This window comes from Mycobacterium sp. KBS0706 (assembly GCF_005938675.2).
In the GTDB taxonomy this organism is placed as follows: Bacteria; Pseudomonadota; Alphaproteobacteria; order DSM-16000; family Inquilinaceae; genus Inquilinus.
On record NZ_VCCH02000003.1, the window covers coordinates 1 to 201,531 of the forward strand.

At 69.0% G+C, this 201,531-nt stretch carries 196 protein-coding genes, 3 tRNA genes and 1 other RNA gene; 76 read left to right on the top strand and 124 right to left on the bottom strand.

Annotated features, from left to right (window positions below):
• Nucleotides 1-63: 63 nt before the first annotated feature.
• Entirely contained in the window at nucleotides 64-1,845 is a 1,782-nt protein-coding gene (locus FFK22_RS02015) for an ABC transporter ATP-binding protein (RefSeq protein WP_138886621.1), read from the top strand.
• Between the two features lie 18 nt (nucleotides 1,846-1,863).
• On the opposite strand, the gene FFK22_RS02020 is transcribed toward FFK22_RS02015, so the two are convergent.
• The 4 genes from FFK22_RS02020 to FFK22_RS02035 all read right to left on the bottom strand — a co-directional run bounded on the left by FFK22_RS02020 (nucleotide 1,864) and on the right by FFK22_RS02035 (nucleotide 8,071).
• On the bottom strand, nucleotides 1,864-3,453 hold the full coding sequence (locus FFK22_RS02020) for an ABC transporter substrate-binding protein (RefSeq protein ID WP_138886622.1): 1,590 nt from the start codon (nucleotides 3,451-3,453) through the stop codon (nucleotides 1,864-1,866).
• 92 nt (nucleotides 3,454-3,545) lie between these two features.
• Nucleotides 3,546-5,879, bottom strand: a complete 2,334-nt coding sequence (locus FFK22_RS02025; protein ID WP_221938325.1) for a glycoside hydrolase — start codon at nucleotides 5,877-5,879, stop codon at nucleotides 3,546-3,548.
• A gap of 34 nt (nucleotides 5,880-5,913) precedes the next feature.
• Nucleotides 5,914-7,185 (bottom strand): NAD(P)/FAD-dependent oxidoreductase, encoded by a 1,272-nt coding sequence (locus FFK22_RS02030; RefSeq protein WP_186002254.1) that lies wholly within the window; start codon nucleotides 7,183-7,185, stop codon nucleotides 5,914-5,916.
• Between the two features lie 7 nt (nucleotides 7,186-7,192).
• Nucleotides 7,193-8,071, bottom strand: a complete 879-nt coding sequence (locus FFK22_RS02035) for a polyphosphate kinase 2 family protein (RefSeq protein WP_138886624.1) — start codon at nucleotides 8,069-8,071, stop codon at nucleotides 7,193-7,195.
• 112 nt (nucleotides 8,072-8,183) lie between these two features.
• On the opposite strand from FFK22_RS02035, the gene FFK22_RS02040 reads away from it, so the two are divergent.
• From FFK22_RS02040 to minE, 6 genes are all read left to right on the top strand, one after another.
• Complete coding sequence (locus tag FFK22_RS02040; protein WP_138886625.1) at nucleotides 8,184-8,768, top strand: histidine phosphatase family protein; 585 nt, start codon at nucleotides 8,184-8,186, stop codon at nucleotides 8,766-8,768.
• Nucleotides 8,769-8,840: 72 nt separating this feature from the next.
• Nucleotides 8,841-9,062 carry a hypothetical protein gene (locus FFK22_RS02045; protein WP_138886626.1) on the top strand — a complete coding sequence of 74 codons (222 nt, stop codon included), beginning with the start codon at nucleotides 8,841-8,843 and terminating at the stop codon, nucleotides 9,060-9,062.
• 157 nt (nucleotides 9,063-9,219) lie between these two features.
• Nucleotides 9,220-9,933 carry an RluA family pseudouridine synthase gene (locus FFK22_RS02050; RefSeq protein ID WP_138886627.1) on the top strand — a complete coding sequence of 238 codons (714 nt, stop codon included), beginning with the start codon at nucleotides 9,220-9,222 and terminating at the stop codon, nucleotides 9,931-9,933.
• 290 nt (nucleotides 9,934-10,223) lie between these two features.
• The gene (gene minC / locus FFK22_RS02055; protein WP_138886628.1) at nucleotides 10,224-10,937 is read left to right on the top strand and encodes a septum site-determining protein MinC; all 714 of its coding nucleotides are present in this window, start codon (nucleotides 10,224-10,226) and stop codon (nucleotides 10,935-10,937) included.
• A 23-nt stretch (nucleotides 10,938-10,960) separates the two neighbouring features.
• Nucleotides 10,961-11,776 (top strand): septum site-determining protein MinD, encoded by an 816-nt coding sequence (gene minD, locus FFK22_RS02060; RefSeq protein ID WP_138886629.1) that lies wholly within the window; start codon nucleotides 10,961-10,963, stop codon nucleotides 11,774-11,776.
• Nucleotides 11,773-12,051, top strand: a complete 279-nt coding sequence (gene minE / locus FFK22_RS02065) for a cell division topological specificity factor MinE (RefSeq protein WP_138886630.1) — start codon at nucleotides 11,773-11,775, stop codon at nucleotides 12,049-12,051. The genes minD and minE overlap by 4 nt, the downstream gene beginning before the upstream one ends.
• A gap of 101 nt (nucleotides 12,052-12,152) precedes the next feature.
• Here minE and FFK22_RS02070 read toward each other — a convergent pair whose 3' ends face one another.
• From FFK22_RS02070 to FFK22_RS02080, 3 genes are all read right to left on the bottom strand, one after another.
• Nucleotides 12,153-12,962 (bottom strand): bifunctional 2-polyprenyl-6-hydroxyphenol methylase/3-demethylubiquinol 3-O-methyltransferase UbiG, encoded by an 810-nt coding sequence (locus FFK22_RS02070; protein WP_138886631.1) that lies wholly within the window; start codon nucleotides 12,960-12,962, stop codon nucleotides 12,153-12,155.
• Nucleotides 12,963-13,039: 77 nt separating this feature from the next.
• Nucleotides 13,040-13,477: a VOC family protein gene (locus FFK22_RS02075; RefSeq protein WP_186002255.1), complete on the bottom strand. Its 438-nt coding sequence runs from the start codon at nucleotides 13,475-13,477 to the stop codon at nucleotides 13,040-13,042.
• Nucleotides 13,478-13,583: 106 nt separating this feature from the next.
• Complete coding sequence (locus FFK22_RS02080) at nucleotides 13,584-14,282, bottom strand: iron-containing redox enzyme family protein (RefSeq protein WP_138886633.1); 699 nt, start codon at nucleotides 14,280-14,282, stop codon at nucleotides 13,584-13,586.
• Nucleotides 14,283-14,470: 188 nt separating this feature from the next.
• Here FFK22_RS02080 and FFK22_RS02085 point away from each other — a divergent pair, with 188 nt between their 5' ends.
• From FFK22_RS02085 to FFK22_RS02100, 4 genes are all read left to right on the top strand, one after another.
• Complete coding sequence (locus FFK22_RS02085) at nucleotides 14,471-15,967, top strand: aldehyde dehydrogenase family protein (protein WP_138886634.1); 1,497 nt, start codon at nucleotides 14,471-14,473, stop codon at nucleotides 15,965-15,967.
• A 137-nt stretch (nucleotides 15,968-16,104) separates the two neighbouring features.
• Complete coding sequence (locus tag FFK22_RS02090) at nucleotides 16,105-17,070, top strand: ABC transporter substrate-binding protein (RefSeq protein ID WP_138886635.1); 966 nt, start codon at nucleotides 16,105-16,107, stop codon at nucleotides 17,068-17,070.
• Nucleotides 17,071-17,269: 199 nt separating this feature from the next.
• Entirely contained in the window at nucleotides 17,270-18,190 is a 921-nt protein-coding gene (locus tag FFK22_RS02095) for an ABC transporter permease (RefSeq protein ID WP_138886636.1), read from the top strand.
• Between the two features lies 1 nt (nucleotide 18,191).
• Complete coding sequence (locus FFK22_RS02100) at nucleotides 18,192-18,986, top strand: ABC transporter ATP-binding protein (RefSeq protein ID WP_138886637.1); 795 nt, start codon at nucleotides 18,192-18,194, stop codon at nucleotides 18,984-18,986.
• Between the two features lie 8 nt (nucleotides 18,987-18,994).
• Here FFK22_RS02100 and FFK22_RS02105 read toward each other — a convergent pair whose 3' ends face one another.
• Nucleotides 18,995-19,768, bottom strand: a complete 774-nt coding sequence (locus tag FFK22_RS02105; protein ID WP_138886638.1) for an adenylate/guanylate cyclase domain-containing protein — start codon at nucleotides 19,766-19,768, stop codon at nucleotides 18,995-18,997.
• A 157-nt stretch (nucleotides 19,769-19,925) separates the two neighbouring features.
• Here FFK22_RS02105 and FFK22_RS02110 point away from each other — a divergent pair, with 157 nt between their 5' ends.
• Together FFK22_RS02110 and FFK22_RS02115 are read left to right on the top strand one after the other, a co-directional pair.
• Nucleotides 19,926-20,228: a helix-turn-helix transcriptional regulator gene (locus FFK22_RS02110; RefSeq protein ID WP_138886639.1), complete on the top strand. Its 303-nt coding sequence runs from the start codon at nucleotides 19,926-19,928 to the stop codon at nucleotides 20,226-20,228.
• Between the two features lie 135 nt (nucleotides 20,229-20,363).
• Nucleotides 20,364-21,329 (top strand): zinc-dependent alcohol dehydrogenase family protein, encoded by a 966-nt coding sequence (locus FFK22_RS02115; RefSeq protein ID WP_306770062.1) that lies wholly within the window; start codon nucleotides 20,364-20,366, stop codon nucleotides 21,327-21,329.
• Between the two features lie 54 nt (nucleotides 21,330-21,383).
• On the opposite strand, the gene mak is transcribed toward FFK22_RS02115, so the two are convergent.
• From mak to FFK22_RS02135, 4 genes are all read right to left on the bottom strand, one after another.
• A complete protein-coding gene (gene mak, locus FFK22_RS02120) occupies nucleotides 21,384-22,289 on the bottom strand; it encodes a fructokinase (RefSeq protein ID WP_138886641.1) in 906 nt (301 codons plus the stop codon).
• An 82-nt stretch (nucleotides 22,290-22,371) separates the two neighbouring features.
• Nucleotides 22,372-22,884: a translation initiation factor IF-3 gene (gene infC / locus FFK22_RS02125; RefSeq protein WP_138886642.1), complete on the bottom strand. Its 513-nt coding sequence runs from the start codon at nucleotides 22,882-22,884 to the stop codon at nucleotides 22,372-22,374.
• Nucleotides 22,885-22,900: 16 nt separating this feature from the next.
• Nucleotides 22,901-24,916, bottom strand: a complete 2,016-nt coding sequence (thrS, locus tag FFK22_RS02130; protein ID WP_138886643.1) for a threonine--tRNA ligase — start codon at nucleotides 24,914-24,916, stop codon at nucleotides 22,901-22,903.
• 87 nt (nucleotides 24,917-25,003) lie between these two features.
• Nucleotides 25,004-25,999 carry a lysophospholipid acyltransferase family protein gene (locus FFK22_RS02135; protein ID WP_186002256.1) on the bottom strand — a complete coding sequence of 332 codons (996 nt, stop codon included), beginning with the start codon at nucleotides 25,997-25,999 and terminating at the stop codon, nucleotides 25,004-25,006.
• A gap of 183 nt (nucleotides 26,000-26,182) precedes the next feature.
• On the opposite strand from FFK22_RS02135, the gene FFK22_RS02140 reads away from it, so the two are divergent.
• Nucleotides 26,183-26,905 carry a hypothetical protein gene (locus tag FFK22_RS02140; RefSeq protein WP_138886645.1) on the top strand — a complete coding sequence of 241 codons (723 nt, stop codon included), beginning with the start codon at nucleotides 26,183-26,185 and terminating at the stop codon, nucleotides 26,903-26,905.
• A 166-nt stretch (nucleotides 26,906-27,071) separates the two neighbouring features.
• The gene (locus FFK22_RS02145; protein ID WP_186002257.1) at nucleotides 27,072-28,085 is read left to right on the top strand and encodes a mitochondrial fission ELM1 family protein; all 1,014 of its coding nucleotides are present in this window, start codon (nucleotides 27,072-27,074) and stop codon (nucleotides 28,083-28,085) included.
• Here FFK22_RS02145 and FFK22_RS02150 read toward each other — a convergent pair whose 3' ends face one another.
• From FFK22_RS02150 to FFK22_RS02195, 10 genes are all read right to left on the bottom strand, one after another.
• Complete coding sequence (locus tag FFK22_RS02150; RefSeq protein WP_138886647.1) at nucleotides 28,086-28,994, bottom strand: hypothetical protein; 909 nt, start codon at nucleotides 28,992-28,994, stop codon at nucleotides 28,086-28,088.
• Between the two features lie 18 nt (nucleotides 28,995-29,012).
• Complete coding sequence (locus FFK22_RS02155) at nucleotides 29,013-29,909, bottom strand: hypothetical protein (protein WP_138886648.1); 897 nt, start codon at nucleotides 29,907-29,909, stop codon at nucleotides 29,013-29,015.
• A gap of 50 nt (nucleotides 29,910-29,959) precedes the next feature.
• Nucleotides 29,960-30,862 (bottom strand): hypothetical protein, encoded by a 903-nt coding sequence (locus FFK22_RS02160; protein WP_138886649.1) that lies wholly within the window; start codon nucleotides 30,860-30,862, stop codon nucleotides 29,960-29,962.
• A 37-nt stretch (nucleotides 30,863-30,899) separates the two neighbouring features.
• On the bottom strand, nucleotides 30,900-32,438 hold the full coding sequence (locus FFK22_RS02165) for an MBOAT family protein (protein ID WP_138886650.1): 1,539 nt from the start codon (nucleotides 32,436-32,438) through the stop codon (nucleotides 30,900-30,902).
• Nucleotides 32,439-32,561: 123 nt separating this feature from the next.
• Complete coding sequence (locus FFK22_RS02170; protein WP_138886651.1) at nucleotides 32,562-33,449, bottom strand: hypothetical protein; 888 nt, start codon at nucleotides 33,447-33,449, stop codon at nucleotides 32,562-32,564.
• Nucleotides 33,442-34,158 carry a hypothetical protein gene (locus tag FFK22_RS02175; protein WP_138886652.1) on the bottom strand — a complete coding sequence of 239 codons (717 nt, stop codon included), beginning with the start codon at nucleotides 34,156-34,158 and terminating at the stop codon, nucleotides 33,442-33,444. The genes FFK22_RS02170 and FFK22_RS02175 overlap by 8 nt, the downstream gene beginning before the upstream one ends.
• 476 nt (nucleotides 34,159-34,634) lie before the next feature.
• Nucleotides 34,635-35,468 (bottom strand): hypothetical protein, encoded by an 834-nt coding sequence (locus tag FFK22_RS02180; protein WP_138886653.1) that lies wholly within the window; start codon nucleotides 35,466-35,468, stop codon nucleotides 34,635-34,637.
• A 242-nt stretch (nucleotides 35,469-35,710) separates the two neighbouring features.
• Nucleotides 35,711-36,454 (bottom strand): hypothetical protein, encoded by a 744-nt coding sequence (locus FFK22_RS02185; protein WP_138886654.1) that lies wholly within the window; start codon nucleotides 36,452-36,454, stop codon nucleotides 35,711-35,713.
• Between the two features lie 10 nt (nucleotides 36,455-36,464).
• A complete protein-coding gene (locus tag FFK22_RS02190) occupies nucleotides 36,465-37,679 on the bottom strand; it encodes a glycosyltransferase family 4 protein (protein WP_138886655.1) in 1,215 nt (404 codons plus the stop codon).
• Nucleotides 37,680-37,751: 72 nt separating this feature from the next.
• On the bottom strand, nucleotides 37,752-38,531 hold the full coding sequence (locus FFK22_RS02195; protein WP_138886656.1) for an arginine deiminase family protein: 780 nt from the start codon (nucleotides 38,529-38,531) through the stop codon (nucleotides 37,752-37,754).
• A gap of 141 nt (nucleotides 38,532-38,672) precedes the next feature.
• Between FFK22_RS02195 and FFK22_RS02200 the strand changes: the two genes are divergently transcribed.
• Nucleotides 38,673-38,765: transfer RNA gene (locus tag FFK22_RS02200), tRNA-Ser, on the top strand.
• A 346-nt stretch (nucleotides 38,766-39,111) separates the two neighbouring features.
• Here the strand turns inward: FFK22_RS02200 and FFK22_RS02205 are convergent.
• On the bottom strand, nucleotides 39,112-39,771 hold the full coding sequence (locus tag FFK22_RS02205; protein WP_138886657.1) for a HEPN domain-containing protein: 660 nt from the start codon (nucleotides 39,769-39,771) through the stop codon (nucleotides 39,112-39,114).
• A gap of 753 nt (nucleotides 39,772-40,524) precedes the next feature.
• On the opposite strand from FFK22_RS02205, the gene FFK22_RS02210 reads away from it, so the two are divergent.
• The gene (locus tag FFK22_RS02210; RefSeq protein ID WP_138886658.1) at nucleotides 40,525-41,277 is read left to right on the top strand and encodes a DUF1828 domain-containing protein; all 753 of its coding nucleotides are present in this window, start codon (nucleotides 40,525-40,527) and stop codon (nucleotides 41,275-41,277) included.
• Nucleotides 41,278-41,859: 582 nt separating this feature from the next.
• Nucleotides 41,860-42,129 carry a hypothetical protein gene (locus tag FFK22_RS02215; protein ID WP_138886659.1) on the top strand — a complete coding sequence of 90 codons (270 nt, stop codon included), beginning with the start codon at nucleotides 41,860-41,862 and terminating at the stop codon, nucleotides 42,127-42,129.
• A gap of 91 nt (nucleotides 42,130-42,220) precedes the next feature.
• Here the strand turns inward: FFK22_RS02215 and FFK22_RS02220 are convergent, their stop codons facing one another.
• The 8 genes from FFK22_RS02220 to FFK22_RS02255 all read right to left on the bottom strand — a co-directional run bounded on the left by FFK22_RS02220 (nucleotide 42,221) and on the right by FFK22_RS02255 (nucleotide 49,304).
• Nucleotides 42,221-42,703 (bottom strand): hypothetical protein, encoded by a 483-nt coding sequence (locus FFK22_RS02220; protein ID WP_138886660.1) that lies wholly within the window; start codon nucleotides 42,701-42,703, stop codon nucleotides 42,221-42,223.
• Nucleotides 42,696-42,905 carry a hypothetical protein gene (locus tag FFK22_RS02225; protein WP_138886661.1) on the bottom strand — a complete coding sequence of 70 codons (210 nt, stop codon included), beginning with the start codon at nucleotides 42,903-42,905 and terminating at the stop codon, nucleotides 42,696-42,698. Before FFK22_RS02225 ends, FFK22_RS02220 begins: the two co-directional genes overlap by 8 nt.
• On the bottom strand, nucleotides 42,902-43,951 hold the full coding sequence (locus FFK22_RS02230; protein WP_186002258.1) for a phage major capsid protein: 1,050 nt from the start codon (nucleotides 43,949-43,951) through the stop codon (nucleotides 42,902-42,904). Before FFK22_RS02230 ends, FFK22_RS02225 begins: the two co-directional genes overlap by 4 nt.
• Nucleotides 43,948-44,364, bottom strand: coding sequence for a hypothetical protein (locus FFK22_RS02235; protein ID WP_138886663.1), 417 nt, complete (start codon nucleotides 44,362-44,364; stop codon nucleotides 43,948-43,950). The genes FFK22_RS02230 and FFK22_RS02235 overlap by 4 nt, the downstream gene beginning before the upstream one ends.
• Nucleotides 44,365-44,616: 252 nt before the next feature.
• Complete coding sequence (locus FFK22_RS02240) at nucleotides 44,617-46,947, bottom strand: DUF927 domain-containing protein (RefSeq protein WP_138886664.1); 2,331 nt, start codon at nucleotides 46,945-46,947, stop codon at nucleotides 44,617-44,619.
• Nucleotides 46,944-47,297, bottom strand: a complete 354-nt coding sequence (locus FFK22_RS02245; protein WP_138886665.1) for a hypothetical protein — start codon at nucleotides 47,295-47,297, stop codon at nucleotides 46,944-46,946. The genes FFK22_RS02240 and FFK22_RS02245 overlap by 4 nt, the downstream gene beginning before the upstream one ends.
• A 1-nt stretch (nucleotide 47,298) precedes the next feature.
• The gene (locus FFK22_RS02250) at nucleotides 47,299-47,652 is read right to left on the bottom strand and encodes a hypothetical protein (protein ID WP_138886666.1); all 354 of its coding nucleotides are present in this window, start codon (nucleotides 47,650-47,652) and stop codon (nucleotides 47,299-47,301) included.
• A gap of 278 nt (nucleotides 47,653-47,930) precedes the next feature.
• Nucleotides 47,931-49,304, bottom strand: coding sequence for an integrase arm-type DNA-binding domain-containing protein (locus FFK22_RS02255; protein ID WP_221938328.1), 1,374 nt, complete (start codon nucleotides 49,302-49,304; stop codon nucleotides 47,931-47,933).
• 881 nt (nucleotides 49,305-50,185) lie between these two features.
• Between FFK22_RS02255 and FFK22_RS02265 the strand changes: the two genes are divergently transcribed.
• Nucleotides 50,186-50,560 carry a response regulator gene (locus FFK22_RS02265; RefSeq protein WP_186002259.1) on the top strand — a complete coding sequence of 125 codons (375 nt, stop codon included), beginning with the start codon at nucleotides 50,186-50,188 and terminating at the stop codon, nucleotides 50,558-50,560.
• Between the two features lie 55 nt (nucleotides 50,561-50,615).
• Here FFK22_RS02265 and FFK22_RS02270 read toward each other — a convergent pair whose 3' ends face one another.
• The 8 genes from FFK22_RS02270 to FFK22_RS02305 form a co-directional block, all read right to left on the bottom strand.
• Nucleotides 50,616-51,455, bottom strand: coding sequence for a BtpA/SgcQ family protein (locus tag FFK22_RS02270; RefSeq protein WP_138886668.1), 840 nt, complete (start codon nucleotides 51,453-51,455; stop codon nucleotides 50,616-50,618).
• The gene (locus FFK22_RS02275) at nucleotides 51,452-52,372 is read right to left on the bottom strand and encodes a ribokinase (protein ID WP_138886669.1); all 921 of its coding nucleotides are present in this window, start codon (nucleotides 52,370-52,372) and stop codon (nucleotides 51,452-51,454) included. The genes FFK22_RS02270 and FFK22_RS02275 overlap by 4 nt, the downstream gene beginning before the upstream one ends.
• A gap of 10 nt (nucleotides 52,373-52,382) precedes the next feature.
• Nucleotides 52,383-53,147: a glutamine amidotransferase gene (locus FFK22_RS02280; RefSeq protein WP_138886670.1), complete on the bottom strand. Its 765-nt coding sequence runs from the start codon at nucleotides 53,145-53,147 to the stop codon at nucleotides 52,383-52,385.
• A gap of 3 nt (nucleotides 53,148-53,150) precedes the next feature.
• Nucleotides 53,151-54,251 carry a phosphotriesterase gene (locus FFK22_RS02285; protein ID WP_138886671.1) on the bottom strand — a complete coding sequence of 367 codons (1,101 nt, stop codon included), beginning with the start codon at nucleotides 54,249-54,251 and terminating at the stop codon, nucleotides 53,151-53,153.
• A gap of 8 nt (nucleotides 54,252-54,259) precedes the next feature.
• Nucleotides 54,260-55,255, bottom strand: coding sequence for an ABC transporter permease (locus FFK22_RS02290; protein WP_221938329.1), 996 nt, complete (start codon nucleotides 55,253-55,255; stop codon nucleotides 54,260-54,262).
• A gap of 20 nt (nucleotides 55,256-55,275) precedes the next feature.
• Entirely contained in the window at nucleotides 55,276-56,067 is a 792-nt protein-coding gene (locus tag FFK22_RS02295; RefSeq protein ID WP_306770063.1) for an ATP-binding cassette domain-containing protein, read from the bottom strand.
• A gap of 67 nt (nucleotides 56,068-56,134) precedes the next feature.
• The gene (locus FFK22_RS02300; RefSeq protein ID WP_138886672.1) at nucleotides 56,135-57,076 is read right to left on the bottom strand and encodes a substrate-binding domain-containing protein; all 942 of its coding nucleotides are present in this window, start codon (nucleotides 57,074-57,076) and stop codon (nucleotides 56,135-56,137) included.
• Nucleotides 57,077-57,129: 53 nt separating this feature from the next.
• A complete protein-coding gene (locus FFK22_RS02305) occupies nucleotides 57,130-58,149 on the bottom strand; it encodes a LacI family DNA-binding transcriptional regulator (RefSeq protein WP_138886673.1) in 1,020 nt (339 codons plus the stop codon).
• Nucleotides 58,150-58,292: 143 nt separating this feature from the next.
• Here FFK22_RS02305 and FFK22_RS02310 point away from each other — a divergent pair, with 143 nt between their 5' ends.
• The gene (locus FFK22_RS02310; protein ID WP_138886674.1) at nucleotides 58,293-58,763 is read left to right on the top strand and encodes a GFA family protein; all 471 of its coding nucleotides are present in this window, start codon (nucleotides 58,293-58,295) and stop codon (nucleotides 58,761-58,763) included.
• An 82-nt stretch (nucleotides 58,764-58,845) separates the two neighbouring features.
• On the opposite strand, the gene FFK22_RS02315 is transcribed toward FFK22_RS02310, so the two are convergent.
• Complete coding sequence (locus FFK22_RS02315) at nucleotides 58,846-59,241, bottom strand: hypothetical protein (RefSeq protein ID WP_138886675.1); 396 nt, start codon at nucleotides 59,239-59,241, stop codon at nucleotides 58,846-58,848.
• Between the two features lie 117 nt (nucleotides 59,242-59,358).
• Nucleotides 59,359-59,688 carry a hypothetical protein gene (locus tag FFK22_RS02320; RefSeq protein ID WP_138886676.1) on the bottom strand — a complete coding sequence of 110 codons (330 nt, stop codon included), beginning with the start codon at nucleotides 59,686-59,688 and terminating at the stop codon, nucleotides 59,359-59,361.
• A gap of 175 nt (nucleotides 59,689-59,863) precedes the next feature.
• Between FFK22_RS02320 and FFK22_RS02325 the strand changes: the two genes are divergently transcribed.
• The 4 genes from FFK22_RS02325 to FFK22_RS02340 all read left to right on the top strand — a co-directional run bounded on the left by FFK22_RS02325 (nucleotide 59,864) and on the right by FFK22_RS02340 (nucleotide 64,543).
• Nucleotides 59,864-60,280, top strand: coding sequence for an SRPBCC family protein (locus FFK22_RS02325; RefSeq protein WP_138886677.1), 417 nt, complete (start codon nucleotides 59,864-59,866; stop codon nucleotides 60,278-60,280).
• 127 nt (nucleotides 60,281-60,407) lie between these two features.
• On the top strand, nucleotides 60,408-62,078 hold the full coding sequence (locus FFK22_RS02330; protein WP_138886678.1) for an MFS transporter: 1,671 nt from the start codon (nucleotides 60,408-60,410) through the stop codon (nucleotides 62,076-62,078).
• A 65-nt stretch (nucleotides 62,079-62,143) separates the two neighbouring features.
• Complete coding sequence (locus FFK22_RS02335) at nucleotides 62,144-62,800, top strand: response regulator transcription factor (protein WP_138886679.1); 657 nt, start codon at nucleotides 62,144-62,146, stop codon at nucleotides 62,798-62,800.
• Nucleotides 62,801-62,950: 150 nt separating this feature from the next.
• A complete protein-coding gene (locus tag FFK22_RS02340; RefSeq protein WP_138886680.1) occupies nucleotides 62,951-64,543 on the top strand; it encodes a hypothetical protein in 1,593 nt (530 codons plus the stop codon).
• A 12-nt stretch (nucleotides 64,544-64,555) separates the two neighbouring features.
• Here the strand turns inward: FFK22_RS02340 and FFK22_RS02345 are convergent, their stop codons facing one another.
• From FFK22_RS02345 to FFK22_RS02400, 12 genes are all read right to left on the bottom strand, one after another.
• Nucleotides 64,556-68,389 (bottom strand): NahK/ErcS family hybrid sensor histidine kinase/response regulator, encoded by a 3,834-nt coding sequence (locus FFK22_RS02345; protein ID WP_138886681.1) that lies wholly within the window; start codon nucleotides 68,387-68,389, stop codon nucleotides 64,556-64,558.
• 113 nt (nucleotides 68,390-68,502) lie between these two features.
• Nucleotides 68,503-69,093: a hypothetical protein gene (locus FFK22_RS02350; protein ID WP_143956790.1), complete on the bottom strand. Its 591-nt coding sequence runs from the start codon at nucleotides 69,091-69,093 to the stop codon at nucleotides 68,503-68,505.
• A gap of 305 nt (nucleotides 69,094-69,398) precedes the next feature.
• Nucleotides 69,399-70,496, bottom strand: a complete 1,098-nt coding sequence (locus FFK22_RS02355; protein ID WP_138886683.1) for an FAD-binding oxidoreductase — start codon at nucleotides 70,494-70,496, stop codon at nucleotides 69,399-69,401.
• A gap of 7 nt (nucleotides 70,497-70,503) precedes the next feature.
• Nucleotides 70,504-72,015, bottom strand: coding sequence for an ABC transporter substrate-binding protein (locus FFK22_RS02360; RefSeq protein ID WP_138886684.1), 1,512 nt, complete (start codon nucleotides 72,013-72,015; stop codon nucleotides 70,504-70,506).
• 26 nt (nucleotides 72,016-72,041) lie between these two features.
• Nucleotides 72,042-73,022, bottom strand: coding sequence for an ABC transporter ATP-binding protein (locus FFK22_RS02365; protein ID WP_138886685.1), 981 nt, complete (start codon nucleotides 73,020-73,022; stop codon nucleotides 72,042-72,044).
• Complete coding sequence (locus tag FFK22_RS02370; RefSeq protein WP_138886686.1) at nucleotides 73,019-73,999, bottom strand: ABC transporter ATP-binding protein; 981 nt, start codon at nucleotides 73,997-73,999, stop codon at nucleotides 73,019-73,021. Before FFK22_RS02370 ends, FFK22_RS02365 begins: the two co-directional genes overlap by 4 nt.
• The gene (locus FFK22_RS02375; protein WP_138886687.1) at nucleotides 73,996-74,853 is read right to left on the bottom strand and encodes an ABC transporter permease; all 858 of its coding nucleotides are present in this window, start codon (nucleotides 74,851-74,853) and stop codon (nucleotides 73,996-73,998) included. Before FFK22_RS02375 ends, FFK22_RS02370 begins: the two co-directional genes overlap by 4 nt.
• Complete coding sequence (locus tag FFK22_RS02380) at nucleotides 74,850-75,788, bottom strand: ABC transporter permease (protein ID WP_138886688.1); 939 nt, start codon at nucleotides 75,786-75,788, stop codon at nucleotides 74,850-74,852. The genes FFK22_RS02375 and FFK22_RS02380 overlap by 4 nt, the downstream gene beginning before the upstream one ends.
• 29 nt (nucleotides 75,789-75,817) lie before the next feature.
• Nucleotides 75,818-76,708, bottom strand: a complete 891-nt coding sequence (locus tag FFK22_RS02385; protein ID WP_138886689.1) for a proline iminopeptidase-family hydrolase — start codon at nucleotides 76,706-76,708, stop codon at nucleotides 75,818-75,820.
• 86 nt (nucleotides 76,709-76,794) lie between these two features.
• A complete protein-coding gene (locus tag FFK22_RS42655; RefSeq protein ID WP_186002261.1) occupies nucleotides 76,795-77,301 on the bottom strand; it encodes a class I SAM-dependent methyltransferase in 507 nt (168 codons plus the stop codon).
• A complete protein-coding gene (locus FFK22_RS02395) occupies nucleotides 77,298-77,993 on the bottom strand; it encodes an SDR family NAD(P)-dependent oxidoreductase (RefSeq protein WP_138886691.1) in 696 nt (231 codons plus the stop codon). The genes FFK22_RS42655 and FFK22_RS02395 overlap by 4 nt, the downstream gene beginning before the upstream one ends.
• Before the next feature lie 10 nt (nucleotides 77,994-78,003).
• A complete protein-coding gene (locus FFK22_RS02400) occupies nucleotides 78,004-79,617 on the bottom strand; it encodes a GMC family oxidoreductase (RefSeq protein WP_138886692.1) in 1,614 nt (537 codons plus the stop codon).
• Between the two features lie 181 nt (nucleotides 79,618-79,798).
• On the opposite strand from FFK22_RS02400, the gene FFK22_RS02405 reads away from it, so the two are divergent.
• Nucleotides 79,799-80,830, top strand: coding sequence for a glycosyl transferase family protein (locus FFK22_RS02405; protein WP_138886693.1), 1,032 nt, complete (start codon nucleotides 79,799-79,801; stop codon nucleotides 80,828-80,830).
• Nucleotides 80,831-80,833: 3 nt separating this feature from the next.
• Here the strand turns inward: FFK22_RS02405 and FFK22_RS02410 are convergent, their stop codons facing one another.
• The gene (locus FFK22_RS02410) at nucleotides 80,834-82,042 is read right to left on the bottom strand and encodes an FAD-binding oxidoreductase (RefSeq protein WP_138886694.1); all 1,209 of its coding nucleotides are present in this window, start codon (nucleotides 82,040-82,042) and stop codon (nucleotides 80,834-80,836) included.
• 167 nt (nucleotides 82,043-82,209) lie between these two features.
• Between FFK22_RS02410 and FFK22_RS02415 the strand changes: the two genes are divergently transcribed.
• The gene (locus tag FFK22_RS02415; protein WP_138886695.1) at nucleotides 82,210-83,235 is read left to right on the top strand and encodes a methyltransferase; all 1,026 of its coding nucleotides are present in this window, start codon (nucleotides 82,210-82,212) and stop codon (nucleotides 83,233-83,235) included.
• 21 nt (nucleotides 83,236-83,256) lie between these two features.
• On the opposite strand, the gene FFK22_RS02420 is transcribed toward FFK22_RS02415, so the two are convergent.
• Both FFK22_RS02420 and FFK22_RS02425 read right to left on the bottom strand, forming a co-directional pair.
• Nucleotides 83,257-83,778: a hypothetical protein gene (locus tag FFK22_RS02420; RefSeq protein WP_138886696.1), complete on the bottom strand. Its 522-nt coding sequence runs from the start codon at nucleotides 83,776-83,778 to the stop codon at nucleotides 83,257-83,259.
• 38 nt (nucleotides 83,779-83,816) lie between these two features.
• A complete protein-coding gene (locus FFK22_RS02425) occupies nucleotides 83,817-84,671 on the bottom strand; it encodes an MBL fold metallo-hydrolase (RefSeq protein ID WP_138886697.1) in 855 nt (284 codons plus the stop codon).
• Nucleotides 84,672-84,759: 88 nt separating this feature from the next.
• Here FFK22_RS02425 and FFK22_RS02430 point away from each other — a divergent pair, with 88 nt between their 5' ends.
• Nucleotides 84,760-85,374 (top strand): TetR/AcrR family transcriptional regulator, encoded by a 615-nt coding sequence (locus tag FFK22_RS02430; protein ID WP_138886698.1) that lies wholly within the window; start codon nucleotides 84,760-84,762, stop codon nucleotides 85,372-85,374.
• Nucleotides 85,375-85,401: 27 nt separating this feature from the next.
• Here the strand turns inward: FFK22_RS02430 and FFK22_RS02435 are convergent, their stop codons facing one another.
• The 4 genes from FFK22_RS02435 to FFK22_RS02450 all read right to left on the bottom strand — a co-directional run bounded on the left by FFK22_RS02435 (nucleotide 85,402) and on the right by FFK22_RS02450 (nucleotide 87,947).
• The gene (locus FFK22_RS02435) at nucleotides 85,402-85,872 is read right to left on the bottom strand and encodes a heme-binding protein (RefSeq protein WP_138886699.1); all 471 of its coding nucleotides are present in this window, start codon (nucleotides 85,870-85,872) and stop codon (nucleotides 85,402-85,404) included.
• A gap of 66 nt (nucleotides 85,873-85,938) precedes the next feature.
• Entirely contained in the window at nucleotides 85,939-86,970 is a 1,032-nt protein-coding gene (locus FFK22_RS02440) for a methyltransferase (protein ID WP_138886700.1), read from the bottom strand.
• A gap of 114 nt (nucleotides 86,971-87,084) precedes the next feature.
• The gene (locus FFK22_RS02445; RefSeq protein WP_138886701.1) at nucleotides 87,085-87,528 is read right to left on the bottom strand and encodes a VirK family protein; all 444 of its coding nucleotides are present in this window, start codon (nucleotides 87,526-87,528) and stop codon (nucleotides 87,085-87,087) included.
• A 113-nt stretch (nucleotides 87,529-87,641) separates the two neighbouring features.
• Complete coding sequence (locus tag FFK22_RS02450; RefSeq protein ID WP_138886702.1) at nucleotides 87,642-87,947, bottom strand: hypothetical protein; 306 nt, start codon at nucleotides 87,945-87,947, stop codon at nucleotides 87,642-87,644.
• Nucleotides 87,948-88,164: 217 nt separating this feature from the next.
• Here FFK22_RS02450 and FFK22_RS02455 point away from each other — a divergent pair, with 217 nt between their 5' ends.
• A complete protein-coding gene (locus FFK22_RS02455; RefSeq protein WP_138886703.1) occupies nucleotides 88,165-88,953 on the top strand; it encodes a metallophosphoesterase in 789 nt (262 codons plus the stop codon).
• Here the strand turns inward: FFK22_RS02455 and FFK22_RS02460 are convergent.
• Together FFK22_RS02460 and FFK22_RS02465 are read right to left on the bottom strand one after the other, a co-directional pair.
• Nucleotides 88,950-90,173 (bottom strand): adenylate/guanylate cyclase domain-containing protein, encoded by a 1,224-nt coding sequence (locus FFK22_RS02460; protein WP_138886704.1) that lies wholly within the window; start codon nucleotides 90,171-90,173, stop codon nucleotides 88,950-88,952. The two genes, FFK22_RS02455 and FFK22_RS02460, sit on opposite strands and share 4 nt — an antisense overlap.
• A gap of 64 nt (nucleotides 90,174-90,237) precedes the next feature.
• Nucleotides 90,238-90,996 carry a sulfite exporter TauE/SafE family protein gene (locus tag FFK22_RS02465; RefSeq protein WP_186002262.1) on the bottom strand — a complete coding sequence of 253 codons (759 nt, stop codon included), beginning with the start codon at nucleotides 90,994-90,996 and terminating at the stop codon, nucleotides 90,238-90,240.
• A gap of 214 nt (nucleotides 90,997-91,210) precedes the next feature.
• On the opposite strand from FFK22_RS02465, the gene FFK22_RS02470 reads away from it, so the two are divergent.
• Nucleotides 91,211-91,828 carry a trimeric intracellular cation channel family protein gene (locus FFK22_RS02470; protein WP_138886706.1) on the top strand — a complete coding sequence of 206 codons (618 nt, stop codon included), beginning with the start codon at nucleotides 91,211-91,213 and terminating at the stop codon, nucleotides 91,826-91,828.
• A gap of 188 nt (nucleotides 91,829-92,016) precedes the next feature.
• Complete coding sequence (locus tag FFK22_RS02475) at nucleotides 92,017-92,952, top strand: glycine/sarcosine/betaine reductase selenoprotein B family protein (protein ID WP_138886707.1); 936 nt, start codon at nucleotides 92,017-92,019, stop codon at nucleotides 92,950-92,952.
• Here FFK22_RS02475 and FFK22_RS02480 read toward each other — a convergent pair.
• Entirely contained in the window at nucleotides 92,949-93,920 is a 972-nt protein-coding gene (locus tag FFK22_RS02480) for a GlxA family transcriptional regulator (RefSeq protein ID WP_138886708.1), read from the bottom strand. The two genes, FFK22_RS02475 and FFK22_RS02480, sit on opposite strands and share 4 nt — an antisense overlap.
• A gap of 165 nt (nucleotides 93,921-94,085) precedes the next feature.
• Here FFK22_RS02480 and FFK22_RS02485 point away from each other — a divergent pair, with 165 nt between their 5' ends.
• From FFK22_RS02485 to FFK22_RS02495, 3 genes are all read left to right on the top strand, one after another.
• Nucleotides 94,086-94,721 carry an HD domain-containing protein gene (locus tag FFK22_RS02485; protein WP_138886709.1) on the top strand — a complete coding sequence of 212 codons (636 nt, stop codon included), beginning with the start codon at nucleotides 94,086-94,088 and terminating at the stop codon, nucleotides 94,719-94,721.
• A 170-nt stretch (nucleotides 94,722-94,891) separates the two neighbouring features.
• Nucleotides 94,892-95,458 (top strand): helix-turn-helix transcriptional regulator, encoded by a 567-nt coding sequence (locus tag FFK22_RS02490; RefSeq protein WP_138886710.1) that lies wholly within the window; start codon nucleotides 94,892-94,894, stop codon nucleotides 95,456-95,458.
• 82 nt (nucleotides 95,459-95,540) lie between these two features.
• On the top strand, nucleotides 95,541-96,728 hold the full coding sequence (locus tag FFK22_RS02495; protein ID WP_138886711.1) for an MFS transporter: 1,188 nt from the start codon (nucleotides 95,541-95,543) through the stop codon (nucleotides 96,726-96,728).
• On the opposite strand, the gene FFK22_RS02500 is transcribed toward FFK22_RS02495, so the two are convergent.
• The 5 genes from FFK22_RS02500 to FFK22_RS02520 form a co-directional block, all read right to left on the bottom strand.
• A complete protein-coding gene (locus tag FFK22_RS02500; RefSeq protein WP_138886712.1) occupies nucleotides 96,715-97,014 on the bottom strand; it encodes a MoaD/ThiS family protein in 300 nt (99 codons plus the stop codon). The two genes, FFK22_RS02495 and FFK22_RS02500, sit on opposite strands and share 14 nt — an antisense overlap.
• 3 nt (nucleotides 97,015-97,017) lie before the next feature.
• A complete protein-coding gene (locus tag FFK22_RS02505; RefSeq protein ID WP_138886713.1) occupies nucleotides 97,018-98,100 on the bottom strand; it encodes an exo-alpha-sialidase in 1,083 nt (360 codons plus the stop codon).
• Between the two features lie 191 nt (nucleotides 98,101-98,291).
• The gene (locus FFK22_RS02510) at nucleotides 98,292-100,706 is read right to left on the bottom strand and encodes a hypothetical protein (RefSeq protein WP_138886714.1); all 2,415 of its coding nucleotides are present in this window, start codon (nucleotides 100,704-100,706) and stop codon (nucleotides 98,292-98,294) included.
• Between the two features lie 255 nt (nucleotides 100,707-100,961).
• The gene (gene purU / locus FFK22_RS02515) at nucleotides 100,962-101,816 is read right to left on the bottom strand and encodes a formyltetrahydrofolate deformylase (RefSeq protein ID WP_138886715.1); all 855 of its coding nucleotides are present in this window, start codon (nucleotides 101,814-101,816) and stop codon (nucleotides 100,962-100,964) included.
• A gap of 131 nt (nucleotides 101,817-101,947) precedes the next feature.
• Nucleotides 101,948-102,358 carry a VOC family protein gene (locus FFK22_RS02520; protein WP_138886716.1) on the bottom strand — a complete coding sequence of 137 codons (411 nt, stop codon included), beginning with the start codon at nucleotides 102,356-102,358 and terminating at the stop codon, nucleotides 101,948-101,950.
• Between the two features lie 165 nt (nucleotides 102,359-102,523).
• Here FFK22_RS02520 and FFK22_RS02525 point away from each other — a divergent pair, with 165 nt between their 5' ends.
• From FFK22_RS02525 to FFK22_RS42660, 8 genes are all read left to right on the top strand, one after another.
• Nucleotides 102,524-103,729 carry a Tm-1-like ATP-binding domain-containing protein gene (locus tag FFK22_RS02525; protein WP_138886717.1) on the top strand — a complete coding sequence of 402 codons (1,206 nt, stop codon included), beginning with the start codon at nucleotides 102,524-102,526 and terminating at the stop codon, nucleotides 103,727-103,729.
• Nucleotides 103,730-103,739: 10 nt separating this feature from the next.
• A complete protein-coding gene (locus FFK22_RS02530; protein WP_138886718.1) occupies nucleotides 103,740-104,570 on the top strand; it encodes a phosphoenolpyruvate hydrolase family protein in 831 nt (276 codons plus the stop codon).
• Between the two features lie 23 nt (nucleotides 104,571-104,593).
• Nucleotides 104,594-105,034 (top strand): SRPBCC family protein, encoded by a 441-nt coding sequence (locus FFK22_RS02535; RefSeq protein ID WP_138886719.1) that lies wholly within the window; start codon nucleotides 104,594-104,596, stop codon nucleotides 105,032-105,034.
• 68 nt (nucleotides 105,035-105,102) lie between these two features.
• The gene (locus tag FFK22_RS02540) at nucleotides 105,103-106,428 is read left to right on the top strand and encodes a YbiU family protein (protein ID WP_138886720.1); all 1,326 of its coding nucleotides are present in this window, start codon (nucleotides 105,103-105,105) and stop codon (nucleotides 106,426-106,428) included.
• Between the two features lie 119 nt (nucleotides 106,429-106,547).
• Nucleotides 106,548-106,808: a hypothetical protein gene (locus FFK22_RS02545; protein WP_138886721.1), complete on the top strand. Its 261-nt coding sequence runs from the start codon at nucleotides 106,548-106,550 to the stop codon at nucleotides 106,806-106,808.
• A 143-nt stretch (nucleotides 106,809-106,951) separates the two neighbouring features.
• Nucleotides 106,952-108,844: an autotransporter domain-containing protein gene (locus FFK22_RS02550; protein WP_138886722.1), complete on the top strand. Its 1,893-nt coding sequence runs from the start codon at nucleotides 106,952-106,954 to the stop codon at nucleotides 108,842-108,844.
• A 53-nt stretch (nucleotides 108,845-108,897) separates the two neighbouring features.
• Nucleotides 108,898-109,485: a bifunctional 2-polyprenyl-6-hydroxyphenol methylase/3-demethylubiquinol 3-O-methyltransferase UbiG gene (locus FFK22_RS02555; protein WP_138886723.1), complete on the top strand. Its 588-nt coding sequence runs from the start codon at nucleotides 108,898-108,900 to the stop codon at nucleotides 109,483-109,485.
• Nucleotides 109,486-109,667: 182 nt separating this feature from the next.
• Entirely contained in the window at nucleotides 109,668-109,844 is a 177-nt protein-coding gene (locus tag FFK22_RS42660) for a hypothetical protein (RefSeq protein WP_186002263.1), read from the top strand.
• A 26-nt stretch (nucleotides 109,845-109,870) separates the two neighbouring features.
• Here the strand turns inward: FFK22_RS42660 and FFK22_RS02560 are convergent, their stop codons facing one another.
• From FFK22_RS02560 to FFK22_RS02640, 17 genes are all read right to left on the bottom strand, one after another.
• Nucleotides 109,871-110,866 (bottom strand): LacI family DNA-binding transcriptional regulator, encoded by a 996-nt coding sequence (locus FFK22_RS02560; protein ID WP_186002264.1) that lies wholly within the window; start codon nucleotides 110,864-110,866, stop codon nucleotides 109,871-109,873.
• 63 nt (nucleotides 110,867-110,929) lie between these two features.
• Entirely contained in the window at nucleotides 110,930-112,258 is a 1,329-nt protein-coding gene (locus FFK22_RS02565) for a sulfatase-like hydrolase/transferase (RefSeq protein WP_138886725.1), read from the bottom strand.
• Nucleotides 112,259-112,268: 10 nt separating this feature from the next.
• Entirely contained in the window at nucleotides 112,269-113,099 is an 831-nt protein-coding gene (locus FFK22_RS02570; protein WP_221938330.1) for a carbohydrate ABC transporter permease, read from the bottom strand.
• Entirely contained in the window at nucleotides 113,096-114,031 is a 936-nt protein-coding gene (locus tag FFK22_RS02575) for a carbohydrate ABC transporter permease (RefSeq protein WP_221938331.1), read from the bottom strand. Before FFK22_RS02575 ends, FFK22_RS02570 begins: the two co-directional genes overlap by 4 nt.
• Before the next feature lie 4 nt (nucleotides 114,032-114,035).
• Nucleotides 114,036-115,277, bottom strand: coding sequence for an extracellular solute-binding protein (locus tag FFK22_RS02580; protein WP_138886726.1), 1,242 nt, complete (start codon nucleotides 115,275-115,277; stop codon nucleotides 114,036-114,038).
• Nucleotides 115,278-115,408: 131 nt separating this feature from the next.
• Complete coding sequence (locus tag FFK22_RS02585; protein ID WP_138886727.1) at nucleotides 115,409-116,326, bottom strand: SMP-30/gluconolactonase/LRE family protein; 918 nt, start codon at nucleotides 116,324-116,326, stop codon at nucleotides 115,409-115,411.
• Complete coding sequence (locus FFK22_RS02590; RefSeq protein WP_138886728.1) at nucleotides 116,320-117,471, bottom strand: mandelate racemase/muconate lactonizing enzyme family protein; 1,152 nt, start codon at nucleotides 117,469-117,471, stop codon at nucleotides 116,320-116,322. Before FFK22_RS02590 ends, FFK22_RS02585 begins: the two co-directional genes overlap by 7 nt.
• Nucleotides 117,472-117,476: 5 nt before the next feature.
• Nucleotides 117,477-118,688, bottom strand: a complete 1,212-nt coding sequence (gene manD / locus FFK22_RS02595) for a D-mannonate dehydratase ManD (RefSeq protein ID WP_138886729.1) — start codon at nucleotides 118,686-118,688, stop codon at nucleotides 117,477-117,479.
• Between the two features lie 9 nt (nucleotides 118,689-118,697).
• Nucleotides 118,698-119,537 (bottom strand): NAD(P)-dependent oxidoreductase, encoded by an 840-nt coding sequence (locus FFK22_RS02600; RefSeq protein WP_221938332.1) that lies wholly within the window; start codon nucleotides 119,535-119,537, stop codon nucleotides 118,698-118,700.
• A 14-nt stretch (nucleotides 119,538-119,551) separates the two neighbouring features.
• The gene (locus tag FFK22_RS02605; protein ID WP_138886730.1) at nucleotides 119,552-120,514 is read right to left on the bottom strand and encodes a mannonate dehydratase; all 963 of its coding nucleotides are present in this window, start codon (nucleotides 120,512-120,514) and stop codon (nucleotides 119,552-119,554) included.
• A 51-nt stretch (nucleotides 120,515-120,565) separates the two neighbouring features.
• Entirely contained in the window at nucleotides 120,566-121,570 is a 1,005-nt protein-coding gene (locus FFK22_RS02610; protein WP_138886731.1) for an ABC transporter ATP-binding protein, read from the bottom strand.
• A gap of 1 nt (nucleotide 121,571) precedes the next feature.
• Nucleotides 121,572-122,558, bottom strand: a complete 987-nt coding sequence (locus FFK22_RS02615; RefSeq protein ID WP_221938333.1) for an ABC transporter ATP-binding protein — start codon at nucleotides 122,556-122,558, stop codon at nucleotides 121,572-121,574.
• A gap of 47 nt (nucleotides 122,559-122,605) precedes the next feature.
• Nucleotides 122,606-123,514, bottom strand: coding sequence for an ABC transporter permease (locus FFK22_RS02620; protein WP_138886733.1), 909 nt, complete (start codon nucleotides 123,512-123,514; stop codon nucleotides 122,606-122,608).
• A 12-nt stretch (nucleotides 123,515-123,526) separates the two neighbouring features.
• On the bottom strand, nucleotides 123,527-124,525 hold the full coding sequence (locus tag FFK22_RS02625) for an ABC transporter permease (protein ID WP_138886734.1): 999 nt from the start codon (nucleotides 124,523-124,525) through the stop codon (nucleotides 123,527-123,529).
• Between the two features lie 232 nt (nucleotides 124,526-124,757).
• Nucleotides 124,758-126,551, bottom strand: coding sequence for an ABC transporter substrate-binding protein (locus FFK22_RS02630; RefSeq protein ID WP_138886735.1), 1,794 nt, complete (start codon nucleotides 126,549-126,551; stop codon nucleotides 124,758-124,760).
• A gap of 265 nt (nucleotides 126,552-126,816) precedes the next feature.
• A complete protein-coding gene (locus FFK22_RS02635) occupies nucleotides 126,817-127,506 on the bottom strand; it encodes a GntR family transcriptional regulator (RefSeq protein ID WP_221938334.1) in 690 nt (229 codons plus the stop codon).
• A 156-nt stretch (nucleotides 127,507-127,662) separates the two neighbouring features.
• Nucleotides 127,663-128,328, bottom strand: coding sequence for a uracil-DNA glycosylase (locus tag FFK22_RS02640; protein ID WP_138886737.1), 666 nt, complete (start codon nucleotides 128,326-128,328; stop codon nucleotides 127,663-127,665).
• 160 nt (nucleotides 128,329-128,488) lie between these two features.
• On the opposite strand from FFK22_RS02640, the gene FFK22_RS02645 reads away from it, so the two are divergent.
• Both FFK22_RS02645 and FFK22_RS02650 read left to right on the top strand, forming a co-directional pair.
• Complete coding sequence (locus tag FFK22_RS02645) at nucleotides 128,489-128,941, top strand: hypothetical protein (RefSeq protein ID WP_138886738.1); 453 nt, start codon at nucleotides 128,489-128,491, stop codon at nucleotides 128,939-128,941.
• 66 nt (nucleotides 128,942-129,007) lie between these two features.
• A complete protein-coding gene (locus tag FFK22_RS02650; RefSeq protein ID WP_138886739.1) occupies nucleotides 129,008-129,301 on the top strand; it encodes a hypothetical protein in 294 nt (97 codons plus the stop codon).
• 100 nt (nucleotides 129,302-129,401) lie between these two features.
• Here the strand turns inward: FFK22_RS02650 and FFK22_RS02655 are convergent.
• From FFK22_RS02655 to FFK22_RS02680, 6 genes are all read right to left on the bottom strand, one after another.
• Nucleotides 129,402-129,477: transfer RNA gene (locus tag FFK22_RS02655), tRNA-Lys, on the bottom strand.
• A 68-nt stretch (nucleotides 129,478-129,545) separates the two neighbouring features.
• Nucleotides 129,546-131,405: a penicillin-binding protein 2 gene (mrdA, locus tag FFK22_RS02660; protein ID WP_221938336.1), complete on the bottom strand. Its 1,860-nt coding sequence runs from the start codon at nucleotides 131,403-131,405 to the stop codon at nucleotides 129,546-129,548.
• On the bottom strand, nucleotides 131,405-131,923 hold the full coding sequence (gene mreD, locus FFK22_RS43745; protein WP_138886741.1) for a rod shape-determining protein MreD: 519 nt from the start codon (nucleotides 131,921-131,923) through the stop codon (nucleotides 131,405-131,407). Before mreD ends, mrdA begins: the two co-directional genes overlap by 1 nt.
• Nucleotides 131,920-132,789, bottom strand: coding sequence for a rod shape-determining protein MreC (gene mreC, locus FFK22_RS02670; RefSeq protein ID WP_138886742.1), 870 nt, complete (start codon nucleotides 132,787-132,789; stop codon nucleotides 131,920-131,922). Before mreC ends, mreD begins: the two co-directional genes overlap by 4 nt.
• A gap of 86 nt (nucleotides 132,790-132,875) precedes the next feature.
• On the bottom strand, nucleotides 132,876-133,910 hold the full coding sequence (locus FFK22_RS02675) for a rod shape-determining protein (protein ID WP_138886743.1): 1,035 nt from the start codon (nucleotides 133,908-133,910) through the stop codon (nucleotides 132,876-132,878).
• A 147-nt stretch (nucleotides 133,911-134,057) separates the two neighbouring features.
• Nucleotides 134,058-135,641: a glycosyltransferase family 39 protein gene (locus FFK22_RS02680; RefSeq protein WP_138886744.1), complete on the bottom strand. Its 1,584-nt coding sequence runs from the start codon at nucleotides 135,639-135,641 to the stop codon at nucleotides 134,058-134,060.
• 183 nt (nucleotides 135,642-135,824) lie between these two features.
• Between FFK22_RS02680 and FFK22_RS02685 the strand changes: the two genes are divergently transcribed.
• The 7 genes from FFK22_RS02685 to FFK22_RS02715 all read left to right on the top strand — a co-directional run bounded on the left by FFK22_RS02685 (nucleotide 135,825) and on the right by FFK22_RS02715 (nucleotide 139,823).
• Complete coding sequence (locus tag FFK22_RS02685; RefSeq protein ID WP_138886745.1) at nucleotides 135,825-136,370, top strand: sigma-70 family RNA polymerase sigma factor; 546 nt, start codon at nucleotides 135,825-135,827, stop codon at nucleotides 136,368-136,370.
• 5 nt (nucleotides 136,371-136,375) lie between these two features.
• Complete coding sequence (locus FFK22_RS02690; RefSeq protein ID WP_138886746.1) at nucleotides 136,376-137,131, top strand: anti-sigma factor; 756 nt, start codon at nucleotides 136,376-136,378, stop codon at nucleotides 137,129-137,131.
• A 26-nt stretch (nucleotides 137,132-137,157) separates the two neighbouring features.
• Complete coding sequence (locus FFK22_RS02695) at nucleotides 137,158-137,874, top strand: Bax inhibitor-1/YccA family protein (RefSeq protein ID WP_138886747.1); 717 nt, start codon at nucleotides 137,158-137,160, stop codon at nucleotides 137,872-137,874.
• A 4-nt stretch (nucleotides 137,875-137,878) separates the two neighbouring features.
• Nucleotides 137,879-138,472 carry a DUF2076 family protein gene (locus FFK22_RS02700; RefSeq protein ID WP_138886748.1) on the top strand — a complete coding sequence of 198 codons (594 nt, stop codon included), beginning with the start codon at nucleotides 137,879-137,881 and terminating at the stop codon, nucleotides 138,470-138,472.
• A gap of 75 nt (nucleotides 138,473-138,547) precedes the next feature.
• Nucleotides 138,548-139,210, top strand: coding sequence for a DedA family protein (locus FFK22_RS02705; protein WP_138886749.1), 663 nt, complete (start codon nucleotides 138,548-138,550; stop codon nucleotides 139,208-139,210).
• Between the two features lie 13 nt (nucleotides 139,211-139,223).
• Nucleotides 139,224-139,496, top strand: a complete 273-nt coding sequence (locus FFK22_RS02710; protein WP_138886750.1) for a hypothetical protein — start codon at nucleotides 139,224-139,226, stop codon at nucleotides 139,494-139,496.
• Nucleotides 139,497-139,604: 108 nt separating this feature from the next.
• The gene (locus FFK22_RS02715; RefSeq protein ID WP_138886751.1) at nucleotides 139,605-139,823 is read left to right on the top strand and encodes a hypothetical protein; all 219 of its coding nucleotides are present in this window, start codon (nucleotides 139,605-139,607) and stop codon (nucleotides 139,821-139,823) included.
• A gap of 6 nt (nucleotides 139,824-139,829) precedes the next feature.
• Here FFK22_RS02715 and FFK22_RS02720 read toward each other — a convergent pair whose 3' ends face one another.
• Nucleotides 139,830-140,087 (bottom strand): hypothetical protein, encoded by a 258-nt coding sequence (locus FFK22_RS02720; protein WP_138886752.1) that lies wholly within the window; start codon nucleotides 140,085-140,087, stop codon nucleotides 139,830-139,832.
• Between the two features lie 146 nt (nucleotides 140,088-140,233).
• Here FFK22_RS02720 and FFK22_RS02725 point away from each other — a divergent pair, with 146 nt between their 5' ends.
• Nucleotides 140,234-141,604: an amino acid permease gene (locus FFK22_RS02725; RefSeq protein ID WP_138886753.1), complete on the top strand. Its 1,371-nt coding sequence runs from the start codon at nucleotides 140,234-140,236 to the stop codon at nucleotides 141,602-141,604.
• A gap of 56 nt (nucleotides 141,605-141,660) precedes the next feature.
• Here the strand turns inward: FFK22_RS02725 and ilvC are convergent, their stop codons facing one another.
• From ilvC to miaA, 4 genes are all read right to left on the bottom strand, one after another.
• Complete coding sequence (ilvC, locus tag FFK22_RS02730) at nucleotides 141,661-142,680, bottom strand: ketol-acid reductoisomerase (protein WP_138886754.1); 1,020 nt, start codon at nucleotides 142,678-142,680, stop codon at nucleotides 141,661-141,663.
• Nucleotides 142,681-142,770: 90 nt separating this feature from the next.
• A complete protein-coding gene (gene ilvN / locus FFK22_RS02735) occupies nucleotides 142,771-143,295 on the bottom strand; it encodes an acetolactate synthase small subunit (protein WP_138886755.1) in 525 nt (174 codons plus the stop codon).
• Nucleotides 143,296-143,377: 82 nt separating this feature from the next.
• The gene (locus FFK22_RS02740; protein ID WP_138886756.1) at nucleotides 143,378-145,150 is read right to left on the bottom strand and encodes an acetolactate synthase 3 large subunit; all 1,773 of its coding nucleotides are present in this window, start codon (nucleotides 145,148-145,150) and stop codon (nucleotides 143,378-143,380) included.
• A 118-nt stretch (nucleotides 145,151-145,268) separates the two neighbouring features.
• Nucleotides 145,269-146,243 carry a tRNA (adenosine(37)-N6)-dimethylallyltransferase MiaA gene (gene miaA, locus FFK22_RS02745; protein WP_221938337.1) on the bottom strand — a complete coding sequence of 325 codons (975 nt, stop codon included), beginning with the start codon at nucleotides 146,241-146,243 and terminating at the stop codon, nucleotides 145,269-145,271.
• A 124-nt stretch (nucleotides 146,244-146,367) separates the two neighbouring features.
• Between miaA and FFK22_RS02750 the strand changes: the two genes are divergently transcribed.
• From FFK22_RS02750 to FFK22_RS02770, 5 genes are all read left to right on the top strand, one after another.
• Nucleotides 146,368-147,468, top strand: a complete 1,101-nt coding sequence (locus FFK22_RS02750) for a putative zinc-binding metallopeptidase (RefSeq protein WP_138886757.1) — start codon at nucleotides 146,368-146,370, stop codon at nucleotides 147,466-147,468.
• A gap of 32 nt (nucleotides 147,469-147,500) precedes the next feature.
• Nucleotides 147,501-148,400: a phosphoserine phosphatase SerB gene (gene serB / locus FFK22_RS02755; protein ID WP_138886758.1), complete on the top strand. Its 900-nt coding sequence runs from the start codon at nucleotides 147,501-147,503 to the stop codon at nucleotides 148,398-148,400.
• A gap of 158 nt (nucleotides 148,401-148,558) precedes the next feature.
• Nucleotides 148,559-150,097 carry a murein biosynthesis integral membrane protein MurJ gene (murJ, locus tag FFK22_RS02760; RefSeq protein WP_186002265.1) on the top strand — a complete coding sequence of 513 codons (1,539 nt, stop codon included), beginning with the start codon at nucleotides 148,559-148,561 and terminating at the stop codon, nucleotides 150,095-150,097.
• Between the two features lie 77 nt (nucleotides 150,098-150,174).
• Nucleotides 150,175-150,471: a BrnT family toxin gene (locus FFK22_RS02765; RefSeq protein ID WP_221938338.1), complete on the top strand. Its 297-nt coding sequence runs from the start codon at nucleotides 150,175-150,177 to the stop codon at nucleotides 150,469-150,471.
• Nucleotides 150,452-150,739 (top strand): BrnA antitoxin family protein, encoded by a 288-nt coding sequence (locus FFK22_RS02770; RefSeq protein ID WP_138886760.1) that lies wholly within the window; start codon nucleotides 150,452-150,454, stop codon nucleotides 150,737-150,739. The genes FFK22_RS02765 and FFK22_RS02770 overlap by 20 nt, the downstream gene beginning before the upstream one ends.
• Nucleotides 150,740-150,830: 91 nt before the next feature.
• On the opposite strand, the gene FFK22_RS02775 is transcribed toward FFK22_RS02770, so the two are convergent.
• From FFK22_RS02775 to hflK, 3 genes are all read right to left on the bottom strand, one after another.
• Nucleotides 150,831-152,363 carry a DegQ family serine endoprotease gene (locus tag FFK22_RS02775; protein ID WP_221938339.1) on the bottom strand — a complete coding sequence of 511 codons (1,533 nt, stop codon included), beginning with the start codon at nucleotides 152,361-152,363 and terminating at the stop codon, nucleotides 150,831-150,833.
• Between the two features lie 95 nt (nucleotides 152,364-152,458).
• Nucleotides 152,459-153,445, bottom strand: a complete 987-nt coding sequence (gene hflC / locus FFK22_RS02780) for a protease modulator HflC (protein ID WP_138886762.1) — start codon at nucleotides 153,443-153,445, stop codon at nucleotides 152,459-152,461.
• A gap of 1 nt (nucleotide 153,446) precedes the next feature.
• A complete protein-coding gene (gene hflK / locus FFK22_RS02785) occupies nucleotides 153,447-154,592 on the bottom strand; it encodes an FtsH protease activity modulator HflK (protein ID WP_138886763.1) in 1,146 nt (381 codons plus the stop codon).
• Between the two features lie 117 nt (nucleotides 154,593-154,709).
• On the opposite strand from hflK, the gene apbC reads away from it, so the two are divergent.
• The gene (apbC, locus tag FFK22_RS02790; RefSeq protein ID WP_138886764.1) at nucleotides 154,710-155,855 is read left to right on the top strand and encodes an iron-sulfur cluster carrier protein ApbC; all 1,146 of its coding nucleotides are present in this window, start codon (nucleotides 154,710-154,712) and stop codon (nucleotides 155,853-155,855) included.
• A gap of 101 nt (nucleotides 155,856-155,956) precedes the next feature.
• On the top strand, nucleotides 155,957-156,292 hold the full coding sequence (locus FFK22_RS02795; RefSeq protein WP_138886765.1) for a hypothetical protein: 336 nt from the start codon (nucleotides 155,957-155,959) through the stop codon (nucleotides 156,290-156,292).
• Between the two features lie 26 nt (nucleotides 156,293-156,318).
• On the opposite strand, the gene FFK22_RS02800 is transcribed toward FFK22_RS02795, so the two are convergent.
• On the bottom strand, nucleotides 156,319-160,218 hold the full coding sequence (locus tag FFK22_RS02800; RefSeq protein WP_138886766.1) for a hypothetical protein: 3,900 nt from the start codon (nucleotides 160,216-160,218) through the stop codon (nucleotides 156,319-156,321).
• Between the two features lie 207 nt (nucleotides 160,219-160,425).
• Between FFK22_RS02800 and FFK22_RS42665 the strand changes: the two genes are divergently transcribed.
• Nucleotides 160,426-161,127, top strand: coding sequence for a LysM peptidoglycan-binding domain-containing protein (locus FFK22_RS42665; protein WP_186002267.1), 702 nt, complete (start codon nucleotides 160,426-160,428; stop codon nucleotides 161,125-161,127).
• Nucleotides 161,128-161,131: 4 nt separating this feature from the next.
• Here FFK22_RS42665 and thyX read toward each other — a convergent pair whose 3' ends face one another.
• A complete protein-coding gene (gene thyX / locus FFK22_RS02815; RefSeq protein ID WP_138886769.1) occupies nucleotides 161,132-162,073 on the bottom strand; it encodes an FAD-dependent thymidylate synthase in 942 nt (313 codons plus the stop codon).
• A 191-nt stretch (nucleotides 162,074-162,264) separates the two neighbouring features.
• Here thyX and FFK22_RS02820 point away from each other — a divergent pair, with 191 nt between their 5' ends.
• Both FFK22_RS02820 and FFK22_RS02825 read left to right on the top strand, forming a co-directional pair.
• Nucleotides 162,265-164,604, top strand: a complete 2,340-nt coding sequence (locus FFK22_RS02820) for a S8 family serine peptidase (protein WP_138886770.1) — start codon at nucleotides 162,265-162,267, stop codon at nucleotides 164,602-164,604.
• A 458-nt stretch (nucleotides 164,605-165,062) separates the two neighbouring features.
• Nucleotides 165,063-165,554, top strand: a complete 492-nt coding sequence (locus tag FFK22_RS02825) for an SspB family protein (protein WP_221938340.1) — start codon at nucleotides 165,063-165,065, stop codon at nucleotides 165,552-165,554.
• A gap of 118 nt (nucleotides 165,555-165,672) precedes the next feature.
• Here the strand turns inward: FFK22_RS02825 and FFK22_RS02830 are convergent, their stop codons facing one another.
• The gene (locus FFK22_RS02830) at nucleotides 165,673-166,362 is read right to left on the bottom strand and encodes a COQ9 family protein (RefSeq protein WP_138886771.1); all 690 of its coding nucleotides are present in this window, start codon (nucleotides 166,360-166,362) and stop codon (nucleotides 165,673-165,675) included.
• 11 nt (nucleotides 166,363-166,373) lie between these two features.
• Nucleotides 166,374-166,907, bottom strand: coding sequence for a peptide deformylase (def, locus tag FFK22_RS02835; protein WP_138886772.1), 534 nt, complete (start codon nucleotides 166,905-166,907; stop codon nucleotides 166,374-166,376).
• A gap of 278 nt (nucleotides 166,908-167,185) precedes the next feature.
• On the opposite strand from def, the gene ald reads away from it, so the two are divergent.
• Nucleotides 167,186-168,307, top strand: a complete 1,122-nt coding sequence (gene ald, locus FFK22_RS02840) for an alanine dehydrogenase (protein WP_138886773.1) — start codon at nucleotides 167,186-167,188, stop codon at nucleotides 168,305-168,307.
• 51 nt (nucleotides 168,308-168,358) lie between these two features.
• On the opposite strand, the gene FFK22_RS02845 is transcribed toward ald, so the two are convergent.
• From FFK22_RS02845 to FFK22_RS02865, 5 genes are all read right to left on the bottom strand, one after another.
• A complete protein-coding gene (locus FFK22_RS02845) occupies nucleotides 168,359-169,627 on the bottom strand; it encodes a hydroxyacid-oxoacid transhydrogenase (RefSeq protein ID WP_138886774.1) in 1,269 nt (422 codons plus the stop codon).
• 7 nt (nucleotides 169,628-169,634) lie between these two features.
• Nucleotides 169,635-170,597 carry a nucleoside hydrolase gene (locus FFK22_RS02850; RefSeq protein ID WP_138886775.1) on the bottom strand — a complete coding sequence of 321 codons (963 nt, stop codon included), beginning with the start codon at nucleotides 170,595-170,597 and terminating at the stop codon, nucleotides 169,635-169,637.
• 64 nt (nucleotides 170,598-170,661) lie between these two features.
• Nucleotides 170,662-170,862, bottom strand: coding sequence for a bacterioferritin-associated ferredoxin (locus FFK22_RS02855; RefSeq protein WP_138886776.1), 201 nt, complete (start codon nucleotides 170,860-170,862; stop codon nucleotides 170,662-170,664).
• 67 nt (nucleotides 170,863-170,929) lie between these two features.
• Nucleotides 170,930-171,553 carry a CDP-alcohol phosphatidyltransferase family protein gene (locus FFK22_RS02860; protein ID WP_138886777.1) on the bottom strand — a complete coding sequence of 208 codons (624 nt, stop codon included), beginning with the start codon at nucleotides 171,551-171,553 and terminating at the stop codon, nucleotides 170,930-170,932.
• Nucleotides 171,554-172,555, bottom strand: a complete 1,002-nt coding sequence (locus tag FFK22_RS02865; RefSeq protein ID WP_138886778.1) for a lysylphosphatidylglycerol synthase domain-containing protein — start codon at nucleotides 172,553-172,555, stop codon at nucleotides 171,554-171,556.
• Nucleotides 172,556-172,808: 253 nt separating this feature from the next.
• On the opposite strand from FFK22_RS02865, the gene FFK22_RS02870 reads away from it, so the two are divergent.
• The 4 genes from FFK22_RS02870 to FFK22_RS02885 all read left to right on the top strand — a co-directional run bounded on the left by FFK22_RS02870 (nucleotide 172,809) and on the right by FFK22_RS02885 (nucleotide 176,156).
• Nucleotides 172,809-173,942 carry an ABC transporter ATP-binding protein gene (locus FFK22_RS02870; RefSeq protein ID WP_138886779.1) on the top strand — a complete coding sequence of 378 codons (1,134 nt, stop codon included), beginning with the start codon at nucleotides 172,809-172,811 and terminating at the stop codon, nucleotides 173,940-173,942.
• Nucleotide 173,943: 1 nt separating this feature from the next.
• A complete protein-coding gene (locus FFK22_RS02875; RefSeq protein ID WP_186002268.1) occupies nucleotides 173,944-174,450 on the top strand; it encodes a DUF2165 family protein in 507 nt (168 codons plus the stop codon).
• 196 nt (nucleotides 174,451-174,646) lie between these two features.
• Nucleotides 174,647-175,225 (top strand): GNAT family N-acetyltransferase, encoded by a 579-nt coding sequence (locus FFK22_RS02880; protein ID WP_138886780.1) that lies wholly within the window; start codon nucleotides 174,647-174,649, stop codon nucleotides 175,223-175,225.
• Between the two features lie 7 nt (nucleotides 175,226-175,232).
• A complete protein-coding gene (locus FFK22_RS02885; RefSeq protein WP_138886781.1) occupies nucleotides 175,233-176,156 on the top strand; it encodes a glutaminase in 924 nt (307 codons plus the stop codon).
• Between the two features lie 17 nt (nucleotides 176,157-176,173).
• On the opposite strand, the gene FFK22_RS02890 is transcribed toward FFK22_RS02885, so the two are convergent.
• Complete coding sequence (locus FFK22_RS02890) at nucleotides 176,174-177,853, bottom strand: GMC oxidoreductase (protein ID WP_186002269.1); 1,680 nt, start codon at nucleotides 177,851-177,853, stop codon at nucleotides 176,174-176,176.
• 235 nt (nucleotides 177,854-178,088) lie between these two features.
• On the opposite strand from FFK22_RS02890, the gene gcvA reads away from it, so the two are divergent.
• The 4 genes from gcvA to FFK22_RS02910 all read left to right on the top strand — a co-directional run bounded on the left by gcvA (nucleotide 178,089) and on the right by FFK22_RS02910 (nucleotide 181,457).
• A complete protein-coding gene (gene gcvA, locus FFK22_RS02895; protein ID WP_138886783.1) occupies nucleotides 178,089-178,982 on the top strand; it encodes a transcriptional regulator GcvA in 894 nt (297 codons plus the stop codon).
• 13 nt (nucleotides 178,983-178,995) lie between these two features.
• On the top strand, nucleotides 178,996-179,739 hold the full coding sequence (locus FFK22_RS02900) for an HAD-IA family hydrolase (RefSeq protein ID WP_306770064.1): 744 nt from the start codon (nucleotides 178,996-178,998) through the stop codon (nucleotides 179,737-179,739).
• Between the two features lie 75 nt (nucleotides 179,740-179,814).
• The gene (locus FFK22_RS02905; RefSeq protein WP_138886784.1) at nucleotides 179,815-180,285 is read left to right on the top strand and encodes a RidA family protein; all 471 of its coding nucleotides are present in this window, start codon (nucleotides 179,815-179,817) and stop codon (nucleotides 180,283-180,285) included.
• A gap of 2 nt (nucleotides 180,286-180,287) precedes the next feature.
• Nucleotides 180,288-181,457: an aminotransferase class V-fold PLP-dependent enzyme gene (locus tag FFK22_RS02910; protein WP_138886785.1), complete on the top strand. Its 1,170-nt coding sequence runs from the start codon at nucleotides 180,288-180,290 to the stop codon at nucleotides 181,455-181,457.
• Nucleotides 181,458-181,618: 161 nt separating this feature from the next.
• Here FFK22_RS02910 and FFK22_RS02915 read toward each other — a convergent pair whose 3' ends face one another.
• A complete protein-coding gene (locus FFK22_RS02915; RefSeq protein WP_138886786.1) occupies nucleotides 181,619-183,976 on the bottom strand; it encodes a bifunctional salicylyl-CoA 5-hydroxylase/oxidoreductase in 2,358 nt (785 codons plus the stop codon).
• Between the two features lie 127 nt (nucleotides 183,977-184,103).
• Between FFK22_RS02915 and FFK22_RS02920 the strand changes: the two genes are divergently transcribed.
• Nucleotides 184,104-184,643, top strand: coding sequence for a DUF1697 domain-containing protein (locus FFK22_RS02920; protein ID WP_186002270.1), 540 nt, complete (start codon nucleotides 184,104-184,106; stop codon nucleotides 184,641-184,643).
• Nucleotides 184,644-184,894: 251 nt separating this feature from the next.
• Here the strand turns inward: FFK22_RS02920 and FFK22_RS02925 are convergent, their stop codons facing one another.
• Complete coding sequence (locus FFK22_RS02925; RefSeq protein ID WP_138886788.1) at nucleotides 184,895-185,521, bottom strand: glutathione S-transferase family protein; 627 nt, start codon at nucleotides 185,519-185,521, stop codon at nucleotides 184,895-184,897.
• 119 nt (nucleotides 185,522-185,640) lie between these two features.
• On the opposite strand from FFK22_RS02925, the gene FFK22_RS02930 reads away from it, so the two are divergent.
• Nucleotides 185,641-186,063 (top strand): GFA family protein, encoded by a 423-nt coding sequence (locus FFK22_RS02930; protein WP_138886789.1) that lies wholly within the window; start codon nucleotides 185,641-185,643, stop codon nucleotides 186,061-186,063.
• A gap of 1,062 nt (nucleotides 186,064-187,125) precedes the next feature.
• Here FFK22_RS02930 and chrA read toward each other — a convergent pair.
• The 4 genes from chrA to FFK22_RS02950 form a co-directional block, all read right to left on the bottom strand.
• Complete coding sequence (gene chrA, locus FFK22_RS02935) at nucleotides 187,126-188,517, bottom strand: chromate efflux transporter (protein WP_138886790.1); 1,392 nt, start codon at nucleotides 188,515-188,517, stop codon at nucleotides 187,126-187,128.
• 11 nt (nucleotides 188,518-188,528) lie between these two features.
• Nucleotides 188,529-189,347, bottom strand: a complete 819-nt coding sequence (locus FFK22_RS02940; RefSeq protein WP_138886791.1) for a chromate resistance protein ChrB domain-containing protein — start codon at nucleotides 189,345-189,347, stop codon at nucleotides 188,529-188,531.
• A 123-nt stretch (nucleotides 189,348-189,470) separates the two neighbouring features.
• On the bottom strand, nucleotides 189,471-189,914 hold the full coding sequence (locus tag FFK22_RS02945; RefSeq protein WP_138886792.1) for a hypothetical protein: 444 nt from the start codon (nucleotides 189,912-189,914) through the stop codon (nucleotides 189,471-189,473).
• A 240-nt stretch (nucleotides 189,915-190,154) separates the two neighbouring features.
• A tRNA-Arg gene (locus tag FFK22_RS02950) sits at nucleotides 190,155-190,231 on the bottom strand.
• Nucleotides 190,232-190,441: 210 nt separating this feature from the next.
• Between FFK22_RS02950 and FFK22_RS02955 the strand changes: the two genes are divergently transcribed.
• From FFK22_RS02955 to dapE, 3 genes are all read left to right on the top strand, one after another.
• A complete protein-coding gene (locus tag FFK22_RS02955; RefSeq protein WP_221938341.1) occupies nucleotides 190,442-190,873 on the top strand; it encodes a DUF4864 domain-containing protein in 432 nt (143 codons plus the stop codon).
• An 85-nt stretch (nucleotides 190,874-190,958) separates the two neighbouring features.
• Nucleotides 190,959-191,801 (top strand): 2,3,4,5-tetrahydropyridine-2,6-dicarboxylate N-succinyltransferase, encoded by an 843-nt coding sequence (gene dapD / locus FFK22_RS02960; RefSeq protein WP_138886793.1) that lies wholly within the window; start codon nucleotides 190,959-190,961, stop codon nucleotides 191,799-191,801.
• An 8-nt stretch (nucleotides 191,802-191,809) separates the two neighbouring features.
• Nucleotides 191,810-192,997 carry a succinyl-diaminopimelate desuccinylase gene (dapE, locus tag FFK22_RS02965; protein ID WP_138886794.1) on the top strand — a complete coding sequence of 396 codons (1,188 nt, stop codon included), beginning with the start codon at nucleotides 191,810-191,812 and terminating at the stop codon, nucleotides 192,995-192,997.
• Between the two features lie 448 nt (nucleotides 192,998-193,445).
• Here dapE and truA read toward each other — a convergent pair whose 3' ends face one another.
• The 9 genes from truA to FFK22_RS03010 all read right to left on the bottom strand — a co-directional run bounded on the left by truA (nucleotide 193,446) and on the right by FFK22_RS03010 (nucleotide 200,657).
• Nucleotides 193,446-194,309: a tRNA pseudouridine(38-40) synthase TruA gene (gene truA / locus FFK22_RS02970; protein WP_138886795.1), complete on the bottom strand. Its 864-nt coding sequence runs from the start codon at nucleotides 194,307-194,309 to the stop codon at nucleotides 193,446-193,448.
• Complete coding sequence (gene fmt, locus FFK22_RS02975) at nucleotides 194,310-195,227, bottom strand: methionyl-tRNA formyltransferase (protein ID WP_138886796.1); 918 nt, start codon at nucleotides 195,225-195,227, stop codon at nucleotides 194,310-194,312.
• A gap of 16 nt (nucleotides 195,228-195,243) precedes the next feature.
• Nucleotides 195,244-195,567: a YbaB/EbfC family nucleoid-associated protein gene (locus FFK22_RS02980; RefSeq protein WP_138886797.1), complete on the bottom strand. Its 324-nt coding sequence runs from the start codon at nucleotides 195,565-195,567 to the stop codon at nucleotides 195,244-195,246.
• Complete coding sequence (locus FFK22_RS02985; protein WP_138886798.1) at nucleotides 195,564-197,408, bottom strand: DNA polymerase III subunit gamma/tau; 1,845 nt, start codon at nucleotides 197,406-197,408, stop codon at nucleotides 195,564-195,566. The genes FFK22_RS02980 and FFK22_RS02985 overlap by 4 nt, the downstream gene beginning before the upstream one ends.
• An 83-nt stretch (nucleotides 197,409-197,491) precedes the next feature.
• Nucleotides 197,492-197,592: signal recognition particle sRNA small type (gene ffs, locus FFK22_RS02990), an RNA gene on the bottom strand.
• A 61-nt stretch (nucleotides 197,593-197,653) separates the two neighbouring features.
• Nucleotides 197,654-198,451, bottom strand: coding sequence for an IclR family transcriptional regulator (locus FFK22_RS02995; RefSeq protein WP_138886799.1), 798 nt, complete (start codon nucleotides 198,449-198,451; stop codon nucleotides 197,654-197,656).
• A gap of 17 nt (nucleotides 198,452-198,468) precedes the next feature.
• Nucleotides 198,469-199,191: an SDR family NAD(P)-dependent oxidoreductase gene (locus FFK22_RS03000; protein ID WP_138886800.1), complete on the bottom strand. Its 723-nt coding sequence runs from the start codon at nucleotides 199,189-199,191 to the stop codon at nucleotides 198,469-198,471.
• A 7-nt stretch (nucleotides 199,192-199,198) separates the two neighbouring features.
• Complete coding sequence (locus FFK22_RS03005; protein ID WP_138886801.1) at nucleotides 199,199-199,720, bottom strand: 2,4'-dihydroxyacetophenone dioxygenase family protein; 522 nt, start codon at nucleotides 199,718-199,720, stop codon at nucleotides 199,199-199,201.
• A gap of 226 nt (nucleotides 199,721-199,946) precedes the next feature.
• Nucleotides 199,947-200,657 carry a hypothetical protein gene (locus tag FFK22_RS03010; RefSeq protein ID WP_138886802.1) on the bottom strand — a complete coding sequence of 237 codons (711 nt, stop codon included), beginning with the start codon at nucleotides 200,655-200,657 and terminating at the stop codon, nucleotides 199,947-199,949.
• 199 nt (nucleotides 200,658-200,856) lie between these two features.
• Between FFK22_RS03010 and FFK22_RS03015 the strand changes: the two genes are divergently transcribed.
• The gene (locus tag FFK22_RS03015) at nucleotides 200,857-201,408 is read left to right on the top strand and encodes a YbhB/YbcL family Raf kinase inhibitor-like protein (RefSeq protein WP_138886803.1); all 552 of its coding nucleotides are present in this window, start codon (nucleotides 200,857-200,859) and stop codon (nucleotides 201,406-201,408) included.
• The last annotated feature ends 123 nt before the right edge of the window (nucleotides 201,409-201,531 follow it).

A 201,531-nucleotide genomic window follows, 5' to 3' on the forward strand; every position in this document is an offset into this window, starting at 1 on the left:
CGCAGGGGGAGGGGGGACTAGGATTGAGTTGCCCCAAGACCGCATCGACAGGATCGGGGCACCATGATCGGGCAAGGCTCCCCCCTCCTCCAGGTCCGCAACCTCAGCACCCAGGTCGCGACGCCGGTGGGGCCGAAGCTGGTGGTCGAGGATCTGAGCTTCGACCTGGACCCCGGCGAGACGCTGTGCATCGCCGGGGAATCGGGCAGCGGCAAGTCGATGACCTCGCTGTCGATCATGGGGCTGCTGCCGCAGCCGATGGCGCGGGTCGCGGCCGGCCAGGTGCTGCTGCAGGGCCGCGACCTGCTGGCCCTGCCCGAGCGGCAGATGCGGCGGGTGCGCGGCGGCGAGATCGCGATGATCTTCCAGGAGCCGATGACCAGCCTGAACCCGGTGATGTCGGTCGGCCGGCAGATCGCCGAGGCGATCCGCGCCCATCGCCAGGTCGACGGCGCCGGGGCCTGGCGGCTGGCTCTGGAAGCGCTGGAGGCGGTGCGCATCTCCGAGCCCGAGCGGCGGCTGCGGCAGCATCCGCACGAGCTGTCGGGCGGCATGCGGCAGCGGGTGATGATCGCCATGGCCCTGGCCTGCCGGCCCAAGCTGCTGATCGCCGACGAGCCGACCACGGCGCTGGACGTCACCATCCAGGCCCAGATCCTGGAGCTGATGCGCGACCTGCGGCGCCAGTTCGGCACCGCCCTGATCCTGATCACCCACGACATGGGCGTGGTGGCCGAGATGGCCGACCGGGTGGTGGTGATGAACCAGGGCCGGGTGGTCGAGAGCGGCCCGGTGGTGCCGCTGTTCGAGGCGCCGCGCCAGGACTATACGCGGCAGCTGTTGGCCGCCGTGCCGAAGCTGGGCCAGCTGGCCGGCCGCGACGCGCCGCTGCGCGCCGACGCCCGTGCCCCGGCCCTTGCCGCGAATGAACCGGTCGTGGCGGTGAAGGACCTCACCGTCCGCTTCGACATCGCCGGCGGGCTGCTGCAGCGCACGGTCAGGCGCGTGCATGCCGTCGAGAATCTCTCCTTCACATTGAGTGCGGGCGAGACCCTGGCCCTGGTCGGCGAGAGCGGCTGCGGCAAGTCGACCACCGGCAAGGCGCTGATGGGGCTGGTGCCGTGGCGCGGCTCGATCCGCATCGCCGGGGCCGAGGCCGCCGGCCTGGGGCCCGCCGCGCTGAAGCCGCTGCGCCGGAACATCCAGATGGTGTTCCAGGATCCCTACGCGTCGCTCGACCCACGCATGACCGTGGGCGAGCTGGTGGCCGAGCCGCTGGTGATCCACGGCCTGGCCAGGGGCGGCGAGCTGGCCGACCGGGTCGAATGGCTGTTCCGCCGGGTCGGGCTGGCGCCGGAGCTGCGCCACCGCCACCCGCATGAATTCTCCGGCGGGCAGCGCCAGCGCATCTGCATCGCCCGGGCGCTCAGCCTGTCGCCCAAGGCGATCATCGCCGACGAATCCGTCTCCGCCCTCGACGTCTCGGTCCAGGCCCGGGTGCTGGACCTGCTGCACGAGCTGCAGGCCGATCTCGGCTTGGCCTATCTCTTCATCTCGCATGACATGGCGGTGGTGGAGCAGATCAGCCACCGGGTGGCGGTGATGTATCTCGGCCAGATCGTCGAGACCGGCACCCGCCGCCAGATCTTCGAGGATCCGCGCCACCCCTACACCCGGAAGCTGATGCAGGCGGTGCCGATCGCCGATCCGCGCCGCCGCCGCGACCATTTCCAGCGCCTGTCCGGCGAGGTGCCGAGCCCGGTGCGCCCGGTCGACTACCGCCCGGTGCTGGTCGATATGGCCGATGTCGGCAGCGGACACCTGGTGGCGCGGGAGGCCGCTTGAGCGGCCTCCCGCGCCGGCCTACTCCTTCTTCCCCTGCCAGAAGAAGTCGTTCTCCGTGCCCGGGCCCCAGACCAGGCCCTGGACGGTCTTGCGCGCGGCGACCGCCTCGACCTGCTGGAACATGAAGGCGTAGGGCCCGGTGTCGCGGATCTCGCGCTGCAGGTCCGCATACATCGCCTGGCGCTTGGCGGTGTCGGTCTCCAGCACCGCGGCCTCGGTCTCCTTGGTCAGCGCGGGAATGTCCCAGGATGTGCGCCAGGCGGTGGTCTTCATCGGCGGGTTGTCGCCGTTGTCGACATTCATGCCGAAGTTCTGGGCGTTGGTGTGCGGGTCCTGGTAGTCCGGGCCCCAGCGGCCGATCGCGGTCTGATACTTGCGGCTGCGGATCTTGCTGGTCTGCTGCTTGTCGTCCGAGGCGATGATCTGCAGCTCCACCCCCGCCTTGGCGAAGGTCGCTTGGATCGACTGCGCCATCTCGAGATAGGGCGACCCGTTCGGCACGTCGATGGTGATCTTGAAGCCGTCCGGATAGCCGCCCTGCGCCAGCAGCTGCTTGGCCTTGTCGACGTCGAGCTTGAACGGCATGTCGTCGAGGGCGCCGAGGAACCCCTTGGGCAGGAAGTTCTCATGCGGGACCGCCAGGCCCTTCATGAAGCTGTCCGCCATGCCCTGGTAGTCGATCAGGGATTTCAGCGCCTGCCGCACCTCTACCTTCTTCAGCGGCTCGGTCTGGGTGTTCATCGACAGGTACCAGATGGTGCCGCGCGGCACCTCCTGCACCGTCACGTCCGGGTTCGACTTCAGCGAGTCCAGCTGCTCGCCGGTCAGGCCGCGGGCGATGTCGACATCGCCCTTCTGCAGCAGCAGCAGCTGGGAGGTCGGATCGAGCACATGGCGGAAGAAGATCCGCTTGAAGCCCGGCTTGCCCCGCCAATAGTCGTCGAACCGATTCATCACCAGGCTCTCATTCGGCTTCCAGCCGCCGAGCTCGTAGGGGCCGGAGCCGGCGGAATGGGTGTTCAGCCACTCATGGCCGAAATCGCCGTTCTTGGCGTTCGCCTCCACGACCTTGCTATCGACCACCGAGGAGACCGTGGCGCTGAGGCAGTTGAGGACGAAGCTGGGCGCGTAGGCCTTGTCGGTCTTGAACACCAGGGTCCGCGCATCCGGCGCCGTGACCATGGCGTCGACATTCTCAGCGGTCAGGCCGAACTGGCCGACGATGAAGGCCGGCGACAGGTTCAGCTTGATGGCGCGGCGGATCGAATAGGCCGCGTCCTCCGCCGTCAGCGGATTGCCGGAGTGGAACTTGACCCCGTCGCGGATCTTGAAGGTGTAGGTGGTGCCGTCATCGGCGACGGTCCAGCTCTCGGCGATGCCGGGCAGGAAGTTCGCCGGGTCCTGGGCATTGTAGTAGATCAGCCGGTCATAGACCTGGTTGACGTATTCGGTGGTCGAGAACTCGAACACCTCGGCCGGGTCGAGCGTGATGATGTCGTCGATCCGGTAGGCCTGGACCAGCGTGTCCTTCGGCGTCTCGGCCCGGGCCGGCAAAGCCGCGCAGCCGAGCAGGATCGCGGCGATGGCGCCGCGAAGGATTGTTCTCATTTGGATGCACCCCCTGTTTGCTGGGCAGGGCGATGGTAGGCCCGGCTTGCGATGGCGACTAGGCGGATTCGCTCATGATTTTGCGCATCCGCCTATTTCGCCGCACGATCGAAGACCTTGCTGATCTCAACCGTCCGGGCCGGCTGGCCCGGCACGGCGATCCGGGCCGACTGCGCCGGCAGCGTCGCGCCGTCGGGCAGCGGTCGCGGCCTGGTGTCGAAGTTCACGGTGACCGTTGTGCCGTCGCCGAAGGTCGAGCGCTGCAGCAGCCGGTCGGGCGACAATATGGCGAGGTCGGTCATCGGCCGGGTGAAGACCCGTTCGTGCAGCGGCCGGAACACCCGGTCATAGGCGGCAATCACCGGCAGGTCGCGGTCCAGCACCGCCGCGTTCAGCTGGTAGAGCGGCGGCACGGCATAGAGCAGTTGCAGCAGCGCCGTGGTCTCGCGCTGGTCCGGGAATTTCAGGGAGCCGTATTCCCAGTGATGGGTGGTGACGACGCTGTCGTGCAGCGCGATCTCGTACAGCGGCAATCGGAAGCGCGGATCGGCGACGAACCGCGTGATCTCCGGCTTCAGCTTGACCGGGTTGAAGTAGAGCGACGGCGTCTCCGGCGGCCAGTAGTTGCCGCGATAGAAGGGCGAGGCCTTGTCCTTCATCTCCGGCGCCATCCAGGCGAAGGGCTGGGTGGTCATGCCGTGGGCGAAGGCGATCTGTGGCGCGAACAGCGCGGAGCCGCCCTCGCTGCCGGTGACGAGGCCGAGCGACGCGGCATAGGCCAGGCGGCGGCGACGCGCCTCGGCATCCTGCGCCTCGCTGGTCTCGCGGCCCGGAGTGTAGTCGTCGAACACCAGTCCGATGGCGTCGACATCGAGGAACAGGCTGTCGAGACCGGCGGCCTTGGCCACCGCCGCGATCCGCCGCTTCGCATAGGGCTCCGCCGCAGCGGCGCTGACATAGACGCCGCGGCCGCCGAAGCCGGTGATGGTCTTGCCGTTCCTGTCGACATAGCCGGCGGCAGCGAGATCGACGCCCATCTGCGCCGTCGGCCAGGTCTCGGGCAGGTCCGGCGGATGGGCGCTGCCGTAGCTGTCATAGGCGCCGATCAGATAGCCGGCGGCCTTGGCGGCGGCCACGGCCTGCCGATGCCACAGCGCGTCGCGCCAATCCTCGACACCGAGCCAGGCGCGGGTGAGGCCGTCCTGCTGCAGCGCCGCGACGGTGTCGAGCGACAGCCCGCCGCCCCAGCGCTCCGGCGGCGCCAGCAGCGGGCCGAAGGCCCCGGTCAGAGCATTCCGCAGCGGACCGGCGGCCCAGGCCGCCTCCGCCGCCGGATCGTGCCCGCCCGGCAGCGGATCGACCGGCGCCATCGGAATCGCCCGGCGCAACGCGTCGTTGACCGCGCGGGTCAGCGCCGCCCGGCTATAGGCCGAGACGAAGCCGCCAACGCCGGCGGCGTCCTTGAACGCATCCTTGAAGGCCTGCCGGCCCTCCGCATCGAAGGCCTGCCACAGCCGGCCGGCGAGATGGCCCGGATCGTCCCTCTTCTGTTGCATCAGCCGGACGAAGGCGCGCCACTGCAGCACATCCTCCGGCTTCAGCGGCCCCTTGCCCCACAGGTAGATGTGCGGGGCGCCGCCGAGCCGGGCGACATCCGGCAGAGCGGCGATCTTCTCCGTCAACGACACGAAGCCGCCGGTGGCCTGCAGCCAGGCGCGATAGATTCTCGCTCCCGCCAGCGGGTCGGCCGGCCCCGGGATGATGCGGACGACATAGGGCGCGCCGGGCGCCAGGCGGGTGAACTCATGCGCCAGGACCGGCCGCGTCCGGCCGGCGTCTTCGACGACGGCGAACCAGGTGTTGAACGGCGTCTCGACCAGCCAGGTGATCGAGCGGCCGGCCCGCAGCTCGGTCCAGAACGGCATCGACAGCTGCTCGGTGAGACTCGCGGGCTCGTAGCGCCGGGTCAGCCAGTCGAGCCATGCCGGATCGTCGGCCGGGATATAGCTGCCCTCGCCGAAGGGCATGGCATAGGCGGTGATCGCGGCGGGATCGGCGGTCTGCGGCCAGGGAAGGGTCGTCGGCCGGGCGGAGCGGATCGACACGCGCAGCGCCTCGCCCTCGATCATGGCCTCGATCGTGAAGGCGTCGCCGCCCGTAGCGAGGTGCCAGCCTCGGCCGGTCCGGTCCGTCACCTGTCCCGGGTCCGTGGCCGGGGCGGCCAGCGCCGCCTCATCTCCGCCGGCGGGCCGGAACGACACCGCCAGCGTCGCCGGGTCGATCCGGAACTCCCCGGCCGGCGCCGCCAGCACCACCGGGCCGTCCGGCGCTGCCCAGGCCGGGCCGGCCAAAGCCAGCACGGCCAGGACCAGGCACCACACGAATGGCACAGCCCGCCGGCTGGCCATGCTCGCACCCATCATCATGCGAAAACTCAGCAATGGCTCATAACATTATAGATTATCGAATGATTCTCAATTCGTCGGAAGCCTTGCCCGATGTCGTCGAGGGCATCCCGGCCAGCGCCCCGGGATGGGTCCCGGCGAAGGGGCCGAGGGCGAGGCCGGCGAAGGTCTCGACCATCCGGCGGCGCAGCCAGGGCAGCCGCGTCGACGGATGGAAGGTCAGGTCGCGCAAGGTCCCGATCCAGCCACTGTCGGACTGGAAAGCCGGGGTCAGCAGCGCGCTCATGCGCTGGTAGAAGCGCACGTGCCGCCGGCGCCGCGCGGCGTAGGCGGCCAGGGCCGTGGGAATATCCGGTGCCGCCGCCAGCGCATCGGCCAGGGCGGCGCCGTCCAGCATCGCCATGGTCACCCCGGCACCGAGCTGCGGGCTGGTCGAGTGGGCGGCATCGCCGATGAAGGCGATGCGGTCGCCGAAGGGCCGGCGCAGCGTCGCCTGGGCGTAGCGGGCGAGCGTCAACTGGGCCGGGTCGGCGATGCCGGCGATCACCGGCTCGATCTCGGGCCAGAGGTCGAGGACCCGGCGCCGCCACGCCCCGATCCCCGCCGCCACCAGGGCCGGGTGCTCCGCCACCCGGAGGCTCCAGAACAGGATGGCGCGCGGGACGTCGTCGCCCGGCACCCGCCCGACCGGCAGCAGGCCCTGCATCTCGCGCGCCGCGCGGAAGCGCTGCTCCAGCCGGTCGAGCCGCAGCCCCGCGGCCGGCACCGTCGCCCAGACCGCGCCATAGGCGTAGGGGCGCGGCCGGACGGGGGCACGGGCGAGCGGACGCAAAGCCGAGCCGCTGCCGGTGGCGTCGACCACCAGGTCGACCGCCGGCAGGCGGCGGCCGGCGGTGGTGACCGGCACGGGCCGGCCCTGCGCATCGGCGGCCAGCGCGGCGATCTCGACCCCGGTCTCAACCGGAATGCGGCGCGCAGCGGCGGCCTGCCACAGCACCTCGAAGATCGCGGCGCGGTGGATCGCCAGGCCGTGCAGCGCCGGATCGACCGTGGCGTAGCTGAGGTCGAACACCACCCGGCCCGACGGCTCCGACCGGGCGTACAGCCCGTCGATCCGCTGGCCATAGGCCAGGGCGGCGTCGAGCGCGCCGATCCGGCCCAGGGCGGCCAGGCCGGCGGGCTGCAGCATCAGCCCGGCGCCGATCGGCCGCGGCTCGGCGAAGCGCTCGAGCAGCCGCACCCGGTGGCCGGCATCGTGCAGGAAGCAGGCAGCGGCCAGCCCGGCCGGGCCGCAGCCGCAGACGGCGATCGACAATGGGTCGGTCACGATGCAGCTATTCGTTCTCCAGCGCCGCGCGAGCGGCCTGCAGCTTCTCGCTGATCGCGGGCTCGACCTTCGGATAGGCCAGGTCTAGCCCGTCCATGGCGTCGACGATCGCGGCGGCCACGGCCAAACGGGTGAACCATTTGCTGTCGGCCGGGATGACGTGCCAGGGCGCATGCGGGGCGGAGGTCGCCCGGATCATCTCCTCATAGGCCTTCATGTAGTCGGGCCAGAGCTGCCGCTCCGCCACGTCCGAGGGCTGGAACTTCCAGTGCTTCTCCGGATCGTTCAGGCGGTCGAGAAAACGCTGCTTCTGCTCCTCGCGCGAGACGTTGAGGAAGAACTTCAGGACCAGCGTGCCGTTGCGGGCCAGGTAGCGCTCGAAGGCGCAGATATCCTCGAACCGCTCCTTCCAGATCTTCCTCGTCACCAGCTTCGGCGGCAGGCGCTGGTTGCCCAGCACGCCGGAATGGACCCGGACGACCAGCACCTCCTCGTAATAGGAGCGGTTGAAGATACCGATCCGGCCGCGCTCCGGCAGGTGCCGGTTGGTGCGCCACAGGAAGTCGTGGTCCAGTTCCTCCGCCGAAGGCTGCTTGAAGGACGTCACCTGGCAGCCCTGCGGGTTGATCCCGGACATCACGTGCTTGATGGTGCTGTCCTTGCCGGCCGCATCCATCGCCTGGAAGATCAGCAGCACCGACCAGTGGTCCTGGGCGTAGAGCTTGTCCTGCATCTCGGCCAGCTTGGCGACGCTCTGGGCCAGCGCCTCCTGCGCCACCTCCTTGTCGTCCAGCCAGGCGGTATCCGCCGGGTCCCAGTCCTTCAGGCGGAAACCGTCGCCGTCCTCGATCCGGTATCGCTTCGCCAGCTTGTCCAGTTCGACCATCCTGCCCCTCCCCGATCGATGCGCCCGCGCGCCGATGCACAATGATCGATGCAGGAATTTCGTCGGTCTGGCAAATCGGAGATGATGTCGCGCCTTCCGCAGCGAGGACCGCATGACCCGGCATGTCACCTTCATCACCCATCCCGACGTGCTGATCGACCCGGCGGTGCCGGTGCCGGACTGGCCGCTGTCGGAGCGCGGCCGCGAGCGCATGCGGACGGTGCTGGACCAGCCCTGGACCGCGGGGCTGCGCAGCCTGTTCTGCAGCACCGAGCGCAAGGCCCGGGACGGCGCCGCCATCCTCGCCGAGGCTTTGGGCTTGCCGGTCACGGAGCTGGAGGAACTCGGCGAAAACGACCGTTCGTCAACCGGTTATCTGCCGAAGCTCGAGTTCGAGGCAATGGCGGATTCCTTCTTCGCCCGGCCGGAGGAAAGCGTGCGCGGCTGGGAGCGCGCGGCCGACGCCCAGCGCCGCATCGTTGCCGCGGTGGACGAGGTCCTGCGCCGGGCTCCGGCCGAAGGCGACATCGCCATCGTCTCGCATGGCGGGGTCGGGGCGCTGCTGCTGTGCCATCTGCAGGGCCGGCCGATCAGCCGCGCGGCCGACCAGCCCGCCGGCCAGGGCGGCCACTACTATGCCTTCACCGCGGAAGACCGCCGGCTGCTGCACGGGTGGCGCAGCATCGACCGGTCGTAGCGCGACGGAAGCCGGCAACCGCCCCGTGGAGTGTTCATGCCACTCAGGCATGACTTCGCACACAGGTTTCAGATGATCTCGAAGTTCACCCGCACCGTTCTGCTCGCGACCGCCACGATCGTCGCCGTGCCGGCCACTTTCGCCTCGGCGCAGGCCTATGATGGCCGCCAGCACCGGGAGACGCTGCAGCACCGGCAGCACGCGGCCTGCGGCCACATCCATTCCCACAAGGCCCGCAACAGCTGCGAGGCCCGCGTGGCCCATGACTGGTGGCGGAACCGCCATCACCACTGACCGATGATCTGAGCCGGGACGAGTTCCCGCCACCCGCGTGGCGGGAGCTGTCTATTTTCAGAGATATCAAATCTTTATCCGAAGAATTTAAAATCATCCTTTACATTGAACCCAACCCGCTGTTGCGTTCGGCCGGCCGCGATGCGATGACGCCGGCATGATCGCCGCCCCGACCCCGGCCTTGACCGACGCCGAGATCCTGGCCCGCCTGCTTTATCGCGACGGGCTGATGCTGATCCTCGACAAGCCGGCCGGGCTGCCGGTGCATGCCGGGCCCAAGGGCGGGCCGGTGCTGGACCATCACCTCGACGCGTTGCGCTTCGGCCTGCCGCATGCGCCCGCCCTCGCCCATCGCCTCGACAAGGACACCAGCGGCTGCCTGGTGCTGGGCCGGCACCGCAAGGCGACGGCGATGCTGGGCGAGCTGTTCGCCTCCGGCCGGGTGGTGAAGACCTACTGGGCGGTGGTCGAAGGCGGCCCGGCCGAGGATGAGGGCCGCATCGACCTGCCGCTGGCCAAGCGATCGGCACAGCGCGGCTGGTGGATGAAGGTCGACCCTGCCGGCCAGCCGGCGCAGAGCGAGTTCCGCGTGCTGGGCCGCGCCGAAGGCCTGGCCTGGCTCGAGCTGCGGCCGCTGACCGGGCGCACCCACCAGCTGCGGCTGCACTGCTCCGCCTCCGGCTTCCCGATCCTGGGCGACGCGATCTACGGCAGCGCCGGACGCGGCCCGGAGGCGCCGCCGCTGCATCTGCACGCCCGAGCCGTGTCGGTGCCGCTGTATCCGAAGAAGCCGCCGATCGCTGCCGAGGCGCCGCCGCCGCCCCATCTCGCCGAGACCCTGCGGCGCTTCGGCGCCGGCACGGCCGCCTGACCACCGCGGTTGCGGCCGACACATCGCTCGCCGGCTCCGAGTCGCCCGGCTCTCCCGCTCGCTCGACGCCTCGCGAGGATGCCCGCGCCGGGACTCGGCGGGACGCCCCCGCCACCGGCACCGGCGGCGGAAGCTTTGCAAACCGGCTGGGACAGGAGCAATCGGGACACAACACATGGCGGCTCGCGCCTCTGGGAACCACAACCTGTTGCATATCCGGGTTGAACCGGGTTCAATGGTCGCGAACCCCCGTGTTGACGGCCGGATCGCGCCCGGCTACGCCCCTGACCGTGACAACAGCAGCCCGCACCCGCCCCGCCATCCGCTTCCGTGGTCGTTCCTTCATGGCGCTCGTCCTGGCGCCGGAACCGCCGATCACGGACTGGCTCACCGAGCTCGACGCCCAGATCCAGCGTTCGCCTGCGTTCTTCCAGGGCCGCCCCGTCGTGGTCGACCTGTCGGCCCTGCCGATGCGCAAGCAGGATCTGGCGGCGTTGATCGAGGACCTGCAGCAGCGCGACATCCGCCTGATCGGGATCGAGGGCGCCGACCCGGCTTGGCTCGGCTCCGAGGCCTGGGGCCTGCCGCCGCTGATGACCGGCAGCCGCCCGGCCGGAATGATCGAGGTGCCGGACGGCGCCCAGGCCGCGGCGCCGGCCGCCGAGGCGCGTCCCGCCGCCTCGCTGCTGCTGGACCGGCCGGTGCGGTCCGGCCAGTCGGTGATCTTCCCCGAGGGCGACGTCACGGTCGTCGGGTCGGTCGCCTCGGGCGCCGAGATCATCGCCGGCGGGTCGATCCACGTCTACGGCACGCTGCGTGGCCGGGCGATCGCCGGGTCCACCGGCAATGGCGGCGCCCGGATCTTCTGCCGCAAGCTGGAGGCCGAACTGCTGGCCATCGACGGTCTCTACAAGACCGCGGACGACATGGAGCCGAAGCTGCGCGGCAGGGCGGTGCAGGCTTGGCTCGACGGCGACGCCATGGTTCTGGCAGCCCTGGACTGAGGCATTAGAGGAGAGCAGCGAATATGGCCAAGGTCTTGGTCGTGACATCCGGAAAAGGCGGGGTCGGCAAGACGACCTCCACCGCAGCGCTGGGCGCGGCCTTGGCCCAGAGCGGGCAGAACGTCGTCGTCGTCGACTTCGATGTCGGCCTGCGCAATCTCGATCTGGTGATGGGGTCGGAACGCCGCGTGGTGTTCGACCTGATCAACGTGGTCCAGGGCGACGCCAAGCTGCCGCAGGCGCTGATCCGCGACAAGCGGGTCGACACGCTGTCGCTGCTGGCCGCGTCGCAGACCCGCGACAAGGACGCCCTGACCATGGAAGGCGTGTCGCGCGTCATCGGCGAGCTGAAGGAGAAGTTCGACTGGGTGATCTGCGACAGCCCGGCCGGCATCGAGAAGGGCGCGGTCCTGGCCATGCGCCATGCCGACATGGCGGTGGTCGTGACCAACCCCGAGGTCTCCTCGGTCCGTGACTCCGACCGCATCATCGGCCTGCTCGATTCCAAGACCGAGCGCGCCGAGAAGGGCGAACGGGTCGAGAAGCACCTGCTGCTGACCCGCTACGACCCGGCGCGGGCCGAGCGCGGCGAGATGCTGAAGACCGAGGACGTTCTGGAGATCCTGTCGATCCCGCTGCTCGGCATCATCCCGGAGAGCGAGGAGGTGCTGAAGGCCTCGAACATGGGCGCGCCGGTCACTCTCAACGCCCCGTTGAGCGCCCCGGCCCGGGCCTATTCCGACGCGGCGAAGCGCCTGAGGGGCGAGACCCTGCAGATGACGGTGCCCAGCGACAAGAAGGGGATCTTCGCCAAGCTGTTCGGCCGGAGGGTCGCATGAGCCTGTTCAGCTTCTTCACCAAGCGCAACTCCGCCCCCGTGGCGCGGGAGCGGCTGCAGATCCTGCTGGCGCATGAGCGGTCGGTAATCGGCGGACGCTCCGACCTGATCGCGACGCTGCAGGAGGAGATCCTGGCGGTGATCGCCAAGCACATCGCAGTCGACCGCGAGAAGGTACAAGTCAAGCTCGACCGCGGCGATGCCGTGTCGACGCTCGAGGTCGACATCGAGATCCCGACCCCGGCGGGCCCTGCCCGGATCGCCGCGCGGGGCTGAGCGAAGCCGGCCTCACCCATAAGGGGCGATGCGGAAGGCCCCGGTGAGACGCCGTCCCGGCTCAGCCCGCCGGCCTCCTCCCTGAAGCGGCCTCGACGGCTTCAGCCCTTCACCGCCTCGATGGTGAGGCTGAGCGGCAGGTTCGGCCGGTCCGCCGGCATCCGCCACAGCCCGTCCGTCCCCGGCACCAGGCACGGCCACATCTGCCAGGCGGCGGCATCGTGCTCGCGCAGGGCCGTCAGCCGCATCCCGGTCGCCAGCAGCGCGCCGACGACGGCGCCGAGCGGATGGTCCCATTCGACCGAGCGGGTGTGGCTGAAGACGGCGTCGCGGTCGGCATAGCTGCCCTGGCCCTCGAACTCGATCGGCTTGTCGCGGAAATAGGCGTAGCTCGGCACGAGAGGCGCGTCCGCGCCGGCCTGGTCCAGCGCCCGCGCCGCCGGATGGCCGTCGAGGAAGTAGAGCCGACCGCCGGGCTTCAGCAGCGCCGCCACCACCTGTGCCCAACGGGCGATGTCGGGCAGCCAGATGATGGTGCCCCAGCTGGTGAAGACGAGGTCGTGCAGGCCCTCGCCGAGCAGCCGCGGCGCATCGTAGAGGTCGCCCTCGACGAACACGGCGCTGCTGTCGGTCTCGGCCGCCAAGGCCCGGGCGGCGGCGATCGCGTTGGCGGAGAAGTCGAGGCCGGTGACCTGCGCGCCACGTCGCGCCAGATACATCGTGTCCATGCCGAAATGGCACTGCAGATGGGCCACGCGCAGCTCGGCGACGTCGCCGATCTCCGCCGCCTCGATCGGCCCCAGATCGGTCTCGCCGCGCCGGAAGCCGTCGACATTGTAGAAGGCGGAGCGGAGATGCACCGGTACCCGCTCGTCCCAATGGGCCCGGTTGGCGGCAACACCCTCATGCATCGGATCCTCCCCTTCCCCATGCCCCTCTGCAGTGGAGTGGTTTCTACCAAAAGGTGCATCGGGCGGACAGGTCGAGATCAAATCCTGGGACGGGCACGCTCCTGGATCGGCGCCTGGAAGCACAGTCTGTAGCCGTCCGGATCGCTGAGGGTGAGCTGCCGCATGCCGTATTGCGCATCGGCCGGCGGCTGCAGATCCGGCAGCCTGGACCGAAGCCCTTCATAGACGGCATCGACATCGTCGGTGCTGAAATAGAGGCAGGTGTCGCCATGCCAGCACTGCCGGGCCTCGACCCGGGCAACAGGGCGCTGCCCTCCGTCATAGGCGGTGTTCAGCATGAGCTGGGCCGGTCCGAGCGCCAGCCACACCCAGTGTGAAAAGCGCCCCTCCGGCGTCTCAACCACGGCGGAGGCGTCGACGATCGCAAATCCCAGCACCTCCCGGTAGAAGGCCAGCGACTGCGGCATGTCGTAGATATGCAGCAAGGGTGTCATGCCCCTTGCGGTGACAGCCATCCCCTGCCCCTCCCTCAGGATCGCTGCGACAATGTATTTTGCCGCAGCGGAGCCGATGCGGAAACGGGTTGCGTCCGATCGCCGGGGACCGTGGCCGATCACGGCGTCAACCCGACACGCGGCGCGCGGGCATCGCCGACATGCCGTCGACGGCGCGGAGCATGCCGGCATAGAGCATCCGGGTCACCCGGGCTGAGGTCAGGACCGCGTCGATCTCCGCCGGGTCGTCGAGCGCCGGCAGGGCCGCGGCCAGCGTCCGCACATGGCCCTCGCGCGCCTCGACGCGGTTGCGCAGGAAGCTGAGCGCCCGGCGGATGCCGGCGATCCGCGCCGTCCGCAGCAGTCCGTCGACGGCCGTCCCGGCGCAGGTGGCGGCGAGGTATTCGAGCAGATAGGCGATGCCGAGGAAGCCGGCGGGATGGTCGCTTCGCCCGAGGAATCGCAGCCAGCAGATCCAGGCCTGGGTCGGCGGCGCCGGTATCGAGGTGACCACATCCGCCCGGCTGAAGCCAAGCGCCTCCAGATCGTCCAGCACCCGGAGGTCCAGCCCCGCCACTTCCCTCGCTTTCTCCTGCAGCAACAGGGCCAGCGGCATGTGCCGGCCGTGATCCAGCATCCGCTCGGCCGCCAGCGCGAGGGTCGGCTGCATCGCATGCTGGCAGTGATAGGCCTCGCGCAGGGTGTTGGCGTAGGTCGCGATCCCTGCCGAGCCGTCGAGCAGGCTGCGGGCGCTGCGGGTCTGCCGCACCGCAACGACCATGGCCACAGCCTCGGCATGAAGCACATCGAAGAACGTCGCGCCCATTCCGCACCACCATTTTCAGGATACGAACAAATCATAAACACTATTTTTAAAAGAAGGCAATACCATTTTGGGTGGTGCATCCCGCCGGCCCTGCCCGTCGCCACTGCGCTTGCCCCGCGGACCGCGCAACGATACGAATGCCGCCCATCAGCGCCTTCGGCGCTCAAAGTTCTCCGGAGTTGTGTTTCATGGAGCTGCACGATCTGATCCGCAGCCTCGGGCTGGATCCCGACGCCCTGACCGGCGGCACGCTGGTCGTCCGGTCGCCGGTTGACGGCGCCGAGATCGCCCGCCTGCACGAGAATACCGATGCCGACGCCGCGATCGAGCGCGCGTCGAACGCCTTCCTGAACTGGCGCACCGTGCCGGGCCCGCGCCGCGGCGAGCTGGTGCGCCTGTTCGGCGAGGAGCTGCGCGCCCATAAGGCCGAGCTGGGCCGGCTGGTCTCGATCGAGGCCGGCAAGATCCTGCAGGAAGGCCTGGGCGAAGTGCAGGAGATGATCGACATCTGCGATTTCGCGGTCGGCCTCTCCCGCCAGCTCTATGGCCTGACCATCGCGTCGGAGCGGCCGGGCCACCGCATGGCCGAGACCTGGCATCCGCTGGGTCCGGTCGGCGTCATCTCGGCCTTCAACTTCCCGGTCGCGGTGTGGTCCTGGAACGCGGCGCTGGCCTTCGTCTGCGGCAATCCGGTGATCTGGAAGCCTTCGGAGAAGACCCCGGTCACGGCGCTGGCCACCATGGCGATCTTCCGCAAGGCGGCGGAGCGCTTCGGCGGCGTGCCGGACGGCCTGGCCGAGATCCTGATCGGCGGCCGCGCCATCGGCGAGGCGCTGGTCGACAGCCCGAAGGTGCCGCTGATCTCGGCCACCGGGTCGACCCGCATGGGCCGCGAGGTCGGGCCGCGCGTCGCCCAGCGCCTGGGCCGGTCGCTGCTCGAGCTCGGCGGCAACAACGCCATGATCGTCTGCCCGTCGGCCGATCTGGACATGGCCGTGCGCGCCATCCTGTTCGGCGCCGTCGGCACCGCCGGCCAGCGCTGCACCTCGCTGCGCCGGCTGTTCGTGCATGACAGCGTCTACGACAAGCTGGTCCCGGCGCTGAAGCAGGCCTATGGCGCAGTGCGCATCGGCAGCCCGCTGGAGCAGGGCACGCTGGTTGGGCCGCTGATCGACCAGGCCGCCTTCGACGGCATGCAGAAGGCGCTCGCGGCAGCCCGCGACCAGGGCGGCACCGTCACCGGCGGCGAGCAGGTCACGGCGAGCGTGCCGCAGGGCGGCTTCTATGTCAGCCCGGCAATCGCCGAGATGCCGGCTCAGAGCGACATCGTCAAGCACGAGACCTTCGCGCCGATTCTCTACGTCATGAAGTACCGGGAGTTCGGCCAGGCGCTGATGCTGCACAACGACGTGCCGCAGGGCCTGTCCTCCTGCATCTTCACCACCGATATGCGCGAGGCCGAGACCTTCCTGTCGGCGGCGGGCAGCGACTGCGGCATCGCCAATGTCAATATCGGCACCTCGGGCGCCGAGATCGGCGGCGCCTTCGGCGGCGAGAAGGAGACCGGCGGCGGGCGCGAGAGCGGCTCGGATTCCTGGAAGGCCTATATGCGCCGGCAGACCGCGACGGTGAACTACAGCCGCGAGCTGCCGCTGGCCCAGGGAATCGTCTTCGACCTGGGTTAAGCTCCGGCGTCGACGGTCAAAAATCCGACAAAACGCAGGCGGGCGGCGGTTCCTTGACGGGTCCCCGGCCGCCTGCGCTAATGCGCAACAGACGCCCGGCGGCTTCGAGCCGGGGACACAAACATGGGGGGATGTTCATGCATATCAGTCGTTTGGCACTGGCGGCGGGCACGGCGCTGGCGCTCTTGTCCTCGGTGGCTGTCGCCGCCGACAAAGTCACCGTGGCCGTCACCGCGATCGTCGAGCACCCGGCCCTCGACGCCGCCCGCGACGGCGTCAAGAAGGCGCTGGAGGAGGCCGGCTACAAGGACGGCGACAACCTCGTCTTCCAGTATGAATCGGCCCAGGGCAACCCGGCCACCGCTGCCCAGATCGCACAGAAATTCGTCGGCGAGAACCCGAATGTAATCGTGCCGATCGCGACCCCCTCGGCCCAGGCCGTGGTCGCGGCGACCCAGGACATCCCGGTGGTGTTCACCGCGGTCACCGACCCGATGGGCGCCCAGCTGGTGAAGAACCTGGAGAAGCCGGGCGGCAACGTCACCGGCATCTCCGACCTGTCGCCGCTGGCCGACCACCTGAACCTGATCAAGGAGATCGTGCCGAAGGTGAAGACCATCGGCGTGCCCTACAATCCGGGCGAGGCCAATGCGGCGGCGCTGATCGCGGCGCTGCAGGAGATGGCGCCGGAGTGGAAGGTCGAGATCGTCACCGCCGCGGCCTCCAAATCGGCCGATGTCCAGGGCGCGGCGCAGAGCCTGGTCGGCAAGGTCGACGTGATCTATGTCCCGACCGACAACACCATCGTCTCGGCGCTGGAGGCGGTGATCGCGGTCGGCACCGAGAACAAGATCCCGGTGTTCTCGGGCGACACCGACAGCGTTTCCCGCGGCGCCATCGCCTCGGTCGGCTTCGACTATTTCGAGGTCGGCCGCCAGACCGGCGCGGTCGTGGCCCGGGTGCTGAAGGGCGAGAAGCCCGGCGACATCGCGGTCAAGAACGCCAGCGGCACCGACCTGTTCGTGAACACCAAATCGGCCGCGGCGATGGGCGTCACCGTCCCCGAGGCGGTGCTAAGCCGGGCCAAGAAGGTGATAAAGTAGGCTCGAACGCGTAGGTTGGGTTCGCGGCCACGAACCCGACATCGTCGTCGATGAATGGCGAGGTGTTGGGTTCGCCGCGGCGAACCTAACCTACATGCACTGCCCCGACGCGGCCGGCCGGTCATGACAGATCCGGCCGGAGCCCGTATATCGGGGCCTTCTGGTTTCCGCGGCCGCCGGCCGCCCGCAGGACGTGTTGATGAGTCTGTTCGCCTTCCTCGGCGCGATCGAGATCGGATTGATCTACGCCCTGGTCGCCCTCGGTGTGTTCCTGTCCTTCCGGGTGCTGAACTTCCCCGACCTGACGGTCGACGGCAGCTTTCCGCTGGGCGCCGCCGTCACCGCCACGCTGATCGTCGCCGGCGTCGATCCGGTGCTGGCCACCCTGGTCGGGGCCACTGCCGGTGCGGTCGCCGGGCTGGTCACCGCCTGGCTCAATGTCCGCTTCGGCATCCTGCACCTGCTCGCCAGTATCCTGACCATGATCGCGCTGTGGTCGATCAATCTGCGGATCATGGGCAAGCCGAACGTGGCGCTGATCAACCAGGACACGGTGATCGGGCTGTTCGCCTGGCTGTCGCCGGTGATCGAAGCCGTCGGCCTGCCCGCCCGGGCGACGCTGAAGGTGGTGGTGCTGGCGATCATCGTCCTGATCGTCGGCCTGGCTCTGGGCCGGTTCCTGACCTCCGAATTCGGCCTGGCCATGCGCGCCACCGGCGCCAATTCCCGGATGGCGCGGGCGCAGGGCATCTCGACCAAGCTGCACATCTATGTCGGCATGGCGCTGTCGAACGCGCTGGTGGCGCTGGCCGGCGCCCTGTTCGCCCAGACCGCCGGCTTCGCCGACGTCACGGTTGGCACCGGCACCATCGTCAACGGCCTGGCCGCGGTGATCCTGGGCGAGACCATCTTCCGCACCCGCTCGATCGTGATGATGCTGCTGGCCTGCGTGGTCGGGGCCGTCCTGTACCGCATCGCCATCGCGCTGGCGCTGAACACCGGCTGGCTCGGGCTGCAATCCTCGGATCTCAATCTGGTGACCGCCGTCTTGGTCGGCATCGCGTTGATGCTGCCGGGCGTCCGCAATCCCCTGAAGACCCTGTTCCGGCGGAGCGCCTGAGATGATCCGAGTCCAGGACGTTCACGTCACCTTCGGCCGCGGCACGCCGCTCGAGAACCGCGCCCTGCGCGGCCTCGACCTGACCATCCCGACCGGCGAGTTCGTCACCGTCATCGGCTCGAACGGCGCCGGCAAGTCGACTTTGCTGAACGTGCTGAGCGGCGACGCCCCGGCAGAGCGCGGTCGGGTCGAGATCGACGGCGTCGACGTCACCCGCTGGCCGGCGCCGAAGCGGGCCGGCCTGGTCGCCCGGGTGTTCCAGGACCCGATGGCCGGCACCTGCGAAGCCCTGTCGATCGAGGAGAACATGGCCCTGGCCTATGCCCGGGGCCGGGCGCGCGGCCTCGCCGCCTCGCTCGACGGGCCGCGCCGCACGGTGTTCCGCGACAAGCTGGCGGTGCTGGGGTTGGGGCTGGAGAACCGGCTGGGCGATTCGATGGGTCTGCTCTCCGGCGGCCAGCGCCAGGCGGTCAGCCTGCTGATGGCGACGCTGGCCGGAATGAAGATCCTGCTCCTGGACGAGCACACTGCGGCGCTCGATCCGCGCACCGCGGATTTCGTGCTGCGGCTGACCTGCAAGATCATCGAGGAGCAGAGGCTGACGGCGCTGATGGTGACCCATTCTATGCGCCACGCCCTCGACCACGGCACCCGCACGGTGATGCTGCATGAGGGCCGGGTCGCCTTCGACGTCGCCAATGACGACCGCAGCGGCCTGGACGTGCCGGACCTGCTGAAGCTGTTCAGCAAGGTCCGCGGCGAGCAGCTGGACGACGACGCGCTGCTGCTGGCCTGAGAGGCCGACTATTTGCCGTCGACGTTCAGCGGCCGGCCCCAGAGCAGGCGGCGGGCCAACGGCAGGAGCGCGGCGATGCCGAGGCCGAGCGCCGGCCACTGCACCCACAGGTCACGGGGACTGGTCATCAAATTGATGACCAGCAGCACGGCGACGACCATGAGCGCGCCCAGTAGCCGGCGGCGCAGCTGGTCGAAGATCCCGTGCCCCGGCTTTGCCGCCGGGGCCGTCACGGGCGCCACCGCGTCCATGCGATCGGCGTCCGGACCGACCCTGAGGGCATAGACCCGCACTGGATCGGCCATGTTCTTCATCGCCTGGGGGCCGAGATCGGCAAAGCCGATCTCGATCCGTCCGCGCACCTGGTCGTAGACGGCGCCGGACAGGCAGATGCCGCCCGGCTGCGCCAGCGCCTGCAGCCGCGCCGCGACATTGACACCGTCACCCAGAAGGTCGTCGCCATTGACCACGACATCGCCGAGATTGACTCCGACGCGCAGCCGCATGCGCTCGTGCTCGGGCTGGTTCGAAGCCCAGATGCCGAGCCTGTCCTGGGCGGTGATCGCGGCCTGAACCGCGGCGAGCGCGCTGGGAAATTCGGCCAGCAGCCCGTCCCCCGCCAGGTTGAAGACGCGCCCGCCTTGCCCTTCCGTCACGGTCCGCAGGATGTCGCGGGCCTGGTCGAGCCGGGCCAGCGTGCCGGTCTCGTCGCGCCCGACCAGCCGCGAATAGCCGACGACATCGGCGCAGAGGATGGCGGTCAGGCGGCGTTCCGGCGACATGTCGGCCTCGATTCAGATTGCGGCCGATCATACCCCAGCGGCTGCGAGATCGCGAGACCCGGGAACAATAAGAGAACAATGCAATACTGCGCCTCCACACCCTGCCCGACGTGCCCCCGCGATTGACCATATCGGAGAATTCCGATATTTCTGATTCATGGATGCTCTGACAGCTTTCAAGGCGCTTGCCAATCCGGTGCGGCTGAAGATTCTGGCCGGGTTGAAGGAGCCTGCCCGACATTTCCCGCCGCAGGATGAAGGCGACGTCGAGATCGATGGGGTTTGCGTCAGCAGCATCCAGGAGGGCATCGGCCTGTCGCAGTCGACGACCTCGGATTACCTCGGCATCCTGCACAAGGCCGGGCTGGTCACGGTCAAGCGGCGCGGCCAGTGGACCTACTACAAGCGCGACGAGGACAGCATCCGAAAGCTGGCGGAGCTGATGCGGACGGAGATCTGACTTTTGCCTTGGAAGTTCGGGATATCGCGATATTCCGAATCTAACCTGCCCTGGTACGAAGCCCGATCGGCCGAGACGCCTGGGCGTACATCGAGAATTCTCGATTTAACGAAGGAGGAGACCTTGTCCCCATCCATGACAGCCGCCGTCCTGCCCCGGTTCGGCGGGCCGGAGGTATTCGAGATCAGGCAGGTTTCGGTCCCGCCGCTCGGCCCGCGCCAGCTGCGCGTCCGGGTCCGGGCCACGGCGTTGAATCCGCTCGACGGCCAGATTCGGCGCGGCGACTATGCCGACCTGCTGCCGCTGCCGGCGATCATCGGCCATGACGTTTCCGGCGTGGTCGAGGCCGTCGGCGCCGAGGTCGGGGAATTCGCGCCGGGCGACGAGGTCTGGTACACGCCGAAGATCTTCGGCGGGCCGGGTTCCTATGCCGAGTTGCAGGTTGCCGATGCGGAGATCGTGGCGCGCAAGCCGTCACAGCTCAGCCATCGCGAGGCGGCGAGCCTGCCCCTGGTCGGCGGCACCGTCTGGGAGGCTTTCGTCACCCGCGCGCAACTGCAGGCCGGCGAGACAGTGCTGGTCCATGCCGGAGCCGGCGGCGTGGGATCGGTCGCGATCCAGGTGGCGAAGGCGATGGGGGCACGGGTGCTGACGACCGCCCGTGCCCGCCACCATGCCTTCGTCGCGGGACTCGGCGCCGACGCGGCGATCGACCATACCCAGCAGGACTATGTCGAGGCGGTGCTGGGGCTGACCGACGGCCACGGCGTCGACGTGCTGCTCGACACGATCGGCGGCGATGCGCTGTCGCGCGGCCCGTTTGCGCTTGCCCCGCTCGGACGCGTCGTCTCGATCGTCGACATCGCGCAGCCGCAGAACCTGCTGGAGGCCTGGGGCCGCAACGCCACCTACCACTTCCTGTTCACGCGGCAGAACCGGGCCAAGCTCGACGGGCTGGCCGCGCTGGTCGAGCGCGGGCTGGTGAAGCCGGTGATCGGCGCGACGCTGCCGCTGGAGCAGATCGCACAGGCGCACGAGCTCATGGAGAACGGCTCGGTGCACGGTTTGCGCGGCAAGATCGTGATCGATGTGACGCCCTGAGCGCGGATCTGCCGCCGCTCGGCAGCGGGGCCGTCCCGCTGCCGACGTGCAGTCTCAGCCGGTCTCGCCCTGGCGCCACAGCCAGGCGGCGCCGCGGACGCCACTGCTGTCGCCGTGCCTGGCCTTCAGGATCGGCGTGGCGCATTCCCGGCCGAACACGATCGGCGGCAGGCGCCGTGGCACTTCGTCATAGAGCCGCGAGACATTCGACATGCCACCGCCGAGCACGATGGCGTCGGGGTCGAGCAGGTTGACGACATGCGCCAGGCCGCGAGTCAGCCGGCTGATATAGCGTTCCAGCGTGGCCGAGGCATCCGGATCGCCGGCCTCGGCCCGCGCCACCACCTCATGGGTCGAAATCTGCTGCCCAGTCACCCGGACATGATCCTTGCCGAAGCCGGTGCCGGAGATCCAGGTCTCGAGGCAGCCCTGCTTGCCGCAGTAGCAGTCCGGGCCTGGCAGTTCCTCGGGCGTGGCCCAGGGCAGCTGGTTGTGGCCCCATTCGCCGCCCACGCCGTTGCCGCCGCGATGGGCGCGGCCGTTGACGGCGATGCCGGCGCCGGTGCCGGTGCCGATGATGACGGCGAAGACCAGCCCCTTGCCCGCCGCGGCACCGTCCGTCGCCTCCGACACTGCCAGGCAATTGGCGTCGTTCTCGCAGCGCACCTCGCGGCCCAGCGCGGCGCTGAGATCCTTGTCGAAGGGCTTGCCAATCAGCCAGGTGGAGTTGGCGTTCTTGACCAGGCCGGTCTGCGGCGACAGCACACCGGGCATGCCGACGCCGACCGTGCCGCGCTCGCCCACCGCGGCTTCGACCGCGCCGACGAGATCACGGATCGCCTGGACCGTGCCCTCATAGTGGCGCGGCGTCGGGATGCGCTGGCGGTGCAGCTCCGTCCCGACATCGTCCAAGGCGATCGCCTCGATCTTCGTGCCTCCGAGATCGACGCCGATCCGCATACCCGCCTCCGCCCGTCTTCAAGCCAAGAAAACGGCCCTGCATCCAAGCGCAGGACCACACCGTCCGCATGTACGCCCGCGGCTACTTCGCCGCGAGCACCATGATCATCTGCCGACCTTCCATCTTCGGCATCTGTTCGACCTTCGACAGGTCCTGCAGCTCGTCGCGCACCTTGACCAGCACGTTCATGCCGATTTCCTGGTGCGCCAGCTCTCGCCCGCGGAAGCGCATGGTCACCTTGACCTTGTCGCCCTCCTCGAGGAAGCGCCGCGCACTGCGCATCTTCACGTTATAGTCATTGTCGTCGATGTTCGGGCGGAGTTTGATCTCCTTGACATCGATGACCTTTTGACGCTTTCGCGCCTCGTTCTTCTTCTTCTGCGCTTCGAATTTGAATTTGCCGTAATCGAGGATCTTGCAGACCGGCGGCTCGGCATTCGGCGAGATCTCGACAAGGTCGAGCCCGGCCTGCTCGGCGGCCCAGAGAGCCTCGCGCAGGGGCACGACCCCGATCATCTCACCTTCCACGCCGACCAGGCGGACCTGGGCCGAGTCGATCTCGCGGTTCACCCTCGGCCCGTCGCGGGTCGGCAGGGCATTCGTCGGTAGTCTAGCTATGGATAGCCTCCGTCAATTGCTGCGACCCCGTCTGCACCTCCCCCCTCGTGGATGTCAACGGTGATCGCGCCTGTTCCTCAAGTTTATGAAGCGCCTCGTCCAGGGCAAGGACTTCCTGTGCCTCTCCGCCCAGACGACGCAGGGCGACGCTCCGATTCTCCGCCTCACGCTTTCCGACCACCAGCATCAGCGGCACCTTCTTCAGGCTGTGCTCGCGGACCTTGTAGTTGATCTTCTCGTTGCGCAGGTCGATCTCGGCCCGGATCCCGGCGGCGAGCAGCGCCGCATGCACCTCCTGCGCATAGCCGTCGGCCTCGCTGGTGATGGTGGTGACCACCGCCTGCACCGGCGCCAGCCACAGCGGCAGCTTGCCGGCATAGTTCTCGATCAGGATGGCGATGAAGCGCTCCAGCGACCCCAGGATCGCGCGGTGCAGCATCACCGGCCGGTGCTTGGCCCCGTCCTCGCCGACATAGGTGGCGTCGAGCCGCTCCGGCAGCACGGAATCGAACTGCAGCGTGCCGCACTGCCAGGTCCGGCCGATCGCGTCGGTCAGGTGGAACTCGATCTTCGGCCCGTAGAACGCGCCCTCGCCCGGCAGCTCCTCGAACTCCAGCCCGGCCGCGACCAGCGCGTCGCGCAGCGCCTGCTCGGCGACATCCCATTGCTGGTCCGACCCGGCCCGCACATCGGGGCGCAGCGCCAGCTTCACCGCCACATCGGGGAAGCCGAGGTCGCGATAGACCTCGTATTGCAGCGCGATGTAGCGCGCCGATTCCGTCACCGACTGCTCGACGGTGCAGAAGATATGGGCGTCGTCCTGGGTGAAGGCCCGCACCCGCATCAGCCCGTGCAGCGCGCCCGAGGGCTCGTTGCGGTGGCAGCTGCCGAACTCCGCCATCCGGATCGGCAGGTCGCGATAGCTGACGATGCCCTGCTTGAAGATCTGCACATGGCAGGGGCAGTTCATCGGCTTGATGCCGGAGAGCCGCTCGGGCGAGCCGTCCTCCTTCTGGCCGATCGCCACCTTGAACATGTTGTCGCCATACATGTCCCAGTGGCCGGACGCCTTGAACAGGCTGGAATCGACCAGCTGCGGCGTCTTCACCTCGACATAGTCGGCCCGGGCCAGCTTCTCCCGGATGTAGTTCTCCAGCGTCCGGTACAGGGTCCAGCCCTTCGGATGCCAGAACACGCTGCCCGCCGCCTCCTCCTGCAGATGGAACAGGTCCATCTCGCGGCCCAGCTTGCGGTGGTCGCGGCGCTCCGCCTCCTCCAGCTGGTGCAGATGGGCGTCGAGCTCCTTCTGATCGCGCCAGGCCGTGCCGTAGATCCGCTGCAGCATGGCGTTGCGGTGGTCGCCGCGCCAATAGGCGCCGGCCACCTTGGTCAACTTGAAGCCCTGCCCCACACCGCCGGTGGTCGGCATATGCGGGCCGCGGCACAGGTCCAGCCAGTCGCCCTGGCGGTAGACCGAGATGGTCTCGCTCTCCGGCAGGTCCTGGATGATCTCGGCCTTGTACTTCTCGCCCTTGTCCTTGAAGAACTCGATCGCCTCGGTCCGGTCCCACTCCTCGCGGGTGAAGGCGGCGTTGCGGCCGATGATCTGGCGCATCTTCGCCTCGATCTTCACCAGATCGTCGGGCGTGAACGGCTCGTCGCGGGCGAAGTCGTAGTAGAAGCCGTTCTCGATCGCCGGGCCGATCGTCACTTGGGTGCCGGGATACAGCTCCTGCACCGCCTCGGCCATGACATGCGCGGCGTCGTGCCGGATCAGCTCCAGCGCCTCGGGCGAGCTGCGGGTGACGATGCCGATCCTGGCATCGCGGTCGACCACGGTCGCCAGATCCGACAACTTGCCGTCGATCGTCACGGCGATGGCCGCCTTGGCCAGGCTCTTGGCGATGTCCCCGGCGATGTCGGCGCCCGACATCGGCCGGTCGAAGCGGCGAACCGCGCCGTCGGGCAGGGTGATGGCGATGCCGCCAGGGCTCGACAGCTCGGCCATGAATCTATCCACGTTCTTTCGTCCGGAGAGGGCGAGGCACTGTAAGGGGCGAGGAAGGCCTGTCAAGCGGCCCGGACAGCAGCGCTCTCATGCCGTCTGCGTCGGCGAGGACTGGCGCATCACCCGCGGCGGCTTGATCGGCCGCTTCGGGGTCAGGCGCCAGCGCTTGTGCAGCCACAGCCACTGCTCGGGCCGGGCGCGGATCCAGCCCTCGACCACCCGGTTCAGCCGGATCACACCCTCCTCGACATCGGCCTTGCGGTCGCCGGTGCGGGGGATGTCGAGCGGCGGGTCGATCACCGCGCGGTAGCGGGCGCCCTTCGTGCGCTCCAGCCGCATCGGCAGCAGCGCACAGTTGAAATGATAGGCCATCTCGACCGCCGCCGGCGAGGTCAGCGCATCCTGGCCGATGAACGGCACCTTCAGCCCGCCGGTGTAGCGCTGGTCGACCATGACGCCGAGCACGCCGCCGTTGCGCAGGATGCCGAGCGCCCGTCGGGCGTCGTTGCCGGCCATGCGCTTCTCCAAGAGCTCGGAGCCCAGCGACAGGCGGATGCGGCGGACCAGGCCGTCGACCAGTTGGTTGTTCAGCGGCCGCACGAAGATGCTCAGGGGAACGCCGTGACGCGTGGCGACGATCGGCCCGGCCTCCCAGTTGCCGTAATGGGCCAGCGCCATGATCACCGGCCGGCCGCCGGCCCGCGCCGCCTCGAAGTGCTCGGCGCCCTCGACGGTGATCCGGTCGGCCCGGCGCGACTCCGCCCGCCTCAGCGCGGGCAGATGCGGATACTCGCCCATCACCCGGCCGAGATTGTCCCACATGCCGGCCAGGATCTCGCGCCGCTGCGTCGCCGTCAGCTCCGGCATCACCAGCTGCAGGTTGCGGTCGCCGTGCCGGGTGGCCCCCATGCGCATGCCGATGGTCCGCGCCGCCCAGGACCCGAGGTTCGAGGCGACGTCGATCGGCATGCAGCGCAGCAGCCCGTAGATGGCATAGGCCAGGGCCGCCTGCAGCGGATGCACGACATAGCTTCGCGCCAGGCGCGGCCATGCCTTCCGCAGGGGTTTCAGTCTGTCGCGCAATCCGCTCATCGGAGGAATCGGGGGATCGAGATTCGTTCAACGCCGAAATTGGGAATGTTGCTGAACAAAGGCAAGATCCGGAAGCCATGTCGAGAACCGGTCCCGCGGGGCGCGGCGGCACGTCGCTTGAGCCGGACCGGACCTGCATGCTAACTCGGCAGTCAGGCGAACGGAAAAGTCCTAATGGTCAACGTCATCTGCGCGAAATGGGGCCCGAAATACGGGCCGGAATACGTCAATCGGCTGAAGTCGATGGTCAGCCGCAACTTGGCGCGGCCGCACCGTTTCGTCTGCTTCACCGACGACCCGACCGGGCTCGACCCCGATGTCGAACATTTCCCCATGCCGGTGCTGCAGGTGCCGGAGCCGCACCGCAACCTGCCCTGGCGCAAGGTGACGCTGTTCGGCCAACCGCTCGGCGACCTCGAAGGGCCGACGCTGTTCCTGGATCTCGACATCGTCATCGTCGACAGCCTGGACCCGTACTTCGATCATCCCGGCGATTTCTGCGTCATTCACAACTGGACGCACCCGGATCGCCGCGTCGGCAACACCTCGGTCTACCGCTTCGAGATCGGCGCCCATCAGGACGTGCTGGACAACCTGGTCACCAACCACCGCCAGATTTTCGCCCGCTACCGCAATTCGCAGACCTATGTCTCGGACCATATCGGCGACATCACCTGGTGGCCCGACGCCTGGTGCGTGAGCTTCAAGAAGCACTGCATGCCCGGCGGCCCGTTCGGCCTGTTCAACTGGTTCATGACCCCTCGCCGCCCGGACGGGGCTCGCATCGTGGTGTTCCACGGCGATCCGAAGCCGGAATACGCGATCAGCGGGCATTGGCCGGGACGCTGGTCGAAGCATGTGCGGCCGACCCCCTGGGTGGCCGAGCACTGGGGTTGAGAGACCGTCTGGAAACAGGCCGGCGCGGCCGTCTGATGGCGGCTTCTCCGCTTCCGGTGCTCACGGACCAAATGTCCGCTGCGCGCCGGTTCTCGAAGCCACCACCAGCCGACTCACGCCACCCCGTTTCCAAACGATCTCTCGGACCGTGCCGGCGCACGCGGCGATGACAGACCCGGCCGACCTCTCCGCGCTCCGCTGCTGGATCGTCAGCGAAAGCAAGGCGGGCACCATCGCCCAATGCCGCGGCGTGGCCGAGAAGCTGGGCGTCGCGGCCGAGACCCGGCTGGTGCGGCGCCCCGATCCGGTGAAGGCCGGGCTGGCCCGGCGCCTGGACCGCCGCTGGACCCATATCCGCAACGTCCATCTGAACCGGATCCGGCCGCCCTGGCCGGATCTTGCAATCTCCTGCGGCCGCCAGGCGGAGCCCGCCGTGATGGCGGCGACGCGCCGGTCCGGCGGTTCGATCTTCACCGTGCATCTGCAGATTCCGACCGTCGGCTTCGACCGGTTCGACCTGTGCTTCGTCGGCCGGCACGACTGGCGGCCGGAGTTCGACGGCCGCGACGACGTGCTGCCGATGGTCGGCGCGCCGCATCGCGTCGACGCGGCGCTGGTGGCGGGCCATCGCGCGGCGGCGGAGCAGCGCTTCGGCACCTTGCCCGGCCGCCGGGCAGCAGTGATGATCGGCGGCCCCAACCCCGGCTACGCCTTCTCCCCCGGCCGCATCGACGCCCTGGTCGCCCAGCTGCGCGGGCTGCAGGCCAAGGGGTGGAGCCTGCTGGTCACGACCTCGCGCCGCTCCGACCCCATCGTGCTGCCGCGGCTGCAGCAGGCGCTGGCCGGCGACCGCGGCTTCGTCTGGGACCGCACCGGGGAGAATCCATACTTCCAGTACTTGGCGATCGCCGATGCCGTGCTGGTGACGGTGGATTCGATCACCATGACCTGCGAGGCGGCCTCGACCGGGACGCCGGTATTCTCGATCCCGCTGGACGAGACGCCCGGCCCCTATCTCGGGAAGTTCCACCGCTTCCACCGCGACATGCAGGCGACGCTGGGGATGACCCGGCCCTTCACCGGCGTGATCGAGCCCTATGCTTATACGCCGCTGGACGAGGCCGGCCGCATCGCCGGCATCATCCGCGAACGGCTCGCCGCCCGGCAACAGGGACGCTGATCAGCTCTTCCAGCGTGCCAGGCGGCGGCGCCAGCGCCGGCGCGCATGGTCCAGCTGCTCGCGCAGCGCCCCGCGCGGCGTCACCGCGGCCGGCAGGGTAAAGGGCTCGGCGATCGCCTGCGGCACCCGGTCGTGCGGCAGCTCCAAGAGCCGGGCGAAGGGCTCGCCGGTCGCGATCTCCTCCGGCGTCCACTGGCACCAGGCCAGGCGCTCGAACACCGGCTCGCGCTCCGGATAGGCCGGGTGGTCGACATCGGTGCCGCGCCGGCACAGCTCGTGGCAGATCAGCGTCGGCCCGCAATAGAAGGCCGGCACCCCGGCGATCAGACCCTTGATGGCCGCCGTGCTGGTCCATGTCACCGTGCACCAGGCGCCGCGCAGCTGATCCGCCAGCGGTACCGTTGTCTTGCGCGTCCGACGCACCACCGGGCGCTGCGTGGCCAGGGTCAGGCTGTAGTCCCAGCCTTCGGGCATGCGCCGGAAATCCTGGTCCGCCCCCTTCAGCTTCTGGCCGATCACTAGCACATGGTCGCCGCCCTGGCCCCAATCCCGCATCGGCACTTCCCAGCTGCGCCACCGCTCCGGCCCGCCCTGCGGGAAGCGCCCCTCCCCGTTCCAGCCGTCCAGCGCCACCTGGAAGAGGCGCCGCGGGCCGATTGGCGACAACCAGCCATTCTCCATCACGATCGCGCGGCCGCCGACCGCCTTGATGGTGCGCAGCGCCGCCAGCCGGTCGGTGCCGAGGAAAGGCGACCAGCAGATCAGCACGTCGTCCGGCCCGGCGTCGCGGTCGGGCATGCCGATCGTGACCGGGCCGAGCCGACGCGCCCCGGCCGCCACCTCGTCATAGGGCTTGACGTTGGCCTGCCCGGGGGACGGCGGATCGCCGAGGACGATGAAGATGCGCATGCGTCGCCTGCCCCGGCGTCAGGACATGCCGAGCCGGCGGCGGACCGGATGGTCCCCCGGCAGGCGGAGAGCCAGGTCGCGGACGCGGCCGAGCAGCGTGTAGCGCGGGCGGACCGCGGCCGGCTCGTCCAGCCGCACCGGAACGCCGTCATGCGGCAGGTCCAGCAGCCGCGCCAGCGGCTCCGCGGTCGCGATCTCCTCCGGCGTCCACTGGCACCAGGCGAGACGCTCGAATACCGGCTGGCGGTCGGGATAGATCGGCGCCTCGACGTCCAGGCCAGGCTTCGACAGCTCCGGGCACAGCGTGTTCGGGCCGCAATGGAAGGCCGGGATGCCGGCGACCAGCCCCTTGATCGCGGCTGTGCTGGTCCAGGTCACCGTGCACCAGGCGCCGCGCAGATCCTGCTCCAGCGGACGCGCCGCGCCGGGCATGCGGCGCAACACCGGCCGGCGGGTCTCCAGACGCAGACTCTGAGCCCAGCCCGAGGGCATCCGCCGGGCATCAGCGATCGACTGCGCCTTCTGGCCCAGGACCAGGACATGCCCACCCTGCCGCTGCCAGTCCTGCAGCGCCACGCCCCAGGCCGCCCAACGCGACGGCCCGCCATCCGGGAACCGGCCGGTGCCGTTCCAGCCGTCGAGCGCGAACTGGAAGTATCGCGCACCGCCCGGCGGCGACAGCCAGCCATTTTCCAGGACCACGGCCCGGCCGCCCGCCGCGCGCACGTCGCGAACCGCCACCCAGCGCTTGGACAGCCGGAACGGCGACCAGGTGATCAGGACGTCCCCGGGCCCGAACCGCTCCGGCAGCTCGGCCGCGGTCGGGCCGAGGCGCTCGCAGGCGGCGATGCATTCGCGCCAGGGCTTGCGATCGCCCTGGGGCAGATAGACGAAGAAACGAAGCGTTGCTGCCATATTACGGATCGGTATCCGACAACTCGCCCCTCGGGGCAAGCCCGGGCCGCTCAGGTGCCGGGGCCGGTCGTGGGCTTGCGCCGGATCCCGACGCCAGCCTGCTCGATCGCGGCCAGGATCAGCGCCCGGTGGATCTCGCTGTATTGCGGCCGGCGGGACGGAATCACATGGTCCTCGGAATCGCCGACATCGGGCCGCGGCATGCAGACCGGGGTTCCGGCCACCGGGATCAGCCCGGCCTGGCGGGCGACATCGGCGATGGCCGCGGCATAACCCTGGGACTCCCTGCATTGCGGGTCCAGATAGGGGCCGCTGGCATAGAGGCAGGTCAGGGTCTGCTCGCGGCAGAAATCGCCGATCCGGCGCAGCGATGCGGCCGCGTCCTTGCGCACCGCGCTGGGACCGTAGGTCCGGGGATAGAGCGGTCCGCCGAAGCGGGCCGGATTTTGCGGCACGTAGTCGAGCCGGGCGATGGCCGAATCGGTCGCCTCGCCGGTCGCCGCCGCCTGCAGCATCCCGGCCGGGATGTCCCAGGTCGCCAGCGAGGACAGCATCTCCCGCGGCGGCACATCGGCGAGATCGCCCAGCGTCTCGGCGGTGTAGAGCGCGCCGGGCCAGGACGGCTTGCGCCGCATCATGTCCAGCGTCTGCATCACCACGACGACGCGCGGCCGGGTCTCCCGCACCGCGCGCTTCAGCATGTTCAGCGTGCCCTCGAAGCCATAGGTGCCGACCAGCGGCACCGAGACGACCGAGAGGCCGAGCCGCCGGCTCCAGTCCCGTGCATCGATGCCGTTGCCGAGCGAGCTGTCGCCGACCAGCAGGATGTCGACCTGCCGGGTGTCGTCGATCTTCTCGATCTGGTACCGCAGCAACTCGGATTCCCGCCATTCCGACAGGCCGTTCTGCATGCCCCACAGCGACAGCGCGCAGATCGCGACCACCAGCGCCACGGCGGCCGCGACTCCGGTCAGCAGATAGCGGCGCGCGTCAGAAGCGGAAATAGATGAATTCGGAGACATCGTTCAACTTGAGGATGCAGGCGGCGAGCAGGAGACCGATGGTGGCCGCGGCGACGGGGCTCGGCCGCCAGGCCGGGCCCAGGCGGCCGAGCGCCGGCGGCTCGATCCCGTCGGCGTAGCCGCGGGTGGGCAGGCCGACGCCGTAGCGCCGGAACAGCGTCTGGATATTGGGCAGGCACAGGCATGCCGCAAGGCCGGCCGTCCCCGCCGCCAGCGACAGCCAGACATTCCACGGCGCGCCGGGAAGCAGCGCGCCGAGGATCGCTTCCAGCGTCGTCGACGGGGCATAGTCCAGCGCCGCCGCATGCAGATCCCCGGCGACACCGAACAGCCCGGCATAGATCCGGCCGGCGGTGTCGAGGTCGGCGGCCCGGAACGGTACCCAGGCCAGGATCACCGTCGCGGTGGTCAGCAGCCAGGCCAGGGCGGCCGGCAACGGCACATGGAAGCGGCTGGCCCGCCACAGCTGGCAAACGACGATCAGCAGCCCGTGCAGCGCCCCCCACAGGATGAAGGTGAAGCCGGCGCCATGCCAGATGCCGCCCAGCAGCATGGTGACGAAGACATTGGCGTAGCGCCGTGCCGGGCCGTGCCGGTTGCCGCCCAGCGGGATGTAGAGATAGTCGCGCAGGAAGCGGGACAGGGTGATGTGCCAGCGCCGCCAGAACTCGACGATCGACAGTGACCGATAGGGCGAGGCGAAGTTGATCGGCATCTGGATGCCGAACATCCGGCCGAGGCCGATCGCCATGTCGGAATAGGCCGAGAAGTCGAAATAGATCTGCAGCGCATAGGCCACGGCCGCCGCCCAGGCGTCGAGCAGCCCGGGCTGCGCCCCCTGCGCCGCGGCGTTGAACACCGGCGAGGCGATCAGGGCGAAGCTGTCGGCGACCAGCACCTTCTTGGCCAGGCCGATGGTGAAGATCGACAGGCCGATGGCCAGGTCGCCGAGCCGCGCCGTCCGGGCGCCGCTGGCGAATTGCGGGATCAGCTCGCGGTGATGGACGATCGGGCCGGCGATCAGATGCGGGAAGAAGACGACGAACAGCGCGTAGCGCGGCAGCGGCCAGGGCTCGCCCTCGCCGCGCGCGACATCGACGAGGTAGGCGATCTGCTGGAAGGTGTAGAACGAGATCCCGATCGGCAGGGCGATGTGGACCACCATCCCCGGCCAGCCGAAGGCGTCCGCCGCCATCTGGGTGACGAAGCTGGTGTATTTGAAGACGAACAGGAACAGCAGGTTGCCGGCCACGGCCAGCTGCATCCAGCGTCGCCCGCGCGGCGTCAGGCGGTGGCGGTGGATCACCCCGGCGAGCTGGTGATTGAGCGCGATCGCCGCGAGCAGCAGCAGCAGCTCGATCTGCGCGGAGAGTCCGTAGAACACCAGGGACGCCGCCAGGAGGATGCCGATCGCCCAGGAGATTCCGGCAAAGCGGCGCGCCACTGTCCACAGCGCGTAGGTCAGCGGCAGGAAGAGCAGGATGAAGGCGTAGGAGTTGAACAGCATGGGCGGCGGGAGACCTCGGGCGGCCCGAGGTCATCCGCTCGGGCGGGCTGATAACGTGCAGACCGGATGATTGATCCGCCGGCGCCGGCGGAGTCGCGAAGCTCCCCTACCCGATCAGGCCCCCTACCCGATCAGATGTTGCGTGATCCGGTCCAGCGGCTTGCGGCCGGCCACGGCGGCCCGCACCCGTCCGGCCATGGTCCAGGCCGAAGGGACCGGATCGGGATCGATCAGGATCTCGGGCCGGCCGTCATGCGGCAGCGACAGCAGCCGCGCGAAGGGCTCGCCGGACCGGATCTCCTCCTCCGTCCATTGCTGCCAGGCATAGCGTCGGAACACCGGCTCGCGCTCCGGATAGATCGGGTTGTCGACGTCGAGGCCGCGCCGCATCAGCTCGCCGCAATTGATGTGCGGCCCGCAGTAGAAGGCCGGGATGCCGCGGATCAGGGACTTGATCGCGACCGTGCTGGTCCAGGTCAGCGTCGCGAAAGCCTCATCGAGCTGCCGGTCCAGCGGCGCCTCGGTGAAGCGAGTCCGCCGGACCACGCTGCGGCTGGTCCGGGGCGCGACGCTCTGCGCCCAGCCCGGCGGCATGGCGCGGGGGTCGAGATTGATGCCCTTCGGCCGCTGCTCCACCACCAGGATGGTCTCGCCGCCGCGGCGCCAGTCGCGCAGCGGCACGTTCCACGAGTCCCAGCGATTGCCGTCGCCGGCCGGGAAGTCGCCAGTGCCGTTCCAGCCATGCAGCGCGAGCTGGACGTATTTCCGCCCCTGGATCGGCGACAGCCAGCCATTCTCGCCGATGATGGCCCGCCCGCCCGCCGCCCGGATCTGGCGATAGATGTCGCTGCGGAAGGTGCCGCGAAACGGGGCCCAGAGAATCGCGATGTCGTCCGGCTCGAACCGGGCCGGGGTGCTCATATGGACGGTGCCGAGGCGCCCCGCGCCTTCGGCCAGTGCCGATCCGGGCTTGCCGATCGTCACACCCCAGAACACGAAGATCCTAACCATGCGTGCCGTCGCCGCGAGCCTCGGCATAGATCGCATGGGGCTGTTCGAGATCCAGAGCGTAGTTCGCCTCGAGCGCGGAGGTCGCGCGGGAGAAGGTCGGTCCCTCCTTCAACGCCCCCTTCGCCGACCAGATGAAACTGTCCTCGCCGAACGCGACATCGACCAGGCCGGCCGGCATGTGCTGCCACCGGATCCGCGGCTTGAGCCGCCGGCGGATGACATAGAGATAGTAGATCACCGGCTGGTCGATATGGTCGGTCGGCCCCATGAGCAGCGCCCGCCAGACGGCGCTCGCCAGCTTCTCGCAGAATCCCAGCGATTCCTTGGAATGGCTGACGCCGACGGCACCGGCCATGACCCGGCGCCAGACCCTGCGTTCGCCGAGGCGGAAGTGCAGCGTCACGTCGGCCCGTTCGATCATCCGGAAGACCTGGCCCAACGGCCGGCGGACGATGCCGTCGATGTCGACGCACAGGATCGGCGCCTTGCAGGCCAGCAGCAGGTGATGCAGGACCAGGAACCGCGCCGCCGAGAAATAGACCGGCCTCGGCAGGGACAGCCGCCGGTAGGAATCGTCCTCCCATGTGAAGGACAGCCGCACATGGCACAGGGACCGGCGCATCCGGTCGATATGGTCGAGCGTTTCCTGGCAGGGACCGTACAGATGGATGTGGATGTGGATCGGCTCCGCCAGTTGTTCCGCGGACAACAAAAAGCTCGGCGCGAATTTCTTGTAATAGCCGTCATCACAGCCGCAAAACAGCACTCCCGGCGTCCCCATGTCCGGTGTGTTGCCGCGAATCCTCAAACGATAGTCCTTGACGGCGGCTCTCGCCCGCGATTCGGTCAAATTCTCTAGAAGAACGGAGAAGGACAATCGTCTTAGAAACCATCGGGACAATCTCTTGAGTGAATGACCGCTCATGACGTATTGCCCGAAATCCTATGTCCTTTGACGCGGCGGCGATCGTCCGTCACCTCCCGCTGCTCATGCACCACTCACCGGCAGGTTAGCGGCACGAGAAATACCACACTGTGCCCGGCATCACATCCGCTTTGCGGCTCTCCCGGCCCGCTGGTCCATCCATCGACGCATCATGTCACCGAACCACGGGCAAGATCATGGCACGGCCGTGAATTTATCGCGGCCCTGGCATCGACACGCGGTAGAGGACACCTCCCGGATCAGCCGGATTCGCGCCAATATGCCTCCTGCCGCTCCAGGACCAGATCGGCGACCCGGCTCCGGCCATCCTCCTTTCGTCCGCCCTTGAGATGGTCCATGAACCGGCCGAGGCGGGAATTGATCAGCACATGCGGCACCTTGAGGCCCAGCCCGCCGGCGATGTCGTAGGATTTGTGGCCCCTGCGCTCGGTCTGCTTGCGGACGATGTCGAACAGGTAGGAGTCGTGGAACTCGTACTCGCGGAACATCTCGTCGCGGGTGTAGAGCCGCTCGAACTCCGCGAGCATCTCCCGCGTCGCTGGATGTCTCAGATTGTAGGCGACGAAGCCGCATTCGGAATGGATGCGGCGGCGCAGATAGCCGACGAAGCAGTCGGCCGGGATGAATCCCTCGATCTCGTCCCAGCCGACATCGGCGAAGAACCGGGTGTCGGCATCGATCCAGATCAGCACATCGATATCCGCGGCCGCAGTGGCGTGGAAGATGGCGAAGCTCTTATGCGCGAACCGCACCGCATTCCAGCGATAGCCTTCCCCCCAGCGCTTCTCGCCGAGCTTGAAGCGCAGCTTCGCCAGATCATAGCTCAGCCGGAAGCGCGGGCGCCGGGTCAGCCCATGGGCCAGCGGATTATCGGCATGGCGGTGCTTGAACGCCGCCAGCTCCGGCGAGCTGTCGATCAGGTCGCGGACCACGACCCGGCCGCCGGACAGCTTGGGCGCGAAGCCTTCGCAATACAGCAGCAGCGGCACCTCGACCGGCCAATGCCGATCGAAGCTCTCGACCATGCGCCGGCCATAGGCTTCATATCCTGCGGCATTGCATGTCGTCACCACGGCGAACCTGCGCCCTCGTCCCCTGGCAGGCCGAACAGTCATGTCATGCGTTTCTTTTAAGAACATCCCGGTTCGGGCGTGAGCATAGTGACTTCCGCAACTACTCGCGACTCCAATTTCCGCGGTTTGAACGGCCGTCTATATTGGTTGCGACACACTCGCAAGGCCGCGCGGCTGCGGATCCATCCCAGCGGAAAACCGTCCTATGGGCTGCATCGGCAGGCTCGTGCTCGCCGGCGCCTTCAGGTCATCGGCCGTGGCGACGCCAGAACCGCATCATAGTCAGCCCGCTCCAGCCCCATCACCGTGCCGCCGCGGCCGGCATTCCGCAGGATCCGTCCTTCCGCCTCGAAGGCGCGGCGCAGAGTGCCGAACTCCTGCGCATAGACCTCGTCCTCGGGACGGGCGTACTGATTCGTCTCGCTTTGCCCGGCGGCATAGAAATAGGTGGTGTCCTGCGCGTAGTCGAGGTCGACGCCGAGGATATAGGCTTCGGCGAAGCCCATGTAGTGGGCGATCTGGGCGGCGAACAGGATCACCGTCGAATCATTGCCCAGCCCCTGCCAGGGATGGTGCCGGAAGCCCTGCTTGCGCAGGCCGCCGCGATAGCTGGGAAAGGTCACCACCCGCTCGGCCGGCGGCCGGAACTCCGGCCGGGCGGCGATGGTGTCGCGCACCAGATAGGTCCCGACCGGCAGGGTCGAGACATCGGCCTTGATCCGGTCCCAGCCGCGCAGGTCGCTGAGCACATAGTAGGGAATCGGCGCCGGCAGCCCGCGCTCCAGCGCCTTGTAGCCCTTCTTGACCACGAAGAACTGCTCGCCCGCCAGCTTCGACAGGTCGAAGTCGAGCAGCGACGGCGCGTTGCCGAGCAGGAAGCAGCGCTGCCCGCGATGACGGTCCTTCAGCTGCATGATCCGGCGGGTGCGGCCGGGCGCGGCCAGGGCGCCGGCCAGGGCGTAGGTCTTGGCGAGCAACGGCAGCATTGCGACCCCCTCAGCCCTCGGCCGCCGCGGGCGCGCCCAGCAGCTCCCGGTACACCGCCAGGGTCGAGCCGGTCATCGCCTCCTTGGTGTAGTGTGCGGCGACGGTGGCGATCGCGCGCTCCGCCATCCACCCCCGCTCCTCGGGCGTCAGCGACAGCGCGTGGTCGATGGCGGCGGCCAGGGCGTCCGGGTCGCCCGGCGGCACCAGCCAGCCGGTCTCGCCCTCGGCCACCACCTCGGGCGGGGCGCCGATATTGGTGGCAATCACCGGCCGGCCGAGCGCCATCGCCTCCACCACCACCCGGCCGAAGCCCTCGGGGTCGGTCGAGGCGTGCACCACCACGTCCGACAGCATGTAGGCGGCCGGCATGTCGTCGCAATGGTCGACCAGCTGCACCACGCCGTTCAGCCCCTTCGCCGCGATCCGGCCGATCAGCTCCTGCCGGTAGCCGCTGCGGCCCTGGTCGCTGCCGACGATCAGGCAGCACAGGTCGCGCCGGCCGAGCCGGGCCAGCGCGTCGATCACCACGGTCTGACCCTTCCACCGGGTCAGGCGCCCCGGCATCAGCACCACCGGCCGGTCGTCCGGCGCCCGCCAGGCGCGGGCCAGCTTGATCATGCGCTCGGCCGAGACCGCCTCGATCGCGAATTGCCGCAGGTCGACGCCGCGCGGGATGGTGCGGATCCGCGCCGGATCGGTGCCGTAGCTGTCGACGATGTAGCGCGCGACATAGTCGGAGATGGCGATCACCCGGTCGCCGCGCCCCATGATCGAGTTGTACAGCCGCTTGGCGGCGTTGTGCTGGTTGTAGGGCGCGTGCACGGTGGTGACGAAGGGGGTGCCCAGGCGCCGGCAGGCGGCATGGGCGCTCCAGGCCGGGGCGCGGCTGCGAGCATGCACCAGGTCGACGTCGCGGTCGCGGATCACCGCTTCGAGCCGGCGAATGTTGCGCCAGATCGTGACCGGGTTCTTGCCGGCGAGCGGCAGGGCGATGTGCTCGGCCCCGGTCCGCGCCAGGTCGCGCAGCATGGCGCCGCCGGCCGAGGCCACCAGCGCCTTGCCGCCGGCGGCCTGGATCGCCGCGGCGACCTCGACACAGCCGCGCTCCGCCCCGCCGGTGCCGAGCGCCGGCAGCACCTGCAGGATGGTGCGCCCGCTCAGATCGACCGGAAGGGTCGGGGCAGAGTCGGTCGCGGCGTCGGGCGGAAGCGGATGAGCGGTCACGAGGTGCGATGGTACCGGACGGAAGGGCGCGCACCCTACATCAGCGGCCGGGGGCGCGCCATTACCCCAATATCAGGATGTCCCCCAGCGCAGCGACATGCAGGACAGGCCGGCGTCGAGCTTGCCGGTCTCGGCGACCTGGAGCGGCACCACGCGGTAGCCGAGCCGGTCGAGCGCCTCGGCGGTGCGGGGGAAGGCGGCGCCGACCAGCACCACGTCGTTGACCCGGAGCGCATTGGCGGCCGCGTCCTCCCCCTCCGGCACGCGCACCACGCGCATGCCGGGGAAGAAGCCGGCCAGGGCCTCGGTCGCCAGCACCGTCTCGCTGTCGAGCAGCGAGCAGGCGGTCTTGAAGTGCAGCACCCCGGGTGGCGGCGTCACGATCTCAGCCTTGCGGCCGAGCTCGGCCACAAGAGCCGCCAGCGCCCCGGCGCCGCGGGCATCGGTGCGGGCCGACAGGCCGATGATCACGGCGCGCGGCGTCACCAGCACGTCGCCGCCCTCGGCGAATCCGGCCTCCAGCGCCAGCACCCGCTCGAACCGGGCGGCCAGGGCCGCGGCGATCTCCGCCGCCTCACCCAGCCGCGACGGCGCCCCGGGGCGCAGCAGGATGGCGCCCTCGGGGAAGGTCAGCGCCGGATCCTCGACGAAGACGGAATCGGGGAAGCCCTCGAGCGGCGGCAGCACCTCGACCGCCACGCCCGCCTGCTCCAGCGCCGCGACATAGGCGGCGTGCTCGGCCCGGAACCGGGCCATGTCGGGCGCGCCCCGATCGACGGCGCGCAGCCCGTCCACCGCGGACCCGGCAGGCTGGCGCGCCAGGGCGCGATCGAACCGGAACACCTCGGCCATTCTCGTCTCCCGACTTCCCTGTTTTGCGGCGCCGAGTCTATCGCGGGATCCGGCGGCCCACCATGCCCGAGGCGGTGTGCAAAATCATGCAAACAGCCGCTTGCCGAGCCCGACCCTCATCGCTATTGTCGCGCCTCCAGCGGAGGGGTGGCCGAGTGGTTGAAGGCGCTCGCCTGGAAAGCGGGTATACGGTGTTGAGCCGTATCGAGGGTTCGAATCCCTTCCCCTCCGCCATTTTCCCCTGATTTTTGGCAGTTTTCCTAGCATTTCAGGAAATAGGAATAATTTGGGCTACAACATTGGCTACATCGACATCTCTAGGGCTAGCCTCGACCGGCTAGCGCCGCGAGGAGGTGTCGGACCTCAAATGGCAGGAACTCGACCTCGATCTCCACCAAGCCCTCTGGGAGATCGCCCAGTCGCGGTCGAAAAACGAAAAGCCGCACATCGTTTCCTTCCCTCCCGACCACGCTTTCCGATGATCGAGATAGCGGCCAAAGCTCCAGGTGCGACTCCATCGGTATGACGGCACGTTTCGCCCTAAGCCCGCTGCTACGTTTGCGGCAGAAAGAAACCGGCATCAAGGCGGCAGCGTCCTTCGGTTCCAAGGATATTCCCGGGGCTCGTATGATGCCCGTATGTAGGTGGATATGGCGTTGTCTGTCTCGATCGCCGTCCTGCAAATCTGGGGCTTATAGGTATCGCGAAGTACATTCATATGGATGTTGCCTGCGTCGCTACCTCTATGCGCAACATCACCCCGGGCCGCAACGAAATTATTGACCGCAACCGCCCCGTGGGACCAACTCGCAGATAGATTTTCAATACCGACTATCTTGAGGAACATCTCATCGATGTTGTGGCTCTTGGGAGAGTTGAGATCAGAAACCCATTTATTAGCCACTTCAAGATATATTGTTTCCCATCCATCTCCGGCCATTTGCAATGGCTTAAGTTGGTGCTTTGACTCTCGCACAAAATCGGCAATCGTGAGCCGAACTCTCTGCGGTAACGCGTCTGGTGTAGAACAGCGGTCAATGCTCACTCTAACGGCCTCAACCAACAGCTCTTCGATATAAAGTTCCCAAGCGGCACAAAGCAATAATACACCAGATCTAGTCAAATGACCGAGCGCCATATTTCCTCGACTGCCATTTTGGATTGTAGAGTGAGTATCAATGATACGATCCACATCCCTCATCATGGCACCTTCAAATTTTGCGAGCACTGTTGATGGCATAATACCTATTCTCCATCAATGATAATTGAATGCATCATAGATCTTTGAGATTTTGACTTTGGATGTCGCAAACAGCCGCCGTTGTGGCCTTGGAGTATGTCGGGAAAGGCTATCGGGGCAGGACGAGAAAATGCACTAACACCACAAAGGGTTGACATAGAAGCGAGGGCTGCGCAAGTTTCTACCGATTGGATCGTCTCATTTTCTGTATCTCGTTTAGTGCCCTGCCGCCGATGATAGCCGTACCGGCCAGACAAGCTCGACGAACCAAAAGGAGACTGCAGCCTTGGCTGATCGGCGCCCCGAAGACCTCGCCGATGTCGAAGCTTTTCTAGCCGCTCCAAAAGAACTCCAAGGACGGATCAGTTGGAGGCCTAAGGAAGTCCGGTCAGATTGGACCCATACAGCGCACGTTGTGATTGTCATAAATGGAACTTTGGAGAGCGGAAGCCTCCGGCTAACCGCGCATGTCTTTCGGGATCCACCAAAATATTCATTTGCACTGCTTTGGCGTGGGGCACGAATATTGGGACTCGACGTAGGACTTGGCTTTAGTCACTTTAATCCGTCAACCAAAATGCGAATTGTCGGCACGCACTGGCAGCAATGGCCTTCGATGGAGGCCGAAGCCGACAGTCGCTCTCTCGGTCATCGCGGTTGGTTTGACGCGTTCCTGGACCGGGCGCATATTCGCCCAGTGAAGGCCCGATACGTCGCTCCTCCCTTCAAATCGCTCCAGCTTGAGCTGCCCCTATGGACCATACCATCGATAAGGAAGTGATCGAAGCTGAGGCGCGTGCTCTGATCTCTGCTCACACGACGAACCTCGGCGTCGAAGTCACGATGCCAGTGCTGTATCCTAACGGGAATGCGGTCAACGTCGTGGTGGCTGCACATGCCGAGCGCTACCTGGTCCATGACGCCGGAGCCGGCGCGATGCACCTTTCTTCGTTTGGTATCGCGATCACGAAGCCATTGCGTGGGCGCTTGGAGCGAGCGGTCGCGACCTATGGCTGCGAATTCGTCTCCGGCCGCGTGACTACCACCTGCTCGCCCGAACAGATCGGCGTCGCGATCGCCCTAGTGGCGAATGCATCGAAGGCTGTAGGCGATGAAGCCCAGATCGCGCAGAGGCTCCGCGTTTCACGCTTCGTCGAGCGCGTTGCCGAGACCCTGACAGAGTTTCTTGGCGAACGAGTCAGGGCTCATCAAGAGATCGTTGCTGACAGCGGCCGGACCTATCGCATTGGCCACGTGGTCCTCGATGCGACTCTGCATCACCCTGTCGCGTTTGTGGAAGCAGTGCCCGACAGGGAGGCCGTGTCTCGTCGGGTTGCCGAATTTCTGGATCTAGGGGATGAGTACAGGGATGTTAAGAGGGAAGCCGTCTATGACGATAGCAGGGAATGGCCATCAGGTGATTTGATGCTGCTCAAGAAGGTGTCAAACCCAGTGCCGTTCACAAGATGGCCAAATCGAGCGAAGGCGCTGGCCAAGGCAGCATAGGCCCCGCTTCATTGCGCGCCTTGATCCAAGGCGAGACTGAGATCCAACGGCATCATCGGCACGTCCGGCATCAGGAGCAGATTTAGCAGCTCGGCCGGCAGAGGGTCTGGCCTCTTCCTTCTGAGCCGGCGAGGCACCAAGACGCGCTTGCCGTGACGCCGTGGTCGGCGTGGGGATGCAAGCGAGAGACCGTTGGGTCTCAAGGGCTTGGGCATGGGTTGACCCCCGGTCAATTATCTGCGGCGTCTAAAAGGCTTGGCCCCGCGCCGCCCCCCGGCCGACCGGGGCCAACATTCGAGATACCCCCGCCCCGGCCGAGCCGCTGAGCCCTGGTCAGGATGGCGGGCCACGCATACTCCCGGTGATCAAAGCGTCACGATTCGGATACAGCAAGGGAGTGCTCCTGCCATGCAGGCATAAGCAGGCCCGACGCCCTGCGGCCAGATGCCTCTTGGCCGGAATCGACCCTCTGTTGAAATTCGGGCCCAGCGGCTCGGTCAGGTGACCGCGTGGGTCGTGGACGCGAGGCCGGATAGGCAGCATACTGAGTGGATTGTTAATCAGATTTCAGTGAGGCATTCGATGACCCCTGAAGCACGTGAACAAGGTGTAGACATTGGGCTCGCCGAACGGGAGCGGACTCATCCAGGGAGGTCATTCACGGCCGACGACATCCGCGCCGCGATTGAAGGCAAGTTCGGAGTTCAGCTGTCGGACGACGTCTGGGCAACGATGATTGAGGTTCTCGAATCTCGTGAGCAGACAAGCATCCACCGCGTTTCGATCGGCGGCCCTAAGCGGTGGGAGTTCGGGTTCGTACCGCCACCCGAATCAAAGGAAATCGGTCGATAGCTTACAGCTGGCGCGAACCTGTCGCAGTGGCCGGTGAGGAGGTTCGACCGTTTCCCGCCCCTAGCGGACATTAGCCCCGGAGTCCATCGATCTAGCCGGGACGGGTCTCAATGCGGCGGCGAAGATCGTCCAACTCGTCGGCCAGCCTCTGATCCCTTTCCCTGGCCTCGGCGTCGGCGGCGACGTAGGCGGCTCGGATCGTTGCAGCGAGGGTGCCAACGACCTTGCCGTTGAAGGTGTAGACGCGACCGTCGTCGGTGTCGGTCGAGGCCTGTGCCTTCCGGACCGCGTCGGCCATCAGCGCCTTGGCCCTGGCCTCGCCCTCGGCCTGGGGCGGGAACGGCGTCCGGGGCGCCTGGGCGGGGGCAGGACGTGGCGACGGCGCGGAGGGGGGCACCGCCGCCACAGCCCGCCGGGCGCGCCTCGGAGGCGGCGCCAGGACCCAGTGACCCGACCCGCTGCCGGGTGGGAAGCCGGTGTCGAGCAGGGCGATCCAGGTGCGTCCGTTGTGCTCGACGAGATCGCCGGGTGAGTACTTCGCGCCGGGCCAGTAACGCTTCAGCGGATCAGTCACGGCCGGCCTCCAGCGCTTCGAGTCGGCGACGCAGATCGGCGATCTCCTGGTCCAGAGCCAGGTGCACCTCATCGACACGATGATCGAGGTCGCCCAACTTCGTGGTGATCCGGTCGAGGGTCCAATAGCTGGCGTCAGCGATCTCGTCGTCAGGATCGGTGTGATCGGCGATCCCGTTTGTGGATTTCTGGAGCCGGCTCACGGCGCACCTCCGATCCCGCTGATGGCGGCGCAGGCATTGGCGCGCAGCTTCTCGATGCCGGCCCAGGCTTCGGCGCGCAAGGCGACGCTGCCGCTCTGCCACAGACTGACCTGCGGGGTCGCGACCGGCGCGAGGCTGTCGCCCACGGGCTGATCGTCCATCTCGACGGTCGCGGCGCGCGCCGTGTCGAATTCGAGCCCCGTGATGTCGCCCGCGAAGCCGTCAGCAGCCAGCAGCAGCAACGTCTCGGCCGGGGCGGCCGGCGTGACGACGAAGGGCCGGTTGAGAAGTTCGCCACCATCGGGGCCGAGGGCGGGGAAGATCGGGGCACCGGTGGTGTCGACGACGGTCGACAGGAACGCCGCGACCGGCCCAGGGGCGGCCCAGTACAGGGCAGGGGCGCCGCTGGGGCCGACGACCGTGGTCAGCATGGCGCGCAGGTCCGACATCACCTGCGCGGCGGTGTCGCCGGTGCTGGCAGTGGGGGTGACACCGTCAAGCGCCTCGGCGATCAACATCTGGTCCAGCGCGACGGCCGTACCCTGCTCAAGCGCGGTGCGCAGAAGCGCCTGCCCAGCCGGCGTGGTCGCGCGCAGGATTTCGTCCGTGACGACGGCGATGGCGCTGGCCTTCTTCGGCTCGATGCCGCCGTTGGTGAAGGCGAGCGACGAGATGCGCTTCGCCTTGCCTTCACCGGGAAGAGCGCCAGCCACGACACCGACCGCGACAGCGAGATGGGTCTGGAGCGGGACGCGGTGCATCGTCTGGTCCTGCACCAGCATGCGAGCCCACAACGACTGCCCGGCCAGGGCGGCGATGAAGCCCTCGGTGAGGCTTTGGAACGACGACAGATCGGCCAGGGGCTGCCCCCCGACCGCAGCCCGCAGCACCTGCTGCACCTGCTCGGGGGCCCGCGCGGCCTCGGCCACGGCGAGGGCATTGCCGGGGTCGCCACGGGCGATGGCGATGTAGCGACCGACAGCGACGAACTCGCGCGCGGCGCTGCGGCGGGTCTCGGCCAAGGCCGACAGGGCGGATAGGTTCATGAGCGGCGTCTCCTCGGGACCACCCGATTCTCGACCAGGTGGTCGGCGCAATCGATCCCGCTCGATGACGTTGAGGCCCATTCACTGTCATCAGCGCGGCCCTGCTCCAGCCACCCCGCGAGATCGGTCAAGCGATACGTCAGGCGGGCCCCGCGCCAGGGCCGGCGGTAGAAGCATGGGCCGGTCCCGACAATGCGGCGTTGCTTGAGCACACCCGGTGCGAGACCAAGGAGCACACCTGCGTCGATCTCGCGCACTTGGCCGGCCGGGCTGATCTCAATGTTGAGCGCCTCGGCCGCGTCGAGCAGTTGGCGCGTGGTCCGGTCGATCCGGACATCGGGATTGTCGGTCGTGCGATCGCCCTGCGTCACGGTCTTCCTCCTCAATAGAATCCCACGGTCGGTCGGCTTCATGGATCGGTCCGTTTCATTCCCCCACCCCCGAAATACCCGGGTAAGAGCGGTAATGCGGTAAGGCCGTTGATAAATAGGGGAATTCCCATTACCTCGGTCGGCAAGGTGCGGTAATGGCGGTAATGCCGTTCCCGAACCATTACCGCCATTACCGGCCCCTGTCGGGTGCGGTAAGGCGAATTTCCTTTGTAAATCAACAGCCTTACCGCATTGCCGCTCTTACCGGGGCAAAACGGGGGGTGGGGAGATGGATCACTCCTCTTCGTCCTCCTCCGGGCCGCCGGTCAGGATCGCCGGCAGCAGGTGGTAGCCGCGCTGCGTCTTATCTTTGATCCACCAACTATTGCTGGGCCGATCCTTCCCGAGGACGGCGAGCCCTCGCGCGGCCAGAGCGCGGACGACGGTGGGGGCGTCGAAGCCTGGGCAGACCTCGCGTTCCCAGACCTCGGTCAGCACCAGATACTCCCACGACCCGTCCGACTGCATCTTGCGGAAGCCAGCCCGCTGGACGATCCGGGGGTCATCACCATGCTCAACGCCCACGGGTTGAAACCGCGAGATGCCGTACTTCTGGATGTAGAGCCGGACCTGTTCGATCGCGCGTTCGATCTCGGCGTCACCGACACCCGCACGCTGGCCGAGCCACAGATGGAAGGCGACATCAGCCGCCTGCGGCGCCTCGGACTCGTGCCAGCCGGTGATGCCCACCTCGGTGGCGAGGGTCCCGGCCGTCTCGACCAGGGCAAAGCGCGTCGCGGCCCGCTTCACCTGACCATGCGCGTCGCCCAGATCATGCCGGGCGATGAAGGCGCGCGCGTCTGCGGCGATCCGGTCCTTCAGCGCGTCTGCGCCGATCTCGATCAGCCGTTCCAGGTAGGCGATGCCGGCTGCGCCGTAGCACCTGGTCGCGCGATCGCGCAGGGCGTGGACGAATTCCTCCGGCGTGGTAAAGCCGTGAAGATCGTCGAGCAGGCCCAAGGGCCGGCCATCCGGGATCGGGATGTTGAGCAGCCGGATGTCCAGGCCCGCCTTGGGCATGCGGTGGATCTCGCCCACCAGGGTCTGCAATGTCTTCTCGCCCGAAGAGAGCAGCAGCGTGCGCCACCCGCCGCGCTCGCGCGCGGTGCCATCCTGCTGCGCCCGGCCTTTGCCCTGACCATTCGCCACCATGTAGACGATGTTGCTGATCTGCTCCGCCCGCGCCTCGCCGATCTCGTCCAGGATCAAGGGCAGGTCGTTATGGCGCTGGGCGATGCCTTCGAGCCCATTGTCGGTCACCCGCCACGTCTCCGTGAAGCCGCGCTCGGGATGCCGTCCGCCACCACCCCAGGGCGATCCGGCGACGATCAGCGCCGTGGTCTTCCCGACCGACGACGAGCCGACGAGGTGAAACCCGCCACCGGGCTCGCCACTGAAGTAGGGCAGCGGCGCGGCGAACGACACGGCGGTGAAGAAGACCAGATACGGGTTGCCAACGCAGAGTGCGGCGACACGATCGCGCCAATCCTCGACCGTGCCGGCGACGTTCATCTTGCTGGGCCCGGCGCCGCCGACGAAGATCACCGGCTCGACGGCCGGGCCGATGGTGCGATCCGGCGTCACGAACATCATCGCCGTCTCGCCCCTCCAGCCCGACACCGCCACGCTCAGAGCCCGCTGTGTCGATCCCCAGGTGAGCAGGTACGCCTCCAGCGCTGTCTTGGCCTCGCGGCCCGGCGCGAGCTGGAGGCCCGCGTTCCGGAGCCGCTGGCGCCAGGCCGAGTTGTCCGCATCCAGATCGCCCATGGGCATCGCAATGCGCTTCTCGACCCCATCGGGATCGGCCAGTCTGAGCACCACGGACCAGCCTTCGCTGGCGGCCGTGCGCGCCAGCGCCAGGACTTCGAGCAGCGAGGCAAACCAGATCCATTTTAGCTCGGTGACGGTCTCGCCCTCGCCGCCTTTCGCCTTGATCTCGACCGCGCGGTAGAGGCCCGGCCGGAAGCCCTTCACCTGCCGCCGGACCAAGCGGAAGCCATTGCGCTCGACGACTGCGGAATCCGGATCGGGCGACGGCGCCTGGACGAAATCGGGCTCGTCGATCTCGACCGACTCCTCGACCGGCTCGGCCTCGCCGTTCTCGTCCTGATCGGGGTCGGCGCCGTCATCGGCCGGCTCGGCCTTCGCCTCGGGCATCGGGTCGGGCTCGCACAGCGCCTTCGCCACCGGCTCCGGGTCAGCGCCGTTGGCCTTGGCCTTACTCCTCATCTTGGTCGCGGTCTTCGCCTTCGTCGGCCGCCCGCGCTGCCGGGCGCGGCTGGTGCTGGTGGCACCGTCGTCCTGGCCCTCCAAGGGGGTGGGCGGGGCCGGCTCGGCGGCGGGCGGGACCTCGACCACCGGCTCGGCTGCTGCCGGCGGGGCCGGCGCGGGGTCGACGAGCGACCATTCCTCGCCCGTCGCGGTGTCGCGCACCAGCCCTTTCGACGGACCGAAGATGTCGACCGCGATCCGGCCGTCTTTGAACAGCAGCAGGCCGGCGTCGGTCGGCGTGAACGGATAGCCGTAACGCTCCACGGCCAGGGCCCTGATCTCATCGGGAGTCATGACCCACCCCCCGCCCGGAACACCCGGTCCAGCCGATCGAGCGCCTCGTCCCAGGTCGCCTCGATCGCCTCGATCGGCCCCGACCAGCCGGTGATGGTGTCGACAACGAGGCCACGGTAGGGGTCGGTCAGCCACAACTCGACCCGGCCGTCGCAGAACAGCACGATCACGCCGTCCTTGGGGCCGAGGAACCACCGAGCCGATGTCAGCAGGTCATGCGTCGGGCGCCGACCTTTACGCCAAGCGGGCCCGACGATAGACTCCTGCGCGTTGCGATCGGTCTGATAGTCCGCGTTCTCCTCCGCCGCCCCCCTGCCCAGGGGCGGCGGTTCCGTTTCCGGGGGCGCCATCTCAGATCTCCGCCGGCACGGGCTGCTTGCGCGGCCGGCCACGCTTCCGCTTCGGCGGCGCCTCGGCCACCGGCTCGGGCGCGAGCATCCGGCCGAGCCGGCGGGTCGGGACATAGGTTCCCGCCCCCGGCATGCGCGAGCCGTCCGGGTTCAGTCCGATCATCGCATAGAGCGAGTCCAGGTAGATCAGCCGCTTGCCGCCGACCGTGGTCGACTCCAGCGTACCATCGGCCATTTTCTCATAGAGGTAAGCACGGCCGAGATCGGTGATGACCGATCCCGTTCGGACCGTCACGGTCCTGCGGCGCACAATGTCCGGCAGCGCCTCGCCGTCGATCGACAGAACAGTGTTCATTGGAGCCATCCCGTAATGTTGGACGGCTTCTGACACTATTCATATTCACCCTGCGTGCAACAACTTCAGCATCTCTTGGGCGATTGCTGAAGAACCTCTGCAAGGGTCACATTTTCGTGACCCTGATACAGATCAAAAGTCTTTGTCGAACAAGAAGATCCGAGCTTCAGACGATCGCAAGACAGTCAAAGGTTTGTAGATTCGGAGGGGCCGTATGGGGCCCTATGGGTTCCAAATGGCATATGTGAATTATTTGTTACAGCCGGTGGCCGAGGGGATCACGTCCCCTCCACGGCCGTCGCGGCAGTTCGAATCGGCGTGACCTTGCCCTCGGCCGGCGGCCGGGCGCAGAAGGCGGCCCAGTCCTTCATCATCCGGCGCCGCCGCTCCAGTTTGTCACCGCGTTCATAGGCGGCCTGCGCCTTGTCCCTGATGACATGAGCCAAGGCCGCTTCGGCGATTTCCTCCGGATAGCTGGTCGCCTCGCCCACCCAGTCTCGGAAGGTCGATCGGAAGCCGTGAGGCACCACCTCACGATTTGCCTGCTTCGGATCCACCCACGGCTTGGGCTGGCCCACGGGCACCTCGTTCATGTCGCGGATGATCTTGGTCATCGTCATGTTCGACAGCGGCTTTCCGGCCTTGGCGCCGGGGAAGATGAAGTCGCCGTGCTCGGTGTCGCGCAAGGACAGCATCTCACGCAGGACCGCAAGGGCCGCATCCGACAAGGCTACGCGATGCTCGCGCTCGCCCTTCATCTTGTCGCCGGGGATTGTCCAGATCCTCGCCTCGACATCGACCTCCGGCCAGCGGGCGTTGAACACCTCGTTCGATCGCGCGGCGGTCAAGATGGTGTACTCCAGCGCGCGGGAGCCGATGCCGCGCTTGGCCCGCAGCTTCACCATGAAGGCGCCGGCCTGTTGCCAGGGCAAGGCCGGAAAATGCTCGCCCTTCTGTCCAGTCTCGACCCGCTTCGCCTTTTTCGCCTTGGTCGGCGCCGGCAACACGCTCTCCAGGTGCCCCTTCCACCGCGCCGGGTTTTCGCCCCGCCGCCAGTGCCGCGCCGCTGCATAGTCGAGCACCGTCTCGATCCGCCCACGTAGCCGCGATGCCGTCTCCGGGATGCGCGACCACAGCGGCTCGATCACCTTCAGCACCGCCGCAACGTCGATCTCACGCACGTCGTCGTCCCCGAACTCCGTATAGGCATAAGTCTTCAGTGTGCTCGTCCACTGGGCCCGATGTTTCTCGTTCTTCCACGATTTCTCGTGTGCAGCGATATAGCGCTCGGCCGCCTGCTTGAAGGTCACGCGCGTCTTCTCGGCCTTCGCCTTCTCGGCCCGCTCCGCCTTCTTCGCGGCCATCGGGTCGATGCCCTTCGCCAGCATCAGCCTCAGCTCCAACGCCTTCTCTCGCGCCGCGTTCAGCGAAAGCGATGCCGCCTTCGACTCCTGGGAGTCCGGCCCCAGCAAAGCTGGCCCCAGCCCCATCCAATGATCGCGACCATCTTTCATGTAGCGAAACAACCAGGAGCGCCGGGTCGCCGACCGCACCCGCAGGTACAGCCCGTGCCCGTCGCGATGCAGCTTCGGCTGGACCAGATTCTCAATGTCGCTTGCCTTCAGTTCGCCTTTGGCCATTTTCTCCGCCATTCCCGGGCTACGTCCTGGGCTACAATGAACCCATGGATAGTGGCGGATATTTGTGGACACTGGTGGAACAAAAATCAAGCTATAGTGCGTGTTGTAGACAATTGTGGAAGCCAGCGAAAGTTAGACGGACGGACTTCCCCTCCGCCATCCTACGCCTTCGGCTTCGGATGGCAGGCCACCCAAGGGGTGGACTGGCACACGAAGGCGACTTAGGCGTGGGAGTGTCCCCCGAAGCCTTGGCGAAGGGGGACTAGGGAGTAGATGTGGCGCGTCTACTTTCTTGAGCTCAGCAACAACGATATCTATGTGGGCACAGCGAGTGATCTGAAGCGACGCACCTTTTCTCAAATCAGCAAATAATCATCTGCTGCTACAAAATTATACGATGATATCGCCACTATGGCCCTGCGGAGAGGCAGTCGCGGAACCGTAGAGCATCGACGCCCATTGTCCACTTCATGACCATGGGTCGCACGCCTTCAGACTGGACGGTCCGGAATATCGGTGGCGAAGGGACGGTCAGATGCGCCGGGCACTATGGTCGCTTCAGGGTGCGCAGGGATGGCGTCGTCAAGATCATCTGGCAACTCGGCAAGGGGCCTGGACCGGAGGATAGCGGGCCAGTCAACCAAGCCGCGCTGGAAGCGATCGCCGCGGCTCTATGGCCCCAATCGACTGGCTCGGGACTGCGGCGTCCGCGGCCTGAACAAAATCCCTCGGAATAAGAGACGTGCTGTCGTCGTCATGAAGCTGGTGCTATCGCTTCACCGCTGGACGTCCTCGGCCCCGCCAAAGCGGGGCCTCCTCCGAGGAAAAATATGAGCAGCCACATTCGAGCGCGTGGGGCTCGCTCAATCTCAGGGGCCGCACCACTGAGACGGGTGCTGGTCGTCGAAGATGAATTCCACATGGCGCAATTCATCGATGACACCCTCCGGCAGATGGGGTTGCAAGTGGTTGGGCCAGTGGGGACCGTGCGACAAGCTATGATCCTTGCGGAATCAGAACCTCTCGATTTTGCCTTGCTGGATGTCCGCCTTCGGCCCGATGTCCGCTTGTGGCACAGTGATAGAGTTCATCCGGTGGCGGATCTGCTGCGCCGTCGTAAGATCCCATTCTCCTTCGTCACGGCGTCCGTGGACCCGTCTATCGAATGGCGTCCGACAGAACCCGTGCTCAGAAAGCCCTTCGGTCAGGGCCAGCTGAAGGACGCTGTCCGCAAGCTGATGCGCCGCGGTTCCTCCACTCGACGGTAACGCGACTCTGCCATCCTGCTTCGCCTTGCGGGGCGTGCAGGAGCCGCCACCGCCCTCACCGATCGATCCCGGCGACGAAGCGGCGCACCCGCTCCGCGTCGACCGGGTTCCACCACACCCCGTCCCGCTTCAGCGCGCTGGCGACGATCACCGCATCGACCACGCCGAGGATGGCGTTGACGTTGTCCGGCGTGACGCCGCTGCCGACCAGCGAGGGCAGCGTGGTGGCGCCGGCGATGGTGCGGATGTAGTCGAGATCGGCGGCATGGCCGGTGCGCTGGCCGGTGGCGATCACCGCGTCGGCGTCGAAGAACGCGACGTCGCGCACCAGCTCCTCCACCGGCCGGTCGCCGGTGATGGCGTGGGCGCCGTGCTTGACATGGGCGTCGGCGAAGACGCGGATGCCGTCGGCCCGCAGCCGGGCGCGGTAGCGCAGCGCCCGCGCCGCCTCGCCCTCGACGAAGCCCTCATTGGCGACATAGGCGTTGGCCCATTGGTTGACCCGGATGAAGGCCGCCTGGGCCGCGCTGGCGATGGCGAAGGCCGGGATCGCGGCATTGGCCAGCACGTTGATGCCGATCGGCTTGCCGAACTGGCGGCGGATCCGGTCGGCGATCACCGCCATGTGCGACGCCGTCTCCGGCCCGATGTCGTCGGGCTTGGAGAAGGGGATGTCGCCATGGTTCTCGACGATCACCCCGTCGCAGCCGCCGGCCAGATAGGCCTCGGCATCGGCCATGGCGCGGTCGGTGATCACATCCACCCCGCCGCCGCGGTATTGCGGCGCGCCGGGCAGCGCCAGCAGGTGGACGACGCCGATCACCGCCTTGGTCCGGCCGAAGATGTCGCGGATGGCATGGCCACGGGATTCGGCGACGGCTTTGGTTTCGGTCATCGCTCGGCCCCTCCTCGGGCCAGGGATGGGGGCAGGATCGCGGCGATCTCCGCCCGGCTCGGAAAGGAAGACAGGACGCCCGGCCGGGTCACGCCGATGGCCGCGGCGCGGATGGCGACCGGCAGGGCGTCCTCGATCGCGGCGCCGCGGTCGAGCAGCCCGGCCAGCACGCCGCACAGCAGGTCGCCGGCACCGACGGTGTCGACCGCCGCCACGGCCGGCGCAGGAAAATCCTGCCGCCCCTCTGCCGTCAGCACCGAGGCGCCGGCGGCGCCGAGGGTGACGACGACCATGGCCGCGCCGCGGCGCAGCAGGGTCTGCGCCGCCCGGTGCGGGTCGGCATCGCCGCCCAGCCGGCAGGCCTCGCCACGGTTGACCACCAGCAGGTCGGTCAGCGGCAGCACGGAAGCGTAGGAATCGCGGATCGGCGACGGGTTCAGCACGGTGCCGGCGCCACGCTTGCGCGCCAGGCCGAAGCAGTCGCGCACCGCCGAGATCCGCAGGTTGCCCTGCATCAGCAGCAGGTCGCCGGCCTTGAGCGCGGTGTCGAGATCGGTGCCCTGCGCCGGGGCGAAGCGGTCGGCGCAGGCGGTGACGCTGACGATGGTGTTCTCGCCGGCGGCATCGACCTGGATCATCGACCGGTCGGTCGGACAATCCAGCCGGACCAGCCCGGTGGCGTCGATCCCCTCCGCTGCCAGCCGCTCGGCCACCGCCTCGCCCGTCGGGTCGGACCCGATCGCGGCGAGCAGCCGGACCCGGGCACCGGCCCGTGCCGCAGCGACCGTCTGGTTCAGCCCCTTCCCGCCCAGATCCTCCGCCATGCCGTCGGCGACCACCGTCTCCCCCGGCTCCGGGAAGCGTTGCAGCCGGTAGAGGGTGTCGAGACAGGCATTGCCGACGACATGGACGGTCATGGCGGACGGACTACGCCTTCCGGATCGTCCAGGCCAGGGCCTGGGACCACAGGCGGCCATAGCCGTCCCAGGCGGCGAAGTCCGGCGGCAGCCAGTGCGGACCGATGTCGGAGGTCCAGGCCAGAGTGCGGCCCTGGCCGTATTCGCCGACCACCAGCAGCGGCAGGTCGCCGTATTCCGCGCCGACCGTGGCCAGCACCTGCGCGCCCGGCTTCGGCTTCACCTCGTTGAAGCCGAGCAGCGCCGGCCACGGCCCCGGCAGCCCGGCCAGGATCGGGTGCTCGGCGACCAGCGCCGGGTCGAAGCCCTCCGGCACCTCGACCCGGTCGTCGACCGGCAGGATCTCCACCGGCAGCACCTCCTCCACCGCGGTCTTGTGGAAACGGGCGCCGCCATTGATGCCCTGGAAGCTGTAATAACCGCCGAACATCAGCAGGCCGCCGCCACCGCGGACATAGTCGCGCAGCAGCTTCAGCCGGTTCGGCGTGCGACGGCTGTGCACCCAGGTGTCGGGGTGCAGCAGCAGCGTGTTGGCGCCAATGTCCGACAGGATCACCGCGTCATAGGCCTGCAGCCCCTCCAGCGACTGCGGGAAGTCGCGCTGCGCCAGATGCGCCGGCATGTAGTGGATGTCGAAGGGCGAGTCCTTCAGCGCCTCCAGCAGCGGCTCGGCGCCCTGGTGATAGGTCACGGTCGGGAACTGGTCGAACCCCTTGATGTGGGTCGCGGTCGAGACCCAGGATTCGCCCGCCAGCAGGATCTTGTGCTTCGCCATCTGTCAGGCCTCGGTTCTGGAATTATGGACGGCGGAGAAGACGCGCCGCGGATTGTCGATCAGCAGCCGGTCGATCGTCGCGCGATCGACGCCGTGCCGGCGCAGCCGCGGCACGAAATGCTTCAGGATGTAGCCGTAGCCGAAGCCGCCATAGCGGGTCAGCATCATCTTCAGGAACACGTCCTGCGACAGCAGCAGCCGGTCCTCATGGCCGGATTCGATCAGGCTGACGATCGCCCGGGCATTCTCCTCGTCGCTCGGCGACTGCGCCTTCTGGTCGGCGTAGTAATAGTCCATGCCGATCATGTCGTATTCCAGGAAGGCGCCGCGGTCGGCCAGCGCCCGCTGGTACGGCAGGTCGGCATGGCTCGGGTTCATGTGGCACAACACCGTGTGCCGCAGATCCGCCCCCTCCTCCTCGATCACGTCCAGCACGCGGTGGGCCAGCCGCTCCCACCCCGGCAGGTGGATCGACAGCGGCACGCCGGTGCGGCGCGCGGCGCGGGCGGCGCCGCGCAGCGACTTCTCCTCCTCGGCGGTGAAATCCTTGCTGACGCCGATCTCGCCGATCAGCCCGGCCGGGATCACCGGCGCGTCGTCGTCTTCCGACGGCGGCGTGCCGCCGACGTCGCGCACGATCATCTCGGCGATGGCATCGGCGTCCATGTCCCGCACCTCCGCGGGATGCGACTGGCCGAGGTAGTAGCCGGCGCCCATGACGATGTTCAGCCCGGTGCGGCGGGCGATGCGCTGCAGCGCCTCCGGGTCGCGGCCGATGCCCAGGCAGGTCGGGTCGACCACGGTGGCGCCGCCCAGCTCGGTGAACTTGCCCAGTTCCTCCACCGCCAGGTCGGTGTCGAGCAGGAAGCAGTTGTCCCGGTTCAGGAACGGGTTCATCCGCAGCTCGCCGATCATGGTGATGTCGATCGGCTTCTCGGCCAGGGCGATGTGGCTGGCGCAGCAGGGCCGCCGCCACCAGCTGGAGGTGTCGAGCAGGATGTGCTCGTGCATCAGGGTCACGCCCATGGCCTCGACCGGGATCGGCCCCAGCACGGTCATGACCTGGCCGGAGCGCACGCCGATGGTGCTTTCTATCGTCGTCATGGTGGGCCTCAGCGGCGGGTCGTGGTCCGGAAGATCCGGAAGTTGAGCCAGATCGCGATCAGGATGATCACGCCGGTGATGATCGGCGTCAGGAAGGGCGACATATGCGCCAGGATCAGGCCGTTGCCGATCACCGCCACGGTCAGGGCACCCAGCACGGTGCCGATCATGGTGCCGCGGCCGCCGAACAGGCTGGTGCCGCCCAGCACCACCGCGGCGATGACGTCGAGCTCGAACCCCGCCCCGGCATTGGCCGAGCCGCTGCCGAGCCGCGCCGCGATCACCACGGCGGCCAGCGCCGCGGCGGCGCCGGACAGGACGTAGACCAGCATCGTCACCCGCCGGATGTTCACCCCGGCGCGGCGCACCGCCTCGGCATTGGCGCCGATGCCGGTGACGTAGCGGCCGAAGCGGGTCTGGGTGAAGATCACAATGCCGAGCGCCAGCACCGCGACGGCGATGATCGCCGGCAGCGGCAGCCCCGCCACCCAGCCGCGGCCGATGACGACGAAGGCGCTGCCGGGATCGACCGGGATCGAATAGCCCTGGGTGATCAGGAGCGCGACGCCGCGGATGATGCCCAGCCCGGCCAGGGTGACGATGAAGGCCGGGATGCCCTCATAGGCGATGAAGAAGCCTTGCACCGCACCGATCACCGCGCCCAGCAGGACCAGCCCGACCAGGGCCACCGGCCAGGGCACGCCGGCCTGCAGCGCCACCGCCGACAGGGCGCCGACCAAGCCCAGCATCGAGCCGACCGACAGGTCGATGCCGCCGGTGGTGATGACGAAGGTCATCGCCGTGGCGACGATCAGCAGCGGCGCGCTCTGCCGCAGGATGTTCAGGATATTGGCCTCGGTCAGGAAGCTGTCCGTGACCAGGCCGAACAGGATGCAGACCGCCAGGAAGAAGAGGAAGATGCTGGCGACGCCGCCATTGGCCATCACCTGGTGGCGCAGCCCCGGCGGCCGGTCGGCCTTCGCCGCACTCCGCGCTTCCGACATCGCAGTGCTCCCCGCCGCGCTCATGGCCGCGCCTCCGGGCCCGCGGCCATGCGGGCCGAGCGGGCGGTGAATTTCCGGCCGACGATCAGGTCGACGACCTCCTCGATATTGGTCTCGGCGATCTGCCGCTCGGCGATGGCCCGGCCCTCATACATCACCTGGATGCGGTCGCAGACCAGGAACAGGTCCTGCAGCCGGTGGGTGATCAGGATGACGCTGACGCCGCGGGCGCTGACCGTGCGGATCAACTCCAGCACCGCCTCGACCTCGGCGACGGCCAGCGCCGCCGTCGGCTCGTCCATGATCAGCACCTTGGGGTCGAAGGAGGCGGCGCGGCCGATGGCGATGCTCTGGCGCTGGCCGCCCGACAGGTTCTCGACCTTCAGCCAGGTGTTGGGGATACGGATGCCCAGCCCGTCCAGCATCGTCCGCGCCTCGGCATGCATCCGCCCCTTGTCGAGGAAGGACAGGCCCAGGGCGCCGCGCCGCGGCTCCCGCCCCAGGAACAAATTGCCGGCGACGTCGACCGTGTCGCACAGTGACAGGTCCTGATAGACCATCTCGACATGGTGCCGGCGGGCGTCGGCCGGGCTGTCGAACCGCACCGCGGCGCCGTCGATCTCGATCGTGCCGGCATCGGGGACCACGGCGCCGGACAGCACCTTGCTCAGCGTCGACTTGCCGGCGCCGTTGTCGCCGACCAGCCCCAGCACCTCGCCGCGGCGCAGGGTCAGGTCGACATCGGTCAGCGTCTGGATCGCGCCGTAGCGCTTGCAGATGCCGCTCATGCGGACGCGGACGGGTTCGTCCAACGGTCCCTCCATGCTTGATCGCTGCGTCGGCGGCTGCCCCTCCGGGCGAAGGGGCAGCCTCGGCGGGTTACTTGAACATGCCGCGGAACTGGTCGACGTTGGCCTTGGTGACGATGGTGACCGGCACGTTGATGATCGCCGGCACGGTCTCGCCCTTCTTCAGCTTCAGCAGGCTCTCGACCGCGACCTTGCCCTCGGTGGCCGGGTCCTGCTGCACCACGGCGGCGACCCAGCCGGCGTCGATGCCGGCGATCGCCTGGGCGGTCAGGTCCCAGCCGAACACCTTGATGTCGCCGGTGCGGCCCTGGCTGGTGACGGCGGAGACCGCGCCGATCAGCGCCGGCTCGCCGGTGGCGTAGAGCGCGGTCATGGCGGGGTTGGCGGTCATCAGGTTCTCCGACGCCGTCAGCGCCACGTCCTGGACATTCTGGCCGTCGACCGTATCGACGATGTCGACCTTCACGCCCGAGGCCGCGAGCGCCTTCTTGAAGCCGTCCAGCCGCTGGTTCTGGATGAAGGAGTTCAGCGCGCCGATGACGCCCAGCTTGGCGCTGCCGCCCATCGACGCCTTGACGTAGTCGGCGGTGTGCTTGCCGATCTCCTCGCCGGCCTTCTGGTTGTCGACGCCGACGAAGGCGGCGTTGTCGCCGTCCGGGATCTGGGCGTCGACCGCGATGACCGGGATGCCGGCCTGCTTGGCCGCGGTGATCGCCGGCTTCACGCCGTTGACGTCGATCGCCACCAGCACGATGCCGTCGACCTTCTGGGTGATGTAGTTCTCGATCGCGTCATTCTGGGCGCTGGGGACATTGTTGGCGTTGAAGATCACCAGCTTGGCGCCGGCGGCGTCAGCCGCCTTCTGCGCGCCCTCGTTGATCTGGTTGAAGAACAGCGCCTGCTGGTTGATGGTCACCAGCGCGATGGTCTCGGCCTGCGCCTGGGCGCTGAGGGCCAGCATCGCCGTGCCGGCCAGTGCCACGGCGGATATCAGTGCGTTCAGTCGGATCATGAAGCTCTCCTCTGCATGGTGTTGTTGCCGCGTTTCTGTCCCGGTGGCGGGCGTCAGCCCGTCTTCTTCTTGGCCTTTCCCGACGGCGGTCCGACGGATTTGCGGATCACCAGTTCGGTGGGCAGGCGTTGGATCGGCGGTGGGTCCTCGCCCCGGATCCGGGCCAGCAGCGTCCGGATGCCGAGCCGGCCGAGCGCCTCGATCGGCTGGCGCACGGTGGTGATCGGCGGGCTGAGGAGGTCGGCGAAGGGCATGTCGTCGAAGCTGGCGAGGGACAGGTCGCCCGGCACCGACAGGCCGTTGGCCGCCAGTTCCTGCAGCACGCCGATGGCGATGTAGTCGCTACCGGTGAACACGGCGGTCGGCCTGCCATTCGCGAGGATCGCCCGGGTCGCATCGCGCCCGAAATCCCGTTCATAGGCGCCGAACCGGACCATGCCGTCCGCGACCGCCAGCCCGGCCTCGGCCATCGCCCGGGCGAAGCCGGCGAATCGCTCCTGGGCGCTCAGCAGCTGCTCCGGCCCGCCGATATGGGCGATGCGGCGGTGTCCGGCGGCGATCAGATGGCGGGTGGCGTCATAGGCGCCGGCCTCGTTCTCGACGAAGATCCGGGTAACATTGGCGCCCGGCACGTCCTCGTCGAGCAACACCACGTCGGTGCGGCCATCGATCAAGTCGCGCAGGCGCCCGTCATCGACCCGGTTGGTCAGGACCAGCAGGCCGTCGACATGGCGAGCGGCCAAGCGATCGATGCTGGCGGCCTCCATCTCCAGGTCGCCGCCGGTGCTGCTGAGCAGGATCGAGAAGCCCGCGCGCCGCGCCTCGTCCTCCGCCGCCGCGGCCAGCGCGGCGAAGAACGGGTTGGCGATCTCGGGCGTGACCAGGCCGATGGTCTCGGAGCTGCCGAGGCTGAGGCGCTTGGCCAGCAGGTTCGGACGATAGCCCAGCCGCTTCGACGCGGCATCGATCCGCCCGGCGGTCTCCGCCGGCAGCTCGATATTGCCGTTCAGGTGGCGCGAGACTGTGGCCGGTGAAACACCCGCTTCCCGCGCGACGTCGCGAATGGTCGCCATTCCTTGCCTCCGAGCGGCACCCTAGTTCCAGAAACCGGTTTAGTAAACCGGTTTCTGGAACTAGGGAAAAGAGGCTGCGATATCCTGGGATGGCGATACTCTCACGGGGACGGCAGCGCTGTTCCACACGGCAGGAGGCTGAGATGATCGACACCCTGGAAGGCCGCTGCGCCTGTGGATCCGTACGGTACCGGATGCTGTCGCCGCCGATGGTCGTGCATTGCTGCCATTGCTGCGACTGCCAGCGGCAGACCGGCAGCGCCTTCGTGCTCAACGCGCTGATCGAGGCCGACCGGGTCGAGCTGCTGTCGGGCGAGCCGGAGGCCGTCGCCGTGCCGACCGACAGCGGCAAGCCCCATGTCATCCACCGCTGCCCCGCCTGCCGCACGGCGCTGTGGAGCACTTATAGCGGTCGCACCCAGATCCGCTTCGTCCGCGTCGGCACGCTGGACGATCCGGCGGCGCTGCCGCCCGACGTGCACATCTTCATCCGGTCGAAGCTGCCCTGGGTCGCACTGCCGGAGGGCGTCCCCGCCTTCGAGGTCTATTACGAGTTGGAGAACGTCTGGCCCCGGGCCAGCCTGGAGCGGCGGCGCGCCGCCCTGGGCGGCTGACCCGCCGCCTCAGCTCGTAGATTGGGTTCGCGCACCGCGAGCCCGACCTGCGAACTGCCTCAAGTTGACGGACAGCAGTGAACTAACGCTGAAGGATGTCTGCGATACGGTCGACGGCTTGCGCCATGGCGTCGAACTTCGCCCTCCTGGCGTCGTCAAGCCTCTTGCCCGAAGCCAGCTGATAGCTCGCCGTCATCGCCCCTATCCTGGCTGACAGCAGGTGCAGCATATAGCGGGACATCTCTGGCGTCCGATCGACGTCGGGCAACAGATTCCAGCGATCCATGGCCTCGGTGCAGGCATCCGGATCCTGGGGAGCATGCTTCAGATAGGCTTCCTGAGCATGCCGGCACCGGATCACGACTTCCACGAGGGCGGATCTCGCCCGGTCGGAAATGGGATCAGCCCGCGCGGAAGCAGCGGAGCCGAAGAGCAAGGCCGCCATGGTGGCCACCAGCAGCAACACCCGGCCGCGCATTCCATCCGCCCCCAGAGAGTCAGCACTCCCCATTCTAAGCGACTTCGAGGCCGGCCTCACAGCATTGGAGATAGCGGGAGAGCGCGGACTGCGTGCCCACTGCGGGCCTTCCCGACGTCAAGCGAAGGCCGGACGGGCGCTCTCGCCCAGTCCGCGAGGCAGCGCCGCCACCGGCAGTTCCACCGGCGCCGGGGCGAACAGCAGGTCGGGGCGGGCCGCGGCCCAGGCTTTGTCCTTGGCCAGCGCCGCCGGGCGGTTGTCGGTGCGGCACAGCATCAGGGCGCCGGAGGGGTGCTGCCACAGGTCGAAGCCGAGCAGGTCGGGGAACTCGCGCAGCGCCGCCTGCAGCATCGGCGCGGAACCCTCCGCCGCCAGGACGCGCCGCGACAGGGTGTTGCGGTAGAGCTTCAAGCTATCCCGTTCCCGGACTTCGCGCGTGACCGCCATTTCCCGGATCTCCTCTGCCCAGGGTCGCGGCGAGTCCGCGACCCGACATCTGGAACGTAGAGAGAACATCGGCAGATGTCCAGAAAAAGGAACATTCCAAGAACTGGCCGTTCCGTTCAAGCCTCGCGGCGGAACGCGGCGCAGACTGCTCGGGTTGCCATCACGGAGGTCCGCCATGAACCGAGCACTTCCCTCCCGCACCCTCAGCGTCTGGATCGACCGCGACCCCGATGCCGTCTATGCCTTCCTGTCGGTCCCCGAGAACTTCATGCAATGGGCCAGCGGCCTCGCCGATTCGCTCAAGCGCGACGACGACGGCTGGGTCGCCGACACGCCGGAAGGGACGATGCGGGTGCGCTTCACCCCGCCCAACCCGTTCCGCATCGCCGACCACTGGGTCATCCCGCCGAGCGGACCCGAGATCGCCCTGCCGGTGCGGGTGCTGGCGAATGGCGGCGGCAGCGAGGTGACGTTCCACCTGTTCCGCCAGCCGGCGATGGACGATTCCCGCTTCGCCGCCGATGCCGATTGGGTCGAGCGCGACCTGGCGACGTTGAAACAGGTGCTGGAAACCGGCAGCTCTGGCGCATAGACGAACGTCGAATACGTCCCGCAACGGCGCGGCTGTTAAAGTTGCACGATAGCGCGCCGCACTATCGGGACGTCTGTCCTCACAAAATCGGCGCGCCGACCACAATGATCAGGGGGAGGATGCGTCAATGACTGCTGCATCAGGTGTCGAACTTCAAACACCGCTGCGAACTATCAGCAGAGCCGAGGAGCGCAAGGTCATATTCGCATCGTCGCTGGGGACGGTGTTCGAGTGGTATGATTTTTACCTCTACGGCGCCCTCACCGCGGCGATCGCCAAGAACTTCTTCTCCGGCGTCAACCCGACGGCGGGCTTCATCTTCGCCCTGCTGGCCTTCGCCGCCGGCTTCTTCGTCCGGCCCTTCGGCGCGCTGGTGTTCGGCCGCCTCGGCGACCTGGTCGGCCGCAAATACACCTTCCTGGTCACCATCGTGATCATGGGCGTGTCGACCTCGGCGGTCGGCTTCCTGCCCAACTATGCGTCGATCGGCATCGCCGCGCCGGCGATCCTGATCCTGCTGCGACTCTTGCAGGGCCTGGCGCTGGGTGGCGAATACGGCGGCGCCGCGACCTATGTCGCGGAGCACGCCCCTCAGGGCAGGCGCGGGTTCTACACCGCCTGGATCCAGACCACCGCGACGCTGGGCCTGTTCCTGTCGCTGATCGTCATCCTGGCCTGCCGCTGGTCGATGGACGCCGCGGCCTTCGACGCCTGGGGCTGGCGCATCCCGTTCCTGGTCTCGATCATCCTGCTGATCGTCTCGATCTGGATCCGGCTGCAGCTCAACGAATCGCCGCTGTTCCAGCAGATGAAGGCCGAGGGCAAGGGGTCCAAGGCGCCGCTGACCGAGGCCTTCGCCCACCGCGGCAACCTGAAGATCGTGGCGCTGGCCCTGTTCGGCCTGACCATGGGCCAGGCCGTGGTCTGGTATGCCGGCCAGTTCTACTCGCTGTTCTTCCTGACCCAGACCTTGAAGGTCGACCCCCAGACCGCCAACCTGCTGGTGGCCGCGGCGCTGCTGGTCGCCACGCCGTTCTTCCTGGTGTTCGGCGCCCTGTCCGACAAGATCGGGCGCAAGCCGATCATCATGGCCGGCTGCCTGCTGGCGGTCCTGACCTACTTCCCACTGTTCCAGGCGCTGACCCACTACGCCAACCCGGCGCTGGAGGCGGCGCAGGCGTCGTCGCCGGTGACGGTGATCGCCGACCCGGCCGAATGCAGCGTGCAGTTCAACCCGGTCGGCACGGCGAAGTTCACCACCTCCTGCGACATCGCCAAGGGCGCGCTGGTCAAGGCCGGCGTACCGTACAGCAACCAGGCGGGCCCGGCTGGGGCCAAGGCCGAGATCGATGTCGGCAGCACCCGCATCGCCGCCTATGACGGCGCGGCGGCGGATGCGGCGACCGTCGGTCCCGTCTTCACCAAGGGCCTGGCGGACGCGCTGAAGACCGCGGGTTATCCCGAAAAGGCCGACCCGGCGCAGATCAACCACTTCATGGTGTGGCTGATCCTGTTCGTGCTGGTGCTCTACGTCACCATGGTCTACGGCCCGATCGCGGCGATGCTGGTGGAGCTGTTCCCGACCCGGATCCGCTACACCTCGATGTCGCTGCCCTACCACATCGGCAACGGCTGGTTCGGTGGCTTCCTGCCGGCGATCGCCGTCGCCATCGTCGCCGGCACCGGCAACATCTACAGCGGGCTGTGGTACCCGATCATCATCGCCGGCGTCTGCCTGGTGATCGGCACGCTGTTCCTGAAGGACACCCGGCACATCGACATCCAGAAGAACCACTAACGCCGGAGCTTGTATCGACCGCGAGGCCGCGCCCAGAATGGGCGCGGCCTTTGCTTTGGCGGAAGATGACAGACGCCACCCTTGTCCTGATCGCCGACGACCACCCGCTGGTGCGGCGCGCCTTGTCCGAGACGCTGGCCGAGGTAATGTCGCCCGTCCCGGCCGTGATCCAGGCCGGCAGCTTCCCCGAGGTCCTGGCCCTGCTCGGCGACCGCACCGTCGACCTGCTGCTGCTCGACCTGTCGATGCCGGGCATGAACGGCTTCACCGGCCTGGCCTCGCTGCGCGCCGCCTTCCCCGCCGTGCCGGTGATCATGGTCTCGGCCAATGAGGAGCCCGCCGTGATGCGCCAGGCGATGGAGTTCGGTGCCTCCGGCTACCTGCCGAAATCGACGCCGCTGGCCGAGATCGGCGACGCCATCGAGAGCGTGCTGGCCGGCGGCGTCTGGTTCCCCGAAGCGGCGACCGGGCCGTCCGGTGCGGCGCCGGAACGCAGCGAGCTGACCCGCCGTGTCGCCGAGCTGACGCCGCAGCAGCTGCGCGTCCTGGCCCTGCTGACCGAGGGCAAGCTGAGCAAGCAGATCGCCTTCGAGATGTCGATCACCGAGGCCACGGTGAAGGCCCACCTGTCGCAGATCTTCCGCAAGCTCGGGGTCCAGAACCGGACCCAGGCAGTGATCGCGGTGCGCCAGCTCGGCATCATCGAGCCGACCGGCCACTGATCGAGGCCGGCGCGAGGGTGGGAGCCTGCACTCTCGACATGCCACCATCGCCGAAAGGCATGCCCGATCGCATTGACGTCCGGCCGCCGATCCGAACACTGGGGCCGAAGTCGCAGGGAGTTCGGCGGCGGACAGCGTCGGAGTTGAGTTATGGCGGAAACGCCGGGCCGCAGGCGCCCTTCCGGGGATCGCGAGAGCCTTTCCGAGTGGCTGATCATCGTCGCCCAGACGGATCCCGCTGCAACGGAGTCCTTCTTCTCCGAAACAGCGGTCGGCTCTGCGGCCGGGACCGGAGACATCGGCGATCATCCTTCGACATTCGGAGGGCTTGGCGCGGCCCCGAACGACCAGGATGACGACGACGGGCTGGAAACCCCGGGAGCGCCCGAGAATCCCGGCTCCCCTCCCGAGCAGCCCGATCCCGGCATATTGGCTCTGAACCTCGCCAGCATGCTCTCGCCCATCGAGCTGTTTCGCCAGGCAGAGACGGATGCGAGTCTGAAACGCGCCATCGAGGCTTCGGACGATACGGAGCTGAAGCAGAAGCTGGCGAAGTGCCGGAGAGTCCAGGACGGCTGGGCCGGGCTGCTGGGGATGCGGCCGGACGGCACCGACGAAGACTACATGCTGATCGACAAGAACGTGATCACACGGCTGACGCGGACCCTCGATTGCTTGTCGTCCGATCAGCAGAAACTCCTTTTCGGCGCCGCCAAAAAGATCCGGAACCCTTGGAACCGGGCGGAAGCCCTTGGCAGCTTTGGCCCAGGCCTGTCGGCGCTGACGGAGTTGAAGACGGACGTCGTCGATACCGTCCTCAATGCCATACCCGATGACGGACCCAAGGCGGCGGCAATCGGAGGGCTCGGTCCGGGTCTGGCGGCAGTCCCCGAGCGGCAGGACGAGATCGTGCAGGCCGCGATCGGGTTCGGCTTGGAGGAGCATTGCGCGGACGCTCTCGCCGGTATCGGAGCGGGTGCGGCGGCCCTGACGAAGGCCAACCAGGACCTCGTCTTCAACAAGGCCGTCAAGCTTCTGGACGCCCTGTCCCGAGGAAAGGCGATCGGGGGCTTCGGCCCGAGCCTGACGGCGCTGCAGCCGAAACAGCTGGCGACTCTTGTCGATGCAGTCTGCGGCATGGACGGCCCGTCGCTGGCGGAGGCCGTGGACAGGCTCGGCCCCTATCTGACGGTGCCGCCGCTGACGGCGGCGCAAGTAAAGAGGGTGGTCGCGGCGGTTTACGCGATGAGCGACGAGGTTTGCCAGGGCAAGGCCATCGGCGGCCTCGGCAAGGGCGCGGCGCTGGAGCCGGACGATCTGAAGGACCTCGTCAGGAAAGCCACGGAACGCGAGGACCCCGTCACCCACGAGGCAAGGGGAGAGATGTTTCTCGCCGACGCGATCGGAGGATTCGGTCCCCGCCTTGGAACGCTGGCGCGAGAGCAGCAGGAGACGCTCGTCACCAGTGCCGGCGGGCTGACCCTGGAACCCATGCGCGCGGCGGTGGCCGGAAAGCTCGGGCGGAGCGCGGGGTCTCTGGAACGGGACCTGCAGGAGACGATCGTCCATATCGCCATCGGCGTCGGCGACCCGCAGCAGAAGATCATTGCCTTCGGCGGTTTCGGCGAAGGCGGGAACCTGGGAGCCATGGAGCCGGATCTGCTGCAGCTGCTGATGACGGCTGCCGCCAATGAGGACGACGACGATACGCGCGCGGTGCTGATCGCAAGCCTCGCCGCGTGAGACGACCCCGCCTCAGGCGGGCGGCGTTTCAGCGGGCGTCGGATGAGCCGCCAGGCGCTGCACCAGCAGGGCCCGCAGCGCAGCCGGCTTCAGCGGCTTGTGCAGCAGCGGCAGGCCGCGGGTGCGCGCGGCGGCCTTCAGCGCCTCGCTGCGATCCGCCGTCACCAGCGCGGCCGCCAGCGGATGGCCGATCGCCGCCTCCAGCACGTCGAGCACCTCGAGCCCGGTCTCCATCCCGGCGAGATGGTAGTCCAGCAGCACCATGTCCGGCGCGCGACCGAGCGGCTGCAGGGCTTCCTTCGCCGCCGCCGCGTCGGTCGCCGCCAGCACGGTGCAGCCCCAGCCCTCCAGCAGCAGCCGGGTCGCGGTCAGGATGGCATGATCGTTGTCGACGCAGAGGACCAGCCGCCCTGCCAGGTCGGTGGCCGGCGATCGCGGCCGGCGCGTCTCGACCGGCCGCGCCGCGATCGGCGTCGGCGACAAGGGCAGCACCACCTCGAACACGCTGCCGCGGCCGGGCCAGGAGCGGACGGCGATCCGATGGCCGAGCCGCACCGCGATACGCTCGACGATGGCGAGGCCGAGTCCGAGCCCCGCCGGCTCATCCTCGCCGCCGGAGCCGAGGCGCCGGAACTCCTCGAAGATGGCGGAGAGCTGCTCCGGCGGGATGCCCGGCCCGGTGTCCCAGACCTGGATCGCCAGGGCGCCGCCCCGTCGCCGGCAGCCGACCAGCACCGTGCCCTGCCTTGTGTAGCGCACGGCGTTGGCGACGAAGTTCTGCACGATGCGGCGGACCAAGGCCGCGTCGGTCTGCACGGCCGCGGTCGACGGGACGACCTTGAGGCGCAGGCCGCGGCGGCGCGCGATCGGCTCGAAGGGCAGCACCGCCAGGCGCAGGATCTCGTCCACCGCCACCGGCCGCGGCTGCGGCTCGACGGCGCCGGCGTCGAGCTTGGAGATTTCCAGCAGCGCCTGCAGCAGCTCCTCCACCGCGCCGAGCGAGCTGTCGATATGGCCGACCAGCGAGGCCTCCTGCCGCCGGCCGAGCCGCTCCGCCAGCGTCGCGGTCAGCAGCCGGGCGGCGTGGAAGGGCTGCAGCAAATCGTGGCTCGCCGCCGCCAGGAAGCGGGTCTTGCCGAGATTGGCCGCCTCGGCCGCGGCCTTCGCCGCCGCCAGCGCTTCGTTCAGCTCGGTCAGCTCGCGGGTGCGCGCGGCGACGCGGCGCTCCAGCGTCTCGGCGGTCTCGCGCAGCACGGCCTCGGCCCGGCGCTGCTCGGTGATGTCCTCGTACAGGGTGAAGAAGCCGATGACGCGGCCCTGCTCGTCCCGATGCGGGATATAGGTGCCGCGCGCCAGCTCGGCCCCGGCGGCGGCGAAGCCGATCTCGAACACCTGGCGCCGCCCGGCCAGGGCCGCGTCGATATAGGGTTTCAGCCGGGCGTAGCGGTCCTCGCCCAGGGCAGTGCGGATCGACAGGCCGTTGCTCTGCCCCCGCTCCAGCCCCAGCGCCTGCTCATAGGGGCGGTTGGTGAAGCGGTAGCGCTGCTCGCGGTCGACATAGGCGATCAGCACCGGGACATTGTCGGTGTAGATGCGGATGCGCCGCTCGCTCTCGCGCAACGCGTCCAGCGTGGTCACCCTGTCGGTGACGTCGGTGCAGACCAGGACGAAGCCGCCATCGGGCATCGGGTTCGTCTGCAGCTCCAGCACCCGCCCGTCGGCGCCGCGCCGCTCGTGGCTGTGGGCGCGCCGGCGCCGCTCCGGATCACGCTGCTCCTCCAGCAGCACCGAGAGGTCGAGGCCGCCGGCCGGTCCCGTCAGCGTCTGCAGCGGCATGCCGATCGCGACCTGCGGCTCGGCCAGGCCGAGGATCTCGACGAAGCGGCGGTTCCAGGCGGCCAAGCGCAGCTCGCGGTCGAACACGCCGATGCCCTGGCCGATATTGTCGAGCGTCGCGCTCAGCAGGTCGCGGTTGAAGAGGATCGCCTCCGACGCCTCACGCAGCAGGGTCTGCGACCGGCCGATGGCGGTGCGCTGCCGGCGCATCGTCGCGGCGACCATGATGCGGGCCGAGGCGGCGCCGATCGCCCCGCTCAGCAGCCGCTCGGTGTGGTCGGCGAGGTCGCGGTCGCGCAAAGCCGCCACCGGCCCGCCGAAGGCCAGCTCGGCCCGGTCCGGCCCGATGAAGCGGGCGACCAGGGTCTTCAGATCGTCGAAGGCGGCGGCGCGATGCGTGGCCTGCGGCCGCGGCCGCGCCTCGACCAACGGGCCGATGAAGGCCTCAGCCTGCTCGCGGTCGCGCTCGCCCGCCTGGGCCCAGCGCGACACGCCGACCAGCAGCGCGGTGTTGAGCGCGAGGCTCCAGAAGGCGCCGCGGGTCAGGGCGTCGACCTCGTCGCCGATGCCCCAAAGCGCACCCTCGATCCCGAACAGCGGCACCGAGGACACCCAGTCGACCCCGGTCAGGGTCGGCGCCAGGAAGACCACGACCCAGACCAGGAATCCCCCCGCCATGCCGGCGAAGGCGCCGTGGCGATGGGCGCCGCGCCAGTACAGCCCGGCGATCAGCGCCGGCCCCAGCTGGGCCACGGCGCAGAACGCGATCAGGCCGATCGACGCCAGCGGCAGCCGCCCGCCGATCATCGCGTGATAGGCATAGGCCAGCAGCAGGATGGCGAAGATGGCGATCCGGCGGATGCGCAGCACGGCGGGGCCGAGGTCGCCGTCGCCGCGCGCGGCCATGCCGCCGCGCAGCAGCAGCGGCAGCACCAACTCGTTGCTGATCATGGTGCTGAGCGCCACGGTCTCGACGATCACCATGCCGGTGGCGGCCGACAGCCCGCCCAGGAACACGGCCAGCGACAGCAGCGGGTCGCCCGCCTGCATCGGCAGCGCCAGCACGAACAGGTCGGGGTCTGCGGTGGTACCCAGCAGCAGCAGCCCGGCCACGGCGAAGGCCGGGACGAACAGGTTGATGGCGCCGAGATAGGCCGGGAACAACCAGCGCGCGGTGCGCAGATCGGCCGGCCGACCGCTCTCGACCACGCCGACATGGAACTGCCGCGGCAGGCACAGGAAGGCCAGCGCCGACATCACCGTGATCGACACCCATTCCGGCCCGACCGAGAAACCCTCCAGCCGCGCCTGCAGCGCCGGCACCGACAGCAGCCGCGCCGCCAGGTCGCCCGGCCCGTCGAACATGGCGAAGGTGACGAAGGCCCCGGCGGCGAGGATCGCGCCCAGCTTGACCAGGGATTCGAAGGCGATCGCCAGGATCATGCCCTGGTGCCGCTCGTTGGCCTGGACGTGCCGGACGCCGAACAGGATGGCGAACACCGCCATGGTCAGGGCGACATGCAGGGCGGTGTCGGTCCACACCGGCGCGCCCCCTCGCCCCCCCGGGCCGGTGGCCAGCGCGCCGAAGCTGAGCGACACGGCCTGCAGCTGCAGCGCGATATAGGGCAGCACGCCGACCAGCGCGATCAGGGTCGCCACCGCGGCGACGACGCGGCTCTTGCCGTAGCGGGCGGCGATGAAGTCGGCGACGGAGGTGATGTTCTGCTCGCGCGCCACCCGGGTGATCTTCCGCATCATCGGGAAGCCGACGGTGATCACCAGGATCGGCCCGACATAGATCAGGGTGAAGTCGAGCCCGTGCGACGCGGCCCGGCCGACGCCGCCATAGAAGGTCCAGGAGGTGCAGTAGACCGCGAGCGAGAGGGCATAGACCGCGGGCTCGCGCAGGCCGGAGCGCCAATAGGCCGGGCTGCGGTCGCCGATGAAGGCGACGGCGAAGAGCAGGCCGAGATAGCCGAGCGCGATCAGCCACAGCAGCCAGTCAGCCACCGCCCGTTCCCCGCATCCCGCGCCTGATCCTCCCGGTCATGATGCCAGCATAAGCCGGCCGGGGCTCGAGGCCGAGCGTTTCGGCAAGCGAACCCAACCACGGTCGTGCCGACTTAGCTGCTGTCCGGTATCGACGGTTTCGGCATGGGTTGGCCGGCGTCGGAGCCATCCAACGGATGGGGCCAGCCCGCCGCGGGCTCGTGATCGACAACATCCTCGACGGGCTCCACCGGCTCGACGTCCACCGCCTCGCCACCATCGGCCCAGCCGCGCGGCAGCCAGTCCGGGTTCGGCGGACGACCGATCTTGCGGCAGACCTCGCGCACGAACTCCTCGGGCGACAGGGAGTCGAGCTGCGCGTCCAGGATCTCGTCCTCGACCAGCGTCTCCCGGACCGTCGCCCGGACGTGCTCGACATCCTCGGCCACATCGGGCGCCGCAGCCGCCTCGGCCACGGCCTCCGCGGCCTGCTCCCGCCGCTGCCGGCGGCGCTCCTCCTCGCCCGAGTCCTTGCGCTTTTTCTTCCGCATCCCGAAGTCGACGCGGATCCGCTCAGTCATGGCGATCGACAGCCGCATCGAGCGGGAGAGGCGCGATTGCATCAGCGCGTAGTCCGGCGCATCCGCCCCGCGCGGGCTCTGCTCCTGCTGCCGCACGAGCATCCGCTTGGTGCGGTCATCGACCTCGATCATGCTGCGCAGCATGTCCAGCGCCCACCCCGTCCACTTCATGTCGGGGTCGGTCGGCCGGATCTCGTCGAAATCGGACTGCGGGCTGCTCATAGAACGTATCATGAACAAAGATAGCTCATAATACTACTGCGATCGTGTTTTCCGTGGTGGAACAGCGTGTTGCCTTCGCCGCACGCGGGGCCTTCGATACTCCCCAATCCGTCATCCCCGCGAAAGCGGGGATCTGGCAGCGCGCTCACCGGCAGGAGATTCCCGCTTTCGCGGGAATGACGACAAAGGGGTGGGCGGCGTTCGGAAAAGGTCGCGCCGCAATCGGGTCAGCCGAAGAAGCGGGCCGGGCGGAAGGTGGCGAGTTCCGGCCGGACGGCGCCGCGCAGCAGCTCGTCGGCCACGGCGGCGCCGAGGACCGCGGCCAGGGTGACGCCGCTGTGGGTCACGGCGGCGTAGTAGCCCTCGACCTGCGGCAGCGGGCCAACGGCGGAATAGCCGTCCTTCGGGATAGCCCGGATGCCCAGGCGCACCGCCTCCGGCTCCACCGGGCCCATGGCGGGAAGGATCGCCTGCGCCTTGCGGATCAGCTCCCGCATCTCCGGCAGGTCGACGCCCGGGCGCGGCGCCGTGGCCGGGTCGAACTCGTCGTCGTTGCGGCAGACCAGCAGGCGGCCGGCGCCGTCCGGCCGGATGTCGCAGCCCGGCGCCTTCAGCAGGCGTTCGAGCCCGACCGCGACCGGCGGGGTGAAGGCCAGCAGCCCGGCGGTCGGCGCCAGCGGGATGTGCAGCGCCGGGTCGAAATCGTCGGCCCAGCGGCCGGTGCAGTTGACCACCAGGTCGGCGCCCAGCGTCCGGCCGTCCGCAATGGTGACGCCGCTGACCCGGCCGGACCGCAGCTCGACCTGGGCCACGCGGGCGCCGATCTCGACCCGCGCGCCGAGGCGCCGGGCGGCGGCGAGCATCGCCTGGGCATAGACCACCGGGTCGACCCAGCCCTCCTCCTGGAACCACGCGACCGGCGCGTCGCCGACCGCCGCCGGGTCGATGTCGGGCGCCAGCTCGCGCAGCTGCGCCGGAGAGATCCATTCGGCGGCATAGCCCCACTCGCGCAGCCGGTCGAACCGTTGTCGCTGCTCCTCCCTCCCGGCCTCGTCGGCCCATTCCAGGCTGCCGTTCAGATGCAGCCAGGGCGTCGCCGCGAACTCGTCGCGCAGCGCCGCATGCGCCTTCATCCCGGCGACGTTGAGGTCGTGATAGGCCCGCGGCGTCTTTCCGTGCGAGTTGACCCAGGCGAAGCTGGTGCCGGAGGTGCCGGCACCGATCCGCGTCGCCTCCAGCACCGTGACCGACGCGCCGCCCTGCGCCAGCCGGTACGCCACCGAGGCGCCGATGACGCCCGCGCCGATCACGATGATGGAAGGCATTCTGTCCTCAGTTCTTCTTCGTCTCTTCCAGATAGAACCGGCCGAGCGGGTTCTGGCCGAAATTCTCGATGTTCTTGCGCGACACGCTCAGATACGGGCTGTAGTACAGGTCGATCCAGTTGACGTCCGCCTTAGCCGTCTTCTGCAGGTCGACATACATCGCCTCGCGCTTGGCCGGGTCGGCCTCGACCCGGGCCTCGGCCACCAGCGCCTTCACCCGGTCGTTCTGGTACCGGGTCATGTAGTTCATGTTGGTGTCGTGGCCCAGCACGAAGGTCGTCTTCTGGTCGGGGTCGATGATGTCGTTGGTCCAGTAGTTCATCGCCATGTCGTAGTCGCCGGCGACCTCCATGTCCCAGGTCTGGCTCGGGTCGACCTTCTGCAGGTTGGCGGTGATGCCGACCTTGGCCAGCTGCTGCTGCACCAGCACTGACACCTGCTCGTCCACCGTGTCGCCGGTCTGCACCAGATAGGTCACGGTGACGTTGTCGACGCCTGCTTTCTTCAGCAGTTCCTTCGCCTTCTCGGGGTCATGGGCCCGAGCGCCGTTGTCGGCGGTGTAGTACAGCGCGCCCTTCGGGATGTAGGAGTTGGCGACGGTGCCGACGCCGAAGGTCACGGTGTCGACGATCGCCTTCTTGTCGATGGCGAAGTCGATCGCCTGCCGCACCTCGGGCTTGTCGAGCGGCGGGTGCGAATGATTCAGCAGCAGGTGGTCCTCGCGGGTCGAGGGGTCCTTGTGGACCACCAGGTTCGGGTCCTTCTCCAGCTCCGCCACCTTGGCGAAGGGCACGAAGATCGCGGCGTCGAGCTCGCCCGCCTGCACCTTCAGCATGCGGGTGTTGTCGTCGGGCACCGAGATCCATTCGACGCCGTCGAGGTTGACCTGGTCGGCCTGCCAGAAATTCGGGTTCTTCTTCAGCACCACCTTCTCGCCGCGGCGCCATTCCTCGACCTGGAAGGCGCCGGAGCCGACCGGCTTCTCGGCGAAGGCGTCCTCGCCGGCCTGCATCGCCTTCTCCGACACGATCGAGGCGCCGGGCATCGCCAGCGTCGCCAGGAACGGCACCATCGGCTGGTTCAACGTGATCACCAGCGTGTGGTCGTCCTTGGCCTCGGCGGTCTTGATCACCTTGTAGGTGTCGCTCCACAGCGATCCCGGGTTGTCGCGGATGCGGGTCAGCGAGAAGGCGGCGTCCGACGCCGTCAGCGGGCTGCCGTCGGAGAATTTCGCGTCGCGCAGGTTGAGGGTGTAGACCGTGCCGTCGTCGGAGACGGTCCAGCTCTCAGCCAAGCCGGGCACCAGCTTCTGGCCGGACTTGTCGACCCGCACCAGCACGTCGAAGACGTTCGAGAACACCCAGAAATCGACGTTCTGCGAGGTCTTGATCGGGTCGAAGGTGGTGCCGTCCTCGCGCCGGCCGATCGTCAGCACGCCCGCCGCCTCCGCCGCCGCCCCGCCGGCGACCAGCGCCGCGAGGAACGCCGCCGTGGCGATGCCGAGATGTTTCCGTGTCATCGTGAGCCTCCGGTTGTTGCCCCGTCTCAGTGTGCGGGGATTGCAGGATAGAGATGGCAGGCCGCGAAGCGCCCGTCGACCGGGCGCAGCGCCGGCGGCGCCCCGGCCCGGCATTCCGCCATGGCGAAGGGGCAGCGCGGATGGAAGGCGCAGCCCGGCGGCAGATCGAGCGGGCTCGGCGGCTCGCCGCCCAGCAAATCCGCGGGCAGGGTGCGGTCGGGGTCGATCTCCGGGATCGCCCGGACCAGCGCCTGGGTGTAGGGGTGCTTCGGCGCCGCGAACACCGCCTCCGCCGCCCCCTCCTCCACGATCCGGCCGAGATACATCACCGCCACCCGGTCGCACAGCCGGCGGACCACGGCGAGGTCGTGGGCGATGAAGATCAGGGCCAGGTTCATCCGGGCCTTCAGCTCGATCAGCAGGTTGATGATCTGCGCCTGGATCGAGACGTCGAGCGCCGCCACGCATTCATCGGCGATGATCAGCTTCGGCTCGACTGCCAGCGCCCGGGCGATGCCGACGCGCTGGCACTGGCCGCCGGACAGCTCGGCCGGGCGGCGGGACGCATGCTCGGGCCTGAGGCCGACCAGGGTCAGCAGCTCCGCCACCCGGGCCGGGACGCGGTCGCGCGGCACCTTGCGGTGGACCCGCAGCACCTCGGCGATCGCCTCGCCCACCGCCATGCGCGGGTTCAGCGCGCCATAGGGGTCCTGGAAGATCATCGCCGTCTCGCGGCGCAGCCGGGCCACGCCGTCGCGGCGGCCCGACGCCACGTCGGCGCCGCCGAAGCGGATGGCGCCGCCGCTGATCTCGCCGAGCCGCAGGATGGCGCGGCCCAGCGTGCTCTTGCCGCAGCCGGATTCGCCGACCAGCCCCAGCGCCTCGCCCGGCGCCAGGGTGAAGGACACGCCGTTGACCGCCCGCACCAGCCGCGGCGGGCGCCCAGGCAGCTTCAGGCCGCCGGCGCGGAAATGGACCTCGAGATCCTGGACGTCGAGCAGGGTCATGCCGCGTCCCCCAGCGCCCGGTGGCAGGCGGCCATATGGCCCGGCTCCGGCCAGGATGGGTCCGGCCGCACCGAGATGCAGCGGTCGAAGGCGCGGTCGCAGCGCGGGTGGAAGCGGCAGCCGGAGGGCAGGTCGGCCAGAGCCGGCGGCTGGCCGGGGATGAAGGGCAGCAGGCCGTTGCCGCTGCCACCATGGGACGGCTGGCAGGCGATCAGCCGCGCTGTATAGGGATGGCGCGGCGCCGCCAGCACCGCCCGCTTGGCCCCCGCCTCGCACAGCGTGCCGCCATACATCACGGCGATGCGGTCGCAGCTCTGCGCCACCACGCCGAGATCGTGGGTGATCAGGATGATGGCGAGGCCGCGCCGGTCGCGCAGGTCCAGCAGCAGCCGCAGGATCTGGGCCTGCACGGTGACGTCGAGGGCGGTGGTCGGCTCGTCGGCGATCAGCACCTCCGGGTCGCAGGCCAGCGCCGTGGCGATCATCGCCCGCTGCCGCATGCCGCCGGAGAATTCATGCGGATATCCCCCCGCCCGCCGCTCCGGGTCCGGGATGCCGACCTGGCGCAGCAGGTCCACGGCGGCGGCCCACGCCTCGCGCTTCGAGGCGCCACGATGCAGCCGGAGGCCCTCGGCGATCTGGTCGCCGATCCGCATCACCGGGTCGAGATGGCTGGTCGGGTTCTGGAAGATCATGCCGATCTCGCGCCCGCGCACTTGGCGCAGCGCCTCCGGCTCCAGCTTCGTCAGGTCGCGGCCCTTCAGCCACACCGACCCGCCGGCGATGCGCAGTCCCCCCGGCAAGAGGCCGATCAGCGCCCGGCAGGTGACGCTCTTGCCCGAGCCGCTCTCGCCCACCAGCCCCATCACCTGCCCCGCCTCGAGCGCGAAGGAGACGCGGTCGACGATGGTCGTCACCTCCCCCGCCCGGCTCAGGGCCACCGACAGGTCGCGCACCTCCAGGAGCGGCGCGGTCATTCCTTCACCCCGAGCCACTCGCCGAGGCCATCGCCGAGCAGGCTGAAGCCGAGCGCGATCACCGCCAGCGCCACGCCCGGAAACGCGGCGATCCACCAAGCGCGGATGATGAAGTTCTGGCTCTCCGCCACCATCAGCCCCCATTCCGCGGTCGGCGGCTGCACCCCGAGGCCGAGATAGCTGATCGAGGCGCCGAGCAGCGTGGTCAGCACCACGTCCGACATCGAGAACACGATCGAGCTGACAAGGGCGTTCGGCAGGATGTGGCGGGCCATGATGCGGAGATGACCGTAGCCCAGGCTGCGCGCGGCGGTGACGAAGTCGCTGGCCTTCAGCACCAGCACCTGGGCCCGGACCAGCCGGGCGTATGACACCCAGCCGACCAGGGCCATGGCGATGAAGAAGCTGCCCAGGCCGGGGCCGAGGATGGCGATGATCGCCAGCATCAGCACCAGGAAGGGAAAGGCGATGACGATGTCGACGATGCGCATCACCACGACATCGACCCAGCCGCCGAAATAGCCGGAGACGCAGCCGATGGCAGTGCCGACGATGAAGGGGAACAGCACGCCGAACACGCCCATCATCAGGTCGATGCGGGTGCCCCAGATCAGCCGGGACAGCACGTCGCGGCCGAAATTGTCGGTGCCGAGCCAATGTCCCGGCCCGGGCGGCAGCAGCGCGTTGGCCGTGTCCTGCTGGATCGGGTCATAGGGCGCGATCACCGGTGCCAGCAGCGCCACCAGGAGGAAAAATCCGACGATGCCGGCACCCCACCACAGCGCGCCCGGCACCCGTGGCAGCCGGAGCCTGAACCGCAGCCGGGCGGCGGGCGTGCCGGCGACGGCGCTCACAGCTTCACCCGCGGGTCGATGGCGACGGTCAGGATGTCGGCCAGAAAGTTCACGGTGACGCTGGCCACGGCGAAGGCCATGGCCACGCCCTGCACCACCATGTAGTCGCGGGTGAAGATGCCGCGCACCAGCAGCTGGCCCATGCCGGGGATCGAGAACACGTTCTCGATGATCACGGTCCCACCGATCAGCCAGCCGATATTGACCGCCAGCAGGTTGATGGTCGGCACGATCGCGTTGGGCACGACATGGCGCCAGAACACCATCCCCTCCGGCAGGCCGCGCGCCCGTGCCGCCGTGGCCTGGTCGGAGCGCAGCTCGGCGATCATCGCGGCCCTGAGGGTCCGGGTCAGCACCGCCGACAGAGCGAGCGCGATGGTCAGCCAGGGCAGCACCAGATGGTGCAGCCGGTCGGCCCAGTCGTCGCCATAGCCCGCTACCGGAAACAGGCCCAGCGTCACACTGAACAGGATGATCAGCATGATGCCCAGCCAGAACGGCGGCAGGCCGAGCCCGGTGGTGGAGACGATGCGGATGGCGTGGTCGGCCAGCCGGCCGCGGCGGCGCGCGGCGATGGCGGCGAAGGGCACGGCGATCAGTAGCGACAGCAGCACGGCGCCGAACACCAGCAGCAGCGTCGGCTCGATCCGCTCGGCGATCAGGCGCAGCACCGGGACCTTGTACAGGATCGACCGGCCCATCTCGCCTTGCGACAGGTTCTGCAGGAACAGGCCGTATTGCGTCCACAGCGGCTCGTCGAGCCCGAACTGGGCACGGATCCGGGCGATCGCGTCCGGCGTCGCCTTGGTGCCGAGCAGCACCCGCGCCGGATCGCCGGGGATCGAGCGGATCAGCACGAAGGTGATGACGCTGATGCCGAACAGCACCGGGATCAGTTGCAGTGGACGGGTCAGGACGAAGCGGAAGCGGTGCATCGACGGTCAGCCCGGGCGGCGGGCGGGCATCAGGCGCCCCGGTTCTGTTCGAGGAAGTCCAGCAGCACCGGGTAGTAGGCGTGCGGCTCCTCGTAGAACGGCATGTGGCTGGAGTTCGGGAAGACATGCAGCCGGGCGTTCGGCAGCGCCAGCTTCATGCGCAGCGCGCAGGCCGGCGTCAGCTCGTCATGCTCGCCGCAGGTGATCAGCACCGGCACGGTGATCCGGCGCATGTCCGGCAGCCGGTTCCAGTCCTTCAGATTGCCGGTGTAGAGGAACTCGTTCGGTCCCTGGATGGTGCCGTAAGGCCCCATGTTCCAGTCGTCGAGCGACCGCCTGACCGGCGCCGGCCAATGGTCCAGCCGGCAGACATGGCGGTGGTTCAGGATGGTGATCGCGGCCTGGTACACCGGGTGGTCCAGCGTGCCCTCGGCCTCGTGCCGCTGCATCATCGCCACAGTCTCGGGGCCCAGCGCGGCGCGCAGCCGCTCCAGCTCGCCGATCAGATGCGGGATGTCGGCGGCGGTGTCCTCCAGGATCACGGTCTTCAGCGCCTCGGGATGGGTCAGCGCATATTCGACGCTGAGCCAGCCGCCCCAGGAATGGCCCAGCAGATGCACCCGGCCGAGGCCGAGCGCCTGGCGCACCGTCTCCACCTCTTCGACATAGCGGGTGATGGTCCACAGCGCGGGATCGGTCGGCCGGTCGGAGGCGCCGGTGCCGAGCTGGTCGAAGGCGACGACGCGGTAGCCCTGATCGATCAGGCAGGAATGCGCGTCGCGCAGATAGTCACAGGGCAGCCCCGGCCCGCCATTGAGGCACAGCACGGTCTCCGGTCCCGAGCCGAAGCTGTAGGCCACGACCTTGTGGCCATCGACACGAATCTCGTCCCGCCGATCCGGCGCGATTTCCCGCCACATCCTGCCATCCCCGTCATTGATCTTTTTTGCGTCGCGGAACGCTAGACTGATCGGACAAATCAGACAAGACGGCCGACGAGGGAAGATTATGACCGACGGTTGCCGGTGACCCTGGCGAGGATGGCGAGCGCGCCAGAGCGTTCCTCGGTCAGGAAATGGCTCAAGCCGAAGGCCTGGAGCGAGGACCGGATGGTCTCGACGATCCGCGCTGCCGGGTCATCGTAAATGATCCAGATCTCCCCGCCCGGACGAAGGCTGCGAGTGGCGTGTGGCAGCGCCAGGCCGGGGCGGGTCCAGAAGCTGTTGACGCGGATGGCGAAGATCCGGTCGAAGCCGCCCGGCTCGACCGGCCCGTGCTCGATGTCGCCCCTGGCGATGCTCACCCGCCCGGCCGCGATCGTCGCCGCGTTGACGATTCGCGCCCGGGCCACCGCGGGGTCGGAGCGGTCGATGGCAACGACGGTCGCGGTCGGCTGGCGCGCGATCACCGCCTGAATCGCCTGGCCGGTGCCGCAGCCGATCTCCAGCAGTCGCTCGCCGGGCCGCGGGGCCAGCAGGTCGACCGCGGCCCGGATTCGGGGAGAGACCGTCACGCCCGCCCGTACACCGGCACGATGGCACCACGGGCGACCTGGTTGGCCGGCGACGCGAGATGCAGGATGGTCGCCGCCACCTCCTCCACCTTCGGCCAGACGTCGTGATCGGCCTTGGGCATGGCGGCGCGGTTGGCCGGGGTATCCATGGTCGAGGGCGCCACCGCGTTCACCAGGATGCCCTGCCCCGCCACCTCCTGCGCCAGGGCCACGGTCAGGGCCGCCAGCGCCGCCTTCGACGCGGTGTAGGCGGTCATGCCGGCGCCCTGGCGCCATTCCAGCGCCGGCCGGGCCGCGACATTGACGATGCGCCCGCCGCCCTGCCCGATCGCCTGCACCGCGGCGCGGCAGCACAGGAAGGCGGAGACGAGATTGGTGTCGAGTTGCTGCTGCAGCATCGCCTTGTCCGTCCCGCCGATCGGCGCCATGGCGAAGCCGCCGGCGACATGGATCGAGGCCCAGAGCCCGGGCAACGCCGCATAGAACGCCGCCACCGCCGCCTCGTCGGTCAGGTCCGGCACCGGCGCCAGCACCACCCGGTCATGGCCGCGATGGGCGAAACGACGCGAATCCTTCAGGTCGCGGACCGGGATGTGACAGATGGCGCCGGCGTCCAGCAGCAGCCCGACCACCGCCGCGCCGAGCGCGCCGGTACCGCCGGTGATGACGATGTGACGATCCTGGAATTCCATGGGTTCTCCTTCAGCCTGAGCGACGATCCTCCAGGATCATCGCCGCGGCCTTCTCGGCGATCATGATGGTGGGCGAGTTGGTGTTGCCAGAGGTGATGGTCGGCATGATCGAGGCATCGGCGATGCGCAGCCCCGTCAGGCCGCGCACCCGCAGCCGCTCGTCGACCACGGCCAGCGGGTCCTGGCCCATCTTGCAGGTGCCGACCGGGTGGAAGATGGTGGTGGCGATGTCGCCGGCCGCCCGCGCCAGATCGGCGTCGTCCTGCAGCGCCGGGCCGGGCCGTACCTCCTCCGGCGCATAGCGGGCCAAGGCCGGGGCGGCGACGATCCGCCGGGTCAGCCGGATGCCGTCGACCGCGACGCGGCGGTCGGCCTCCTCCGCCAGGTAGTTCGGCCGGATCGCCGGCGCCGCGGTCGGGTCCGGGCTCTTGATCCGGACCGAGCCGCGGCTCTGCGGCCGCAGGTTGCAGACCGAGGCGGTGAAGGCCGGATAGCTGTGCAGCGGCTCGCCGAAGCGGTCGAGGCTGAGCGGCTGGACATGGTATTCGAGATTGGCCGTCTCCTGCGCCGGATCGCTGCGGGCGAAGGCACCGAGCTGGCTGGGCGCCATGCTCAAGGGACCGCTGCGGAACAGCGCGTATTCGACGCCCATGCCGATGCGGCCGAGCAGCCGGTTCGCTCGCTCGTTCAACGTCGGCACGCCCTTGACCTTGTAGACCAGGCGCAGTTGCAGATGGTCCTGCAGGTTCTCGCCCACCCCCGGCAGGTCGTGCACCGGCTGCACGTCATGCGCGGCCAGGAGGTCGGCCGGGCCGATGCCGGAATGCTGCAGGATGGCGGGGGAGCCCACGGCGCCGGCGGCCAGCACGACCTCGCCCGCCGCGGCATAGGCCTCGGTGCCGTCCGGCCGGCGAAACACCACGCCGGCGACCCGCTTGCCCTCGAGATGCAGCTTCAGCACCTGGGCGTGGGTCTCGACCGTCAGGTTGGGCCGCTTCAGCGCCGGATTGAGAAATCCCTTGGCCGTGGTCCAGCGGATGCCGCGGCGCTGGTTCACCTGGAAATAGCCGCAGCCCTCATTGTCCCCGGTGTTGAAATCCTCAGTCGGCGGGATGCCGGTCTCGGCCGCAGCCTGGCGGAAGGCGTCGAGGACCGCCCAGGACAGGCGCTGCGGCTCGACCCGCCATTCGCCGCCGGCGCCGTGGAAGGCCGAGCGGCCCTGCCAATGATCCTCGGACCGGGTGAAATAGGGCAGCACGTCGTCCCAGCCCCAGCCGGCATTGCCGAGCTGCCGCCACTGGTCGTAGTCGCGCGCCTGGCCGCGCATGTAGATCATGCCGTTGATGGCGGAGCAGCCGCCCAGCACCTTGCCGCGCGGATAGTTGATCGCCCGGCCGCCAAGCCCGGCCTCGTGCTCGGTCTTGAAGCACCAGTCGAGGCGCGGATCGCCATGGGTGTAGAGATAGCCGACGGGAATATGGACCCAGATGGTTCCCGGCCTGCCCCCCGCTTCCAGCAGCAGCACCGAGGCCTTGGGGTCGGCCGACAGCCGGTTGGCCAGCACGCAGCCGGCCGAGCCGGCGCCGACGATGACGGTGTCGAACGTTCCGATCGTCCGCGTCATCGGCCCGCCGTGTTCTTCAGCACCATTCCCGATCCGCCTTGGGTTTTGGGTATCGATGCCGATCTTCCTACAAGGCCGGCAGCCGCACAATCATTGCGACCTCGGCCCCGCGACCCCGGCAACGCTCGACGGGTCGCGCGGCCCGCGCTAACCATTCGTGATCCGACAGGCGAGAAAGCATATGGCCAGCGACGTCGAAACCGTGACCGCCACCCCGGACTCGCCGCCGCGGCAGCGCATGGCGGCGCATCTGGCGGCGATCGGCCGCGGCCCCGGCCGGTCGCGGCCGCTGACCGAGGCCGAGGCGCAGGACGCCTTCGCCATCATCCTGTCCGGCGAGGCCGACCCGATGCAGGTCGGCGCCTTCCTGCTGCTGGAGCGCTATCGCGGCGAGACGGCGGCGGAGCTGGCCGGCATGATCCGCGCCGGGCGCGCCGTGGTCACCGCCGCCCCCGCGACCCGGCCGGAGCTCGACTGGCCGTCCTACGCCGCCGGCAAGACCCGCGGCGCACCCTGGTTCCTGCTGTCGGCCCTGCTGGTCGCCCGCGCCGGCCATCCGGTGCTGATGCATGGCATCAACGTCCGGGTCACCGAGGGCATCGAGACCGAGGATGCGGTGCGGGCGCTGGAGCTGCCGGTGCCCGAGACCCCGGCCGAGGCGGCGCGGATCCTGGACGCGACCCGCTTCGCCTATCTGCCGCTGCGCGCGGTCAGCCGCACCCTGACCGAGCTGATGGAGCTGCGGCCGGTGCTGGGCCTGCGCAGCCCGGTCAACTCGGCGGCGCGCCTGCTGAACCCGTTCGAGGCCAAGGCCAGCTTCGTCGGCGTGTTCCACCCGGCCTATCAGGACCTGCACCGCGACACTGCGCGGCTACTGGGCCAGAGCGACCTCTGCGTGGTCAAGGGCGCCGGCGGCGAGGCCGAGCGCACGCCGCTCAAGGCGCTGTCGCTGCAGCGCCTGGTGGCCGGCGAGGCGCTGGACGAGACGGTGCCGCCGATCGTCGGCGAAGGCCGCGGCGAGCGGCTGGCGCGCCACGACCTGGAGCATTTCCGCGCCGTCTGGACCGGCGTTGCCGAGGACCCCGCGGCCGAGGCGACGGTGGTCGGCACCGCCGCGGTGGCGCTGGCCGTCATCGCCGGCGACAGCGGCGAAGCCGCCCATGCCCGCCATCTGGAGCAGGCGACGGCGCTGTGGCGCGAGCGGAACCCCTGACTCTCACTTCGGGTCGAAGCCGAACACCGCCTCGTCCGGATCCGGCAGGCCGAGGATGGCGCGGGAGATGATCTGGGCGGCGATGGCGCTGAAGGTGAAGCCGTTGCCGCCATAGCCCAGCACGGCGAAGCATCGGTCCATGCCCGGAATCCGGCCGATCGTCGGCAGGCCCGTGCGGCTTTCGCCGAAGCTGCCGGTCCAGCGGAACTCCGGCGTCGGATCGAGCGACGGCCACAGCGCCGCGATCTTGCGCGCGATGGCCTTGCTCTTCTTCGCGATCAGCGCGTCCCGCTTGTCGTCATCGGCGAAGGGCTCGTCCTCGCCGCCGGCGACGACCCGCCCGTCCGGCGTCGTCCGGGTGTAGAAATACGGGTCGCTGGCCTCCCAGACCAGGGCACGGTTGGGCCACACGGTCTGCGGCGCGGTGGCGATCGCCCAGGTGGAGCGGATGTCGCTGGCCGCCGCCGGAACGAAAGGCAGCAGCTCGTAGCCGGTGGCGAAGACCGCATGGCGGGCCTTGATCCTGGCCCCGTCCGCCGTCGTGATGGTGACGCCGGCCCGGCTCTCTTTCACCTCCCTGGCCTCGACCGGGGCATGCAGCGAGGCGCCCCGCGCGATCGCCGAGCGCCACAGGCCACCGACCAGGCACAGCGGGTCGGCCTCGGCGCTGCCCGCCGTGACGGTGGCGCCCGCGACCTGCAGCGCGGTCAGGCGGTGCAGCGCCTCGCCTTCGATGAAGCGAGAGCGCAGGCCGATCCGCGCCCGGGCCTCGCATTCGCGGCGCAGCGCCGTCAGGCCGAGCACATTGCCCGGCAGATAGACCGAGGGCCGATCCCGGAAGCGGGCCTGGAGCCGCAGATCGCGGATCCGCGCCCGCAGGAACCCGACGGCGGCCGCGGACCGCCAATAGGCCCGCGCCGCCTTTTCGCCCCCGACCTCGTCGGCCAGTTGGGTCAGCGGCCGGTCGAGCTCGGTGGCAAGAAGAGCCGTGCTGGCGGCCGAGGATCCGCGTCCGAATTCGCGGCGGTCGATGGCGATGACGCTCAGCCCGGCCTGCAGCAGCGAATCCGCGACCAGGGCGCCCGACACGCCGCCGCCGACGATCACCGCATCCGCCGCACCATCGCCTTCCAGCGGCGGCGCGGGGATCCGTGGCATGCCGTTCATCGTCCACACCGGCTGCCCGGAACGCAGGTCGAGATGGCGGGTCATGCCGGCTCCAGCGACGTCGAGGTCCCTGCGGAAACCGCGCCGCGCTGCGTCCCGTTCCCCGCTTTGCCTTCCACGACGACCCCTGTCTCCGTGGAGGTGCGGGCGGCGTTGGGGTATCTTGCGCCGGTTCCTCGCGTCACGCTTGCGGCTGGGAGGCCGCGAAGGGCATGACCGATCCTGCCGACGACCGATTGGCGGTGGATCTGCTGATCCGGGGCTTCCAGGTCTCGCGGACGATCCGGCTCGTGGCCGATCTGGGCATCGCCGACCGGATCGCGCCCGACGCCACGTCCAGCATCGCTGGCCTGGCGGCGGCGACCGGGGTCCTGGCGGGACCGCTGCTGCGGGCGATGCGCGCCCTTGCCGCATTCGGCATCTTCCGCGTCGACGCCGACGGCATGGCGGCCCACACGCCGCGATCGCTGCTGCTGCGCAGCGATGCGCCGAACAGCCTGCATCCTTCGGCGCGGTTCCGGACGGCCGCTGGGTCCTGGCGGGCCTGGGAAGCCCTCGATGTCGCCCTGCACGGGAAGAACCCGCACGAGGCGGCCTGGGGGACGAGCCGCTTCGACTACCTGCGGGACCATCCCGACGAGGCCCGGATCTTCGACACCTTCATGGCGCATTTCCCGGACGACCGCCACGGCGCCATCGCCACCGCCTACGACTTCACCGGCACCCGCCTGATCGCCGACATCGGCGGCGGCAACGGCGAGTCCCTGCGCCGCATCCTGGCGCTCAACCCGGCCGCACGGGGCATCGTCTTCGACCGGGCCGACGTGGTCGCGGCCATCCCGCCCGAGGCGCTGGCCGGCAGCCGGATCACGCCGCACGGCGGCAGCTTCTTCGACGGCGTGCCGGCCGGCGCCGACCTCTATCTGCTGGTCCGCGTGCTGCACGACTGGCCGGACGAGGACGCGGCGCGGATCCTGCGGTCGTGCCGGTCGGCCATGGGAGCGGACGCGCGGCTGCTGGTGGTCGAGGGCCTGATCGAGCCCGACCCGTCGCGGGGGCGGCCGACCGAATACCTGACCGATATGCAGATGATGGCCATGTTCGGCACGGCCCTCGAGCGAACCGAGGCGGAGTTCAGCCGGCTGCTGGCCGGCGCGGGATTCGAACTGACCCGGGCGATCGCGACCACCTCGTCTGTCACCATCCTGGAAGCAGCGCCGCGCTCCTTGCCCGGATGATGACGACGCCCCTCGCCCCGGCTACGACTTCGCGGCGGGCGCCGACGGCACGGGCAGGAGGATCTCAGAGGCGATCTTCCAGTCGCCGCCGGCCTTGATCCAGTCGATCACGATCAGGAACGGCCTGGGCGTGCCGTCCTGCCCGGCATAGGACACTGTGATCGTCACCGGCACGTAGGATTCCGCGATCTCGCGGGTCAGCCCGACGACCTTCAGCTTCGACATGTCGGGCGCCAGCACCACCGGTCCGGATGCGGCGATGTCGTGCAGCTTCCGGTCGATCGCCTCGTTGCCCCAGTAGCCGGCCCAATTGCCCTCGGACGGCACGGCGCTCTTGGCCACCAGCAGAGTCGATGGCGACTGCCAGTACATGCCGTGCAGGACCGTGAGGTCGTGCCGGTTCGCCGCCGCCATCAGCTGACCGAACCGCGACCCGACCGCCGCCAGGGTGCGGGCGTCCAACGGGTCCCGGTGCTCGGCCGCCTTTGCGGGCACGGTGGCCGCCACCATGGCAAGGGTGGCCGCGAGGAGCATCCTCTGCATGATCGATACCTTCGGGATTCGGGTTTCGGCAGGATGGCCTAAGCCTGTGGCTTGGCGGCCTTCGCCGCGCCCCAGAGGGAGCCCGGATTGGCCCGGCCGGGATGGAGTTCGAGCATGGCGTCGTAGAGCCCGCGCGCGGTCGACGTCGCCGCATCCAGGCGGTTGAAGTCGCGGAGATACTGTCGTGTCTCGGCGATGACGCGCGGATGGTCCTCGGCCCCCGGCACCTTGTGCGCGGCAATCACCGTCTCCGGCTCCAGCGCCTCGAGCCGGTCGAGTGTGGCGATCCATTCCAGCCGGCTCTGCGTGTCGGTCTCGCCGAGATAGAGGTGGATGCCGTTGTAGACGACGTCTCCGCCGACCAGCAGCCCGATCGACGGGATATGGAGACAGGTCGACACCGCCGTGTCGGTCCGCCCGGCATTCACCACGACCAGCCCATGCCCCTCAAGCTCCAGCGCGTCGCCCTGCAGCGGCTCGGCGGCCGGGAGTCGGTCGAGAATCTCCCCTGGGAACAGCCGGCGCCAGAAGCCGTCGACGTTGGCCGGGGCCAGATGCGCCTGCATCGCCCGGACCACCGCCGGCGTCGCCACCGCCCGAGCCTCCGGAAATCGCTCCAGCAGCGGCGCGAGGCCGAAGAAATGGTCGCCATGCGCGTGGGTAACGTAGATCGCCGTGAGGCGCTTGCCGCTGGCGACCACCCAGTCCAGCAGGGTCTGCGACTGAGCGGCGGTGAGGAAGGTGTCGACCAGGACGGCGTCGCGCTCGCCCCGGATCAGCACGGCGGAGTTCGCCACCCATGCCAGATCTTCCTTGCCGGGCGGCAGGTCGCGGCTGAGGCCGGGGCGCTTGATCGTCAGGACATCCCAGCGCAGCGCTGGTCCGGTGGTCATGGCTGCATCCCTTTCCTTGACGGCCAGTCCGAGGGAGCCGATAAATTATATATGACCGGTCGTCTTGAATTAATCAAGGAACCTTGAGATGACATCTCGCCCGGCGGCCCGGCGGGGCCCGAAGCCAAAGCCCGGCACCCGCGGCACGCTCGTGCAGGCGGGCCTGGGGATCATGCATGCGGAGGGGTATGCGGCGACGGGGATCCAGGCGATCGTCGAAGGCGCCGGCATCCCCAAGGGCTCATTCTACAACCACTTCGCCAGCAAGGAGGCGTTCGGGGCTGAGGTGATCGACGCCTATTCCGAGCGTGGGCAGGTGAAGCTGCGCGACACCCTGACCGACCCCGGCCGGGCGCCGCTGGCGCGGCTGGAAGCTTATTTCGACGACCGCATCAAGGCGTTCCGGGTCTCCGGCTATGTCCGCGGCTGTCTGATGGGGAATTTCAGCGCCGAGGCCGCGGACCACAGCCCCCTGATCCGCGAGCGCCTGGCCGGGCATTTCGCGGCCTGGACCGGCCTGATCGAGGCCTGCATCGCCGAAGCACAGGCGCAGGGATCGGCAAGCCGCCGTTTCCCCGCGGCACTGCTGGCCGGCTTCGTCATGAACAGCTGGGAAGGCGCGCTGCTGCGGATGCGCGTGGAGAAGAGCGACGCTCCGCTCATCGCCTTTAAAGAGATCGTCTTCGGCGGGCTTCTGGCCTGACCTGCGCCGCCCCGTCGATCCCGGCGACTACTTTGTCCGGCCCGTCTTATAGGCCTCGATCGCGCTGGTGATCAGCCGATGATCGTCCTCATGCGGCAGGCCGGAGACGCCGATGGCCCCGACCACCTGGGTGCCGATGCGGATCGGGAAGCCGCCGCCATGGTCGATCATCGCCGTGCGCACCGACGGGCTCTCGGCCAGAGTCCGGCCGCGCGCCTTCAGCCGGTGGTGCAGCCACAGCGTGCTGTGGCCGAACTGGCGGACGGCGGCGAATTTCAGGTCGAGCCAGACCTGGTTGTCGGCCGCGGTGCCGTCGAGCGAAGCGGCGAACAGCACCCGGTCGGCGACCTGGATGCGGATGGCGACCGGGGCCGGCGCCGCCTCGACCAGCGCCCGGCCGATCGACCAGGCCTCGGCGAAGTCGAAGCGGTCGAAGGCCAGCCGCGCCTCCTCGGCCTCCAGCTCGGCGGTGCGGGCGGCATGGTCGATCCCGGTCATCGGTCCCTCCTCGAATCTGCGGGACCGATCCTGCCACAGCCGCAGCCGGCATGGGGATGCGACGGCTTATTTGACCCCGACCACCATCGAATAGGGGCCGACCAGGGCCTCCTGGCGGACCGAGGCGAAGCCCGCCTCCCGCAGCCAGCCGATGCAGTCGGCGCCGGTGTAGTCGAAGCCGCCCGGCGTCTCGATCAGCATGTTCAGGCTCATCAGCAGGCCGGCGGCGTGCTCCCGCCGGTCGTCGTCGATCATCTGGTCGTAGACGATCAGCGCCCCGCCCTGCGGCAGGGCCGCTCGGGCCTTGGCCACCAGCATCCGTTTCTGCTCCAGATCCCAGTCGTGGAGGATATGCCCCATCACCAGCACCTCGGCCGAGGGCAGGTCCTCGTGCATGAAGTCGCCGCCATGGAAACGCACCCGGCCGGCCAGGCCGCGTTGCGCCACATAGGCTTCGAAGACCGGCCGCACCGGCGGCAGGTCGAACCCGCCCGCCTCCAGATGCGGATGGGCGAGGGCGAGCTCGACCGGCACCGACCCCGCAGCGGTGCCGATGTCGATGACGCTGCGGACCCCGGCCCAGGGGAAGCGGGCGGCGAGCGCATGCGCCGTCGGCAGGCTGATGCCGGTCATGGCGTTGAGGAATCCGGCGAGACCCTCGGGGCTGGCATAGATCGCGGCGAAGAAATCGCCGCCGGCCTTGGCCTCGTTCTGCGGCTTGCCGGTGCGCAGCGCCTCGGTCAGGTTCCCCCAGAAGGGATAGAGCCGCCGGTTGGCCATCTCCAGGATGCCGCCGACATAGGACGGCTTGCCGGAGTCGAGATAGAGATCGGACTCGGCCGTGTTGGCGTAGACCCCGTCATTCCGTTCCAGCATCCGCAGCGCCACCAGCGCGTCGAAGAAGTCGCGAACGCTGCGCTGGTGCAGGCCGAGCTTGTCCCGCAGCGCTTTGCCGTCGAGCGGGCCGCCGGCCAGCGCGGTGAACACGCCCAGCTCTACCGCGCTCAACAGGGTCTTCGAGGCCCAGAAGCCGAACCCCAGCTGCATGATGAGGTCCGGCGTGACCGGGGCCTGCCGGCCGGCGGGTGCCGTGGACATGATGGATCTCCCCAAGGGGCATGACGACCATCATGACGATCACCGGGCCGAAGCGGATGTGGCAATCCCCCGATTGGGAGACCAATTGGGGGGCATCGGCGGCGGGAAACTCCGTCAGTCCCCGTCGCGCAGGGTCAGCGAGCCGTCATTCAGCCGGCAGCGCAGTACCGTCGCCGGCCCGAGCGCTTCATAGGTCGCCGGATTCAGGTGCTTCAGGCTGAGCTCGGCGGTGTTGTCCGGGAAGATCCGCAGCCGGATGTATTCCAGCGACATCGCGCCATTCGCCGCCTCGAAGGCATGGGTCTCGGAGGTGGCAATGAACTGCGGCGTCAGGTTGTAGGTGGTGAAGGTCGGCACCGCCACCACCGGCGGGCCGCCGGCGCCGGACGGGTCGAGGCATTTGGCGAGGTCGATCACCACGCCCGGCTTGTCGCCCTCACGCAGCTCGCGGTCGAGCTTGCCGTAGTCCCAGCCGGCCCGGGCCGGAGCCGCGGCAGTGAGCAGGACCAGCATTGCCGCGGCCGAGGCGCAACGGAACGGGCGAAGGCGGACGGTCATCGGCTGCGAGTCCTTGCGGTGGAGTTTCTGGGACCGCGATCCTACCCGATTCGCGCCGATGGGGCCGCGGAGGAAACGGGCGGCCGGGGTCCTGCCCCGGCCACCCGGCAACCTCAGGCGTCCTTGTCGGGATCGATCGGCCCGAGCTCGATGACGACATCGGTCGGCTCGGGCTCATGCGGCGCCAGCGTCGTCCGCTCGGCATCCGCCCAGCCGGCCAGCTTGATCACCTGCCCTGCCTGCGCACCGGCCGGTGGGATCTCGACCGCCTCGAGGATGTAGAGGCCCTCGCCGTCGAGAAGGAAGGTGTGCTCGCCGAACATGGTGCTGAGCTGGGACATCGCCGGATGATTCTCGGGCAGGGCCTGGGCCCCGAACCGGGTCACCGTCCGGTCGACCAGTGCGGTGTTGAGCTTCATCGCGTGCTCCTGTCGATGGAGCCACCCCTCGGGGCGGCCTGTCGATCGGGTCGCGCCGGGCCGCATGCCACGGCGCGTCGCGGGACCTCCCACACTCGGGGTGGTGCGATATCGGCCGTCCGCACGACTTACCTAAGTGCTGCACAGCATCCTGCAACCCCGGGCGTACCATTGTTATGATGGGTCCCATGATTCGATCGAACCGAGGCGCAACGCCATGAAGCCGGAGGATCTCGACCGGCTGCCGCGCCATCTCGACCCGCGCCGCGATCCCTGGCGCCCGGCGATCCGGCCGCTGCCGCCGGGCCGCGCGGTGGCGGCAATCGGCGACGTGCATGGCCAGGCCGACCTTCTGGAAGCGATGCACCGGCTGGTGGCGGCGGAGTTCGCGACCCTGCCCGCCGGCACCGGCTGCACCCTGATCCATCTCGGCGACCTGGTCGACCGCGGCCCGGAAAACCTGCGCGCCCTGGCCCTGGCGCGACAGGGCGCCGCGGGCGCCGAGACCATCACCCTGCTGGGCAATCATGACGACCGCATGGTGGCGCTGCTGGACGGCGCCACCGACCACGCCACCCTGCAGTTCTGGCTGACCTATGGCGGCGAGCGGGTGCTGGCCGAATGCGGCGTCACCGATCTGGACGGCGATTGGCGCGGCCGGGTGCGCGCGGCGATCGGGTCCGAGCTCCTGGGCTGGCTGCGCGGCTGCCCGGTCACCCACCGGATCGGCGACCTGGTCTTCGTCCATGCCGGGATCGACCCGCAGCGCCCGCTGGCGCAGCAGGATCGCCGCGCCCTGCTGTGGATCCGCGACCCGTTCCTGGACTGGCCCGGCCCCTTCCCCGAGGGCGTCGCGGTGATCCACGGCCACACCCCGGCCGACCGGCTGGACCTGGACCATCCGCACCGCATCGACGTCGACACCGGCGCCTTCGCCACCGGCTGCCTCTCGGCGGTGCTGATCCATGGCGACCGGATGCGGGGCTTAAGGGTCTGGAGGCCTTAGGCGCCTTCCGGCTCGAGCGTGAACAGCTCCTGCGGCATGCGCACGCCGCGCAGGGCGTAGCGGCCGACGCAGACCAAACCGGCCTCGGCCCCGCCCGCGGCCGCGGCGAAGGCGGAGGACACCAGCATCGACTGGTCCGCCGAGCGGCACATCTCGGCGATCCGGCTGGTCTCGTTCACCGCCGGGCCGACCACGGTGAAGTCGAGCCGGTGGGCGCTGCCGATATTGCCGAAGAACACCTCGCCGATATGCAGCCCGGCATACATCTCGGTCACCGGCTGGCCGGCCGCCTCGCGCTGCGGGTTCAACGCCGCGATCGTCGCCTGGGCCCCGCGCACCGCGGCCAGCGCCGCCCGGCAGGCCCGGGCGCGGGCCTCGGCCCCGCCATCGTCCGGCCGGAAAATCGCCAGCACGCCGTCGCCGATCAGCTTCAGCACGTCGCCACCCGCCCCCTGCACCGCCGAGATCACCGCATCGGCATAGTCGTTCAGCAGCGGGATGATCTGCTCCGGCGGCGCATTGTCGCTGATGCGGGTGTAGCTGCGCAGGTCGCTGAACCACAGCACCGCGTCGATCCGGTCGGCCACGCCGCGGGCGATCCGCCCGGACCAGACGGAGTTGCAGGCGTCGCGGCCGAGATAGGTCTCCAGCAGCGTCGAGGCCATCCGCGCCAGGGTCGTCGCCTTCATCGCCATCGCCAGGCCGGGCAGGACCTTGAGCAGCCCGGCGATCTCCTCGTCGCTGAAGCCGCCCGTCCGGTCCGTGGTCCAGGACGAGAACAGCCCGTCCCAGTCGGCGATCGCGCCCTCGGGCTCGAAGCGGTTGAGGATGCCGAGATAGTCGGTCATCCCCTCCTCCGCCGCCGAGGCGACGGCCGGGAATTCGGCGCAGCTTTCCGGCGTCACCCGCCGGCGCATCCAGTCCTCGCCGGTGTCGATCAGGTGGAAGAACGGGCTGGCGCGCCACTTGTCCTCGCGCTCGCCGGCGATGGTGCGGCCATAGCCGGTGAAGCTGGCCTCCGGCTCGCCGCGGCGCCAGCGCACGGCATTGCCCTCATAGACCGGGTGCAGCGTGTCGATCACCAGGAGGCCGCTGGCGATCGGCAGGCCGGCGAATGTGGCGCGGGCGCAGAAGCCGGCCAGCAGCTCGATCTCCGACAGGCCGATCAGCCCCGCCTCGGTGGTCCAGGCGGACAGCGCGGTGAGCTTGGATTCGTCCATCGATTCTCCTCGATGGGAAGCTTTACACCAACCGGAAGGCCGGCGCAGCGCCGAGGCGACGGCGTCAGGTCACGCCCAGCACGCCGTCGACCAGCAGCTTGAGCCCGATCGCCACCAGCAGCAGATGGCACCAGAGGTACAGCCGCGCCTCGTCGATCCGGTCGTGGAAACGGCGGCCGATCCAGACCCCGAGCGGCACCACCGGCGCCGCCGCGGCGATGGCGGCGAGGTTCCGCGGCTCGAGCACGCCGAGATAGAGATACGGCACCTGCTTGGCGATGTTGCAGAGCATGAAGACGATCGCCGAGGTGCCGGCGAACACGGTCTTGTCCAGCCGCTGCGGCAACAGGTAGATCGCCAGCGGCGGGCCGCCGGAATGGGCGACGAAAGTGGTGTAGCCGGTCAACGTGCCCCACAGCGCCGCCCGCCGTCCGGAGGGCCCCGTGCGAGGCTGGTCGAGCCGGCGGCGGGCGAACCAGCGCAGGGCGAAGACCAGGGTGACCAGCGCGATCAGCAGCGTCACCCAGGCCGGGTCGACCAGGGCGAAGGTCAGCCCGCCCAGCGCGATGCCGCACAGCAGCGGCAGCAGCAGCAAGCGCAGGTTCGGCCGGCTCCAGGTCCGCGGCGGGAAGGCCCAGACGGTGAACACGTCCATCAGCAGCACCAGCGGCGCGATCACTGCCGCCGCGTCCACCGCCGGCATGACAAAGGACAGCGCCGGTATGCCGATGATGGCGAAGCCGCCGCCGAAGCCGCCCTTGGTGAAGGCGATGACGAAGATGGTGCCCAGCAGCACGGCGAGGAGGACGGGATCGGTCGGCATCAGCGCGACCATGGCCGGCCCGGCCCGGCCCGCTCAACCATCGGATTGCGCCGAGGGCAATTCATCGCAACGGGAAGGGACAGCATGGGCATGCAAGGCTCCATCGACGTACTGTGTCGACGGTATGCCAGAGCCATCCCCTGGCCGGCTAGGTCGGCTTGATCATGGACAAGCGCCCTGACATGGTCCCCGCCAGACGAGCGAGGATCCGCCGATGCTTTTGCATTCCCTCTATCTGATCGCTATCGTCGCCGAAGCCATGACCGCGGCTTTGGCCGCCGGCAGGCGCAGCATGGACTGGGTCGGCGTCTGCCTGCTGGGATGCGTCACTGCGCTCGGCGGAGGATCGGCGCGGGACATCCTGCTCGACCACCACCCGCTGTCCTGGGTGGAGCATCCGTCCTATCTGCTCCTCACGGGCGGCGCCGCCTTGCTGACCATCGCCGCAGCCCGCCTCATGCATCATCTGCGCAAGCTGTTCCTGTTCCTGGACGCGATCGGCCTCGTCGTGTTCACGGTGATCGGCGCCAATGTCGCGATGGCGCTGGACCTGCCGATCCTGATCGTGATCGCATCGGGCATGATCACCGGCTGCGTCGGCGGCGTGCTGCGGGACATGCTCTGCGCCGACATCCCGCTGCTGTTCCGCAGCGAGCTCTACGCCACCGTGTCGGTGGTGACCGGCGGCGTCTATGTCGCCGGCTTGTCCGCCGGCATCGGCCACGACCTGGTCACGGCGGCCGCCATGATCATCGGCCTGGCCCTCCGCCTGCTCGCGCTCCGGTTCAATTGGAGCATGCCGAAATTCGTCTACACGCACGATCTCCACTGATCCCTTCCCCTGCACCCGGAAGCTGGCGCGGTACCGGGCCGGGGTGACGCCGAGGCGCCTGGCGAAGACGATGCGCATGCCGTCGCCGCTGCCGAAGCCGCAAGGGGATGGAGGATGGCACAGCCGGATCGTAGACTGGCGGAGAGCCGATCGCCTGCCGGCACGATACAGGAATGGGAGCGCCCTCGATGGCCGGAGAGCGATCATTCGGATTTGCGCCCGCCCAGGATGCGCCGATTCCCTATTTGCAGAGGATTCGGACCTACTATCAGGCCCTGGGTTACGGCGCGCCCTATGAATGGGCGCATTACGCAGGCGTGCCGTTCCATCCCCCGGACAAGCCGCTGTCGGCGTGCCGGCTGGCCATCATCACCACGGCCGCCCCGTACCAGCCCGGCAAAGGCGATCAGGGGCCCGGAGCCGCTTACAACGCGGCGTGCAAATTCTACTCCGTCTACTCAGGCAGCACGGCGGAGGATCCCGATCTGCGGATCTCCCACGTCGCCATTGATCGCAGGCACACGACGGCCGAAGACCCCGCGACCTATTTTCCGCTGGCCGCCCTGCGCCGAATGGAGGCGTCGGGCCGGATTGGTGCCATCGCGCCTCGCTTCCACGGCCTGCCCACCAATCGCAGCCACCGCACGACGTTCGAGGTCGATTGCCTGGAGATCGTTGCCCGTTGCCAGGCGGATGCCGTCGACGCGGCGATCCTGGTTCCGAACTGCCCCGTCTGCCATCAAAGCGTCAGCCTTGCTGCCCGGATGCTGGAGGAGAGCCACATTTCCACGATCGTCATGGGGTGCGCCAAGGACATCGTCGAATATGTCGGAGTGCCGCGTTTCCTGTTCTCGGACTTTCCGCTCGGCAACGCTGCCGGGAGACCACGGGATCGGGCGTCGCAGATCCTCACGCTCGATCTGGCTTTGACCCTGTTGGAGCGAGCCCCCGCGCCTCGCACCACCGTCCAATCCCCCCTGATCTGGAGTTCCGACCCGGGCTGGAAGCTCGATTACTGCAACATTGAGCGCCTTTCGGCCGAAGAGATCCGGCAGCGTCGAGCGGATTTCGACCAGCAGAAGCAGATCGCGCAGGCTGTCCGCAATCAGCCCTCGGACGCCTAACCTGCCTCCCCCTGCACCCGGAAGCTGGCGCGGTACTGGGCCGGGGTGACGCCGAGGCGCCTGGCGAAGACGATGCGCATGCGGTCGGGGCTGCCGAAGCCGCAATCATAGGCCACCGCCTTGAGGGCGCGGTCGCTGCCCTCCAGCAGGTTGCGGGCGGCGTCGACCCGGGCGCGCTCGACGAATTCATGCGGCGTCACGCCGGTCTCCTGCACGAACAGCCGCGCCAGGTTGCGGCCGCTCATGCCCGCCACCTGCGCCAGCGCCTCGACCGTGAAGCTCGCGCCAATGTGCTGCATGACATGCGCCTGCACCCGGGCGATCGGCGAATCCGGTTCGGCCGGCGCGGTCAGGAACGGGCTGAACTGCGACTGGCCGCCCTGGCGCTGCGCCACCACCACCAGCCGCTTCGCCACCGCCAGCGCCACCCGGGCGCCGTGATGCTCCGCCACAAGAGCCAGGGCCAGGTCGATGCCGGCGGTGACTCCGGCCGAGGTCACCAGCGCCCCGTCGCGCAGATGGATCCGGTCGTGCTCGACCCGGGCCCGCGGGAACATCTCGGCCAGGCGCTGCGCGTTCTGCCAATGCGTGGTCACGCGATGGCCGTCGAGCAGCCCGGCATGGCCGAAGGCGAAGGCGCCGGTGCAGATCGATCCGTGCAGTTCCGCCCGCTTCGCGGCCGCCGCCAGCCAGGCGGACAGCAGCGGATCGGGTGCTGCCGTCGGCAGGCCGGGGCCGCCCGCGACCAGCACCATCGAGAACGGCCCCACGGCTTCGCCGAAGCTGCGATCGGCGATCATCTGAATGCCGTTCGAGGCGCGCAGCGGCGCGGTGTCGGCGGCGACCAGCAGCGTCTCGTAGCAATCGCCGGCGTCGATGAAGCCGTTGGCTTCGGCGAAGACGTCGACCGGCCCGGCGACATCCAGCGCCTGCACGCCCGGGAAGATGGCGATCGCAACCGTCCGCACCGGCAATCTCCTTCTGCTGTCGCCGACCGATCCCATGGCGGCCGCCGGGCCGCAATGTCCGATTTCCGCGTGCGCTTGTCCGGAAGCGCCGCCCCGGCCGCGTTGAAGCGCCTGGTGCCGGCGGCTCACATCGGGGGCATCGAAACTCTCCGACGGAAGGTCCCCATGTCCATCGCCGGCATCCGCATCCCCGACAGCGCCATGGCGCGCGAGATCACCGAGCTGGTGCGCGACACCGAGAGCGAGCTGCTGTTCCACCATTCGACCCGGGTCTATCTGTTCGGCGCCCTGAGCGGGCAGCGCAAGGGCCTGACCTTCGATCCCGAGTTGCTCTATGCCGGGGCGATGTTCCACGACATGGGTCTGGTCGACGCCTATGCCAGCCCCGATCTGCGCTTCGAGGTCGACGGCGCCAATGCCGCGCGCGACTTCCTGAAGCGGCACGGCATCCCTACCGCCGACATCGACTTGGTGTGGGACGCCATCGCCCTGCACACCACGCCGGGCATCCCGGAGCACAAGCACCCGGTGGTGGCGCTGGTGACGGCCGGGGTGGAGATGGACGTGCTGGGCCTCGCCTTCCACGACTTCACCCAGGAGCAGCGGCGCCAGGTGGTGCACGCCCATCCGCGCGGCCCCGACTTCAAGCACGGCATCATCGAGGCCTTCGCCCACGGCACCATTCGCAAGCCGCAGACCACCTTCGGCAATGTGAAGGCCGACGTGCTCGCCCGGATGGACCCGAGCTATAGGCGGGTCGACTTCACCGAGGTGATCCTCAATTCGGATTGGGAGAGTTGAGGCCCGCTCTTCCCTGCACCGTCATTGCGAGCGCAGCGAAGCAATCCATGCAGCAGCACAAGCGGATCGATGGATTGCTTCGTCGGCTTCGCCTCCTCGCAATGACGGGAAAGGGCTGGCCCTATGCCACCCTGGACACTCGCGCCCGGACGGCCCATCTTCAGGGCATCATGACTGCTCCGGGATATAGCATCTGCGCCGCCGACGGCCTCGGCCGGTCGTTGCGGCTGTGGCGCGCGCTGCGGCGGATCAAGCAGGCCCATGCCGCCGAGCTGCTGCGCGTGTCGCAGGCGATGGTGTCGCGCTGGGAGGCCGGCACGCTGGTCCCCGATGCCGAGGAGCAGGCCCGCCTGCGCAAGCTGATGAGCGCCCGGCTCGACAGCGCCGCGGACCACGCTTTGGCCCGGCTGGTCGCCGACTCCGCGGCCAGCGCCCATCTGGTCTGCGACCTGACGCACCGGCTGCTGGCCGCCTCGCGCGGGCGCAGCCGGGACTGGAACTTCCGCACGCCGGAGCTGCTGGGCGTTTCCCTCTGGAGATTCGCCACGCCGGAGATCCAGGCCGCCGAGGCCGCTCTGACCGACGAGGGCTGGTTCGAGCCCGAACCGCCGGCGGTCGAGATCGCGACCAGCGCCAACGGCTCGCCGATCGTCCCGATCCAGGAAGGCCGCATGCGCTGGACCCGGCTGCAGCTGTCAGACGGTGCCTTCGTGCGCCTGGCCGAGACGCTGGCTTGAACCTCTGGCACCTGAATATCTTATTCAGCCGCTCCTCCCCGCCCCTTCGGTAGGATCGCGCCGTCCTGAACACGGAGTGATCATGTCGTCCCGCGGATCCTGGCTGGCGATCCTGGTGATCTATGCCGCCGGCGTGGCCGCGGCGGCACAGCTCGGCAAGCTGTCGGCGCTGCTGCCGCCGATGCAGCGCGACCTCGGCCTCGACCTCACCACCGCCGCGCTGCTGGTGTCGCTGCTGGAGATCGGCGGCGCCACGCTGGGGCTGTTCGCCGGGGTCGTGATCAGCCGCGTCGGCGCCCGCCGCGCGCTGCTGGCCGGCCTGCTGCTGCTGGCCGCCGCCGCCGCCGGCATGGCCGCGAGCTCGGCCGTGGCCGGGATGTTCCTGTGGCGCATCGTCGAGGCCGTGGCTTATCTCGCCGTCGCAGTCGCCGCCCCGACCCTCACCATCGCCACGGCATCCCCGGCGCAGCGGTCGACCGCGCTGGCGCTGTGGAGCACCTTCTTCCCGGTCGGCTTCGCCACCGGCAGCATCCTGGCCGGCCTGGGCGTCGAGGTCGCGCCCTGGCGCTGGGTGCTGCTGGGCAGCGCCGCGCTGACCGCCCTGCTGCTGCTGCCGTCCTGGCGCCTGCCGACGCCACCCGAGGCAGCGCCGCGCCGGGCTGGTGGCGCCCGTCCCACCCGGGCGCCGCTCGGGGCTTGGCTGATGGCGATCGGCTTCGCCTGCTACACCACCTTCGAGGTCGGTCTGCTGGCGGTGATGCCGGCCTATTTCACCGGCCAGCGCGGCGTCTCGGCCTCGACCGCCGGGCTGATCACCGGCGCGGCCGCCTTCGCCTCGGTGCTGGGCGGCCTGGCCGCGGCCTGGTGGATGCGGCGCGATCGGCCGCTTGGTGGCTTCACCGCGTTCGGCATCGCCGTACCGGCGCTGCTGCTGTTCGCCGTGTTCACCCCGTCGCAGGGATCCTGGCTCTGGCCGGCCGCGGCGGCGACGCTGCTGAACGCGATCTCCGGCGCCGTGCCGGCCGTGGTCTTCGCCCGCCTACCGGACGCGGTGGGACCCGACGGCGACATGGCCACCGCCAATGGCCTGCTGGCCCAGGGCGGCGCTTCCGGGTCGCTGCTGGGGCCGCCGCTGCTGGCCGCCGCGGCGAGCCATTTCGGCTGGCCGGCCGCGGCCGGTGCCGGCCTCGCCGCCTCGGCGCTGTGCCTGGCGCTGCTCGCGCTGGCCCAGCGCGGCCACAGCGGCGTGGCGGCGGTCAGCCGCCGCTGATCGCGGTCAGGACGAACACCTCCATCCCGGGCGCCAGCCGCGTCTCCAGCCTGGCCTTCCGGCCATCGACGAAGATGTTGATGTGGCGCCGGATCGCCGGGCTGGAGTCGCGGATGCGGTCGCCCATCCCCGGCCAGCGCTGGTTCAGCCCGTCGATCGCCTCGGCCACGGTGCCCGCGCGCAGCTCCACCCGCGGCGGCGCGCCGGGGAACAGGATGGTCAGCACCGTCGGCAGCCGCACCAGCACGGCCGGCGCCTCCTCCGGCTCTGTCCTCGCTTCGGCCATGGCTCAGCGGTCGACCACCAGGGTCTCGACCGACAGGATCGAGGGCAAGTGCTGGGCGATGCAGTCCCAGCTCTCGCCCTCGTCGGCGCTGGCGAACAGCGCCCCGCCCGAGCTGCCGAAATACACCCCGGCCGGATCCAGCCGGTCGGTCGCCATGGCCTGGCGCAGCACCCCGAAATAGGCGTTCTCCTGCGGCAGGCCGCGGCGCAGATCTTGCCAGCTGGCGCCGCCGTCGCGGGTGCGCCAGACCGCGGCCTTGCCGTCGGGCACGAAGCGGCCCTTGATGTCGCCGTTGAGCGGCAGCAGGAACAGCGTGTCGGCGTCGCGCGGATGGGCCGCGGCCGGGAAGCCGAAGCTGGAGGGCAGACCCGCCTCGATGCTGTCCCAGCGCCGGCCGCCATCGTCGCTGCGATACATGCCGCAATGGTTCTGCTGGTACAGCCGCTCCGTCCTGCCCGGCGCCATCACCAGGCAATGCACGCATTGCCCGAACTCGGGATAACGCTGGTCCTCGGGCATGAAATCGGCCCGAGTGCCGCGGTTGCGGGTCTCCCAGGTCTCGCCGCCATCGGCGGTGTGGAACACGCCGGCGGCGGAGATGCCGACCCAGATCTTGCCCGGGTCGTCCGGATGCAGCACCAGCGAATGCAGGATCAGCCCGGCCCCGCCCGGGCTCCACTCCGGCCGGGTCGGATGGCGCTGCAGCCCCTCGACATGGCCCCAGGACTGCCCCTGGTCATCGCTGTGGAACAGGCCGGCCGGCTGCACTCCGGCATAAACCCGGCCGTCGCGCACGCCCAGGCTCCACACCGCCTTGATCGGCTCCTGCCCCTCGGCATAGGCCAGCCCGTCGCTGGAATGGGTCCAGGTCTCGCCGAGATCGGTCGATTTCCAGACCGCCGGCCCGAACCATTCATTGCCGCCGGCGCCGTAGATCGTGGCCGACTCCGGGTCGGCGACGACATGGTTGATCGGCCAAGTCTCGCAGAACGGCCCCCGCAGCCGCCACGACCGCCGCGCCGGGTCGCTCTCGGCAATGAACGCGCCCTTCTTGGTCCCGACCAGGACCAGGATCCGTTGTCCCATGCTCGCGTCTCCCTCGCCCCGCCGACCGGTTGTTGGTTTGGTCCGGCGGATCCCATATTTAACTTTTCAGTTAAGTTATGGCAGTGGGAGGCCGCTGTCAAATCGCAGGCAGGACCAGCCGCGTTTCGGTGGGACCACAGGGAGCGGGCCCACCTCGACGCGGCATCGTCCGGCTCTCGGAACGTTCGCTCCTACTGCTCCTTCTTGTCGGCCCAGTTGACGGCAGCCGCGGCGTCTCTCTGCCATCCCTCGAGGGCAGGCTCTTCCTCCGCCGATTTCTGGCTCGACGTCGCAGCGGCAGCAGGACGCTTCGGCTCGGCGGGCGGATCCTCCTCGGGTTTCGGGGGAGCTTCCTCCGACATCAGTACCGTGTCCTCGGGCTTCGGCGGAGCCTCTTCGAACTCCAGCGGCGCGGCGGACGTGCTTGACTCGCCTTTGCGACGCGGCGGCATCCGCGTCATGCCGAGGGACTCCTCGCCCGGCAGCGCCGCCATATCCTCCGGGAGGTCATCGTCCGTGACGTCCTCGATCCGCGCCGTCTCCCCCTCCAGGCGCGTCACCTCTGCGTCGAACCGGGCCTTGAACTTCGCGAGAGCGCTTTCGAGGCGATCCATATACCTCTCGTCGAAGCCCTCCGGGACCTCGAATCCACCGCTGCCGGTATCCTCCGGCAACGCGATCGCCGCGTTCTTGCGTGTGATGCCGCGCATAAGCCACAGGGTGGAGGCCGAAACCGCTTCGCCCATGCGGCCACTGATCAGGAGGTAGGTCAGCATCTGATAAGCGGTGTAGAGCGCGAAGTTGACCTTGCCGTCCGCGATATGGAGGTCCGGATGCTCCGTGATGAGCATGCTGGGCGTAGTGTGCGTGAACGTCGCATTTGCGGGCAGCCCCTCAGGCCGCTCTGTCGTCACCAGATCGAACGCGCCTTCATGAAAGGCGAATTCGAAGGCCAGGTTGATGATGGACGGGAGCGTGCCGACCAGCGATCCGCCGAGATAGCTGCCGAAGGTCCTGATGGCGGATTCGACGGTCTTCGAATCGTCGCGCAGTCGCGCGAGTTCTACCAGCCATGCCGTTACGTAGTAAGGAATATAGTCTGCCAGAAGTGCGGGAATGCGGATGGCGCCCAGGGAATTCACCGTGCCGATCAGCGCCGCCGCACCCAGCAGGCCGGGAGCGGCGATCTTCTTCGCCCTCTTCTCCTCCGCGGTGATGAGCTCGACCTGGGCCATGACGTTCTTGATCAGGGGGTCGAGCAATTCGCCGATCTTCTGAAGGCCCGATCCCACCTGGTCGAGCAGCTGGCTTTCCGCATCGCCGATCCGGCCGCCTTCCTCATAGCGTTCACGGGCGGTCCGGACGACCGACCAGAGGCCGCTGGCGAATTTGTAGTGATCGCGGATCAGCCCGGCCGTGTCGTTGTCGTCGGCGGGCACCGTCACGCCGCCGCTGTTGAGATTCGCCATGCGGATGGCATCGTTCGCCAGCCAGCGTCGGACGAAGCCCAGTGTCTCAGGATCGTTCCGGCCCTTTTCCCCAGCCGTCTTGCGCCAGGCCCAGTCCTTCATCTGCTGGTATTGATCGGGGAAGTTGGATGCCATGAACAGGCCGAATTCGGCCGTCGCCACGATGGCGGGGAACCATTTGCTCTCATTGACCTCGATCGCCGCCTCAGCCGGGCCCTGGATTGCCGTGTTTTCTGGATGCTCGTCGGCATAGGCCTTGATGAAGGCCTGGATCGCAAAGAACACGGCCGGAAGAAACCAGATGAGATGCCGGTCCCGGAAATTGTTCATCCAGAGGCGGGCATTCAGGCCGGGATTGACCAGAAGGCCGCCCATCTGGGTGACCGTGCGAGCATAGGCACCGCCCAAGGCGCCGGTATAGAGCCAGCTCGCCGGTCGCGTCTCGTTCGAGTAGACGAAGGGCAGCGGGATCAGCGCGAATGACGCGGCCGTCCCGGCGATGACGCCAACGCGCTCGCGGAACGTCCGGTCAAAGGCGATCGCGCCGAGGTCGGAGATGAGCTGATCGAGCTGGCCGGTGACCTGCTGCTTGGCGAAGACGAGGTCCGGATCCGTGTCGTCGCCAAGATCTGCCACCATGGCGCGCATCTGGGCGAAGACGTCGCGCATCGTGCCCAGCACGCTCCGCGGATCGGAGGCGTCGGCATCGCCGCTAGCGTCGAATTCGAGGCGGCGAAGCTGGTCCCTGAAATCGCTGGACGAGATCAGGTCGGTGTACATCGTCGTACCCTTCCAGAGCCGGTTCAGGCCGGTCGGCTTTTCCGGGGGGACAATGGTGTTTCTCGCCGCGGCCTTGGCGGCCTCGATCATGGCATCGGGATCTCGCGCATAGCGGATCAGGAGCTGAGGGTCCACAAACGCGACCGCCTGCAGCCAGGCGGTGAGGTTCGTCGGAAGCTCGATGCCTCCCTGCTCGAGATCCTGGGCCGGCCGCTTGCCGCGCGCTTTGGCACTCATGGGCGGTGCCGGGTGCAGGGGAAGATCCCTGTTGATCTCATCCACCAGCGCCTGCCTGCGCCTCGGATCTGCCGATGTCTCAGCTTCGGTCTCGGCTTTGGTGATGCCCGTATCGCTCATGAGAATGTCTCCTTGTCTGCAGCACGATCCGGCGGAATGCCGCGTCGACATCGGAGACTTTGATAATCAGGGCACGGAGTTCCCAATGCGGTCTTGGTATCGGACGATCAGGCTGATGCATGCCCGGGCGAAGGGCGCGAAACAGCGATCCGTCATCGCGAGGCGCGCAGCGCCACGGCCGGACACGACCGGGCGTCGATCTGAAATGATGGCGGCGCCGGCGGCGGCTTCAGCCCGCCGGCGCCGATCCCGATATCAGCGGAACACCACCGTCTTGGCGCCGTTCAGCAGCACGCGGTGCTCGGAGTGGTATTTCAGGGCGCGGGCCAGCACCACGCTCTCCACGTCGCGGCCGATGGCGACCCAGTCGTCGGCCGAGGCGGTGTGGTCGACCCGGGTCACGTCCTGGTCGATGATCGGGCCCTCGTCGAGGTCGTCGGTGACGTAGTGCGAGGTGGCGCCGATCAGCTTGACGCCGCGGGAATGCGCCTGGTGGTAGGGCTTGGCGCCCTTGAAGCTGGGCAGGAAGGAATGGTGGATGTTGATCACCCGCCCCTCCATCTTCCGGCACAGGTCGGAGGACAGCACCTGCATGTAGCGGGCCAGGACGACGAGGTCGATCTTCTCCTCGTCCACCAAGTCCAAGAGCCGCCGCTCCTGCTGCGCCTTGTTGTCCCGCGTCACCGGCAGGTGGTGGAACGGGATGCCGGCGGCGGCGACCCGCTGGTAGCTGTCGCGGTGGTTCGAGACCACGGCCGGGATCTCGATCGGCAGCGAGCCGATCTGCACCCGGTACAGGATGTCGTTCAGGCAATGGTCGAATTTCGACACCATGATCAGGGCGCGGATCTTGCGGTCCGCGTCATGCAGCTCCCAATCCATGCCGTAGTCGCTGCCGATCGGGGTGAAGCCCTCGCGCAGGGCGTCGATGTCGGCCGTGCCCTCCACCGCCTCGACCACCACCCGCATGAAGAAGCGGCCGGTGTCGCGGTCGAAGAACTGCGCGCTCTCGAGGATGTTGAGGCCGGAGCGGAACACGAAATCCGAGATCCGGGCGACGATGCCGGGGACATCGGTGCAGGAGAGCTTGAGGATCAGCCGTTTCGCCATGGGTGCCGCGTCGTCTCGCTGAAGGGCCGAGGGGCCGTGAAGCAATGGTCGACACCTAGCACGGGACCGGCCGCCGCCTGCGGCTTGATTGCGACGGCCGGATGCCTGGGGCCGACGCGGCCCCAATCTGGCTACGCGGTTTCCCGGTACGGCACCAGGTCGGGCGTGGTCCCGTCCTTGAAATCGACATGGACGTGGTTGCCGTCCGGGTCGTGGAAATTGACCTGGACCAGTCCGCTGCGCGGCGGGCTGCCGAGCTTGGTCTCGACGCCCAGCCCCTTCAGATGGGCCAGGAAGTCGTCCAGATTTCCGTTGCTCTGGAAGGCGAAATGCGACAGCTGCACCTGCTCCGGATGCAGCGCCTGCTTCACCTCGACCAGATGCACCACCGCCTGGTCGCCGAGATAGAGCCAGGCGCCGGGGAACGGGAAGTCCGGCCGAGGCCCCGCCTCCAGGCCAAGGGTGTCGCGGTAGAAGCGGATCAGCCGCTTCTGGTCGGCGGTCCAGATGTTGACGTGGTCCAGGCGTGTCAGGCTGGTCATGCGCGTTCTCCCGGCTGGTCGTTGCCGCAGCATAGACCCTGGTTGTCCGACAAAAGAAGCCGGAACCTTGTTCCCACGACCCCTTGCGCCCGGGGCGGCCGCGGGGCGACAACCGAGGGCAAGAACCGGCGCGGCCATGCCGGCGATTCCCAGGGAGGACGCGCCATGAAGGCCTATGTCATCGGGACCTGCGACACCAAGGGCCGCGAGCTGGCCTATGTGAAGGGCCTGGTCGAGGCGCTCGGCGTCCCGGCGGTGCTGGTCGATGTCGGCACCGGCTCCCGCGGTCCCGGCCAGGGGCTGCCCATCGACGTCACGGCCCGAGAGGTGGCCCTGCACCATTCCGGCGGCATCGACGCCGTGTTCAGCGACGATCGCGGCCATGCGGTCGCGGCGATGGCCGAGGCGCTGCGCGGCTTCCTGGCCAGCCGGACGGATGTCGGCGGCGTCATCGGCCTGGGCGGGTCCGGCGGCACGGCGCTGATCACCCCGGCGATGCGCGACCTGCCGGTCGGGGTGCCGAAGGTCATGGTCTCGACCGTCGCCTCCGGCAATGTCGCGCCCTATGTCGGGCCGGCCGACATCATGATGCTGTATTCGGTCACCGATGTGTCCGGGATCAACCGCATCTCCCGCGCCGTGCTGGGCAACGCCGCCCATGCCCTGGCCGGGATGGTGGCGCATCCGGCGCCGCGCAGCGAGGCCGACAAGCCGGCGCTGGGCCTGACCATGTTCGGCGTCACCACTCCCTGCGTCGAGCAGGTCAGCCAAGCGCTGGAGGGCGAATATGACTGCCTGGTGTTCCACGCCACCGGCACCGGCGGCCGGTCGATGGAGAAGCTGGTCGACTCCGGCCTGATCGGCGGCGTCATCGACATCACCACGACCGAGATTTGCGACCTGCTGGTCGGCGGCGTGTTCCCGGCCGGCGAGGACCGGTTCGACAGCATCATCCGCACCCGCATCCCCTATGTGGCCTCCTGCGGCGCGCTCGACATGGTCAATTTCGGGGCGAAGGAGACGGTCCCGGAGAAATTCCTGAAGCGAAACCTCTATGTCCACAACCCGCAGGTGACGCTGATGCGGACGACGGTGGAAGAGAATGTCGAGATGGGCCGCTGGATCGGCGCCAAGCTGAACCGGATGGACGGGCCCGTGCGCTTCCTGATTCCGGAGGGCGGCGTGTCGCTGATCGACGCGCCGGGCAAGCCGTTCCACGACCCGGCCGCCGACGAGGCCCTTTTCCAGGCGCTGGAGGCGACGGTGCAACAGACCCCGAACCGCCGGCTGATCCGCCTGCCCCACGCGATCAACGCCCCGGAGTTCGCGGCCGCCTTGGTGCGCGAGTTCCGGGCGATCGCCCATCATTGAGGACGCCACCATGACCCGTTTCGCCCGCGCCGACCTCCTGGCCAGGTTCCGCGGCATGGTCGAGCGCCGCGAGCCGATCGTCGGCGGCGGCGCCGGCACCGGCCTCTCCGCCAAATGCGAGGAGGCCGGCGGCATCGACCTGATCGTGATCTACAACTCCGGCCGCTACCGCATGGCCGGCCGCGGCTCGCTGGCCGGCCTCCTCGCCTATGGCAACGCCAACGAGATCGTGGTCGAGATGGCGCGCGAGGTGCTGCCGGTGGTGAAGAACACACCGGTCATCGCCGGGGTCAACGGCACCGACCCGTTCCTGCTGACCGATCACTTCCTCGGCCAGCTCAAGGCCATGGGCTTTGCCGGGGTGCAGAACTTCCCGACCGTCGGGCTGATCGACGGCACCTTCCGCCAGAACCTGGAGGAGACCGGCATGGGCTATGGGCTGGAGGTCGAGATGATCGCCCGTGCCCATGCGCTCGACCTGCTGACCACGCCCTATGTCTTCTCGGCCGAAGAGGCGGTGGCGATGGCCAAGGCCGGCGCCGACATCATCGTGCCGCATATGGGCCTGACCACCGGCGGTGCGATCGGCGCCGAGACGGCGAAGACCCTCGACGACTGCGTCGCCCTGGTCGACGACTGGGCCGCGGCGGCTCTGGCGGTGCGCCCGGACATCATCGTGCTGTGCCATGGCGGGCCGATCGCGATGCCGGCGGACGCGGCTTATGTCCTGCAGCGCTGCCGCCACTGCCACGGCTTCTACGGCGCCAGTTCGATGGAGCGGTTGCCCACCGAACAGGCCCTCACCGCCCAGACCCGCGCCTTCAAGCAGGTTTCGTTCTGACGTCCCAACCAGGAGAAGCGAGCATGATCCGAGTGACCACCAGCAGCGTGATCAACGCCCCGGTCGACACCGTGTGGCAGGCGATCCGGGACTTCAACGCCCTGCCCGACTGGCATCCCGCCATCGCCAGCAGCAAGGTCGAGGACGGCGGCACCCCCGACCGCATCGGCTGCGTCCGCAGCATGGAGCTGGCCGGGGGCGGCGGCACCATCCGCGAGAGGCTGCTGACCCTCTCGGATTCCGAGCACAGCGTCACCTACGCGATCCTGGCCGCGCCGATGCCGGTCGAGAACTACGTCGCCACGCTGCGCCTGATTCCGGTCACCGACGGCAACCGCAGCTTCGCCGAATGGACCGCCGAGTTCGACGTTTCGGCCGAGAATGAGGCGGCGATGCGCAAGCTGATCGGCCAGGGCGTGTTCCAGACCGGCTTCGACTCCCTCAAGAAGCGCTTCGGCGGCTGATCTCCGCGACTTTACGCCGGGGCGCGCCCGGTGCAGGGTGCGCCCCGGCCAGAACAGGTGTCGGATAGATGACCGAGATCGATGATGCCGCGCAAATCCGCGCGGCGAAGCGGGAGCTGCGCAACGCGATCGGCGACGTCGCCGGGGTCTGGCGGCGGCTGGAGGATGCGGTGCGGCGCGAGGCCGACGCCACCCGCGAGATCGATGCCCGGGGCCAGTCGCCGGTTCCCGTGGTCCGCTTCGCCGATATCGTCGGGAACACGGTCCCTGGCGAAACCGTGGCCGAGATCCGGCGCCGCGGCGCGGCCCTGATCCGCGGCACGGTCGATCGGGACCAGATCGCCCGCTGGAACGATGCGGTCGCCGCATATATCGACGACAACGGCTATGCCAGCCAGAAGGATGACGGCAACCTGCAGAAGTACTTCGGCGGCTTGAGCGCCAAGACGCCGCAGATCTTCGCCATCTACTGGTCGCGGCCGCAGGTCGAGGCCCGGCAGCATCCGAGCATGGCGGCCGCCCGGCGCTTCATGAACCGGCTCTGGCGCTTCTGCGACAGCGGCGACGAGGCGACGGCCGGCCGGATGTTCTTCGACCCGGACCGCGAGGTCACCTATGCCGACCGGGTACGCCGCCGGCAGCCGGGCGATACCACGCTCGGCCTGTCGCCGCATATGGATGGCGGCTCGATCGAGCGCTGGCTTGACCCCGGCTACCGGCGGGTCTACCGCAACGTCTTCAGCGGCGACTGGGAACGGCACGACCCGTTCGACGGCGAGTTCCGGGTCGAGGCGCGCGAATTCCCGGCGCCCAACACCAGCACCTTCTTCCGGTCCTATCAGGGCTGGCTGGCGCTGACCGGCCAGGGCAGGAACGACGGCACGCTGCAGGTGGTGCCGATGATCCGGCATTCGATCGCCTATCTGCTGCTGCGGCCGCTGCTGGACGACGTGCCCGAGGAGCTGATCTGCGGCGCCGCCCGCGGCAAGGCGCAGGCGATCCTGCCGGCGTGGCACCAGCCGCTGATCGACGCCCAGGTCTCGATCCCCACCGCCGAGCCCGGCGACACGGTGTGGTGGCATCCCGACTGCATCCATGCCGTCGGCGACGAGCACCGCGGCGCCAACTATTCGAACGTGATGTTCATCGGCGCCGGTCCGCTCTGCGCCAAGAACGCGGAATACGCCGCCCGGCAGCGCGCCCGCTTCCTGGCCGGCGAGACCCCGCCCGATTTCTCGCCCGAGCATCGCGAGAAGTCCTATCGCGGCCGCGGCACCGAGGCCGACCTGACGGGTCTCGGCCGCCGCCAGCTGGGGCTGGAGGCCTGGCCGACCGACGGCACATCCCCTGCCCGCGCCGCGCTGATCCGCGAGGCCGCCGCAGCCGCGGGGTGAAGCGGAACCGCCGATTAAATCGCGGTAAGCCGAAAACCATCGCCAGCGATGCCCGTTATCGCCGTGCAATCCGAGCCCAACCGGGCCGGCCCACGACAACGGACATCCCGATGCCACACATGTCACTGCCCCTGGTCCGGATCGCGGCCGCTGCCGCCGCGATCGCGTCGCTGGCCGGCTGCGTCGCCTATCCCGCCTACCCCGTGCGCCCCCGCCCCGCCCCGGTCGCGGTGGTCGAACCCGTCGCGCCGCCCCCTGGCGTGGTCTATGTCGCGCCGGTCGGGATAGCGCCGGCGCCCGGCTATCTCTGGCGCTACCACCGGGTCTATGGCTGGGGCTGGTGGCACCCGCATTACGGCTGGCACGCCGGCTGGCGCTGAGCGGACGCCCCGAGCGGGACAGCACGAAGAAACTTCTCCCACCCCCGGATCGGCTCGACTGATCCGGGTATGGCTCTCACCGACACGCGTGTAGCATTCCTATCCTATGATCGGAGTCGATAGACCGATCCGGGGGATTGCTGATGAAGCGTTGCATGACGATGGCGCTGCTCGCCGTCGTGGTTCCGGCTGCCGTGGCGAAGGCCGAGGAGCCCTATTCCTCCGTGTCGGTGTTCGGCGACAGTCTCAGCGACCGCGGCCGCATCCCCGGCCTGATCGCGGAACAGAACCCGGCCTTCCCGCTGCGCTTCCCGGTGTCGCCGCCCTATTTCGACGCCCGCTTCTCGAACGGCCCGACCTATGCCGAGCGGCTGCCCGGCCTGCTGGGCCTCGACGCCGAGCCCGGCCGCAATCTCGCGGTCGGCGGCGCCGAGACCGACAGCGGCAACATCGCCAACCCGCTGCTGGCGCCCGGCGGCGTGACCCTGCCCGGCATCCGCGACCAGATCGACGGCTATGCGGGGTCCGGCGGCCGCTTCGGCGCCCATGACCTGGTGGTGCTGTATGGCGGGTCCAACGACTATTTCGTTTGGCTGGGCGGCACGCCGTCGCCGGCCGGGGTGCAGGCCGAGGTGGCGCGCACCGTCGGCAACATCGACGCCGACATCCGCCGGCTGGCCGCGGCCGGGGCGAAGACCATCCTGGTGCCGAACGTGCCCGACCTCGGCTCCACTCCGGCCTATCGCGGCACGCTGGGCCAGGGCCTGGCCAGCGCCCTGTCCGAGGGCCATGCCGAGGCGCTGAACCGGCAGATGGGCGCGCTGGGCCGCGAGCTGGGCGTGCAGATCGTGGTGGCCGACTTCGCCACCGGCATGAAGACCGTGCTGGCCGACCCGGCCCGCTTCGGCTTCGGCAACGTCACCCAGGCCTGCGTCACCAGCGCCACCGCCCTGCCCCCCTACGTCACGCCCGGATCGGTCTGCCGCGACCCCGAGGGGCGGCTGTTCTGGGACAGCGTCCATCCGACCGCGCTGGGGCACCAGCTGCTGGCGGAATACGTCGCCGACACGCTGACCGCCCCCACCACCGTCGGCGCCCAGGCCGGTCTCGCCCTGCTGGCGAGCGACAACTTCCTGCGCCGGGTCGGCGATGCGATCGGCGGCAAAGACGGCCCGATGCTGGCCGGCCCGCCGGCTGCTTCCGACCGCCCGGTCGACGGCTTCCTGACCCTGCAGCGCGCCTTCGGCAGCCAGGGCTTCGACCGCGGCGCCGCCGGCTTCGACTACGGCGTCACCTCGATCACCGGCGGCGTCACGATGCGGCCGGTCGACCGGGTCACGCTCGGCCTCGTCGCCGCCTACGACACCGGCGACGCCGATCTCGACCAGGGCTGGGGCACGGTCGACTACAGCTCGGTCCGGATCGGCGCCGTGGCCGGCTATGACGACGGCGCGCTCTTCGGCGGCGCCGGCGTCGCCTACGGCTTCGACAGCTACGAGCTGGAACGCCGGACCTATGTGCCGCAGCTGCGCGCCGAGGCCGATCCGGACGGCAACAGCCTCAGCGTCTTCGGCCGGGCCGGCTACCGCTTCGCCGTCGACGCCTTCACCTTCGGCCCTGTGCTCGGGCTGCGCTATTCGCGGGTGGACATCGATCGCTACTCCGAATCCGGCGCGCCCGGCCTGGACATGACGGTCGAGGAGCAGACGGCGGAGGCGCTGATCGGCAGCGCCGGGATCGCCGCCGCCGCCCGGTTCGAGGCCGGCAGCGCGGAGATCACGCCGCATCTGGAGCTGTCGGTCGAGGGCGACCTGCTGGGCGGCGACCGGTCGATCGACACCGCGCTGGTCACCGTGCCGGATGTCGGCCGCGTCCAGGAGGTCGAGGCGTCCGGCGGTGCCTATGGCCGGCTGGCCGGCGGCGTCGCGGTCCGGCTGATCCCGGCGGTGACGGCGCAGCTCGGCGGCGAGACCACGCTGGGCCGCGACGGCGGCGACGATTATGCCGTGACCGGACGCCTCGCTGTGCGCTTCTGAAAACCGGGTTATCCTTGCCACCGGAAGGGGCCAACCCACGAGGGGACAGGCCGATGTCGGATTGGGCCGGGGACAATGATCCGGAGGAACGCCGCCGCGCCACGATCGCGGCGGCGAAGCAGCAATCGACCCTGATCGACCGTTGGTCGCGCGAGGATGTCGGCAAGCTGGAATCCTGGGCCGAGCGGGCCCGGGCGGCCGTCGCGCATGTCCGCCCGGGCCTGCGGGTGCTGGACATCGGCTGCGGCGCCATGGCGCTGGAGGGGATGCTGCCGGAAGGCTGCACCTACCTGCCGCTCGACTGTGTCCGCCGCGATGCACGAACGGTCGTCTGCGACCTGAACCGAGAGCCCTTTCCCGAGGTCGAGGCCGACATGGCCCTCGGCCTCGGCGTGCTGGAATACCTCTACGACATGCCACGCTTCCTGCGCGGCCTGCGCGCCGCGGTGCCCCGCGCCCTGCTGAGCTACCATCCGCTGGATCGGAACATCGGCCGCGACCGCTGGTCGCTCGGCTGGGTCAACGCTCTGAACTCGGTGGAGCTGGCGGCCCTGCTGCGCCATGCCGGCTTCAAGCGCGTCCGGGTCGTCCCCTACAAGCCGAAGCTGCTGTTCTATCTGGTCGAACGCGACCCGGCCTAGGATTCGAGCCCGTATCCCGGACTCGACTCAAGCGCCGTTCTCGTATAGAACAAATCACGAACACACACCTCAGCGAGACCCCGATGGCCGCGAGACCCGCCGCGACGATGACCATGGATTCGCCATGCCGAATCCGCCTGCGCAGCCTTGCCCGCCCCGACACCCGAGGAGTTGTCCGCCCGATGCGTCCGATCCGGGATATCCGATCCCAGGCCGATCTCGAAGAGGCGGTGCGGCGCTGCGAGCTGCGCTGGCAAGCGCTGGAGAAGGGCCTGCGCGAGGACGAGATCGCGGCGCTGCTGTCGCTCGGCCTCGACCGGGCCGAGGCGCAGCTCCGCGCCCTCGGCCCGCATGACTGACCCAGGACGGGACACGGCCGCATGCCTCAGGCGGAAGCCCGAAAGACAAGCCGCCACGGCACGTCGAAAACCGTCGGAGCCTCGCCCTCGCGGCCGGTGATCCTGCCGATCAGGTGATCGGCGAGGCGGTCATAGCGCGTGGTCTCGGGGCCGATCGTCGTCAGTGCCGGGTGGCCGAACTCGCCTTCCTCGATATTGCCGCAGCCGATCACGGCGATGTCTCCGGGGACGGACAGCCCCATCTCCTCGAAGGCGTGAATGGCGGTGACGGCGGCGAGGTCCGACTCGGCGAAGAGCGCCGTCGGCGGCCGCGGCAGCGACGCGAGCGCCCTGGCATTGGCGAAGGCGGCCTTGCGTGCCTCCGCACCGCCGACCAGGAGCTCGGGCTCCGATGGCAGGGCGCGCGCCTCCAGGAATCGCCGATAGGCGGCCAGCCGGCTGCCTTCCGCGGCCTTGTCGTGCAGCATGTAGGCGATGCGGCGGTGGCCGGCCTCGTACAGGTGGTCGAGGGCCATCCCGACAGCCTCGGCGGTGTGCTGGCGGACGACGGAGAAGCCCGCCGGCCCCACCGATGGATGGAAGACCACCGCGGGCCGCCCGGCGGCGGCGAGACGGTCCGCGAACTGCACGACCTCGGCCTCGGACAGGTGCTGCCAGTCGGCGATCACGCCGTCGGCCAGGCCGCTCTCGATTTCGCGCACGATCCGGTCCATCCGCTCGGACGTGTCGCCGGCCGCGATGATGGTGGAGAAGCCGCTGGCCGCCGCCGCGGACTGGACGTCCTGGGCGACGCGGTCGCTGAACGGCACGCCGAGGCGGGGCAGCAGGAGAGCGATGCGCTCGGCCCGCCGCCGGCGGAGCTGGCGGGCGGTGCGGTTCTGGACATAGTTCAGCTCCGCCACCGCCTCCAGGATGCGCTGGCGCGCCTCCTGGCCGACGAATCTCAGCTGCTTGCTGTCGCCGCTCAGGAAATAGGAGACGGCGGCCGTCGAGACCCCGGCACGACGGGCGACGTCGGCCATGGTCGGCGCCCTCTTCCGTTCGGTATCGCTCTCGTCCATCCGCCAAGCCCGAGCGGGCGTCGATCAGCCCTCGCTCACCAGCCCTTCATGCCAATTTCTGCTTTCGACGGAAAGGATCTCGGGCCGCGTCTCGCCCGCCTCCTCCATCAGGGCCAGGAGGCGACCCTGCAGCACCGCCCGCGTCTCGGCATGCGCCGGCGAGGCGACGAGGTTGTGCAGCTCGTTCGGATCCTCCTCCAGGTCGTAAAGCCGCGCCTCGGCGTAGAGATCGCTCGCCGGGTCGTTCCAGCCGTCCCCGCCCGGCGCCTCGATCTCGTATTTCCAGCGGCGGGTGCGCAGGGCGCGGCCGACATGGTGCTCGCTGATCTGGACGAAGATGTCTTCGCGCGGCGCTTCCCCGCCCCGGATCGTCCGCAACAGCGAGCGCCCCTGCATTATCTCCGGAATCGCAAGTCCCGCCGCGTCGAGCAGGGTCGGCGCCAGGTCGACGAGGCTGACCAGCCCGTCGAAGGCGCCGACATCCTCGAAGCCCGGACCGTGCAGCAGCGTCGGCACCCGGATCGACGCCTCGTGGCAGGACCGCTTGTATTCGTTGTTGCGAGTCTTGAAGTGGCAGCCATGGTCGGAGGTGAAGAGGATGATCGTGTCGTCCAGCCGCCCGAGGCTGTACAGCGCCTCGACCAGCCGGCCGAACGCCTCGTCCAGGCGCGCGACCATGCCGAGATAGCCGGGAAGATGCACCGCCGTGGAGCCGCCGAGCGCCGCCAGGTCGCCGGGGACGGCGAGCTTCCGGCGGATCCGCTCCTCGTAGCCCAGCGGCGCCGGGTAGTTGTCGGTCTGGTTCTGGTGATGCGGCTCGAGGAAGGACAGGAACAGGAAGAACGGATCGTCGCGCGGCGTCGCGACGTAGCGGATCGCCGCGTCGGTCAGCGCATCGACGCGATAGCCGGGCAGCCTGACCGGCCGGCCGTGATTGTCGTGCACCACCGTCTCGAACGGGCCGGAGGTGAACTCCAGGATGTTGGAGGCCAACCAGTGGCGATAGCCGCCGCGCTCCCCCGGCGCCACCGGCTCGGCCGAGCCGAGATGCCATTTGCCGATATAGGCGGTGTCGTAGCCGGCGGCGTCGAAATGATGCGCCAGCGTCGTCTCGTCCTTCGGCAGCGGGATGTCGTTGCGGTAGCAGCCGGTCACCGTGGCGTAGCGCCCGGTCTGGAACACCGATCGGGCCGGCCCGCAGACCGGCTGGCAGGTGAAGGAATTGGCGACGAAGGTGCCGGTCTTTGCCAGCCGGTCGAAATTCGGCGTCAGCTCCAGCGGGTTGCCATGGGCGCCGACGGTGTCCCAGCGCTGCTGGTCGGTGAAGAAGACGATGACGTTCGGGCGGCTCATGCGGGCTCCGTCACTTCATTCCCGCCAGCATGACGCTGCGGACGAAGTAGCGCTGGGTGAACAGGAACAGGACCAGGCTCGGGACGAACAGGATCACCCCGCCCGTCGCGGTCATGTTCCACTGGGTGAAGAATTCCTGGTTGAACAGCGTCAGCCCGGTTGTGATCGGCCGCATCTCGGTGCTGCTGACCACCACCAGCGGCCAGAGGAACTCGTTCCACTGGAAGACGAAGGTCAGCAGCGCCAGGGTGGCCAGAGCGGGCTTCACCTGCGGCAGCACGATCCGCCAGTAGATGCCGATCTCCGAGCAGCCGTCGATCCGCGCCGCGTCGATCAGCTCGCCCGGGATCGGGCGGATGAACTGGCGCATCAGGAAGATGCCGTAGGCGCTCATGGCGAAGGGCACGATCAGCCCCTGATAAGTGTCGAGCCAGCCCATCCGCGCTGTCAGCACATACAGCGGGATCATGCGGATGAAGAACGGGATCATCAGCGTCGACAGCACCGCGACGAACAGCACGCGCTTGCCCGGGAACTCCAGCTTGGCGAAGACATAGCCGGCGAGCGGGTCGAAGATCAGGTGCAGCAGCGTGATCCCGCCGGCGACGATGACGCTGTTCAGGACGAAGCGGGCGAAGGGCGCCTTCTGCCAGATGTCGACATAATTGGTGAACTGCAGCGTCTCCGGCACCAGGATCGGCAGGCCGCTGAAGATGTCGGCATCGCTCTGCAGCGACAGTGACAGCATGTACAGGAACGGGAAGACGCAGAGCGCCGCCGCCAGCAACAGCAGGAGGTAGGTGACGGCCGTTCCGGCCCGGGTGGTCGCGGCGGCGCTCAATAGCTGACGTCCCGGTTCAGCAGGCGGAACTGGACGAAGGTGACCGCCAGGATCAGCAGGAACATGAGGAAGGCCAGCGCCGAGGCGTAGCCGATGTTGAGCTCGAAGAAGGCCGCCTCGAAGACGTGCAGGCTGAACAGCCGCGTGGCATCCGCTGGGCCCCCCTTGGTGATCAGGTAGGCCGGTGCCAGCTCCTGCAGCTGGGCGATCATGCTGACCACGGCGATGAACAGGGTCGTCGGCGTCAGCAGCGGCCAGGTGACATACCGGAACCGCTGGCCGGGCGTGGCGCCGTCGATCGCGGCGGCGTCGTGGAAGTCGGACGGGATCGACTGCAGCGCCGCGAGATAGATCAGCATGGCGTAGCCGACATCCTTCCACACCGTGATGGCGATCAGGGTCGGCAGCGCGGTCGCCGGCTCGGCCAGCCAGTTCTGCGTCGGCAGGCCGAGCCCGGCGAGGAGCCCGTTCAGGATGCCGGTGTAGGGGTCGAGGATCGCCTGCCACATCAGCGCGACGATCACGAAGGAGATGATGTAGGGGAAGAAGATGACCGCCCGGAACACGGCCAGCCCCGGCAGCGGCCGGTTGAGCAGCAGCGCCACGCCGAGGCCGATGGCGATGCTGGCCACGGTGACGCCGACCGAGAAGGCCAGGGTCACGACCACGGATTGCCGGACCCGGCCGTCCCCGAGCGCCACGGCGTAGTTGGCGAGGCCGGCGAAGCGGCTATCGCCGATCAGCGGCTGGCCGCTGTGGAGGCTGGCCCAGAATTCGAGCGCGATCGGATAGAAGAAGTAGACGGCGAAGTAGAGGATCGCCGGCAGCAGCAACAGATACGCCGCGATCGTGTGACGCGCCCGGCGGCTCAGGCGGCCCCGCCGCCGGACCGCCGGCCCGAGCATCGCCGCCGCGCTGCCGCCGGCCGTCATCGGCCTACTGTCCCGCCAGCACGGCGTTGGCTTCCGCCGTGAATTTCGGCATGGCCTCGGCGGCCGGCACGTCGTTGTAGACGATGTCCTCCAGCGCGCTCTGCAGCAGCTTGTCGATCCGCGCCTGCTTGCCGGTCAGCCGCAGCTCGGCGCTGACATCCTGCGCATAGGGCAGGCATTGGCCGAAGCCGCCGATCACGGGGTCGGCCTTCACCTCCGGGTTCTCCGCCCAGGATCTGCGCGGCATGGTCATGCCGGCCTCCTTGGTGGCGGCCAGCTCGGTGTCGAGCGCGACCAGGTCCTTGAGCAGGTCCCAGGCTTCCTTCGGGTGCTGGGCGTCCTTCGGGATCATCAGGCTGACGCCGCCGGCGAAGGTCGCCTGGACCTTGTTCTTCAGCGACGGCGCCACCGCCCAGTTCAGCCGCGGATTGCCGGACCGGATCGGCTTCACGTCCCACGGGCCGGTGACGATCATGGCGACCCGGTTGGCGGTGAACAGCTTCTGCGGCCCTTCGTAATCCGCGCCGGCGACGGGTTTGGTGGCCGCCTTGTCCTTCTGGATCAGATCGGCCAGGAACTGGATCGCCTCGATCGCCTCCGGGCTGTCGAGAGTGATCTTGTTGGTCTTCGGAGCGTAGTAGCGAACGCCGTTCTGCAGGAACCAGGACCAGTAGTAGCCGAGGCTGGGGTTGGGCGCGAAACCGAAGCGCGGGCCGGACGTGGTCGCCTTGGCGATGGTCCGGAACTCCTCCCAGGTCTTGGGCGGGCCGTCGAACCCCGCCGCCTTCAGCAGGTCGACATTGTAGACCAGGGTCGCGCAGGTCAGATGGATCTGGACGCCGTAATATTGGTCACCGAGCATGTTCCGGGCCACAGCATAGGGCTGCCAGTCTGCCGGGAAGCCCATCGCCTCGCCATCCACGGCGACGAAGTCGTTGAGCGGCGTCAGCAAGCCCTGCTGCCCGAACTCCTGCACCCAGCCACCCGGCTCGGCCACCAGATCCGGCGGGTTCTTGGCCGAGAAATCCGCGACCAGCTTGGTGCGCATGTCGGGCCACTGGAACTTCTCCCAGCGCACCGTCCAGCCGGGGTGATCGGCCTCGAATTTTTTGATGACATCGGCATAGGCCTGATAGGCGTGGCCGGCGTTCCAATACAGCGTCAGCGTCTCGGCCCCGCACGCCTGCGCCCCGAGAATCCCCAGCCCGGCGCCGATGACGAGCCCGCTCGTCCTCCACCAGCTCATCCGTCTCCTCCCTCGGCGATCCGCCATTTCGTGAGTTCGGCGGCATTGTATTAATCGATTAATATGCCTTCTCCTGCTGGCCGTCAAGGCAGCTCCCGATCGAATATTCCAGCCGTACCGCTGTCGTCGTCTCAGGGCGCGGCGCCGACGGCGTTCACCGGGCAGAGATAGACCGAGCTGGTCGCCGTGATCATGAGGATGTCGCGGCCGGCGCCGCCGAAGGTCAGGTTGGCGGCGCGCTCAGGCAGATTGACCCGGCCGATCAGCGTGCCGTCGGGGAGATGGCAGCGGACACCCTTGTCCGCTGCCATCCACAGCCGGCCCTCGGTGTCGGTGCGCAGGCCATCGAAATGGCCATGGGCGTCAGCCAGCACCTCGCCGCCCGACAGCGTCCCGCCGAGTCCGACCCGGAAGCGGCGCACATGGTTGGGACCGTCCGGCCATTCCGTGCTGCCGGTGTCGACGATGTAGAGCAGGCGTTCATCCGGCGAGAAGGCCAGGCCGTTCGGCATCACCAAGTCTGTCGTCACCTGCCGCACCGCGCCGGTCGCCGGATCGAAGCGGTAGACATGGCAGCCTTCGACATCCAGCCCGGCGCCGCGGTCCTTGGATCGGCCGTAGCTGGGATCGGTGAACCAGATCGCACCGTCCGACGCCACCACGAGATCGTTCGGAGAGTTGAAGCGGCGGCCATCGATCCGGTCGACCAGCGGCGTGATCGTGCCGTCCGCCTCGGTCCGGGCGAGCCGATGCGGGTTCTGTTCGCAGGTGACCAGCCGCCCCTGGCGGTCGACCGTGTTGCCGTTCGGGCTGTTCGCCGGCTGGCGGAAAATCGAGACCCGCCCCGTCGCCTGCTCCCAGGCCAGCATCCGGTCGCCCGGGATGTCGGACCAGACCAGCAGGCCGCGCGCGGCGAGCCAGGCCGGCCCTTCCGTCCAGCGGCTGCCGGTCCAGATCCGCTCGATCCTGGCGCCGGCCACGGTGCAGGCGGCGAAGCGCGGATCGACGATGTCGAAGGCGAGCCCGTCGAGCGGGCCGAGGTCTACCAATTCGTCACCGATCCGTCGTTGCGCTTCAGATGCGGCGCTTCCCAGAACTTGAAGCTCTGCTGCTTGATCAGCTCCTCGTTGACCTCGACGCCGAGGCCGGGCGCGTCCGTCACCGGATAATGGGCGTTCTCGATCCGCGGCTGGACCGGGAAGAACTCGGCATCGTCGAAGCCGAGCTGCTCCGCCGTCGAGGTGCGCGTCTCGAGCCAGGAGAAGTTCGGCACCGCCGCGGCGAAATGCACCGTCGCCGCGGCGCAGATCGGGCCCAGCGGGTTGTGCGGCATCATGTCGACGTAATGCGCCTCGCTCCACCCCGCGACCTTCATCGCCTCGGTCAGCCCGCCGACATTGCAGACGTCGAGGCGGTTGAACTGGTGGATGTTGCGCTCGATGTAGGGCAGGAACTGCCACTTGGAGGCAAATTCCTCACCGATGGCGAAGGGCACGTCGACCATCCGCCGCAGCGCCTCATAGGCTTCCGGCGTCTCGTCGCGGATAGGCTCCTCCAGGAAGTCGAGCGTGCCGGAGGGCATCTTCTGGCAGAAGCTCGCCGCCTCCGCCACCGACAGGCGGTGATGCAGGTCGATGCCGAGCACGATTTCGTCGCCCAGCGCCTCGCGCGCCCTGACGCACCATTTCGCCGTCGTCGCGATGTGCTCGCGCGGCTCGTAGATCTCGCCGCCGCGGTGGCCGGAGGGCGACAGGCGCATCGCGGTCCAGCCGGCGGCGATCAGCGCCCTCGCCTGCTCGATCATCTCCTCGCCCGGCGGGGCCGAGGTGGTGGCGAAGGTCGGGATCCGGTCGCGCTGCTTGCCGCCGAGCAGTTGGTAGACCGGCACGCCGAGCGCCTTGCCGAGGATGTCGTAGAGCGCGATGTCGATCGCCGAGATCGCCGCCTGCAGCACGCGGCCGCCCTCGAAATACTGGCTGCGATACATCTCCTGCCACAGCGCGCCGATCCCGAACGGATCGCGGCCGATCAGGAATTCGCGGTAGTGCTCGATCGCGCCGACCACGGCCTTCTCGCGGCCGGAAAGGCCGCTTTCGCCCCATCCGGACAGGCCTTGGTCGGTCTCGACCTTGACGATCAGCTGGTTGCGCGTGCCGACCCAGACCGGATAGGCGCGGATGGCGGAGATCTTCATGTCGGTCACCAGTGCCAGAGCGTGCCGTCCTCGAGCCGGTTCACCGGCAGGTAGGCGCGCTGATAGGGATGTTTCGCGGCGAGCGCCTCGTCGATGTCGACGCCGTGGCCCGGCGCCTCGCCCGGATGGATGTAGCCGCCCTCCTGCTGCCAGGAATGCGGGAACACCTCATGCATCAGCGGGGTGTAGCCGGAGAATTCCTGGATGCCGAAATTCGGCACCCACAGGTCGATATGGGCGTTAGCGCCCATCGCCACCGGCGACACGTCCATCGGCCCGTGGCAGGCGGCGCGGATGTGGTAGACCGAGGCGAAGTCGAAGATCCGCCGCAGCCCGGTCACGCCGCCGGCATGGACCGAGGTGGCGCGGATGTAGTCGATCAGTTGCTCCTCCATCAGGAGGCGCGCATCCCAGATAGTGTTGAACACCTCGCCCAGCGCGATCGGTGTCGTCGTGTGCTGGCGGATCAGGCGGTACCCCTCCTGCAGCTCGGCCGGCACCGGGTCTTCCAGCCAGAACAGCCGGAACGGCTCCAGGTCCTTGCCCAGCCGTGCCGCCTCGATCGGGGTCAGGCGGTGATGCGTGTCGTGCAGCAGGTGCAGGTCGTCGCCATAGACGTCGCGCAGCCGGGCGAACAGCTTCGGGATGTGGCCCATGTATTTCGCGGTCGACCACACCTCCTCATGCGGCAGGGCCTCGACCATGCCGCCGGTGCCCTGCTTCGACCCCTTGCCGGTGCCGTAGATCGCGGGCAGCCCCGGGATGCCGACCTGGCAGCGGATCGCGACATGGCCCTCGTCGCGCTTCCGGCCGACCGCATCGACCGCTTCTTCGATGCTCATGCCCTGGGCATGCGAATAGATCATCGCCTTCTGCCGCGAGGCACCGCCGAGCAGCTGGTACAGCGGCATGCCGGCCGCCTTGGCCTTGATGTCCCACAGCGCCATGTCGACGGCCGAGATCGCCGCCATGGTGATCGGCCCGCGCCGCCAATAGGCGCCGCGATAGAGGTACTGCCAGATATCCTCGATCTGCGCCGGGTCGCGCCCGATCAGCAGCGGCGCGACATGGTCCTGCAGGTAGCTGACGACCGCGAGCTCGCGCCCGTTCACCGTGCCGTCGCCGATGCCGGTGAGGCCCTCGTCGGTGACGATCTTGAGGGTGACGAAGTTCCGCCCGGGCGAGCAGACGATGACCTTGACGTCCTGGACCTTCATGACAGCACCTCAGTCGGGGTCGTGGCGCCAGCCGAGCATCCGCTCCGCCTTGGCCGAGGAGAAGAAAGCGCGGTTGCCGCCGAGGTCGCCGCGGATCGGCACGTCCGGGAAGAAACGGGCGGCGAGATCCAGGCTCGGCATGTCCATCACCGTGTCCGGCGCGACGATGTAGAACACCTCATGGCCCTGGAACGGTGCGTCGAGCGCCAGCAGGCAGGCTCGCGCCGCCGAATCGTAGAGCGTGTAGGCCCAGAGATGCTTCGACGCCTCCTTGGTCACGAAGCCGTAGACCGCCCCGGCCTGGGCGCGTTCGTCCACCACCAGGTGGAAGCGCACGCTGGCGATCCGAAGATCGCTGTAGCGGCGGGCGAAGGTGTCGGCCTGCTGCTCGCAGATCCATTTCGACAGCGAGTACGGCTCCTCAGTGTAGTTCGGATGCGCCTCGTCGAGTGGCAGGTAGTCGAAATGCGCCTCCCGGCTGAAGGACAGGCCGATGGCGTTGACGCTGGAGGCCTGCACGATCCGGGTGATGCCGACCTCGACCGCGGCCCGCAGGGCGTTGTAGCTGCCCGTGACGTTGTTGTTGTGGACGATATGGTCGGGTTGATTGCCCGGCGAGGGGATCGCCGCCATGTGGATCAGGGCGTCGCAGCCGCGGAAGGCGTCGACCAGCGCGTCATAGTCGCCGATGTCGGCCTGGACGAAGCGGAGGTTCTCCTGCGCCTCCGCCGGCGCGGCGCGGTCGATGCTGACGACGCGGTGGCCGCGGCGCAGCGCCGCCGCGGCGATGGCCCGGCCGATCCGGCCGCTGCCGCCGGTCAGCGCAATGGTGCTCTTTGCAGTGTCCATCGTCCCCTCCCCGCTCAAGCGCCGTAGACCGACTGGTGCAGGCCGCGGATGTAGCCGATCGCGTACAGCCGGCCGAAGGCGGAGTAGCCGGCATGCTCGTTGCTGTCGCCCTCCACCGTAGGCACATGGTCGGGGCGCAGCACGCCGTCGAAGCCGATGTCGCGATAGGCGCGCATGCAGGCCAGCATGTCGGTCTTGCCGGCGTCGTGCCATGTCTCCCGGAACGCCTCCGGCGTGCCCTGCACGTCGCGGAAATGGACGAAGGAGATGGCCTTGCCGAAGCTGCGGATGGCGCCGGGCAGGTCGTCGGTCATCAAGGTGAAGTTGCCCTGGCACAGCGTGATCGTGTTCATCGGGCTGGGCACGCTTTCGACCAGGCGCCGGTAGTTGTCGATGCTGCGCATGATCCGGCCGACGCCGCGGATCGGCGACAGCGGCGGATCGTCCGGATGCATCGAGATCTTCACCCCGGCCTGCTCGGCGACCGGCAGCACCTTTTTCAGGAAGTAATCGAGATTGACCCAGAGCTCGTCCTCGCCGATCGGCGGGTTGCTGGTCAGGTCCTCCGGCACGTCGGCGATGTTGAAGCTGGTGACCACCGAGCCACCGCGCGAGGGCGTGGCGAGATTGGTGCGCACCCAGTTGAAGTCGGTCATCCATTCGTAGCACCAGACCGGTATACCGAGCCGGCCCATGTTCCGCAGGAGCGTGCAGACCGTCGCGATCTCCTCGTCGCGTCCCGGCAGCCCGCGCTTGGCCTCGTTCAGCGGCGGGCGGGCCTCGATCACCTTCAGGGTGAAGCCGGCATCCTCATAGCGGTGCTTCAGGCGCTGCAGCGGCCCGAAATCCCACGGTGCCTCGCCCTGCAGCAGGTCGTCGGGCGGCAGGCCGCCGACGGCGAGGTCGACCCCGGCCTGCTTTGCCAGCTTCCAGACGGGCGTCGGCGCGGGGCTGATGTATTCGGCGATTTCGAGCATGTCGTGAGGATCCCGGAAAGGCTGGGCAGTGAAGGAGGACGGTGGTCCATGTCAGGCGGGCAGCAGCTCCGACAGGCGCTCCTGCGCGACCTGAGGCTGCCGATCGTAGAGGAAGCATGAGGCAGTCTGGCGATCGCCGATCCGGAACAGCGGCGGCTCGGCCCCGCAGGCCTCCATCGCCCGGGGGCAGCGAGGCCGGAAGCGGCATCCGTCGGTGCCGACACCGGCCTCGCGCGCCTTGATCGGCTGGGCGCCCCACCGCCGGTCGAGATTGGGCCAGGGGATCGAATCGACCAGCAGCTGGGTGTAGGGGTGCTGCGGGTCCTTGATCACCTGGTCGACATCCCCCGCCTCCATCACCGCGCCGCGATACAGCACGATGATCGACTTGGCGATGTGATAGGCGGTGGTCAGGTCGTGGGTGACATAGATGATCGAGACACCATGGTCGCGCTGCAGGTTGCGCAACGTCTCGAGGATCGTGGCGCGGAGCGACGCGTCGACCATCGACACCGGCTCGTCGGCGATCAGCAGCCGCGGCTTCAGCAGCAGCGCGCGGGCGACATTGATGCGCTGGCGCTGCCCGCCGGACAGCTGGTGCGGGAACCGCCCGAGGATGTCCTCGGGCCGCAGCCCGACGGCGGTCAGCGCCTCCTCCATCTTGCTGCGGGCATCCGCCTTCGATTTCGCCAGGCGGAACTTGCGGATCGGCACGGTCAGCAGATGGTCGACCGTGTAGAACGGATTGAACACCGCGAAGGGGTCCTGGAAGACCGCCTGCACCTCGCGGCGATAGGCCATCTTCTCCTTGCCGCGCAGGGTCGAGACATCCTTGCCGCGATAGATGATCCGGCCGGTCGACGGCGCGATGAAGCCGAGCAGCAGCATGGCCAGCGTGGTCTTGCCGCTGCCGCTCTCGCCGGCCACGGTCAGGATGGTCGGCTCGTCCTCCTTCAGCGTCAGCGAGATGTTGCGCAGCGCGACCGTGGTGTGCGCGTGGACGAGGCCGCGCGAATAGGTCTTCGAGACGTCTTCGAGTCGCAGCAGATCGGCCATCTCAGGCGTCCCCGTCATAGAGGTGGCAAGTGACGCCGCGGCCGCCGGCCAGGAGGCACTGTTCGGGCCGTATCGTGCTGCACACGGCCATGGCCTTGCCGCAGCGCGGGTGGAAGGCGCAGCCGCCCGGCAGCCGCAGCAGCGACGGCGCCAGGCCGGGGATGCCGCGGAACACGCCCTTGTTGTCGAGGCTCGGCAGGCTCTCGATCAGCGCCTGGGAATAGGGGTGCTTCGGGTCCGTGAACATCTCGCGGACCGTGCTGACCTCGACCAGCCGCCCGGCATACATCACCGCGACCTTGTCGACGAACTGCGCCATCAGGCCCATGTCGTGGCCGATCAGGATGACCGCGGCGTTGATCGCCTTCTGGACGTTGTCGATCGTCTCCATCACCTGGCGCTGGGTGACGACGTCGAGCGCGCTGGTCGGCTCGTCGGCGATGACGACGTGGGGGTCGAGCAGGATGCCGATGGCGATGCAGACACGCTGCTTCATGCCGCCCGACAGCTCATGCGCATACATGCGGTAGACGCCGACATCGAGATCGACCGATTGCAGCGCCCGCTTGCAGCGCGCCTCGATCGCCGCGCGGGATTCGCCCGGCAGATGCGACTTCACCGCGTCGACCATCTGGGCGCCGATCCGCATCACAGGGTTCAGCGAATTCATCGCGCCCTGCGGGATATAGGCGATCCGCGACAGCCGAGCCTGACGCATCCCTTCCGCGTCGAGCGCCATCAGGTCGGCGCCGGCGATGATTACCTGGCCGCCCTCGATCCGGCCCGGCGGCTTGATCATCCGCATCATGGCCAGGGCCAGGGTGCTCTTGCCCGAGCCGGATTCGCCGACCATGCCGAGCTTCTCGCCGGCTTTCAGCGTGAAGCTGACATCGTCGAGCGCCCGGGCCCGGCCGGAGTCGGTGTAATAGGTCACCGCGAGGTTGCGGACATCGAGGACCGGAGCGGTTGCCGCGGCCGGCTGGGTCATGGCCTTCCTCCGGTCCCGGGGCGGCGCGAGCGTCACATCCATCGCCGTCACTCCGTCCTGCGCACGCGGGGATTGGCCAGCTCGTCGAGCCCCATATTGATCAGGGCCAGCGACCCGAGGATCAGGATCATCGCGACCGACGGGATGATCGGCCACCACCACCAGCCGTTGAAGAAGGCGCCCTGCGACTGCGCCGCCCAGATGATGTTGCCCAGGAGCGGCTCACGCAGCGGCCCGAGCCCGAGCACGGCGAGATAGAAGGAGGCGAAGACGGCCGAGAATACCTGGGCGACGAAGGCCGCGGCGATGAAGGGCAGCAGGCAGGGCAGGATCTCCTTGAAGATGATGCCGAGGTCGCTGACGCCCGACAGCTTCGCCACGGCGACGAACTGCCGTTCCTTCATCGTCAGCACCTGGGCGCGGATGACCAGGGTCGGCCCCATCCAGGCCAGCAGCACCACGATCATCGCCATGGTGAAGATGGTGACGTCGCGCTTGTCGAGCGAGCCGGCGATCACGACCTGGATCAGCAGCACCGGGATCGGCGCCAGGACCTGGCAGACCGTCCGGATCGCGGCATCGGTCCAGCCGCCGAAATAGGCGGCGATGAAGCCGAGCACGACGCCGATCAGCGTGCCGATGCCGCCGGCGACGAAGCCGATGAAGGCCGTCTGCCACATGCCGACAACCATGGCGGCCAGGAGGTCGCGGCCGAAGAAATCGGTGCCGAAGGGATATTTCAGGCTCGGCGGCTTCTTCACCGCCACCGACAGCGGATAGGCATCCTTCGGATTGATCGCCAGCAGCCCGATGATGGTGAAGGCGGTCAGGCCGAGCAGGATCAGGACGCCCAGGGCCAGCCCCTTGTTGCGGCGCAGGTAGCGCAGCACCAGGACGAAGCTGCCCGGGCGTTCGATCCTGGTTTCGGCGGGCGGTGAGAGCGCGGCGATCGACATGTCTCTCGCTCCTCACGAATTGCGGACGCGGGGATCGAGCAACGGGTAGAGGAACTCGACCACCGTCATCAGCACCGCCACGGCGATGGTGATGAACAGCACGATGCCGTAGATGGTCGGGAAGTCGTTCGCGCGGATCGAGAGATTGAGCATGCTGCCGATGCCCGGCAGGCCGAACAGCCCTTCGACGATGATGGCCGAGGTGACGACGGTGCCGAGCGCCAGGGCCAGCCCCGTCACCTGCGGCAGCATCGCGTTCCGGAGATAATAGTCGCGGAAGATCCGGCCGCCGGTCAGGCCCTTGTGCTCGGCGAAGTTCACATAGTCCTCGCCCTGGATGGTGACGCCCATGCCGCGCATCGACAGCACCCAGCCGCCGACGGAGCCGAAGATCAGCGCCAGCGCCGGCAGTATCTGGTGCTGCAGCAGGTCGAGGATGAAGTCGAGGGAGAAATTCGGCACCACGCCGACCGAATAGGCGCCGCCGAGCGGCAGCCATTTCAGCCGGAAGCCGATGAAGAACAGCAGCAGGATGCCCATGATCACAGGCGGCACGCCGGTCAGCAGGATGAAGGGCGTGGCGAAGGCCCGCAGCCAATGCGGCGCCCGCGGCCAGGCGGCGACGGCGCCGAGCAGGTTGCCGATGACGAAGCTGAGGATCGTCGTCACCAGCAGCAGGCCGATGGTCCAGGGCAGCGATTGCGCCAGCAGGTCGGCCACGGTCGACGGATAGCGGTACAGCGAATAGCCGAAATCCATCCGCACGATGTTGCCGAGATAGGTCCAGTACTGGTGGTACAGCGGCTGGTCGAGGCCGAACTGCTGCTGCATCGAGGCGATGATCTTCTCCAGATCGGCCGGCGAGAAGCCGCCGGTGCGGGCCAGCTCGCCGAACCGTTCGCGCAGCGCATTGCGGCTCGACAGGCGCGGAATGAAGAACACGATCGTCGAGGCGGCCCAGACCACCAGGACGAGGAACAGAAGGCGTTTGATGACGAGCTTGAGGGTCATGCCAGCGGCCTCTGAGTTCGGCTCTCCAGCCCTTTTTCGTCATGGCGAGGACCCCGGCCTTGAGCCGGGGGACGTGGCCATCCAGAGGCCGGTGCCGCTGGATGGCCGCGCCCCTTCGGGGCTCGCCATGACGGGTGGGTATTTCGGGCCGGTAATGTCACGGGAACGATCCTGCTGTTGCCGTTCAGAGGAGGTGCGCGCCCGGCGGCGCGCACCTGTCACAGTCGGACGACTACTGCGCCCCCGACGGCTGCAGCGACGTGATCACCAGCAGGCCGGTATGAGCCCAGAACGCGCCGTTGGTGCCGCCGGCGATGTTCGAGGCGCTCGGCCAGCCCTTCCAGTAGTGGTTGTTGTACGGGATCCGATGCAGCCACTGGATCACCGGCACGTCGATCGTGTCGCGCCAGTAGATGCCGAGAGCCTTCGCGGCGCCCTCCTGGAACTTCGGATCGTCGGAGCTGAGCGGCGAGATCTCGTCGAGGATCTTGTCCAGCTCAGGGTTCTTGTAACGCGAGAAGCGGTTGTTGCCGGCCGCCGAGCCGATCGTGCTGCTGTACTTGCCGTGGAAGAGGTTCAGCGCCTCGAACGGATCGTACAGGCTGGCGCCATGGCCGAAGAGATAGAGGCCGGGCTTGCCGTCGACCATGTTCTGGAAGGCGTCGGTGCCGAAGTTGACATTGGCGTCGAAGCCCGCCTGGCGCAGCATCTCGGCGAGGACCGGGGCGATGTCGCCATGGATGGTCTCGAAGGCCTGGATGGTGGCGTCGAAGGTCTTGCCGCCCTTCTCCCACAGGCCGTCGCCGTTCTTGCTGAAGCCGGCCTCGGTCATCAGCTTCTCGCTCTCGGCGACATCGAACTTGCCGGGCTGGTACTTCTCCTCCTCCGCCTTCACGGCCGGGGAGTCGGCGAATTTCTGCAGGTTCGGATACAGCGGGAACGGATAGATCGTCGCGATCTTGGCGCCGTCATACAGCACCTCGTCGATCCGATCGCGGTCGATCGCCAGGCTGATCGCCTTGCGCACCCGCACGTCGTTGTAGGGCTCGAGCTGGGTGTTCATCCACAGCGAGTTCGGCCACCAGTCGAGATAGCCATAGGGCGATTCCGTGCCGGTCCAGGACTGGATGTCCTTGTTCTGCTCGACGATGTTGCCGATCACCTGGGCCCGCATGTCGACCGAGCTGTCGAACTCGTTGTTCACCAGCCGCTGCGCCACCGTGTCGATCGGCTGGTTCAGCACGTTGACGATGACGACGCGCTTCACCGCCGGCTGCGCCATCCGCCCTGCCTTCACCGCCCACCAGTCGGGGCGCAGGTCCATGATCTTCTGGTTGGCGTTCCAGGCGACGACATTGTAGGGGCCGGAATGCGGGATCTGGTCGAGGCCCACGGCCGCGGTCGGGTTCGGCTGGGCCGATTCCCATTCCGCCGGCACGATCGGCAGGCCGGTGTCGAACTTCTCGGTCAGCACCTCGAATTTGAAGCGCGGCGCCGGCTGCTTGAACTTGACCTCGACGGTCAGGTCGTCCTTGGCGCTGACGCTGTCGACGAATTGCTGGAAATGCGCGTGATAGGGCAGCGTCTCATACTTCATCTGCCCTTCGAAGGTGTAGACCACGTCCTTGGACGTGACCGGCTTGCCGTCGCTCCACTTGGCATCCTTGTTGAGCTTGATCTCGAGCGTGGTGAAGTCCGGCGTGGTGTATTCCATGCTGTCGGCCAGCCACGGCACGAACTCGCCCTTGAAGATGGCGAAATACATCAGCGGCTCGAACAGCAGGTTGTTGCCTTCCTGATGCGTGTAGCCCGGCAGCACCCAGGGATTGGTGGTGCCGATCGACGTGCCGCCGGCAACGCCCCAGCCGAGCACGAGCGTCTGGTTGCGCGGAACGTTCGGCAGCGCGCCCTTGGGCGTGATCTCCTGCGCGGCCGGCAGGCCGGCATTCTGCGCGACCGCCGCGGCCGGCGCGATGATCGCCGCCGCGGCGAGCACAAGGCCGGCGAGGCGTTTCAGATTGACCATAGGACAGATCTCCTCCCTGTGATTGTCGAATGGTGCAAATGTCGCTCTTTGCACCTTTTGGGCGCCCTTCCGGTGCGACGAAGCGCCCCCTTCCCACAAAGTCAAAAGATCTCACCACCCGACCAACAGTCATCGATCGAGCAAGATGCGCTTCCCGTCCGGAAACGCTATGTCCGGTGGCTTCCTGCTTTCCTCCTATTGCCGCGATATTGCCCATCTAAAGCAATTCGCATCTTGTATATTTTGTCGACAGCCTAGGTCAGTTTCACGGGTGGCTCAACTCTTTCTGGTTGTTGCGGCGCGCCGCCCGCATCTGCTCGATGATGTGGCGGCCGGATCCTTCGACATGGCGGGCGATCACGGCCGCCGCCGCGTCCGCGTCATGAGCCTTGATCGCGTCCAGGACATCCTGATGGTCCCGCATCACCGTCGCCTGGCGGCCGAGCGAGATCGGCAGCCGCCGGCTGATCGCACGCAGGATCTCGCGGTGCTTCCACCACAGATCGACGGCGTGCCGGTTGTAGTGGCGCTCATACATCGTGTGGTGGAACTGGGTGTCGAGCAGCGAGTGGCGCAGCGGGTCGGCATAGTTGAGCCGCAGCATCTCGGCGTGCAGCGCCTCCAGCGCGGCGATGTCGGCCTCGGTGGCGATGCCGACGAACCAGCGCGTCAGCGCCGGCTCGATCAGGACCTCGATCTCATAGACGTCGCGGATGAAATCCTGGTCGATCGGCCGCACCCGCGCGCCGCGATTGGCGGCCATCACGACGAAGCCCTCGCCGCGCAGCTGCTGCAGCGCCTCGCGCACCGGGTTGGTCGAGGTGCCGTGCCGCTCGGCGAGATCGGCGACGATCAGGCGGGCATTGGCCGGGATGCGGCCCGAGATGATGTCCTCGCGGATCGCCTCATAGACCGAGGCCTCGCGGTCCGGCGCCTGGAAGGTGGGCACGTCCACGCCAGGGCTCGCGCCCATGGGCTGTGCCTCGCCGCCGACTTCCGATGTCGATCGATGTCCAGCCTCGGGGCCCGGCACGCGATCCTCCGAATTTCGTGTACGATCTTTGTCGAAATCGACACGAAATGTCGAGCCTGAAGCGCGACCGGGCTCGATCTATTCAGCGGCGTCGCCGGGGCCGGACGCGTGCCATCCGATCCGGCCGGCCAGCTCGGCCATCACGGCCTCGAACATCTTGGTGGTCAGGCGCCCGGTCTGGGTGTTGTAGCGGCTGACGTGATAGCTGTCGGCCAGCAGGATCCCATCGGGCAGGACGTGCATCGCGCCATGCGCGAACTTCACCCGGGCGACGGGGAGCCCGTACAGCCGCACGACGGCGTTGTGAGCGACCAGGCCGAGGGCCAGGATCGCCTTCACGCCCGTCATCGCCTCCCGCTCCGCCTTCAGGAAGCGGCTGCAGCTGCGGATCTCCGCCGGCGTCGGCAGGTTCTCCGGAGGCACGCATCGGACCGCGTTGGCGATCCGCACGCCGGTCAGCCGCAGGCCGTCGCCGGGATCCTCCCCATATGCGCCCTGCGCCAGGCCGAACTTCAGCAGGGTCGCGTAGAGCAGCTTGCCGGCATGATCGCCGGTGAAGGGACGCCCGGTGCGGTTCGCCCCCTTGACGCCCGGGGCGAGGCCGAGCACCAGCAGCGGCGCGCCCTGCGGCCCCCAGCTCGGCACCGGTGCGTTGTGCCAAGCCGGCCATTTCTGCCGATTGGCCTCGCGGTAGCTCACGAGGCGCGGACAAAGCGGGCAATTGCGGCCCGGCGCTGAGGTCATTTCGGTCATCGGTCGTCGCTGCTGCACGAGGGATTCGGGACGTTTCTAGCATGGCCGCGCCGCCCCTCGCCTCGGCCGACGCGGCGCTCTAAGATCGGCATGATCCGGAGGTTCCCGTCGGACCTGACCGCCGCCCCTCCCGGATCGCATGAGGGGATGCATGCTCCAGGCCTCCAGGGACCGACGCCCGCTGTCCAGCCGCGACCCCGACAGCCTGCGCATGCCCGGGCTCGCGATCGCCCTCCACGCTCTCGGCATCCTCCTGTTCGTCGCCGGGCTGCTGGTCGGCCTGGTCCTGGCCTATCGGCTGTTCGGCACCGCCGACCTGCTCGGGCAGGTCTCCGCCCTGATCCCCGACCGGCCGACCGACACGCTGGGGCTGCCGGACGCCCGCATCGCCGCCCTCGCCGACATGATCGGCGACGGGCCGGGCCTGAGCCGGCAACTGCGGACCGAGGCCTGGACCATGGGCTGCGGCGCCGTGGCCGCGGGGCTGGTGCTGTGGCTGCTCTGCGCCGGCCTGGCATCGACCCTGGCCCGGCTGCAGCGGATCGAGGCGACGCTGCAGCTCGGCCCGGGCCGGGCCTCGCGTCAGGAATTCACGAAGGAATAACGCTTTCTGTCCTATTCCGCGTCGAACCGGGCGTCGCCCTCAAAGCACCGGATCGAGGTGGAGCATATGACCGGAGGCCAGGGCCGCGAGCCGCGCGCCGATATCGCCGACTGGGCCGCCCGCTACCTGGAGCGGCTGGACCGGCCCTTCGACGACTGGGAGGCCGATTTCTTCCGCCGCGGCTGCAGCTTCCTGTCGCGCCGGCTGGCCGCCGGCGCCGCCTCCAATTGGCGGTCCCTGATCCTGTCGCCGGACCACCGCGCCGAAGTCTATTCCGGCCCGCTCGCCGCCCGCCCGCTGACGGTCGAGGAGACCGAACGGTTCCGGGGCATGCTGCAGCGGATCGCGCGGGAGGGATGAGGGGCCGACACCGCGTGAGCCGGGCGTGCCGAAGTCACGGCCGATCATGCGAAAAAAGAAAGGCCCGCCGAAGCGGACCCTGCTCTTTCATCCTGCGAACTGGTGGGCGCACTAGGGCTCGAACCTAGGACCCGCTGATTAAGAGTCAGCTGCTCTACCAACTGAGCTATGCGCCCGTTCGCTCGGGACGGCCGGTGATATAGCCGCCGGCTGGACGGGTTGCAACCCTTTCTTCACGAAAGCCTCAACCTTTGTCGGCGCCGTCCCCCGGTGCGGCCGACAGCAGCCGCCGGCCGGACTCGCGCTGCTGGCATTCCAGCAGGATGTCGCGCGCGATCGGCGCCGCGTATTCGCTGCCGCCGCCGCCATGCTCGACGATCACCGAGCAGGCATAGCGCGGCGCGCCGACCGGGGCGTAGGCGACGAACCAGGCGTGATGGCGCTGGTTCCACGGCCAGTTGTCCGGGTTCACCCCGGCGGCGCGTTCGGCCATGGTGATGCGGCGGACCTGGCTGGTGCCGCTCTTGCCGCCCATCTCCATGCCCTTCTGCTTGATCTGCGACCGCTTGCCGGTGCCGCGGGTCATCACCGCCACCGTGCCCTCGATCACCGTGTCGATATGGCTCTTGGCGACGCCGATCGACGGCACGTCCGGCACCTCGGGCATCCCGTCCGCGCCGACCGCCATGACCAGGCGCGGCACCACCGCCTTGCCGCCGTTCACCAGCCGCGCGGTCATGGTGGCGAGCTGCAGCGGCGTCGCCAGCACATAGCCCTGGCCGATGCCCGCGATCAGCGATTCGCCGAGCTGCCAGGAGGTGCCCATGGCGCCCTCCTTCCAGGCCTTGGTCGGCATCAGCCCCGGCCGCTCATTCGGCAGGTCGACGCCCAGCTTCTGGCCGATGCCGAACTTGTTCGCGCCCTCGGCCAGCCGGTCGATGCCGAGGCGCCGCGCCATCTCGTAGAAATAGACGTCGCAGGACTGGGCCATGGCGTCGACCACGTTCAGGCTGCCATGGCCGCCGCGCTTCCAGCAGTGGAAGCGGTGGTCGCCGAGATCGACATAGCCGGGGCAGAACACGCGCTGGTCCGGCGTCACCACCCCCGCCTCCAGCGCCGTCGCCGCCACCGCGATCTTGAAGGTCGACCCCGGCGGGTACTGGCCGTTGATCACCTTGTTGTTGAGGATGCCGTACGGATCCTCGACCAGGCGGCGCCAATCGGCCGTGCTGATGCCGTTCGGGAACAGGTTGGCGTCGTAGGACGGGTGGGACGCCATGGCCAGCACGTCGCCATTGTGCACGTCCATGATCACGGCGGCGGCGCTGAACTCGGTCTTCAGCCGCTCCATGACGTAGCGCTGCAGCTCGAAATCGATGGTCAGCCGCACCTCCTGGCCCGGCTTGCCCTCCTCCCGGTTGATCTCGCGGATCACCCGGCCGACGGCGTTGACCTCGACCTGGCTGGACCCGGCGACGCCGCGCAGGCCGGTCTCGTATTGCCGCTCGACCCCCGACTTGCCGATGCGGAAGCCGGGCAGGCTCAGCACCGGCTCGCCGGTCAGGTCGGCCTCGGCCACGGCGCCGACATAGCCGATGATATGGGCCATCTCGACGCCGAAGGGGTAGCGGCGGGATTCGCCGACCTCGATCGACAGGCCCGGCAGTTCAGGGCCGTTGACGTCGATCCAGGAGACCTGGTCCCAGCTGAGATTCTCCTTCACCGTCACCGGCACGAAGGCGCGGCGGCGCTTGACGTCGCGGACGATGCGGGCGAGGTCGGCATCGGTCAGCGGCACCCCCTGCCCCAGCCTGCCGAGCACGCCCTGGAGGTCCTTCGCCTGCTCCGCCACCAGCACGACCCGGAAGTTCTGATCGTTGACCGCGAGCTGGGTGCCGAAACGGTCGGTGATCAGGCCGCGCGACGGGGCCAGCAGCCGCATGTTGATGCGGTTCGATTCGGCCAGGACCTTGTAGCGGTCGCTCTCCTCGACCTGCAGGTAGTAGAGCCGCCCGCCCAGCACGCCGAGCAGGCCGAGCTTCAGCCCGCCGAGGGCGAAGGCGCGGCGGGTGAAGCCGCGGGAGCGGTCGGCGTCGCGGTCCACTAGTCCACCGCCCGCAGGAAGCCGCGATGCACCTGGATGAACAGCCAGGCCAGCGGCGGGAAGATGGCGATGGTCAGGACCAGCCGGATCAGGAGCGGCCGCGGCGGCACGATCGCGACGTCGTACAGGCTGACGCCGATCCATTCGACCAGGGTGACGACGGTCGCCAGCACGGCATAGCCCAGCCACAGCACCGCGAAGGGCCGCCCGGCCAGGAAGCGGCGCTGGCGCAGCAGCACCCATTGGCACAAGAGCAGGATCAGGGCGTGCAGCCCTATCGGCGAATCGGTCAGGGCGTCGTGCAGCAGCCCGACCAGGAAGATCAGCCACATCGGCATCAGGTCGGGCCGGTGCACGCCCCAGTAATAGACCGAGGCCAGCGGCAGCAGCGGCGCGATCGCGCTGTAATAGGGCAGCTGCGTGGGCGTCACCCCGACCAGCACCAGGATCAGCGTCACCGCCCCCGGGGCGGCGTGGCGCGCGGCGAGGTCGAGCTTGTGCAGCAGGTCCCCGGTCATTGCGGGAAGCCGGGCACCGGCTGCATCGCCATCCCGGGATCGAGCGCGCGGAAATCGACGACCTTGACGTAGGTGACGGCCTCGAGCGGCTCGATCGGCTGGATCCGGACGGCGCTGTCCTGGGCGGCGGCGACGATGCCGACCGGCAGGCCGGTCGGGAACATGCCGCCATTGCCGGAGGTGACGATGCGGTCGCCGACCCGGATCGACGCGTCCGGCGGCAGGTACAGGAGCCGCGGCCGGTCGGTGTTGTCGCCCCCGATGATGGCGCGCTGCTGGGTGCGCTCGACCACCACCGGGATGCGGGCGTTGAGGTCGGTGATCAGCAGCACCCGGGCGGAGCGATCGCCGGTCTGCACGATCCGGCCGATCAGCCCGCGGCCGCCGAGCACCGCCTGGCCGTCGCGGATGCCGTTGGCGGCGCCGAGATTGATCGTCAGGCTGCGCACGAAGGCGCCGCCATTGTCGGCCACCACCCGGGCGGTCAGGAAGGAATGGGCCGAATCCGGGGTGTAGTTCAGCAGGTTGCGCAGGGTCAGGTTCTCGGCCTCGAGCCGGAACGCGACATCCTGGTACTGCCGCAGCGTCGTCACCTCCTGCCGCAGCCGGGCATTCTCGCCGCGGATGTCGGACAGGCTCTGCAGCTCCGTCACCATGCGGGCGACGCTGGCGGCCGGGCGCGACATGGCGTCGAGGATCGGCGCCACCGCATCGACCACCCGGGCGCGGACGCCGTCGAACAGGACGGCGTCGATCTTGCCGACCATCAGCAGGCTGATCGCGGCGAACAGCAGCAGGCCGAAGGAGAATCGGTGCGCGACGGCCCTGAGCGCCGCGATGCGAACCGCCGGTCTGCTCCGCTGCATCACCCGCATGTTCCGTCCGCCACTGGCCCGTCCCGGCGGGGGCTATGGCCCCCGCGACGGTTTTACCACAAAGGTCGTTTCACGACTCAATATGCACTGATGAGCACGGCCTGCAACGACCGCTCTTCCAAAGCGCGGCCGGTGCCGAGCGCGACGCAGGACAGCGGGTCGTCGGCGATCGACACCGGCAGGCCGGTGGCGTGCCGCAGCACCAGGTCGAGATTGCCGAGCAGCGAGCCGCCGCCGGTCAGGACGATGCCCTTGTCGACGATGTCGGCCGCCAGCTCCGGCGCGGTGTGCTCGAGCGCCACCTTCACCGCCTCGACGATCTGGCTGATCGGCTCGGACAGGCTCTCGGCAATCTGCCGTTCGGAGATCACCAGCTCCTTCGGCACGCCGTTCAGCAAGTCCCGGCCGCGGATCTCCATGTACCGGCCTTCGCCGTCCTCCGGCGGGGCGGCGGACCCGATCTCCTTCTTGATCCGCTCGGCCGAGCCCTCGCCGATCAGGAGGTTATGGTTGCGGCGGATATAGGCGATGATCGCCTCGTCCATCTTGTCGCCGCCGACGCGGACCGAGCGGGAATAGACGATGCCGCCCAGCGACAGCACCGCGACCTCGGTGGTGCCGCCGCCGATGTCGACGATCATGCTGCCGGTCGGCTGGGTCACCGGCAACCCGGCGCCGATCGCCGCCGCCATCGGCTCCTCGATCAGGCGCACCCGGCGGGCGCCGGCGCTCTCGGCCGATTCCTGGATGGCCCGGCGCTCGACCGCGGTCGACCCGGACGGCACGCAGATGATCATCTCCGGCGCCGCGAAGCTGCGGCGGTTGGTGACCTTGCGGATGAAATGCTTGATCATTTCCTCCGCCACCTCGAAATCGGCGATCACACCGTCGCGCAGCGGCCGGATGGCGATGATGCTGCCCGGGGTGCGGCCCAGCATCAGCTTGGCTTCGTCGCCGACCGCCAGAACCTGCTTCTTGCCGCGATGGGTCTGGATCGCCACCACCGACGGCTCGTTCAGGACGATGCCCCGGCCCTTGACATAGACCAGGGTGTTCGCCGTGCCCAGGTCGATGGCGATGTCGGCGGAGAGGAAACCGAAAAAATTGAACATGCGCTGTGGTGTCCTGTCAGCCGGGCTCGGCTGGGAGGGGCCAGTGCGAGGGGCGGGAGCGACAGGCCGATCCCGCCGCCGGGTTGCTTTAGACCAGCACGGTCCGAGTCTCAAGCGGAGAGTCGGGCGGAATCATGGCACCCGGGATCACATGCCGCGCTCGGCCATCGACCCGCTCACCCCGATGTCCCGGGGCGTGCTGCACTGCCCCGGCCGCCGGTAGAGGCAGATCTCGCTGGGGCAGCTCTCCAGCCGGTAGCCGGTGTTCGGCGGCATCTGTTCCGGCCGCGCCATCACATAGTTGAAGGACGAGGCCGAACGCCACAACCGCCGCGTGTCGTCACCGAACCAGAACACCGGCACGTCGCGGTGCAGGGTGGTGTAGCCGGGCAGGTCCCACCACGGCGTCAGCAGGCCCAGGCCGCACAGCGCCGGGCGGTCGTGCAGCGCCTGGGTGGTGGCGATGCCCGGCGCGACGCGGCTCCATTCCGGCCGCCAGCGGTCGCTGGCCGACAACAGGCCCGAGGCCAGCACCCAGGCGGCGCAGAGCACGGCGAGCGGCACCCAGCGCGGCATGTCCCCCCAGCGCTCGGCCGCCAGCCCGGCCAGGCGCCGGGCCAGCCGCTCGGTGCCCAGCGCGGCGAGGATCAGCAGGAAGGGCAGCGCCGGCAGGACGAAGCGGTATTCCTTGTGGGCGACCAGGCTGTGCGACAGCACGATCGCCACCGGCACCGCGACCAGCATGGGCTGGCCGCGCGCGCCCAGCACGATCAGCGCCGCCATCGGCGCCAGCCACCACGACCAGACCCGGACGTACTCCTCGAAGTAGAAGCCCAGCGGCATGACGCCGAAGCTGTGGCTCTTCTCTTCGACGATGTTGATCCAGAAATTCTTCAGCACCGACTGGAACGGCCAGCCCAGCGTCGCCCAGTCGAGCAGCCCGTTGCAGACCAGCACCGGGACCAGCCCGGCCAGCAGCATCGGCCGCAGCCGGCCGCGCCAGTCGCCCCGGCCCGCGACCAGGGCCGCGGTCAGGATCGCCGGCAGCAGGTGGAAGCGGAAGACGAAGACCAGGCCGAACAGCGCCCCCGCCCAGATCAGCCGCCGGCGGTCACCCGCCTCCGCGGTCCAGGCCAGCCAGCAGGCGACCAGGAGCAGGCTGGTGGCGATCGATTCGGTCAGCGCCGTCGGCGCGTAATAGACCAGCTCGAACCAGATGGTGGCGATGAAGGCCGCAGTCAGCCCCGCCGTCAGCCCGCCGACGCGCCGGGCCCACAGGAAGGCGACCACCGGGATGCTCAGCGACAGCATCGACCACAGCGCCTTCGACACGGCGAGATAGGAGGCCGGGTCGTCGCTGACCCAGGACACCGCCTTCATCAGCCCGGCCAGCATCCCCGGCAGCAGCCAGGAGCGGATGCCCTCGCGATACTCCCAGGGCACCATGCCCTGGCCGAAGGCCAGCCGGTGCGCCTGCTCGTAATACTGGAACAGCTCGTCGGCGTGGTGGATGCGCGGGAATGCGAGGGCGAGGACGAAGCGCAGCAGCAGGCCGAGGGTCAAGAGTCCGGCCAGGCCGACCAGCCAGCCCGGCCAGCCGTCGAGGACGCCGGGCCGGGACGGATACGGCAGGGCGATCGAAGCTGCAGCGGCGCCGACCGGACGACCCGGATAGCGATCGGAGACGGAGGGATCGACCGATCGGCGTTGCTCCACAGTGTCGTCGGTCATGTCGCTCCGAATCGGGCCGGAATATCGAGTATCGCTGCCTATAACACCCGCAGCGCCGTTTTCGTCTGCAAAAACCTCGCAAAAATCATCATATCCAAGATCTTGTTGAGAGTTTGTCCGGGGCTTGCCTGAAAGAATGCGGACGGCCGGGATGAAAATCGCCGGCAGCTGCGTATATGGGGCATGAAACGCCGCAAGGATGATTTCGACGTCATCGCCGAGCTGCCGGGGCTGAAGCGCTACGCTCTGGTCCTGACCCGCGATGCCGCCGAGGCCGAGGACCTGCTGCAGGACACCCTGCTCAAGGCCTACGAGGGCCGTCGCGGCTGGCAGCCGGACCGGGCGCTGCGCCCCTGGCTGTTCTCGATCATGCACAACGCCCATGCCTCGCGGCTGCGCGGCCGCCGGGCCGAGGACGCCCGCATCGCCCAGGCGACGCAGCTGGCGCCGGAGTCCGGCGCGCCGAACCAGGATGCCCGGGTCCAGCTGGCCCAGGTGCAGCGGGCCCTGCTGACCCTGCCGGAGGAGCAGCGCGAGGCGCTGCTGCTCGTGGCGGTCGAGGAGTTCCGCTACCAGGAGGCCGCGACCATCCTCGGCATCCCGCTCGGCACGCTGATGTCGCGCCTGGGCCGGGCCCGCGCCGCGCTGCGCGAGAGCGCCGGCGGCGCCGAGACGCCTGCGACCCGCATCGACGGACCGACCCCGCCGCATCTGCGGCTGGTGGAGTGACGACCATGACCCGGACCACCCCGACCGAAGCCGAGATCCAGGCCTATATCGACGGCGAGCTCGACCTGCCCCGCCGGATCGAGGTCGAGGCCTGCCTCGAGGCGAACCCGGCCCTCGCCGCCCAGGTGATGGCCGATCTGCGCCTGCGCGACGCGCTGCGCCTGGCCTTCGCCGAGGATGCCGGCATCCGCGTCGCCAGCTACGAGAACGCCCGGCTGCTCGGCCGCGCCGTGCGCTGGCGCCGGATCACGGTCCGCCTGCGCCGGGTGGCCGCGGTGGTGCTGCTGGTCGGCATCGGCTGGGGCGCCCAGTCGATCCTGGGCGTGACCCGGATCGACAGCGCCTCGGCCGGGATCCCAGCCTATGCCGACGAGGCCGGCGACGCCTACCGCACCGTGCTGTACCGCCACCTGGTCGACCCGGCCGAGCCCAAGGGCGGGCTGAAGCCGGAGGATCTGGCCAAGGCGCCGATCTCCCTGCCCGACCTGCCGCAGGGCTGGTCGATCCGGTCGATCGAGCTGGTGCCCTGGGACGGCGGCTCCGGCTTCGAGGCGACGATCGACACCGACCGCTTCGGCCTGGTGACGCTGTTCGCCGCCGCCACCGACGGCTTCGACGTGCAGCAGCCGCGGGCCCAGCGCGCCAAGGACGTCACCGTCGCCTACTGGCAGGTCGGCCCCGCGGTCTACGCGCTCTGCGCCGAGGCGAAGGCGGACGACCTGCTGGCCGCCGCCAACGGCCTGGCCGGCTCCCTGTACTGAATGACCCCCAAGGAGAGACCAACCCCATGAACACGCCGCAATACCAGTGGCAGACGACGGCGCGCCCGACAGCCGCCGAGCTCGACGTCGGCCTGCGCCAGCACATGCTGCGCGTCTTCAACTACATGGGCCTGGGCCTGGTCCTGACCGGCCTGGTGGCCTATCTGGTCGGCAGCACTCCGGCGATCTACATCCCGATCTTCACCAGCCCGCTGAAATGGGTGGTGATGCTGGCGCCGCTGGCCTTCGTCTTCTTCCTGTCGTTCCGCATCCACGCCGTCTCCGCCTCCACGGCGCAGATGGTGTTCTGGGCGTTCTGCGGCGTCATGGGCCTGTCGATGGCGTCGATCTTCCTGGTGTTCACCGGGACCAGCATCGCCCGCACCTTCATGATCACCGCGGTCATGTTCGGCACGATGAGCCTGTATGGCTACACCACGAAGGCCGACCTCTCGCGCTTCGGCTCGTTCCTGATGATGGGCCTGATCGGCATCATCATCGCCAGCATCGTCAACATCTTCCTCGGTTCGACCGCGCTGCAGTTCATCGTCTCGGTCGCCGGCGTGCTGATCTTCACCGGCCTGACCGCCTGGGACACCCAGCGGATCAAGGAGGAATACGCCGAGCACTATGACAGCGAGAGCCTGAACAAGATGGCGGTGATGGGCGCGCTGTCGCTGTACCTGAACTTCATCAACATGTTCCAGCTGCTGCTGAGCCTGACCGGCTCGCGAGAGGAGTAAGCGCGTGTACGACACCGAGAAACAGGCCATCGACGACCTGTTCGTGAAGCTGCAGCGGGCCGAGCGCGACGGCGGCCCGCGCGATGCCGGTGCCGAGGATCTGATCCGGCGCCGCCTGGCCGAGCAGCCGGCCGCCGCCTACTACATGGCCCAGGTCATCCTGGTGCAGGAGCAGGCGCTGGCGGCCGCCCAGGCCCAGATCAACGAGCTGGAGCGGCGCGCCGCCCAGCCGGCGGCCGGCGGTTTCCTGGCCGGTCTGTTCGGCAGTGGCCAGCAGCAGCGGCCGCAGCCGGGCGCCTCGCCCTGGGGTCGGCAGGCCCAGCCGGGGTACGGAGCCCAGCCCGGCTATGGTTCGCAGCCGGGCTACGGCGCCCAGCGTGCGGGCTACGGCCGGCCCGGCGGCGGTGGCGGCTTCATGGCCGGGGCCATGCAGACCGCGATGGGCGTGGCCGGCGGCGTGGTCCTCGGCAACCTGCTGATGGATGCCTTCACCCCCGACATCGCCCAGGCGGTGGGCGACGTCGTCCAGACGGCGGAGGATGCCGCCGGCGATCTGGCGTCCGACGCCGGGTTCGATATGGGCGGCGAGGAGCTCTGAGAGTAGTATGGGGCCCGGAGGCATAATGCCTCCGGGCCCTCCCCTCATTTTTGTCGCGAATTGATCGGACGCATCGTGGAAAGCTTCGTTGCCCAGGTCACGCAGTTCATCGCCGACAACCAGGCCTGGGCGGGACCGATCCTGTTCCTGCTGGCCTTCGGCGAATCCATGGCCGTGGTCGGCCTGTTCGTCCCCTGCACCGCGCTGATGCTGGCGACCGGCGCCATGGTCGGCGGCGGCCTGCTGCACCCCGTGCCGGTGATCCTGTGGTCGATCGCCGGCGCCGTGCTGGGCGACGCGGTCTCCTACTGGCTCGGGCAGAAGCTGGGGCCGAACGCCCGCAACGTCTGGCCGTTCTCGCGCGACAGGGCGATGATCGCCAAGGGCCGGCTGTTCTTCCGCCGCTGGGGCACCGCCTCGATCTTCCTCGGCCGCTTCCTGGGGCCGCTGCGCGCCGTGGTGCCGCTGATCGCCGGCATCATGCGCATGCGCCCGGTCCGCTTCCAGATCGCCAATGTGCTGTCCGCCATCGTCTGGGTCCCCGCCATGCTGGCACCCGGCTGGCTGGTGGCCCAGGGCGTCGGCGAGCTGAGCGGCATCGGCGAGACCCAGTGGATCGTCATGACCGGCGGCCCGCTGCTGGCCGGCGCCCTGACCCTGGCGGCCTTCGCCAAGCTGGCCTCGCGCCGCGCCGCTCCGGTCCGCAACCGGCGCCAGCGCGCCGGCGGGCAGGCCTGAGGAGACATCCGTCATGGGCCTGAGCGGTGTGAAGCTCCTGATCATCGGCGCGGTGGTCGCGCTCCTGTTCCTGCCGCTGCTGCTGCGCCAGGCGCGGTCGATCCCGCTGCTGCTGGAGCAGGCGCGCGCCGCCTTCGGCGGCGAGGATGCCGAAGCGACCGGCCATCGCCCCCAGGCGGCGGAGCCGGCCCGCGAGCCGCCACGCCCGGCCAGCGTCGCCGAGCGGGCAGGCCGCGGCATCGGCCGGCTGCTGCAGCGCCTGGGCCTGTTCCGCGCCGGCTGGTGACCAACCACCGCCAGACGGAACCGCTTCCGGCCCGGTGCCGTTGATTTCATGGCCGATCCGCCCGGCACAGTGGCCCCTCCCGCCGGTCGGATCGCGGTTGGAGGTCGCATGACATCAACTGCGATACTGCCCCTGATCGGTGCGCTCCTGGTCATCGCCGGGCTGGTCTATTCGGCCTTCCAGGCCATCTGGGTCGGCCGGTTCAATCGCGAGAAGCGGTCCTTCGGCATGCGCGGCTTCGGATTGAAGGCGAACTGGCCCGGGCTGGCGCTGATTGCCGTCGGCGCCATCCTGCTGCTGGCGCCTTCCGCCTCTGCGCCCGGCTGATCCCGTCTACGCGTCCTGCGAGGCGTCGGTGCCGGCGCGGCGGTGATACAGGTCGAGCACCATCTCCCGGCCGGCCGGGCCCAGCAACTCGAGTGCCGCCAGCGGGTGGCGCTGCGGCTCCGGCAGCAGGTCGAGGCGGTTCAGCAGCAGCGCCACGGCGCAGGCGTCGCGCGGCGCCATCAGGCGGATATTGTCCGGATCGGATCTGGCCAACCCGGCCAGCCGGGCGAGATGGGCCACGTCCTCGTCGTTGCTGCTGGGCATCTTCGACTCCCTAGGGTTCGGGCGGAAATCCTATAAACCATGTCGCATATGGGCCAGATTGCCTCATTCCCGACAAAATCGCGTGTGCGACCGGTGAAATCAGGCTAGGAGGCCATGCATCGGATCCACAAGAAGAAGATCGAACCATGGCCGCAGCACCGGAGGGCGGGCTCCACCAGGGCCTGCAGCAGCGCCACCTCAGCATGATCGCGATCGGCGGCGTCATCGGTGCCGGGCTGTTCGTCGGCTCCAGCTCGATCATCGGCACGGTCGGGCCCGGCGCCTTTCTGACCTATGCCGTCACCGGCGTGCTGATCATCATGGTGATGCGCATGCTGGGCGAGATGGCGGCGGCCAACCCCTCCACCGGCTCGTTCTCCGACTATGCCCGGCTGGCGCTGGGCGACTGGGCCGGCTTCACCGTGGCCTGGCTGTACTGGTATTTCTGGGTGATCGTGGTCGGGTTCGAGGCGGTGGCCGGCGCCGGCCTGCTGCAGAAGTGGCTGCCGGACGTGCCGCTGTGGGCGGCGTCGCTGGGCCTCTTGCTGCTGATGACCGCGACCAACCTCTATTCCGTCCGCTCCTTCGGCGAGTTCGAGTACTGGTTCGCCGGCATCAAGGTGGCGACCATCGCGGTCTTCCTGGTGCTCGGCACCGTCTATGTGCTGGGACTGTGGCCCGGCCACGCCATGGACTTCTCGAACCTGACGCCGGCGGCGGGGTTCCTGCCGAACGGGGTCGGGGCGATCTTCTCCGGGATCGTCGTCGTGGTGTTCTCGATGGTCGGGGCCGAGATCGCCACCATCGCGGCGGCCGAGGCCAAGGACCCGGAGCGCGCGGTGGTCCGCGCCACCCGCTCGGTCGTGGTCCGCATCCTGATCTTCTATATCGGCTCGGTGTTCCTGCTGGCTGTGATCCTGCCCTGGGACAGCCTGGCGCCGAAGGCATCGCCCTTCGTCGTCGCCTTCGAGCGCATGGGCATCTCCTGGGCCGCCGACCTGATGAACGCGGTGGTGCTGACCGCGGTGCTGTCCTGCCTGAATTCCGGCCTCTACACCGCCTCGCGCATGCTGTTCGTGCTGGCCGGGCGGCGCGAGGCGCCGGGCGGCCTGACTCGCACCACCCGGGGCGGCGTGCCGGCGCGGGCGATCCTGGCCTCGACCCTGATCGGCTACCTCTCGGTCGTCGCCGCCTATGTCTCGCCCGACACGGTGTTCCTGTTCCTGCTGAACTCCTCCGGCGCCGTCATCCTGTTCGTCTATCTGATGATCGCCGTGTCGCAGCTGGTGCTGCGCCCGCGCACGCCGCCGCAGCGGCTGCGGGTGAAGATGTGGCTCTACCCCGTCCTCACCCTCCTCACCATCGCCGGCATGGCGGCGGTGCTGGTGATGATGTGGTTCCAGGCCGACACCCGGTCGCAGCTCATCCTCAGCCTGGCCTCGGCGGCCGTGGTGGTCGTGGCCTGGCTGATCCGGCGAGCCGTCCTTGGGCGAAGCGTCGCGGCGCCGGCCGAGTAGCCCCAACGAAAAAGGGCCCCTCGCGGGGCCCTTTCCCTGTCCGGACCGGATCCGGTTCAGTTCTTGGCCTTGTCGACCAGCTTGTTCTTGGCGATCCACGGCATCATCGCGCGCAGCTTCTCGCCGACCTTCTCGATGTCGTGCTCGGCCTGGCGGCGGCGGGTGGCCTTGAAGCTGGCCTGGCCGACCTTGTTCTCGAGCATCCAGTCGCGGGTGAAGCGGCCCGACTGGATGTCCTCCAGCACCCGCTTCATCTCCTTCTTGGTCTCGTCGGTGATGATCCGCGGGCCGGTGACATAGTCGCCGTACTCGGCGGTGTTGGAGATCGAGTAGCGCATGTTGGCGATGCCGCCCTCATACATCAGGTCGACGATCAGCTTGACCTCGTGCAGGCACTCGAAATAGGCCATCTCCGGCGCGTAGCCGGCCTCGACCAGGGTCTCGTAGCCGGCCATGATCAGCGCGGTCAGGCCGCCGCACAGCACCACCTGCTCGCCGAACAGGTCGGTCTCGCACTCTTCCTTGAAGGTGGTCTCGATGATGCCGGCGCGGCCGCCACCGATCGCCGAGGCGTAGGACAGGCCGATGTCGAGCGCGGCGCCGGTCGCATTCTGGTCGACCGCGATCAGGCAGGGAACGCCGCCGCCCTTCTGGTACTCGGAGCGCACGGTGTGGCCCGGGCCCTTCGGCGCCACCATGAACACGTCCAGGTCCTTGCGCGGCACGATCAGGTTGAAGTGCACGTTCAGGCCGTGGGCGAAGGCGATGGCGGCGCCTTCCTTCATGTTCGGCGCCAGGTCGCGGGCATAGATGTCGGCCTGCAGCTCGTCCGGCGTGCACATCATCAGCACGTCGCCCCAGGCCGCGGCCTCGGCCGGCGACATCACGGTGAAGCCGGCGGCCTCGGCCTTCTTCACGGTCGCGCTCTCGGGGCGCAGCGCGATGCGCACATCCTTGACGCCGCTGTCGCGCAGATTGGCGGCATGGGCGTGGCCCTGGCTGCCATAGCCGACGATCACCACCTTCTTCGACTTGATCAGGTTCACATCCGCGTCGCGGTCGTAATAAACGCGCATAGCTCTGTCCTCTCACACGGGGGCCGGGCGGCCCGGCCTTTCTCTACGATGACGGGAACCGCCGGCTGCTGGCAACCGGCGGCAAGGGGTTCAGACGGCGGTCAGGAGCCCTTCGGGCCCCCGGGCGATGGCGACGACGCCGGTCCGGCTGACATCGACCAGCCCGAGCGGGATCATCAGCTGGATGAAGGCGTCGATCTTCTGGGACGAGCCGGTGACCTCGAAGACGAAGCTCTCGGTCGTCGAATCCACGGCCCGGGCCCGGAACACGTCGGCGATGCGCAGGCTTTCGATGCGCTTGTCGCCGGCGCCGCGGACCTTGACCAGGGCCAGCTCGCGCTCCACGGCCGGGCCGTCCATGGTCAGGTCGTGCACGCTGTGCACCAGCACCAGCCGGTCCAGCTGCGCCTTGATCTGCTCGATGATCATCGGCGTGCCGGAGGTGACGACGGTGATGCGCGACAGGTCGCGCGCCGCGTCGACCTCGGCCACGGTCAGGCTCTCGATGTTGTAGCCGCGGCCGGAGAACAGGCCGATGACGCGGGCCAGCGCGCCGGGCTCATTGTCCACCAGCACGGCGATGGTATGGGTTTCGATCTGGGTCTGCGGGGTCATGGTCGATCCGAGGAAGGTCACGAGACGAGAGTCGCGGCCACCCGCTTGTCGCATGGCCGCGGCGAAGGGCGTCGTCCGCGCCTTATACGAGCACCATCCCCTCCTCCGAGGTCGGCTTGGCGGCCTGGTCGGACGGCCCCAGCAGGATCTCGTTATGGGCCGCGCCGCCCGGGATCATCGGGAAGCAGTTCTCCATCTTGGAGACCTGCATGTCGACGACCACCGGGCCCTTGATCCGCAGCATCTCGCGGATCACGTCGTCGGCCTCGCCCATGCAGGTGGCGCGCAGCCCGGTCAGGCCGAAGGCCTCGGCCAGCTTGACGAAATCGGGCAGCGCCTCGGAGTAGCTCTCGGAATAGCGCTCGCCGTGCAGCAGCTCCTGCCACTGCCGCACCATGCCCATCCAGAAGTTGTTGACGATGAAGATCTTCACCGGCAGCCGGTACTGGGCGATGGTCGACAGCTCCTGGATGTTCATCAGCGTCGAGGCCTCGCCGCCGACATCGATCACCAGCGCCTCGGGATGCGCGACCTGCACCCCGACCGCGGCGGGCAGGCCGTAGCCCATGGTGCCGAGCCCGCCCGAGGTCATCCAGCGGTTCGGCTTCTGGAACGGGATCAGCTGCGCCGCCCACATCTGGTGCTGGCCGACCTCGGTGGTGATGTAGACGTCGTCGCGGTCGGCAGTCAGCTCGGCCAGGCGCTTGATCGCATATTGCGGCTTGATGATCGCGTCATGCGACCGGTCCTGGCTGAACTGCAGGCAGTTGCGGGCCTGCCACTGCCTGATCTGGCCCCACCAGCCGGCGATCGCCTTGTCGCGCGGCTTGTACCCCCGGCGCTTCCACACCTCGATCATCGCCCGGATCACCTTGCCAGCGTCGCCGATGACGGCCAGGTCGACATGGACGTTCTTGTTGATCGAGGACGGGTCGATGTCGACATGGATCTTGGTCGATCCCGGCGAGAAGGCGCTGATCTTGCCGGTCACCCGGTCGTCGAAGCGCGAGCCCAGCGCGATCATCAGGTCGGCGCCGTGCATCGCCAGATTGGACTCGTAGGTGCCGTGCATGCCGACCATGCCCAGGAACCGCGGGTCGGAGGCCGGCAGGGCGCCGAGGCCCAGCAGGGTCGAGGTGCAGGGGAAGCCGGTCAGCTCGACCAGCTCGCGCAGCGCCGCCGACGCATCGGGGCCGGAGTTGATGATGCCGCCGCCGGTATAGAGGAGCGGCCGCTCGGCCTTGGCCATCAGCTCGACCGCCTGCTCGATCAGCGCCGGATCGGGCTCGGTGCGCGGCCGGTAGGTGCGATGCTCGACATGCTCGGGGGGGGTGTAGACGCCATCGGCGAACTGCACGTCCTTCGGCAGGTCGACCACCACCGGGCCGGGCCGGCCGCTGCGGGCGACATAGAACGCCTCGTGCAGCGTGCGGGCGACGGCGTTGGCGTCCTTCACCAGGTAGTTGTGCTTGGTGCAGGGCCGGGTGATGCCGGTGGTGTCGGCTTCCTGGAACGCGTCGTTGCCGATCAGATGGGTCGGCACTTGCCCGGTCAGGCAGACGATGGGAATCGAATCCATCAGCGCGTCGGTCAGGCCGGTGACCGCGTTGGTCGCGCCGGGGCCCGAGGTTACCAGGACGACGCCGACCTTGCCGGTCGAGCGGGCGTAGCCTTCCGCTGCGTGCACCGCCGCCTGTTCGTGCCGGACCAGGATGTGGCGGATCGCGTTCTGCTTGAAGATCGCGTCGTAGATCGGAAGGACAGCCCCGCCCGGATACCCGAAGATAACCTCTACGCCCTGGTCCCGAAGGGCACGCAGGACGATTTCGGCTCCGGTCAGCGTTTCTGTCGACATCATACCCTCAGTGTTGCGGCCCTTCGGCCGCGGGCTCTGTTGCGACCCCCTTCGGGCCGCAGCGTTCAACGTTGGGGATCAACGAGGGTCGGCAAGCTAGACGGCCGATTCCGGCAGGTCAACCGGAAATGCGAAGAAAAGACAAAGTTTCAGCTGCAATTTTTTCCGAATATTGCGCGGCAGCGACATGGCAGCGTTGCACCCTTGCGTTTTCGGCCGGCAGCTGGTTCCGGAACCACGTGGTCTGGCGTTTTGCCAGGTTGCGCGTCGCCTGCTGCGCCCGGGTGATCGCGGTCTCGAGATCTGTCTCGCCGCGCAGATGCGCCGCCAGTTCCGGCACCCCGACCGCCTTCATCGCCGGCAGCTCCGGGTCGAGATCCTGCGCCAGCAGCGCCCGCGCCTCCTCCAGCGCCCCGGCGGCGATCATGGCCCTGAAGCGGCCGTCGCAGGCGGCATAGAGCGCGTCGCGCGGCGGCGCCAGCACGATCCAGTCGAACACCATGCCGGGCGGCGGGCCGGACCCGGCCTCGAGCTGCCAGTCGGCGAGCGAGCGGTTGGTCGCCACCATCACCTCCCAGGCCCGGATCAGCCGCTGGCTGTCGCCGGGGGCCAGGCGAGCGGCCATCTTCGGGTCCCAGCGCATCAGCTCGGCATGGAAGGCCTCGCCGCCCAGCGTCTCGTGCAACTCGACCGTGGCGCGGCGGATCTCCTCCGGCACCGGCGGGATCGGGCTCAGCCCGTCGGTCAAGGCACGGAGATAGAGGCCGGTGCCACCGACCACGATCGCCCGCTTGCCGGCCTTCTGCGCCAGCCCGATCTCGGCCAGCGCCATGTCGCACCAGGCGGCGGCGGAGCAGCGGGTGGCGGCCGGCAGCACGCCGTAGAGGCGATGCGGCGCCCGCGCAAGGTCGGCCGGGCCGGGCCGGGCGGTGAGGATCGCCAGCTCGGCATAGACCTGCATGCTGTCGGCGTTGATCACCACGCCGTCCAGCGCCTCGGCTAGGTCCAGCGCCAGCGCCGATTTGCCGCTGGCCGTCGGCCCGCCGACGACGATGACGGCAGGGGGTTCGGACGCACGCTCGGCCATCGTCATCGCTCACCTCGACCCGGCGCCCGCGGGCCCTCAAGGCCGCTTCGGCGCAACGCGCGGGACAATATCGACCGCGATCCTATATGTCTCGCACGGCGACGGGCCGGGAGCCTCCGCAGGAGAAGCGATGCGACTGTTCAAATGCCAGCATTGCCACCAGGTCCTGTACTTCGAGAACGGCACCTGTGAACGCTGCGGCCGGACCCTCGGCTATCTGCCGGACATCGGGACGCTGAGCGCGGTGGAGCCGGACGGGCCGATCTGGGTCGCCCTGGCCGACCGGCGGTCGCGCTACCGCTTCTGCGCCAATTGGGAGTTGCAGGCCTGCAACTGGATGGTGCCGGCGGAGGGAGACGACGCCTTCTGCCTCGCCTGCCGGCACAACCGGACCATTCCCGACCTGGCCGACCCGGACAACCAGCGCCGCTGGCAGAAGATCGAGCAGGCCAAGCGGCGGCTGTTCTATTCGCTGATCAAGCTGTCCCTGCCCATCCCCACTGCGGCCAGCGGCGACCCGGAGCCGCTGATGTTCGACTTCCTGGCCGATCCCGTTGCCGGCGGGCCGAAGGTGATGACCGGCCACGACAACGGACTGATCACCCTGTCGCTGAAGGAGGCGGACGACGCCGACCGCGAGGCCACCCGCGCCGCGATGGGGGAGCCCTATCGCACCCTGCTGGGCCATTTCCGGCACGAGGTGGGCCATTACTACTGGGACAGGCTGGTCCGCGACGGCGGAGAGCTGGACAGCTTCCGCGCCCTGTTCGGCGACGAGCGGGCGGATTACGGGGCCGCGCTGCAGGCCCATTACGACCAGGGCGCTCCCACCGGCTGGCAGCAAGGCTTCGTCAGCGCCTACGCCACGGCCCATCCCTGGGAGGACTGGGCCGAGACCTGGGCGCATTACCTGCACATCGTCGACACGCTGGAGATCGCCGGCGCCTTCGGCCTCGAGGTCAGCCCCGGCATCACCGACGACCCGTCGCTCGGGACCGACATCCGGTTCGACCCGCACCGGGTCCGCGACGTGCAGGTGCTGATCGATGCCTGGCTGCCGCTGACCTATGCGGTCAACTGCCTGAATCGCTCGATGGGCCAGCCGGATCTCTACCCCTTCGTCATCGCCCCGCGGGTGGTCGAGAAGATGGGATACATCCACGGGCTGATCCATCGGTCCAGCCAGCCTGTCAAAGCGCGCATAGACAGGGACGGCGGCGCTGCGGCATAGACGGACCCCTGCCCTGGGAGATGCGCCGCGCCATGGACCTCGTCCTCACCCTCACCACCGCCCCGGACCAGCCGGCCCTCGACGACGGCCTGACCCGCCATGTCCGCAACGCGCTGGTGATCACCGGCGGGTCGCCGGGCGCGGTCGACTGGCTGGCCCCCGGCATCGCCTGCGACATCGCTTTCGCCGCGGCAGATGCCAAGGCGGCGCAGGCGGCGGCGCGGCTGTCATTGGCCGGGCAGCCGGTCGACGCCAATGTCGTGCCGGCCCAGGGGCGCCGCAAGCGCCTGCTGGTCGCCGACATGGACGCCACCATCGTCGAGGCCGAGACGTTGGACGAGCTGGCGGCCCTGGCCGGCGTCGCCGAGCGGGTGGTGCCGATCACCGAGCGGGCGATGCGCGGCGAGATCGCCTTCCGCGAGGCGGTGATCGAGCGCGTGGCCCTGTTGGAGGGCCAGCCCCGATCGATCATCGACCGCGCTTTGGCCGATCTGCGCTACACCCGTGGCGGCCGCACCCTGGTGGCGACGATGCGCGCGAACGGCGCCTATTGCGCCCTGGTCTCCGGCGGCTTCGACGCCTTCACCCGGCCGGTGGCCGCGGCGGTCGGCTTCGACCGGTCGGAGGGCAACCACCTGATCGAGGCCGAGGGCCGCCTGACCGGCCGGGTGCGCGAGCCGATCCTGGGCAAGGACGCCAAGCGCGTCTTCCTGGAGGAGATGGCGGCGGAGCGCGGCCTGAGCCTTGTCGACACCATCACCGTCGGCGACGGCGCCAACGATATCCCGATGCTGCAGGCCGCCGGCCTCGGCGTCGGCTTCCGGGCCAAGCCGCTGGTCCGGGAAACGGTGCCGGTGTCGGTGGCGCATGGCGACCTGACCGCCCTCCTCTACCTGCAGGGCTACCGCGTGGCGGAGTTCGTGGCGGCCTAGGCGACATCAAGGATAAATGCTCCAGATGAGCTCCATCCTTTTACTGTCATGCCCGGGCTTGACCCGGGCATCCGGAAGCTGTCGACATCCTCTGGATTGCCGGGTCAAGCCCGGCGATGACAAGTTGTGATTCAGCCAATGCTGAAAGCGGCCTAGGCGTGTACCGTAAGATCGCCTCCGTCGGCGGGCTGACGCTCGCCAGCCGCGTGCTCGGCCTGGTCCGCGACCAGATCATCGCCGCTGTGCTCGGGGCCGGGCCGGTGGCCGACGCCTTCTTCCTGGCCAACCGGCTGCCGAACCATTTCCGGTCGCTGTTCGCCGAGGGCGCCTTCAACGTCGCCTTCCTGCCGGCCTTCACCACCACGCTGCAGCGCGACGGCAAGGCCCGCGCGCTGGCGCTGGCCGAGCAGGTCCAGGCGATCCTGCTGGCCGTGCTGCTGGTCGTGCTGGTCGCGGCGCTCGCCGCCATGCCCTGGCTGATCTCGGTGATGGAGCCGGGCGGCACCGCGGCGGCCCAGACCGAGCTGAAGGTCGAGCTGACGCGGATCACCTTCCCCTATCTGCTGTTCATGTCGCTGGTGTCGCTGCAGGGCGGCGTGCTGAACGGGCTCGGCCGGTTCGGCGCCGCCGCGGCCGCGCCGATCCTCTTGAACCTGTTCATGATCGGCGCGGTGCTGGGGCTGACGCCGTTCCTGCCGACCGCCGGCCACGCCCTGGCCTGGGGCGTGTTCCTGTCCGGCATCGCCCAGTTCCTGTATCTGGAATGGGACATGCGGCGGGCCGGCGTGTCGCTGCGCCTGGTGCGGCCGCGGCTGTCGCCCGGCGTCCGCCGCTTCTTCCGGGCGCTGGGTCCGGCGACGCTGGGCGCCGGCATGGCCCAGATCAGCGTCTTCGCCGACACCATCATCGCCCAGGCGCTGCCGACCGGCGCGCAATCCTACCTGAACTATGCCGACCGGCTGAACCAGCTGCCGCTCGGCGTCATCGGCATCGCCGTCGGCACCGTGCTGCTGCCGGAGCTGACGCGCCGCCTCGCCGCCGACGACCACCAGGGCGCGCTGGCCAGCCAGAACCGGGCGATCGAGCTGACCCTGGCGCTGACCCTGCCCTTCGCCATCGCCTTCCTGGTGGCGGCGGAGCCGATCCTGGCGGCGATGTTCGAGCGCGGGCGGTTCACGGCTGTGGATTCCCATCAGTCGGCCCTGACCCTGACCGCCTACGCCTTCGGCCTGCCCGCCTTCGTGCTGGTGCGCTGCCTGCTGCCCGGCTTCTACGCCCGCGGCGACACGGCGACGCCGGTCAAGATCGCGGTCGCCACGGTGGCGCTGAATGTCGGGCTGAAGATCGCGCTGATGGATTCGCTGTCGCAGGTCGGCCTCGCCGTCGGCACCTCGGCCGGGGTGTGGCTGAACATCGTGCTGCTGGCCTGGGTGCTGCACCGGCGCGGCCAGTTCAGCCTCGACGCTGCATCGCGGCGGCGGCTGCCGCGCATGGTGCTGGCCGGGGCCGTGATGGCGGCGGCGCTGTGGGGCCTGCTGGTGCTGGCCGCGCCGGCCCTGGCCGGCCGCTCCGACCTGCTGGCGATCGCGACGGTGCTCGGCGTGCTGGCGGTGGCCGGCCTGGTCTACCTCGCCGCCCTGTTCGGCCTCGGCGCGTTGCGGATGGAGGATCTGCGGCGGTTGCGGCGGCGGGGGTGACGGACCAGGTGCCGAACATGCCCCGAACTTGACAAAACAAGCTCCTGTAGCTACAATTTTGCAGCTACAGGAGGCCGATGTTGCGGTGGACCTGGGATCCTGCGAAAGCCGCGACAAACCTGAAGAAGCACGGCGTCTCCTTCGATCTGGCATCCCGTGTGTTCGGCGATCCTTACGCAATCACGCTGCCCGATCCTTACCCGCATGAGGATCGTTGGCGGACTGTCGGGATGCCCAGCAGTAACAGTCGGGTCCTCCTGTTCGTCGTCCATACGGGCGTCGACGAGGCTGATCCCGACCCGATAGGGCGCATTATCAGCGCCCGACGAGCCGAGCCCCGCGAAAGGAAAGCCTATGAAGAAGGGCAATTCTGATCCGCTGACCGACGCACAGAAGGCCGAGCTTGCGGCGCTGGAAGCCCTGCCGGACAGCACGATCGACACGACCGATGCGCCGCCCGTGACGGACTGGACCGGTGCCCAGCGCGCCAAATTCTACCGCCCCGTCAAGAAGCTGCTCTCGCTGCGGTTGGACGCCGATCTGATTGCCTGGTTCAAGGAGGACGGCGAGGGTTATCAGACCCGGATCAACGAGGCTCTCCGCGAATACGTCGAAAAGCACCGCAGAGAATCGGTTTCATAGAGCGTAGGCCGGGTCGCGGTTTGCAATCCGAACCCAATGAAAAGGGCGCCATCCGGGGACGGCGCCCGTTTCATCGATAGACCCGGAAACCTCAGCCCGGCCCGACCGGCAGGGCGACGAAGCGCAGGTCGCCGCCGCTCTCGACCAGCAGCAGCACCGATTTGCGGCCGCCGTTGCGGGCCTCGGTGACCTTCTTGGCGACATCCTCCGGGTTGGTCACCTCGGCCTGGCCGACCTCGACGATCAAGTCGCCCGGCTTCAGCCCCTTCTCCGCCGCCGGCGACCCGCCGGTGACGGCGGTGACCACCACGCCCTTCTGGTCGTCGGCCAGCGTGTACTGCTTCCTGAGCGCATCGGTCAGCGCCGACAGCGTCACGCCGAGCGAGTCGAGCTCCTGCGGCTTGTTGGCGTCGGACTGGCTGTCCGTGGTCGAGGCCAGGAGGCCGGATTCCTCCGCCGCCTCGAGCTCGCCCAGCGTCACCGGCAGGTCCTTGCGGGCGCCCTTGCGCCAGACCTGGACCGAGGTCTGCTTGTCGACCGGCGTGTCGGCGACCACGCGCGGCAGGCGCCGGCTCTCGCTGATCGGCTTGCCGTCGAACTGCAGGATGACGTCGCCGGTCTCGATCCCGGCCTTGGCCGCGGGACCGCCCTCGGTGACTCCGGCCACCAGCGCGCCTTCCGGCTTCTGCAGGCCCAGGCTCTCGGCCAGTTCCGGTGTCACCGACTGGATCCGGACGCCGAGCCAGCCACGCTTGGTGCGGCCGAATTCGATGATCTGGTCGACCACGCCACGGGCCAGCGCCGAGGGGATGGCGAAGCCGATGCCGACCGACCCGCCCGAGGGCGAGTAGATCGCGGTGTTGATGCCGATCACCTTGCCGTCCATGTTGAACATCGGACCGCCGGAATTGCCGCGGTTGATGGCGGCGTCGGTCTGCAGGAAATCGTCATAGGGGCCGGCGTTGATCTCGCGCGAGCGGGCCGAGATGATGCCCGCTGTCACCGTGCCGCCGAGGCCGAAGGGGTTGCCGATCGCCAGCACCCAGTCGCCGACCCGCATGACGTCGCTGTCGCCGAAATCGACGAAGGGCAACGGCTTGTCGGTCTCGACCTTCAGCACCGCCAGGTCGGTCTTGTCGTCGCGGCCGATCAGCTTGGCCTCGAGGCTGGTGTTGTCGTGCAGGACGACCGTGATCTCCTCGGCGCCCTCGATCACATGGTAGTTGGTGACGATGAAGCCGTTGGCCCGGACGATGAAGCCGGAGCCGAGCGCCGTGGCGTTGCGCGGCCGCTGCGGGCGCTCGGCGCCACCCTGGCCGCGGCGGTTGAAGAAGTCGCGGAAGAACTCGTCGAACGGCGATCCCGGCGGGAACTGCGGCATCTCCGGCAGGTCCGCGCCGTCCTGGACCTTCTGGGTGGTCGAGATGTTGACCACCGCCGGCACCAGCTTCTCGGCCAAATCGGCGAAGCTGTCGGGCGCCGGCGCGGCGCGAGCCGCAGCCGCCGCCACGAGCATGGCCGCCACAACCAGCACCGTCGCGGCCCAGCGCAGCAGGGCAGTCTCTCCCACGGCGCGGGCGACGGCGACGGGGCCGGTCGGGCGGCGGGCAATCGGTCTGGTCACGAACGCTCTCCCTCGCTCAAAGCACAACGCCGGCCCCATTCGGGAGGCCGGCGTCGGTCATCATACACCCGATCGTGGCGAGAAACGGGCCGGCATCAGCCCGGGTTCCCCGGGGCCGCAGGCGCCGGCTGGACCGGCGTCTCCGGGACCGGCGCCGGACCCGAAGGCGGCGGGTTGGCGCCCGGCGGCGTCTGCTGGGTCACCGCCGGCACCAGACCGCGGCCGGTGGCGTCGTTGAAGTACTTGAAGAAGTCGCCCTTCGGCGACAGCACCAGGGTGGTGCCGCTCGACCCCAGCGCGTTCTGATAGGCCTGGAGGCTGCGGTAGAAGGAGAAGAACTGCGGGTCGGCGCCATAGGCCTCGGCCTGCACCTTGATCGCCTCGGCGTCGCCCTGGCCGCGCAGCTCCTGCGCCTTGCGCTCGGCATCGGCCAGCAGCACGGTCACGTCACGGTCGGCCCGCGACTTGATCTGCAGCGAATATTCCTGGCCCTGGGCGCGGTACTGCGCCGCCTCGCGCTCGCGCTCCGACTTCATGCGGTCGTAGACCGACTGCACCGTGCCTTCCGGCACGTCGGCGCGGACGATGCGGACGTCGACGATCTCGATGCCCAGCGGCTTGGCGTTGGCTTCGACGCTGTCGCGGATCGACCGCATGATCGGCCCGCGCTGCTCCGACAGCACGTCGAGCTGGTTGTAGTTGCCGAGCACGTTGCGCAGCGCGTTGTTGACGAAGCTGTTGATCCGGGTGCCGGCGATCTGCTCGTTGCGCACCGACTGGAAGAACAGCAGCGGGTCGGCGATGCGATAGCGGGCGTAGCTGCCGACGTCGAGCCGGCGCTGGTCGGACAGGATCACCTGCTCGACCGGCGGGTCGACGTCGAGCACGCGCTTCTCATAGAACTGGACGTTCTGGACGACCGGCAGCTTGAGCTTCAGCCCCGGCTCGGATTCGATCTTCACCACCTCGCCGAACTGCAGGACCAGCGCCTGCTCGTTCTGGTTGACGGTGTAGAGGGAGTCCGTGAGCACCAGGCCGACGACGACGATGGCGGCGCCGAGGGCGGCGAGCTTGAGGTTCATCTCACTTCCCTCCCGGCTGCGTCGTGGCGGTCGCGGGGCGACCCATCAGCTCGTTCAGCGGCAGGTAGGGCAGCACGCCCTGGCCACCGACGGCGTCGTCGATCATGATCTTGTTCGAGCCCTTCAGCACGGTCTCCAGCGTCTCGAGATAGAAGCGCTCGGCCGTGATTTCCGGAGCCAGGCGATAGGATTGCAGCACCGAGGTGAAGCGCGCCGCGTCGCCGCGCGCCCTGGCTACCACCTGCTCGCGATAGCCTTCCGCCTGCTGCGCAACCTGCTCGGCCTGGCCGCGCGCCCGCGGCACAACGTCGTTGCGGTAGGTCTCGGCGTCGTTGCGCAGCTGGTCCTGGTTCTGACGCGCGCTCTGCACGTCGTCGAAGGACGCGATCACCTGCTGCGGCGGCGCCACCTTCTGCAGCTGCACCTGGTCGATCACCACGCCTGCCCCGGGACGGCCGGGGGTCCCGTAGCCGTCGAGGGTCGCCTGCAGCAGCTGGCGGGCGGACTGTTCGATCTGGCCGCGGGCCTCATTCAGCGCCGGCTGGATCTCGGTGTTGCCGATGACCTCGCGCATCGCGCTCTCGGCCGCGACCTTCACCGTGCCGTCGGCGTTCTTGATGTTGAACAGGTAGGCGACCGGGTCGGAGATGCGCCACAGGACGATGAAATCGATATCGATGATGTTCTCGTCCTTGGTCAGCATCTGGCTTTCGTCCGGCACATCGCGGTTGCCGGCGCGGCCTTCGCTGCTGAAGCCGATCTCGATCCGGTTCTGCGTCGTCACCGACGGCTTGGTCACTGTCTCGATCGGCGCCGGCAGGTGGTAGCGCAGGCCGGGCTGCTCGGTCCTGACATAGGCGCCGAATCGCTGGACCACGCCCAGCTCGTCTGGCTGCACCCGGTAGATGCCGGTCAGGAGCCAACCGACGATGATCACCACGATCGCGATCAGGATGCCGCGGCCGCCGCCGAAGCCCTTGGGCATGACCTGGCGGAACCGGTCCTGGCCGCGGCGGATCATCTCTTCGATGTCGGCCTGGCTCGGCCCGCCGCCACGTCCCCAGGGATTCTGTCCGCCGCCTTGCGGTGATCCGCCCCAGGGGCCGCCGCCCCCGCCACCACCACCGCCTTGATTACTCCACGGCATCCAGTTCCCTTCCCCCGTCGTCCGCCCTGTCATCCCGGGCGCCGAATGCTATATCTCGGCGCGACAGGCAGCAAATGTGGAGCCTGTCATATTGGACAAAGGGCAGGAAGTTCAACCATGGCGACAGGCCGGACGACGGTGACCGAGGCCGCGGTGCGCGAGGCGCTCGGCAAGGTGCGGGACGAGGAGCGCGGCGGCGATCTCGTCGGCCTGGGCATGATCTCCGGCCTGACCCTTCGCGACGGCCATGTCCTGTTCTCGATCGAGGTCGATCCGCAGCGCGGCCCGGCCCTGGAGCCCTTGCGCCAGGCCGCGGAGAAGGCCGTGGCGGCAATCCCCGGCGTGCTGTCGGTCACCGCGGTGCTGACCGCCCATCGCGGCTCCGGCCAGGCCGCTCCGAGCGGCGCCACGCCGGGCGCCGCGCCGCGCCCCGCCGCCCCGGGTGGGGCACAAAGCCGCAAGCTGCCGGTCGCCGGGATCGGGTCGATCATCGCCGTCGCCTCCGGCAAGGGCGGCGTCGGCAAGTCGACCACCGCGGTCAACCTCGCCCTCGGCCTGGCCGCCAGCGGGCTCAAGGTCGGACTGCTCGACGCCGACATCTACGGCCCGTCGATGCCGCGGATGACCGGGATCAGCGGCAAGCCCAATTCGCCCGACGGCAAGAGCCTGGATCCGAAGGAGAATTACGGGCTGAAGGTGATGTCGATCGGCTTCCTGATCGACGAGGAGACGCCGATGATCTGGCGCGGCCCGATGGTGCAGTCGGCGCTGTCGCAGATGCTGCGCGACGTCAACTGGGGCACGCTCGACGTGCTGGTGGTCGACATGCCGCCAGGCACCGGCGACGCCCAGCTGACCATGGCGCAGCAGGTGCCGCTGGCCGGGGCGGTGATCGTGTCGACGCCGCAGGACATCGCCCTGCTCGACGCGCGCAAGGGCCTGAACATGTTCCGCAAGGTCGACGTCCCGGTGCTCGGGATCATCGAGAATATGAGCTATTTCTGCTGCCCGAATTGCGGCCACCGCACCGACATCTTCAGCCATGGCGGCGCGCGGGCCGAGGCGGAGAAGCTGGGCTGCGACTTCCTCGGCGAGATCCCGCTCGACATCGCCATCCGCGAGACCTCGGATTCCGGGCACCCGATCGTGGTCTCGGCGCCGGACAGCCCGCATGCCGAGGCCTATCGCGGCATCGCCGCCCGGGTGTGGGACAAGCTGCGCTCCGGCGCCGGCCCGACCGCCCCCCGCATCGTGATCGAGTGAGCCGGTCACGGCGTCACCACCTCGCCACAAATCGATCCGATAAGAGGCCGAACCTTACGGCGCCGGACCGGGTCCGCGCGCCCGGCCCTCGGAGTGGGAGAGTGATGCGACGCTTCTGCCGGATCGCGGCCTTCGCCTTGCTCGCAGCCGGTCTCACGGCTGCGGCGCAGGCCCAGGCGCTGCCCGATTCGGTCGAGATCCAGAACCGCAGGACCGGTACGATCGAGGATCTGCGCCTGTCGCCCGATTTCGAGAGCTCCTGGGGCTACAACCGGCTGCGCGCTGCGCCGCTGGCGCCTGGCGCTTCCGCCCGGATCCCGGTCGACGACCTGCGCGGCGGCTGTTATTTCGACGTCAAGGTGCGCCAGAAGGACGGCGCCGAGGCCGAGTATTGGAGCCTCAATCTGTGCAGCCGGCCCATAATCGATCTGGAATGATCGGCCGGAATTGACCGGACGGCCGGTCAGGGATTGCCGCCGGCCTGCCGCCTCTGGTTCCAGAGCGGCATCGGATTGTCCGGCGTCGAGGTGCCGACCGGCCTGGCCTGGCCTTCGAGGAAGTCGCGGATCGCCTGGGCCGTGGCCGGGGTGGTGAGAGTCTCATTCTGCAGCTTCGGCAGCACGTCCTGGCGGAAATCGGCGATGTCCTGGCGCTGCTGCGGCGTCGTCGCCTGGGCGTCGAGATCCTTCAGATACTGCGTCATGCCATGCGCGCCGCCCTCCGGGAACAGCACGCCCTGGCCCTGCTCCGACCACTTCAGGAAGGCGTTCAGCCAGCCCGGCACCGCCAGTTGCCGGGACCCTTCGGCGTTGCTGTAGGTGTTCAGCTCCATCTCGCTGTCCTGCACCGCCTTCGAGACCCCGCGCGGCGTCTCCTTGGACTTGCCCGGCGGGTCGATCTTGACCTGGCCGCGGAACTCGAGCGACAGCGCCCCCGGCACGAAAGGCGCGCGCAGCGGCGGCAGCTTGAACGACCCGGTGATGCGCGTCGCCTCGGCCACGAAAGAGGCCATCGGCCCGGCGAGCCGGCGGTACAGGTTGACCTCGGACGGCACCGCGGGCACCCGGCGGGTGCGGCCGCGGTCGCCGCCCAGCACGCCCGGCAGATGGCCCGACACGGCGTCCGGCAGCGCGTCATTCACCTCGTTGCGGGCCTGGTAGGCCGCATTGGCGCGGATCTGGTCGGGGTTTGGCAGGCTGTCCGGCAGGCCCGGGATGCGCTCGGTCGGGTAGCGGTCGTTGAAGATGAAGTCGGCATTGGCCGCGTCGGGGTGCCACTGGTAGTCCTTGCCGGTCAGCAGGTCGACATACTGCTCCGCCGGCTTGCCGGTGACCGCTGACAGCCGCATGCCGCTAGCCCGGCCGGGCACGTAGGACACCGCGGCGCCAGGGTCGATCTTCCCGTCGCCGACCAGGTCCCGGATGGTCGACAGGTCCGCGTCCGAGGCGAGCAGCAGCGCCTTGGTGTCGTCGTCCACCACGATCCGGGTGCGCATCGACAGCCGCTCATAGGTGGCCTGCATCTGCTCCCACGCCTGCTGCGACAGCTTGGTGCCCTTCGGGATGGTGACGGTGATGTTGTCCTCAGGCCGCCGCTCGGCGCCGGCGCGCCAGATCTTGCCCAGAACCGGGATGAAGTTGCTCCAGACGCGTGGCCGCAGCCCGGCCTTCTGCTCCTCCATCAGCTTGGTGAAGCTGATGTCCTGCGGCACCTCCACGAACGCCTCGGGATCGGCGTCCTTTCCGGCGACGGTGCCGAGCAGGTCCATTTCGCCGGGCTCGAGCCGGACGGTCTGCGCATCCGGCAGCATGGCGCCCCAGCTCAGCTGCATCACCGTGCCGCCGCCGTCGGCCTCGCCCACGGCGCGTACGCCCTGCAGCGTCGGCATGAAATCGGCCTTGACCTGGGTCGGGTCGGTCGCGAGCAGGGCCTCCTCGCCCTGCTTCAGCACGGTCGAGCCCTTGATCTGGAACACCGTCTGGTTGGAGGTGGGCATCAGCCCGGCCTCCTTGAGCGTGACGTTGCGGTATTCGCGCGGCCGCTGCGACACCGTCAGCTCCTTGCCCAGCGTCAGCCGCAGCGGCTTGGTCGACCCCATCACCAGGCTGTCGATGACGGACTGCCCGATCGCCCTGTAGTTGGTCTTGGTGCTGATGGCCCCGCCGAACGACGCCATGGTCGGCTGGCCGAGCTGCGGTGCACCCGCCGCATCCGTGGCCGGATCCGCGCTGCCGAGGATCCGGACCTGGGCGCCGAGGCGGAATTCCGGCCCCTTGCTCTGCCAGCCCCAGAGCTTGGGGACATCCGCCTCCGGCCGCACCCCGCCATTGGCTTCCAGCATGTCGCGGCGGTCGGCGACCCGCTGCATCATCTGCGGATGCATGGCGAGGTTCTGGGCGGTGCCCGGCACCGCCCCCATCACCGACGAGATCGCCTCGTCCCGGTTCATATGACGGCCCTGGGTCAGCTGCGCCACCAGCTCGGCGCCGCCAAGATTGCTGACCACGTCGTTGCCGAACTGGGCGGTCACCCCCAGGCCCGACAGGCGGGTGACGTCGCCGGCCCCCGCGGTGCCGGCGGTGGCCTGGCCCGCCGTCTGCTGTGCCGCCTGTCCTGTCCCTTGCTGCGTCGCCTGCGCGGTCGTCTGCTGGACCGTCTGAGACGTGCCCTGCTGCGTGGCCTGGCTGGCGGTCTGCTGAACCGTCTGCGACGCGCCCTGTTGTGTCGCCTGCGTGGCCGTCTGCTGGATCGTCTGGGAGGTCCCCTGTTGTGTCGCCTGCGTGGCCGTCTGCTGAACCGTCTGCGACGCGCCCTGCTGCGTCGCCTGCGTGGCCGTCTGCTGGGTCGCCTGGGTGGTCCCGGTCGATGCCGCACCGACCACGCGCTGGATCGGGATCGCGCCCGAGACCGCGCCGGTCACCGGCGCGGTGGTCAGGTAGATGCCCTGGGTCTTGGCGGAGTTCAGCATCTGCTGCCCGCCCTCGGCGGTGAACAGCTTGTTGTCGAAGGCCAGCCGGGTGGCGTCGGTGGCGAGCTGGCCGGTGCCGTTCACCACCTGCCCGGCCGTGCCGCCGGCCGACGTGGCGAGGACCCGCGCGCCCAGATTCGGCAGCGCGGTGGCGCCGAGCCGGGTGCCGACGGCGGCGGTGACCTTCATGCCGGCGGTGGTCGCCCCGGCGGTGCTGATCGACGACACCGCGTCGATCGCCGTGTCCTTCAGCGTCGCTTTGGTGTGGTCCCAGCTGACGCCCAAGCCGTCGCCCTTGTCGCCGTCGAGCCCGGCCGCATCCATGCCGAAGCCGATGATCGAGCTGTGGCCGTCGGCATACATGTCCTTGCCCTGGGCCACGGCGCTGATGTCGCCGGCCGCGTCGATCAGCTCATAGGTGCCGAATCCCGCGGCGAAGCCGACCGCGACATTGCCGCCGGAGGCCGCGGTGGCGACGATGCCGACGGTCGTCGCCGCGACCACCCGGCCGACCTCCCCGATCGTGTTCCAGGTCTTGTCGCTGTCCTCCATCGCCTTGGCGTGGTCCTGGAACTCCTGCTCGAAGTTGCCGAGGACGGCGTTCACCTTCTGCTCGTACTGGTCCTGCGGCAGCCCGGTGTCGTTCGCCTTCAGCTGCTTCAGGTCGTCGAGCTTGTCCTGCAGGAAGTCCTGGAACTTCTCGCCCGAGCTCTTGCCCGGCGTGATCCAGCCCCAGCCCTTGCGGACGAAGCTCTGGTCGTCGAGCTTGCCGTTGACCTTGTCGAGCTCGCCCTGGACCGCCGCGATGCTCTGGTCCAGCGTCGTGGTCCGCGACTTCTGCTGGACCTCGCCATCGACCTGGGTCAGTGCGTCCTTGGTCTCCAACGACAGCTTGTCGGTGCCGACTGCCCAGCTGTTCAGCGCCTGCAGCTTCGCCTGCTGGTCGGCGGTGAGCTTGAGCTGGCCGTTGGCATCGAGCTGCACGGTCTGGCGCAGCTCGCCGGCGATCGCCGACTGCACCGCGTCCCAGTTGCGCTGGCTGTCGGGCGCGTTCGCACCGTTCTTCCGGTCATAGGCCAGCGCCGTGTCGATCACGCCTTCCGTCTGGGCGCTGACCGGCGACTGACCCTGCTGGAAATAGATCTCGCCTGGATGGATCAGGTTGGGGTCGGAGAATTGGCCATTGTTCGGAACCCCGTCGGGACCGACCAGCCGCTCGAGCGCATCGCCCGGGCGCACCTGGCCCGCCGTCTCGTAGCCATGCGATTCGGGCGGGCGCCCCTCGGCCGCGGCGCGGGTGGCCAGGGCCCGGCGCACCGCCGCCTGGAACTCCGCATCGGAATTGGATCGGACCGGGCTGGCGGGACGTGGGTTGCGCTCGATCGGCTTCAGCATGACTTCCCCCGCCTTCGTGGTCCGGTCGGGAAGCCTAGGAAAATTCCATGACACCATTATTTCATATGTATGACAAAGAGGACGGCGCACTCGCATTAGGATTTTTGTCAGAGACTCCTAAACGATGGAGATCTTCATCGAACCGTCATCTTTCCGGGACGGCCTGTCGCTTATGGTGCCGCCAACTCGAGACGGATGGAGGCCGCAATGGCGATCGAAGTCGACAAGGACGGACGCCTGCTCAAGGTCGAAAACGGTGTCACGACCTATGTCCCGACCGGGCAACAGCAGCAGTGGCAGGCGTCGGTCCAAGCCGCGATGCAGCGGAACGGCATCAATGCCGACCAGGCCTCGAACATGCGGTTCCTGATCGCCGAGAAGGGCGATTCGCAGTGGTCGATGGCGGAGCAGGTCGGCTCCCCCTGGACCGAGATGGTCGACCACAACAACTTCGCCAATGACGACCTGATCCAGATCGGCGAAGCGGTCGCGGTGCCCGCCCCCACCGCCAAGGGCGCCGGGGCCATGGGCCCCGAAGGCCGCGACGCCTTCGCCCAGAGCATCGAGACCCGCGCCAACCACGCCGCAAACGCCGATTCCGGCACCGCCATGCAGCAATGGGACGGCATCGACGCCGATATCGGGACCTATCTGAACTCGGTGCCGCAGGACGATTTCGTCCAGGCCACCTTCGACCTGGTCGGCTACGACTATGCCGCCGAGGGCTCCGGCCATGCGCGCAGTCTCGTGATCAACCACGCCCTCGACGCGCTGGGCACCGACAAGGATGCACAGCAGCAGCTGGTCAGCCAACTGCTGACGCAGAAATGGCCGACCAACGGCGACGACATCAAGGCCGACGTCACCCAGATCGCGCGCGAGCGCGGCCTGAAGACCGACGGGAGCTGAAGCCTCAGACGGGCCGGCCCAGCACCGCCATGAGCTCGCGCCATTCGCGCGGGCTGAGGCCGCTGTCCGGCTGGGCCACCGCCTCGCCCGCCAGCATCCGGCGCAGCACGGCGAGGCCGAGGGCGGAGATCGTCGCCGCATCCATCCGATAGTCGCGGAACGCCCGGGCGGCCAGCGGCACCCAGCGCTCCATCGCGTCCAGCATCACATCGGCATAGGCGCGGATCTCGTACTGCGCATGGGGGTCGGCCCGCAGCCTCAGGAAATTCATGAGGTTGTGCAGGTCGGTCTTCCAGTACCACTGGGTGTAGGTGTTGAGCGTCAGGTTCATCCGCGCCAGCTCGCGCGCCAGGCCCTGGCGATTCGGGTCGACCGGCTCGGCGCCGTCGATCTCCTCGTTCAGCATCCAGGCATAGTCGCGCCAGCAGCGCTCGGCATCCTCGCGCAGCAGGTCGAGCACCTGCGACGCCTCCTCCCCCTGCAGCACCGCGTCGCGGCCCTGGCGGTTGCTGCTGGACTGCGCCGCCAAATGCTCCGGCGCCGGCAGATAGAACTCCCGGTCGAGGATCGAGTAGCGGGCGGAATACTCGTTCACATTGGCGGTGCGGTGCCGGATCCACTGCCGGGCGACGAAGATCGGCAGCTTCACATGGTACTTGATCTCGCACATCTCGAAGGGCGTGGTGTGCCAGTGCCGCATCAGGTAGCGGATCAGCCCCTCATCCTCCGACACCTTCTTGGTGCCGCGGCCGTAGGAGACGCGCGCCGCCTGCACCACCGCCGAATCATCGCCCATATAGTCGATCACCCGGACGAAGCCGTGGTCGAGCACGGGCAGCGGCTCGAACAGGATCTCCTCCAGCGCCGGCACTGTGGCGCGGCGGGTGGCGAAGGTGGCCGAGCGGCTCTGGTCCAGCTCGGCGCGCTGGTCGGCGGTGATCGTCATGGGGTCAGGTTTCTGTCAGCGGGTCTCCACATAGTGTAGCCGCGCCGGGTCCCGGGACCAAGGGCTGGTGTGATCGATGGCCCGGGGCCGACGCCGCCCCATCCGGCAAGTTTGGGACAATTGCGTCCCCGAATGGCCGTATTTCCCTGCCATGGTCACGCTTTCCCATTTCCATTGCAGGATATTTCGTCATGCCGGCTCCGACAGATCCGCTTTACACCCAGCAATGGCATCTCACCGGCGCCTGGGGCATCAATCTCGGCAACATCTGGGACGAATTCACCGGGAACGGCGTGGTCGCCGCCGTGCACGACCAGGGCATCGACTTCGCTCATCCCGACCTGAACGACAATCTCGACACCGCGCACAGCTTCAACGCCGCGACCGGCGGCACGGGCGGCGCGCCGGTGACTGCGGACGACAACCACGGCACAGCCGTCGCCGGCATCATCGCCGCCGAGCGCAACGGCACCGGCGTGGTCGGCATCGCCTATGGCGCGACGCTCTTGTCCTATTACGACCCGCTGTTCCTCGACACGCTGCAGACGGCCGCGGCGAACGCCCGCAACCATGCGGCGGCCGATGCCGACGTGCTCAACAACAGCTGGGGCTTCGGCAACGCCTTCTTCGACGACCCGAACTCCGCCTTCCTCGACGATTTCGCCAATCCAGCCTGGGCCGCCGCCCGCACCGCCACGATCAACGCGGCGGCAAACGGGCGCGACGGGCTGGGCACGATCATCGTCCAGTCCGCCGGCAACGCTCGCGACTATGGCGACGACACCAACCTGCACAGCTTCCAGAACAACCGCTGGACCATCACCGTCGGCGCCAACGCCCAGAACGGCAGCCCGTCGAGCTATTCGACGCCGGGCTCGACGATCCTGGTCGGGGCGCCGGGCAGCCAGAGCGGGGGCAGCATCGTCACCACCGACCGGGTGGGCGGCGCCGGTTATGCCGCGGGCAACTACATGACCGACTTCAACGGGACCTCGGCCGCGGCGCCGATGGTCTCCGGCGTCGTGGCGCTGATGTTGCAGGCCAACCCGAACCTCGGCTGGCGAGACGTGCAAGAGATCCTGGCCTACAGCGCTCGCGGCGACATCGTGGGCACGCTCGACGACACGATCAACGGCGCGACCAACTCGAATGGCGGCGGCCTGACGGTCAATCACGACATCGGCTTCGGCCTGGTCGACGCCCATGCCGCGGTGCGCCTGGCCGAAAGCTGGCGCGGCCCTGCCCACACCAGCGCCAATGAGATCAGCGTCTCCGCCTCGGCCTCGCCCGGCCTCGGCATCCCCGATGCCAGCGCCACCGGCGTCAGCACGACGCTGACGATCGGCACCGGCATCGAGATCGACCGGGTCGAGGTGACGTTGAGCCTCGCTCACAGCTGGATCAGCGACCTGCAGGTCGTCCTGACCTCGCCGGACGGCACACAGAGCATCCTTGTGGATCGGCCGGGCGTCGGCGCGCTCGACGCGAACGGGTCGGGCCAGGACAACATCGCCTTCACCTTCGGCACCGTCCACGACTGGGGCGAGAGCGGCCAGGGCGTGTGGACGCTGACCATCCGCGACCTGGCCGGCGGCGACACCGGCGTGCTGAACTCCTGGAATCTGCGGCTGTACGGCGATGCCGCCAGCCCGGACGACACCTACGTCTACACCAACGAATTCGCTACGATCGGCGCCGACGCGGCGCGCCGGACGCTGGCCGACGGCAGCGGCGTGGACACGATCAACGGCGCAGCCCTGACCGGCAGCGCGGTGATCGATCTCGCCGCCGGGGCCGCCACCATCGCCGGCCGGCCCGTCACCTTCGCCGCCGGCACGATGATCGAGAATGCGATCACCGGCGACGGCGCCGACGAGATCACCGGCGGCAGCGGCGTCAATCACCTGAGCAGCGGCCGCGGCAACGACATACTTCGCGGCGGCGCCGGGGCGGATGTCCTGGACGGCGGCGCCGGCATCGACCTCGCCAGCTATTACGGCAGCTGGATCAGGGTCGTCGTCAACCTGACCACCGCCACGGCCAGCGGCGGCGACGCCCAGGGCGACAGCCTGACCCGGATCGAGAACCTGTCCGGCAGCCAGGTCGGCGACGCCCTGTTCGGCAGCGCCGGCGCCAACACCCTGTCGGGCTGGTGGGGCGATGACCTCATCGTCGGGGTCGGCGGCCAGGATACGCTGGCCGGTGGCGCCGGGGCGGATCGCTTCGCCTATGGCAGCACATGGGAGAGCCAGGTCGGCGCCGGGTCAGACCGGATCACCGATTTCAGCCACGCCCAGGGCGACAAGGTCGATCTGTCGGTGATGGACGCCAATGCCGGCCTGGCCGGCAACCAGGCCTTCACCTTCATCGGCACGAGGCTCTACAGCCATCACGCCGGCGAGCTGCGCTTCGCCGTCACCGATCCGACCACCACCACCATCGCCGGCGACATCAACGGCGACGGTGTCTCCGACTTCCACATCCGCCTGACCGGAGCGATTGCACTGGTCGTCGCCGATTTCGTGCTGTGACCGGGCCTTTCGCCCCTTCCATCCGCTGTCACAAATCCCTATCTTGAGGGGGTCGGGCAACCGACTATGACGATAAACGCCTTTTGGAATAGACGCTGCGGACCCGGGGGCGGTACCCGGCGCCTCCACCAGATCTCCGGTGTTGGACGGAGTGCGGGGGCGAAATAGGATCGACGCGTGTAGTAAAGGGAAGGTTTTCGTCCGGCATGGTTCCGCCGTTATCGGGCCATTGCAATAGTTGCCAACGACAACTTTGCTGAGGTTCGCGCGGCTGCGTAAGCAGCTAAGCGTCCTCGATAAATCCCTCGGCGGCTAGCCCCGTCGAGGTGGGGCTTGGGGCACCCAGCAACAGAACGCCCCGCTTCTCCCCCAAATCTCGACCCGGAATGTCGGACATGGGCGGCTGTCTGCCGCGCGTCTCCCTTTTCATCCCGACGGCCCCGGTCTAGTGTGATCGGATGGACGACGAACTCCGATACGACCGCATGGTCGAATCCGCCCTGCGGGGCGTGGTCAGGGAAGCTTTGGCCCAGGTGGCCGAGAAGGGGCTGACGGGTGATCATCATTTCTACCTGACCTTTGTGACCAATCATCGCGGGGTCGCGATCCCGGAATATCTGCGGCAGAAATACCCGCAGGAGATGACGATCGTCCTGCAGCACCAGTTCTTCGGGCTGGAGGTCTGCGAGGACCGGTTCTCGGTCTCGCTCAGCTTCTCCAGCAAGACCGAGCGCCTGGTGATCCCGCTGGCCGCGATCACCACCTTCGCCGACCCGTCGGTCAATTTCGCGCTGCAGTTCCAGTCTGCGAAGGAGGCCGCGGAAGCCGAGGACGCCGACGCCGCCGGGAACCCGGACGAGCCGGCCGAAACCGCAGCCAAGGCCCCGGCCGAGGGCGCACCGGCCGACGGCGCCAAGGTCGTGGCGCTGGACGCGTTCCGCAAGAAGTAGGCCGCCCCCAAACCCTGTCATGCCCGGGCTTGACCCGGGCATGCAGAGATGTCGATGCCGCTCTCGGTGGCCCCTGGATCGCCGGGTCAAGCCCGGCGATGACAATGAGCCTGATGGCCTACCCCGCCGCCGCTCCCCGCCCCTCGCGCAGCCGGGCGGCCAGCCGGAACGGCGCCTCGGCCAGGTCGCCGAGCCGCTTCAGCCCCGAGATCTGCCGGCCGAAGGCCAGCACCTCGCCGATCCGGCGCTCGAGGAAGGCGTGCGTGATCTCCTGCCCCTCCGACCGGTCGTCGAGCCAGACCAGCAGGGTCGAGGCATAGACCCCGGCCAGCAGCCCGCGCTTGGAGTAGTAGTTGAGATCGGTCGACCGGTCGCCGGCTGCCCGCCACATGGCGTCGACGGTGCGATGCAGCTGGCGCAAGCCGCGGCGCGACAGCGGGCGCAGCGCCCGCCGTGACAGGTCGCGCCGGACCGCGTCGCGATAGGGCGCCAGCACGTCGAGCCGCGCCGTCACCGCCTGGGCGATCTTCTCGCGCACCCGCAGGCTCGCGAAGGCCTCGCCCGCCTCCGCCAGCCGCGCCAGCATCGCCCGGTCGGCCCAGTCGTACAGATGGTCCGACAGCTCGGCGATCCCGCCCGGGAAGAGGATGGCGACCTCGTCAAGGCCGAATCCCGCATCCTCGGCGCCCAGCCGCAGCGCCTGCCGGGTCCAGCCGTCGAAGGCGACATGCGGCAGCACCGCCAGCAGCAGGGCGTCGCGCTCGCCAGTTTGATCGCCAAGAGGCTGATCGGGGGTAGAATCGGTCATCGGTGCGTCCCTCAGGCTCTGTCGGCGAGATGGCGGGCCTCGGCGTCGACCGCGAGATCGTTCAGGTCGCGCAGCCGGTCGAGATACAGCACGCCGTCGAGATGGTCGACCTCATGCTGGACCACGCGGGCATGCAGCCCCTCGGCCTCACGCTCGATCACCTGGCCGTCGAGGCCGAGGCCGCGATAGCCGATCCGCCGCCAGCGCGGCACCAGGCCGCGGAGGCCCGGGATCGACAGGCAGCCTTCCATCCCCAGCACGGTGTCGTCGAGCAGCGGCACGATCTCGGGATTGATCAGCACGGTCGGCCCCTCCGGCGCCGGCGGCTCGCCCTCCTCCTGCCGGCCGGCCGGCACCTCGAACACGATCAGCCGCAGCGGCCGGTACACCTGCGGCGCCGCCAGGCCGATGCCCGGCGCGTCGCGCATGGTCTCGATCATGTCCTCGGCCAGCCTCGCGATCTCCGGGTCGCCGGGGTCGGCCACGGGGTCGGCGATGCGGCGCAGCACGGGATGGCCCATGCCGACGATCTTCAACAACGTCACGATCCCATCTCCCGCTTCACCGCCACTCCCGTGCGCTGAAGAGGATGCAGCGCGAGGCCATCTTCCGGGAGATGGAGCTTCGTCGCAACGGCAAGAAGCCGTCCGGGGCGCAGGCCCGCCGCGGCAACAGGCCGGGTAACCGCACCGCCGGGTATGGTCGTCATCATACCAGGGCGACCCCGGCGTCGACGGCGATGTCATTCCCCGCATAGCTGATGTAGGAATCGGGTAAGGCGCCGCCCGCAGGGCGGCCGCCGGCAACGAAACCCGGGGGAAACATGCTCATCGGCGTGCCGAAGGAAATCAAAACCCACGAGTACCGTGTCGGCCTGACCCCGAGCTCCGTCCGCGAGCTGGTCCATCACGGTCACAGCGTCATCGTCCAGACCAATGCCGGCGCCGGGATCGATTTCGGCGACGACCGCTATCGCGCCGCGGGGGCGGAGATCGTGTCCTCCGCCCAGGAGATCTTCGACCGCGCCGAGATGGTGGTGAAGGTCAAGGAGCCGCAGCCGGACGAATGCCGCATGCTGCGCCGCGGCCAGGTGCTGTTCACCTATCTGCATCTGGCGCCCGACCCGCGCCAGACCGAGCTCCTGATGAAATCGGGCGCGGTTGCCATCGCCTATGAGACCGTGACCGATGCCCGCGGCGGGCTGCCGTTGCTGGCGCCGATGAGCGAAGTCGCCGGCCGCATGTCGATCCAGTGCGGCGCCCATTGCCTGGAGAAGATCCAGGGCGGCCGCGGCATGCTGCTGGGCGGCGTGCCCGGCGTGCCGGCGGCCAAGGTCGTCGTGCTGGGCGGCGGCGTGGTCGGCACCAATGCGGCGCGCATGGCGATGGGCCTGGAGGCCCATGTCACGGTGATCGACAAGTCGCTGCAGCGGCTGAAGGAGCTGGACCTGCAGTTCGGCGCCGAGCTCAACACCATCTACTCGACCGTCGACGCGATCGAGGAGCATGTCACCGGCGCCGACCTGGTGATCGGGGCGGTGCTGGTGCCGGGCGCCGCGGCGCCGCGGCTGGTCACCCGGGCGATGATCGCGAAGATGAAGCCCGGCTCGGTGGTGGTCGACGTCGCCATCGACCAGGGCGGCTGCTTCGAGACCTCCAAGCCCACCACCCACGACAACCCGACCTATGTGGTCGACGGGGTGGTGCATTACTGCGTCGCCAACATGCCGGGCGGCGTGGCGCGGACCTCGACCTTCGCGCTGAACAACGCCACCCTGCCCTTCGCCCTGGCGCTGGCCGACAAGGGCTATCGCCGGGCCTGCCTGGACGACCCGCATCTGCGCGAGGGGCTGAACATCCATTCCGGCCAGGTCACCAACAAGCCGGTGGCCGAGGCGCTGGGCCTGAACTACGTGCCGGCCGAGGTGGTGCTGCGCGCCGCCTGAGGAGCCAAAAGTCGTGGGTTGGGTTCGCTCGCCGCGAACCCAACCTGCGAACTACCAGTTCGCCATCGACTCCCGCAGGATGCGCTCGAGATCGGCCGGCCCGACCGGCTTCGGCGCGCCGATCAGCAGCCGCTGCTGCTTCATGGCACCCTCGACCAGGGCCGGGATGTCGGCCTCGTCATAGCCCAGCGCGGCGATGCCGCTCGGTGCGCCGACCTGGCGCATCAGCGCGATCAGCGCCTTGGGCAGGCTGTCCGCCCCCGGATCGCTGACCGGTCGTCCGGTCAATAGCTCGGCCGCCCGGATATGCTTCTCCGGCGCCGAATCATAGGTGAAGCGGAACGCCGCCGGCGAGGTGACGATCACCGAGTAGCCATGCGGTACGAAGGCGTGGCTGTAGCCGTCGGCGTGGAAGTCGTGCTTCAGCCCGGCGATCGGATAGGCGCAGGCGTGCGGGATGTGCACCCCGGCGGTGCCGAAGCCGATCCCGGCCATGGTCGCGCCCAGCATCATCGTGCCGCGCGCCTCTAGGTCGTCGCCATCGGCCACCGCGCGGGCCAGGAAGCGGCCGCCGAACTCGATCGCCTGCAGCGACCAGATGTCGGCCACCGGGTTGCTGCCCTGATAGGGCGGCCGGTCGTCCGGCGTGGCCGGGCGCGGCCGCGCGTCGAACGGCCTGGAGATATAGGATTCGACCGCGTGGCAGACCACGTCGAGCCCGGCCGAGGCGGTGACGCCGGCCGGAGTGGTGCGCGACAGCTCCGGATCCACCAGGGCCAGGCTCGGGCGGATATGCCGGTGCGAGATCCCGGTCTTCAGCTTGAGCTCGGGGATGTCGAGGATGGCGACGGTCGTGGCCTCCGACCCCGAGCCCGAGGTGGTCGGCACCGCCACCAGCGGGAACAGCGGCCCCGGCGGCTTGCGCCCGCCGCCGATCGGCGCGTTGACATAGTCCATGATCGCGCCGCCATGGCGCTTGATCAGGTTGGCGACCTTGGCGGTGTCGATGGTCGACCCGCCGCCGAGCGCGACGAAGCCGTCGACCTCCACCGAAAGCGCGACTTCGGCGGCGAGTTCCAGCGACTCGAGCGTCGGCTCCACCGCGATGCCCTCGAACCGGGTCACGCCAATGCCGCTGCGCTGGATGATGCGGATCACCCGGTCGATCAGCGCAAATACGTTCAGTGCCGGGTCGGCGACGAGCAGCACCCGGGAGACGCCGAGGCGCTTCAGCTCCCAGCCCAGATCCTCGACCGCGCCGGCGCCGAACTTCAGCGGCGCCGCTTCGATGGTGAAGATGCTTTCCAGGGATTCGCTCACGCCCGCCTCACACCCGCTGCAACGCCTGGTAGATCAGCTCGAAGAAGCCGTCGGCGTCGATGTCGCGCAGCACGCGGCAGTTCTTCGGCTTCGCATCCGGGCGGTTCCACTTGGCGGCCATATCCCACCAGTCGACCACGGTCATGCCCAGCGTATGCTCGCCCGCCAGCTCGACCGCGACATGGCAGTCGCGGCCGCCGAACAGCTCCGGCCGCAGCAGATAGGCGATGACGCAGGGATCGTGCAGCGGCCCGCCGGCGGTGCCGTAGCGCTCCATGTCGAAACGCTCGTAGAAATCCAGCATGCCGTGCACGCTCTTCGCCACCGGCGTGCCCAGCGCCGCCACCTTGTCCAGCCAGGCGCGGGAGATCAGCGCCTTGTGGGTGACGTCGAGCGGCACCATCGTCAGCTTGATGCCGCTGGTCAGCACCACATGCGCGGCGTGCGGGTCGACATAGATGTTGAACTCGGCGGCCGGGGTGGTGTTGCCGCCCTCGAAGAAGCCGCCGCCCATGAACACGATCTCGTGGATCCGCGGCGCGATCTTGGGCTCGCGCACCAGCGCCGCGGCGATGTTGGTCAGGGGTCCGAGCGGGCACAGCGTGTAGGTGCCTTCCGGCGCCGCCATGATCGTGTCGACGATCCAGTCGACCGCGTGGCCGGGCACCGGCTTGGTCGTGGGCTCAGGCAGGCCGGAGCCGTCGAGGCCGGTCTTGCCATGCACCGCCTCGGCGGTGACCAGCGGCCGCACCAGGGGGCGGATCGAGCCCTGGACCACCGGGATGTCGGTGCGCCCGGCCAGCTCGCACAGCTTCAACGCATTGGCGGTGGTCAGATGCAGCGGCACATTGCCGGCGACGGTGGTGAGGCCGGCAATCTCCAGCTCGGGCGAGCCCATGGCCAGCAGGATGGCGATGGCGTCGTCCTGGCCCGGATCGGTGTCGATGATGATGCGCCTGGTCTCTGCCATCGCGGCCTCCCCTTCGGAATTCTATGGGAGGCTGGCTAGCACCGCGGCGCGGCGCCGTACAGACTTACTCGGCGGCGAGGAGAACCGGCGCGTCGTCCTGCTCGCGGGTGGCCTCGTTCACCATATGGCGGATCGAGGTGACGCATTTGCCGCAGCGCGGGGCGCAGCCCAGCCCGGCATAGACCTGCCCCGCGGTCTTCGCCCCAGATTCGACGGCACACCGGATCTGAGTGTCGTTCAGGGCGTTGCAGATGCAGATGTACATGCGTCGGCGGCTCCGGTGTGTCACCGCAGGATGTAAATGAGACTGCGAATGAGTGTCAATAGGCGCTCTATCCTGGCCGCGATCCTACGCGTGCGGCACGCAGGCGCACCGCCGTCAGGATGGCAAAGAACGGGCCGCCGATCGCCGCGCCGATCAGGATATAAGGGAACAGTCCGAACCAGGCCGCCGGCGCGAACAGGTACAGCGCGTCGTCGAAATCGAAGCCGAGGATGCCGACATAGGCCTTGGTCTCGACCGCGCCCGCCGCCTCCAGCTTCGCCGACAGGATCGACGCCGCCAGCACCCCGGCGCTGGCCAGCAGACCCAGCAGAGGCCCGGCCTCGCCCAGCCAGCTGGTGCGCAGGCCGATGCCGATCGCCAGGAACATCAGCGCGTTGACCGAGAGGTCGCAGATCGTGTCGTAGAGATGGCCGAAGGGCGAGGAGCTGTTGCCGAGCCGCGCCAGCTCGCCATCCGCCCGGTCGAGCAGGCAGGAGATCAGCCAGATCACCCCGCCCCAGACGGTCCATTGCGCATCGCCGACGGCGAAGGCGGCGCAGCTGGCCAGGCCGGTGATGAGGCGCGCCGTGGTCAGGTGGTTCGGCGTGACCGGGGTGCCGACCAGGGGCCGCACCATCATCCGGGTCAGGCGGTGGGTCCAGGAGGTATGGGGCTGGGTGTAGATCGACATCTATGCCTGCTCGCGTGCGACATCCGGCGTCCGCAGCAGGCGCCGGCCTTCGATGAGGTACCAGATCAGCAGCGCCGGCGCATGCAGCAGCAGCTCGCGGATGCGCTTGACCAGCGCCACCGACAAAGCGAGCTCCGGCGGCAGGCCGAACATCACGCCCAGCGCCAGGATGCTGCCGTCCTGGATGCCGAGGGCGCCCGGCACCAGGAAGGCGGCGGTCCGCACGGCCTGGCCGATGCTCTCCATCACCAGCGCCTCGGCGAAGCCGATATCCGCGCCCAGCACGTGCAGCGCCAGCCAGATCTCGCCGGCACCGAACAGCCAGGAGGCGAGGTGCAGGACGGCGGCCCGGGCCATGGCGCCGCGGTCGCGATAGATCGCCAGCACCGTGTCATGCAGACCGGATAGCGAGTTGAGGGCCGGCCAGTCGAACTCCCGGGCGATCCGGCCCAGCAGCGTCTCGAACAGCCGGAACATGCCCCAGCGCTGCGCCAGGATGAAGCCAATGCCCATCAGCACCGCGATGCCGAGGCCGATCGCGGCCCAGCCCAGCTCGTCGCCGCCGCCGATCGCGATCAGCACCACCAAGCCGATGGCGAAGAACAGGATCTGGGTCAGGAATTCGAGGGTCAGGTCGACCAGCATGCCGGCGCCGGCCGGCAGCGTGCCGGCGCCGTGCTGCGCCAGCACCCGGGCGCCCAGCACGTTGCCGCCGACCTGGGCGACCGGCAGCACGGCATTGGCCGATTCCCGCACCAGCCGCGCCCACAGGAAGATCCCCGGCCCGGCCGACCACAGCGGCCGCATCGCGGCGCGCCAGGCCAGTGCCGAGCAGCCCATCGCCAGGACGTGGGAGGCGACCACCAGCAGGATGCCGCCGCTGGCGCCCAGCAGCAGCTTCAGCACCGCTTCGGCGTTCTGGGCGGCGACCAGCCAGATGATGGCGCACAGCCCGGCCAGCCCGACCACGGCGGTGGCGATCCTGATCGCAGGGCGGTTCACGACGCGGCGCCGGTCTTCGCGGTCAGGAGATCAAGGCGGATCGGCATGTCGGCTCCTCTCGGGCGGGCGGATTTAGGGGTCCGGCCGGGCCGGAGTCAATCGATCGCAGGCCCCTGGCCGGCGCCGACGGCCGGCCATTCCCTAATCAGATTCGTACAAACATCAGACGATTTGACAGCGGCGGTTCCAAAATGCTGGCCTCAGGCGCCCGTGCTGGATATGGTGCGGACAAAGTTTGCGCAGTGGAGGAAACATGGCTGGCGTTACGCTCCGTGGCATTCGTAAGTCGTTCGGCGACCTCGAGATCATCAAAGGCGTCGATCTCGACATCCGCGACCGCGAATTCGTCGTCTTCGTCGGTCCGTCGGGCTGCGGCAAGTCGACCCTGCTGCGGTTGATCGCCGGCCTCGAGGACATCAGCTCCGGCGACCTCGCCATCGACGGCCAGCGGGTCAACGACCTGCCGCCGGCCGAGCGCGGCATCGCGATGGTGTTCCAGAGCTATGCGCTCTATCCCCACATGACGGTCTACGAGAACATGGCTTTCGGCCTGAAGCTCGCCAAGACCAACAAGGCCGAGATCGAGCGCAAGGTCGGCGACGCCGCCCGCATCCTGCAGCTCGAGCACCTGCTGAAGCGCAAGCCGAAGGAGCTGTCGGGCGGCCAGCGCCAGCGCGTCGCCATCGGCCGCGCCATCGTGCGCAACCCGAAGGTGTTCCTGTTCGACGAGCCGCTGTCGAACCTCGACGCGGCGCTGCGCGTGCAGATGCGGATCGAGATCGCCCGCCTGCACAACGACCTGAACGCCACCATGGTCTACGTCACCCACGACCAGGTCGAGGCGATGACGCTGGCCGACAAGATCGTGGTGCTGAGCGCCGGCCGGATCGAACAGGTCGGCTCGCCGCTCGAGCTGTACCACCACCCGGACAACCTGTTCGTGGCGGGCTTCATCGGCAGCCCGAAGATGAACTTCATCGAGACCCAGGTCACCGCGTCCAACGGCGCCACCGCGACGGTGGGGCTGCCGGGCGGCGGCTCGGTCACCGTGCCGGTGCAGCCGGGCCGGGCCAAGGCCGGCGACAAGGTCACACTCGGTGTCCGGCCGGAGCACATGAACGAGATGGGCAGCGGTGCCGCCACCATCCCCGGCCAGGTGCTGGTGGTCGAGCGCCTCGGTGGCGAGACCTATCTCTACCTCAAGACCGAGGCCGGGATGCTGACGGTGCAGGCCGGCGGCGACAGCCGGGCCAAGACCAACGACCAGGTCCAGATCGGCTTCTCGGCCGACACCTGCCACCTGTTCGACGCCCAGGGCCAGGCCCTGCAGCGGGCGGAGCGGCACCCGATGGCCGATATCGGCCGCGAGCCGGCGATGGCCCACTGATATGCTGACGGCCAGGGTCCTCAAGATCCTGGCCACAGCCGGTGTTGCGCTGTTCTTCACCCTGGTCGCGGTCGGCAACCTGACCGATTACGGCTCCAACTTCGTCTTCGTCCGGCACGTGCTGGCGATGGACACGACCTTCCGATCGCCCGCCCTGATGTGGCGGGCGATCGATGTTCCGTGGGCCGCCCATCTGGCCTATGCCCTGATCATCGCCTGGCAGGTCGCCACCGCCCTCGTCTGCTGGGCCGGCGCGGTGCGCATGGGGCTGCGCTGGGACGCGCCCGCCGCCGTCTTCGCCCGGACCAAGACCCTGGCGCTGGCCGGCGTCGGCATGGGCTTCCTGCTCTACGCCTTCGGCTTCGTCGCCATCGGCGGCGAATGGTTCGCCATGTGGCAGTCCAAGGAATGGAACGGCCAGGCGTCCGCCCATAACTTCCTGACCATCGCCGGCATCGTCTTGCTGTTCCTGAACCAGCGGGACGAGGAGCTGCCGTACGATATTTGAGCGGCCCGATTGCCACTGCCGTTCGCGCCTCGCGATGACGACGCTGTCATCGGCGTGCCGGTATGAGATCCGACACAGGACTCTTTGACCGCCCGCCGCGATCGGGTACAGGTTCTTGACCCGTTCGCAGCACCGATGCCGTCCATGAGTCTGTTCCTTCCCCGACACGGCGAGAGATCGCCCTCCCCGGCCCGGCATGAGCGATGATCATCCCGAACCCGCGGCCGGACCGGCCCCGGTCGCGCTGAAGCTGGCGGACGAGCGCATCGCCGATGCGGTCGACCCGTCGATCGGCCTCAACGCGCTGAAGATCGTGGACCTGCCGATCATCGCCCGCTGGCTGGAGCGGCCGCATGTCATGCGCTGGTGGGGCGACCCGGAGGAGGAGCTGGCGCAGATCGCGGCCCACATCGTCGAAGCGAACATCGCGCCGTTCCTGGCCTGCGAGGGCAGCCGGCCGATCGGCTACATGCATGTCTACCATGCCAACCCCGACTCGTACTGGGCCGCGCACCAGCTGCCGCGCGAGACCTTCGGCATCGACCTGTTCCTGGGCGAGACCGACGTGATCGGCCGCGGCATGGGCACCCGGCTGATCAGGCTGGTGCTGCGCCGCCTGCTGGCCCTGCCGGAGACGGCGCGGATCCAGGTCGATCCGGCTCCGGCCAACGCCGCCGCGATCCGCGCCTATGAAAAGGCCGGGTTCCAGCGCCGCGGGCCGATCGACACGCCGGACGGCGCCGCCCTGTACATGACGATCGACCGCGAGGGCTGAGCCGGACATGCCGGATCTAGGCGAAGCCGTCGGCGAGATCGCCGACGCCCTGGCGCGGGAGCAGCATCGCGGCGAGGTCGCGACCTACATCCCGGAGCTGGCGAAGGTCGATCCCGGCCAATTCGGCATCGCGGTCGCCACCCTCGACGGTGGCGTCCATGTCGCCGGCGACGCCGAGGTGCCGTTCTCGATCCAGAGCGTCTCCAAGGTCTTCACCCTGACGCTGGCGCTCGGCGCCGTCGGCGACGCGCTGTGGCGGCGGGTGGGGCGCGAGCCGTCGGGCAACGCCTTCAACTCGATCGTCCAGCTCGAGCACGAGCAGGGCGTGCCGCGCAACCCCTTCATCAATGCCGGCGCGCTGGTGGTGACCGATGTCGTCCTGGCCGGGCACCAGCCGCGCGAGGCGATCGGGTCGATCCTGCGCTTCATCCGCTGGCTGGCCGATGACGAGAGCATCGCCATCGACGAGAAAGTGGCGCGGTCCGAGGCCGGCACCGCCTACCGCAACATGGCGCTGGCCGCCTATATGAAGTCCTTCGGCAACCTGCTGCATCCGGTGGAGCTGACGCTCGGCGTCTATGTCCACCAATGCGCCATCGCCATGACCTGCCGGCAGCTGGCCACCGCCGGGCGGTTCCTGGCCGATGGCGGGCTGTCGACCGGGCACCGCGTGGTGTCGCCGGAGCGGGCGCGGCGGATCAATGCGCTGATGCTGACCTGCGGCCATTACGACGGCTCCGGCGACTTCGCCTTCCGCGTCGGCCTGCCGGGCAAGAGCGGCGTCGGCGGCGGCATCCTGGCGATCGTGCCGGGCCGCGCCGCGGTCGCGGTCTGGTCGCCCGGGCTGAACCAGCACGGCAACTCGCTGCTCGGCACCCTGGCGCTGGAGCGGCTGGCCAAGGCCATGGGCTGGTCCGTCTTCGGACCCTGATGGCGCGGCGGGCGTGGTCAGGCCGCGGCTCGCCGGAACCGTGACTTCGTCCGGGCAGATCGCGGCCCGGCCACGGTGTCGACAGCCAGCGGAACGTTCATCTCACGCTGTTTCCGCAGATGATCGGCAAGGCGCAGCGCCAGGGCGGCGATGGTCAGCGTTGGCATGTCATTGCCGCCGGTCGGGAACACCGAGCTGCTGGCGACGTAGAGATTGTGCAGGCCGTGCACGCGGCAGTCGGTGTCGACCACGCCCAGCCGCGGATCGGGGTCCATCCGTGTCGTTCCCATGTGATGCCAGCACCAGCCGAGGGCATCGCGCCACCGATCTTCCGCGAGATCGGCGTCCCCAAGCTCGACGATGCCGAGACCGGCAGTCTCGATCCCCTGCTTCAGCAGCGAAAGCATGCGCAAATGGGTTCGCCGTTCCAGCGCGCCGATCCGCCAGTGCATTCGAACCTGATTGCAGCCGAAACGGTCTCGCATCTCGGACAGGGTGACCCGGCTTTCGGGATCAGGGGCCGGCTCGAGCACGCTGACCAGGTCGAAATACTTCGGCGCGGGTGCGATGATGCCGCGACGACGCAGCAGGATCCGCGCCATGCTCGGCACACCGGCGATGACAGCCCGCGCGTCACAGGCATCGATCGCCAGTGACCGGCGATGCAGCGCCGCGAGAATGCGCCGCGCGCTTTCAAGTGCCGGATGGTCGTCCTCCGGGTGGAACGCGAACAGGTAGCTCCGGCACTGCAGCAGCCCTTCCGCCCGCTGCATCCGCTCCGACAGGCCGAAATAGGCACTGGCACAGGTCCCCTCGATGGCGAGGCGCGGGTTGTGGAAGCTGTACCGCGCATCCTGGAACACACGCCGCCGGTATGGGTCATGCAGCCGGACCCGGCCCAGCGGAATCCGGGGATGCTCCATGAAGTAGCGCCCGACCAGGTCACGGGCATTGCCGAGGCCGGCCGGCTGAACATCGTTCGACAGCAGCAGCAGCCGCGCGTTCTCGATTCCGCCGGCGGCCAGGATCACCTCCCGGCCGGCGACGAAGAGCGTCTTTCCATCCTCCGTCCGCACCCGGACGCCTGTGGCCCGGGTCCCGGAGTCGTCGGTCGCCACGCCGACGGCATTGGCGTGCAGCAGCAGCCTGATCGTCGGCGATCGCTCCAGCTCCGTCCTGAACACGGTCCCGAGGCGCACCGGCGGGCTGAAATGGGCGATCAGCGTCTCGATCGCGTCCGAGTTCAATGTCAGGGTCTGGACCCGCCCCGACAGCCCGTCGAGCCAGAAGGCGAGGTCGTGCGGCAGATGCCCGACCTGCAGCAGGTCGCGGGCCCGCGCATAGGCTTCCGAGAGATCCGCCAGCGGAAACGGCCAGCCGCTGCCGCCCACCCAGGGACGGGGATTGAAATCGATCAGGGAGAAGGGCCGGCACCAGCCGCCCCAGCAGTTCGAGCTGCCGCCGACATAGCGGCTGCGGGTGTTGACCAGGTCGTAGGGAATGCCGGTCGACTCTCCCGCATAGAGGGATTGCGACGCGATATCGGCACTCCAGCCGCCGCCTTCGATCAGGCAGGTCGATATTCCCGCCCGGCCGAATTCCCGGGCCAATGCAATTCCGGCGACACCGGCGCCGACGATGCAGATCTCAGAATTGACGATCAGCGAGTCAGGGAGGCTGCGCCCGTCGACGATCATGGAGGCCTTCATGAACCGAAGACAGTTGATGACCCCGGCCGGAATGGCCTCTCTCGCCCCTGAGACGATAGGATTTCATGTCTGCGTGCCACGAGGAATGCGGTTTGTGGTTGTATCGACGTAAGAGGTACGGCGGTCATCAGCCGGGAGAAGCCGAACCTGCTATTCACCTTTCGGCCGAAGCGAAGCCGCAGCACTATGCTGCGGATCGGTCACCGCACACACTCCACGCCAAATGCCGCGCCGTCTTCCGTCGCTCCCCGCCCTGCGTGCCTTCGAGGCGGCCGGCCGGCATCTGAGCTTCCGCCGCGCCGCCGAGGAGCTGCTGGTGACGCCGAGCGCGATCAGCCACCAGGTGCAGCGGCTGGAGCGGGAGCTCGGCACCGCCCTCTTCGTCCGTAAGACCCGCGCCATCGCCCTGACCCCGGCCGGCGAGCGCTATCTCGACGGGGTGCGCCGCGCCTTCGACCTGCTGGCCGAAGAGACCCGCGCCGTCCGGGCGCCGGAGCGGGCGGTGCTGCGGGTCAGCCTGCTGGTCTCCTTCGCCACCCATTGGCTGGTGCCGCGGCTGGGCCGCTTCGCCGCGGCGCATCCGGAGATCGAGCTGCGGCTGGAGCCGTCCAACGCCCTGGCGGATCTGAAGGGCGGCGAGGCCGACCTGGCGATCCGCTACGGCACCGGCGGCTGGCCCGAGGTCGAGGCGACGCTGCTGCTGGCCGACCGCATCGCCCCGGTGGTCAGCCCGGCGCTGCTGCAGCGCGGGCCGCAGATCGCGACGCCGGCCGACCTGCTGCACCACACCCTGCTGCTGTCCTACGCCCGCGAGCCGATCGAATGGCCGGTCTGGTCGGCGGCGCATGGCTTCGATCTGGCCCGCGCCCGCACCCTGATGCTGCACGACTACAACATCGTGCTGGAGGCGGCCCTGGCCGGCCAGGGTGTGGCCATGGGCCGGCACGCGCTGATCGGTGAGCGGCTGCGCAGCGGCGCGCTGGTCGAGCCGCTGGGCGGCCCGCCCTTCGCCCCGCCCGGCCTGGGCTACTGGCTGGTGACCCGACCCGGCCCTCTGCCCCCGCCGGTCACCGACTTCACCGACTGGATCCGCGGCGAGGCGGCAGAGCCTGCGTAAACGGATGGCGCCCATGCCGCGGGCGGCGCTGGCACGCTTCGCCGCGCTGGGGCATCGTGCCCGCCGCCCCGACGACGTCATGGATGACCCGATGCTGACGCAGCGAAGCTATGCCGCCTTCCTGTTCGACATGGACGGCACCCTGCTGGACAGCATCGCCTCGGCCGTCCGCGTCTGGACCCGCTGGGCCGAGCGGCACGGGCTGGACGCCGCGGCGGTGGTCGAGACCATGCATGGCGTGCGCGCGATCGAAACCATCCGCCGCTGGGGCGTGCCGGATGTGGAGCGCGAAGCCGCCGAGCTGACCCAGGCCGAGATCGACGATGTCGATGGCGTCGTCGCCATCGCCGGGGTGGAGCGCTTCCTGAGCGTCCTGCCGCCGGACCGCTGGGCGATCGTCACCTCGGCGCCGCGGGCGCTGGCGGCCAAGCGCCTCGCCGCGGCCGGACTGGTCCCGCCCGCCGTGCTGGTCACCGCCGAGGATGTCGCCCGTGGCAAGCCGGCACCTGACGGATTCCTGGCCGCGGCGAAGCGGCTGGGCGCCGACGCCGAGGACTGCCTGGTCTGGGAGGATGCGCCGGCCGGCATCGCCTCGGCCGAGGCGTCGGGCGCGTCCGTCATGGTCGTCGGCGCCACCCACCACCGCCCGATGGCGACGCGCCATCCGGTGATCGCCGACTACGAGGACCTGACGGTCACGCTCAACGGCGCCGGCCGGCTCGTCCTCGGCCTGCAGGTGAATCAGAGTCGTCCATAGGACGAAAACTTCGCATTCGTCGCGGCCGGCCGGCGGCGGCTAGCATCCGGGTTTCCGACACCGAGGACCCCGACCATGCCGAAGACCATCGCCGAGGCCGTCGCCGCCCTGGGCCATGAGCTGCCCGCGGCCCCTGCCCCCGCCGCCAACTACGTGCCTTACGTCCAGGCCGGCAATCTGCTGTTCATCTCCGGCCAGATCTCGCAGGATCGCAACGGCCCGGCCTGGCTCGGCCATCTCGGCGACACCGTCTCGCTCGAGGACGGGCAGAAGGCGGCCCAGGCCTGCGCGCTGGCCGTCCTGGCCCAGGTCGCGGCCGCGACCGGCGGCGAGCTCGCCCGCATCCGCCGCGTCGCCAAGCTCGGCGTCTTCGTCGCCTCGGCGCCGGGCTTCACCCAGCAGCCGCAGGTCGGCAACGGCGCCTCGGACCTGATCGCCGCCGTGTTCGGCGACAAGGGCAAGCATGCCCGCGCCGCGGTCGGCGTGGCCGCCCTGCCGCGCGGCGTCTCGGTCGAGGTCGAGGCCGTGGTCGAGCTCGAGGACTGACCATGGATGTAGCACGGCTGCGCGCGGAGACGCCCGGCATCGACCGGGTGCTGCACTTCAACCATGCCGGCGGCTCGCTGCCGCCGCAGCCGGTGCTGGATGCGGTGCTGGCCCATCTGCAGCGCGAGGCGGTCTCCGGCCCGATCGAGGCCGGCCAGGCCGCGACACCAGCGCTGGAGGAGGCTCGCGCCGACGCAGCGGCGCTGATCGGCGCGACGCCGGCCGAGATCGCTTTCACCAGCAGCGCCACCCAGGGCTGGGGCCTGGCCTTCGCGGGGCTGCCGCTGGCCGCCGGCGACCGCATCCTGGTCGGCCGGCAGGAATGGGGCGGCAACCTGACCACCCTGCAGCGCGCCGCGTCCCGCACCGGCGCGGTGATCGAGGTGATCCCCTGCGACGACACCGGCCGGGCCTCGCCCGAGGCGCTGGCCGCGATGATCGACGACCGGGTGAAACTGGTGTCGCTGACCTGGATCGGCGCCAATGGCGGGCTGATCAACCCGGCTGCGGAAATCGGGCAGGTCGCCCGCGCCGCCGGCGTGCCGTATTTCGTCGATGCCTCGCAGGCCATCGGCCAGATCCCGATCGACGTCGCACAGCTCGGCTGCGACGTGCTGATCGCGCCCGGCCGCAAGCATCTGCGCGGGCCGCGCGGCACCGGGCTGCTCTATGTCCGGCGAGCTTTCCTCGACCGGCTGGACCCGCCCTATCACGACGCCCGCACCGCCGCCTGGACGCCGGACGGCCCGCGACTGCAGGACGGCGCCCTGCGCTTCGAGGCCGGCGACTTCCCGATGGCGCTGCGGCTCGGCCTCGGCGCCGCCATCCGATATGCCCGTGGCATCGGCATCGATGCCATCCGCGCCCGCCTCGACGGGCTGGCGCAGGGGCTGCGCGGCCGTCTGGCGGCGATCCCCGGCGTGACCGTGCACGACCGCGGCGTCGAGCGCGCTGCCCTGGTGTCCTTCGCCGTCGAAAGCGTCGTTCCGGCGGCGCTGCGCCAGAGCCTGGCGTCCGAGGGGATCACCATCGCCGTCAACGGCGTGGCCTACACCCCGCTGGACATGACCGCGCGCGGCCTCGGCGACATCTGCCGTGCCGCCGTCTCCTACCTGCACACCGAGGCGGAGCTGGACCGCCTGGCCGAGGCGGTGGCGGCCGCCCGCCCCTGACGCCTGACTCGTGTTGCCTCTCCCGCCTGGCGGGAGAGGTCGGACGTCCGCAGGACGGCCGGGTGAGGGTTGGTCCCGGCCTCGACAAACTCCCCTCACCCGGAGCCGCTTCGCGTCTCCGACCTCTCCCGCAAGCGGGAGAGGCAACGCCAAGCGTGACTTTAGCGGCCGTGCCGCTTCGGCTTGGCCTTGATCTGCAGCTCGGCCTGCTTGTCGGCCGACCGGGCGATCTCGCGGAAGGCCTGGTCGCGGCCGGGCCAGTATTGCTGCGGCCAAGCCTGGCCGCGCACGCCGTACCAGGCCTCGGCCTGGCGGACGAAGGTCGGGTTCCACAGATGCGGCCGGCCCAGCGCCACCAGGTCGGCGCGGCGGGTGTGCAGGATGGTGTTGATCTGCCCCGGCTCGGTGATCGCGCCCACCGCCATGGTCGCCAGCTTCGGCACGTTGCGGATCGCCTCGGCGAACTGGACCTGGAACATCCGGCCATAGACCGGCTTCTGGTCCGGCACGGTCTGGCCGGCCGAGACGTCGATCAGGTCGCAGCCGGCATCGCGGAAGGCCTCGGCGATGGCGAAGATTTCGTCCTCGCCGATGCCGCCCTCCGCCCAGTCGGTGGCGGAGATGCGCACCGACATCGGCCGGTCGTCAGGCCACGCCGCCCGCATCGCCCGGAACACCTCCAGCGGATAGCGCAGCCGGTTCTCGACCGGCCCGCCGTATTCATCCGCGCGCCGGTTGGTCAGCGGCGACAGGAACGAGGCCAGCAGGTAGCCATGGGCGCAATGCAGCTCGAGATGGTCGAAGCCGGCCCGGGCGGCCCGCGCTGTCGCCTGCACGAAATCGGCCTTGATCCGGTCCATCTCCGCCCGGTCGATCTCCGCCGGCACCGGGCTGACGCCCTCGATCCAGGGCAGCGGCGACGCCGAGATCACCGGCCAGTTGTCGGCCGGCTCGGCGATCGGGTGGTCGGCGGTCTGCCAGCCCAGCTGGGTCGACCCCTTGCGTCCGGAATGGCCCAGCTGCATGGCGATCTTGGTCTCGCCATGGCCGTGCACGAAACCGACCAGCCGCGTCCACTGCGCCTCGTGCGCGTCGGTCCACAGTCCGGGGCAACCCAGGCTGATCCGGGCGTCCGGCGACGGGCAGGTCATCTCGACGAACATCAGCCCCATGCCGCCGAGGGCGTGCGAGGCGTAGTGCACGAAATGCCAGTCGGTCAGGTTGCCGTCGCGGTCGGCGGAATACTGCGCCATCGGCGACATCACCACCCGGTTGGCCAGTTCCATGCCGCGCAGCCGGAAGCGGGTGAACATCGGCGTCGGCCGGCTGGCGCGGTAGTCGTCGCCGGTCTCGCGCCACAGCCGCTCGTAGAAGGCGTCGTCGGCGCGGCGCACGAAGTCCGGGTCGCGGATGCGCAGGTTGTCGTAGGTAATCGACTTGGCCCGGCACATCACCACCATGGCGAACTGCATCGGGTCCATGTCGAAGGACCGGTTCATATGCTCGAACCAGGCCAGCGACACGTCGGCATTGTGCTGGGTGACCTGGCAGGGCGTGCGGCGGGCCTTGTCATAGGCGGCGAAGGCCGTCTCGATGCTGGTCTCGCCATGCGCCACCACCGTGTCCGACAGGGCGATGGCGCATTCCATCGCCAGCTTGGTGCCGGAGCCGATCGAGAAATGCGCCGAGGCCTTGGCATCGCCCAGCAGCACGATGTTCCGATGCCACCAGCGCTCGCAGAAGATCCGCGGGAAGCGCCGCCACATCGACCGGTTCAGCAGCAGCGCATGGCCCTGCAGCTCCTCGGCGAAGATCGCCGCCAGCTTGGTCCGCGAGCCCTCCTCGTCCGCCTCGGCGAAGCCGTGGCCCTGCCAGCAGGCCTCGTCCATCTCGAACACCCAGGTCGACCGGCCTTCGCCGCCGGTGGTTGCCTCGTACTGGTATGTGTGGGCGCAGATCACGCCGTGTTCGGTCTGGCGGAAGAAGTAGTTGAACTCGCCCATCGGCCGGGTCGAGCCCATCCAGCAGAAGCGGTTGGCCTTGATCGAGACCTCGGGCCGGAATTCGTCGCGGAAATGCTCGCGGATCGCCGAGTTGATGCCGTCGGCGGCGACGATGATGTCCGAATCCGCGAAGCGCTCGCCCAGCGTCGCCGGGTCGATCCGGTCGGAGAAGGACAGCTCGACCCCGACCTCGCGGCACCGCTCCTGCAGGATCTGCAGCAGCGTCATCCGCGAGGTGCCGCAGAAGCCGTTGCCGCCGCAGCGGATGGTCTCGCCCCGGTAGTGGATCGCGACATCGTCCCAATAGGCGAAGCGGTCGCGGATCCGCTCGTAGGAGTCCGGGTCGCGCGACAGGAACTCGTCCAGCGTGTCGTCGGAGAACACGACGCCGAAGCCGAAGGTGTCGTCGGCGCGGTTCTGCTCCTGCACCGCGACATGCCAGCCCGGCCGCGCCTTCTTGGTCAGAAGCGCGAAGTACAGGCCGCCCGGACCGCCGCCGATGACCGTGATCCGCATTCGTCCTCTCCCATCCCGGGCCGGACGCGCCATCCCCGGCCCTGCCCTGGAGCTTACGGCGAATTGCTTTAGGCTTAAAGTATTTTCCGTCCTGGGGTCGGCAGGCATGCCGCCCTATGATCCCGGCATGACCACCTGGATCGCCCTGCTCCGCGCCGTCAATGTCGCCGGCCATGCGCCGATCAAGATGGCGGATCTGCGCGGCCTCGCGGCGGAGCTCGGCTTCGCCGAGCCGCGCACGCTGCTGCAGAGCGGCAACCTCGTCTTCGCGGGCAAAGGCCGGGCGGAGGCGCTGGAACGGACGATCGAGCAGGCGCTGGCGCAGCGCCTCGGCCTCGGCACTGCGGTGTTCGTCCGCAGCGCCGCGGACTGGGCCGGCGCGATCGCCGACAACCCGTTTCCCGAAGAGGCCGAGAGCGACCCGAGCCACCTCGTCCTCCTGCCGCTGAAGCAGGCGCCGAAGGCCGCCGCCGTCACCGCGCTGCAGGCCGGCATCGTGGGGCGGGAGCAGGTGCGGACCGACGGCCGGCACGCCTATATCAGCTATCCGGACGGCATCGGCCGCTCGAAGCTGACCATGGCGGTGATCGAGAAGAAGCTCGGCACCAGCGGCACCGGGCGCAACTGGAACACCGTGCTGAAGCTCGCCGCCCTCGCCGGGGGCTGAGACACCGGTGCCCCCGGGCCGAAGACCGGCAGGATGCCGATCGTCTTCGGATTTGCCTCTCCCGCCTGGCGGGAGAGGTCGGGCTCGCGCAGCGAGACCGGGTGAGGGCTGGCCCAGGCTTCGCCGTCATTGCAATGACGGTGTGGGGAATTCTGAAAGGGTCTCGCAAGCGGGAGAGGCAAAAACTCACCGCCTCGGCATGATCGGGATGACCCGATCTGACCTGGCCTCACCCCTCAAAGCCCCACCTGTCAGGCCGGCGCGATGAAGGGCTGCGAGATCGTCTGGAAGGCCGGCAGCTGCTCCAGCCGGGCCGCATCGGCGGCCAGCGCCGGGATCGCCGCCGTCGGGACCAGGCCGGGATGCGCTTCGCCCAGGAACCGCAGCACCACGGCAACGGCGATGTCGGCATGACCGAGGCGGTCACCGAACCAGTGCCCGCCGGCCCGGCCGGCGCGGTCGCCCTCGAGGATGGCCAGGGCGTCGGCGATCTGGGCCCGGCAGCGCGTGACCCAGATGTCGGACACCTCCTGGTGCAGCCGCTGCTCGTAGAACAGGCTGACCGCCTTCTCCGCCGTGCCCATCGCCAGAGCCGCGACCTTCATCGCCCGGCGCCGGTCCGGTTCGGCGCGGGGATACAGAGCGCGCTCGGCCGGCACCAGGCTGTCGAGATGGTCGAGGATGCAGTGGCTCTCGATCAGCGTGTCGCCATCGTCCAGCACCAGCGTCGGCACGCGGGTGAGCGGGTTGTACGGCCGGATCTTCTCGGGATCGCCGAACACCGACCAAGGCCGGTGCTCGAACGGCAGGCCGTACAGCGTCAGAGCGATGCCGACGCGGCGGACGAAGGGCGAATCGAATTGGCCGATCAGGATCATGGGCAGGAAGGATCGACTGGAGCCTGCGGCGCTGTAAAGAGCCCAGTCCCGAGGCTCTGGGTTGCCATCCCGCCCGGCCTGGCCTTCACTTTCCCCGGCAACACTCGGGAGCGTGCACGATGTCGACGCCCATCACCGGCCGATGCTTCTGCGGCGCCGTCCGCTTCCGCTTCGTCCAGCCGCCCGTCGTCGCGCGCGCCTGCTGGTGCCGGGACTGCCAGTATCTGTCCTCCGGCAACGCCTCGGTCGGCGTGATCTTCCGCACCGCCGGCTTCACCGTGACGGGCCGGACCAGCGAGTATCTCAGCCGGGCGGACAGCGGCGCGATGATGCGCCGTCGCTTCTGCCCGACCTGCGGCACGCCGCTGTTCAGCGAGGCGCTGGAGGAGCCGGACTACATGGTGGTTCGCGCCGGCGCCCTCGACGACCCGGAGATCGCCCGCCCGGCGAGTGTGATCTGGACCGCCTCGGCCCCGAGCTGGGCCCATGTCGACCCAACCCTGCCGGCCAGTCCAGGCCAGCCTGGGCCGGTGGCGGGTTAGCCGCCGCTTTATGCAGAGCCCAAGGTGATCAGGCGAAAGATCTGCGGGTGAAAGTGAGCCCGACCCGGACCATGGGTGAGGGGGAGATCCGGGCCGGGCCTGAGCGCTAGGTGAGAGCGGGCGCTCGAGGACAGGCGACTACAATCGCAAGTAGAAGAACAGGGGTGTTGGAACCCCTTTTTGGATCAACCCATGCTAGAAAAGAAAGCCTACCGCGCCGATCTCGACCAGGCGTTCATGATTGTTCTCGGCAATGGGCCCGTAGGAATCGCCCGATCGGGCACAGCGCGCATCGGTCTATTCCAAGGACCATGGCGACGATACCTTCGTATAATTTTATGACAGCGCCGGATCCGCTATTGACTCACTCATGCCGCGTTTCCTCCCCGCTAACCGGCACGTGGCCCACGCCTCACCCCCGAGGCCGCCACAAAACTCGATGCGCTGCCCCCAGCGGCGCTGACGGCCCGGCCCCGCGAGTTGAAGCCTCGCCTGCGGCCGGGCCGCTCTTTTTGCCCGAACCTATGATCCGCTCTGCGGCCTGATCGCCGCGTCGATCGCCTCCTGAGCGGCCATGACGACCGGCCGGTCGTCGGCTGGGAGCGGCCCCCTGCCAAGCGTCCAGGTGATCTGGATGACGCCGGTGGTCTTCGCGCGGAAGCGGCGGCGTACTCGTCGCAGGAGACGGTGCCTTCATCGCCGGCGAATTTCACGGTCCAGTCGGACGCATCATGCCCGCGCGCCATGCTCAGCCCCCGACGTTGTTGCGGCCGGCCTTGCCGGTCTGCTGCGCGCCATCGGCCTGTTCACACGCCTCGATCGCGGCTCGATGGAGATCCGGCGAGGGCCCGCCTTCAGGAGCGCCGGTCCAATCGATCTGAATCAGACCGTGGCTGTTCCGCGTATACCAACCGCGGAGATCGCCGCAGCTCACCGACCCGGTGCCGTGGCCGGTCGGGAGGACGGTCCAGTCATCTGGGACGTTGCAGTTCGCCATGCACCGTCAACGCCAGCAGCGGCCGTCGGGGTTCCGTCACGAATTCGTCCGGTTGGCGCCGCCCATCAGCCCGGCAACTGGCCGAGCACCACGCCGGCCACCGCACACCCGGCCAGCGTCGGGATCATCCCAGTCTTGAACCGCAGCATCGCCACCATCGCCGCCGCCGCGAGCACCGCCGCCCGCCAGTCGATGCTCCCCAGCACCGGCAGGTCGGGGCCGACCCCGAGAGTGTCGGACGGCCGCACCTCGCGGAACACGACATGCAGAGCGAACCACAGCGCCAGGTTCAGCACCACCCCGACCACCGCGGCCGTGATCGCCGACAGCGCCGCCGAGATCGCCCGGTTGCCGCGCAGCGCCTCGACATAGGGCGCGCCGAGGAAGATCCACAGGAAGCACGGCGCGAAGGTGACCCAGACGGTCAGCAGCGCCCCGAGCCCGCCGGCGAGCAGCGGGTCGAGGCCGCCGGGCGCCCGGTGCGCGGCGAGGAAGCCGACGAATTGCAGCACCAGGATCAGCGGCCCGGGCGTGGTCTCGGCCAGGCCGAGGCCGTCGACCATCTCGCCGGGCGCGAGCCAGCCGAAGGTGTCGACCGCCGCCTGCGCGACATAGGCCAGCACGGCATAGGCGCCGCCGAAGGTGACCACGGCCATCAGGCTGAAGAAGCCACCGATCTGCGTCCAGATCGCCGACGGCCCGGCCACCAGCCACAGCAGCAGGACCGGCCCGAGCCACACCGGCAGCCACAGCGCCAGCACGCGGCCGGCCCGCCGCCACGATGGATCGGCATGGGCGAGCTCGCCGCGTTCGAACATCCGGTCGACCACGCCCCCGGAATCGGCCGCGCCCCCGCCATGCCGGCCGGCGGCGAACAGCCCGGGCGCCCGGCGGCTGCCGATCCAGCCGCAGAGCCCGGCGGCCAGCACGATCAGCGGGAACGGAACGCGGAAGACGGCGAGGCCGATGAAGGCCGCGGCGGCGATCGCCACCATCGCCCGGTTCTTCAGCGCCCGCCGGCCGATCCGCAGCACCGCCTCGACCACGACGGCCAGCACCGCCGCCTTGACGCCGAAGAACACGGCATCGACCAGCGCGACCTGGCGATAGAGGGCGTAGAGGATGCTGAGGCCCAGCATGACCAGGGTGCCGGGCAGGATGAACAGGATCCCGGCGACCAGGCCTCCGGCGGTACGGTGCAACAGCCAGCCGATATAGATCGCCAGCTGCTGCGCCTCCGGTCCCGGCAGCAGCATGCAGTAATTGAGCGCGTGCAGGAACCGCTGCTCGCCGATCCAGCGGCGCTCCTCGACCAGCTCCTTGTGCATCAGCGCGATCTGGCCGGCCGGGCCGCCGAAGCTGAGCAGCCCGATCTTGGCCCAGACCCTGGCCGCCTCGGCGAAGGTGGGGGCGGCCGGTGCGGCGGGCACGGCCTTGTCGGCAGTGGCGATCGTCATGATCCCTGCCCTCACGCCGGCTTCGGGCCGGAGGGCCAGTTGTGCGTCTCCTCGGTCGCGTCCCGGCACCAGCGGTAGAAGGCGTCGTACAGCGCCAGCCCGGCTGTGAGCTGGTCGAGATCGTCGCGGTACATGCGCGACAGGCCGAGCGACGCGGCCAGCAGCCCGGCCGCCTGCGGCGCGAGGTCGAGCCGCGCCGTGTCCGCCCCGCGCACGATGGTCGCGAGCCGGTCGAGCGCCGCCGAGGCCAGCCCGAACTCCTCGAGCATGGTGTCGAAGGTGCAGCGCTCGCCACGATGGCTCCAGAACACGCCGTCGATGTCGAAGGCTGTGGCCTGGAAGCGGTCGGCGACCGCAGGCACCTCGGCGGCCGCGACGAACAGGAACACCGCCTGCGGGTCGACGAAGCGGCGGATCAGCCAGGGGCAGGCGATGCGGTCGACCTTGGGCCGGGCGCGGGTGACCCAGACGGTCCGCCCGGACGGGTCCCGCGGCGGCAGCCGGCCGGTCTCGACCAGCAGCCCGCCGGCGTCCCGCCAGGCCTCGAAGCCGCCCTCCAGGGCCTCGGCCCGGACGCCCTCATGCAGCAGCCAGGCGGTGACGCCCTGGCTGAGCTTCAGCCCCTTCTGGCAGACCACGACGACATTGCGGCCGGCGAGATCCGCCGCCCAGGTCGCAACCGACCGGAAGTCGCGGCGCTGCGTCCCCGGCAACAGCCGGGGATCGGCCTCGCAGTCCTCCGGCGTGCGGACATCGACGATCGTCGGCGCATTGGGCAGGCCGACGAGACGGATGAGCTGTGACGTGGTGATTTCGGTGTTCGACGGCATGACGTCCATCCCTCGATGAGGAACCATGGACGCGATCTTTGGGCTGCCGCCTCACGGGGTAGTCGCGAATGACCCCTTGCCGTCACTATACGCGCGAAGCCGCGGCATCGGCAATGCGCGGTGTCACGGCACCGCCCTTCCGAGGACTGCGGCCAGGATATCGGCCAGGCCGCGACCGGCGCTGCCGTCCTCGTCGAGGCGCGGATTGTAGATGGCGACCTCGAGGCCCACCGCCTTTCCGCTCGCCAGGGCGATGCGGAGCACAGCCCCAAGCTCGTCCCAGGACAGGCCGCCCAGCACCACCGGGAACTCGCCCGCATCCAGCACAGCCTCCACCGCGTCGGCGAGCCTGGGCGACCACGCCGCGATCGCCCGGGCGTTCAACGTACCGGTTTCGGGATCCGGCGTCGGATCCTTTGGGGGCACGCTCAGCCGCCCGGCGCGGCACGCCAGGATGCGCTCCGCGAGGCCCAGCGCGAGGAGCCGGTCGGGCAAGCCCTCCACGCCGTCGGTCGCCAGACCCAGCGTGGACGGTGCTTCGAGGATCGCATAGCGGCGAGTCGGCATCGGAAGGCTCCAGCCGTTGTGGGCTGGAACAGGCGCGGTCTCGGAGTGGTTCCTCGGGCGGGACCGACACGGACCTGTCCTGCAAAGAACCGTCGTGCCGAGCCCGCAGAGCCGTGGCTATCCAGGCGGCGCTACCCCTTGGATCGCACCTCTGCGCGCTTCACGATGATGAAGCTCGCCTGCGCGAGCCGTCGACATAAAATCCGGGAAGCTGACTGAACGTCTATCTCAGCGAGATAGTGGCGCGCCCGAGAAGATTCGAACTCCTAACCTTCTGATCCGTAGTCAGATGCTCTATCCAATTGAGCTACGGGCGCGTTCTGCGGGGCGTCGTCGCCGCCCCGTCGTCAGGCGGGCGGAACCTAGTCGATGCCCGACCCGGATTGCAAGCCCCATTTTCATCGATCCGACACGAAACGAGGCATGCGGCCGCCGCATGGGCGAGGGCCCCTGCCCTGCGCCCGCTTTCCGGCCCGGCCCGCCCGCGCCATCTCCCTTCCTGGGACGGCAAAAAATGGAGGGCCATCATGGGGCTCGTCTGCGATGTGGTCGGGCGCGTTCTCGTCCTCTTCCTGCTGGTCGCCATGCCCGCCTTCGCCCAGGCGGAAGATGCCGACAAGCCGGCGATCGTCGGCGTGATCCAGAAGCAGCTCGACGCGTTCCAGGGCGACCGGGCGGCGGAGGCCTTCGGCTACGCCTCGCCCGACATCCAGCATCTGTTCGGCACGCCGGACAAGTTCATGGCCATGGTCAGGCAGGGCTATCCGCCGGTCTACCGGCCACGCTCGGTCGATTTCCGCGAGCTTGTCACCAGCGAAGGCCGGATCGTGCAGAAGGTGCTGTTCGTCGGCCCGGACGGGGTGCCGGTGATCGCCGAATACTTCATGGAGCGGCAGCCCGACGGCAGTTGGCGAATCGATGGCTGCCGACTCGATCGCAGCGGCGACCAATCGGCATGAGACCTAGTCCGAGGGTGGCGTTGACAAGCCGGACGGGGGCGTCCCATCGTGCGTTCCCGACATCAGAGACTGCCGAATTCCTGCCATGACCGACACCGCGCTGAAGACCGCAATCGAACAGGCCTGGGCCGACCGCGACAGCCTGACCCCGGCCACCACCGGCCCGGCCCGTGACGCCATCGAGGCGGCGCTGGAAGGCCTCGATTCCGGCACCCTGCGCGTGGCCGAGAAGGTCGACGGGCAGTGGCAGGCGCATCAGTGGCTGAAGATGGCGGTGCTGCTGTCCTTTCGCATCACCGACAGCAAGCTGGTCGCCGGCGGTCCGGACGGCGCGGTGTGGTACGACAAGGTGGCGCCGAAGACCTTGGGCTGGGGCGAGAACCGCTTCCGCGAGGCCGGCTTCCGCAGCGTGCCGGGTGCGGTCGTCCGCCGCTCCGCCTATATCGCGCCGGGCGTCGTGCTGATGCCGAGCTTCGTCAATGTCGGCGCCCGGGTCGAGGGCGGCACCATGGTCGACACCTGGGCCACCGTCGGCTCCTGCGCCCAGATCGGCAGGAACTGCCACCTGTCCGGCGGCGTCGGCATCGGCGGCGTGCTGGAGCCGCTGCAGGCCAACCCGGTGATCATCGAGGACGACTGCTTCATCGGCGCCCGGTCGGAGGTGGTCGAGGGCGTGATCGTCGAGCGCGGCGCGGTGCTGTCGATGGGCGTGTTCCTGAGCGCCACCACCAAGATCGTCGACCGCGAGACCGGCACGGTCAGCTACGGCCGCGTGCCGGCCTATTCGGTGGTGGTGCCCGGGTCGCTGCCCGGCAAGCCGCTGGCCGACGGCTCGCCGGGGCCCTCGCTCTCCTGCGCCGTGATCGTCAAGCGGGTCGACGAGCGGACCCGTGCCAAGACCTCGATCAACGAGTTGCTGCGCGACTGAGCTTCGCCATGGTGCCCCCGTTCCGCGGCCCGACCGCCCCTGACCCGATCGCCCTCACCCAGGCGCTGATCCGCTGTCCCAGCGTCACCCCGGCCGATGCCGGGGCGCTGGGCGTGCTGGCGGCGGCGCTCGAGCCGCTCGGATTCCGCTGCGAGCGGATGCGGTTCGCGGCGCCGGGCACGACGCCGATCGACAACCTCTACGCTCGCATCGGCAGCGGCCGGCCGCATCTCTGCTTCGCCGGCCACACCGACGTGGTGCCGCCGGGGGACGAGGCGCGTTGGCGCTTCCCGCCCTTCGAGGGCCGGATCGCCGATGGCCGTGTCTGGGGCCGCGGCGCCTGCGACATGAAGAGCGCGGTCGCCGCCTTCGCCGCCGCGGCGGGCCGCTTTCTCGCCGCGCGCGGGCCGGCGTTCGGCGGCTCCATCAGCCTGCTGATCACCGGCGACGAGGAGGCCGAGGCGGTCAACGGCACGGTGAAGATGCTGCAGGCGCTGGCAGCGCGCGGCGAGGCGATCGATGCCTGCATCGTCGGCGAGCCGAGCAGCAGCGAGACCGTCGGCGACACCATCAAGATCGGCCGGCGCGGCAGCCTGACCGGCCGGCTGACCGTGCGCGGCGTGCAGGGCCATGTCGCCTATCCGCACAAGGCCGACAATCCCCTGCCCCGGCTGGTGCGGATGCTGGCGGCGCTGAGCCCGGGCGCGGGGCCGGAGATCGACGCGGGCAGCGCCCATTTCGATCCCTCGACCCTCGCCATCACCACCATCGATGTCGGCAACCCGGCTGCCAATGTGATCCCGGCCGAGGGCCGCGCCGTGTTCAACATCCGTTTCAACGACACCTGGACGGCGGACAGCCTGGGCCTCTGGATCCGCGAGCGCTTCGACGCGGTCGGCGGCGACCACACGCTGGAACTTCGCAGCGGCGCCGACAGTTTCCTGACCGCGCCGGGCGAGCTGACCGGGCGCGTCGCCGGGGCGGTGGAACGGGTGACCGGCCGCCGCCCGGCCTTCAGCACCTCGGGCGGCACCTCCGACGCCCGGTTCGTCAAGGATTACGCACCGGTGGTCGAGCTGGGCCTGGTCAACGCCACCATCCACAAGACCGACGAGAACGTGCCGGTCGAGGAGATCGAGACGCTGGTCCGGATCTACCAGGCGGTGCTCGAGGACAGCTTCCCGGAGAGGGGATGATGGCAGTCTCTTCGGGCGACATCATCCGCGGGGTCTGGGGCGCCTGGCGCCTGGCTCGGCGCGACACCGGCGGCATGGCGATGTTCGACATCTCGCCGGACGGGGCAGCGAAAAGCTTCTTCGCCGCGGTGCTGGCCTTCCCGCTCTACATGATCGTCCAGGCGCTGTTCCTGGGCGACAGATGGCCCCTGCTGCTGCTGCCGCTGCCGCTGATCGTGCAGACCCTCGGCTTCGCCGCCGCCTGGGCACTGATGCCGGCGGCGCTGACCTGGATCCTGCCCTGGCTCGACCGCGGCCGGCGGCTGCCCGAGGCCATCGTCGCGTATAACTGGGCGGCCCTGCTGATCATGATCGCCCAGTTCGTGCGAATCATCCTCGACGCCGTCGGTCTGCTGCCCGGAACGATGGGCATCGTCGTCGCCATCGCCGTCGCCGCCGCCTGCTATCTCTACGAAGGCTTCGTACTGCGCACGGCGGTCGAGGTCGACGTGCCGATCGCGGCCGGGCTGGTGGTGTTCGACGCGCTGGCGTCGGAGCTGCTGGCCGGCTGGATCGATCTGGTCGCCAGATCCTCCCTGTAGCGCACCCACAGGAAGCATAGCCCGTCCGGCGGCGCAGTGGCCCCGGCGGCGGCGCGGTCGCGCGCCGCCAGCACCTCGGCCACCCAGCCGGGCGGGCGCTTGCCCTCGCCCACCAGCTTCAGCGTGCCGGCGATGTTGCGGATCTGGTGGTGCAGGAAGGACCGCGCCTCGGCCTCGATCTCGACCGCTTCGCCGCGGCGCACCACGTCCAGCCGGTCCATCGTCCGCAGCGGCGACTTGGCCTGACATTCGGCGGCGCGGAAGCTGGTGAAGTCGTGATGCCCGACCAGATGCTGCGCCGCCTCGTGCATCGCCGCGGCGTCGAGCGGCCGTGACACCTGCCAGGCCTGGCCGGCCTCCAGCGCCAGCGGCGCACGGCGGTTGACGATGCGATAGCGATAGGCGCGCAGGATGGCGGAGGTGCGGGCGTCGAAGCACTCGTCCACCGCCTCCGCCGACAGGATCGCGACGGGAAGCGGCTTCAGGTGGAAGTTGAGCGCGTCGCGCACCGTGCCGGGATCGGTCGGGCGAGCGATGTCGGCGTGCGCCACCTGCCCGATCGCATGCACCCCGGCATCGGTGCGGCCGGCGGCGGTGATCCGCACCTCCTCGCCGCAGAAGCGGAGGATCGCCTCCTCGACCGCCTGCTGCACCGACAGACCGTTCGCCTGCCGCTGCCAGCCGACGAAGGGGCGGCCGTCATATTCGATGGTGAGCTTGTACCGCGCCATCTAGCCCAGGCGGGTTCCGGCCGGAATGGCGAAGCCGTTCAGCAGGTCGCGCGCCGTCATCGGGGCCTTGCCCGGGCGCTGCAGCCGGGCCAGGCGGATGGCGCCATGGCCGCAGGCCACGGTCAGCTGGTCGTCCAGCACAGTGCCGGGGACGCCCGAGCCGGCGACGAGCGTCGCGGCCAGCACCTTGATGCGCTCGCCCTCACGCAGGAACCAGGCGCCGGGCTTCGGCGTCAGCGCCCGGATCTGGCGGTCGAGCGCGACGGCATCGGCCCAGTCGATGCGCTCGTCCGCCGGCCCGATCTTGGCGGCATAGGTGACGCCCGCCTCCGGCTGCGGGATCTCCACCGCGCGGCCTGCGGCCACGGCGTCGAGTGCCGGCACGATCAGCCCGGCGCCGATGGCCGCGAGCGTGTCGTGCAGTTCGGGCGTGGTCGCATGCGGCCCGATCGGCACCCGCCCGGCCAGCAGCATCGGCCCGGTGTCCAGCCCCGCCTCCATCCGCATGATGGTGACGCCGGTCTCGGCATCGCCGGCCAGGATGGCGCGGTGGATCGGCGCGGCGCCGCGCCAGCGGGGCAGCAGCGAGGCGTGGATGTTGAAGCAGCCGAGCCGCGGTGCGTCCAGGATCGGCCGCGGCAGGATCAGCCCATAGGCCGCGACCACCGCGGCGTCGAGGCCGAGATCCCGGAACTCCGCCTGCGCCTCGGGCGTCCGCAACGTGGCCGGATGGCGGACCGGCAGCTGCGCCGTCGCCGCCGCCCGGTGCACGGCCGAGGGCTGCAGCTTGTGGCCCCGCCCGGCGGGCCGCGGCGGCTGGGTGTAGACGGCCGCGATCTCGTGCCCGGCGTCGATCAGCGCGAGCAGCGCGGGCACCGCGAAATCCGGCGTGCCCATATAGGCGAGGCGGAGGGGCATGGCGAGACGAGACGCCTCAGAACGGCAGCTTCATGCCCGGCGGCAGCTTCAGCCCGCCCATCAGCTTCGAGGTCTCTTCCTGCACCGCCGCCTCGACCTTGCCCTTGGCGTCGTTGAAGGCGGCGACGATCAGGTCCTCCAGCACCTCGACCTCGGACGGATCGACCAGCTTCGGATCGATCTTGAGCGAGCGCAGCTCGCCCTTGCCGTTCAGGACCACCGCGATCATGCCGGCGCCGGCCTGGCCCGGCACCTCGATCTCGCCCAGGCGCGACTGCATCTCGGCCATCTTGGCCTGCATCTCCTGCGCCTGCTTCATCATCTGTCCGAGATTCTTCATGCCTCTCGCGGCTCCTCTTCATCGGTGGCGTCGGGGGCTGGTTCGGCGCCCGGCAAGGGCCCCTCATCCTGCTCCACCGGATTGCGCAGGTCGCGGATCACCGCGCCCGGGAAGGTGCTCAGCACCGCCTTGACCAGCGGATGCTCGGCCGCCCGGGCCATCGCGTTCTCGCGGTCGGTCCGCTCTTTCTGCCTTAGCGTCGGCGCTCCCTCCGCACTGGAGACGCTGACCACCCAGGCCTCCCCGGTCCAGTCGCGAAGCGCGGAGCGAAGGATGTTTTCGAGATCCGGAGGCGCCGACTCCGGCTGGAACTCCAGCCGCCCTGGCTCGAAATGGACGAGGCGCACGGCGCTCATCAGATGACCGTGCAGCACCACGTTACGGGCAGCAGCGAGCTCCACCAGTTCCTCAAAAGTCCTCGGATTGGCCCGCAACGCCGGTTTCGGCGCGGCCTGGACGACGACCAGAGCAGGAGCTGGAACCGGCGCCGACGGTGCCGTGACCGGGGCCGGCTCGCTGGCCACCAGAGTGAGGCTACCACCGCCTCCCGCCGCCATCCGGGCGCCACCGCCGGGACCAGGTCCCGGGACCGGGCCGGCGGTCACCGCGCCCTGGCTCTGCAGGTCGCCGAACTTGCGGACCAGCTCGCCGGGGCTGGGCATGTCGCTCATATAGAGCAGGCGGATCAGCACCATCTCCAGCGCCGCCTGCGGGTTCGGCGCGGCCTGCACCTCGCCCGCCCCCTTCAGCAGGGTCTGCCAGGCCCGGGTCAGGCCGGGCAGCGAGATGGTCTCGGCCAGGGCGCCGCCGCGCTTGCGCTCGACCTCCGGCACCGCCGGGTCGTCCAGCACCGCCGGGACCATGCGGGCGCGGGTGACGAAGTGGATGAAGTCCAGCAGGTCGCCCAGCACCGATTGCGGATCGGCCCCGGCGCGGCGCGCCGCCTCCAGCCCCTCCAGCATGCGCGGGCCCTCGCCGGCGAAGGCGGCCTCGAGGATGTCGATGACGCTGGAGCGGTCGGCCAGGCCCAGCATCTCGCGCACGCCGGCGGCGGCGATGAAGGGCTTGTCGCCGACCGGCGCGCCCTGGGCGATCGCCTGGTCCAACAGCGAGAGGCCGTCGCGGGCCGAGCCGTCGGCGGCGCGGGCGATCATGCCGACCGCCTCCGGCTCCGCCGCCACGCCTTCCTTGTCCAGGATCTCCGTGAAATAGGCCTGCAGCTGGTCGGCGCCGATGCGCCGCAGGTCGAAGCGCTGGCAGCGCGACAGCACCGTCACCGGCACCTTGCGGATCTCGGTGGTGGCGAAGACGAATTTCACATGCGGCGGCGGCTCCTCCAGCGTCTTCAACAGCGCGTTGAAGGCGTTTTTGGACAGCATGTGGACTTCGTCGATGATGTAGACCTTGTAGCGCGACGCCACCGGCCCGTAGCGCACGCCGTCGATGATCTCGCGGATGTCGTCGACGCCGGTGCGGCTGGCGGCGTCCATCTCCATCACGTCGAGATTGCTGTCGGCCAGGATGCTGCGGCAGGGCTCGCAGACGCCGCAGGGATCGGCGGTCGGCCCGCCTTTGCCGTCCGGCCCGACGCAGTTCAGCGCCCGGGCCAGGATCCGCGCCGTGGTGGTCTTGCCGACGCCGCGCACCCCGGTCAGCACGAAGGCGTGGGCCAGCCGGCCGGAGGCGATGGCGTTGGTCAGGGTGCGCACCAGCGCGTCCTGGCCGATCATCTCGGCGAAGGTGGTCGGCCGGTATTTGCGGGCGAGCACGCGGTAGGCCGCCGGCTTGGCCGGCTGCGGCGCGTCGTCTAGTCCGAGGGGCAGGGCTGCGTCATCGCTCATGGCGCGCGATCATAGGGAATGGAGGCGGCGGTCGAAAGGCCGAAGCACGACCCGTCGGGCGAAGAGCGATCGGAGGATGGAGGAAGGTGGGAGACCGGCAGCGACCCGTATCGAAACTCGTTACGGCTGCTTCCTTCCGGATCTGACCGGGTTGGCGAGGGACACGCCCGCGCCGATCTCCCGCGCCCTATATCGGAGCTTCGGGCGCCGGAGGCAAGGGTGGAAATGACAGAACCGTGTCCGGCCTATCGCACCCCGTCGGCCACCAGCGCGGCGATGCGCCGGCAGCAGGCCAGCAGCGGCCCGGCATAGCGCTCCGGATCGTCGATCGCGGCGCGGTATTTCGGGATGCTGACGCTGATGCAGCCGATCGCCCCGCTTGCCCCCGCGATGGCGCCGCCATAGCACCAGATGTCGGCCTCGTTCTCCTCGGCGTCGATCGAATAGCCGCGGATGCGGATGCGCTCGATCTCCGCCGCCAGCGCCGCGACATCGGTCAGGGTCTGCGGCGTCATCGCCGTGAGCTCGAGCCGGGGCAGCAGCGCCGCGGCCTCGTCCGGCGGCAGCGCCGCCAGCCAGGCCTTGCCGACCGAGCTGGAATGCAGCTTCACGCGGGTGCCGATGCGCGAGGCCATGCGCACCGCCTGCGGGCTTTCCAGCTTGTCGACATAGATCATCTCGGGCCCGCTGCGGATGGCGAGATGCACGGTCTCGCCGGTGGCGTCGCGCAGCCGGGCCAGCTCCGCCGCCGCGATCAGGCGCAGCTCGAACCGGTCCCAGGCGCGGGCGGCCAGCGCCATCAGCCGCGGGCCGAGGCCGAAGGCGCCGCCGCCCGGCCGCTCGGCCAGCATGCCCTCGGCCTGCAGCGCCGCGACGATGCGATGCACGGTCGGGCGCGGATGGCCGGTCAACCGGGCGATCTCAGCCACCGAGACCGGCTCGGGCGCATCGGACACGGCCTGCAGCACCGCCATCGCCTTGCCGAAGGCGGCCGCCCCCTGCACCGCTGTCGCCCCGCTGCCTTGCCCGGCGCCCTGCCCCATCGCTGCCCCCTGTCCGCTCAGGCGACGAGGTAGCCGCCATCGACCGGCAGCGCCACGCCGGTGATGAAGCCGGCGGCCGGGCTGCACAGGAAGGCGACGGCCTGGGCCACCTCCTCCGGCCGGCCCCAGCGGCCCATCGGGGTGCGGCCGAGGATGGCGCCGGAGCGCGCCGGGTCGTCCTGCAGCGCCTGGGTCAGCGGCGTGGCGATCCAGCCCGGCGCCACCGCGTTGACGCGGATGCCGTCCTCGGCATAGGCGATGGCCAGGGACCTGGTCAGCTGCAGCACCCCGCCCTTGCTGGCGCTGTAGCCCGGCACCAGCCCGCCGCCGAAGAAGCTGAGCATCGAGGCGGTGTTGACGATGCAGCCCTTGGCCTGCGCCAGCAGCGGCCGGGCGGCGGCGCAGAGCCGCATCGTGCCGGTCAGGTTGACCGCCAGCACCTGCTCGAACACCGCCGGGTCGTGCTCCGCCCCGCGGCGGATCACCCCGGCGCAGTTGACCAGGATGTCGAGCCGGCCGAGCCCGCCGACCAGCGCTTCGACAGCCGCGGCGTCGGTGACGTCGAGCTCGGCCAGCCGCGCGCCCGGCGGCGGCTCGATGCCCGCGGCCGGGGCCAGGCCGGCGGCGGTCACGGTCGCGCCCAGCCGCGCCAGCTCGGCGGCCACCGCCGCGCCGATGCCCTGGGTGCCGCCGGAGACCAACGCGGTGCGGCCGGCGAAGAGATCGGGCTGGAAGGTCATGCGGTCCTCAGCGGATGAACTGGTCGACGTAATCCGCGCCGAGGCCGGCTTCGGCGTAGTGCTTGCGGCACATGTCCAGCTTGGTGAACACGTCCTCGTAGCCGGTGTGCTTGCCCCAGGGGTCGACGTAGTACATGACGCCGTTGACCTGGAAATAGGTGATCATCTCCTCGACATGCTCGTCGACCACCAGGGTGTGGGTCTCGCCCGGCGGCTCGAAGACGTAGCTGCCCTCGGTGGCGACCCAGTCATGCTCGAGGTAGCGCCAGCTGCCCTTCAGCACGAAACCATGCACCGGCCCGGGATGGCGGTGGCGGCTGAGCACGCCGGCCTTGCGCACCCGCAGCAGGTTCATCCAGTAGCCGCTCGAGATGTTGAGGCAGAGCGGCCGGAACCAGACGTTCTCCGCCTGCGGCACCCAGACCCGCTCATCCTGCGGCACGGCGTGGGGCACGACGATGTCGCGCAGCGCCTCGGGCGGGTTCGGATACTGGTACGGCATCCGCCTGGTGTCGGCGTCGGCTGGCATGACGCTGTCCTCCGGTTTGTCCACATTATGGACGATCTATCCATTTTGTGGACAGACATTGGCCCCACCCCGCCGGCCTGTCAATGCCGGGGGACGGCCCGGACCGTCGGCACGCCGTGCCGGCACCAAACGCCGGCGGACGTACCCCGACGCCGGCGGCACCTGCAGATGGAGGAGAGCATCTGCGCGCGGCGTCCAATCGATGGCCTCGACGTCGCGCCAGGGTTCAGCTGCTGTCCGGTTTCGCCGCCCGGGCGCCACGGCGCTTCGGGCCTGCCGGGGTGTCCGCGTCTTCGGGCCGGGCATCGGGCGACCGGGCGAAGGGGGCCTGCGCATAAGGCGATTGCGGGTGCCCGCTCTCCTCGACCGCCCAGGTCTCGGCCTGCCACCGGGCCCAGTCCGGCACGATGCCGAGCTCCCGGCAGAACCGGGCGACGACCTCGCCGACCGGAAGTTCGCCGGTGTCCTCGGCGTCGTCCTCCTGCAGCCGGCGGTCCAGCTCGTGCAGCAGGTCGTCACGCCGGTCCTGTTCGTCGATGTCGAGCTTGCAGGCCTCGGCTTCGGCGGCCTCCTCGGCCTCGATCGCCTCCTTGAGGATGCGCCGGACCAGGTTGCGCCGCCGGTGCCTGCGGTCCTGCGCGACACCAGCCGCGGTCGCCTGGGCATCCGCCGCGAGCCGGGCCTCCAGCGCCACGGTCTGGCGCATCTCATAGGACAGGCGGGCGAAGACCAGGCCGAGTCCGCGGGTGCGGTCGGCGGCGGTGTCCTCCAGCGGCTGGCGCGCGGCCTCCACGGCCTGGCCCTGCACCGCCTCGGCCAGGCCGAGGGTGAGCTCGCCCAGCCGCGCCAGCATCCGCCCATGCCGCTCCGCCCGCTCCCGGTCGGGATCGACCGGTTCGGCGCGTGTCGGGTCGGAGGCGGATGAGGCCATGTCCATGGAACATATCATGAACATGATTTCGGAATAAGGCAATAGCCTCGGTTTCCGAATTCCTCGACCTCTTCTCGCCCTCCGGCCAGCTTCATCTCGCCTCGGGGTGTAACGCACCGAGCCTTCCGTCGGATCGACGCACGATCGACGCCGCCGGTAGCTTCTGCTCGCCGGGCACGACGGCTGCCAGAAAGCGGAGAGGATCATGCGGATCGGCACATTTGTGATGTTCGCTGTCTTGGCGGCAGCGCCGGCGTCGTTCGCGGCGGACTTCCGGCTGGCCAGCCCGGACATGACCGATGGCAGGATGCTGGCCGAGACCTTCGTGATGAACGGTCTCGGTTGCGTCGGAGGCAACGCGTCGCCAGCCCTCTCCTGGTCCGGCACGCCTGCAGGCACGAAGAGCCTTGTCATCACCGTCTACGATCCGGACGCGCCGACCGGCAGTGGCTGGTGGCACTGGGTCGTGACCGACATCCCGGCGGCTGTGACGGCGTTGCCGCGTGGCGCCGGCGATCCGGCAGGAACCGGACTGCCGACCGGTGCGAAGCAGGGACGGACAGATTTCGGCACAGCCTCCTATGGCGGCCCCTGCCCGCCGCAGGAAGACGCGCCGCATCGCTATGTCTTCACCGTCCATGCCCTGTCGGTGGCGCACCTGCCGATCGATCCAAAGGTCTCCGCGGCCATGGTCGGCTTCGCCATGCACGCCACCGAGATCGGCCGCGCCAGCCTGACCGTTCGCTACGGGCGCTGACGCACGGAGCCGCGCAGTAGATGCAGGAGGCGCGCGTGGCTTAGGCAGGCTGGGGTGCGCCATGAGCGGTCATCGTGCCCGCGGTCCGATACCGGACCTCAGCCGAATCGTCCAGATCCGGCC

Coding starts and splice junctions, on each gene's coding strand:
- FFK22_RS02070 (WP_138886631.1), bottom strand. CDS start 12,962: ATGCATGAGGGTGTTGCCGCCAACCGGGCCCATTGGGACGAGCGGGTA.
- FFK22_RS02890 (WP_186002269.1), bottom strand. CDS start 177,853: ATGATCGTCGACGGGCGCAGCCTCCCTGACTCGCTGATCGTCAATTCT.
- dapE (WP_138886794.1), top strand. CDS start 191,810: ATGGTGCCCCCGTTCCGCGGCCCGACCGCCCCTGACCCGATCGCCCTC.
- FFK22_RS02110 (WP_138886639.1), top strand. CDS start 19,926: ATGGATGCTCTGACAGCTTTCAAGGCGCTTGCCAATCCGGTGCGGCTG.
- FFK22_RS02565 (WP_138886725.1), bottom strand. CDS start 112,258: ATGAGCCGCCCGAACGTCATCGTCTTCTTCACCGACCAGCAGCGCTGG.
- thyX (WP_138886769.1), bottom strand. CDS start 162,073: ATGACGATCACCGCCGACCAGCGCGCCGAGCTGGACCAGAGCCGCTCG.
- FFK22_RS02630 (WP_138886735.1), bottom strand. CDS start 126,551: ATGGTCAATCTGAAACGCCTCGCCGGCCTTGTGCTCGCCGCGGCGGCG.
- FFK22_RS02650 (WP_138886739.1), top strand. CDS start 129,008: ATGACCGGAGGCCAGGGCCGCGAGCCGCGCGCCGATATCGCCGACTGG.
- FFK22_RS02495 (WP_138886711.1), top strand. CDS start 95,541: ATGTCGTCCCGCGGATCCTGGCTGGCGATCCTGGTGATCTATGCCGCC.
- FFK22_RS02945 (WP_138886792.1), bottom strand. CDS start 189,914: ATGCCGACTCGCCGCTATGCGATCCTCGAAGCACCGTCCACGCTGGGT.
- FFK22_RS02475 (WP_138886707.1), top strand. CDS start 92,017: ATGGCCGGAGAGCGATCATTCGGATTTGCGCCCGCCCAGGATGCGCCG.
- FFK22_RS02910 (WP_138886785.1), top strand. CDS start 180,288: ATGGATGTAGCACGGCTGCGCGCGGAGACGCCCGGCATCGACCGGGTG.
- FFK22_RS02235 (WP_138886663.1), bottom strand. CDS start 44,364: ATGAAGCCGACCGACCGTGGGATTCTATTGAGGAGGAAGACCGTGACG.
- FFK22_RS02505 (WP_138886713.1), bottom strand. CDS start 98,100: ATGGGACAACGGATCCTGGTCCTGGTCGGGACCAAGAAGGGCGCGTTC.
- FFK22_RS02335 (WP_138886679.1), top strand. CDS start 62,144: ATGACAGACGCCACCCTTGTCCTGATCGCCGACGACCACCCGCTGGTG.
- FFK22_RS02535 (WP_138886719.1), top strand. CDS start 104,594: ATGATCCGAGTGACCACCAGCAGCGTGATCAACGCCCCGGTCGACACC.
- FFK22_RS02860 (WP_138886777.1), bottom strand. CDS start 171,553: ATGTCGATCTACACCCAGCCCCATACCTCCTGGACCCACCGCCTGACC.
- FFK22_RS02485 (WP_138886709.1), top strand. CDS start 94,086: ATGTCCATCGCCGGCATCCGCATCCCCGACAGCGCCATGGCGCGCGAG.
- FFK22_RS02610 (WP_138886731.1), bottom strand. CDS start 121,570: ATGGCCGATCTGCTGCGACTCGAAGACGTCTCGAAGACCTATTCGCGC.
- FFK22_RS02460 (WP_138886704.1), bottom strand. CDS start 90,173: ATGGACGAATCCAAGCTCACCGCGCTGTCCGCCTGGACCACCGAGGCG.
- FFK22_RS02090 (WP_138886635.1), top strand. CDS start 16,105: ATGCATATCAGTCGTTTGGCACTGGCGGCGGGCACGGCGCTGGCGCTC.
- FFK22_RS02025 (WP_221938325.1), bottom strand. CDS start 5,879: ATGATGATGGGTGCGAGCATGGCCAGCCGGCGGGCTGTGCCATTCGTG.
- FFK22_RS02240 (WP_138886664.1), bottom strand. CDS start 46,947: ATGACTCCCGATGAGATCAGGGCCCTGGCCGTGGAGCGTTACGGCTAT.
- minE (WP_138886630.1), top strand. CDS start 11,773: ATGAGCCTGTTCAGCTTCTTCACCAAGCGCAACTCCGCCCCCGTGGCG.
- FFK22_RS02185 (WP_138886654.1), bottom strand. CDS start 36,454: ATGCTGCCGTTGCTCGCCAAGACCTACGCCCTGGCCGGCGCCCTGGCC.
- ald (WP_138886773.1), top strand. CDS start 167,186: ATGCTCATCGGCGTGCCGAAGGAAATCAAAACCCACGAGTACCGTGTC.
- FFK22_RS02195 (WP_138886656.1), bottom strand. CDS start 38,531: ATGGCCGAGGTGTTCCGGTTCGATCGCGCCCTGGCGCGCCAGCCTGCC.
- FFK22_RS02075 (WP_186002255.1), bottom strand. CDS start 13,477: ATGGCTGTCACCGCAAGGGGCATGACACCCTTGCTGCATATCTACGAC.
- FFK22_RS02930 (WP_138886789.1), top strand. CDS start 185,641: ATGTCGACGCCCATCACCGGCCGATGCTTCTGCGGCGCCGTCCGCTTC.
- FFK22_RS02315 (WP_138886675.1), bottom strand. CDS start 59,241: ATGCGCGGCCGGGTGTTGCTGCTGGTGGCCACCATGGCGGCCTTGCTC.
- ilvC (WP_138886754.1), bottom strand. CDS start 142,680: ATGCGCGTTTATTACGACCGCGACGCGGATGTGAACCTGATCAAGTCG.
- FFK22_RS02615 (WP_221938333.1), bottom strand. CDS start 122,558: ATGACCCAGCCGGCCGCGGCAACCGCTCCGGTCCTCGATGTCCGCAAC.
- FFK22_RS03000 (WP_138886800.1), bottom strand. CDS start 199,191: ATGACCTTCCAGCCCGATCTCTTCGCCGGCCGCACCGCGTTGGTCTCC.
- FFK22_RS02210 (WP_138886658.1), top strand. CDS start 40,525: ATGGACCATACCATCGATAAGGAAGTGATCGAAGCTGAGGCGCGTGCT.
- FFK22_RS02710 (WP_138886750.1), top strand. CDS start 139,224: ATGGGCCTGAGCGGTGTGAAGCTCCTGATCATCGGCGCGGTGGTCGCG.
- fmt (WP_138886796.1), bottom strand. CDS start 195,227: ATGCCCCTCCGCCTCGCCTATATGGGCACGCCGGATTTCGCGGTGCCC.
- FFK22_RS02035 (WP_138886624.1), bottom strand. CDS start 8,071: ATGGTCGAACTGGACAAGCTGGCGAAGCGATACCGGATCGAGGACGGC.
- FFK22_RS02155 (WP_138886648.1), bottom strand. CDS start 29,909: ATGGCAGCAACGCTTCGTTTCTTCGTCTATCTGCCCCAGGGCGATCGC.
- FFK22_RS02355 (WP_138886683.1), bottom strand. CDS start 70,496: ATGCCTTCCATCATCGTGATCGGCGCGGGCGTCATCGGCGCCTCGGTG.
- FFK22_RS02045 (WP_138886626.1), top strand. CDS start 8,841: ATGATCTCGAAGTTCACCCGCACCGTTCTGCTCGCGACCGCCACGATC.
- FFK22_RS02365 (WP_138886685.1), bottom strand. CDS start 73,022: ATGACCCTGCTCGACGTCCAGGATCTCGAGGTCCATTTCCGCGCCGGC.
- chrA (WP_138886790.1), bottom strand. CDS start 188,517: ATGACGATCGCCACTGCCGACAAGGCCGTGCCCGCCGCACCGGCCGCC.
- hflK (WP_138886763.1), bottom strand. CDS start 154,592: ATGCCGTGGAGTAATCAAGGCGGTGGTGGTGGCGGGGGCGGCGGCCCC.
- FFK22_RS02425 (WP_138886697.1), bottom strand. CDS start 84,671: ATGACCACCGGACCAGCGCTGCGCTGGGATGTCCTGACGATCAAGCGC.
- FFK22_RS02880 (WP_138886780.1), top strand. CDS start 174,647: ATGAGCGATGATCATCCCGAACCCGCGGCCGGACCGGCCCCGGTCGCG.
- FFK22_RS02855 (WP_138886776.1), bottom strand. CDS start 170,862: ATGTACATCTGCATCTGCAACGCCCTGAACGACACTCAGATCCGGTGT.
- FFK22_RS02325 (WP_138886677.1), top strand. CDS start 59,864: ATGAACCGAGCACTTCCCTCCCGCACCCTCAGCGTCTGGATCGACCGC.
- FFK22_RS02590 (WP_138886728.1), bottom strand. CDS start 117,471: ATGAAGATCTCCGCCATCCGCGCCTATCCGGTCTGGGTCGGCACGCGC.
- serB (WP_138886758.1), top strand. CDS start 147,501: ATGGACCTCGTCCTCACCCTCACCACCGCCCCGGACCAGCCGGCCCTC.
- FFK22_RS02040 (WP_138886625.1), top strand. CDS start 8,184: ATGACCCGGCATGTCACCTTCATCACCCATCCCGACGTGCTGATCGAC.
- FFK22_RS02575 (WP_221938331.1), bottom strand. CDS start 114,031: ATGACGGCCGGCGGCAGCGCGGCGGCGATGCTCGGGCCGGCGGTCCGG.
- FFK22_RS02885 (WP_138886781.1), top strand. CDS start 175,233: ATGCCGGATCTAGGCGAAGCCGTCGGCGAGATCGCCGACGCCCTGGCG.
- FFK22_RS03010 (WP_138886802.1), bottom strand. CDS start 200,657: ATGGACATGGCCTCATCCGCCTCCGACCCGACACGCGCCGAACCGGTC.
- dapD (WP_138886793.1), top strand. CDS start 190,959: ATGACCGACACCGCGCTGAAGACCGCAATCGAACAGGCCTGGGCCGAC.
- FFK22_RS02115 (WP_306770062.1), top strand. CDS start 20,364: ATGACAGCCGCCGTCCTGCCCCGGTTCGGCGGGCCGGAGGTATTCGAG.
- FFK22_RS02020 (WP_138886622.1), bottom strand. CDS start 3,453: ATGAGAACAATCCTTCGCGGCGCCATCGCCGCGATCCTGCTCGGCTGC.
- FFK22_RS02205 (WP_138886657.1), bottom strand. CDS start 39,771: ATGCCATCAACAGTGCTCGCAAAATTTGAAGGTGCCATGATGAGGGAT.
- FFK22_RS02690 (WP_138886746.1), top strand. CDS start 136,376: ATGACCCGGACCACCCCGACCGAAGCCGAGATCCAGGCCTATATCGAC.
- FFK22_RS02445 (WP_138886701.1), bottom strand. CDS start 87,528: ATGACCGTCCGCCTTCGCCCGTTCCGTTGCGCCTCGGCCGCGGCAATG.
- FFK22_RS02350 (WP_143956790.1), bottom strand. CDS start 69,093: ATGCTGCGCAGCATGATCGAGGTCGATGACCGCACCAAGCGGATGCTC.
- truA (WP_138886795.1), bottom strand. CDS start 194,309: ATGGCGCGGTACAAGCTCACCATCGAATATGACGGCCGCCCCTTCGTC.
- FFK22_RS42660 (WP_186002263.1), top strand. CDS start 109,668: ATGCGTCCGATCCGGGATATCCGATCCCAGGCCGATCTCGAAGAGGCG.
- FFK22_RS02410 (WP_138886694.1), bottom strand. CDS start 82,042: ATGACCCGCCATCTCGACCTGCGTTCCGGGCAGCCGGTGTGGACGATG.
- FFK22_RS02550 (WP_138886722.1), top strand. CDS start 106,952: ATGAAGCGTTGCATGACGATGGCGCTGCTCGCCGTCGTGGTTCCGGCT.
- FFK22_RS02540 (WP_138886720.1), top strand. CDS start 105,103: ATGACCGAGATCGATGATGCCGCGCAAATCCGCGCGGCGAAGCGGGAG.
- FFK22_RS02380 (WP_138886688.1), bottom strand. CDS start 75,788: ATGCACCGCTTCCGCTTCGTCCTGACCCGTCCACTGCAACTGATCCCG.
- FFK22_RS02245 (WP_138886665.1), bottom strand. CDS start 47,297: ATGGCGCCCCCGGAAACGGAACCGCCGCCCCTGGGCAGGGGGGCGGCG.
- FFK22_RS02850 (WP_138886775.1), bottom strand. CDS start 170,597: ATGGCAGAGACCAGGCGCATCATCATCGACACCGATCCGGGCCAGGAC.
- FFK22_RS02875 (WP_186002268.1), top strand. CDS start 173,944: ATGCTGACGGCCAGGGTCCTCAAGATCCTGGCCACAGCCGGTGTTGCG.
- FFK22_RS02280 (WP_138886670.1), bottom strand. CDS start 53,147: ATGGCGAAGCACAAGATCCTGCTGGCGGGCGAATCCTGGGTCTCGACC.
- FFK22_RS02270 (WP_138886668.1), bottom strand. CDS start 51,455: ATGACCGAAACCAAAGCCGTCGCCGAATCCCGTGGCCATGCCATCCGC.
- FFK22_RS02905 (WP_138886784.1), top strand. CDS start 179,815: ATGCCGAAGACCATCGCCGAGGCCGTCGCCGCCCTGGGCCATGAGCTG.
- FFK22_RS03015 (WP_138886803.1), top strand. CDS start 200,857: ATGCGGATCGGCACATTTGTGATGTTCGCTGTCTTGGCGGCAGCGCCG.
- FFK22_RS02140 (WP_138886645.1), top strand. CDS start 26,183: ATGGTCAACGTCATCTGCGCGAAATGGGGCCCGAAATACGGGCCGGAA.
- mreD (WP_138886741.1), bottom strand. CDS start 131,923: ATGACCGGGGACCTGCTGCACAAGCTCGACCTCGCCGCGCGCCACGCC.
- FFK22_RS02340 (WP_138886680.1), top strand. CDS start 62,951: ATGGCGGAAACGCCGGGCCGCAGGCGCCCTTCCGGGGATCGCGAGAGC.
- FFK22_RS02555 (WP_138886723.1), top strand. CDS start 108,898: ATGTCGGATTGGGCCGGGGACAATGATCCGGAGGAACGCCGCCGCGCC.
- FFK22_RS02275 (WP_138886669.1), bottom strand. CDS start 52,372: ATGACCGTCCATGTCGTCGGCAATGCCTGTCTCGACACCCTCTACCGG.
- FFK22_RS02995 (WP_138886799.1), bottom strand. CDS start 198,451: ATGGGGCAGGGCGCCGGGCAAGGCAGCGGGGCGACAGCGGTGCAGGGG.
- FFK22_RS02255 (WP_221938328.1), bottom strand. CDS start 49,304: ATGGCGGAGAAAATGGCCAAAGGCGAACTGAAGGCAAGCGACATTGAG.
- FFK22_RS02645 (WP_138886738.1), top strand. CDS start 128,489: ATGCTCCAGGCCTCCAGGGACCGACGCCCGCTGTCCAGCCGCGACCCC.
- FFK22_RS02820 (WP_138886770.1), top strand. CDS start 162,265: ATGCCGGCTCCGACAGATCCGCTTTACACCCAGCAATGGCATCTCACC.
- FFK22_RS02560 (WP_186002264.1), bottom strand. CDS start 110,866: ATGGCCGACGTCGCCCGTCGTGCCGGGGTCTCGACGGCCGCCGTCTCC.
- FFK22_RS02985 (WP_138886798.1), bottom strand. CDS start 197,408: ATGAGCGATGACGCAGCCCTGCCCCTCGGACTAGACGACGCGCCGCAG.
- gcvA (WP_138886783.1), top strand. CDS start 178,089: ATGCCGCGCCGTCTTCCGTCGCTCCCCGCCCTGCGTGCCTTCGAGGCG.
- FFK22_RS02250 (WP_138886666.1), bottom strand. CDS start 47,652: ATGAACACTGTTCTGTCGATCGACGGCGAGGCGCTGCCGGACATTGTG.
- FFK22_RS02920 (WP_186002270.1), top strand. CDS start 184,104: ATGACCACCTGGATCGCCCTGCTCCGCGCCGTCAATGTCGCCGGCCAT.
- FFK22_RS02095 (WP_138886636.1), top strand. CDS start 17,270: ATGAGTCTGTTCGCCTTCCTCGGCGCGATCGAGATCGGATTGATCTAC.
- FFK22_RS02940 (WP_138886791.1), bottom strand. CDS start 189,347: ATGCCGTCGAACACCGAAATCACCACGTCACAGCTCATCCGTCTCGTC.
- FFK22_RS02415 (WP_138886695.1), top strand. CDS start 82,210: ATGACCGATCCTGCCGACGACCGATTGGCGGTGGATCTGCTGATCCGG.
- FFK22_RS02695 (WP_138886747.1), top strand. CDS start 137,158: ATGAACACGCCGCAATACCAGTGGCAGACGACGGCGCGCCCGACAGCC.
- FFK22_RS02395 (WP_138886691.1), bottom strand. CDS start 77,993: ATGGAATTCCAGGATCGTCACATCGTCATCACCGGCGGTACCGGCGCG.
- FFK22_RS02300 (WP_138886672.1), bottom strand. CDS start 57,076: ATGATCCGACTGAACGCACTGATATCCGCCGTGGCACTGGCCGGCACG.
- FFK22_RS02510 (WP_138886714.1), bottom strand. CDS start 100,706: ATGAGCGATACGGGCATCACCAAAGCCGAGACCGAAGCTGAGACATCG.
- FFK22_RS02310 (WP_138886674.1), top strand. CDS start 58,293: ATGATCGACACCCTGGAAGGCCGCTGCGCCTGTGGATCCGTACGGTAC.
- FFK22_RS02770 (WP_138886760.1), top strand. CDS start 150,452: ATGAAGAAGGGCAATTCTGATCCGCTGACCGACGCACAGAAGGCCGAG.
- FFK22_RS02455 (WP_138886703.1), top strand. CDS start 88,165: ATGAAGCCGGAGGATCTCGACCGGCTGCCGCGCCATCTCGACCCGCGC.
- FFK22_RS02100 (WP_138886637.1), top strand. CDS start 18,192: ATGATCCGAGTCCAGGACGTTCACGTCACCTTCGGCCGCGGCACGCCG.
- FFK22_RS02955 (WP_221938341.1), top strand. CDS start 190,442: ATGGGGCTCGTCTGCGATGTGGTCGGGCGCGTTCTCGTCCTCTTCCTG.
- FFK22_RS02545 (WP_138886721.1), top strand. CDS start 106,548: ATGTCACTGCCCCTGGTCCGGATCGCGGCCGCTGCCGCCGCGATCGCG.
- FFK22_RS02715 (WP_138886751.1), top strand. CDS start 139,605: ATGACATCAACTGCGATACTGCCCCTGATCGGTGCGCTCCTGGTCATC.
- FFK22_RS02685 (WP_138886745.1), top strand. CDS start 135,825: ATGAAACGCCGCAAGGATGATTTCGACGTCATCGCCGAGCTGCCGGGG.
- FFK22_RS02605 (WP_138886730.1), bottom strand. CDS start 120,514: ATGCTCGAAATCGCCGAATACATCAGCCCCGCGCCGACGCCCGTCTGG.
- FFK22_RS02830 (WP_138886771.1), bottom strand. CDS start 166,362: ATGACCGATTCTACCCCCGATCAGCCTCTTGGCGATCAAACTGGCGAG.
- FFK22_RS02150 (WP_138886647.1), bottom strand. CDS start 28,994: ATGCGCATCTTCATCGTCCTCGGCGATCCGCCGTCCCCCGGGCAGGCC.
- FFK22_RS02600 (WP_221938332.1), bottom strand. CDS start 119,537: ATGGACACTGCAAAGAGCACCATTGCGCTGACCGGCGGCAGCGGCCGG.
- FFK22_RS02765 (WP_221938338.1), top strand. CDS start 150,175: ATGTTGCGGTGGACCTGGGATCCTGCGAAAGCCGCGACAAACCTGAAG.
- mak (WP_138886641.1), bottom strand. CDS start 22,289: ATGCGGATCGGCGTCGATCTCGGAGGCACGAAGATCGAGGCGATCGCC.
- ilvN (WP_138886755.1), bottom strand. CDS start 143,295: ATGACCCCGCAGACCCAGATCGAAACCCATACCATCGCCGTGCTGGTG.
- mreC (WP_138886742.1), bottom strand. CDS start 132,789: ATGCAGCGGAGCAGACCGGCGGTTCGCATCGCGGCGCTCAGGGCCGTC.
- FFK22_RS02525 (WP_138886717.1), top strand. CDS start 102,524: ATGAAGGCCTATGTCATCGGGACCTGCGACACCAAGGGCCGCGAGCTG.
- FFK22_RS02360 (WP_138886684.1), bottom strand. CDS start 72,015: ATGACACGGAAACATCTCGGCATCGCCACGGCGGCGTTCCTCGCGGCG.
- FFK22_RS02440 (WP_138886700.1), bottom strand. CDS start 86,970: ATGTCCACGGCACCCGCCGGCCGGCAGGCCCCGGTCACGCCGGACCTC.
- FFK22_RS42665 (WP_186002267.1), top strand. CDS start 160,426: ATGGCGATCGAAGTCGACAAGGACGGACGCCTGCTCAAGGTCGAAAAC.
- FFK22_RS02385 (WP_138886689.1), bottom strand. CDS start 76,708: ATGTGGCGGGAAATCGCGCCGGATCGGCGGGACGAGATTCGTGTCGAT.
- FFK22_RS02420 (WP_138886696.1), bottom strand. CDS start 83,778: ATGCAGAGGATGCTCCTCGCGGCCACCCTTGCCATGGTGGCGGCCACC.
- FFK22_RS02170 (WP_138886651.1), bottom strand. CDS start 33,449: ATGGTTAGGATCTTCGTGTTCTGGGGTGTGACGATCGGCAAGCCCGGA.
- FFK22_RS02330 (WP_138886678.1), top strand. CDS start 60,408: ATGACTGCTGCATCAGGTGTCGAACTTCAAACACCGCTGCGAACTATC.
- FFK22_RS02750 (WP_138886757.1), top strand. CDS start 146,368: ATGCGACTGTTCAAATGCCAGCATTGCCACCAGGTCCTGTACTTCGAG.
- FFK22_RS02305 (WP_138886673.1), bottom strand. CDS start 58,149: ATGGCGACCATTCGCGACGTCGCGCGGGAAGCGGGTGTTTCACCGGCC.
- FFK22_RS03005 (WP_138886801.1), bottom strand. CDS start 199,720: ATGCCAGCCGACGCCGACACCAGGCGGATGCCGTACCAGTATCCGAAC.
- FFK22_RS02015 (WP_138886621.1), top strand. CDS start 64: ATGATCGGGCAAGGCTCCCCCCTCCTCCAGGTCCGCAACCTCAGCACC.
- FFK22_RS02450 (WP_138886702.1), bottom strand. CDS start 87,947: ATGAAGCTCAACACCGCACTGGTCGACCGGACGGTGACCCGGTTCGGG.
- FFK22_RS02465 (WP_186002262.1), bottom strand. CDS start 90,996: ATGCCGACCGATCCCGTCCTCCTCGCCGTGCTGCTGGGCACCATCTTC.
- FFK22_RS02680 (WP_138886744.1), bottom strand. CDS start 135,641: ATGACCGACGACACTGTGGAGCAACGCCGATCGGTCGATCCCTCCGTC.
- FFK22_RS02165 (WP_138886650.1), bottom strand. CDS start 32,438: ATGCTGTTCAACTCCTACGCCTTCATCCTGCTCTTCCTGCCGCTGACC.
- FFK22_RS02145 (WP_186002257.1), top strand. CDS start 27,072: ATGACAGACCCGGCCGACCTCTCCGCGCTCCGCTGCTGGATCGTCAGC.
- FFK22_RS02085 (WP_138886634.1), top strand. CDS start 14,471: ATGGAGCTGCACGATCTGATCCGCAGCCTCGGGCTGGATCCCGACGCC.
- manD (WP_138886729.1), bottom strand. CDS start 118,688: ATGAAGGTCCAGGACGTCAAGGTCATCGTCTGCTCGCCCGGGCGGAAC.
- apbC (WP_138886764.1), top strand. CDS start 154,710: ATGGCGACAGGCCGGACGACGGTGACCGAGGCCGCGGTGCGCGAGGCG.
- FFK22_RS02870 (WP_138886779.1), top strand. CDS start 172,809: ATGGCTGGCGTTACGCTCCGTGGCATTCGTAAGTCGTTCGGCGACCTC.
- FFK22_RS02520 (WP_138886716.1), bottom strand. CDS start 102,358: ATGACCAGCCTGACACGCCTGGACCACGTCAACATCTGGACCGCCGAC.
- minD (WP_138886629.1), top strand. CDS start 10,961: ATGGCCAAGGTCTTGGTCGTGACATCCGGAAAAGGCGGGGTCGGCAAG.
- FFK22_RS02675 (WP_138886743.1), bottom strand. CDS start 133,910: ATGTTCAATTTTTTCGGTTTCCTCTCCGCCGACATCGCCATCGACCTG.
- FFK22_RS02580 (WP_138886726.1), bottom strand. CDS start 115,277: ATGAGCTGGTGGAGGACGAGCGGGCTCGTCATCGGCGCCGGGCTGGGG.
- FFK22_RS02230 (WP_186002258.1), bottom strand. CDS start 43,951: ATGAACCTATCCGCCCTGTCGGCCTTGGCCGAGACCCGCCGCAGCGCC.
- FFK22_RS02530 (WP_138886718.1), top strand. CDS start 103,740: ATGACCCGTTTCGCCCGCGCCGACCTCCTGGCCAGGTTCCGCGGCATG.
- FFK22_RS02720 (WP_138886752.1), bottom strand. CDS start 140,087: ATGCCCAGCAGCAACGACGAGGACGTGGCCCATCTCGCCCGGCTGGCC.
- FFK22_RS02640 (WP_138886737.1), bottom strand. CDS start 128,328: ATGACCTCAGCGCCGGGCCGCAATTGCCCGCTTTGTCCGCGCCTCGTG.
- FFK22_RS02405 (WP_138886693.1), top strand. CDS start 79,799: ATGGCCAGCGACGTCGAAACCGTGACCGCCACCCCGGACTCGCCGCCG.
- FFK22_RS02285 (WP_138886671.1), bottom strand. CDS start 54,251: ATGACGACGATAGAAAGCACCATCGGCGTGCGCTCCGGCCAGGTCATG.
- FFK22_RS02980 (WP_138886797.1), bottom strand. CDS start 195,567: ATGAAGAATCTCGGACAGATGATGAAGCAGGCGCAGGAGATGCAGGCC.
- FFK22_RS02400 (WP_138886692.1), bottom strand. CDS start 79,617: ATGACGCGGACGATCGGAACGTTCGACACCGTCATCGTCGGCGCCGGC.
- FFK22_RS02320 (WP_138886676.1), bottom strand. CDS start 59,688: ATGGCGGTCACGCGCGAAGTCCGGGAACGGGATAGCTTGAAGCTCTAC.
- FFK22_RS02430 (WP_138886698.1), top strand. CDS start 84,760: ATGACATCTCGCCCGGCGGCCCGGCGGGGCCCGAAGCCAAAGCCCGGC.
- FFK22_RS02900 (WP_306770064.1), top strand. CDS start 178,996: ATGCCGCGGGCGGCGCTGGCACGCTTCGCCGCGCTGGGGCATCGTGCC.
- FFK22_RS02725 (WP_138886753.1), top strand. CDS start 140,234: ATGGCCGCAGCACCGGAGGGCGGGCTCCACCAGGGCCTGCAGCAGCGC.
- FFK22_RS02925 (WP_138886788.1), bottom strand. CDS start 185,521: ATGATCCTGATCGGCCAATTCGATTCGCCCTTCGTCCGCCGCGTCGGC.
- FFK22_RS02825 (WP_221938340.1), top strand. CDS start 165,063: ATGGACGACGAACTCCGATACGACCGCATGGTCGAATCCGCCCTGCGG.
- FFK22_RS02800 (WP_138886766.1), bottom strand. CDS start 160,218: ATGCTGAAGCCGATCGAGCGCAACCCACGTCCCGCCAGCCCGGTCCGA.
- FFK22_RS02105 (WP_138886638.1), bottom strand. CDS start 19,768: ATGTCGCCGGAACGCCGCCTGACCGCCATCCTCTGCGCCGATGTCGTC.
- FFK22_RS02215 (WP_138886659.1), top strand. CDS start 41,860: ATGACCCCTGAAGCACGTGAACAAGGTGTAGACATTGGGCTCGCCGAA.
- FFK22_RS02500 (WP_138886712.1), bottom strand. CDS start 97,014: ATGGCCGAAGCGAGGACAGAGCCGGAGGAGGCGCCGGCCGTGCTGGTG.
- FFK22_RS02370 (WP_138886686.1), bottom strand. CDS start 73,999: ATGACCGCGCCGCTCCTGGAGGTGCGCGACCTGTCGGTGGCCCTGAGC.
- purU (WP_138886715.1), bottom strand. CDS start 101,816: ATGGCGAAACGGCTGATCCTCAAGCTCTCCTGCACCGATGTCCCCGGC.
- thrS (WP_138886643.1), bottom strand. CDS start 24,916: ATGGCCGAGCTGTCGAGCCCTGGCGGCATCGCCATCACCCTGCCCGAC.
- FFK22_RS02915 (WP_138886786.1), bottom strand. CDS start 183,976: ATGCGGATCACGGTCATCGGCGGCGGTCCGGGCGGCCTGTACTTCGCG.
- FFK22_RS02050 (WP_138886627.1), top strand. CDS start 9,220: ATGATCGCCGCCCCGACCCCGGCCTTGACCGACGCCGAGATCCTGGCC.
- FFK22_RS02435 (WP_138886699.1), bottom strand. CDS start 85,872: ATGACCGGGATCGACCATGCCGCCCGCACCGCCGAGCTGGAGGCCGAG.
- FFK22_RS02740 (WP_138886756.1), bottom strand. CDS start 145,150: ATGTCGACAGAAACGCTGACCGGAGCCGAAATCGTCCTGCGTGCCCTT.
- FFK22_RS02620 (WP_138886733.1), bottom strand. CDS start 123,514: ATGTCGATCGCCGCGCTCTCACCGCCCGCCGAAACCAGGATCGAACGC.
- hflC (WP_138886762.1), bottom strand. CDS start 153,445: ATGAACCTCAAGCTCGCCGCCCTCGGCGCCGCCATCGTCGTCGTCGGC.
- FFK22_RS02490 (WP_138886710.1), top strand. CDS start 94,892: ATGACTGCTCCGGGATATAGCATCTGCGCCGCCGACGGCCTCGGCCGG.
- FFK22_RS02625 (WP_138886734.1), bottom strand. CDS start 124,525: ATGACCCTCAAGCTCGTCATCAAACGCCTTCTGTTCCTCGTCCTGGTG.
- FFK22_RS02470 (WP_138886706.1), top strand. CDS start 91,211: ATGCTTTTGCATTCCCTCTATCTGATCGCTATCGTCGCCGAAGCCATG.
- FFK22_RS02290 (WP_221938329.1), bottom strand. CDS start 55,255: ATGTCGGAAGCGCGGAGTGCGGCGAAGGCCGACCGGCCGCCGGGGCTG.
- FFK22_RS02080 (WP_138886633.1), bottom strand. CDS start 14,282: ATGGGCGCGACGTTCTTCGATGTGCTTCATGCCGAGGCTGTGGCCATG.
- miaA (WP_221938337.1), bottom strand. CDS start 146,243: ATGACGATGGCCGAGCGTGCGTCCGAACCCCCTGCCGTCATCGTCGTC.